The following is a 210,415-nucleotide window of genomic DNA, read 5'->3' as shown; positions in this document are numbered from 1 at the left end:
CAAAGGCAGGTTCTTTAAGGTAAGGAGGTGATCCAACCGCAGGTTCCCCTACGGTTACCTTGTTACGACTTCACCCCAGTCATGAATCACAAAGTGGTAAGCGCCCTCCCGAAGGTTAAGCTACCTACTTCTTTTGCAACCCACTCCCATGGTGTGACGGGCGGTGTGTACAAGGCCCGGGAACGTATTCACCGTGGCATTCTGATCCACGATTACTAGCGATTCCGACTTCATGGAGTCGAGTTGCAGACTCCAATCCGGACTACGACGCACTTTATGAGGTCCGCTTGCTCTCGCGAGGTCGCTTCTCTTTGTATGCGCCATTGTAGCACGTGTGTAGCCCTACTCGTAAGGGCCATGATGACTTGACGTCATCCCCACCTTCCTCCAGTTTATCACTGGCAGTCTCCTTTGAGTTCCCGGCCTAACCGCTGGCAACAAAGGATAAGGGTTGCGCTCGTTGCGGGACTTAACCCAACATTTCACAACACGAGCTGACGACAGCCATGCAGCACCTGTCTCAGAGTTCCCGAAGGCACCAAAGCATCTCTGCTAAGTTCTCTGGATGTCAAGAGTAGGTAAGGTTCTTCGCGTTGCATCGAATTAAACCACATGCTCCACCGCTTGTGCGGGCCCCCGTCAATTCATTTGAGTTTTAACCTTGCGGCCGTACTCCCCAGGCGGTCGACTTAACGCGTTAGCTCCGGAAGCCACGCCTCAAGGGCACAACCTCCAAGTCGACATCGTTTACGGCGTGGACTACCAGGGTATCTAATCCTGTTTGCTCCCCACGCTTTCGCACCTGAGCGTCAGTCTTTGTCCAGGGGGCCGCCTTCGCCACCGGTATTCCTCCAGATCTCTACGCATTTCACCGCTACACCTGGAATTCTACCCCCCTCTACAAGACTCTAGCCTGCCAGTTTCGAATGCAGTTCCCAGGTTGAGCCCGGGGATTTCACATCCGACTTGACAGACCGCCTGCGTGCGCTTTACGCCCAGTAATTCCGATTAACGCTTGCACCCTCCGTATTACCGCGGCTGCTGGCACGGAGTTAGCCGGTGCTTCTTCTGCGGGTAACGTCAATTGCTGAGGTTATTAACCTCAACACCTTCCTCCCCGCTGAAAGTACTTTACAACCCGAAGGCCTTCTTCATACACGCGGCATGGCTGCATCAGGCTTGCGCCCATTGTGCAATATTCCCCACTGCTGCCTCCCGTAGGAGTCTGGACCGTGTCTCAGTTCCAGTGTGGCTGGTCATCCTCTCAGACCAGCTAGGGATCGTCGCCTAGGTGAGCCGTTACCCCACCTACTAGCTAATCCCATCTGGGCACATCTGATGGCAAGAGGCCCGAAGGTCCCCCTCTTTGGTCTTGCGACGTTATGCGGTATTAGCTACCGTTTCCAGTAGTTATCCCCCTCCATCAGGCAGTTTCCCAGACATTACTCACCCGTCCGCCACTCGTCACCCGAGAGCAAGCTCTCTGTGCTACCGTTCGACTTGCATGTGTTAGGCCTGCCGCCAGCGTTCAATCTGAGCCATGATCAAACTCTTCAATTTAAGTTTGATGCTCGTGAATTAAACTTCGTAATGAATTACGTATGTTCACTCAGAGACTTGGTATTCATTTTTCGTCTTGCGACGTTAAGAATCCATGTCACTTTGAGTGCCCACACAGATTGTCTGATAAATTGTTAAAGAGCAGTGCCGCTTCGTTTTCGCTGCGGCGCGGGGTGTGCATATTACGCTTTCCCGCTTCAGAGTCAAGCGTTTATTTCGCTGTTCTCTGCTGACCCGGCGGCGTGTGTGCCGTTGTTCCGTGTCAGTGGAGGCGCATTATAGGGAGTAATTCCGAAGCTGCAAGGATAAAGTGAAAATTATTTACTGACTGCTCACTTTCCATGCAAAACGCATCCCAGACCTCAATTTTCGCCTGGTTTTTAAACAAAAACGAGCCGCAAGCGGCTCGTTTTTGCGTTTTGTGACTTACTGCACTGCCACAATACGATCGTCGTTGGCTTCCAGACGGATAACTTTGCCCGGAATCAGTTCTCCGGAGAGGATCTGCTGCGCCAGCGGGTTTTCGATCTGCTGCTGAATAGCACGTTTCAGTGGACGCGCACCATAAACCGGATCGTAACCATTCTCGCTCAGCAGCTTCAGCGCATCGTCGGAGATGTGAATTTCATATCCACGCTCTTCCAGACGTTTGTACAGACGCTGCAGCTGGATCTGCGCAATCGACGCAATGTGTTTTTCACCCAGAGGGTGGAATACCACCACTTCGTCAATACGGTTAATGAACTCCGGACGGAAGTTATGGCTAACCACACCGAGCACCAGATCCTTCATATGGCTGTAGTCAAGTTCACCGAAACGTTCCTGAATCAAATCGGAACCCAGGTTCGAGGTCATGATGACGACCGTATTACGGAAATCGACCGTTCTCCCCTGCCCGTCCGTCAGACGACCATCATCGAGCACCTGAAGCAGGATGTTGAACACATCCGGATGCGCTTTTTCCACCTCATCCAGCAGGATGACGGAATAAGGACGCCGGCGCACCGCTTCGGTCAGGTAGCCGCCCTCTTCATAACCAACATATCCCGGAGGCGCACCGACCAGACGCGAGACGGAGTGTTTCTCCATGAACTCGGACATGTCGATACGCACCATCGCATCGTCGCTGTCGAACATAAAGTTTGCCAGCGCTTTACACAGTTCGGTTTTACCGACACCGGTCGGCCCCAGGAACAGGAACGAACCGATCGGGCGATTTGGATCGGAAAGCCCAGCACGGCTACGGCGAATAGCGTTGGAGACCGCTTCAACCGCCTCGTCCTGACCAATCACCCGCTGATGCAGATCCTGCTCCATACGCAGCAGCTTATCGCGTTCGCTTTCCATCATGCGCGCCACCGGAATACCGGTCCAGCGAGCGAGCACTTCGGCAATTTCGGCATCCGTAACTTTATTACGTAACAGACGCATGGTTTTGCCTTCAGACTGCGTGGCGATCTCAAGCTGTTTCTCCAGCTCAGGGATTTTGCCGTACTGCAGTTCAGACATACGTGCCAGGTCACCCACACGGCGAGCCTGCTCAATGGCAATTTTGGCCTGTTCGAGTTCCGCTTTAATGGTCTGCGTGCCAGAGAGGGAGGCTTTCTCGGCTTTCCACTCTTCTTCCAGTTCAGAATACTGGCGCTCTTTATCGTCCAGCTCTTCATTGAGCATATCCAGGCGTTTCTTACTGGCTTCATCAGACTCTTTTTTCAGCGCCTGCTGTTCCAGCTTGAGCTGAATGATGCGGCGGTCGAGTCGGTCCAGTTCTTCCGGCTTCGAGTCAATCTGCATACGAATGCTCGACGCCGCTTCATCGATCAGGTCGATTGCTTTATCAGGCAACTGACGATCGGCGATATACCGATGCGAAAGCGTCGCCGCCGCAACGATGGCCGGGTCAGTAATCTGTACATGGTGGTGCAGTTCATAACGCTCTTTCAGACCACGCAGGATCGCGATGGTATCTTCAACGCTTGGCTCGGCAACAAACACCTTCTGGAAACGACGTTCCAGAGCGGCATCTTTCTCAATGTACTGACGATACTCATCAAGCGTAGTGGCACCGACACAGTGAAGTTCACCACGCGCCAGCGCAGGTTTCAGCATGTTCCCGGCATCCATCGCGCCGTCGGCCTTACCAGCCCCCACCATGGTGTGCAGTTCATCGATAAACAGAATGACGTTGCCTTCCTGTTTCGCCAGGTCGTTCAGCACGCCTTTCAAACGCTCTTCAAACTCACCGCGGTATTTCGCCCCGGCCACCAGCGCGCCCATATCCAGCGCCAGTACGCGGCGGCCTTTCAACCCTTCCGGCACTTCACCGTTTACGATACGCTGCGCAAGCCCTTCAACGATGGCGGTTTTACCGACCCCCGGCTCACCAATCAGTACCGGGTTGTTTTTGGTACGACGCTGCAGTACCTGAATCGTACGGCGGATCTCTTCGTCACGGCCGATAACCGGGTCAAGTTTGCCCTGCTCGGCACGTTCGGTCAGATCGACCGTAAATTTCTTCAAAGCCTGACGTTGGTCTTCGGCTCCCTGATCGTTCACGCTTTCACCTCCGCGCATTTTCTCAATCGCCTGAGTCACATTGGCGGTGGTCGCACCGGCAGATTTCAGCAGGTCGGTCAAGGTACCGCGTGATTCAAGCGCCGCCAGAACAAAGAGCTCCGACGAAATAAAGTTGTCCCCACGTTTTTGCGCCAGCTTGTCGCAAAGGTTCAGCACGCGCACCAGATCCTGCGACGGTTGAACGTCGCCGCCGGTACCTTCTACCTGCGGTAAACGGCTCAGCGCCTGATCGATATCGGTGCGTAACTGGCCAGCATTAATGCCAGCAGACGTTAATAAAGGACGTACCGATCCCCCTTCCTGATTCAGCAAGGCGCTCATTAAATGAAGAGGTTCGATGAATTGGTTGTCGTGCCCCAGTGCAAGGGACTGGGCATCGGCGAGAGCAAGCTGGAATTTATTAGTAAGACGATCCAGACGCATAACTCCTCCCATAACAGGTCAAATTTGCTACTGGAGATTAAATGAGGTCATCCCTCAATTATTCAAGGTTAATGACCTGAATTATGTGAAAAGAAAACGGCACGTGCCGGATCGTCTTGATTCTTTAGGTTATATCAGCCAAATGAAACTTGCCATACGACCCGTCGTCTTGTCGCGGCGATAGGAGAAAAAATCACCCTTTTCGGTGAACGTACAGCGATCGCCGCCGAAGATCTGCGTTACGCCAATATTATTCAGACGCTGGCGGGCAAGCTGGTAAATATCCGCCAGATATTTTTCCCCGGCAGGCAGGAAGGCCTCAATGGCTTGCGGATCTTTTTCCATGAATGCTTCGCGAACCTCCGGCCCCACTTCAAAAGCACGAGGGCCAATCGCCGGACCTAGCCAGGCCATGATATTGGCGGGATCATCATTGAAGCAGGCGACGGTCTCTTCCAGCACGCCCTCGCATAAGCCACGCCAGCCCGCGTGAGCTGCTGCCACCTCCGTACCGGCACGGTTACAAAACAGAACCGGCAGACAATCGGCGGTCATTACGGCACAAACCGTACCCGGCGTATTACTGTAAGAAGCATCGGCGCGTTTGGAAGCGTAAGGTTCTCCCGTCAGCTTCAGTACCGCTTTGCCGTGAACCTGCTCCAGCCAAACCGGTTTCGACGGCAGATTTCCCGCAGCAAACAGACGCGTGCGGTTCTCTTCAACGTGTTCCAGGCTGTCGCCACAGTGTGCGCCGAGGTTTAAAGACTCCCACGCGCCCTGGCTCACGCCGCCAATACGGGTCGAACTACAGGCGGCCACGCCTGCAGGCAGCGGCCACTCCGGGACAATCAGTTTGGTCATAACCAGTCCACTTGATCCTTATGTTCTTCGAAATCGGCACGCATGGCATCAATGAGTTCCACCATATCCTGCGGGATAGGCGCATGCCATTCCATCTGGATACCACTGATCGGGTGATAAAGACGCAGCATGGTCGCGTGCAGCGCCTGACGATCGAATTTACGCAGTACGCTGATGAACTCATCCGACGCGCCTTTTGGCGGACGCGGACGACCGCCGTACACCTGATCCCCCACCAGCGGATGGGTAATGTGCGCCATGTGAACGCGGATCTGGTGAGTACGACCGGTTTCCAGGCGCAGGCGCAGACGGGTATGAATACGGAAGTGCTCCATAATGCGATAGTGCGTCACCGCCGGTTTACCCATCGGATGCACCGACATATGGGTACGTTTCGTCGGGTGACGGCTGATCGGCTCTTCTACCGTGCCGCCAGCGGTCATGTGTCCAATCGCCACCGCTTCATATTCGCGAGTAATCTCACGCAGCTGCAGCGACTCCACCAGACGGGTCTGAGCGGGAACGGTCTTCGCCACCACCATCAGACCGGTGGTGTCTTTATCCAGACGGTGAACGATGCCTGCACGTGGGACATCCGCAATCGGCGGATAATAATGAAGAAGTGCGTTAAGTACCGTACCGTCTGGATTCCCTGCGCCCGGATGAACAACCAGGTCGCGCGGCTTGTTGATCACCAGAATGTCATCATCTTCATAGACGATGTCCAGTGGGATATCCTGCGGCTCGAAGCGGATTTCCTCTTCGATTTCAGCATTGATGGCAACAGCTTCCCCACCAAACACTTTCTCTTTTGGTTTGTCCCAGATCTTGCCGTTTACCAGCACGCGCTGGTCAAGGATCCATTCTTTTATACGTGAACGCGAATAATCAGGGAACAATTCGGCCAAAGCCTGATCTAAGCGTTGACCGAGCTGATTTTCGGAGACTGTTGCGGTGAGTTCTACTCGTTGTGCCATAAACTGCTTCTTTGTTTAACGTTGGGTTTTACGGCTTTGCCGTTTAATATAGTGTGCTATTGTAGCTGGTCTTAATCGGGAGCAGGAACAGAGTTTCTCCCGGACAAACATTTGAGGAAAGTCAAAACGTCATGACGCGCATGAAATATCTGGTGGCAGCGGCCACGTTGAGCCTGGCTTTGGTGGGCTGCTCCGGTTCGAATGAACAGGTCCCTGACAATCCGCCGAATGAAATCTATGCGACTGCACAACAAAAGTTGCAGGACGGTAACTGGAAACAGGCGATAACGCAACTGGAAGCGTTGGATAATCGCTATCCATTTGGTCCGTATTCGCAGCAGGTACAGTTAGATCTTATCTACGCCTACTACAAAAATGCCGATCTGCCGCTGGCTCAGGCAACTATCGATCGTTTCATGCGTCTGAACCCGACTCATCCTAACATCGACTACGTCATGTACATGCGCGGCCTGACCAACATGGCGCTGGACGACAGCGCCCTGCAGGGCTTCTTCGGCGTAGATCGCTCCGACCGAGACCCGCAGCATGCGCGCGACGCCTTCAATGATTTCTCCAAGCTGGTGCGCGGCTATCCGAACAGTCAGTACGTCACCGACGCGACCAAACGTCTGGTGTTCCTGAAAGATCGTCTGGCGAAATATGAATACTCCGTTGCGGAATACTATACCCGCCGTGGCGCATGGGTTGCTGTGGTTAACCGCGTAGAAGGTATGCTGCGTGATTACCCGGATACTCAGGCAACGCGTGACGGCCTGAAGCTGATGGAAAATGCTTACCGTCAGATGCAGATGACCGCTCAGGCTGAAAAAGTGGCGAAAATCATCGCCGCGAACAGCAGCAACACGTGATATCGCTTCAATGCAAAACGGCAGCCCGAAGGCTGCCGTTTCTTTATTCAATTCAGACATCCGCTGAAGCGCTTTAGCCTCAACACATCCCGTCAACTATGACCGCAATTCGTACCTTCCACAAGGTAAATCTCATCTCTTCCTGCCCTGCCTCACAAAAAAGATTCCCTGACAAAAACCGACAAAATAACGTGATCTAAATCACACATTTTGACATTAGGTCGGGTATGCTGGAATCACCAAGACGGAAAGACAAGAGGTAAAATTTATGACAATGAACATTACCAGTAAACAAATGGAAATTACTCCGGCAATTCGCCAGCACGTCGCAGACCGTCTCGCCAAACTGGATAAATGGCAAACACATTTGATTAATCCACATATCATCCTGTCCAAGGAGCCCCAGGGTTTCATCGCTGACGCAACTATCAATACTCCAAACGGCCATCTGGTCGCCAGCGCAAAACATGAGGATATGTACACCGCTATTAACGATTTGATAAACAAGCTGGAACGGCAGCTCAATAAAGTGCAACACAAAGGTGAAGCCCGTCGCGCCGCAACGTCGGTGAAAGACGCCAGCTTCGCGGAAGAAGTTGAAGAAGAGTAATCCTTTAAATTGAGTGTACCGCCAACGCGCCTTCGGGCGCGTTTTTTATTGACAGGGTGAAAACAGTACGGGTACTTTAACGGTATCAATCACAGGATGACTTTATGAAACTTACGCCGTTCTTCTTCGCATTCTTTTTTACCTTCCCCTGAACGGGAGGCGTTTCGTCGTGTGATAAAGAATGCGAAGACGAACAACAAGGCCTCCCACACCGGGGGGCCTTTTTTATTGATAACGATAAAATGAGACAGGCAACACTATGACACCGGAAAACCCGTTACTGGATCTGCGAGTAAAAATCAGCGCGCTGGATGAAAAATTACTGGCGCTGCTGGCCGAACGTCGCGCCCTCGCCGTTGAAGTGGGCAAAGCTAAGCTGGACTCCCATCGTCCGGTCCGTGACATCGACCGCGAGCGGGATCTGCTGGAACGTCTCATCCAGCTCGGCAAAGCGCATCACCTCGATGCCCACTACATCACCCGGCTGTTCCAGCTCATCATCGAAGATTCCGTTCTGACCCAGCAAGCGCTACTCCAGCAGCATCTCAATAAAACCAACCCGCACTCGGCGCGCATCGCCTTCCTCGGGCCTAAAGGCTCCTACTCTCATCTGGCCGCACGCCAGTATGCCGCACGTCATTTTGAAGAGTTTATTGAGAGCGGCTGCGCAAAATTCGCCGATATTTTTAACCAGGTTGAGACCGGCCAGGCGGATTACGCCGTCGTGCCGATTGAAAACACCAGTTCCGGTGCCATCAACGACGTCTACGATTTACTGCAGCACACCAGCCTGTCGCTGGTCGGCGAGCTGACGATCCCTATCGATCACTGCGTGCTGGTCTCCGGTTCAACGGACCTGAACACGATCGAAACGGTCTACAGCCATCCGCAGCCTTTCCAGCAGTGTAGCCAGTTCCTGAACCGCTATCCGAACTGGAAAATTGAGTACACCGAAAGCACCTCGGCGGCAATGGAAAAAGTAGCGCAAGCCAACTCCCCAACCGTTGCTGCGCTCGGCAGCGAAGCGGGCGGCGCGCTGTATGGCTTACAGGTTCTGGAACGCAATCTTGCTAACCAGACGCAAAACATCACCCGCTTCGTGGTGCTGGCCCGCAAGGCAATCAACGTGTCAGACCAGGTGCCGGCGAAAACCACGCTGCTGATGGCGACCGGCCAGCAGGCGGGCGCGCTGGTAGAAGCCCTGCTGGTGCTGCGCAACCACAATTTGATCATGACCAGGCTGGAATCACGCCCAATCCACGGTAATCCTTGGGAAGAGATGTTTTACCTCGATATCCAGGCCAACCTGGAATCTGCATCCATGCAGAAAGCCCTGCGCGAACTGGGTGAAATTACCCGTTCAATGAAAGTGCTGGGCTGCTATCCGAGCGAAAACGTCGTCCCGGTCGATCCAAGCTAGCATTCGATAAAACGGCTTTTCTTCATCCCTGCCACATTAACCGGCAGGGTGAAGACGGCTCCGGAAAGCGGATACTTCGCCACCTCCTCCGCATCCATATTTTCCCGCGTGGTGGTAATGAACAGCGTTTTCATATCATCGCCGCCAAAGCAGACCATCGTCGGGCAACGCACCGGCATGCGGTATTCTTCCAGTTGCTCCCCTTGTGGAGAAAAACGCGCGATACGCCAGCCGTCAAACAGCGCGCTCCAGTAGCAGCCTTCCACATCCATCGCCGCACCGTCCGGTATCCCCTCGCCCTTATTAAACTGACGAAACACCTCGCGCCTGCCCGGTTCGCCCTGCTCATCAAGCGGGGTACGGAAGATCACACCGTTGGGCGTGTCTGAGGTAAACATCCACTGCTTATCCGGGCTAAACGCCAGGCCGTTGTGCCCGTGAATATCGCACTGGATCACTTTCGGCGTCAGGTCATTGTCGATGCGCATCAGCAGGGCACCGTTGTAATCTCCCGGCCCCCAGAACGTGCCCGCATAGAAGCGCCCCTGGTGGTCGGTACCCCCATCATTAAAACGTGCGAGCTGCGGGTTTGAGGGGTTATCGCACACCTTGCGCTGCAGGAGCCCATGCTTATCGGCAAGCCAGATGCCGTTGCGCATAGCGACGATAAAGCCGCCTCGCTCACGCAGGGCAAAGCAGCCCACCTCTTCATGGAAGCAAAGCACGGTATGTTCCCCCGTCGGCAGGTGGTAGCGGTGGATCTCCCCTTCCAGAATATCCGCCCAGTAAAGCGCATTTTCTTCTGCGCTCCACGTCGGGCATTCGGGCAGATGCCCGGTGTAGTTCAACAGCAGCTGCGGTTCAGCCATGACAGTTCCCCAAAATGAAAAAAGCCAGCATTGCTGGCTTTCAGTATATACATCATTGGATTACTGGCGACTGTCATTTGCCTGGCGCAACAGCGTGCGGCTTTCACTCTGGAAACGCGTGGCGTAATCGCCGAACCAGTGCTCCACTTTGCGGAAGCTGTCGATAAACGCCTGCTTGTCTCCGTGCTCCAGCAGCGTAATGGCTTCGCCAAAGCGTTGATAGTAGCGCTTGATCAGCGCCAGGTTATTTTCAGACGACATGATGATGTCGGCGTAAAGCTGGGGATCCTGCGCAAACAGACGCCCGACCATCGCCAGCTCAAGACGATAGATCGGTGAAGAGAGCGCCAGCAACTGTTCAAGCTGCACGTTCTCTTCAGCCAGATGCAGGCCGTAGGCAAAGGTCGCAAAGTGGCGCAGCGCCTGAATGAACGCCATGTTCTGATCGTGCTCGACCGCGCTGATGCGGTGCAGCCTCGCGCCCCAGACCTGAATCTGTTCCAGGAACCATTGATAGGCTTCCGGCTGACGGCCGTCGCAGTAAACCACCACCTGCTTTGCCAGGCTGCCGCTGTCCGGGCCAAACATCGGGTGCAGCCCGAGCACCGGGCCCGTATGCGCAGCCAGCATCGCCTGCAGAGGACCGTTTTTAACGGAAGCCAGATCCACCAGAATGCAGTCTTTTGGTAAAGGAGGAAGCTTCCCGATGATCTGCTCCGTCACGTGGATCGGCACGCTGACGATAACCATTCCGGCATCTTTCATCAGTTCCGGTGCTTGTGCCCAATCCTCTTTTTCCAGAATGCGCACCTGATAGCCAGAAAGCGTCAGCATTTTCTCGAACAGACGCCCCATCTGCCCTGCTCCGCCAACAATAACCACCGGACGCAGGGACGGACAGAGGGTTTTAAAGCCCTTGTCGTTTTCGCTGGAATAGGATTCCCGCATCACGCGACGCAGAACATCTTCAATCAAATCCGGCGAAACGCCCAGCGCCTGCGCCTCTTTACGACGGGAGGCCAGCATTGAGGCTTCGCGCTCCGGGACGTAAATCGGCAGGCCGTATTTGCTTTTCACCTCACCGACTTCAGCAACAAGCGCCATGCGGCGCGACAGCAGGTCCAGCAGCGCCTTATCCACTTCATCAATTTGATCGCGCAGTGCGGTCAATTCAGCAACCATAACTACCCTCTTAAGCCAGACGCGTCGCCAGCTGGCCGCTTAAATCTTTATGGATCTCACGCAGCAGCGCATCGGTGGTTTCCCAGCTGATGCAGGCATCCGTCACGGAGACGCCGTGCTTCATCGCGCTGCGCGGCTGTTCTGATGACTGATTACCTTCATGAATGTTGCTCTCAATCATCAGGCCGATAATCGAACGGTTTCCGTCTTTGATCTGTGCGACCACGGATTCCGCAACCGCTGGCTGGCGACGGTAATCTTTATTCGAATTACCATGACTGCAATCTACCATCAGTGCCGGACGCAGTCCCGCCTGTTCCATCTCTTTTTCACACTGCGCCACGTCCGCCGGGCTGTAGTTTGGCGCTTTACCGCCGCGCAGGATCACATGACCGTCCGGGTTGCCCTGCGTTTGCAGCAGGCACACCTGGCCCGCCTGGTTGATCCCAACAAAGCGGTGCGGCATGGCGGCGGCGCGCATGGCGTTGATCGCTGTCGCCAGGCTGCCATCGGTACCGTTTTTAAAGCCAACCGGCATCGACAGGCCAGACGCCATCTCACGGTGGGTTTGCGATTCAGTCGTACGCGCACCAATTGCGGACCAGCTAAACAGATCGCCCAGGTATTGCGGGCTGTTTGGATCCAGCGCTTCGGTTGCCAGCGGCAGCCCCATGCTGACCAGTTCCACCAGCAGGCGACGCGCAATCTTCAGGCCTGCTTCCACATCAAACGAGCCATCCATGTGCGGATCGTTGATCAATCCTTTCCAGCCAACCGTCGTGCGTGGCTTTTCAAAATAGACGCGCATCACCAGGTAGAGGCTATCGCTGACCTCCTCCGCTAATGCTTTAAATCGACGCGCATACTCAATGGCGGTTTCAGGATCGTGAATAGAGCAAGGACCACAAACCACCAGCAGGCGCGGATCGCGGCCAGCGATAATGTCAGAAATGGTCTGGCGAGAGTGCTCGATCTGAGCCTCCTGCGCGGCGCTCAGCGGAAACTCCGCTTTCAGTTGATCCGGGGTAATCAAAACCTGTTCGTCAGTGATATGTACGTTGTTCAGCGCGTCTTTTTGCATGATAGCGATCCTGTAAAGCTCGTTTGCGATAGTTGTTTTCCTCAGTGAGGTGAAACCACGATACCATAAAAAGTAAACATTTCAATCCAAAATACGTACACATTAGTTTACATTAGCACAATAAAGGCAAAAATCAGCCGCTAAAATCGTAAAGTTTAAATTACACTCTAAATTTCTCCCGCCAGGCTATGCTGAAGAAAAAGGAGAAGGGTTATGCGATCAATTGCTTTCGTCCTGCTGTCGCTGTTTTTATCGGGCTGTCAGATTAATCCTTACACTTTCCAGCCCAACTGGACGAGCCCGGACTGGTTCAGCGCGGGTAAAGAAGACGCCATAAATGGCCTGCCGGTTAAAGATAATCAGACCCTGGCCGATAGTTTTAACGACCCCCACGTCGATCATAATGAATATCTTCGCGGCTATGCTGATGGTCAGAAAAAAGTGTGTGAAGAAGGCTTTATTCATGCATGGGGATTAGCGGGCAAATCTTATCCAGCCAGTTGTGATACTGTTGAAAATGCAGCGAAACTGCATGCGTCATGGCAAAAAGGAATGGATGAAAGTATGCGTTCCAGCAGGCTTAATTAAGTCTGCTTTTATTCTTTGGAAAATAAACAACTGTAGGATTTAGCTTAGGTCAGCCATGAGCTATTTCTGACATAATGACGGTTCTGATAAACAATGGTATTCTGCCCGCAACTCTTAAGGACATCTATTTCCGGAGCGGTACGGCGGATTCTGGTGAGAAATTTATACTTGAACTCTTTGTTCCGACTCACTCTGGTGCTAATGCTGTTCCTTATGGTGGGCCCGGCGATGGCAGGCGCGCTCTCGGAGACAGATAAATCGGTACGTTCTATTGTCTCAGGCATAGTGAGCTATACGCGATGGCCGTCGCTTTCCGGTCAGCCTAAACTCTGCATCTATGCCACTTCTCACTATACGCACGCGCTCAGCGAAAACCAGGGGCATAACGAGTTACCTTATACCCCCGTTATTGTACGTAACGATCGGGAAGCCCTGGCCGCGACATGCGATGCTGTTTATTTCGGGACTGAACCACCTGCGAAACAACTTGAATTAATAAGTCAATATCAGGGCAGAGCATTGCTATTAATCTCAGAGCAAAATCCGGAATGTGTTATTGGCAGCGCCTTTTGCCTGATAATCGATCGTGGCCAGGTGCGATTTTCCGTCAATCTGGATGCGTTGACACGCAGTGGCGTCAGGGTTAACCCGGATGTATTGATGCTTGCACGGAATAAGCAGCATGGATAAAGATTTCATCTCGACGCAGCGTCCGACCTTTAAAAGAACGCTGAGGCGAAACAGCATGATAAGCGTCATCATCACAATGACGTTAATATGGCTGTTGCTCTGTTTTGCCTCGGTCGTAACATTAAAACAATACGCGCAAAAAAATCTCGAATTAACCGGCGCCACAATGAGCCACAGCCTTGAAGCCTCTCTGGTTTTCAACGATTCACTGGCGGCCAACGAAACGCTCGCTGCGCTGGGTAAGCAGGGGCAGTTTGCCGTAGCAGAAGTCATCAACGGGCATAAAAAGCGCTTTGCCTACTGGTCCTGGAACCCGAAGGATAATAACGACACGCTGGGGGCGCTGGTCAGCCGCTGGCTTTTCCCCGTTCCGGTTGCGCAGCCCATCCTGCACAACGGCGCGAAGATAGGTGAAATACGTCTTACCGCGCGTGACAGCCTTATCAGCCATTTCATCTGGATGTCGTTTGCCGTCCTCACCGGCTGTATTCTTTTTGCAACCGTCGTCGCTCTCACCATTACCCAGTCTCTGCACCGCGGCATGGTCACGGCGCTGCAAAATATCACCGACGTTGTGCATGACGTCCGCACCAATCGCAACTTTTCCCGTCGGGTGAAAGATGGGCGCATTGAAGAATTCCATCAGTTTGGAGAAGACTTTAACAGCCTGCTGGACGAGATGGAGGAGTGGCAGCTTAAGCTCCAGGCGAAAAACGCTCAGTTGCTTCGTACCGCCATGCACGACCCGCTCACCGGTCTTGCTAACCGCGCTGCGTTTCGTAACAGTATTGCGGCATTAATGAATGACCCCTCGGCAAAAACAAACTCGGCCCTGCTCTTTCTCGACGGTGATAATTTTAAGTTTATTAACGACACCTGGGGACACGCGGCAGGAGACTGCGTGCTGATTGAAGTCGCCAGCAGGATGATGGAATTTGGCGAGAAACGCCATCAGTCCTACCGCCTTGGCGGTGACGAATTTGCCATGGTGCTGTACGGGGTGCATTCTGAACCAGAGGTTCAACACATTTGTGCTGCGCTAGCGCAGCAGTTTATCCGTCCGTTTGATCTGCATAACGGACAAAAAGCATCGATGTCACTCAGCATTGGCTTTGCTCTGGCGTGGGAAAATGCTTCCGTGGAAGCATTACTGGAGAGGGCTGACCGCAACATGTACCAGGTTAAAAACCAGCGTACGAAAACAATAAGTTAGAAAGGATACACTATGTTAAAACGTTACTTCGCGCCGTTAATTATGGCCTCACTGGTTCTGGCAGGCTGTCAGTCGCCGCCCCAGGGCAAATTTACTCCTGAGCAAATCGCGGCGATGAAGTCATACGGTTTTAACGAACTGAACGGCGACTGGTCGCTTGGTATGTCGGACACCATCCTCTTTGATAAGAATGACGCCAGACTGCGTCCGGAAAGTGAAACACAGATCCAGTCCATGGCCTCTCGTCTGGCGAAAACTGGCCTGAATCACGCGCGAATGGACGGCCATACGGATAATTACGGTGAAGCAAGCTACAACGAAGCCCTGTCGTTAAAACGCGCCAATGCCGTGGCCGACGCGTGGGCGAAGGGCGCGAATATCCCGCGCAGCAATCTCACCACCCGGGGATTAGGCCAAAAATATCCGATTGCGAGCAACAGCACTGCACAAGGGCGCGCTGAAAACCGCCGGGTGTCAGTGGTTATCAGCGCGCCATAGGATTATTTAGCGGATGATTCGGTGAGCGACACGCCTGTTGCCGCTCGCCAGCGCAGCCAGTCAATCAGAACAAACAGCGCCAGACTCACGCCCATCACAGGCAAAGCCAGACCCAGCAGTGCGCTGATGACCACGGTAACACCTCTTCCCCACCCTGACAGCGCCAGCCAGCTCTGAGAAAGCGTCTGCACCGGACTCATTACCGACTGTGCCGGACGACGCATCCACCACATCCGGTATCCCCAGATGATAAGCACGCACAGGGCAAGGCCGAAAGCAACGAGCAGCAGCTGATTCACCAGCCCGAATAAGATCCCCATATGGAAATCCACGCCCCAGCGGGTCAGTTTTGCCATGAGCGGGAAGTCCTCGAATCGGGTTCTGTCGAGGATCTGCATCGTACCGGGATCAACCGCAACGGCGTCCACCTGAGTCGGCCAGCTGCGGTCGATTTCCGTCACTGTCCATGTGCGATCCATTGTTTTCGCCGGGCGGATCTCCAGCCTGTTGGCATCAATCCCCGCTTTACGCGCCGCGCTTAACACACCGTCAAACCGAGTCAGATCCATCGCCATTTCCGGCATCATCATTCCGCCGTGATGGCCACGGTGTTCGGCGTGCTCATCCACGCTCTCCGGCACGCCGGATAGCGTCGTATTCACCTGCGGGGTTAGCCAGTTCAACTCAGCGCGCAGCTTATCAACATTCCCCCCCGCCCACTGGGACCAGGTCAGGCCGGTTGCAGAGAAGAGCAGCATGCCCCCCAGTAATATCCAGCCGAGCGTCACATGCACCCGACGGCGGTTCTGGAAGCGATTGTTAATCCGGCGTTTTGGTCGCGTATAAAACCACAGGGCAATCCCTCCCAGTGCGGCCACCCACATCCAGGAAGCGGCCAGTTCGCTATAGAGCCGCCCGATATCGCCCAGCATCAGAGAAGTATGCAGATAATCAATGGTCTGACGCAGCGGTAAAATCCCGCTGGTGCCGTACACCGTCATATCCCCCCGCACCGCCAGGCTTACCGGATCAATAAAGATCGCCCGGTTTTCCGAGGGCCCCAGCGTCGGGTCAGCAAACATCACGCGGGTGGTTTCACCTTCAACCAGCCCCGGGCGAACGGCGTGCAAACGCAAATCTGAGCCAACGGCCTTTTCCGCCGTGGCGATTTGTTCCGCCAGCGGCTTCGGCTCGCCCACGGAATCCGTATGGAGCGCGTGCCGGTAGAGCGCATTCTCGAGCTGCGGGGTCGCCACGTACAGCGTACCGGTCAGCGCGGCGAAGAAGATAAACGGGCCAACAAATAGCCCGACGTAGAAATGGAGACGACGCAGCAGGTTTCCCCATGCCGCGCGCGGAGTGCAGGTAGTCATACTTTTCCTTTTTAAGGCAAAAAGTTATCGATTGAGTTTTTAAAGGGAAAAAGCAGACTGCCGCGGCGGCGCGCGGGTATCAGGGTAAAGCCAGGGGAAAAAGTGCCAGTGGCTGACCGCCTGACGCGGCGGCTTCACGCGAAGCCTTTGCAGCACGATACTGAGCAGCACTATCAGCGCGAGCATCACGCCAGGGACATGCGCTAACAGCACGCAGTAGCCGCACGCCTCCGCATGGTCGACAGGCATCGTTTGAGGCATATCGCCGTGATGCTCGTCCATCGACATCATGCTCATGTCATGATGCATGCCCGGCATGGCGCTCATGGGGTCTTTCTGCAGCGAAACGGAGATAAGGGGTGCTACCACGATCAGCAGGATCGCAAACAGCGCGGTCAAAGCCGCTGCGCGTTTCCGGTTAGGCTGATGCAGTACGTTATCCACTTCCCCTCCATTCAAGAGGCAAGCATTGTAAATGATTTATGACGAAAGGGTTAATGCGAGAGGTGCGATGGGATAAAAAAAGGGCCAGCCTTTCGGCCAGCCCTTTCTAACAGGATGTCGCTTAAGCGAATCTTAGTTCAGACGCTCTTTAATACGAGCAGACTTACCAGTACGCTCACGCAGGTAGTACAGTTTAGCTTTACGTACAGCACCACGACGTTTAACAGCAATGCTGTCAACTACCGGAGAGTGAGTCTGGAAGACACGCTCAACGCCTTCGCCGTTGGAAATTTTACGAACAGTGAATGCAGAGTGCAGACCGCGGTTACGAATAGCGATAACCACGCCCTCGAATGCCTGCAGACGTTTTTTGGAACCTTCAACAACCCATACTTTCACTTCCACGGTGTCACCTGGACGGAAGGAAGGTACGTCCTGCTTCATCTGCTCTTGTTCAAGTTGCTTAATAATGTTGCTCATAATTTAATCTCTTATCCTGGGTAAACTGATATTCGGGAGCGTATTACGCCTTCCCATCATGTTCATGCTGCTGGTGCGCGTGTTCAGTTTTGAACTCGGCCAGCAACTTTGCTTGCTCTTCAGTCAGAGCCAGGTTTTCCAGAAGTTCAGGTCTTCTAAGCCAGGTTCGGCCCAGCGACTGCTTCAAACGCCAGCGACGTATCTCGGCATGGTTTCCAGACAGTAACACTGCCGGTACTTCCATCCCTTCTAACACTTCAGGACGAGTATAGTGTGGACAGTCCAGCAATCCATCGGCAAAGGAATCTTCCGTTGCCGAAGCTTCATGGCCCAGTACCCCCGGAATAAACCGGGCGACGGAGTCAATCAGCGTCATTGCCGGTAACTCACCACCGCTGAGAACGTAATCGCCGATAGACCATTCTTCGTCAATCTCGGTTTGAATTACGCGCTCATCTATCCCTTCGTAACGACCACAGACCAGAATCAGCTTTTGATTCGTCGCCAGTTCGCTCACGCCCGCTTGATCAAGCTTGCGTCCCTGAGGTGACAGATATATCACCTTTGCGCCTTCACCTGCCGCGGCTTTTGCTGTGTGAATGGCGTCCCGTAAGGGTTGCACCATCATTAGCATCCCCGGTCCGCCGCCGTAAGGACGATCGTCCACGGTACGGTGCCGGTCATGAGTAAAGTCACGCGGACTCCAGCTCTGGATGCTCAGCAGGCCATTCTTTACTGCCCGGCCAGTTACCCCGTAATCGGTAATCGCGCGGAACATTTCAGGAAACAGGCTAATTATGCCAATCCACATAGCGCCGTCTTTTACCGTTTATCCGGAGAATTTAAAAACCAGGATCCCAATCTACTTCAATGGTTTGAGTAGCGAGATCGACTTTCTTGATAACCTGTCCATCGAGGAACGGGACCAGCCGCTCCTTGATGCCAAATGCATCTTTCAGGTTTGCCTTAATGACGAGAACGTCATTTGACCCGGTTTCCATCATATCGATGACTTTCCCCAGGCTGTAACCTTCAGTGGTGACTACCTGGCAGCCCATAAGGTCTTTCCAGTAGTAGTCGCCCTCTTCCAGCTGTGGCAACTGCGACGAATCCACGACAATTTCACAATTAGTCAGCGCATTCGCGGCATCACGATCGTCAATGCCTTTCAGCTTGATGATGATGTCCTGATTGTGGTGACGCCAGCTTTCCAGCTCGACCTCTTCCCACTTACCGGCTTTCTGGATGAACCAGGGCTGGTAATCAAAAATGCTATCAGCGTCTTCAGTGGAGGAAAACACTCTGAGCCAACCACGGATACCGTAGCAAGAACCCATTTTTCCCAATACGATCGGTTCAACAGGTGCTTTATTGCTCATCATGACCACCGTGACAGATTAAGCTGCTTTGTTTGCTGCTTTGATCAGCGTAGCAACGCGATCGGAAACAGTAGCGCCCTGGCCAACCCAGTGAGCGATACGATCCAGATCCAGACGGGTTTCTTCTTCTGCGCCAGAGGCCAGTGGGTTGAAGAAACCAACGCGCTCAATGAAGCGACCGTTGCGTGCATTACGGCTGTCAGTCACAACAACCTGGTAGAACGGACGCTTTTTAGCGCCGTGACGTGCTAAACGAATAGTTACCATAACATCCTCTTGTGTGAATAAAACAACCGGGCCCCATCGAGGAACGGAGCCCGGGTGTCATATTAAAAGCCCGAAAATTTTACTCATTTTCGGGCAAAAAGCAATCTCAAAAGCGATTAACGCCCTGGAAAACCGGGAGGCATCATGCCTTTCATGCCGCGCATCATCTTCGCCATGCCGCCTTTCTTCATTTTCTTCATCATGCGCTGCATGTCGTCGAACTGTTTCAGAAGGCGGTTAACGTCCTGCACCTGCATGCCGCAACCGGCAGCGATACGGCGCTTACGGGAACCTTTGATGATTTCTGGCTTGGCTCGTTCTTTCAGCGTCATGGAGTTAATGATCGCCTCCATACGCACCAGCACTTTGTCATCCATCTGGGATTTAACGTTGTCAGGGATCTGGCCCATGCCCGGCAGTTTGCCCATCAGGCTTGCCATGCCGCCCATGTTTTTCATCTGACGCAGCTGCTCAAGGAAGTCGGTCAGATCGAAACCGTCGCCTTTTTTCAGCTTGCTGGCGAGCTTTTCAGCCTGCGCGCGGTCGACCTTGCTCTCGATATCTTCGATCAGCGACAGCACGTCGCCCATGCCGAGGATACGGGAGGCGATACGGTCCGGGTGGAACGGCTCCAGCGCTTCGGTTTTCTCGCCCACGCCGAGGAACTTGATCGGCTTACCGGTGATATGACGAATAGAAAGCGCCGCACCGCCGCGGGCGTCGCCGTCGACTTTGGTCAGCACCACGCCGGTTAACGGCAGCGCTTCGTTAAACGCTTTCGCGGTATTCGCCGCATCCTGACCGGTCATGGCGTCAACGACAAACAGGGTCTCTACCGGGTTGATAGAAGCGTGCACCTGCTTGATTTCGTCCATCATCGCTTCGTCAACGTGCAGACGACCGGCGGTATCCACCAGCAGCACGTCGTAGAATTTCAGCTTCGCTTCTTTCAGCGCGGCGTTAACGATGTCGACAGGCTTCTGGGCAACGTCGGACGGGAAGAAGTCCACGCCGACCTGCTCGGCCAGCGTTTCCAGCTGCTTGATCGCCGCCGGGCGATAGACGTCCGCAGAGACCACCAGCACTTTCTTCTTGTGCTTTTCGCGCAGGAATTTACCCAGCTTACCGACGCTTGTGGTTTTACCCGCACCCTGCAGGCCCGCCATCAGCACCACGGCCGGTGGCTGAGCCGCCAGGTTAAGCACCTGGTTCTCTTCGCCCATCGCCGAAACCAGTTCGTTACGAACGATTTTGACGAACTCCTGACCCGGGGTCAGGCTCTTGTTAACTTCATGACCAACCGCCTTCTCTTTTACGCGGTTGATAAAATCACGAACAACCGGCAACGCCACGTCTGCTTCCAGCAGCGCCATGCGCACTTCGCGCAGCGTTTCCTTGATGTTCTCTTCAGTAAGGCGTCCGCGGCCGCTGATGTTGCGCAGCGTGCGCGACAAACGATCGGTTAAATTATCAAACATTGTCTCTCGCCTGAGTAGAAACGTTGGGCCGCATTGAGCGACACATACACAGAATTTTGCCGGAGTATAACATGAAGGCGCCTTTGTTGTTATGCAACGGTTGGAGCAGGCGTCACGTAACGTTATACTGCTTCTCTTTCTTATTAAGACAACTGTCGATGCCTATATGCCTGTTTTCGCACTGATCGCCCTTGTTGCCTACTCTGTCAGCCTCGCGCTGATCATTCCCGGACTGCTGCAAAAAAACAGCGGCTGGCGGCGCATGGCTATTCTTTCGGCGGTCATCGCACTGATAAGCCACGCGTTTGCGCTGGAATCACGCATTATTCCCGGCGACGGCAGCGTGCAAAACCTGAGCGTCCTCAACGTCGGCTCGCTGGTCAGCCTGATGATCTGTACGGTAATGACCATCGTCGCGTCTAAAAATCGCGGCTGGCTGCTGCTGCCGATTGTGTATACCTTCGCGCTGATCAATCTGGCTTTAGCCACCTTTATGCCTAATGAATTCATTACGCATCTGGAGGCGACGCCGGGGATGCTGGTGCACATCGGCCTGTCGCTGTTCGCCTATGCAACGCTGATCATCGCCGCGCTTTACGCCATGCAGCTCGCCTGGATTGATTACCAGTTGAAAAACAAAAAGCTGGCGTTCAACCATGAAATGCCGCCGCTGATGGTCATTGAGCGTAAGATGTTCCACATCACCCAGATAGGCGTGGTGCTGCTGACGCTCACGCTCTGCACCGGCCTGTTTTACATGAAGAACCTGTTCAGCGTGGAGAATATCGATAAAGCAGTGCTCTCCATCATCGCGTGGTTTGTCTATATTGTCCTGTTGTGGGGCCATTATCATGAAGGCTGGCGCGGTCGTCGCGTCGTCTGGTTCAACGTCGCGGGTGCGGGCATTCTCACCCTTGCCTATTTTGGCAGCCGCTTCATACAGCAATTTGCTGGCTAAGTTATAAAAGGAGTTCCCCCTGGAACACATCTCTACCACCACGCTGATCGTTATCCTGATCGTCATGGTGGTCATCTCCGCCTATTTTTCCGGCTCGGAAACCGGCATGATGACCTTAAACCGTTACCGGTTGCGTCATCGTGCTAAACAGGGTAACCGTGCCGCCCGCCGCGTTGAAAAACTGCTCCGCAAGCCGGATCGGCTGATAAGCCTGGTGCTTATCGGCAACAACCTTGTCAATATTCTGGCCTCAGCCCTCGGCACCATCGTTGGGATGCGCCTGTACGGCAACGCCGGGGTGGCGATTGCCACCGGCGTGCTGACGTTTGTGGTGCTGGTGTTTGCCGAAGTATTGCCAAAAACCATCGCCGCGCTTTACCCGGAAAAGGTGGCCTACCCGAGCAGCTTCCTGCTGGCACCGCTGCAGATCCTGATGATGCCGCTGGTCTGGCTGCTGAACATGGTCACGCGCGTTTTGATGCGGATGGTGGGGATCAAAGCCGACGTCACTATCAGCAGCGCGCTCAGCAAAGAAGAGCTGCGCACCATCGTGAACGAATCCCGCTCGCAGATCTCCCGGCGCAATCAGGATATGCTCCTGTCGGTGCTGGATCTGGAAAAAGTGAGCGTGAATGACATCATGGTGCCGCGCAACGAGATCGTCGGTATCGACATCAACGACGACTGGAAAGCCATTGTTCGCCAGCTGACGCACTCTCCGCATGGGCGCATCGTGCTCTATCGCGATTCGCTGGATGACGCCATCAGCATGCTGCGCGTGCGCGAAGCCTACCGTCTGATGACCGAGAAAAAAGAGTTCACCAAAGAGGTGATGCTGCGCGCCGCCGACGAGATTTACTACGTGCCGGAAGGTACGCCGCTCAGCACGCAGCTGGTTAAATTCCAGCGCAACAAGAAAAAAGTCGGCCTGGTGGTCAACGAGTACGGCGATATTCAGGGCCTGGTGACGGTCGAAGATATTCTGGAAGAGATTGTCGGGGACTTTACCACGTCGATGTCCCCTTCCCTCGCGGAAGAGGTCACCCCGCAAAACGACGGTTCGGTGCTGATTGACGGTAGCGCGAACATCCGTGAACTCAACAAAGCCTTTAACTGGCATTTGCCGGAAGATGAAGCTCGTACCATGAACGGGATGATTCTGGAAGCGCTGGAAGAGATCCCGGCGGCGGGCACGCGGGTGCGCATTGAGCAGTACGATATTGATATCCTGGACGTGCAGGACAATATGATTAAGCAGGTGAAGGTGCTGCCCGTTACGCCACTTAGGGAAAGTATTGCCGAGTAAAGCGTAGGCCGGGTAAGGCGAATGCCGCCACCCGGCACTACAGGGAGCAAATTAGGCTTTCGCTTTCGCCACGGTCACCATCGCAGCGCGAATGGTACGGCCATTCAGGGTGTAACCTTTCTGCATCACGCCCAGCACTTTACCGGCTTCAATCTCTTCAGATTCCACCATCGCAATGGCCTGGTGAACGTTTGGATCCAGCGGCACATCGGTATCCGCAATCACTTCCACGCCAAACTTACGCACGACGTCGAGCATGGATTTCAGCGTCAGTTCGATACCTTCGATCATCGCCGCGTTGTCCGGATTCGCTTTGTCAGCCACTTCCAGCGCGCGGTCGAGGCTATCGATCACCGGCAGCAGTTCGTTGACGAATTTCTCCAGCGCAAATTTATGCGCCTTCTCAACGTCCTGCTCGGTACGACGACGCAGGTTTTCCATTTCCGCCTTGATGCGCAGAACGGTGTCGCGTTCGCGATTCTGTGCTTCTACCAGTTGGGCTTCCAGATTCGCAATTTTTTCATCGCGCGGGTCCACCTGCTCAGCAGATGCGTCTGGCTCTACAGCCTCAACTTCATCGTGCTGTTCCGTGATAATTTCTTCAGGGGCTTGCCCCTCAGGCGTTTTCTGTTCTTTACTACTCATGAATTTCTCCGCGTTTTTCTGCATTCATCTCGCTAACTTCGCTTATTATGGGGATCAGTTTCCTGGATTCAAGGGAACAAGAGAGATTGTCATCATTCATCAGGCACAAGGACCTCCAGAAAATGAATAATCATTTCAGGTGTATTGGGATCGTCGGGCATCCGCGTCACCCTACCGCATTGACGACACATGAAATGTTGTATCGCTGGTTGTGTAGCAAAGGCTATGAAGTGATGGTCGAGCAGCAAATTGCGCAGGAACTGCAGCTGAAGAGCGTCAAAACCGGCACGCTGGCGGAAATTGGCCAACAGGCCGATCTCGCCGTGGTGGTGGGCGGCGATGGCAACATGCTCGGCGCGGCACGCACGCTGGCGCGTTATGACATCAAGGTCATCGGTATCAACCGCGGCAATCTCGGCTTTTTAACCGACCTCGACCCGGACAACGCGCAGCAACAGCTGGCCGACGTGCTGGAAGGTCATTATATCAGCGAAAAACGCTTTTTACTGGAAGCGCAGGTGTGCCAGCAGGACTGTCAGAAGCGCATCAGCACCGCGATTAACGAGGTGGTGCTTCATCCCGGCAAAGTGGCACACATGATTGAGTTCGAAGTTTATATCGACGAAATCTTTGCCTTTTCCCAGCGTTCTGACGGGTTGATTATCTCCACCCCGACCGGCTCAACCGCCTACTCGCTTTCTGCGGGCGGCCCGATCCTGACGCCCTCTCTGGATGCTATTACGCTAGTGCCGATGTTCCCGCACACGCTCTCCGCGCGCCCGCTGGTGATTAACGGCGACAGTACGATACGTCTGCGCTTCTCGCACCGCCGTAACGACCTGGAGATCAGCTGCGACAGCCAGATCGCGCTGCCAATCCAGGAAGGTGAAGATGTTCTTATTCGCCGGTGTGATTACCACCTGAATTTGATTCACCCGAAAGATTACAGCTATTTCAACACATTAAGCTCGAAGCTTGGCTGGTCAAAAAAATTGTTCTGATTTTGCATCCAGTACTTTACTGTATAAAAAACCAGTTTATACTGTATGAAAACACAGTTATGGTTTTTCATACAGGAAAACAATTATGCTGGCACAACTGACCATCAGCAACTTTGCCATTGTTCGTGAGCTTGAGATCGATTTCCACAGCGGCATGACGGCGATCACCGGCGAAACCGGTGCGGGTAAATCCATTGCCATTGATGCCCTCGGCTTGTGCCTTGGCGGCCGTGCAGAAGGCGACATGGTGCGCATGGGCGCAAACCGTGCCGATCTTTGCGCACGTTTCTCCCTGAAAGATACCCCTGCAGCCCTGCGCTGGCTGGAACAAAATCAGCTCGAAGATGGACGTGAGTGTTTACTTCGCCGCGTGATCAGCAGCGACGGGCGCTCCCGTGGCTTTATCAACGGCACGGCAGTCCCGCTCTCCCAGCTCCGCGAACTCGGCCAGCTCCTTATCCAGATCCACGGTCAGCACGCGCATCAGCAACTCGTCAAACCAGAACAGCAGAAAGCCCTGCTTGATGGCTATGCGGGTGAGTACGCGCTTACTCAGCTTATGGCGGAGCACTACCGCCAGTGGCATCAGAGCTGCCGCGAGCTCGCCCAGCACCAGCAGCAAAGCCAGGAGCGCGCCGCGCGTGCGGAGCTGCTGGCGTACCAGCTTAAAGAGCTGAACGAATTCAACCCGCAGGCGGGTGAGTTTGAACAAATTGACGAAGAGTACAAGCGCCTCGCCAACAGCGGCCACCTGCTCTCAACCAGCCAGAATGCCCTCAACATGCTGGCAGATGGCGAAGACGTTAACCTGCAGAGCCAGCTGTACAATGTCCGTCAACTGGTCACCGAACTGGCCGGCATGGACAGTAAACTTTCTGGCGTACTGGATATGCTGGAAGAGGCCGCGATTCAAATCTCAGAAGCCAGTGACGAACTGCGTCATTATTGTGAACGGCTGGACCTCGACCCGAACCGCCTGTTTGAGCTGGAGCAGCGCCTTTCTCGTCAGATTTCACTGGCGCGCAAGCACCATGTCACGCCGGAAGAACTACCAGGCTATTATCAGTCTCTGCTCGAAGAACAGCAGCAGCTTGACGATCAGGCGGATTCGCAGGAAACCCTCTCTCTGGCAGTGAACCTGCATCATCAGCAGGCGCTGACCACGGCGAAAAAACTGCATGAGATCCGTCAACATTACGCTCAGGAGCTAAGCCAGCACATCACCGATAGCATGCACACGCTGGCGATGCCGCACGGTGTATTCACTATTGATGTCCGTTTTGAAGAGAACCACCTGACGGCAGAAGGGGCGGATCGCATCGAGTTCCGCGTCACCACCAACCCGGGGCAGCCGCTGCAGGCAATCTCCAAAGTGGCATCCGGTGGTGAACTGTCGCGTATTGCGCTGGCGATTCAGGTGATTACCGCACGTAAAATGGAAACCCCGGCGCTGATTTTCGATGAAGTGGATGTGGGCATCAGCGGCCCAACGGCGGCAGTGGTGGGTAAACTGCTGCGCCAGCTAGGTGAGTCAACGCAGGTGATGTGTGTCACCCACCTGCCGCAGGTCGCGGGATGTGGTCATCATCACTTTATTGTCAGTAAAGAAACCGACGGCGAAATGACCGAAACGCACATGAAGCCGCTGGATAAACGCGCGCGTCTGCAGGAGCTGGCACGACTGCTCGGCGGCAGTGAAGTCACGCGTAATACGCTCGCGAACGCGAAAGAACTGCTGGCGGCATAAACTTTTTCGGGATCTCAGGGTCATACAGAACAACAAAAACGCCGCCAGACCGGTTTCAAAGTGGGGCAAGGTCTATTATCATCGGCATATTACATATGAGCCGCGTTCTGCTCGGGCCCGAAAAGGAATCAAATCACTATGCGTTGTAAAATGCTGACCGCTGCCGCAGCGGTTCTTCTGATGTTGACCGCAGGCTGTTCCACTCTGGAGAAAGTGGTTTACCGTCCTGACATCAACCAGGGGAACTACCTTACCCCTAACGATGTGTCCAAAATCCGCGTGGGGATGACACAACAGCAGGTCGCTTATGCACTGGGAACCCCGATGATGACCGATCCGTTCGGCACTAACACCTGGTTCTATGTATTCCGTCAGCAGCCTGGCCACGAAAGCGTGACCCAGCAGACCCTGACGTTGACCTTCAGCAGCGCCGGTGTGTTGACCAACATCGACAACAAACCTGCCCTGACAAAATAATCAGAAGCCAGAAATGCAAAAAGGTGCTCAACGAGCACCTTTTTTGTTTTTCTTTATCCCTTCCCCCCTTTGGGAAGAGGGACAGGGTGAGGGGGAAACACGCTACTTAGCAGACTTCTCCGCGCGCTGGCGACGCAGCTCTTTCGGGTCGGCAATCAGAGGACGATAAATCTCGACCCGGTCGCCCTCTTTCAACACGTCGCCCAGCTTCACCGGACGGCTGTAAATCCCGACCTTGTTCTTCGCCAGGTCGATATCTCTGCGAAGCTCAAGGATGCCGGACGCGCGGATAGCCGCCTCAACGGTGGCACCCTCTTCCAGCATTACGCGCTGTAAGTACTGCTTCTCCGGCAGCGCGTAGACCACCTCTACAGCAATCTTATGCGACACTGTAAACCTCTTTGGCGCGGGTGGTAAACGCCTGAACCATATTTGACGCCAGCTCTTTAAAGATGCGGCCAAACGCCAGCTCAATTAGCTTATTGGTGAACTCAAAGTCCAGATGGAACTCAATGCGGCAGGCGTCAGCGCTCAGTGGCGTAAACTTCCAGCCACCCATCAGGGTTTTAAATGGACCATCCACCAGATGCATCAAAATACTCTGATTGTTAGTCAGCGTATTGCGGGTGGTGAACGTCTTGCTGATCCCCGCTTTGGAGACATCCACCGCCGCAGTCATCTGCGTCGGGCCAGACTCCAGAACGCGGCTCCCGGTACATCCCGGGATAAACTCTGGATAAGACTGAACATCGTTCACTAACTGATACATTTGTTCCGCGCTGTAAGGAACGAGCGCAGTACGGCTAATCTGAGGCATAGCATTTTCCATGGTCACACAACGGACAAATAATAACATTTATCACCTGTTAAAAAAACGCTAAGCCTCATCTCGTGCTAAGATAGCGCGTTAGACCTCACAGGACGCAATGAGGTGACTTTTTGAAATCAGATTACCGACGGCTTTACGACACTTATGACGAAGAAAAAAGCACATAAACCAGGCTCGGCGACCATTGCGCTCAACAAGCGTGCTCGCCACGAGTATTTCATTGAAGAAGAATTCGAAGCTGGCCTTGCGTTGCAGGGCTGGGAAGTAAAATCGCTGCGCGCCGGGAAAGCCAACATCGGCGACAGCTACGTGATCCTTAAAGATGGCGAAGCCTTCCTGTTCGGCGCGAACTTTACGCCGCTGACTGTCGCCTCGTCGCACTACGTATGTGACCCAACGCGCACCCGCAAGCTGCTGCTGAACAAGCGTGAGCTGGAATCCCTCTACGGACGCATCAACCGTGAAGGTTTCACCGTGGTCGCCCTGTCACTGTACTGGAAAAATGCCTGGTGCAAAGTGAAAGTTGGTGTCGCGAAAGGTAAAAAACAGCACGACAAACGTACTGACCTGAAAGAACGCGAGTGGCAGTTGGATAAAGCGCGCATCATGAAAAACGCAGGACGTTGATTCTGCACACTTATTGTACTATTCAATAAGTTAGCGTTCCGGGCTGGTATCCAGGAAGTGAAATCTGGTATACTTAGTTCAACACTATTGGGGCTGATTCTGGATTCGACGGGATTTGCGAAACCCAAGGTGCATGCCGAGGGGCGGTTTGCCTCGTTAAAAGCCGCAAAAAAATAGTCGCAAACGACGAAAACTACGCTTTAGCAGCTTAATAACCTGCTCTGAGCCCTCTCTCCCTAGCTTCCGCTCTTAAGACGGGGATCAAAGAGAGGTCAAACCCAAAAGAGATCGCGTGGAAGCCCTGCCTGGGGTTGAAGCGTTAAAACTAATCAGGCTAGTTCGTTAGTGGCGTGTCTGTCCGCAGCTGGCGTGCGAATGTAAAGACAAACTAAGCATGTAGTACCGAGGATGTAGAAATTTCGGACGCGGGTTCAACTCCCGCCAGCTCCACCAAAATTCTCCATCGGTGATTACCAGAGTCATCCGATGAAGTCCTAAGAGCCCGCACGGCGCAAGCCCTGCGGGCTTTTTTGTGCCTTCAATTTGTCCCGCGAAGTCCAAAGAGAACTAATTAAATCCGAACCTTTTAGGCCCATTGATAGGCCCAACGAAAAGCTCTATTGTTTTCGTTGGGCCTAAACGCATGGAGACTCCCATGGCAAGAAAAACCAAGCCGCTAACCGATACGGAAATCAAAGCCGCCAAACCTAAAGATGCCGATTACCAGCTGTATGATGGTGACGGGCTTACTCTGTTAATCAAGTCCAGTGGTAGTAAGCTCTGGCAGTTCCGTTACTATCGACCTCTGACAAAGCAGCGAACCAAGCAGAGCTTCGGTGCCTACCCTGCTGTCTCACTTTCTGATGCGCGTAAACTCAGAGCCGAATCTCGAGTTTTATTGGCAAAAGATATTGATCCTCAGGAACACCAGAAAGAACAGGTGAGGAATTCTCAAGAGGCCAAAACCAACACCTTCTTGTTAGTTGCCGAGCGTTGGTGGAATGTGAAGAAAACCAGCGTAACAGAGGACTATGCCGACGATATCTGGCGCTCGCTTGAGAGAGATGTTTTCCCAGCAATCGGTGATATCAGCATCACTGAGATTAAGGCTCATACTCTGGTTAAAGCTGTTCAGCCGGTTCAGGCCAGAGGTGCATTAGAGACTGTTCGCCGCCTTTGTCAGCGTATTAACGAAGTCATGATTTATGCGCAGAACACAGGCCTGATTGATGCAGTTCCCAGTGTAAATATCGGAAAAGCGTTCGAGAAACCGCAAAAGAAAAACATGCCGAGTATCCGTCCGGATCAGCTTCCACAGTTAATGCAAACAATGCGTACGGCAAGTATAAGTATGTCAACGCGGTGCTTGTTCATGTGGCAGCTTCTCACCATTGCCCGCCCTGCCGAAGCCGCTGAGGCACGATGGGATGAGATCGATTTTGATGCTAACGAATGGAAAATTCCAGCAGCCCGAATGAAGATGAACCGGGACCATACGGTTCCACTATCCAATGAGGCTCTCTCTATTCTGGAAATGATGAAGTTACTCAGTGGTGGACAAGAATTTATCTTTCCCAGTCGCATCAAACCTACCAAGCCAATGAACAGTCAAACAGTTAATGCCGCACTGAAGCGTGCAGGCTTAGGAGGTATTCTCGTTTCTCATGGCTTGCGTTCTATCGCAAGTACAGCTCTCAATGAGCAAGGGTTTCCGCCTGATGTTATTGAGGCAGCATTGGCTCATGTAGACAAAAATGAGGTACGACGAGCTTACAATCGAAGCGATTATCTTGAGCAACGACGTCCAATGATGCAATGGTGGGCTGATTTTGTTAGCAAGGCCGATAGCGGGAGCATTGTTGAAAGTGGGAAAACGGAGTTAAAACTTGTGGGCTGAGTTGTAAGCTGGACTGGTTTTTTCCCAGCAAAGGTGCATTGGCTCAAACCTGACTTGGAGTAATCGTAGATAGATCGCAATCGAATCTGACAGTCTGGTTTGTGCCAATAACGGACGTTGTTAAGCTCATGCAGTATGGATTCACGAAGAACATACATTATATATTGTCCTGATTAACTCGGGATGAAAGCTTCTGATGGCTCTCTTTTTGCTCGCTGTAACGATCTGCAAGATAACCGGTTTGTCCCTTAAGCAGCACTGTGATTTTAAATCAGCTTCTCGGCTACATCAACGGAACTAAATGTTTCTCGACTATTCTCTAAGGCAACTTGCGGCCTACACAAAAAAGAGCCGGGTTATACCCGGCTCTTTTTAGCTGATTTCAAAATCTTTTAATTCCCCACCTTCAGCAATCAGATTTGAGATCCGCTTCGGCATTCGCCCCTGACCTGACCATGTTTTTGACTCTCCAGTTTCGTCAGTATATCGATACTTCGCGGGGCGGGGGGAGCGCGTTCTTTTAGCCTTACCCGGAGAGCCAATAGCAGCCATAAGTTCGGATGGGTCGATACCCTCATCAAGCATCATCTGACGAAGTGATTCCAGTTTATCGCGGCGCTGACTTTCATTTGCAAGACGTAATGTCTCTTCTTCTCGTCGTTCTATAAGAATAATTTTAAACTTTTCCAGAACATCTTCCAGCACATCTAAGGACATTTCACGAGTCTGGGAACGTAAGGTACGGATATTGTTTAACTGTGTCAGAGCATCTGACATAAAGAGACCTCTTAAAATTTCAGCAAATACCAATGTCGACGGTTGCTCATCAACCCGATTTTTCTTAATGAGCATTTTAATCCGATTGGTACATATTGTTATTAACGAGGTTTAGACTACTGATATAAATCTCTTATCGCAAGACAAAATTAAGAGGAATGTGCAAGAACTAAATCTTAACTCCTACGAAATGTCCCTGCATTTTTGAGGGTACTAAAAACTATGATGCCAGGAGCCATCCGGAGAGCCTTTTTATAGCCTCATAACTATTGCTTCAGTCATACCTGATGAGTTTTAAATCAGGAGAGACATTTAGTGAATTAGCGCGGCCACTTAGTAAGATTTTTCACAAATGGCAAGATGGCACGCAGGTGAGAGACACCTGTATTTTGTCAGAGGGTAGCGAATTACTTTCTCTTTATATAGGTGTTTCTAAAAAAGTGTAATGTTAAAAAAAAGCCTGCTGTTAGCAGGCCATAAATGTTTTTAACTCATTTTTTGTTCGATTCTGATAAATAGGGTAAGCATGCAATTAAACGTGGAGCAGAGAGCATAAAAAATGCTATAAATATTTCCTGGCCGCATCAAGTATCTCCTGTGACGTTAACTCCCTGTCAGTAGCCACGTAAACAATACCATGATCGCCAGTTAAGGAAGGAAAACCTGCAGACATAATCCGAAGATGTGTTTCTTCACCGTTTGGATATTCCTGCCTGATAGAGGATATACCTTCCAGAACGGTCATAACTTTACAGGATTCAGCATTAAAGAAAACAAGGACTTTAATCATATTCTATTACCCTGTTCTCTCGTGGGTGTTAACTGGCAGATGTCATTAAGGTCAAAGCCATTACGAGGTGCTTTCGGAGATAGCCTCGCTCATTACGCACTTCTTATTTAACAAGCAGTTAGTTTGTGCTTTTAAAATTTTATGCAGTAGTCCTGCACTCCATTACATCGGTCAGCGCACTCATAATTGTGAAAAATATGCTGATCAGATATTAAGAATAAACGATTTTTATCTGATTTAAGTTATGGATCTGTCTACTCAGGAATAATCCTTCATCGTTATCGCAGATCCACATTGATTTATTTATCGCAAAGTATTACGTTTGCAGCAGCAGGACCTTTGTCTCCGATCTGAATGGCGAATTCAACTTTCTGTCCTTCAAATAAAGTTTTAAAGTTGTCGCCATTAAGCGCAGAAAAATGGACAACGATATCTTTGCTGCCATCAAGAGGAGAGATGAAGCCAAAACCTTTGTCTTCGTTAAACCATTTTACCAGGCCTGTAATTCTAGAGGTCATACTGACTCCTGTTATACATCGTTGTATTGATAGTAAACGTATGGACTCAAAAAGAGGGGATATCAACGATAGCGCCTGGTAATGAGAACTGCCCGGAAAATTTCTAACTTTCATTAGTACATCGAACTGATGGGATTCATTAAGGCACAGGGAATCGATATAAGCAAATTATCTTTTAGCCGTCCAGAGGTCCTGTAGGGAAAATAAAAGTGGCTGAATGCCATTTTCAGTGTATAGTCTTTACTTGTTTTCAATAAGGAATTGACTTGTCCCATAAAATGACAGGAATTGTCAAAAGCTTTGATATTCTTAGTGGTAAAGGCCTCATCATCCCATCTGATGGACGAAAAGACGTTCTGCTTCACATTTCAGCCGTTAACTCCCGCGAATCAGAATTACTCATCCCTGGAAGGCGCATAGAATTTTGCCGGATAAACGGTCTCAGGGGGCCTGTGGCTGCGAACATTTATCTTTCCTGATTTTCATTGTGTCAAAATAAATAGATTAAAACTTAACCACACGTGGTACGGTGAATCTCATTCATTGAAAGGTTAATGGTTATGTCTGTTATCAATTACGCAATGAAACTCTTCAGCAGTGCGTCTACTGCCGCTGCTGCCTGTCCTGTTTGTGGCTTAAAATCAGCACAATCGTTGTCAAAAATCCGGCTCAACCAGACCATGCTTTGCCCCGGATGTAAGGCTCTGTTTATCTCCCGACGCTAGCTCGACCAAAACCGCAGAACAGAGCTTATGTCCTATACTTATGTTAGATTCCGGCAGCTGTTAAATCCCTGATGCCTGACGCCCATCCTGAGAGAACTTTTCTGATCTGATTTCGCAACTGCTCCTGCGCGCTAACGTCGCATCAGAGCAATGCTATGAAAATGAACCCAAGAGCGTGGTTTAACCGCTCCCGTATTCTGATTAATGCTGCCGAAAACATAACGTTTTCGGCGAACGATCCTGCCGGTGAAAGCACCCCGCGGTCAGAACTCTTTTCGACCGTCCAGATGGAACGCTACGGCCAGAAGCTGGCGCGGACTCATAAAGTATCACCAGATAAGCATCCTTATTATCTTCTGAAACGGCTTGGCGACAATGAGGCCGTCATTACCCAAAACTGCTATGAGCTTAACGCTGGTAAAAAGACCAGTATCATGCCCGCCGGTGAATGGCTGCTGGACAATTATTATCTGATTGAGGAACAAATCCGCACTGTCCGCCAGCACCTGCCGAAAAGCTTTGGCAAAGGTCTTCCGTCGCTGGTATCGCCGCTGAATTGCCCACGAATTTATCATATTGCATCAGAGGCCATTGCTCACGGCGATGGCCGCTGGGATGCCGCCAGCCTGACCAGCTATCTCACAGCCTATCAACAGGTGACGCCGCTGACGCTGGGTGAAGTCTGGGCGTTACCGGGAATGCTGCGACTGGCGCTGATTGAAAATCTTCGTCGTATCAGTATGGAAGTGATAAAAGCGCAGCAGGACAGAAACCTTGCCGATACGTGGATAACAAGGATTGTCGAATGCGCAGAGAGTGCGCCTGGTGATTTAATTATGGTGGTTGCCGATATGGCGCGCTCCCGACCTCCGTTAACCAGTGCGTTTGTCGCAGAGCTGGTGCGGCGCCTGCAGGGGCATGGCAACGCGCTGTCGTTACCTCTGACCTGGGTTGATCAGTGCCTTCGGGAACAGGGGATCACCACTGACGTTCTCATACATAGTTTCAATCAGCAGCTTGCCGCCAGCCAGCTGTCCGTCAGTAACAGCATCGCGGGCCTGCGATTATTGAGTGAAACGGACTGGGCTGATTTCGCCGAAACGATAAGCGTTGTCGAACAGGCATTACGCAATGATCCTGCCGGCATTTATCCCCGTATGCACTTCAATACCCGGGATCATTACCGGCACGTAGTTGAGGTTCTGGCCAGAGACAGCGGTCTCAGCGAGCCTGAGGTTGCTGAGAAGGTGCTGGCGCTTTCAGAGGAAAAAGCGCCCGATACACCGGAACATCATGTTGGTTATTATCTTGCGGGCGAAGGTCGACAGGCGCTGGATATTCATCTCCTGGCAGACGCCTCAAGGCTCATACGCTTGCGGCACAGTTTCAACAGAATAACCCTGCTGTCATGGCTTGGAAGCCTGGCGTTGCTGACAACCGCAGCGACCGCAGCAATAATGCACGAAACCGCCATGCAGGGCGCAGACTGGCTATTGATCGCGGTGATATTGCCTCTGATTATTGCTTTAACTCAGTTAATGAGCGATTTACTCAGTGATGCAACCACCCGTTTTCGCGTTCCTCGACCCTTGCCGGGGATGGATTTTTCAGCCGGTATTCCCGCTGACAATGCCACCATGTTAGTCATTCCCTGCATGTTGACCAGCCACGAAAGTTTCAGCCAGCTCCTCACCAGTCTTGAAGTTTGCTGGTTGGGGAATCAAAACGAAAATCTCAGGTTCGCGCTGCTCACAGACTTCGCTGATTCTGAAAATGAACCCTCGCCGGAAAGTCACGCGCTGCTCAGACAGGCTATCGCCGATACGCAGGCGCTTAATCGCCGCTACCCCTCCGGCCGACCACGTTTTTATCTGTTACATCGTCAGCCTGAATGGAACCCCTCGGAAGGAGCGTGGATGGGCTATGAACGCAAGCGGGGAAAACTGGCGTTACTTAACAGCTGGTTGCGCCATCCCGGAACGCAATTCGTCAGCGTTGCAGACATGCCTGCCCATCTTTTACCGGGTCACATAAAATACGTCATTACCCTGGACAGCGATACGGTGCTCCCGCGCGATACGGCACACAAACTCGTCGCGGCGATGGCCCATCCGCTGAATACGCCAGAGTATGATCCGGTACGCCAGAGGGTTGTCAAAGGATTCGGTATTTTACAGCCCGGTCTTGCGGAGGAGATACCACGCAACGGTCAGGGGCGTTACGCAGCCCTGCGCAGCAGCGTACCGGGCAATAACCCTTATTCGATGATGTCTTCGGATATCTATCAGGATCTCTTTGGGGAAGGCTCGTTTGTGGGCAAAGGGATTTACGATGTTGATATTTTTATGCAGGCCACTGCCAACATCTGCCCGGAAAATCTGGTACTCAGCCACGATCTGCTTGAAGGATGCTATGCACGTTCGGGTCTGCTGAGCGAGGTGTTACTCTACGAACAGTACCCTAATAATTATCTGTCGGATGTTGCACGACGTTCACGCTGGATCCGGGGTGACTGGCAACTGCTTAACTGGCTGAAACCACGCGTCAGAAAAGCCGATGGAACCCATGTCAGGAATCCGCTGACCGCGCTTTCTTACTGGAAATTACTCGATAATCTACGTCGCAGTCTGGTCGCCCCCTCTTTACTGATATTGCTGTTCTTCACTCTGCTTTGGGTACCCAATCCTGTTTACTGGCTGGGCATACTGTTGCTGATATGGCTGTTGCCAGCCATCCTCTGCATCAGCCATGACCTTCTGCATAAACCTCTGCGTCGCCGCGTGAAGCCGCATCTGTTACTGGTGGGGGCGGGCGCGCTGAAGCGTTTGTCAGGTATCAGCCTTAATTTTGCGATACTGCCGCACGAAGCCGGATATTCGCTGAAAGCGATCGCCGTGACGCTATGGCGATTGGGGATCAGCAGGCGTCACCTCAGCCAGTGGGTCAGCCACAGCCAGGACAGCGATCGTGCCAGACCCGCTGTTGCAAGCTTTTATCAGGCCATGTGGCTAAACGTTGCCAGTGGCGTGACGCTGACAATACTGACCGGACAGTTTGCCCCACAGCTGCTGGGGATTGCGTTACCGATCGGTTTGGTATGGTGTGTGGCCCCGCTGCTGATGAGCTGGCTGAGTCGCCAGCCCGTGCGTAAGGTGTTTTCGCCAACTCAGGAACAAAAACAGCTGTTACGCCAGACAAGCCGTGAAATCTGGGCTTTTTTTGAAACGTTTGCCACAGAAAAAGAGAACTGGCTTCCGCCTGATAATTATCAGGAAATACCACAACCGACGGTGGCACACCGAACTTCTCCTACCAATATTGGTCTTTCCCTTATGGCTAACCTGACGGCATGGGACTTTGGCTACCTGCCCGGCGGAGAGGTGCTCCGGCGCGTGTCGCTCACGCTCGACACGCTGGATAAAATGGAACACTACCGGGGCCATCTCTACAACTGGTATGACACCCGGACACTGGTCCCCCTCAGTCCACGCTATATCTCAAGCGTCGACAGCGGCAACATGGCCGGGCATTTGTTGACCCTGCGTGCAGGCTTGTCCGCCATGCGTCATCAGCCTGTTTTAAGCAGCCAACAGATACTGGCAGGACTGAACGATACGCTGGATATTCTGGAAAAACAGTGGGGTAAGAACCCACCTGACAGCCTGAGACTGCTGCGCAAGCATTGCCTGAATGCGATGTCGCTCTCTCCGCAGGCGTTTTTCAGCGAACTGAAAAGCATGCGCACCCAGTGTAACCATCTGACCAGCGCATGTCATCAGGGATCTCCTCTTCAGATGCGCTGGGCTGGACATCTGGAGCATCAACTGGTTCAGCTTTGCCATGAGTGGTCTCTGTTGCTTGGCTGGTTACCTGCATGCTGGAATGAACAGACGCTGCCGACGCTGAGCGAGCTTGCCCGTCCGACATTAACCGGTACAGGAACGCCTCCGGCGTTAGCGGCGGAGCAGGCCCGAATGCGACTCAATATTATCACCGAGCTGGAACAGCGGCTGGATGAGCATGCCCGGATGGATTTCGCCTTTCTGTACAGTGAAGCAACCAGTCTGCTCAGCGTCGGTTATAACTGTGACACCAATATGCCTGACAAGAGCCACTACGATCTCCTGCCGTCTGAAATCCGGCTGACCAGTTTTCTTGCCATTGCGACTAATCAACTGCCTCTTAAAAGCTGGTACGCGCTGGGTCGACTGTTTACCTCGATTGATAACGAAACTGCCCTGATGTCATGGAGCGGGTCCATGTTTGAATACCTGATGCCGAATCTGGTGATGCCCACCAGCCCCGGCAGCCTGCTCGATGAAATGAGTCAGTCGGCGGTTATGCGCCAGATTCACTGGGGGAAAGAACGCGGGGTACCGTGGGGTGTTTCAGAGTCTGGCTATCATGCTTTTGATGTTCAGCATAATTATCAGTATCAGGCATTTGGCGTACCGGGTCTCGGTCTGCGCAGGGGGCTTGCCGATGACATGGTGGTTGCTCCTTACGCCACGCTGCTGGCGCTGATGGTTTCCCCACAGAGAGCCTGTGAGAACCTGTTCAGGCTGCAAAAAAATGGTGCACGCGGAGAATACGGTTTTTATGAAGCGCTGGACTATACCCCCTCACGTCTTGCAACCGGCCAGCTCTATGCGGTGGTACAGTCCTGGATGGCGCATCACCAAGGTATGGCATTTCAGGCGCTGGCTCATGTGCTGCTTGACGCCCCCATGACTGAACGCTTTATGTCCAGTACGGTATTCCGGTCAGCGAGTCTGCTGTTACAGGAGCGCGTGCCGGATGCGGTCGATCTGTACAGTCCGCGCCGTCATTTTGAATCTCATGAGGGCAGGGTCAAACCCGTCCGCTATGAACCCCGTATTTTCTATAGCGTGGATACCCCCACCCCGGATATTCAACTGCTGTCCAACGGCCATTATCATCTGATGTTGACCGCGGGGGGCGGTGGTTACAGTCGCTGGAATGATATTGCACTAACCCGCTGGCGCAGTGATACCACCCGTGATAACTGGGGAGCATTTTGCTACTTCCGCGATACCCAGACGGGAGATGTGTGGAGCAATACCTGGCAACCGACAGGCTACACCAGCGGACAAGACGAGGAAGTGTTATTCACCGATGCGGGGGCAGAATTCAGACGCAGCTTCGGGGGACTCAGCGTCAAAACTCAGGTGGTGATCTCTCCGGAGGATGATGTTGAATTGCGACGGCTCACACTGATTCATCGTGGTCGCAAACCTCGCTCTCTGGAGCTGACAACCTATGCTGAAGTGGTACTGGCACCTGATGTCAGCGATCTGGCACACCCGGCATTTAGCAATTTGTTTATTCAGACTGAGCTGGCTCCTGAGCGTGACGCTATTCTTTGCCACCGGCGCCCGCGCTCACCGGATGAACCGGGCCCTTGCCTGTTTCACATGATGGTGGTGCACGGCGATAACCGACATAACGTGTCGTTTGAAACGGACAGGGCAAGCTTTATTGGACGTGGCAGAAACCCTGCGAATGCCCGGGCAATAGAGGCGGGAGGGACGCTAAGCAACACGTCGGGCTCGGTGCTGGATCCGATACTGGCAATTCGCCACGCCATCATTCTGCAGCCGGGGCAGCCGGTTACGATTGATATCATTTATGGCATCAGCGAGACCCGTCAGCAGAGCCTGGCGTTGCTGGAGAAATATCGCGATTACCCTATCGCCGATCGCGTCTTTGAACTGGCCTGGTCTCACAGTCTGGTGGTATTGCGCCAGATGAACGCCAGTGAAGATGATGCCACGTTGTTCAATAGTCTCGCCAGCGCTGTGCTTTATCCTGTCCAGGAGCTGCGAGCCGAAGGCCAGGCGATCGGCCGCAACCGGCGTGGCCAGTCCGGACTGTGGGGCTGGGCAATTTCAGGGGATCTGCCGATAGTGCTGCTGAGTATAACCAGCGAGGAAAGTATCACCTCAGTGACCACACTGATTCAGGCACACCGTTACTGGAGACAGAAAGGGCTGGATGTTGATTTGGTTATCCTGAATAACAGCCCCGGCGGCTACCAGCAGGGATTACAAAATCAGATTATGGAGTTAATTTATGCCGGGTCTGAAGCCAGTCTGCTGGATAAAAAGGGCGGGCTTTTTGTCCGGAACGGTGAGCATCTCTCCGCTGAGGATAAGTTGCTTTTGATGAGCGTGGCCTGTCTTTATCTTGATGACCGCGCAGGGGGTATTAATGAGCAGCTTAACCAGCGTATTCATACCCTGAAATCGCCGGCAAGGGCATTCATTCCGCGTGCTGTGCGCGACCGTAATCAACATACGGACTGGAGCCCTGATACCAGTCAGTTATGCCATTTCAATGGGTACGGTGGATTTTCTCAGGATGGGCGGGAGTATCAGATCGTCCTTCGGGAAAATGCGCTTACACCGGCTCCCTGGTCGAACATACTGGCAAATTCTCGTTTTGGCTGTGTGATCTCAGAGGCAGGGCAGGCCTATACCTGGTATGAGAATGCCCATGAATACCGGTTGACGCCGTGGGAGAACGATCCGGTGAGCGATCGCAGCGGCGAGGCATTTTACCTGCGCGATGAAGAGAGCGGGGAGTGCTGGTCGCCGACGGCTTTACCTGTTCGCGGACACGGTGATTACCTGACCCGCCATGGTTTTGGCTACAGCGTTTTTGCCCATCGTGAGAGTGGTATAGACAGCGAGTTGACGGTCCTGGTTGCTGAAGAAGATCCGGTTAAACTGGTGCTCCTGACGCTCAGCAACTCTTCGGGACGGACACGTCAACTTTCCGTCACAGGCTATGTAGAGTGGACGCTCGGAGAAACACGAACGCGCTCAGCCCCTCACATTGTGACACATGTGGCCAGAACGCCCGGCGGCTGCGGGGTGCTTGCGAATAACTTTTATGGTGATAATGGTGGCGGCCGAACTGCATTTTTTGCCGTCAGCGGTAATGACTGTTCTCTGACAGGGGATCGCCGGGAGTTTATTGGCCGTAATGGTTCCCTTCACGCCCCTTCGGCCATGAAACTGCAAAAGCTTTCTGGTAAGACGGGGGCCGGTCTGGATCCCTGCGGAGCGGTGCAATCGGCGGTTACATTAATTGACGGGGACCAGAGGACGTTTATTTTTATCCTCGGCGCAGAGGAGAATGATGTCTGTGCTCAGGAGACGCTGGCCCGCTACATGAACGAGGATACGGTCCGCCAGGAGCTGAACCGGATTCATAATCACTGGCACAATGTTCTCGATAAAATCGTAGTTAACACCCCCGACACGTCCGTAAATTTACTGGTTAATGGTTGGCTGTTGTATCAGACGGTCGCCTGCCGTCTTATGGCCCGGAGTGGCTACTATCAGTCTGGCGGTGCATTTGGTTTTCGCGATCAGCTGCAGGATACGCTGGCTCTGAGCCACGCTGCTCCGGACCGGATGCGTGAACAGATAATACTCTGTGCATCACGGCAGTTTATCGAGGGGGATGTGCAGCACTGGTGGCACCCGCCACACGGCAACGGTGTGCGTACCCGCTGTTCCGATGACTATCTTTGGCTGCCGCTTGCTGCTTGCCACTATGTTGAAACGACGGGGGATATGGATGCACTGGAAATACGCATTCCTTATCTGGAGGGACGCTCGCTTCAGCCTGGTGAAGAGTCTGTCTATGACACGCCGGTCATCAGCGGCACCGAAGAGACACTCTGGTTACACTGCGTCAAAGCTATTCACTATGGACTTCGCTTCGGGGAGCATGGCCTGCCGCTGATGGGGGCTGGTGACTGGAATGACGGGATGAACCGGGTGGGTATCGAAGGCAAAGGTGAAAGCGTCTGGCTGGGCTTCTTCCTGTACGACATTTTGCAGCGGTTTGCAGCGCTGGCGGAGCGCAGGCTGGATGAAAGCGTCGCCGCGATGTGCCGTTCACAGGCTCTGCGCCTGCAAAGTAATCTCGAAGCCCACGCCTGGGATGGGGAATGGTATCGGCGCGGGTATTTTGACGATGGTACTCCCCTGGGATCGAAAACCTCACAGGACTGCCGGATTGATGCGATTGCGCAGAGCTGGTCTGTATTGTCCGGCGCCGCGAGCCCGGGACGGTGCGCAAAGGCCATGCAGGCGCTGGATAAGCACCTTGTGGATAACGAAGGAGGGCTGATCAAACTGTTAACGCCTCCTTTCGACGGACACGGTCCAAATCCGGGCTACATACAGGGGTACCTGCCCGGCGTGCGGGAAAACGGAGGGCAGTATACGCATGGCGCCATCTGGGCAGTGATGGCCTTTGCCCGAATGGGGAATGCCGAACGAGCCTGGCAACTCTGGTCAATGCTCAGCCCTGTAAATCATACCCTGAATGCGGACTCTGTCGGGATTTATAAAGCTGAGCCTTATGTCATGAGTGCTGATGTCTACAGCGTCGCTCCCCATACCGGACGTGCAGGGTGGAGCTGGTATACCGGTTCCGCAGGCTGGGCCTGGCGTTTACTTACCGAGGAATTACTGGGGATAAAACGTTCCGGCACTGACTTTAGTGTTCATGCCAGGTTACCGGATGAGTGGTCGTCTTTTTCTATGGCATATCAATATGGTGAAAGCCATTATCAGATTAGTGTTTCACGCGGCGATGCAGAATATTGCGTGACGCTGGATGGTGTTCTCCTCCCTGATGACAGAATACCGCTGAAGGATGATGGACAAAACCATACGGTTGAGATCATTCAGAGCTGACACTGATCCCGGAGGTGCATTAACGTCTGCCGTTAATGCGCTGATTATCCCTGAGAACATCAATCGCAGTCTGCATGGCGATTTTGTCATCCCGCCTTTTTTGTTTGTCCTGCATGACCTGAAGGTATTCCAGCAAGGTGCGGGTATTAATCGGTCGGCCCTGTTTACCCACAGCCAGCACGGCTTCGCCAAGAATAATTTTCACAGGCGGTAGTTGTGCCGGATACCAGTCAAGGGTGTCTTCTGATTTCATCTTAAATTTCTCACGGAAGGGTAGTGTACCATAAATCAGACGTTCAATTTTCAATATCTGATAACCTCATTCAGACACAACTTAACATAACTTATGCCAGTTATTTTTATATTAAAGCGTATAATAATTACTATATTTCTCAGAGAATTATTTATGTCTTATACAAATGGGCTCAGGTATTTTAAAGAAAGACCGGTTCATGTTGCCTGCCCGGTATGCGCATACAGAGCCGATCAGAAAGCAGGTAAACTAAGAAAAGATGCGGTTCTTGAGTGCCCTGCCTGCGGACTGTTGTTCAGACCTTCAGAATGCTGGTGTATCGGCGGCTGAACGGCTTCTGCCACGTAACGTCAGTGATGTCGGAAAATGACAACGTTCCTCCTGTACTGCAGTTGTCGAGGGTATGATAATGAAATCTAAAAAATCTGTTTTTATTGAAGGACATATCCTGTCGAACAGCTGTCACGGGCAGGCTGGCCAACCTTTCTGTATTCACCGGGTCAGGTTTAGTAATGGTAAATATGCGATTATTCGGGTGGCATCCGGGATATGTTTCAAACCAGGGGAAATTATTCAACGAAACGATTGTGAGTGGTTTTATAAACTTACCAAAATTCGGCTTCTTTCTTTTGAGTACCTTGATGATGATGAATCAAGAAGACAATTTCTTGAGTATCAATGATAAAACATGGATTTATAACAGAATAACTTTGCTGGCTTACAATTCATTCCTGACTCTTTAAATTCTTTACCAGTCATTGCAAAGTTATTTTTTTCTGAATTTAGATGACTTTAAATTGTCTAAAACAAAATGTATCGCTAAAGACAAATTGCTTCATTGTTTTCCTTTTGCGTTATAACCTTCATTAGCATTAAGGAAATTTATGGCACAGACTTTTACTCATAATTTACTTCATCCTCGCCACTGGCTTACCTGGTCTGGTTTGGGTCTGCTGTGGCTTCTCGTTCAACTTCCTTACCCGGTTTTACATACTCTGGGCTCTGGCCTTGGAAAAATATCCAGACCCTTTCTGAAACGCCGGGAAGGAATTGCGATTAGAAATATCGAACTGTGCTTTCCCGAGATGACACCGTTTGCCCGGAGCCAGATGGTCAATAAAAACTTTGTTTCTCTCGGGCTGGGACTGATGGAAACAGGAATGGCCTGGTTCTGGAGCGATGCGAGAGTCAAAAAATGGTTTGATGTCGAAGGGCTTGAAAACCTGACCGGCGCGACAAAAGGAGTAATGGTTGTCGGGATTCATTTTATGTCCCTTGAGTTGTGTGGAAGAGTAATGGGGTTATGCCATCCTATGATGGCAACGTATCGCCCACACAATGATCCATTAATGGAATGGGTACAGACAAAAGGTCGTATGCGTTCAAATAAGGCTATGATTAATCGACGTAATTTATCAGGTTTTGTTCATGCGCTAAAAGCAGGTGAAGCCGTTTGGTTTGCACCAGACCAGGATTATGGGTCTAAGGGAAGCGTTTTTGCACCTTTTTTCTCGGTAAAAAAAGCAGCCACGACGAACGGAACGTATGCTCTGTCAAAACTCGCTGGTGCACACTTGATCACACTTAGCATGGTTCGACGTAGCGATAAAAAAGGTTATCACATGTATATCAGCAATCCGTTGGCAGGTTATCCAGGGGAAGATAAGGTCGCCGCAGCGGCTTATATGAACAAGATCATCGAGCGTGAAATTCTCCGTGCTCCTGAGCAATACCTGTGGATGCATCGCAGGTTCAAAACGCGTCCTGAAGGCGAAGTCTCTTTATACAAATGAACAACTCAACTTGTCATGAGCCAGAATCTATCTTTCTTGCCACTGCGTATTTGTAAAAATGCAATAAGGAATTTTCGATCGGATTCATGTTAACGATGGCTTGACTGACAGCCAAGGTTAATCAATTGAACCGGTTCGGATTTGAAGGTCCGTTTTTCGCTCATAGTGGACAGTTTAATCCCTATGAGCTCCCATCAGCCTTCATTGGCTCATATGTGGCTTTCGAGAGCTCCGCCCGTGTCGGCCTGTCATCGATACTTGCGCTGCAAACGCGCCGCGCATATATGGTTTGGGCTTACCTTTTATCAAACGCTTAGACTACTTTTCACCTGCCAAATTTTTTGGATAAAAGCCATCATTGCCAAAGCAACATCGAAAAATGCTTAATTAAAAGTGCTCACGCCTGCATCCCCTTACCCCGTGCTAGGTTAATCCTGTCAACGCATTCCCTAAACGCTTTGACTTGCTCTGGAGAGAGCTCAGATTCATCAATGTTGGCCAGAAGAGCATTGAGGGAGCGCTCAATATCATTTTTTGCTAATCGTAAACAGATAACCTTAACCCAACGTGGCGAGAACTTGCTGAGGCCGATTGCTCTTGTGATTCGTAATTTCATGCCATGCCTCTCAACCACCAGTGTGGAGGTTTTCATACTCGCTTATAACACGCATTGGATAGGCCTTCTGTTATTATTTTACCTGCAAGCTGACAATAGGCATTGCGCCTGGGACCAACCAGCTTTCAGCGAACATCAAATTTGGTTGTCTGGACTGACCCCACCCCGGTAGACGATCCTGCCCTATAGTTGGACTGACCCCACCCCGGTAGACGATCCTGCCCTATAGTTTGAGCATAGGAGGAACGTATGGGCACACCACGATTTACACCTGAATTTAAGGAAGAAGCCGTCCGTCAAATAACGGAACGCGGTTATTCCGTTGCCGAAGTATCCGACCGTCTGGGCGTTTCTGCACACAGCCTCTACAAGTGGCTACGGGCTATCAAACCTGATAACAGCGAACAGCATGCCCGGGATTTACTGGAAGCCAAAAGCGAGATCCTGAAACTCCGGGCGCAGCTAAAACGCACCGAAGAAGAACGGGATATCCTGAAAAAGGCCGCGCGGTACTTTGCAAGGGAGCCCGACTGAAGTACCGCTTTATCAATGAGCACCGCACTGTATGGGGTGTGATGACGATGTGTCGGGTACTGAATGTCGCCCGGGCCGGGTTCTACGCGTGACTGCATAACCCGGTCTCGGCACGCGATAAAGATAACCAGCGCCTGCTAACGCTTATCCGTGACTCATATTCACTGAGCGGAGGCGTATACGGTTACCGGCGGGTTCATGGCGACCTGAACGAAATCGGGGAGACCTGCGGCAAAAACCGGGTGGGTCGTATTATGCAACTGAACCGGATCAAAGCCGTGCGCGGCTATAAAGCGCCGCGTCGTATCGCCGGCCGACCTTCAGTGGTTGCCGCCCCTAATCGCGTGCAGCGGCAGTTTACTGTTGTCCGGGCCAATCAGGTCTGGGTTACAGACATCACTTACATCCGCACCTGGCAGGGCTGGTTGTATCTGGCGGTGGTTATCGACCTCTTCGCCCGTAACGTGGTTGGCTGGTCGATGAAGCCCACTCTCTCTCGCGAACTGGCTCTCGACGCGCTGATGATGGCCGTCTGGCGTCGAAAACCGGACGGTGAGGTTATCGTACATAGCGATCAGGGCAGCCAGTACGGCAGTGACGACTGGCAGCGCTTCTGCCGGGCTAATAACCTGGCCCCGAGCATGAGCAGGCGTGGCAACTGCTGGGATAATGCGGTGGCCGAATCGTTCTTCAGTTCGCTGAAAAAAGAGCGGATCAGAAAACGCATCTATAAAACCCGGGATCTGGCCCGGGCCGATATCTTCGATTACATTGAAGTGTTCTACAACCGGGCCCGGCGCCACAGCCACCTCGGCGGCGTCAGTCCGGAGGCCTTCGAACAGGCCTCATCGTGAGGACAGAATTTGTCTACGGGCGTGGGGTCAGTCCATTAAAATGCCTTAAAGAGAGGTGCACATGAGCTGTAAGAGAATATTGTGCAGTGCCTTGTTCAGCGGTCTCAGCAACTTCAGCGATCTGTGTTTTTATCTAAAACTACGGCTGCAAATCCGGAAATAGAATTAAAGCTAATGGGAGGAGTGCGATCCTCACTCTCTCCCACATTATCTTCCAAACTATGGCGAAACAGGCGTTAGGGGTTGTTTTATTTTGCTCAAAATCCAAGCATCAATCTCGGATTCTAGCCAACCTACCGTCTTTGCCCCCAGTTTCACCCTTTGGGGAAATGTCGGATCATGACGATCTGAATTAGGGTCAAGCCAATCGTATACCGTTGAACGACCAATACCTAACTTCTTGACAAGTGCAGATATACGCAGGATTTTTACAGACCTTGGTTCCATTAAAAAGCTTCCTCTCTTGGTATGCTTTGAACGGAAGTCAGACTATCTGCTAGTGCAACTGTGCGACATACGGCTGCAATACCTCATTTTTTACGGAGCTTAACTGATTGAATAATGGATAATTTTAGATTTGATGATTTTATCGTTGATTTGAAAACTACGTTCAATAATAAGAGCGCAAGATTATCCCATAGATTCAATGCGGCTGACTGGGAGCAGGAAAAGGTGGTTTCAGGTGCAAATGAATATCATGAGTTTGTACTATCGCTAGTTGCAAGCATGCTTAAGAACCCGGTTGTACGCCGTAGGTTTGATGATCAAGTCTACAAAATGTCATTTGATGAACCGGACACGGTTAGCGAAACTATAGATGAACTTGTTTTTCTAGCTGATGTTAACTGGCACCTAGGGCTTGGGCTCCTGAACGCGAATAAAAATGAAGCGATAAAGTGCCTACTCCTAAGTATTGAATACCTTGATTACTGCCGTGGTCTTGAAGATCAAGAATTGTGGCAACAGCAACAGACCACAAAACTCGATGTTCCGGTGAAGGGGGGCAGAAGTAAAGCTGCTCGCTTTGATCCCGTTAAAGCCAAAATTATCAGGCTTTTGCAGGAAGCTTGCCCTTCAGGCGGATGGGATGCTAAATCAGAAGCTTTGAAGGGCATAGAGAATGGGATTAATGAACTGGAATGGCCATCTGCCCGTGACCAGAATAATCTGACCAAAACCGGAGCTGAAATATTTGCAATGAAGATACGCCAGGTTGAAGTCTGGTCAAGTCAGGATCAGAAAATCAAAGCTGCATTTGATAGTGTCGTAAAGACTAAAAAGAAATAGATGTACTTGAGTTCTAATATGCTGACAGTGTAAACCTTAATAGCCAAACTGCCAACTCAGTACGGTCATTCTACCCACGACTCATCCCAATAGAACGAAAGCCATCGTCGTAACATTTGGTATGGTCTTTTGCCAGATACTCCATGCGCTTCAGCAATTCGGTAACTTCTTGCATATAATTAGGGGATTTTCTGTTTAAATAAAAACAACCGTTCTTAGTCATATTCGCTAAACCCGAATATTGCTCTGCATCCAGGCCTAACGCACTACACCATGCCTGCTGGATTAATGCGTATAAACTGTCATCTGCATTATAACTTCCGGCGCCATGGTAGAAGTCTTTATTCAGCAGCAGTAATACATGGTAATGTTTACGGCGGTTAAGTTCACCGACTTCACGTACCCATACATACCGTAATCGATTATGCCAGTTACGTTTCCAGCGGTGGTTTTTACGCTGGCAATCAGCCAGCAACTTAGCCTTCAGTGATTCAATAAAACGAGTAACCTCTCTGTTTGAATCACCATACTGATAGCGACGGGGAAAACGTAAATCAACACGTAGCGCTAACGTACGTGGAAACTCATCAACTGCATTACGAATAACATTGTAAAATGCTTGCTGGTAATCAGCATTCAAGGAATCATCTGGCATATGTAAACCTGAATAAATACATTATTCAATATTGAGGTGAGTAAGAGTAAGCAACCATACGATTAACAATCGTGATAATGGCACATGCAGATATGTACATGAATATTATCTGATGGTAATAATTAACCGTATGGTGTTACATAAACAATATGTGTTGCGTTATAATTAACTTACTGTATGGGTATAATGTATTAGTATGTTTATAATAATTAAGCTTAGTAGAGAATGGATGCATTAACAGTAAACATATATTACTATACCGACAGTAAATTAATCAGTAGAAATATAACAATAAGCACATCCGCTTAAATAAATTCCACGCAAGTGATAAGCGTGATAATAATTTTACTCTGATATTAGTTTTGCAGATTTTTGTCATTTTCCACAGGTTCCTCCCCCCGGTAGTTGCGACTGATCGCAACTACCGGGGCTCAGTAGTGCTGATAGGCTGCATGTTTTGTAAACGGATTGTTATCAAAGTGACGGCCTTTATATACCTTTCGGGCACCATATTTTGAATAATCAATATCTATCACCTCTTCCTTTTCAAGTCTGTCAATCACCCTTTCCAGTAACTTTCCCTTACGTAACACATTAGGTCCGCCGTTTCGGATATCATTATATCGGACTACATCTTTCCATGAGCGTGAATACTGCCGACGTAGCCACGACAATAACAGTGCTTCATAATAGCCCTCCTCATTACCAAAGAGTGTTACTGCCTGCTGCATATACCATTCGCACAGCAACCATGCATTTTCGACATATTCTTTTTTTATCGCACATTCCCCCTCTGTCCAGTAACTCAACAGTGCGGCTACGCGTGCAGTATTATTCGACATTTTGGATGCAAAATCTTTCGAGTTTTCATAGTCTCCCTCTGGCCCCAGGCGACGCTCTATTTTATTGTGAATTCTCACCCATGCTTCCTGAGCTTGAGGTTCGAAGGATAAACATGTCTGATGCCCAGTTCCGTGTTGAAAAGCACTTTTTTCTACCAGTTCATTCATACGTTGGTAGAAGGAATTAAGATTCTCCAGGTCACCAGACTGAGAGCCGGATTGACGATGAATCAAACGCTGGCCCTGTGTCGATAAATTCTCATCAATATTCAAGATAAGACAGCGTGCAAAAAAACCACTTCCGCGTGCACTTTCGCCCTTACGTTTTAAATAATCATCAAATATAGCTTTTTGTACCATAACCAACAAAGTAATACGTCCATTCCTGAGCGTAAAACTCGGTGTTGTTTTACGTTCAACCTGAAAATATCCCCCATCCCACATTGAGTTAATAAAACCAAAGTCAGTCATGGTCTGTCTGTTAAGTATATTAGCTCCCTCATCGGTTATTAGTCCTGTTTGCGGCGACTGAGTGTACATTGCAAACTGCAGGGCTTCCGGTGTGGTATTATTATAAACAAATCTTCTGGCTTTTGGTGGTTCTGGTTTCTCAGCGTATAACGCCTTTAACTGCAGTGAAAATTCATCTGTACATTTTCCTTTCATAGTGGCTTTATCGACACATTTCAAGAGTGCACTTTCTTTTCTGCGCCATATTTTAGAGCAGCGCTCATGTTCTTTTTGCTGTTCTTCATACTGGAGTAATACACGTAGATCATGCTCATGAAAAGGCTTGAATACCAGTTTATCCACCGTCGTTTTTCTCTCGCCAGACTCTGCTATGACGAATGAATACAATGATACCGGAGATACTAAAGTGTCATTGATCTTTACATTAATCAGGCTCTGGCACCCCAGGGATAATGCACTTAAAACTGCGGATGCAATCATTTCCGGCGGTGACTGCGTATGATCCTCAATATTAAAAATAGTTTCACGCAATAGTCCTGTAAAAGCATTGAATGGAAATTCTTTCATTACGATACCTGCTAAGTATGTTATTTAAGGAGTTGACAATTAATCGCAAAACCCAATCGCAAGTCAATATAAAAAACCGATATTTAGCCCAGTCAGACAGCTTTGGACTAAATTAGTTAACTGGCATAAGTCAGGATTATCACCCATCTGTTATTTGAGTGATACAAAGATAAATGGATGCTCCTGTCCGGCAATATACTGCCCGGTTAATATGAGGCTGAGGTATTTTTAAAAAACTCTCAGTTATATATCACCTGACTGAATTCCTTCCCGTTTTACTCCAACAGGCCATCCCCACCAGATGGCCTTTTTTCATTCAGAGGCCGATATGAAACATCCCTCAGGCTATGCCCTTATCCGTCGTCATCTCCGGCGTTATCCGTACGCACTGCGCCAGCACCTTATCCAGGAGCTTAACCGTCTCGTCACGTATGAACCCGTGATTGGCATTATGGGTAAAACCGGTGTCGGGAAGAGCAGTTTGTGTAATGCACTGTTCCGTAGCGAAGTCTGCGCCGTGAACGCGGTGGAAGCCTGCACCCGTCAGCCACAGCGTGTCCGGCTGCGCTTCGGCAACCATTATCTGACGCTGGTCGACTTGCCCGGCGTGGGCGAGTCTGTTACCCGCGACGGTGAATACCGTGAGCTGTATCGTGACCTCATGCCACAGCTCGATATGGTGCTGTGGGTGCTCAAGGCCGATGACCGCGCATTTGCGGTGGAAGAGCAGTTTTATCAGGACGTCTTCGCGCAGTTCAGTGGACCGCTGCCGCCAGTGCTGTGGATACTCAACCAGGTGGACAAAACCGAACCCGCCGAGCAGTGGCGATGGTTGTCGGCTCAGCCCTCGGCGTTACAGGCGGAGCGTATTGCGCAGAAACAGCAGGCTGTGGCACTTCAGTTGCAGATAGCAGAAATAGATATTCTGCCTGTTTCTGTCCGGGGGCGTTACCGGCTGTCGCGCCTGGTGGAGGCCATGATTACCCGCCTCCCAAAGCAAGCCCGCAGTCCACTTGTGCCTCATCTGCAGAACCGGTATCGCACTGATACCGTTATCAATACCGCCAGCAGCAGCTTTGGCGATGCCGTGGTAGAGGTGATTGATAACATCATTGACCTCGCACCGCTGCCGCAGCTGGCCCGCACAGCACTGCATGCGGTGACCCACACCGTCGCCCGTGCAGCAGGCTCCCTCTGGGGATTTTTCTTCGGTTAACCTCTTCATTTTCGATAAACCTAAAGACGTGTATCGATAAGTTTTTGTGCTCAATGACGATCGATTTTGTCGATCGAGCCGATCGAAATTCATCGCTGTACCTGATGAATCCCGTGATTACATAATCAACCGGGAATCATAGGGTTATGTTATTTATCCATTAAAAATCAATGCGATATATCGCAGGATTTGTCACATACGGAGAAAGTGTCATGAAAACTGTTCTTATCGCGTTCGCCACCCTTGCTGTACTGGCCGCGATGCCCGCTCAGGCGGCTGATGAGGACGCTATAAAAGTCAATATCGAGAAAAGTGGCTACGAATGCCATGACTGCGTTTATGTCACCGTGACCGCCAGAACAGACAACATTCTGATAGACAAAATTGATGTTAACCGGGGGCGTTGCCCACAACTGAAACAGGGAAAGACAACGTATAACGGGAAGACCACCCCGGAAGGATGGTGGCCCAATAAAGGTACGTTTACCCCCCGCAAAATGCAGTTTGCCGAGAGTCTGACCTGGCGTTTCGGAAATCCACTCTGGCAGTCCGGTATCTCGTGTAATTTCCTAGAGGCCCGGATATTCACCGACCAGGGCACCTTCACCGTCAGTGACTAAATCATCCCCACTTATCAACAGCCGTTTCCTCTCCCGCCACCAGCGCTATTTATTGTTCAAATGGAGTCATGAATGAAACCTTTTATTATCAGTATCTATTGTGTGCTGGCTCTTATCACGGCCATTTATCAGGCTGTATGGGGGACTCAGGCATGGCGTGGCCTGGCTTATGCCATCGGACAGGGGCTGGTATGGCCCGCAGTCTGGTTCCCTTCACTCGGCAGCATTATCGGCGGGCTCATCTGGATAATCATCATCGTGTTCCTGCTCATCCTCGGTTTGTTTATGCGTAAATCGTGATGATGAAATACAAAGGGCTTTTTCTTGCCTCCCTCCTGCTGTTAACCGCGTGTGATGAGCCCGGGGGAAAACGTGCCTTTATGCGCGAATGCACCGCTCAGGGTGATACCGCCCTGTGTGACTGTGCCTGGGAGAAACTCGTTCAGCGTTACGGTCAGGACTGGGGGAATACCCCCCAAATTTTTACCTCGCCTGATTTTATTGCTTACACCGGTCAGGCTGCTGCTGAATGCATGGCGGAATGAGAAGGTTCTCTTTCCGCCAGACAACGCTATTCTTTATAAACATTTACGGACAACTTTATGATTAACAGACAAAAAATCATCCGCGTCACCGGACTGGTGATAGCGTCCCTGTACCTGATGTTTACCCAACCGGCTGCCGCCGCTCCGGCTGACAATCTTCCCCGTCTGACAACCGACAGCGAAGGGCATATGGTCTGCCACCTTTGCGGGCCGGAGAAAAAGGACAGTTATTTTCTGGCGGATTACCCCCAGGGATATAAAGTAAAGACCGCCAGCTACAGCAAAATCCAGGATACGAGCCGCTATGCCATTCTGATGTCTGACAGTGCCCCGGGAGCGGCTGCGAATCAGACGCCTGATTTTTTCTACATTGATAAACTCGCGACAACGCCTGCCATCAGCAGCATTCAGTTCGATAATGACCGCTCAAACCTGAGCAGCGCCAGAAGTGTATCGGTAACAGAGAAAAATGGCTTCACGCTGCTCAGCGTTATCTGGAAGAACGGAGATCGTAATATCTTCTCGCTGGATAATGAAGCACCGGCTTATACAGCCCAGATTCTGCGTTCACAGGACGACAGTCTCTTTTGCCGTAACTGCGGCGGTAAAGGGAAAGATACGCTGATTAACGGTGGTGACGAGGCTGGATTATATACTCAGCTTATTGATTCGCCGTTCCTCGCCCTGCTTAAGCAGGACGGCGGTATTGCCTGCCCTGCCGGTAACTGGTATGTCGTCAGCAAAACCCGTGAACCCCCTGAAATCCGGGAAATCACCGGAGTGGGATGCGATGAAATTGCAGACCTGAAACCCTCCGTAAAAGCTGGCGTCACAACGCTGAATATCCGCTATATCAATGGTAAGGCGAAAACCCTCACTCTCGAAAATCACTGATTCACGTACTGCTCCTGATACTCTCATTAAACCCGCAAACGCCCCGCTCGAATGAGCAGGGCGTTTGTTTTTGTGCCTGCTAAGGAACTCACCATGCAAAGCATTGACGACTCACCGTTACCTCCCGGTTCGTTCACCCGTGAACAGGCAGAGGCTGTGGTGGCGGTTTACCTCAATGTTGCTATCGAAGACGACCTGGGTACACATTTTCGGCTGGTGATTCGGGACAGCGAGGGGCAGTTGATCTGGCGAGCGTGGAGTTTTGAAGCCAGCGCCGGGGAATGGCTTAACCTCTACATCGCCAGCCACAGAATATCCCAACCCTGACTCACCTCAGGCCCCGACCACACCAACCGGCCGTGTTCCCTTCGGGATGCATGGCTTTTTTGTTTATGCCGTTTCATTAACTACAGAGGTACTCACCATGCGCTTAGCAAGCCGCTTCGGGCGGATAAACCAGATCCGCCGCGACCGTCCGTTAACCCGCGATGAACTGGCGCACTACGTGCCCAGCGTCTTCTGCGAAGAAAAACATGAATCCCGCAGCGAGCGTTACACGTACATTCCGACCATCACCCTGCTGGATAACCTACAGCGGGAAGGTTTCCAGCCGTTCTTTGCCTGCCAGACACGCGTGCGCGACCTGAATAAACGCGACCACACAAAGCACATGCTGCGTCTTCGGCGTGAGGGGCAAATCACCGGTAAACAGGTCCCCGAAATCATCCTGCTTAACAGTCACGACGGCTCCAGCTCATACCAGATGCTGCCGGGATTGTTTCGCTTTGTCTGCCAGAATGGGCTCGTCTGTGGCGAAACCTTTGGTGAGGTGCGCGTGCCGCACAAGGGCAATGTGGTGGAGAAAGTCATTGAAGGGGCTTATGAGGTGCTGGGGATATTTGACCGGGTTGAAGAGAAGCGGGATGCGATGCAATCGCTGCTACTCCCTCCACCGGCACAGCAGGCGTTTGCCAGAGCGGCGCTGACGTACCGCTTTGGTGAAGAGCACCAGCCGGTAACGGCATCCCAGATACTGACGCCGAGACGCTATGAAGATCGCCAGAACGACCTGTGGTCGGTCTTCAATCGTTGCCAGGAAAACCTGCTGAAAGGTGGCGTACCGCGAAGGGCAAACGCAGCCACACCCGCGCGGTTAACGGAATTGATCGCGACATTAAGCTCAACAGGGCTTTATGGGGGATGGCGGAACAGATGCAGCAGGCTCTGAGCTGATGCGGTATGTTCCTGCGGACGCCCGCCAGGCCGGAATATATCCGGTATCTCTGGCGAACCAGCCAGGCTGCCGCGCCATCTCTGATGACGACCTGTGCGCGTGGTGCACCCATCTGCTCTACCGCCCCGGCGAACTCAGCCTCTGCCGGTTAAGCCTCACCGACGACCGCTGGCCCTCACACTGTGATGAAGACGGCTATGCGCAATCCTGCCCGTCACTCAGGTTAAACCGGTCTCCCCAACTTAATGAATGAACAAGGAAAAACAACATGACCCGCAACACTCTGCCACTCTTCACCTCGGAAGAAAGCGTTCCGTTTGCAGCGCAACATCAGATTAACGCCACGCTCGTACCTGATGAGCAACGTGTGGGCTTCTGGCCGCAGCACTTCGGCAGCATACCGCAGTGGATAATCCTTGAGCCGACCATCTTCACGTGGATGGACCGCTTCTGCGCAGACTACAACGGCGGTATCTGGAATTTTTATACTCTCAGCAACGGCGGGGCGTTTATGGCCCCGGAAGCGGAGAACAGTGAGTCGTGGTCGCTGTTCAACACTATGAACGGCAACGGCGGTGAACTCAGTGCCGAAGCTGCCGGAATAGCCGTCTGTCTGATGGCATACAGCCACCACGCCTGCCGTACCGAATGCGACGCCATGACGGAGCACTACTACCGCCTGCGCGACTATGCGCTGAACCACGCGGAATGTGGTGCCATCATGCACATCATCGACTGAGGGATAAGACGATGGAACAACAGTTACCGCTGTTTGCACGTGAATTAGCCCCTGCTGACCAGCAAACCATCAGGGAAGCCTTAACCCTGCTGGCGTGCCAGCTACGCGAACCTGGCGTGGCATTTACCTCCAGTAGCTCAGTACGTGACTGGTTGCGTCTGCAGCTCGCGTCACTGGAGCGCGAAGAGTTTACCGCACTCTTCCTCGATAACCAGCATCGCCTGATAGCCCACGAAACGCTCTTTACCGGCACCATCAACCATACGCAGGTCCATGGTGAAGACCGGTCTGAAATACAACTGCGCCGCTGTCATTGTCGCCCATTGCCACCCGTCAGGGCTTGCCGAACCCAGCAAGGCCGATCGTCAGATCACCACGCGTATTCAGCAGGCGCTGGACCTGGTGGATATCCGTCTGCTGGATCACCTGGTGGTCGGCGGCATGGAAATAGTTTCGTTTTCTGAGAGAGGCTGGATTTAAGGAGAGAAATAGCGATGAAAATCATCAGCAAACGTCAGGCAATGGCGATATACCGCCAGCATCCGCAGTCCCGGTTATTTCCCTTCTGCACGGGTAAATACACATGGTCCGGCAGTATCTGCCACTACGCTGGTCGTGAGGTCCAGGATATCAGCGGAGTGCTCGCGGTCTTCGCGGAGCGTCGCCAGGACCGCAATGGCCCGTATGTCGTATTGCGCAGCGTTACCCTGAATTAACGCACAGTTAAGGATTACTTAAATGCAGAACACAACACCTGTAGCAAACCATGATATTGCCGAACCCTGGTGGGGACTTAAACCCACCGTCACGCCGTGTCTTGGCGCACGGCTGGTACAGGAAGGCAACCGGCTGCATTATCTGGCTGACCGGGCAAGTATCACCGGAACATTCAACAATGAGGATTTACGTCATCTCGACCAGGCGTTTCCGGTATTGCTTAAACAGCTGGAGTTGATGCTCGTTTCCGGTGAGCTCACCTCCCGCTATCAGCACCGCATCACGCTATATCACAATAGACTGACTTGCGAAGCTGACACACTCGGCTCCTGTGGCTATGTCTACATCGCTATTTATCCCGACCAGCATGAACCCCATCAACTCTACGCTTATCTCTTAAACTCATAGAGCAAACATCATGCAAACCTTATCATCACACCCGACACGGGCGACTCAGCCCAATCTGTCACCCGTTGAAACCTGGCAACGGCTGCTGACTCATCTGTTATCGCAGCACTATGGCCTGACGTTGAATGACACACCATTCAGTAATGAAACCACCATACGAGAACATATTGATGCTGGAGTATCGCTCAGCGATGCGGTGAACTTTCTTGTCGAAAAATACGGGCTTGTACGTATCGACCAAAAGGGATTTTCGTGGCAAGAACAAACCCCCTATATTTCCATAGTGGATATTCTGCGAGCAAGGCGCTCTACCGGCTTGCTAAAAATTAATGTGAAATAAACGCTTAAATACAGAGCAGACTAGAGGAAAGCAAAATGCTAATCTCACTGACGAAGAGACTTCTACTATAACCTCCCCTCCCCTGCAAAAAAACCTGACATTTTCTTTTAGGACCAACAATGGGACCAAAATGAAAATTGAACTGAAGGTTATCAGCTATTAAACAACAAGTTACACAACCAATTCAGACTCCGCCAGCCCACCAAAATTCTCCATCGGTGATTACCAGAGTCATCCGATGAAGTCCTAAGAGCCCGCACGGCGCAAGCCCTGCGGGCTTTTTTGTGCCTGCATTTTATCCCGCGAAGTTCGTAAAATATTCCGGCAACAATGGAACATTACGCCATCAAACATTGTTTCGCTCATGCTCAATGAGCCATTCTTTGCGCGAAATACCACCGCCGTAACCCGTCATCTTTCCATCTTTGCCAATTATCCTGTGACAAGGGATCACAATCGCAATCCGGTTTGCACCATTAGCTGCAGCGACGGCGCGCACAGCATTAGGCTTATTCATCCCTAGCGAAATGGCCTGATAGTGCGAAGTCTGTCCATAAGGAACTGCACGCAACTCATGCCAGACGGATTGTTGAAAATCACTGCCCGGGGCATCCACAGAGAGCTCAAACTGTCGGCGAGTTCCGGCAAAATACTCGCTGATTTCTTTTACTGTCTGCCGGGTATGGCTGTTTTCTCCGGTGACAATTCTGGCGTTAAATAAACGCTGGATATCGCGGAATTCCGTTTCTAACATCCGGCGATCGGTAAACTCCAGCAGACACACTCCCCGCTCTGTCGCGCAGACAAACATAGGCCCAAGCGTAGTGGTAAACCGATGAATGACAATCACCTCGGTTGCCTGAGTCGGCGCTGCGCCAGTAAGCCGCTTGTAGATGTAACCAAACCCGCTCAGGGATTCATAGCCATTGTCCAGCGCCACGTCAGTAGCCGCTCGTCCGCTTTTAAGCTCCTGCAAGGCAACGTTCACCCGCTGCATTCGCTGGAAAGCCTGAAAAGTGATGCCGTGATGTTGCAGGAACCAGCGTCTTACCCTCTCCGGACTGATTCCGTGCTGGCGAAGCTGCGCGTCAGCCACACGGGATTTAATATCGCGCCTGACAAGCGCAAGCGCCTGTTCAACAAATAATGGCGCGCTGTGCGCATTTTCAGCGGGTCTGCAGACCTTACAGGGACGAAAGCCGTCCGCCAGGGCAGATTTGGCATCTTTATAAAATTCAACATTTTCACGCCTGGGCTTTCGCGCCCGGCATACCGAAATGCAGAATACGCCAGTAGTTTTGACGCCAACAAAAAATACGCCGGTATATTCTGAATCTCGTTCGAGTAATGCCTGATACCAGATATCACACAAATTCTTATCGGTTATTTTCATCGCTAAAAAGTCCTGCAAACGTCTGACGAGTTCGAATCACATGCATTACATCACTCAGCGTTGACTGCATGGCTGAATGAACAAAATTGCCCATTGAAATGCGGTTTACCCCGGCCAGCTTCAGCCTGTCGAACGACGGAAGATCGGGCATACACATGACGTTCAGAGGCAGACCCGTTGCCTCTGCAATGAGGCTGATGTCTTTCTCTGACGTCAGACAGGGAACAAAAAGGCCATCAGCACCTGCAGCTTTATAGCTCTGACCCCGTAATATCGTCTCCTGCAATGCGTCATCATGCCCGAGCAGGTAAGTGTCAGTCCGAATGTTCAGAAACAGGCTACAGTTTTCGCTTCTCAGCGCATTGCATACTGTTCTGAGATTACGGGAAAAATCAGAGATATCGTCAAGCTGACGCTTACCATTAATGACTCTGCTGTCTTCAAGGTTAACGCCTGCTACGCCTGTCTGAGCAAGGTGCCTGAGATTAGCGACTATCTCTTCGGCTGAATCACCATATCCTGCTTCCATGTCAACGCTCAATGGCAGGCTGCTGACAGCCCGGATACGGGTGACCACATAAAATAACGCATCAAACGGCATTCCCTGCCCGTCTTCATATCCCAGCATGGACGCTATTGCTGCACTGGACGTTCCCAGTGCCTGATAGCCTGCTTCTTGCGCTGCGACAGCACTGGCGGCGTCCCAAACGTTAGCGATAAGCAGGGGCTGATCCTGGTTGTGGAGTTCTGCAAAATTCATATTCATTTCCTCTCAATAGATTGAAAATGAATCTAAGCATTCAGTATGAACGTCACAACCGAAATTCAGACGACCATTTTTTAGCAAGCGTAGTCTGGATTCGCAGACCAGTCAGATCTGTTGTAAACCAGCTGCGCTAACCTGCATTTTGAGCTTATTAATGAACCAGCGGCCAGCCGGGCCCGGAGGATGCTCTTCTAAATGCACGGCCTGCATGGCAAAACCCGGTCCGACGTCAGGCTGCATCTGCAAATTCAACGTGACCAATTTACCCGTCGCAAGATCCTCCTCAACCACTGGCAGCGGCATATAACCCCATCCAAGCCCGGCACGCAGGAAAGCGTGCTTCGCGCCCATATCGGCCAAATGCCAGGTTTTTGACGACATCACGCCAAAGCTCCGGCCCACGGTAAGCGACGAACGATCGGCCAGCACCAGCTGGACGTGTTCCGCTAAAAGCGAGCGAAGGATCGGCCCTGGCAGGTTAGCCAGCAGATGTTCAGGAGAGACAACGGCCACGGCTGGCACGTTGAGAAGGAATTCAGAGGTGCATCCAGCCGGAATATGCGGCAGCGAGCCGATAATCGCCACCCGACAGTGGCCGTCCAGCAGAGGCTGGAGAACCGCCCCTAATGCTTCCACATACAAACGCAGCGGCGTGTCGGGAAATACCTGATGAAATGCCTGCACCGCAGCGGTGAGCTGCGCAACAGGAAACATCACATCGACGGAGACCGCCAGTTCAGGCTCCAGCCCTTCGGCTAAGGTGCGCGCCTTAGCCTTGAAGGCGTCCATCCCGGCAGCGGCAAGGCGTGCCGCTTCCAGCATCGCGACGCCCGCCTCCGTCAGTTTCGGATATCGCCCGGAGCGATCGAATAATGGGAATCCGACCTGCGCCTCAAGGTTGGCCAGCGTCGCGCTAACAACCGACTGCGCGCGCCGCAGTTTACGCCCGGCGGCCGAAAAACTTCCCTCATCAACGGCGGCAATAAATGTGCGCAGTTGATCAACAGACATACCGTCCAGCATGTATCGCTCCGGCAGATGGAATCCATCTAATTATGTAGGCTACTCAGATAGGACGGAGATTACTACTCTCTACGCATGTTCACTACTCTTCCTGAAGGAAATTAAGCATGAAAACAACAACTGTAGGTATTATCGGCGCTGGTGCAATTGGGCAAGCCTTTGCGAAACAGCTGGTAAATGCGGGCATGAACGTTATTCTGAGCAACAGCCGCGGGCCGGAAAGCCTGTCTGATGTGGTTGAAGGACTGGGCCGCGGGGCTCGCGCAGGCACCGCACAACAGGCCGCTGAAGCTGACATCGTTTTTGTCAGCACTAACTGGGACAAAACCGAAGCCGCGTTAAGCGGAATTACCTGGAATGGACGCATCCTGATTGACGCCACGAACCCGGTACTTTTGCCCGGCTATAAACTGGCAGAACTGGGTGGAAAAAACTCAAGCCAGCTTGTGACCCAGTGGGCGCCAGGGGCACGCGTCGTCAAAGCTTTCAATACCCTTCTTGCAGGGGTGCTGGCTCAGGATCCGGCGCAAGCGGGTGGCCATCGTGTCGTCTTTATCTCCGGAGACGATGCAGAGGCGAAGGCGGAAGTGAAAGCGTTAGCCGGGCAACTGGGCTTCGCAAGCATTGATTTAGGCAGTCTTGAGATCGGCGGGACGCTACAACAATTCCCTGGAGGGCCTCTTCCGGGGGTAAATCTGGTGCAACTGGCATAGCAAAAGGCAACGCTAACGATGACTCAGCGAACTTCCGCAGAGACGTTTGAAGAATACCTTCCCGGCAAGCTGCTCCGGGAGCATCGGGCGCAATCTTCCCGGGATGTATTCGTTCAAATTCTGGCCCGCAGACAAGTCCAGGAAAACGTCATTATTCCGGCGGTTCCGGAGCCCTTTATCGTCTGGATCCTTTCTGGTCAAGCCGTTGTTGAGGAGCGTTCCCCAGGCGAGGCGTGGTTAGCAAACCGCGTTACCGCAGGCGATTTCTTTCTCACGACGGCGGCCTCTCCCACTGAAATGCGGTGGCAAGCCGAGCCAGATATACCGTTCGTCGTCATGCATGTGTATATCGGCGTGGCCATGATGCAGGAGTGTGAACTGCGGGAAGTCTCCGGCGCGCGCGACGAAACGCTATCCGCGCTGCTGGAGCAGATACGCCAGGAGCTGTATCTGCAAACTCCCCCAAGCGGCCCCTTTATCCAGGGGATTGCCCAAGCGCTGACGGTACACCTGGTTCGCACCTACGGCACACATACGAAACGACACCGGGGAGGTCTGCAGGCATTTAAACTGCACCGGGTCTTTACGGCAATGCGGGAAGGGTTGGCCCAGCCGTTTGACCTGGCACGGCTGGCTAAGCTGACCGATCTCAGCGAATACCATTTTAGCCGCGCCTTCAAACAGTCGACCGGGCTTTCGCCCTCCCACTATTTTATCCGGCTACGCATGGAGGAAGCGCGCCGCATGCTGTCGGAAACCAATGATTCCATTATCAATATTGCCCTGAACGTGGGATACACCAGCCCCAGCCATTTTGCTGCCGTCTTCCTCAGGCATAACGGCGTGACGCCCTCGCACTATCGCAGCGATATCGTTCGCAGCAAAAGTCCGACAGTTTGAGCAAAAGCCCGCGCGAAGCCACCGCCTGAAACATCCATTATTGACCCGTACTTCAGACGTTCTTTCTGAAGCGTTGAAATTAACTCTCTCGAGGATCAGTTATGGAACTTAAAGATAAAGTCGCTCTCATCACCGGTGCTTCAAGCGGGATTGGTGCCGCCACGGCAAAAAAATTAGCGAAACAGGGCGTCAGGGTCGGTCTCGCCGCCCGCCGCCTGGATCGCCTGCAGGCGCTGGTCTCTGAAATTGAGGCTGCTGGCGGTGAAGCCATTGCGCTGGTTATGGACGTCACTGACCCGGCCTCGATTAATGAAGGGGTCGCGACACTGCATAAACGCTATGGCCACATTGATATCGCCTTCAATAACGCCGGGCTGATGCCGATCTCTGATATTGCCAGCCTCAAAGTCGATGAATGGCACCAAATGGTAGACGTGAACGTAAAAGGCCTCTTTAACACTGTAGCGGCCGTACTACCGATTATGCAGTCGCAGCGGTCTGGTCACATCATCAATACCTCGTCGATCGCTGGGCGCAAAACGTTCCCCGGACTTGGGGTGTACTGTGCAACGAAGCACGCCGTTGCCGCCTTCTCGGATATTTTGCGTATGGAAGTGGCGCCGCAGTTCAACATTCGCGTCACCTCACTCCAGCCGGGTGCCGTAGAAAGTGAATTATTCGAGCATATCAGTGACGAAAATTATCGTGCGCAGATGGAACAGCTGAAGGAGAAGATGACGTTCCTGAAAGCCGATGATATCGCCGACTCGATTGTTTACGTGCTGCAGGCACCGGAACATGTGGATGTGGCAGAGCTGTTTATTATGCCGACCGAGCAGCCGTGGTAAGAAAGTAAAGCGGGTCAGGCAATGGCCTGACCCGCTAATTTTCATCCGCAACGTTAGTTCGCAGATGCCGTCGGTCTGATCGTAATTTCTGTTGTATCGACACTCTCAGGCGCCTCGATGATGTGGCGCACAGCGCGGGCGATATCAGCAGGTTTGAGGGCAATAGCACGGTACGCGTCCATCGCCGCCATGGTTTCCGGGTGCGTAATGGTCGAGGCCAGTTCGCTTTCCACTACCCCAGGGTTAACGCAGGTCACGCGGATGTTCGAACTTTCCTGACGTAAACCATCCGAAATCGCCCGTACGGCGAATTTGGTGGCACAGTAGACAGCAGCCGTGGGCACCACGGACAAGGCACCAATCGAGCCGATATTAATGATTTGTCCCGACCCCTGGGCTTCCATAATCGGCAGAACGGCGCCTATCCCCCACAGCACGCCTTTGATATTCACGTCAATGGTGCGCTCCCACTCATCCTGCTTGCCTGCCGAAAGCGGAGAAAGAGGCATGATGCCCGCGTTGTTAATCAGCACGTCAATGCGGCCCCACTTTTCACGCGCTGCCTGTACGAAGTCAGCCATCGACTGGCGGCTGGTAACGTCTAAGACTGCGGCCTCTGCTTCCCCCCCTGCACTGCGGATTTCAGCAGCCAGGGCGTTGATGCGATCCAGCCTGCGAGCGCCCAGGAAAACGTTCGCGCCTGCCTTGCCTAACTCTCTGGCAATACCTTCTCCGATACCGCTTGATGCACCGGTAATTAAGATAACTTTGTTCATGTTTTGCTCCTTACGTTGAGTTCAACGTGATAATAGATACTCACCATTGTTTCTTGTATCCTGCATTTACTGGACTCACTGGTTAGCAATATTAAACAATGAAAATCGATCTCAATCTGTTACCCGTTTTTCTGGCGGTCGCCGAGGAGCGTAGCTTTAGCGCTGCCGCCGCGCGGCTGGGCATAACCCGCTCCGCTGTCAGCCAGGGGATTAGGCGTCTTGAAGATGGTTTTCAAACCCTGCTGGTGATGCGCACCACGCGCTCGGTAAGCCTCACTGAAGCAGGGGAACGGCTGCGTAAATCGTTGCAGGCCCCCATCGCCAATATTGAAGCGGCATTTGAAGACGTCGCGTCGGACAGCACACCGCGCGGCCAGCTCAGAATCGCGGTCACCTCAATCGCGGAAGCGTTTCTCTCTGGCCCGCTGCTCGCTTCGTTTGCGGCTACGCATCCTGCGGTATCGCTTGATATCTTCGTGTCGGACGAGGAGTTCGATATCGTGGCGGCGGGCTATGACGCCGGGGTAAGGCTGGGTGAAGTTATTGAAAAAGACATGATCGCCGTTCCCCTTACGGGTCAGCAGCGTGAGAGGGTGGTGGCTTCACCGTCCTATCTGGCGACTCACGGCGTACCTGAGCACCCCCGCGAGCTGGTGGCTCACCGGTGTATCGGCTGGCGCCCAGCCCCGGACGTTGCCCCCTATCGCTGGGAATTTGAGGAGGCGGGCGTTCCTTTCGATGTGGCGATTGAACCGCAGATCACCACAAACGATCTGCGCCTTATGCTCAGCCTGGCACTGGCCGGCGGCGGCATAACCTTAGCCACGGAGGATACATTCACTCCGTATATTGAAACGGGGCAGCTTGTTGCCCTGCTGGATACGTTTCTTCCGTCTTTTCCAGGCTTTTATCTCTATTTCCCCCAGCGTCACAATATGGCGCCCAAGCTAAGAGCCCTGATCGAGCACGTCCGCCAGTGGCGACAGCCAGTGGCGACAGCCAGTGGCGACAGCCAGTGGCGACAGCCAGTGGCGACAGCCAGTGGCGACAGCCAGCGGCAACGTAAAGCGTTAAACGCTAAAAAGGCCAGTAACTTTCATGCAGATTTTCCTTACCCTGCCGTTGCCCTTTGATAAACATCAACGACACCGCCCTCCTCCCATGGAAAAGTAAAAACGGACACAATTCACTCAGGGGATATGTCGTGCCGGGGATGGCTTAACGATGTATCCCGTACGCTGGACAAGACATCACACAAGGATGGAGCCTTAAAATGTACAGACCCATGGTCGTTATTTTCTTTATTCTGCTGACCCTTGCAGCCCTCATAGAAATAGGTTTTTTATCCTTCGGGTGATCCTCAAGCAAGGGGCGCTGGCCTGGGTACTTTGATCTCATTACAGTTTTTTCCTAAAGCCACCCCGCTTCGTCTGTGCCATGCTGAATCACGCTCATAACCGATAACGTTAAATGAGGATATTATGAAAAAAACAATTATCGCATTATCTGCCGTTCTGCTGGCTTCCCCAGTATTTGCTGCGACCACACATGCAACTGACGATACCGTCGCTGCGGCGAACGCAAACGCCAACGAAGCGAAGCAAAAACTGCACGAAGAGCAGAACAAAGGCGAAGAGCTGAAGCTGAAACAGCAGCATGCTGCGGAAGGTAAGAGCGAAAGCTTTGGCAGCAAAGTCAGCGAAGATTCCCAGAAAGCCTGGCATAAAACCAAAGAAGGCACCGAGAAGGGGTGGGATGCCACTAAAGAAGGCGCAGAGAAAGGCTGGAACAAAACCAAAGAAGGTGCCAGCGAGCTGGAAAAGAAAGTCACTGAATAACCGACACACTCACCTCAGGGCCGCGTTAGCGGCCTTTTTTATTGCTTCGAATAAAAGCGATACGTCGTGTATATCTGCCCCTTTTTGTTCGCCGCCTTATGACGACAGATAGGATTGATGCAAATGTCCGGATGCACATCACTGTGGTCATTTTTTTTCGCCCTCAGTATCAGGTTAATGAATGACCGTATTGAAAATACAGCAGGTTATTATATTTCCTGCTCGCAGTAGCATAATTTCAACACCACATAAGAATATATTTTAAATCCCTATTAATATAATATATCCTACATCAAGAATGTTATCCTAACTTAAACCATGATTAAGCAGCTTTAAATAATAACATTTTTAATTGCATTCAAAAACGACACTATCAATTATTAAACCACATCTAAAACATAAATAAAAAAGTATACTGCAATCAGAAAAAAGCCAACAAAAACAATCTAGTAATAAAACAAATACATAAACCTCATCAATAAATTAATGGCCTCTTTACGATCTACCTCTTTATTTACGAAAGCTTAATTTGCACATTCACCGTTTTCTGGCTATATCATTTTTATATCCTCAAAACCAAATCCTCTATTAATTACAGGGTTTTATAAGGCACAAAATACGCATAACAAACATTCTGTCTCGTAAGTAATTACATTCGCTCTGATGTTGCCACTCTGAATCCTGGCGGGCATCGTTCGCTCTAAAAAAGACGGTGAGTGCTGTTTAAAAAACAGTAACTCCGCCGGGGGCGCCCTTTACCTTCTCCAGAGATGGCTCGTCTTGCTCGTCGTTCACGATAACTCTGCTGGAGTAATACCTAAATGAGCCAAATCTCTGTTATATCAAAACTCACTGGCGTGGAAACGACTACGGAAGGCACACAGGTTACGCTGAGCCATTCCTCTATCGTTGAGCTTCATGTAGAGCGAGCCGATGTCTCCCACTTCGCGCGAAGTGGTAACGATCTGGTGGTGACACTGCACTCCGGGGAAGTGATCACCCTTAAAAATTTCTATGTCACCGACGCGCAGGGCGTGAGCCAGCTGGTGCTCCAGGAGAGTGACGGTGCGTTATGGTGGATTGAAGATCCCACCGGAGCCGCCACGTACGAATCCATCGCGTCCACGGACGCCTTGCTGGCCGCATCCGGGAGTGATGCAGGTGGTGCCGCCATCTGGCCGTGGGCGCTGGGCGGCATTGTCGCGGCTGGCGCCATCGCGGCGGTGGCAAGCTCCAGCGGCGGCGGCGGCGGGGATGACGATGATGGGAATAACAACAATCCTAACCCTAACCCCAGTACGCCAGTCGATCCCACCAACCCGGATACAACACCGCCGAATGCCCCCTCCAGCCTTCAGTTCTCGTCGGACGGTAAAAGCGTCACCGGTACCGCCGAGCCCGGCAGTACCATCACGCTGAAAGACGCGAACGGCAACGTCCTTGGCACCGGAAAAACCGGCAGTGACGGCAACTTTACCGTGTCTCTCGGCACTCCGCTGACCAACGGCGAACAGGTGACCGCCACCGCGACGGATGCGGCCGGGAATACCAGCCAGGGCACAACGATTACGGCGCCGGATCTCACCGCACCCGATGCCCCAACGATCGGCAGCGTGACGGACGATATTGATCCTCAAACGGGGTCGGTCACAAACGGCGGCAGCACCAACGATCCACGCCCGCAGCTCAGCGGCACCGCGGAGGCGGGTTCCACCGTAACCATCTATGACGGCGGAGTCGCCATTGGCACGGCGCTCGTCGCCAGCAACGGCACCTGGACATTTACCCCGTCAACCGATCTGACTGAAAGCACCCACCAGATTACCGTGCGGGCAACCGACGCCGCCGGCAACCTCGGACCGGCCTCGCCGGTATTTACCCTCACCGTGGATCTTACCCCGCCGACCGCGCCAACCGCGATTGTGCTGACCGACGATACGGGTGCGATCAGAGGGACCATAACCGCAGGCACGCCTACCGATGCGTCAAAGCCGATCCTGGCGGGAACGGGCGAGCCCGGTGGCACAATCACTATCTACGATAACGGCGTCGCGGTTGGAACCACAACGGTGCTGCCGAACGGCACCTGGAGCGTCACGCCAGACGGCCCGCTCCCGGACGGAACGCACACGATAACCGTCGTTGAAACCGATGCAGCCGGAAACCAGAGTGCGGCCTCAGAGCCGATCATCTTCACCGTGGACACCACGCCGCCGCTGGCCCCCGGCGACCTCGTCGTATCGAATGATGGCGGCACCATCACCGGCACCGCGGAGCCTGGCAGCACGGTAACCATCCGTGAAGGCGACGCTATCCTTGGCACCCCGGTGGCCGACAGCGAGGGCAACTTTAGCCTGACGCTGACCCCGCCTAAGCTCAACGGCGAAATCCTGACCGCAGACGCCTCCGACGCTGCGGGCAACACGGGGCCAGCAACCTCCGCAGCAGCGCCGGATATCACCCCACCGCAGGCCCCGGTTATCGTGTCGGTGATTGACGACGTGCTGAACACAACCGGTCCCGTGGACCAGAATGGGCTGACCAACGACCGGGCGCCGACCCTGAACGGCACGGGCGAACCCGGTTCGACCATCACGATTTTCAACGGCAGCGATATCATCGGCACGGTGGTCGTCCCCTCATCCGGCCTGTGGAACTTTACGCCGCCCTCTCCGCTGGCCGATGGTACGTATGTGCTGACGGCAACGGCGACGGATGCCGCCGGTAACCCGAGCGGACAATCGAACGCGTGGACCATTATCGTCGACGGGACGGCACCGGCCGCCCCGGTGATTACGCAGGTCATTGACGATGTGCCCGGACGAACCGGCTCGCTCGACCTCAATGAGACCACCAATGATTCAACCCCGACGCTCAGCGGTACCGCCGCGGCCAACGCCACGGTCACCATCCGCGTGGATGGGATTGATATTGGAACCACCGTCGCCGATGGCCTCGGCGCGTGGAGCTTTACTCCGGACACCCCGATCGCTGAGGGTCAACATACCCTGACCGCCGTCGCAGCTGACGCAGCGGGCAACATTAGCGACGTTTCCAACAGCTGGGGCATCATCATTGACAGCATTGCCCCGGATGCGCCGGTCATTACCCAGGTGGTGGATGACGTGCCAGAGCGCCTCGGCGCGCTCAACTCTGGCGACAGCACCAATGACACCACGCCGACGCTCAACGGCACCGCGGAGCCGGGCTCAACCGTCACCATCCGCCAGGACGGCGTCGATCTCACTACCATTGTGATCGACAGCAGCGGCACGTGGACCTATACCCCAACCACACCGCTTGTTAACGGCACCTATACCTTTACCGCCGTCACCACCGATGGAGCGGGTAATACCAGCCAGCCGTCAGGCGGCTTCACCCTGACCGTCGATACCACACCGCCAGCGGCGGCCACCATCGCCACCGTAACCGATGACGTCGGCGGCGTTAACGGGCCGCTTACCAGCGGCGACACCACCGACGACACCACGCCGACCCTGAGCGGCACCGCGCCGGCAGATGCGGTGATTACCGTCTATGACGGAACCACCCTGCTCGGCACCGCGACCCTCGACGGCAGCGGCGGCTGGAGCTTTACCCCCGTTATCCCGCTCACCGACGGCCCGCATACGCTGACGGTGCATGCCACGGATGCCGCGGGCAATACCACCATCTCAACGCCGTTTGAACTGACGGTAGATACCGTTCCGCCAGCCACGCCGGAGATCCCGGCAATCACCGTCAATCCTGACGGCACAGAAACGCCGCTGAACCCGGGAGAAACCACCCGCGACACCACGCCGACCCTGAGCGGCACCGGCAATCCGGGCGATACCGTGACCATCTACAACGGTGGGGTCAAGCTTGATGATGTGCTCGTGGACGGCACCGGCAACTGGACCTGGACGCCAGCTACCCCGCTGCCTAACGGCACCTATGACATTACCCTGACCGTCACCAATATGGACGGCACGGGCAACGAAAGCGCCCCGTCGCAGCCGGTCACCATCACCATTGATACCGATGCGCCAACAGCACCAGCAGCACCGGTGATTACCGACAGCGTCAGCCAGATAACCGGCCCCGTTCCCGATGGCGGAACCACCAACGATCCGCGCCCGGTCCTGAGCGGCACCGGTACGGCGAATGACGTTATCAACATCACTGATACCGTTAACGGCACACCGACCATCGTGGGCACCGTGACGGTAGACAGCAACGGCAACTGGAGCTGGCGTCCTGACAGTAATATTGGGGAAGGCAGCCACGTCTATACCGCCACCGCCACCGATGAGGCGGGCAACGTCTCTGACCCGTCGCCAGCGATTACGATTACCGTGGATACCGTAGCACCGGATGTCCCGGTATTTGACGCCGTCGGGGGCCAGCCGAATGGGGGCTTAATCACCGATGCGACGCCAACCGTCGGAGGTACCGGCACGACTGGCGACACGGTCATCGTTTACAACAACGGCGTTGAGGTAGGACGTGTCGATGTCGTTAACGGAGAATGGAGCTTTGTCCTGCCACCACAGCAGGACGGCCTGCTGAACATCACCGTTGCGGGAGTCGATGCCGCGGGTAACGTCAGCGCGCCGAGCCCGGTCGTTTCCGTCACGCTCGATACCCTTGCGCCTGAAGTCCCGGCCATTACCGAGGTTGAGGGCAGCCAGCTGTCTAATAACCTGCTTTATACGAATGACGGCACGCCGACCCTGACCGGGACCGGCGAGCCCGGCGCCACCGTTATCGTCTCCATCGACGGTACCCCGTCAGGAGCACCGGTAACGATACAGTCGGACGGCAGCTGGAGCTGGACCGCAGGCACAACGCTACCGGATGGCCAGTATGCCTTCACCGTCTCTTCCAGCGATCCGGCGGGCAATATTTCAGGGAGTTCCGCACCGGTGAGCGTGACGGTAGATACCGTTGCCCCGGCAGATCCGGGCAACATGAGCCTGCCAGATGAAGGAACACCGCTGACCGGTACCGGTGAAGCGGGCAGCATCATTACCGTGACAAACGGTACTACGGTCATTGGTACCGGGGTTGTCGGCAGCGACGGCAGCTTCTCCATTGCGCTGAGCCCGGCGCAGCTGGATCCAACCACGCTGACCGTGACTGCCACGGACGCCGCAGGAAATGCCAGCGCTGACGTGCCTTTTATCGTCACCGACTCGCCGCTTGAGCTGCCGCAGGTTCCCATTATTACGGCCATCGTCGATGACGTGGACCCGGTCACCGGCGATGTGAAAGGCAAAACCACCAACGACACCACGCCAACGCTTACCGGTACGGCCGAAGCGGGCAGCGTGATAACTATCTATCAGGACGGTAGCACGACGCCATTAACAACGGTGACCGCCGACGGCAGCGGCAACTGGAGCTATACGCCGGCCGCGCTTGGCGAGGGGCTGCACACCTTTGAGGTGACTGCGACCCTCAACGGTGCCACCAGCGGCCGCTCTCCGGCGGCCAGCGTAACCGTCGATCTGACCGCGCCGGGCACGCCAACCATTGGCTCGGTCATTGATGACGTGGGTCCTGTCACCGGTCCGCTGACCAGCGGCCAGACCACCAACGACAGCCAGCCGACCCTCACCGGCACCGGCGCGGTGGGTGATACCATCTCCATCTATAACAACGGCGTGCTGCTGGACAGCGTGGTGGTTGGTAATACCGGCACCTGGAGCTACACCACGCCCGCCCTGCCAGAAGGCAGTAACGTTCTGACCATCCGCGAGAGCGATCCGGCGGGAAATCAGAGCGGTCCTTCGGCGGACTTCACCATCGTGGTGGATTCCATTTCCACCACGCCGGTCATCACCAGCGTAACGGATAATGTGGGCAATACCGCCACCCCGGTAGCGAGCGGCAGCGAAACGAACGACGCCACGCCAACCCTTTCGGGGACAGCGGACGCAAACAGCATCGTAACCATTTTCGATGGCGCTACCCAGATTGCCGTAGTTACGGCTGATGGCACCGGCGCGTGGAGCTTTACGCCAGAGACCGCGCTTGTCGAAGGGCCACACGCGTTCACGGTTCAGGCAACCGATCCGCAGGGTAACCTGAGCCTGGTCTCCGCCCCGTGGAGCGTGGTGGTTGACCTCACGGCGCCGACGGTTCCAACGCTGGATACGGTAAGTGATAACGTCCCTGGCGGCGTCACGGGCAACCTCACCAGCGGGCAGGCGACCAACGACAACACCCCAACGATTAGCGGCACCGGACAGGCAGGCAGCACCATCTACATAATGAATAACGGTACGCAGTTGGGTACGACGACCGTCGACGGAAACGGTAACTGGTCCTTCACCCCGACCACGCCGCTGGACGACGGCAGCTACTCCCTGCGCGCGTACGCAACGGATGCCGCGGGCAACGCCTCGGCGAACTCGTCGGTCTTCGCCTTCACCGTCGATACCGCAGGCCCCGGCGTGCCGGTGGTGACCAGCGTGATTGACGATGTCGCACCGATCACGGGGACGCTCACGTCGGGTAACAGCACTAACGACGCGCGTCCGACCTTCAACGGTACGGGCGACGTGGGTTCTACGGTGCACGTGATTGTTGATGGCAACGAAATTGGCACCGCCGTGGTCAATGCCCAGGGCAGCTGGACCTTCACGCCGGGTACCGATCTGATCGACGGACCGCATGCCATTACCTTCAACGCCACCGACGCGGCGGGCAACGTGGGTACTGCAACGGCACCGTTTAACCTGACGGTGGATACGGGCGTGCCGTCTGCGCCGGTCATTTCAGCCGCGGCAGATAACGTGGGCAGTATTCAAACCCCGCTCACTTCCGGGCAAAGCACCGACGACACCACGCCAACGCTGAGCGGCACCGCGACGGCCAACGCCACGGTCACTATCTATGAAAACGGGCAGCCTGTCGGCACCGCGCTGGCAGACGGTACCGGTGCATGGAGCTTTACGCCGTCCACGCCGCTGGCGGCTGGCAGCCACACCTGGACCGCCACGGTCACCGATGCCGCAGGGAACATCAGCCCCGCCTCGCCAGGCTTTACGCTGGTTGTCGATAGCACGGCACCCACCGCGCCGGTTATCAGCCAGGCGATTGACGATGTAGGGAGCATTACCGGGCCAATCACGTCCGGGCAGACGACCGACGACACCGTACCGCGGCTGGTCGGAACCAGCGAACCGTTTGCCACCGTGAATATCTATGAGGGAACCACGCTGGTCGGGACGGGCACCGCAGACGGCAGCGGCAGCTGGAGTATCTTACTCAATACCACGCTGACAGAGGGGGCGCACAGCTTCACCGCGCAGGCTACGGATGCCGCAGGCAACACCAGCGCGTCGTCCGCAAGCTTCAGTCTGACGATTGACACCGCACCGCCAGCGCTGCCGGTGCTCACCAGCATTCTGGATGACGTCGGCAATGCGGCAACGCCAGTCGCGAACGGAGGAATAACCAACGACGCGCAGCCAACCCTCAGCGGTACGGCGGAAGCGGGTTCTACGGTGAAAATCTTCGATAACGGCGTGCAGATCGGCAGCGTGATCGCCACCGGCGGGGCGTGGAGCTATACGCCTTCTCCGGCGCTGGGCAACGGCCCGCACACGTTGACCTTTACCGCCACCGATGCGACGGGCAATGCCAGCGCGCCAACCGCCGGGTACACGATTAACGTCGATACTCTTGCCCCGGCAGCGCCGGTCATCAGCTCGGTAATTGATGATGTCGGCAGCGTCATCGGTCCGGTAACCGGCACCAACCCGACCAACGACACGCGTCCGGCCCTGAGCGGGACCGCCGAAGCGAATGCAACGGTACGGATCTACGATGGCATCACGCTGGTGGGCACCGTCACCGCCGACGGCAATGGCAACTGGACGCTGCCGGAAACCACCACGCTGACGCAGGGCACCCACAACTTCACCGCCACGGCCACCGATGCCGCAGGCAACACCAGCCCGGCATCGGCCGTGACGACGATTATCGTCGATCTGACCGCGCCAACTGCCCCAACCGGAACCTTCAACGCCGACGGTAGCGTATTAACCGGGAATGCTGAAGCAGGCAGTACCGTCACCATCCGACTCACGGACGGCTCGACGGTCACGACCACAGCGGGCAGCAACGGCACGTACAGCTACACCTTCGTTAACAAACAGACTGAAGGCCAGACGCTGCAAATCACCGCCACCGACGCGGCGGGCAATATCTCGCAGCCCGGCTCGGCGCTTGCGCCAGTGGTGCCGCTCTCCGCCAGCAATAATGTCGAAGAGCTGGATCTCAGCACCACGGCCACCGTTACCAACAGCCAGTACAGCGACTACGGCTTCCTGCTGGTCGGCGCCGTGGGCAACGTCCTGACGCTGCTCGGTAATGACACCGCTCAGGTCAACTTCACCGTGGGCAGCGGCGGCAGCGCGGATATCGTCGTGAACGCCAACGCCACGGGCGCGGTGCTCTCTCTGCTCAACACCCTTGAGCTGGTGGTACAGCGCTTTGACACCGTTAACAACACCTGGACTACCGTAGTCGATACCGGACAGCCGCAGTTTGCCGACCTGCTGACCCTCGGCGCAACCGGCGTGTCGCTGAACCTGACCGGGCTGGCGGACGGCAACTACCGCGTGCTGAGCTATAACACCAACCTGCTGGCAACCGGCTCCTACACCAGCCTCGACGTGGCGGTGAAAGAGACCGGGCCGGGCACCGTTACGGGCGATACCAGCCTCGGCGGTAACGTGATCACCGACGTTGACCCAACCGCAGGCAGCGACAACGCTCCGGCAGGGGCAACGGTCACGGCCGTCACCAACGCCCAGGGTGTCACCACCAGCGTCACTGCCGACGGCACGGTGATCCAGGGTCAGTACGGTACGCTGACCATTAACCGCGACGGCAGTTACACCTACGATCTGACCAACACCAGCGCATCGGTGATTGGCCGGACGGAGAGCTTCAGCTACACCATCACGCATAACGGCGTCAGCGCGTCGGCGAATCTGGTGCTGTCGCTGGGCACCGGTACCGCCACCAGCGGTATTGTCGCGGTTGACGATACGAACTCGCTGACCTTCGATACCACCGTCAACGCGATTGACAACGGTACGTCGTCCCAGGGCGGCTTTACCCTGGTGGGAATCAATCTCGGCAACACGCTGGGGCTGAACCTGCTGGACGATATGACCAATCCCATCATCTATAACGTGGAGGAAGGCACTACCCGCACCATGACCATCCAGGCCTCCGTGGGCGGCGTGGCGCTGGCGTCGGTGTTTGATCTGTATGTCTACAAGTTCAACAACGCGACCCAGACCTTCGAGCAGATGCGCGTTGAACCAGGCTGGCTGCGCGCGCCGCTGCTGGGCGGCACCTCGCCTCAGCTGACGCTGCAGCTGCCGGCCGGTGAGTACCTGTTCCTGCTGAATACGGCTGCGGGGATCACCGCCCTGACGGCCTACACGCTGGACGTGCTGCAGGATCATGTCTACAGCGTGGCGAGCGTCAGCGCGAGCACTACCGGGGACGTTCTGTCGGATGATATTGCGCCAGTCGGCACGCTGGTGACGGAGGTTAATGGCGTAGCGGTGAACAGCAGCGGTCTGACGAACATTACCGGTGAGTACGGTACGCTGAGCATCAACGCGGCCGGGGAGTACACCTACACCCTGAATAGCGGCGTCGGCGTTGACCACATCAGCACCCCGGATACCTTCGTCTACACCATTACCGCGCCGGACGGCACGAAAGACACGGCTTCGCTCAACATCACCCCAACCGCGCAGCCGATGGATGCGGTGAATGATGTCAGCACCGCGATGGACGTGACGTCGGTACACCACACCGCCGCGTACTCGGATACAACCGTCGGGTCGGCGAGCTGGAACGCCGCGCTGCTCGCTTCAACACAGGGCTCCGGCTCCGGCACCTTCGTGGTGGATGCCAATACCGCGCTGCACAACGTGGTGCTGTCGTTTAACGTCGCCTCGTTGCTGACGCTTACAGGGTTGACGGTTGACTGGACGCTGACCAACGGCGCCACCACCGTCAGAACCGGCTCGTTCAACGGCGGGCTGCTGCTGGGCGGCACGGCAACGGTCAACCTGACGGGTCTCGACCTGGAGGCGGGGACCTACACCCTGAGCTATACCGGCAGAATGGGGCCGCTGGGAGTAGGAAATATCACCATCACCCCAAGCGTCACCGGCACAAGCTACTCGCTGTCGCAGTTCGACGCCACGGGCACCCACACCGTTGACGGCAACATTTTCGACGGCACCGGTTCCGCAGGGACGATGGACCAGCTGCACTCGGTGGATACCCGCGTGAGCATTACCGGCTACGACGGCATTACCACTACGCTGGATCCCTACACCGGCAGCACGCAGTCGAGCATCACGGGTCACTACGGCACGCTGGCGATTGCCGCAGACGGCAGTTACACCTATACGCTCAACCCGGGGATATCGCTCTCTACCATTACCACGAAGGAGGTCTTTAACTACACCCTGACCGATGCCAACGGCACCACGGACACCGCGTCGCTGACCATCAACATGGCGCCGAAATTTATCAGTTCGGAGCATAACGATGTGATTAGCGGTACGGCCTACGGCGACACGCTGATTTATCAGGTGCTGAACAGCACGGCGGGCAACGCGACGGGGGGCAACATCACCAGCGCCGGCGGCGACCACTGGACGAACTTCTCCCTGGCGCAGGGAGACAAGATCGACATTGGCGATCTGCTGGTGGGCTGGGACGGTAATACCGCCTCGCTGGGGAATTATATCAATGTCACGCAAAGCGGTAGCAACACTGTGATCTCCATCGACCGTGACGGCGCAGGGAGCACCTACACTAATACTGCACTCGTTACGCTTGATAACGTGCAGACCACGTACGACGAGCTTGTGAACCAGCAACACATCATTACCTGATAGCACCTGCAGGACATGACCCGGGCGCACAGCGCCCGGGCATAAATAATAAAGCTGTACTTATTTATTAGGGACAAGACATGGGAATAAAGATGCCTTACTGGTGGCTCTCGTGCTGCCTGATATCTGCACCCGCCATCGCGGCAAACCCGGCGGCAACCATCAATACCGGACAGCTCCGCGAAACGCAGGAACTCCCCTCACTGAATGGCCGCGTCGCCCCGGTGGCAGGCAAAGCCGCTCCCGGTTCACTACAGCTTGGCGAGGCCGTTAATCGCGCCGTCACCTGGCACCCGGCGATCGCTGAAGCCGTGGGCAAACTCTACGAACAGAACGAAGAGGTCGACGTCGCCAAATCGAAATACTATCCGCAAATCAACGCCGGCATGGACAACGGGTATTCCCACGACGGCGACCAGAACGGCTTTACGCCGTCGCTGGTGCTCTCTCTTTCACAGATGCTCTACGACTTCGGCAAAGTGGCAAGCCAGGTGCGGGCCGAAAACGCCGGGGTCGCCCAGCAGCAGGCCAACGTGCTGGTCAGTATCGACACCATCGCCCACGATACCGCTATCGCCATGGTGCAGGTGCAAACCTGGCAGCAGATGGTCGACACCGCCAAAGAGCAGCTTGACGCCCTCTCATCAATAGGCACCCTGACCCGCCAGCGTAACGACGAAGGGGCCACTTCCCTGTCTGACGTGGTGCAGACCGACGCGCGCATTGAAGGGGCACGCGCCCAGCTGATGCAGTATCAGGCCAGCCTCGACAGCGCCCGCGCCACGCTGATGAGCTTTCTCGGCTGGAACAGCCTGAACGATATCAGCAATGACTTTCCGCAGAAGCTGGCCCGCAGTTGCGATATCGCCGAGCCGGACGATCGTCTGGTGCCTGCGGTCCTCGCCGCCTGGGCACAGGCGAACGTCGCTCAGGCTAACCTTGACTACGCCGACGCGCAGATGACGCCAACCGTCTCGCTGGAGCCGGAAGTCCGTCACTACCTGAACGATCGCTACGCGGGTAACGAAACGCGGGACCGCACCCAATATTCCGCCTGGGTGAAAGTCCAGATGCCGCTCTATCAGGGCGGCGGACTCACCGCCCGACGCAACGCCGCCGGTCACGCGGTGGAAGCGGCGCAGTCGACCATTCAGCGCACGCGCCTCGATGTCCGCCAGAAGCTGCTGGAGGCCCGCAGCCAGGTCATGAGCCTGCAAAGCACGCTGCAAATTCAGGGCCGCCAGGAGGCGCTCAGCGCCCGCACTCGCGAGCTCTACCAGCAGCAGTATCTCGATCTCGGCTCGCGCCCGCTGCTGGACGTGCTCAACGCCGAGCAGGAGGTCTATCAGGCGCGCTTTACCCAGCAGCAGACCCTCGGTCAGCTGCATCAGCTGCAGCTCAACTGCCTCTATAACACCGGGCAATTGCGTCATGCGTTCGATCTTGATAACCGCACCATCCAGACCGTGGAGATCCAGCCATGAAGCAACGCGACATCCCGCAGGGGGAAACGATGACGGATGAGGCGCTGGAGCAGTGGGCTCAGGCGTTTGGCTTTGTCGCCACGCGCTACCGCGTTGCCTGTTCGCCAGGCTCGCTCGTCGCGGGCGCGCCGTGGCTGAAAGGCAAACCGATGGTGCCCGCGCTGACTCAGCTTGCCCGTGAAGCCGGGCTGACGTTCCAGCTGCTGACGGCCGATCAGCAGTCGATCAACAGCTGGCGTCTGCCGGTGGTGGTGGCGCTGAACGACGGAAAAATCGGCGTGATCGAGAATTTCGACGGAGAAGATACGCTCGAGGTCAGCTTTTTCGACGACAAGACATACACCAACCGCCTGTCGATGAGCGCAATGCTGCCCGCCATCCGCCACGTTATCGCCCTGCGTCCGCTGGCCGCGCTTAAGGACAGCCGCGTGGACGCCTACATCTCAAAGTACCGTCCGGACTGGCTCTACCGGCTGGTGATGCGCGACCTGCGCCCCTACAGCTGGGTGATGCTGGCGGCGCTGTTTATCAATGTGCTCTCCCTCTCCGGCATTGTCTTTTCCATGCAGGTGTATGACCGGGTGATCCCCGCCCAGTCCTACCCGACGCTTTACGTGCTGACCATCGGGGTGCTGATCGCCACCCTGTTTGGCTTTGTGCTGCGCGTTGCGCGCGGGCACATTATGGATCTGCTGGGCAAACGCTCGGATCTGCGCGTCTCGGATCGCGTGTTCGGCCACGCGCTGCGGCTGCGCCACAGCGCCATTCCGCGCTCCACCGGCAGCTTTATCTCCCAGTTGCGCGAGCTGGAGCAGATCCGCGAGATGGTCACCTCCTCCACCATCTCGACGATTGTCGATCTGCCCTTCTTCTTCCTGTTTGTGGTGGTGCTGGCGATCATCGCGCCGCAGCTGGCGTGGATCGCCCCGGTAGCGGCGGTAATCATGGTGCTGCCGGGCCTGCTGCTGCAAAAAAAGCTGGCCGAGCTGGCGAAGCAGTCGGCGCATGAATCCACCCTGCGCAACGCGGTGCTGGTGGAGAGCGTGCAGGGGCTGGAGGACATCAAGCTGATGCAGGCGGAGAACCGCTTTTTGCAGCAGTGGAACAGCTATATCCAGATCACCGCGGAATCCGGCCTGCGCACCCGCGAGCTCACCCAGAACCTGATCAGCTGGGGGATGACCGTCCAGAGCCTGGTTTACGCCGCCGTGATCGTGGTTGGCGCGCCGATGGTGATTGACGGCACGCTGACCACCGGGTCGGTGGTGGCCGCCTCGATGCTGGCCTCCCGGATGATCGCCCCGATGGCGACGCTGTGCGGCGTGCTGGCCCGCTGGCAGCAGGTTAAGGCCGCCAAAGAGGGGCTGGACAGCATTATGCAGCTTCCTACTGAAAATCAGCGTGAAGAGACGCCGATCCGCCAGGACGTGCTGCGCGGACACTATCTTTTCGAGCAGGCGCAGTTCCGCTATCAGCCGGAAGATCCGCGCATGGCGCTGCGCATTAACCGTCTGGAGATCAGGCCGGGCGAGAAAGTGGCGATCCTCGGGCGTAACGGCGCGGGCAAATCCACTCTCCTGCAGGCGATGGCGGGCGGCATGGATCTGGCGGCCGGCGAGTTGCGGCTCGACAACCTCAGCCTGCCGCATCTTGACGTGGCCGACGTGCGGCGAAACGTCGGCTTTATGACCCAGAACGCGCGGCTGTTTTACGGCACCCTGCGCGAGAACATCACCCTCGGCATGCCGCGCGCCACCGACGAAGAGATCTTCGAGGTGCTGGAGATGTGCGGCGCGGCCAGCTTTGTGCAGAAGCTGCCAAAGGGTCTGGACTACCCGATCATGGAGAACGGCGTGGGATTGTCCGGCGGGCAGCGGCAGTCGATTTTGCTGGCGCGGATGCTGCTGCGCGATCCGAATATCGTGCTGATGGACGAGCCGACCGCCTCCCTTGATGAACACACCGAGCGGGAATTTATCCAGCGCCTGGGGGCGTGGCTCGGCAACCGGACGCTGGTTGTCGCCACCCACCGCGTGCCGGTGCTGGAGCTGGTGGAGCGCGTGGTCGTGCTGAAAGATGGGATGCTGGTCATGGACGCGCCAAAAGCGCAGGCGCTGAACAACAGCCGCATGCAGCAACAGCAGCAGGCAGCAACCGGACGGGAGTGGAAAAATGAAAATCAGTCAGCGTGACGTAGCGGCGATGGACGATCTGGATAATGCGCTCGACTCCGAAAGCGGCTATACCGGCGCGCGGCGGATTGTGATCTTTTCGCTGCTGATGTTTGTGGCGCTGGGCGTCTGGGCGTGGTTTGGGATGCTGGATGAAGTCTCAACGGGAACCGGAAAAGTGATCCCCAGCTCGCGCGAGCAGGTGCTGCAGTCGCTGGACGGGGGGATCCTCACCGAGCTGAACGTACACGAAGGCGATCAGGTGCAGGCCGGACAGGTGCTGGCGCGGCTGGATCCAACACGTTCCGAATCGAACGTCGGCGAAAGCGCGGCGCGCTACCGCGCGTCGCTTGCCTCCAGCGCCCGTCTGTACGCCGAGGTGAACGATCTGCCGCTGAAGTTCCCGCCTTCGCTGGAGAAATGGACCGAACTAACCGCCGCCGAAACGCGGCTCTACAATTCGCGCCGCGCGCAGCTGGAGGACACGCAGCGTGAACTGCGTTCAGCGTTAGATCTCGCAAACAAAGAGCTGGCAATCACCCAGCGGCTGGTAAAAACCGGCGCCGCCAGCCACGTGGAAGTGCTCCGCCTGCAGCGACAGAAAAGCGACCTGGAGCTGAAGCTCACCGACGTGCGTTCCCAGTACTACGTTCAGGCGCGCGAGGCGCTATCCAAGGCCAACGCCGAGGTGGATATGGTCTCGGCGATCCTCAAAGGCCGCGAGGATTCCGTCACCCGCCTGACGGTAAAATCCCCGGTGCGCGGGATCGTGAAAAACATCAAAGTCACCACCATAGGCGGCGTCATACCGCCCAACGGCGAGCTGATGGAGATTGTGCCGGTGGACGATCATCTGCTGATTGAAACCCGCCTCTCGCCGCGCGATATCGCCTTTATCCACCCGAATCAGGAGGCGCTGGTGAAGATCACCGCCTACGATTACGCCATCTACGGCGGGCTGCACGGGGTGGTGGAGACCATATCCCCGGACACTATCCAGGACGAGGCCAAGCCGGAGGTGTTCTACTACCGCGTGTTTATCCGCACCAGCCAGGATTACCTGGTGAATAAGGCGGGCAGGCATTTCTCGATCGTGCCGGGGATGATTGCCACAGTGGACATCAAGACCGGAGAGAAAACGGTACTGGATTATCTGATCAAGCCGTTTAACCGGGCGAAGGAGGCGCTGAGGGAGCGATAGACTTCGCCGGGCAGCGGCTACGATCTTCCCCTTCCCCCTCTCCCCAAAGGGGCGAGGGGATGATTCGCTGCTCGCATTAATTTGTGGGGGTTCTTCAGCCCTGTGGGAGAGGGCATCATGCCGCACCCACACCACAATCCCCCTTTTCTGGAATCCGCCTCGAAGAAACCGCTTTTAATGACGCCTTCCGCTTTCCTTCAGCCTGCATCAGGGTAACATAGCCGCCAATCGAAACGCACTTGCGCACTGTGCAAGAGTGCATTATTATCCACATAGCTTCATGGAGTGGAGCTCATAAGCGCTATGATTAATCATTTTCGTGATCAATGGCTTAAGGATTTTTTTCTGTACGGGAAATCAAGCAATGTGATCCCTTCAAGCCTTGAATCAGCCTTAGCGAGGAAGCTGGATATGATCAACGCTGCCACCTCGCACCGGGAGCTGAGATCCCCGCCAGGCAATATGTATGAATCGCTGAATCCCCCGCTTGCAGGGTACTCTGCGATTCGCGTTAACAGGCAATACAGGTTGGTATTCAGGTGGTCAGAGGGCAAAGCAGACGATCTCTACCTCTCTCCGCACAAGTATACGCCATACAAATGAGGCATTACCTATGACTCTTCAACAGGCTCTACGCAAACCCACCACGCCGGGCGATGTGTTGCAGTATGAATATCTTGAGCCGCTCAATCTGAAAATTAGCGATCTCGCGGAAATGCTTAACGTGCACCGTAACACCATCAGTGCTCTCGTTAATAATAATCGTAAACTGACGGCCGATATGGCAATCAGACTGGCCAAGGCGTTTGATACCACCATTGAATCCTGGTTGAACCTGCAGCTAAACGTCGACGTCTGGGAAGCGCAAACCAATTCCCGGACTCAGGAGGAGTTGAGCCGTATAAAAACGATTGCAGAAATCATGGCAAAAAGGAAATCAGGCCAGCCGGATGTGGCCTGAATCAAACCGGCTCTATAGCGCCACCTTTAATCCCCCACTGCCCCGGCGTTTTACCGGTCCACATTCTGAAAACCTCAATAAATGCGCTGACGCTGCTGTAGCCGCAGGACAGCGCAATCCATCCCACCGGCTTCCCCGCCGCCAGCCACTCCATTGCCTGCATGACGCGCGCCAGCTGCCGCCAGTTGACGAAGTTCATTCCCGTCTGGGCGCTAAATCGACGGTTAAACGTACGCACGCTCATCCCGGCATGGCTGGCATGGCTCTTGACCGTTTGATTATCATCGACACACTGCAGCAAGTGGCTGACCACGTTCTTCAGACGCAGATCCGTCGGTACGGGCAGATAAAAGTGCACCTGAGACGTCAGGGCAAGCTCATCCAGCAGCAGGGTGAGCTTTCGCGGATCGTACTCGTTTTCTGCAACGCTTAAGCGGGAAAACAGTGCATGAGTGAGATCGTCGGGCTCGAACAGCGCGGGGGCATCGGGAAGCATTGCACAGCACGCAGGGTCAAGATAGATAGCGCAGCCTTCTATCGCGCTTTCAGAAAAGGCGGCGTGCTGCTGGCCCGACGGGATCCAGCCAATATGGTTTGCCGGTACAACCGAACGCCCCTGTTGGGTCTCAATCACCAGCAGCCCCGTTGCAATACGCCAGAGTTGTCCGGTGGGATGGCTGTGCCACGCGGTGCGGTAACCGCCGGGATGGCGGAGCGTCTCTGTACCGATCATCTTATCCTGGCCGAAAATCGTTATTCATCGACGTATTACAGAAACTGCGCCGTCGACTGTCAAGGATAATGGTGGCTCAACTACACAAGGAGCCAACATGAGCATCATCACAACCCTGATAGCCCAGCCTGACAATACCCTACAGCGCGAAAAAATGGCGTGCCTGTTAAGCCGCTTGTTCAAAGGCGAATTAGATCCCGCAGAGGTGTTTACGCCCGATTACCAGCAGTACACGGATGGTCACGCGCTTGATTTTCTGGGTTTTGTGCAGCACCTGAACCACGTCCGCTCGCAGATCCGCGCGATCGCATTCAGGGTAGAAGAGCTGGCCTGTCACGAGAATCTTTTAGCAGACCGGCACTGGGCCACGGTGACGTATCCAGATGGTCGCCAGGCGGAATTAGAGGTGTATATGTTTGCCGCACTGCGCGAGGGGAAAATCTGTCGTATCCATGAAGTGACGCAGACGATCGGCGACGATGCTTCAGACCGCGCGCTCGCCCACGCCACACAATAAGCTCACCCTGCGCGCACAACGGCAACTGCCGTTATGCGCGCTCTGTTACAGGGAGATCTTCAGGCGTCGAACCGCTTCTTTAAGCTGCTCATCCGTTGGGGTGACGAATGACATGCGCAGCGTTGTCGGGTCCGGTTCGTTGCAGTAGAAGAACTCGCCCGGTACAAACACCACGCCGTTGCTTAAGGTTTTTTCCAGCCATTTCGTCGTATTCATGCCGTTGTTCATTTTTGCCCACAGGAACATCCCGCCCTTCGGCTTGTGGAACGACATCACATCGCCCAGCTCGGCTTCCAGTTCCGTTGCAAACGTCTGGTATTTCTGGCGATAGGCCTCGCGGATCATTTTAATCTGGTTCGCCAGACGCCCGGTTTTCAGGTACTCGTAGGTCATCAGCTGGGACAGCGTGCTGGTGTGCAGATCGGTGGTTTGCTTGAGGTTCACCACCGCGCGCTTCAGCCATTCCGGCACCAGCACCCAGCCCACGCGGGTGCCCGGCGCGAGGATTTTGGAGAAGGTAGAGGTGTACACCACGTTATCCTCATTGCCGATATCTTTCGCATGGGCAATCAGCGGGCGGAACACGTCGTCGGTGTAGTTAATTTCGCTGTACGGATCGTCTTCGATAATCACGAAATCATAGCGCTTTGATAATTCCACCAGCTGTTTACGGCGCGCTTCGGAAAGCGTTACGCCGCCAGGGTTACCAAAGGTTGGAACGATATAAACCGCCTTGATGGTTTTCTTCGCCACCAACGCTTCAAGTTCATCGACCTTCATGCCGTCGCCGTCGGTGCCGACGGATTCAAAATTCGCCTGTGCCAGGCCAAAGACCTGCAGCGCGGCGAGATAGGTAGGACGTTCAACGACAACCGTATCGCCCGGATTAATTAACGCACGCGCCAGCACGTCCAGAGATTGTTGAGAGCCGGAAGTAATGACCACGTCATCGGCCTTACAGGCGATGCCGCGCCCCTCGCAGATGCGTTTGATTTCTTCGCGCAGCCCCGGTACGCCTTCCGTCAGGCCATACTGGAACGCCTCGCCAAAATTCTGTGACAACACGGCATCGGCGGCAATTTTAAGCCCTTCGCGATCGAACAGGTCCGGATTGGGAATACCGCCGCCCAGCGAAATCACGCCCGCCATTTTGCTATGTTTTAATAATTCACGGATGGCAGATGATTGCAGGCCCTGCGCGCTGCTGGCGAGTTTGTTTGCAGACATTCTTTGATTACCTTCTTTTTTATATTGTGCCCAATCTTAGCAGAATATGAGCAATAAATTCCGTTAGCTTAGGGAGGGGACGCAAATCCTGACGCCACAGTAAATGCACCGGCCTCGGCGCGGGCGTGAACGGCTCCAGCACACGCACCAGCCTGCCGCTTGCCAGCTCTTCCGCCACCAGCACTTCCGGTTGCAGCAGCAGCCCTGCCCCGGCTCGCGCAGCCATGCGTAAGCCGTAGCCGTCGTTGCATCTTAAGATCGCATCCCGCTTCCAGCGCACCTCCCCTTCCGCACCCGGCAGACGCCACTCGTTGCGCGCGGTCCACACCGTGTGAGACAGGCACAGATGATCCACCAGATCGGCGGGCGTCTGCGGCGTGCCGTGTCGCGCCAGATAATCCGGCGCGGCGCAGATCACCATGTTGTAGGGACACAGATATTTCGCCACCAGATCGTCATTGCGGATATCGCCAATGCGAATGGCCAGATCGACCCCCTCTTCCACCAGATCGACCATCCGGTTGGTGAGATCCAGTTCGATACGCACTTCCGGGTAGCGCTGCAAAAATGTGGCCGTCAGAGGGGCGATCGCGCAGCCGCCAAACGACGTGGGGGCGGTGACGCGCAGGGTGCCGGCGGGCGCCGCGCGCAGCCGTTCAACCGCGCTTTCGGCAATCGAGACCTGCTCCAGCACGCGCCTGGCCTCTTCGAAATAAACGCGTCCGGCGTCGGTCAGGCTCTGGCGACGGGTATTGCGCTCCAGCAGCCGCGTGCCGAGCTGAGATTCGAGCAGCGCAATATATTTCCCGACCATCACCGCCGACATCTCCAGCCGCGCCGCCGCGCCGGTAAAGCTGCCGCTCTCTACCACCGCGATAAACGTCTCCATGCCGCGAAGCTTATCCATATTCCAAACTCCTGGTTAGTAATCATCTAACTTTAGCCCAGTTTATCTGAATTTTTATTTATTAAAGAATGAGGGCTCACAACATGAGGAGTCGGATATGAAAATCGTCATTATTGGTGCCAGCGGTACGGTCGGTCGTGCCGTAACCGAAGAGTTAAGCCGTCGTCACGAGGTCATCCGCGTGGGTCGCACGCGGGGCGACTACCAGGTGGATATCACCTCGCAGGCGAGCGTGCAGGCGCTGTTTGAGAAAATCGGCCCGGTGGATGCGATTGTCTCCGCCAGCGGTGGTCTCTACTTTGGCCCGCTCGCGACCATGAAGGACAGCGACTTCAACCAGGGCCTGCAGGATAAGCTGCTCGGGCAGGTGCGTCTGGCGCTGACCGGCCAGCATTATCTGAACGAAGGCGGCTCGATTACGCTGATAAGCGGGATTGTGGCGCACGAGCCGATTGCGCAGGGCGTGAATGCCACCACGGTCAATGCGGCGCTGGAAGGGTTTGTCCGCGCCGCAGCCTGCGAACTGCCGCGCGGGATCCGCATTAACCTGATTAGCCCAACGGTACTGACGGAATCCGCCGAAGCATATGACGGGTTCTTCCCTGGCTTTGAAAGCGTTCCCGCCGCGACCGTGGCCCAGGCCTACCGCCGCAGCGTGGAAGGGGTGCAGAGCGGGCGGGTGTATAAGGTAGGTTACTGAGCCTTACGGGCGGAAATCAGCACCAGCATCGGGCGCTCCGCCTCTTCAGACAATGCAGGCCAGGCGTCAATCTGCGCCTGCGTTGGTCCCCACTCATTGACTTCACTTATCGTTAACCCGGCCTTTATCAGCGCGTTAAGCGTGGTGCCCAGCGTGCGGTGGTATTTAATCACTCCATCCGCCAGCCAGTTGCTGACGCGCTGGCTTTCGTCCTGATAATGGTTCACGCCCCAGAACCGCTCGCCACTGTCGTCGGTCAGCCAGCCCTGACGGGTGGCGCAGGTGTAAATTGGGTGCTCCATCGAGAAGACCAGGCTGCCACCCGGTTTTAGCGCGCGATGAACGTTGGCGAATAGCGTGTCCAGCTCCGGCAGGTAGTGTAGCGCCAGCGAGCTATAGACCAGATCGAGACTGTTTTCGCGAAGCTGAAGAGATTCCAGATCGCTACGCTGATAGTGAATCTCCGCGTCATCCGTCAGTTCAGCCGCGCGGGCAAGCATTTTTTCTGAGATATCGACGCCCGTAACGTCAGACGCGCCCAGCGCGCGCGCCGCGCGGCAGAACCAGCCGTAACCGCAGCCGAGATCGATAACCGCTTTGCCGGTTAAATCAGGCAGCATTGCCTTGAGCGCAGGCCACTCAGGCGCACCGTCCAGCCCCTGAACCGAGCGCGGAAGCTGAGCGTAGCCTTCAAAAAACGCCGGGTTGTCGTAGATGTTTTGTGCCATGACGGACTCCTTTATCGCAACAGAGGCGAGGGTAAAGCACCCCTCGCCCGTTGGCAACGTATCCGTCTGATAAATCACAGCCTGCGCCGGATTTTCTCCACCATGGCTGTGGTTGAGATCCCGTAGCGGTCATGAAGGGTTGGCAACGCGCCCGCATCAAGGAACGCATCCGGCAGCGCGACGGTATCGAAATCCACGTTCACGCGGTTGCGCATCAACAGCGACGCGACGGCTTCGCACAACCCGCCTACGCTGCTGTGGTTTTCCGCCACGATGACCAGCCGTCCCGGCTTCGCGGCCTGCGCCAGGATCGTCTCTTCGTCCAGCGGCTTAATGGTGGGCGAGTGCAGCACCGCCACGCTGACGTTATCCTTACGCAGCTGCTTCGCCGCCTCCAGCGCACGCATGGTCATCAGGCCTGAGGCGACGATCAGGACATCGCTCCCCTCTTCCAGCAGCGCAGCTTTGCCAATCTTAAACTGGTAGTTGTACTGGTCCAGCACCACCGGCACCTTGCCGCGCAGCAGGCGCATATAGACAGGGCCATCGTGTGCTGCCATCGCCGGCACCGCCTGTTCCGTGTCGATTGCGTCACAGGGATCGATAATCGTCATGCCCGGAATACCGCGCATAATCGCAATATCTTCCGTCGCCTGGTGGCTCGGCCCGTAACCGGTGGTTAGCCCCGGCAGCGCCGCGCAGATCTTCACGTTCAGGTGCTCTTCAGCAATCACCTGATGGATAAAGTCGTAGGCGCGGCGGGTAGCGAAGACGGCATAGGTTGTGGCGAAAGGAATAAAGCCCTCTTTCGCCATGCCGCCCGCGGCCCCCATTAGCAGCTGTTCGGCCATGCCCATCTGGAAGAAGCGTTCCGGGTAGGCCTGGGCAAAAATGTGTAGATCGGTGTACTTTGACAGATCCGCCGTCATGCCGACGATCTCCGGTCGCTGTTCCGCCAGCTTTACCAGCGCGTGGCCGAACGGTGCGGCGCGCGTCTCCTGGCCCTCTTCCGCGATAGAGGCAATCATCGCCGACGTGGTTAAACGCGGTTTTTTCTCCGTGGTCTGGCTCATTACAGCACTCCTTCAGGTTTGTTGGCATCCAGCACGGCGAGTGCCTTTTGCCACTCGTCAGCATCCACGCGAATAAAATGGTTCTTGTCACGCTTTTCGAGGAACGGCACGCCCTTGCCCATCATCGTGTCGCACAAAATGACGCGCGGCTGGTTTTCCGGGTAGCGTTTGGCGTTATCAAACGCCGTCACCAGCGCAGGAACATCGTTGCCGTTCACGCGCTGCACGTACCAGCCGAAGGAGGTCCATTTATCCTCCAGCGGCTCAAAGCCGAGGATCGCGTGCGAGTTGCCATCCGCCTGCTGGCGGTTAATGTCCACCAGCACGATCAGGTTCGACAGGCCGTGATGTGCCGCCGACATCGCCGCTTCCCAGGTTGACCCTTCGTCCAGCTCGCCGTCCGACATGGAGTTAACGACCCATGCCGCGCTCTGCTTGTGCTTCAGCCCCAGCGCCATGCCAACGCCAATGCTTAAGCCCTGCCCCAGCGAACCGCCGGAGATCTCCATACCTGGCGTGTAGGTTGCCATACCGGACATCGGCAGGCGGCTGTCGTCCGCACCGTAGGTCTCCAGCTCCTCTTCAGGAACGATCCCGGCTTCAATCAGGGCCGCATAACAGGCAATGGCGTAATGGCCGTGGGAGAGCAGAAAACGGTCACGCCCTTCCCACTCCGGCTCGCCCGGCTTAAGGTTCATTCCGTGGGTAAACGCGGTGGCCAGCACATCGGCATAGCCCAGCGCCTGCCCGATGTAGCCCTGCCCCTGCACTTCGCCCATGCGCAGCGCGTAGCGGCGAATGCGCCAGGCCGCGGCGGCAACCTGTTGAACTGTGGTATCCGTCATCGTCGTATCTCCTTAATGGATCAGCATCCCGCCGTTCACGTCGAGCGTGATACCGGTGGAGTAAGAAGAGAGGTCGCTGCCGAGGAACAGCGCGGCGCGGGCAATATCCTGCGCGTCTCCGAGGCGGTTAAGCGGAATGCCCGCCAGAATGGACGTTTTCATCTCATCGCTCAGCTTGCCTGCGGTGATGTCCGTCTGGATAAGACCCGGCGTGATGCAGTTTACCCGCACATTGTCGGGCCCCAGCTCACGCGCCATGGCTTTTGCCAGTCCCAGCACACCCGCTTTTGCAGCGCTGTAGTGTGGGCCGCCGAAGATGCCGCCGCCGCGCTGGGCCGATACCGATGAAATGCAGACGATGCTGCCCGACTTTTGCGCGCGCATAGTGGGAATAACCGCCTGGGACATTAGCAACGTGCCGCGCAGGCTGACGTCAAGCACCGCATCGTAATTTTCGCGTTTGATATCCATCAGCTTGATCGGCTGAGTAATGCCGGCGTTATTCACCAGAATATCGATGCGCCCGTATTTCCCCAGCACCTGCTCAATGGCGGCATTAACCTGTAATTCATTGCTGACGTTCGCCGCAAGGCCCAGATGTTCGTCGCCCAGGCTCACGGCGGCAGCCCGGCTGGCTTCAGCGTTTAAATCGATAATCACCACTTTCGCACCCTGTTCGGCATATAATTTCGCCGTAGCGAAACCCAAACCGCGTACGGAAGCCGCGCCGGTAATAACGGCGACTTTATTTTTCAGTAGCATATATTTACTCCATTCGGACAAGAGAGATTTAATGATTTATTTCGGCTCTTCCAGCAGCATAATCATAATTAAGCCAATGGCTGCGCAAATACCGAAATAAACAAACACGGAATTAAAACTACCTGTTTTATCCAGCAGATAACCTGCCAGCATCGGGGAAACAAATCCGCCGAGATTACCGCCGCTATTGATGATGGACGCGGCAATGGGATAGGTTTTACTGTCCGCAACAGCCATGCCATAAGCTGTAAAAGCGGGCCAGCCAATATTCAGACAGAGACCGACAAAAAATAGTCCGACGCAAACCGCCACGGTGCTTTGCGGAATATTCAGCATAATGACCATCATTAAAACGGTGCTGATGGCGGTAAACATCATGGTCGGTTTACGTCGGCGGCCGAGCAGTTTGTCTGAGACGTAGCCGCCAAAAATCGCACCGATAAATCCACCGATGCACGGCATGCTGGCGACCAGCCCCATGCTCATAAACGTAAAGCCTTTCTCTTTCACCAGATAGAGCGGGATCCACGTCAACAGTCCGTACAGCACGCTGACCATCATAAAATAGGCCAGGCAGTCGCCGAGAATATTCTTCGAGGTAAACAGCCCTTTCACCGTGCTTACCGGGGCTAACTCCCGCACGCGGATCAGCCGATCGAGGCGTGCAAAGCCCGGTGAAATCACGATGTTTTCACGTCTGGCGTCCGGCGTCTCCTGACCGGCGGTAATGGTCTCCAGCTCCGCTTTAGAGACGAATGCGCTCTCGGACGGCTTCGTGCGTACCAGCAGATACCACAGGACGGCAATGACCAATCCTGGGATCGCAAAGGAGAAGAAGACCCAGCGCCAGCCCCAGGTCATGGCGATCCACACGGCCAGCGGCGGCACGAGGATGGGCGCGAACATGGTGGCGGCGATGTAGACGCCCGTGGCCGTGGCCTTCTCCTTTGGCGGAAACCAGTTATTGATGGTGGAGGCCAGCCCGACCGGGCACGGCCCCTCTGTTAACCCCAGCCCCAGGCGGATACACTTCAGGCCCAGAACCGAGGTTGCGGTGCCCATCAGCCAGGTAAAGGCAGAGAAGCCGAATATCGACAGTGCCACCATGCCGCGAATTCCCTTTTTGGCAATAAAAAAGCCCGCAGGAATTTGGCTCAGGGCGTATCCCAAAAAAAACATGCTGGCGATGGCACCGGCTTCGAAATTATTGATATGAAATTCGTCAATGATAAACGGCAGTACCGCACCAATATTTGTTCGGTCAGCATAGTTAATGGCATAAACAATAAAAATTAATGCCAGCACAACGAAACGGTAATTGGTTTTTTTAGTCTTTATGTAGGGGACAGCTTGTTCTATACGAGACATAACTTACCTCATTATTCGAACACCATGAGTCGTTTTATTATTGCGTTCAACGTCAATATATCGGCTCACCCATGAAACGCCATTCAATAAAGCTCATTTATTGCTGAGATAAATTTGATTCGCGATACAGCTCAAAAAAATAACATCGGGATAAAATTGCCCGCTCGCAGTCTCAATGTTATGTTTTTTATCAATTATCGTGTAAGGAGTAGGCCATGTCCGCGCAGGATCGCCAGACGTTATCGCTGCCCTCGCTCAGAAATTTGCAGGCGTTTATCGCCGTTGCTAACGCCCTGAGCATCCATCAGGCGGCGGAACAGCTCAACGTCACGCCTTCGGCGGTAAGCCACCAGATCGCGTCGCTGGAATCGTGGCTGGGCAAGAAATTATTTATCCGCAGCGGCAAAGGGGTTCAACTCACCCCGACGGGAGAAAAATATCTGCGGGAGGTCTCGGCGGCGATGAGCGCCATTGGGCGCGCCACCGATCAGATCGTGAAAGAAAAAGACAATGCTGTGCTTCGCGTGCACTCTTCCCCCACCTTCGGACTGTCATGGCTGTTGCGCCGTCTGGGCAGATTCCGCGCCGAATATCCTGATATCACCATCAATCTCACCTGCTCCTATGAGAACCTGCAGTTCGCCAGAGATAATATCGACATTGATATCCGTCATGGTATTCCGGACTGGGATGCTTACCGGGTGATGACCATTAAAAACGACACGCTGGTAGTATTGGCCTCGCCGGGCTATGCAGAAGAGCATCCCATCAGCACGCCCGCCGATCTGCTGCAACAGTCGCTTATCTCCTCCACCAGCACTCTGGTGAACTGGGAAAAATGGTTCGCCTGGCACAATATCGACAGGCCCTGGCTCAATTTCAGCCTCAGCTTCGACCGTTCCTACATGAGCTTTGAAGCGGCGCGCATGGGGCTGGGGTTTATTCTGGAGAGCAAAATGATGGCTACCGATCACCTGAAGGATGGCTCGCTGGTACAGGTGCTGCCGGATGAGATGGGAATCGCCATTAACGCGCATCATCTGGTGATGCCGCACATGAACGAACGCGCGTGGAAGATCCAGCAGTTCGTCGAGTGGATTGATCGGGAGTTGCGATTGTCGGGGTATCACCTGTAGCGATACCCCATCGTGGCGTCAGGCGACCGTGCCCCAGACGAGATTCCCCTTGTGGAACGTCGCGGTGCGCGGAGAAATGCGCGCCACCGCCTCGGCGGAACAGGAGGCGTCCACCAGCACAAAGCTGGCGTCGTCCTGCGCTTTCGGCCATACGCGTTCACCTTTATCGTTCAGCGGCAGCACGTCGCCGGTGGCGATGCCGAGCGCGCGGGAGAGCGTCTGCTCGTTCGGGCGAATATAGAGCTGGGCGTACAGATTGGCTTTCTCCAGCATGTCACCCAGACCGTACGGCGACCAGTGGTCGATCACGCTGTCGGTGCCGGTCATAACAAACACGCCCTTCTCCCGCAGTTGCTTCAGCGGCATGTGCAGGGTGCCAATCGGCACGGTGGAGGCGATGGTCACCTGCTGCGCCGCCATGCGGGTGGCAATCTCATCCACCTGCTGCTCGTTGAGCGTCGCCAGCGCGAAGGCGTGGCTGATGGTCAGCTTCCCCTTCAGCTCCGGCGTTTTCTCCACGGTTTCCACCATGTAGTTCACCGCCGCCACGCCCGCCGGGCTGGTTTCATGGAGGTGAATATCCACCCCTTTGTCGTAATCCAGCGCAATCTGGAACATAGTATCGAGCGATTTCTCCATCGCGCCGTCAACGCTGGTTGGGTCCAGCCCGCCTACGTAGTGCGCCCCCGCCTGCATCGCCTCGCGCATCAGCTTTTCAGCGTTGGAGAGCAGCAGGCCGTGCTGCGGGAAGGCAACGATTTCGCAGTCAAAACCTGCGCTGCGGCGCGCCAGCACCGCCTGCAAATTTTCCAGGTTTTTCAGGCCGGAAACCGGCTCAATATTGCAGTGGCTGCGGGCGATGGTGGAGCCTTTGGACTGGATCAGGTCGATCAGCTTTTCGGCGCGTTCTTGCGTGTAGGGCTGTAACTCCGGCAGCAGCTTCTGCTCCAGGCGGATCATGTCCTGAATGGTGGTGCCCGCCGGACGGTTCAGGGAGCGCCACGGGCCGCCGTAGAAGGTTTTATCCAGGTGAATGTGCATGTCGCGCATCGCCGGAAGCATCAGCTTTTTACCCGCGTCGTAGTGCGGAAGGGTCGCGTCGGCGTGGCTGCCGTTATCGCGCAGGGCGACAATTTTCCCGTCTTTTATCTCCAGCGTTTTCAGCTCGGTGCGGGTGCTCGTCGCCACGCTGCCCTCGAAATTAAACCCGGCTTCAAGCAGCACGTTGTCCAGATAGTAATGTTTTGCAGTGATGTTCATCGGTTTCCCCGTCTCGCAGGTTGCCTTTGCAGAGTCGGCAGCATACGCGACGGAGCCGGTGGCGCCAAACAGCGCGCAGGCGGTGACCATTTTGCCGCTCTGGCTGATAAACTCGCGGCGGCTTTTGTTTTCACTCATCTTATCTTCCTTCATTAACAATGTGGGTACCCGTTTCACCGCGCAGCGCCGCGGGCAGGCAGTCCGGCGAGGTGATGATCACCCGCCTGCCGCCGTGGCGTAAAAATGCCAGCGAGGCGACGATTTTGGGCAGCATGCTGCCCGCCGGAAAGTGTCCTTCGTCCATGTAGCGCGTCATCTGCGCCACGCTGACGGTGTCCAGCGCCTGCTGGTCTGGCTTGCCGAAGTTAACGCAGACTTTCTCCACGCCGGTGGTTATCACCAGCACGTCGGCGCAAATCTCGCGGGCCAGCAGCGCGGTGGAGAGATCTTTATCGATAACCGCATCCACGCTCTGATAATCCCCCTGCTCGCTGCGCACCACGGGAATGCCTCCGCCGCCCGCGCCGATGACCACAAAACCTTTCTGCGTTAGCGCCTTAATCGCATCCGCCTCGACGATGCGCAGCGGCTGGGGCGAGGCCACCACGCGGCGATAGCCCCGGCCTGAATCCTCGACAAAATGCCAGTCCGGGTGCGCGAGCTGTAGCTCGTCGCGCTGCGCCTCGCTGAAGAACGCGCCGATCGGTTTTGTCGGGTGCGTAAAGCCGGGATCGTTTTTATCCACCTCTACCTGGGTGACGACCGTGACCGCCTTTTGCTCGCCGCGCGCCGCCAGGCGGTTGTTGAGCGCCTGTTGGATCAGGTAGCCGATGCCGCCCTGGGTATCCGCCACGCAGTTTGCCAGCGGGGTCAGCGGCAGCCCTTCCCGCTCGTGAGCGATCTCGGCGCGGCGCAGATCCAGCCCCACCTGCGGCCCGTTGCCGTGGGTGAGGACGATGTCATAGTCGGAGGCCAGCATTTCGAGCACCGACTCGGCCACCGCTTTGACCGCCTGCGCCTGATGTTCAACCGACTGGCTGGCGTTGTCTTTGATAATGCTGTTGCCGCCGATGGCGACGACCATTAGCTCTTTCATACGTTTTCCTTCGCAACAGTAACTTCAGCGCTCGCAACTTCGCGGCTGTCGAGGAAATGCTTCACCACAAACATGCCGCCCATCATCAGGTAGGCCGTGACGAACATCAGGGAACTGCCCTCGGCAAAGCCCACCACTGGCGCGTGGATCACGCCAAACAGCGCCAGCAGCGCGCCTCCTGCGGCGGCGACGGCCCCGCGCAGCGGTTTGTTGATGATGGCGAAGATAGCGATACAGCCCCAGAGCATGCTGGCGAGCGGCGCACCGTTGCCGAGGTGCATCAGCCCCTCGTAGTAGATCCCTTTGCTGTGCAGCACGTCGGTGCCAATTTTCGCCGCGCTGGTTCCCGCCGCGCTCATCACGCTATTCATCATGGTCAGCGCCCAGTTAGCGATCCACGGGAACAGGCAGATAAAGATGACGGGCACCTCCACTTTCGGCGTTTCCCGCACCACCTGGTTGGCGGTGACGACGCCGATAAACACCAGAATCGGCACGATAGCGGTCATCGGTATGATGGCGAGCATAAAGGCCCCCAGCCCGAACAGCGGCACGATGAACATGGTCACGCCGGACGCCAGCGTGTAGCCGATGCTCGCCCCCATCGCCTTCCAGCCGGGATGGCCCACGTAGACCGTGACCGGGAACGGGTTGCCCATCAGGCAACCGAGCATGGAAGCCAGGCCGTTCGCCAGCATCACCTTGCGGGTCGGGTACTCATCCCCCGCTGCGTGGGCGCTTTCGATGTTCTCCAGGTCAAAGATGTAGTTCGCCAGCCCCAGCGGTACGGCGGACGCCAGATAAGGCAGCGCGTGCGGCAGGCCCTGCATAAAGCTGTCCACGTGCACTTCCGGCGGGTTAAAGCCGAAGGATGACATGGACGCCTTAATGGCATCCGGGCTTTGCAGTCCGGAAATCCACGCCAGCGCCGTTCCGGCAATCAGCAGCAGCAGGCCGGTCGGGATTTTGGCGAAAATCGGCTTTTTACCGAACCAGTTAATGAAGATCAGCAGCAGAACGATGAACGACACGGTGGGCGCTTCGAACGCCTGCAACATCGGGTTCATCGCCAGCAGCAGCAGGCCAAGACCGGACAGGCACGACAGCAGCACGGTACGCGGGATCATCTTGCGAATGGTCTCACCCAGGAACGAGCCGCCCGCGAGGATCATTGCTTCCACAAAGCACCACACCAGGCCAATCTGAATCGCGAAATCCGCATCCCTGGTTTGCTGGTAGACGGGCATCAGGACCAGGAAGGTCACGGTAAAAATCGAGGGTGCGCTCGGGCCGGACGGCAGCGCGGTGACGTCCGTACGTCCGGTGGTGCGCGCCATTTGCAGACCAAACCATGTGTAGCATAAGCTCGCTACCAGCACCGCCAGCCCGAAGGCCGGCGCGATGCGTCCATAAACAATCTCCTTCGGGATGCCGACGACAAAAATGAGCAACCCCATCATGGTCAGCAAATTAGTCAGGTTGTTGGTCATCAACCCGAAATAGGCCGCCCAGTCACCTCTTTTCCACTCCAGTTTCATGTTTTTCATGGATGCATACCTTATAGAACGTAGCGATCGCGGAAGGTCAACAGCGCCTTTTCAAAACAGCTAAACGGCGGGTGAACGATGCCCGCCCCAATCATGCCGATGCCCGCGTCTTTGTGGGCAATGGCGGTGTTGATCACCGGCAGAATGCCGCTGCCCGCCACTCTGGTGATATCGATGGCGGTTGGAATGCCCATAAACGACAGCAGCGGAATGGTGACGTTCGGGTTCTCGCCGAGGGTGATCTCGCGCATCTGGCGCGAGAAGTCGATGGCTTCCTCAACCGTGCCGCCCACCAGCGCAACGATGGCCGGTGCCGTCGCCATCGCAAAGCCGCCGATGCCGTAGGTTTCGGTGATGGCGCTGTCGCCAATATCCAGTCCGGAGTCTTCCGGCTTGTAGCCCGCGAACATCGGACCAATCACCTGCTGCGCCGGACCGGTAAACCACTGCCCCGGCAGGCCGGAAACGCGCAGGCCGAACTCGTAGCCGTTGCGCGCCATGGTGGTCACGACGGTGCTGTATTCAATGCCGTGAGCGGCATCCAGCGCGGCTTTACACATCGCCATCCACGTCGGGCCGGAGAAGTAGTCGCTGCTGGCGACAAACTCAAACACCTCGCGCTGCTGCTCCACCGGGTAGCCCGCCTGAATCAGCCCCGGCGTCAGCGCCTGGATCAGCAGCGTGGTGCCGGCGTTGTTGCGGTTGTGGCACTCGTCGCCCATGTGCAGCGCCTGGGCCAGCATCAGGCGCAGGTCGATTTCGCCGATGATATTCATCGCGTCGCGCAGCATCGGGCCGAGCACGTCGCGCATCCAGTTCAGACGGTCGATCACGCTCTGGTCGTTAGCCCCCATGCGCAGGATCTTCGCCATCTGCTCGCTGAGGTTGGTGAACGCCCGGTTGCCGTAGGTTTTGTTCTCAACGATGTGCATAAACATTGACGCGGAGGTGACGCCCGCCATGGAGCCCACGCAGTCGTGCTCGTGGCACGGCGAGAAGGTGATCTCACCTGAAGCCGCCAGCCTTGCGGCACCCTCCAGATCCGTTGCCAGCTCTTCAAATACCAGCGCACCGGTAACCGCGCCCTTCATCGCGCCGCACATGTTTTCCCAGGCGACGGGCGGACCGGCGTGCAGAATGGTGGTGCGGGTCATGCCCGGCACTACGTTAATTGCCTGGTCATAGCCCACCAGCACCGGGTGAGACTGGATGATGCGCTCAAGGGCGATTTTGTTCGCGGCGGCGATCTTCTCCGCCAGCGGTTTCTCTGCCAGCAGGTCGAGCGCTTCAACAACCTGCATGTTGCCCTGCCCCGGCGGCGTCCAGTCGAGCTGGGTCACGGGAACGTGCTGCTTTTTGAGGTCGTCGCTGAACATCGCAATGCCGATGTTAATGACGTTAAGCGGCTGGTTGAATAAAGTGGTCATTATGCGTTCTCCCCTTTGCAGACAAATTCGCGTGCCAGTAATCCGGTGTTGGTGCTGCTGCTGGCCCAGATGACGCCTGCGTCGGTCAGCCGCTGGCACTGCTGCGCCAGCGACTGCGGATCCTGGTCGGTGCCGAGCACGTAGCCGAGGATCTCCAGCGGACGGTTATCGGCTTTCGCAATGGCCTGTGCCTCTTTGATCGCCTCGATCATCACCCCCACCGGATCCTCGTGCGCGCCGAAGCCGAGCACGAAGTCCATCACGATGACGCCCACCTGCGGATCGCGCGCCTCCTGTAGCAGGCGGCTGATGCGGTTGGTCGGGTCGATCATTGGGTGCGGTTTGCCGTTGGTGAAGTCGTCGTCACCGAAGTCAAGGAAGGTGTGGGCCTGGCTGACGCTGATGTCCTTCAGGCGCTTAGCCGGATCGGGCTGGATATTGCTCCAGACATCGTCGAACTTCTCCAGCGCGGCAAACATCGCTTCGTCGCACAGGGTGCCGCCGCAGAACAGGCCGCGAATGTACTTCTGCTGCGGGGTCAGGCGGGCGCGCACCTCTTCAATCAAAGGCCAGTTGAGCGGATGCAGATCCAGGGACTCTTTTTTAATGCCGGTAAGCAGCACCGCCTTCAGCGCCGCCTCTTTGGTGCCACGCGCAAACTGCAGGCCGTCTTCATCGGCGGGCGGTTCGCTGCGGCCGAGGAAGCAAACAACCACCGGCTTGCGGCAGGCTCTGGCGCGGGCCAGCACCTTTTCTGCCACCGCTGGCGCAGGCGGCTTGGAGATGAGCGCAATCACCCGGGTGCCCTCATCCGCCTCAAGCATGTCGATGGCGTCGAGCATCATCAGGCCGCCGATTTTCTCGCTGAGATCGCGCCCTCCGGTGCCAATCAGCTGCGACACGCCGCCGCCGAACTCGTGAATGCGTACGCTCAGCTCTTGGCTGCCGGTGCCGGAAGCGCCAACAATCCCAATCGGCCCGCGACGCACCGCGTTGGCGAAGCACAGCCCCGCACCGTTGATGATGGCGGTTCCGCAGTCAGGCCCCATCATCAGCAGCCCTTTCTCATGCGCCAGCTGCTTCAGCGCCAGCTCGTCGTCGAGCGACACGTTATCGGAAAAGAGCATGACGTTAAGATCGTTTTCCAGCGCCTGACGCGCTTCGCGGGCGGCAAAGGTGCCGTTGACGGAAATGACCGCCAGGTTGCTGTCCGGGCGATGCGTTTTGGCGCTGGCAATTGTCGCGTAGCGTGCTTCATGGGTGCCGCCGCTCGCTTTATGGGTAAATAAAGCTTCTATTTCCGCCAGCGTTTCATCGTTCGCCGCGTCGCCTTTAATCACGATCATCAGGTCGCCATTTTTGGCTTCCGCTAATTCCGGCGTGAGCAGCCCGAGATTTTTCAGAACGCCTTTATTCATTTCCGTCGCCATTGCCACAAACGCCTGTTCGACGCCCGGCAGTTTATTGGCTTTGGTGGAAACCGACATTAAGGAAACCGAATCGAAATACGTGTTCTTTTTTATGACGATTTTGGTTGGCATTGTTTTCTCCTGAATACGGATAAAAGGGGGCCGCCGTCGCGCAGAATGCACGTCGGTAAAAATACTGTTTGAATTAACGGCCAGCCGGACGTGGCTGGCCGAATGCGTTATGCGCCCGCCGCCAGCAGCAGGTCGGCTATTGCATCGAAGCCTTTTTCCCGCGCCAGTTCGAGCGGGGTTTTGCCGTATTTATCGGTCATGTGCGGGTTCGCGCCGTGATCCAGCAGCAGCTTCACAATTTCCTGCTGCTTTGCGCCGCCGTCATTCAGCACGATGGCTTCCAGCAGCGGCGTCCAGCCGACAAAGTTAGTGTGGTTGACGTTAATATCGGTTTTTTCCAGCAGCTCGCGCACGATTTCAACGTGGCCTTTTTCACTGGCAGGGGTAATGCCTACGCCGCCGAAGCGCGTCAGACGGTCGAGATCCGGATTCGCCGGAAGAACGATGCGCAGCAGGGTTAAATCATTAGTCAGGCAGCTTATCAGGAAGGGGTTAAAACAGGTCTGGTCCTGTTTATCAATATCCGCGCCGGCGGCAATTAAAAATTCCACGCAGGCATAATGCTTTTTCAGGCTGGCAATAATAATGGCGGTTCTTTTCTGGCGGTTGGTGGCGTTAATATCCACGCCGTTATCCAGGCAGGCTTTTAGCGCGTCGATGTTGCCCTCTTCTGCCGCCAGCAGAAATTCCGTAACGAGTGCGTTTGCAGACATATTCAGTCTCCCAATGTTTCACTTCTGATGACCTGAGAATAGCAACAGCCTGATCACAAAAGAATCCGCTTAAAAATGATTCATCGACACGCAATTCATTGTTGAGTTAAATTCAACAGTCAGGCTAAAACGTGCGTCTGTGCAACCTTTTTCTTATGGTTTACCGTTTTTTAGCGCCTCAGGCAGCATTATCCTTATGGTTGTAAAAGCCTTGCAGGACGCGGCTCCGCGTAAATAGTCAGAACTGTGACAGACTTCAAATATGATGTAACGGCGCTGTTAAAATATGTTCAAAACTGATGGCTGAGGATGCTGTGATATGAATTCCATCTTTACCGAAGAGAACCTGCTGGCCTTCACCACCGCGGCACGCTTCGCCAGCTTCAGCAAAGCCGCCGCCGAGCTGGGTGTGACGACCTCCGCCATTAGCTACACCATTAAGCGCATGGAGACCGGGCTGGACGTGGTGCTGTTTGTGCGCAACACGCGCAGCATCGAGCTGACGGAGTCCGGGTTTTATTTTTACCGTAAGGCCACCGACCTGCTGAACGACTTCCACGCCATCAAGCGCGGGATTGATACCATTTCGCAGGGCATCGAGGCGCGAGTGCGCATCTGCATTAATCAGCTCTTGTATACGCCGCGCCATACCGCGCGTTTGCTGCAGGTGCTGAAAAAGCAGTTTCCCACCTGCCAGATCACGGTGACGACCGAGGTGTATAACGGCGTATGGGATTCGATCATCAACAATCAGGCCAACATCGCGATTGGCGCGCCGGATACGCTGCTGGACGGCGGCGGGATTGATTACACCGAAATTGGCGCCATTCGCTGGGTGTTTGCCATCGCGCCGGAACATCCCCTCGCCTTAGTTCCCGAACCGATAGCGGAGAGCCAGTTGCGCCTGTACCCCAACATCATGGTGGAAGATACCGCGCATACCATCAACAAGAAGGTCGGCTGGCTGCTGCACGGTCAGGAGGCGATTCTGGTGCCGGATTTCAACACCAAGTGCCAGTGCCAGATTCTGGGGGAAGGGATTGGCTTTTTGCCGGAATACATGGCAAGAGAAGCGATGGAAGACGGTCTGCTCATCACGCGGCGTATTAACAATCCGCGGCAGGACTCGCGCATGCTGCTCGCCACGCAGCATGCGGCGACCGGCCAGGTGACGCGCTGGATCAAACAGCAGTTTGGCCCGGAAGGCGTATTAACCGGTATATACAGTGATTTACTGTGGCGTGCTTAGTTTTTCGTCTGCACCCAAAACGCGTGGATAAGGCCCGGGAAGTAACCCAGGATGGTCAGAAGGATGTTCAGAATAAACGCCCAGCCCAGTCCCTTGCCAAGCAGCACGCCCAGCGGCGGGAGAATAATCGTAAAAACAACGCGCCAAAAACCCATAATCACTCCGTGCAAGCTAACCAATTGAAAATTAAAAAGAGACATTTCTCTAAGCATAGCCAGTTTACGGGTTACTGCCATTCGTCTCTCGCGCTTTTACCTGCCTTTACCCTCTTTACACTGGCTTAAGCCCTTCCTTAAATGTTCTACTACTCATAAATTGACCGTAAGGAAACATCATGTCTCTTTCTCTTATTTCGCCACAGCAGGCGAACGCGCTTATTAAAGAAGGCGCAAAACTGATTGATATTCGCGATCCCGATGAGTATGCCCGCGAGCATATTCCGGCAGCACGCTCCATACCGCTGGATTCTTTACCCGGCGGGCTCAACGCTGCCCCTGGTGAAACGGTGATTTTCCACTGTCAGTCCGGGACACGGACATCAAACAATGCTGCGCGTCTTGCGCAGGCAGCGTTGCCGGCTCAGGCCTTCGTGGTTGAGGGGGGCATTCAGGGCTGGAAGCAGGCCGGGCTGCTGACCGTTGAAGATAAATCCCAGCCGCTCCCGCTGATGCGGCAGGTACAAATTGCCGCCGGGCTGCTGATTCTCTGCGGCGTGGTGCTGGGTTATAGCGTCTCCAGCGGCTTTTTCCTGCTGAGCGGTTTCGTCGGTGCCGGGCTGCTGTTCGCCGGTGTGACAGGTTTTTGCGGTATGGCACGGTTGCTGAAAGTGATGCCGTGGAACCGTCATACCTCATAAGCAGTAATCAATGAATTACGCTGTACCCGGCATCAGACGTCGGCTAAGGTGAAGATCGCTAAAACGATGAGGAGGTTATATGTTTTCTGTCGGTGATTATGTGCAATCGCTTAAAGGCGGCCCAAAGCTGAAAGTGCTCGAAGTGAACGGTGAAAACGTGGTGGCGGTACAGGCCAGCAATGAACAAGGCGAGAAATATACGCTGAAAGCGGCCGATTTGGCGCCGTATACCGAAGAAGGTGATTTCGGCGTCTGCTGAACAGACAACCGGGCGGCTTGTTCCGCCCGGTCCACGTATTAGATCAGAAAATCATCCAGTGATTTACCCTCTGCCAGCGCGCTGGCAATAGGCTTCGGCGTGCGGCCCTGGCCGGTCCACGTTTTTTCTTCACCGTTCTGGTCAATAAAGCGATATTTCGCTTCACGCGGTTTACGCTTTTTAGTCGGTTTACCCGCCTGCGCCAGTTCTGAACCCAGCAGGTCAGTCGGAGAAATACCATCGGCTTTCATCAGTTCCAGCAGGGTATTAATTTTTTCCTGCTGTTCAGCGCGCTGCTGCTCTAATTCCGCCAGCTCATTGCGTTTTTCTTCAGTAACGACCCTGACCTTTTCCAGCATTTCCTCAAGAACGTCCAGGGTTAATTCTCGCGCCATCGCGCGCAGGGTTCGGATATTATTAAGATTCTGTAACGTCAAAGACATATTATTGAAAACCTTTTCTTTGGGGTAAATAGATAAATCGCCCCAAGAATAATTCATTTCAGTTGAAATATCTACCCAAAGGTCCAAACGGGCATAAATGTAAATATATTTAAATATCGCCGTTAATAATAGCGCATAGCATTGGCGGGAAACACGTGGATCTAATCACCGAATCAATATAAATGGTCAACTTTAATCCAAATCACAGCATACTGCGCTATCATCAGGGGAGTGGATTTCTGCGTCAAAAGCAAAACATCTAAGCCACTGATTTATATAAGTAAAACATTTGATGGGACAGATTATAACGAACCGGATAAAAAACAACCAATTTTAGAGAATATTGTGGACAAAAGGCGAGTAAATAAAAATTAATCACTAGTTGTTAGTTCAAACATAGAGATATACGCTATACACCTCAAACAAACCAACCTAAAGCACTAGCCGCTGAAGGAAAACCGATTCCACTGCGTTCTTCTCAAGGAGTTCAGACATGTTCTCGCCGCAATCTCGCCTGCGCCACGCGGTGGCGGATACTTTCGCGATGGTTGTCTACTGTTCCGTTGTGAACATGCTGATTGAAATATTCCTCTCCGGAATGACCTTCGAGCAGTCACTTTCTTCTCGTCTGGTGGCGATCCCGGTCAATATTATTATCGCATGGCCTTACGGGCTATACCGCGATGCCGTTATGCGTTTCGCGCGCCGCATCAGCCCGGCGGGCTGGATGAAAAATCTTGCCGACGTGCTGGCGTACGTCACGTTCCAGTCGCCGGTCTACGTGGCTATTCTCCTGACAGTGGGCGCGGACTGGCACCAGATCGCCGCAGCGGTCAGTTCGAATATCGTGGTATCAATGCTGATGGGTGCGGTATACGGCTATTTCCTCGACTACTGCCGCCGCCTGTTTAAGGTCAGCCAGTACGGCCAGGTAAAAGCGTAATGTGAAGCGACTGGCGAAAGCCAGTCGCAGATTTACTGTACGTCGCCAAACAGTCCCTTCAGAAACCGCTCCAGCGCCATACGCGAACTGAAACCGTGCGGAATACCATAATGCTCATGCCGTTCACCGCCTAAATAGAGCGGAAATTGCTGATAGTGATCGCAGGTTTTAATATCCGAGGCAGGCTCAGCAAATGACAGACTTCTGTCTTTCAGCGTCGGGTGAATAATGAGAGCGGTACGTCCCATCCTGGCTTCACGATTAACATAAACATAATTCTCGCCGCGGCGATATCCATACGCTTTTGGCGTCACCTCATCCATGGTGAATCCCTCTTTTTCAAGAACGCGTGCCACCTCGTCAGGTCGTAAATACATATCTTTTCCTCGTTATCTTTTCCTGCCCGGCAACCTTACAGTAATCAGCATTAGCAGGGCTTTCAGAATAGTCCATAAACTGGCGGATAACGCGTGACGCGCTTCAGATATTAAATTTCTGAACTAAACTAAACGGGAACACAAAATTACGGAGGATCGTATGTTTAACAGACCGAACCGAAACGATATTAACGACGACGCGCAGGATATTCGTAATGATGTCAGCCAATTAGCGGACACGCTTGAGGAAGTGCTGAAATCCTGGGGATCCGATGCAAAGGATGAAGCAGATGCTGCGAAACGTAAGGCTCAGTCTCTGCTCCGTGAAACCCGCGCCCGTATGAACGGACGTTCACGCGCTACGCAGGCGGCCTGCGACATGGCAAGCTGTGCTACGACCTTCGTACGTGAAAAACCACTGTGTACGCTGGGAACCGTCGCGGCGGTCGGCATTTTTGTCGGAGCCCTGCTCAGCCTGCGTAAGTAAGCCCGCATTCTCAACCCCGGTAGCCTCAGGCGCCGGGGCTTTTTTATGCCTGTAAGCCTGAAAACCCGTACAGCCCGCCCTGCCCCGCTGTGCTCATCATCAGGGCAATATTAATCTGAATTTCCCATATCTTGTATGGTTGAATCTTTTATCAACTACATCTAGTATTCCCTTAAGAAAGACACACACTCTATGACGCGTTAACTCGCGCCGTTTTCTCATTCTAAATGGAAATACGAATCATGAGCATTATTATTTACACTCGTAACGATTGTGTTCAGTGCCACGCCACCAAACGGGCGATGGAGAGCCGCGGCGTGGCGTTTGAGATGGTAAATATCGACCTGGTGCCCGATGCCGCGGATACCCTGCGCGAACAGGGATTTCGTCAGCTTCCGGTAGTGGTTGCCGGTGATACCAGCTGGTCTGGCTTTCGCCCGGACATGATTAACCGCCTGAGCGCTCAGGCCACGCGTGCATGAGTGGGCTGGTCTTCTTCTCCAGCAGCTCAGAAAACACGCTGCGCTTTATTGAGCGCCTCGGGCTGCCTGCGGTGCGTATTCCGCTCAATGAGCGGGAGCGCATTCAGGTAGACGAACCTTACATTCTGGTGGTGCCCAGCTATGGCGGCGGCGGTACGGCAGGAGCAGTACCCCGCCAGGTGATCCGCTTTCTGAACGATCCTCATAACCGGGTACTGATTCGGGGCGTGATCGCGGCGGGCAATCGTAATTTTGGCGATGCCTTTGGCCGCGCCGGGGATGTCATCTCTCAAAAATGCGGCGTGCCGTATCTCTATCGTTTTGAACTGATGGGGACACAGCAGGACGTAGAAAACGTGCGTAAAGGAGTGAACGAATTTTGGCAACGACAACCGCAGAACGGGTAATTCAGGCGACGCCGGACTACCACGCATTAAACGCGATGCTTAACCTCTATGACCGGGAGGGGCGCATTCAGTTTGGCAAAGATCGCGAGGCGGTAGAGGCTTTTTTCGCCGCCCACGTGCGGCCCAACAGCGTGACGTTTTCAAGCCAGAATGAACGTCTCGACTATCTGGTTAACGAGGGCTACTACGAGGAGCGCGTCCTGGCCCGCTACGATCGTCCCTTCGTGGTAAGACTGTTTGAACGTGCGCACGCCAGCGGTTTTCGCTTCCAGACGTTTCTTGGCGCATGGAAGTATTACACCAGCTACACCCTGAAAACCTTCGACGGCAAACGCTATTTAGAAAGCTTTGAAGATCGCACCGTGATGGTGGCCCTGACGCTGGCCCAGGGCGATGAAGCGCTGGCTGAACGGCTGACGGATGAGATCCTCTCCGGCCGCTTCCAGCCCGCTACGCCCACCTTCCTCAACTGCGGCAAGGCCCAGCGCGGCGAGCTGGTCTCCTGCTTCCTGCTGCGCATCGAAGACAATATGGAGTCGATTGGCCGTGCGGTGAACTCGGCGCTGCAGCTTTCCAAACGCGGCGGCGGCGTGGCGTTTCTGCTCTCGAACCTGCGGGAAGCGGGCGCGCCGATCAAACGCATCGAAAACCAGTCTTCCGGCGTCATCCCGGTGATGAAGATGCTGGAAGATGCGTTTTCCTATGCCAACCAGCTTGGCGCGCGCCAGGGGGCGGGGGCGGTTTACCTGCACGCGCACCACCCGGACATCCTGCGTTTTCTCGATACCAAGCGCGAAAACGCCGACGAAAAAATCCGCATCAAAACCCTGTCGCTCGGCGTGACGATCCCGGATATCACGTTTAAGCTGGCCAAAGAGAATGCCGATATGGCGCTCTTCTCGCCATATGATGTGGAGCGGATCTACGGCAAAGCGTTTGGCGACGTGGCGATAAGCGAGCTTTATGACGAGCTGGTTGCAGACGATCGCATCTGCAAGAAATACATCAACGCCCGCGATTTCTTCCAGACGCTTGCGGAAATTCAGTTTGAATCCGGCTATCCGTACATCATGTACGAGGATACGGTAAACCGCGCCAATCCGATTGCCGGGCGCATCAACATGAGCAACCTGTGCTCGGAAATTTTGCAGGTCAACAGCGCCTCCGCTTACGACGAAAACCTGGACTACGCGGAGATCGGCAAAGATATCTCCTGCAACCTCGGCTCGCTGAATATTGCCCACACCATGGATTCGCCGGATTTTGGCCGCACGGTGGAGATTGCCGTTCGCGGGCTGACGGCGGTATCGGACATGAGCCACATCCGCAGCGTGCCGTCCATCGAGGCGGGCAACGCCGCGTCGCACGCCATCGGCCTGGGACAGATGAACCTGCACGGCTATCTGGCACGGGAAGGCATCGCCTACGGCAGCCCGGAAGGGCTGGATTTCACGAATCTCTATTTCTACACCGTCACCTGGCATGCGCTTCATACCTCAATGATGCTGGCGCGCGAGCGCAACCAGCGGTTCGCAGGCTTTGAGCAGTCGCGCTACGCCAGCGGGGCGTATTTCAGCCAGTATCTGGAAGGCGACTGGCAGCCGAAAACCGAAAAAGTGCGCGCGCTGTTTGACCGCGCCGGCATTCCCCTGCCGACGCGCGAGATGTGGCAGCAGTTGTGCGACGACGTGATGCGCTACGGCATTTATAACCAGAACCTGCAGGCGGTGCCGCCGACCGGCTCCATTTCCTATATCAATCACGCCACGTCGAGCATTCACCCGATCGTGTCGAAGATTGAGATCCGTAAGGAAGGCAAAACCGGACGCGTCTACTACCCTGCCCCGTTTATGACCAATGAGAACCTGGCGCTGTACCAGGACGCGTACGAGATCGGCCCGGAGAAAATCATTGATACCTACGCCGAGGCCACGAAGCACGTTGACCAGGGGTTGTCGCTGACGCTCTTCTTCCCGGACACCGCCACCACGCGGGATATCAACAAAGCGCAGATTTACGCCTGGAAGAAAGGCATCAAAACGCTGTATTACATTCGCCTGCGCCAGCTTGCGCTGGAAGGCACCGAAATTGAAGGCTGCGTGTCCTGCGCGCTGTAAGGAGAAAGGATGAAACTGTCACGCGTGAGTGCCGTTAACTGGAACAAGATTCAGGACGATAAAGACCTGGAGGTGTGGAACCGCCTGACCAGCAACTTCTGGCTGCCGGAAAAGGTGCCGCTCTCCAATGATATTCCAGCCTGGCAGACGCTGAGCCACGCCGAACAGCAGCTGACGATCCGCGTCTTTACCGGCCTGACGCTGCTGGACACTATTCAGAATACCGTGGGTGCCCCCGCGCTGATGAGCGATGCGCTGACGCCGCACGAAGAGGCGGTGATGTCAAACATCAGCTTTATGGAGGCGGTGCACGCCCGCTCCTACAGCTCGATTTTCTCGACGCTGTGCCAGACCAAAGACGTGGACGCGGCCTACGCCTGGAGCGAAGAGAGCGCGTCATTGCAGCGCAAGGCGGAGCTGGTGCTGGAGTATTACCGCGCCGACGAGTCGCTGAAGAAGAAGATCGCCAGCGTGTTCCTGGAATCCTTCCTCTTCTATTCCGGCTTCTGGCTGCCCATGTACTGGTCGAGCCGGGGCAAGCTCACCAACACCGCCGATTTGATTCGCCTCATTATCCGTGACGAGGCGGTGCACGGGTATTACATCGGCTATAAGTATCAGAAAGGGCTGGAGAAAGTCAGCCCGGAAAAACGCGAGGAACTCAAAGGTTTCGCCCTCGATTTGCTGATGGATCTGTATGACAACGAGTTGAGCTATACCGAAGAGCTGTACGCCGGAACGGGCTGGGAAGAGGACGTGAAAGCGTTTCTCTGCTACAACGCGAACAAAGCGCTGATGAACCTGGGCTACGACGCGCTTTTCCCGCCGGAGATGGCGGAGGTAAACCCGGCGATCCTCGCGGCGCTGTCGCCCAATGCGGACGAAAACCACGATTTCTTCTCCGGGTCCGGATCGTCGTACGTGATGGGTAAAGCGGTGGAGACAGAAGATGAGGATTGGGATTTTTAATGTATGAATTAACGTTCATTAATTAAATATAAATCTCATTATTTCCATACCACTATTTCACCAGGCACTACACTGTAATTTCCTCGTCATATTCGCCTGAATCACACCGATTCAGGCGAATTTCCCGACGCAGCAGCAAAAAATTGAGAAAAATTCAAACCGTCCTCAGCCCTTTATTCATGGGAAATTCAGCCGTTTCGCTTGCAGCAAAATTCCGGCGTCAGGCCAACTCAGGGTTGCCTCAGATTGTCAGTATGTTAGGGTTATGCCCGTTAACAATTTACCATGGTAATCATATCGACATAAACAAATAACAGGACACTCTCTATTGCATGGCAATTAAATTAGAAGTGAAAAATCTTTATAAAATATTTGGCGAGCACCCGCAGCGCGCATTCAAATATATTGAGAAAGGCCTTTCGAAAGAGCAAATTCTGGAAAAAACCGGGCTGTCGCTTGGCGTTAAAGACGCCAGTCTGGCCATTGAAGAAGGCGAGATTTTTGTCATCATGGGGTTATCCGGTTCGGGTAAATCCACTATGGTTCGCCTTCTCAATCGCCTGATTGAACCCACCCGCGGACAGGTGCTGATTGACGGCGTGGATATCGCCAGAATCTCAGACGCAGAACTCCGCGAGGTGCGCAGAAAGAAGATCGCAATGGTGTTTCAGTCATTCGCGCTGATGCCGCATATGACGGTGCTCGATAATACCGCCTTCGGTATGGAATTAGCCGGCACGCCCGCTCAGGAACGTCAGGAAAAAGCCCTGGATGCTTTGCGTCAGGTTGGGCTGGAAAATTACGCTCATGCCTACCCGGACGAGCTTTCGGGCGGGATGCGTCAGCGCGTTGGATTAGCCCGCGCGTTAGCCATTAATCCAGACATATTATTAATGGATGAAGCCTTTTCAGCCCTCGATCCTTTAATTCGCACCGAGATGCAGGATGAGCTGGTAAAATTACAGGCCAAACACCAGCGCACCATTGTCTTTATTTCTCACGATCTCGATGAAGCCATGCGTATTGGCGACCGCATTGCCATTATGCAAAATGGCGAAGTGGTGCAGGTCGGTACGCCGGATGAAATTCTGAATAATCCGGCGAATGATTACGTGCGCACCTTCTTCCGCGGCGTGGATATTAGCCAGGTATTTAGCGCGAAAGATATTGCCCGCCGAACGCCAAACGGCATTATTCGAAAAACGCCAGGCTTCGGCCCGCGCTCCGCGCTGAAGCTGTTGCAGGATGAAGACCGTGAATACGGTTATCTGGTTGAACGCGGCAATAAATTTGTCGGCGTTGTCTCCATCGACTCTCTGAAAACCGCCCTGAGCGAAAACCAGGGAATCGATGCGGCGTTGATTGACGCTCCGCTTGCCGTGGACGCCGAAACGCCGCTTAGCGAGTTGCTCTCTCACGTGGGTCAGGCGCCTTGCGCCGTGCCGGTTGTCGGTGAAGAACAACAGTACGTTGGCATCATCTCAAAACGGATGCTGCTACAGGCTTTAGATCGCGAGGGGGCAAACAATGGCTGATCAATCAAACCCATGGGGTACCACTGAAGCTGCGGACAGCGCGGCGCAATCTGCCGATGCGTGGGGTTCCACGCCCGCACCTGCCGACGGCGGCGGCGCGGCGGACTGGCTCAATAGCGCACCCGCGCCTGCGCCAGAGCATTTCAATATTATGGATCCGTTCCACAAGACGCTGATCCCGCTGGACAGCTGGGTGACAGAGGGGATCGACTGGGTCGTTACCCATTTCCGCCCGGTGTTCCAGGGGATCCGCATCCCGGTGGATTACATCCTGAACGGCTTCCAGCAGCTGATGCTGGGCATGCCGGCGCCCGTGGCGATAATCCTGTTCTCGCTGATCGCATGGCAGTTCGGTAGCGCGGGTATGGGCATCGCCACGCTGATCTCCCTGATTGCCATCGGCGCGATTGGCGCGTGGTCTCAGGCGATGATTACCCTGGCGCTGGTGCTGACTGCGCTGCTCTTCTGCATCGTCATCGGCCTGCCGATGGGGATCTGGCTGGCGCGCAGCCCGCGGGCGGCGAAGATTATTCGTCCCCTGCTGGATGCGATGCAGACCACCCCGGCGTTCGTCTATCTGGTGCCTATCGTGATGCTGTTCGGCATCGGTAACGTGCCGGGCGTGGTGGTGACCATTATCTTCGCCCTGCCGCCGATTATTCGCCTGACGATCCTGGGCATTAACCAGGTGCCGGCGGATCTGATTGAGGCCTCGCGCTCGTTCGGCGCCAGCCCGCGTCAGATGCTGTTTAAGGTTCAGCTTCCGCTGGCGATGCCGACCATTATGGCGGGCGTTAACCAGACGCTGATGCTGGCGCTGTCCATGGTGGTGATCGCCTCGATGATCGCCGTTGGCGGTCTCGGCCAGATGGTGCTGCGCGGCATTGGCCGTCTTGATATGGGGCTGGCGACCGTCGGCGGCGTCGGAATTGTGATCCTCGCCATTATCCTTGACCGCCTGACCCAGGCTGTCGGTCGTGATTCACGCAGTCGCGGCAACCGTCGCTGGTACACCACCGGCCCTGTCGGGTTACTGACCCGCCCATTTACAAAATAAGGAACAACGATGCGACATAACGTACTTTTTGCCACAGCGTTTGCCACCCTTGTCTCCACCAGCACGTTTGCCGCTGACCTGCCGGGCAAAGGCATTACCGTGCAGCCGGTGCAGAGCACCATTTCGGAAGAGAGCTTCCAGACCCTGATCGTCAGCCGCGCGCTGGAGAAGCTGGGCTATACGGTCAACACGCCGAGCGAAGTGGATTACAACGTGGGCTACACCTCGATTGCCTCCGGTGATGCCACCTTTACCGCCGTGAACTGGCAGCCGCTGCACGACGACATGTATGCCGCCGCAGGTGGCGATAAGAAATTCTATCGCGAAGGCACCTTCGTGACCGGCGCGGCGCAGGGTTATCTGATCGACAAGAAAACCGCTGATAAGTACCACATCACCAATATTGAGCAGCTGAAAGATCCGAAGATCGCCAGACTGTTCGACACCAACGGTGACGGCAAGGCCGACATGATGGGCTGCTCGCCGGGCTGGGGCTGCGAAGCGGTGATTAACCACCAGAACAAAGCGTTCGATCTGGCGAAAACCGTCGACGTGAGCCACGGCAACTACTCCGCGATGATGGCCGACACCATTGCCCGCTTTAAAGAAGGCAAGCCGGTGATCTACTACACCTGGACGCCGTACTGGGTGAGCGACGTGCTGAAGCCGGGCAAAGACGTGGTGTGGTTACAGGTGCCGTTCTCCTCCCTGCCCGGCGAGCAGAAAGATATCGACACCAAACTGCCGAACGGCATGAACTATGGCTTCCCGGTGAACACCATGCACATCGTGGCGAACAAAGCCTGGGCGGAGAAAAACCCGGCTGCGGCGAAGCTGTTCTCGGTGATGAAGCTGCCGCTGGCGGACATCAACGCCCAGAATGCGATGATGCACGCGGGCAAATCCTCTGAGGCGGATGTTAAAGGCCACGTGGATGGCTGGATCAAAGCCCACCAGCAGCAGTTTGATGGCTGGGTGAAAGAGGCGCTTGCGGCGCAGAAGTAAAAACACAACACAACCTTACCCCTCACCCCGGCCCGCCCCCCCTCTGGGGAGAGGGTTAGGGTGAGGGGATTAACCGCACAAACACACACATAACAATCCCCCAACATTCTCAATCATTAGCTATTATGGTTTCCGGAAAAATAATCACTTAACTCACGATTCCTGAAACTAATGACAAAAACATCTCAAGGGCTTAGCCCCGCACTCATCCTTTTAATGTCCGTGGCAACGGGTCTGGCAGTCGCCAGCAACTATTACGCACAACCTCTGCTTGATACTATCGCGCGCGCCTTCGATCTTTCAGCCAGCTCCGCCGGCTTTATCGTCACCGCTGCGCAGCTCGGCTATGCGGCAGGGCTGCTGTTCCTGGTGCCATTAGGCGATATGTTTGAGCGCCGGATGCTTATCGTCTCTATGACGCTTCTGGCGGCAGGCGGCATGCTGATCACCGCCAGCAGCCAGTCGCTGACGATGATGATCGTCGGTACCGCGCTAACGGGGCTTTTCTCCGTCGTCGCGCAAATCCTGGTGCCTCTCGCCGCAACGCTCGCCTCGCCGGAAAAACGCGGCAAAGTGGTCGGCACTATCATGAGCGGCCTGCTGCTGGGCATTCTGCTGGCGCGAACCGTTGCCGGGCTGCTGGCAAGCCTCGGCGGCTGGCGCACCGTTTACTGGGTGGCGAGCGTATTGATGGTGGTGATGGCGCTGGCGCTGTGGCGCGGGCTGCCGAAGGTGAAGCAGGAGAACCACCTGAATTACCCGCAGCTTCTGGCCTCCGTGTTTAGCCTGTTCACGCAGGATAAACTGCTGCGCACCCGCGCTCTGCTGGGGTGTTTAACCTTCGCCAACTTCAGCATTCTCTGGACGTCGATGGCGTTTCTGCTGGCAGCACCGCCGTTCAATTATTCCGAAGGGGTGATTGGTCTGTTCGGTCTGGCCGGTGCAGCAGGTGCACTGGGCGCTCGCCCGGCAGGCGGGCTGGCTGATAAAGGCAAATCGCACATGACCACGACAGCCGGACTGATTTTGCTCCTGCTCTCCTGGGCGGCCATCTGGTATGGGCACGTCTCGGTGCTGGCGCTGATCGTCGGTATTCTGGTGCTCGATCTCACCGTACAGGGTGTTCACATCACCAACCAGACCGTGATTTACCGCGTGAAGCCCGAGGCGCGTAACCGCCTCACGGCCGGATACATGACCAGCTACTTCATTGGTGGTGCGGCGGGTTCGTTAATATCAGCGTCGGCGTGGCAGCATGCCGGCTGGTCAGGTGTGTGCGGGATAGGGGCACTCGTCGCCGCGCTTAACCTGGTTGTATGGTGGCGCGGCTATCATCGTCAGGAAGCAATTCATTAAGTTTTACATTGCTTTGGGCCTCTTAGGGTGTAAAGGGGCCCGGCAGTCTGTTAATGTAAACGTAATCATTTATCCCAGAAATTTTAATGTGGGTGACATATCTACAATTGGCATGAATAGTTCAGACCCCCGTCCCCACATCCTCTCTTCAGCGGGTTTATACCCTACGCTTTCTGTGCTCACCGGGTCACGGACTTACCCGGCGCTCTTTGATGGTGGCATTCGTTTGGCGGATATAACCGCACAAATAATTCATTTACATTATTTGTCACCATCGTTACTATATCGGCTGTAATTAATGAGGTTATGCCCAAAATGGATAGTTCGTTTACGCCCATTGAACAAATGCTTAAATTCCGCGCCAGTCGTCATGAGGACTTCCCGTATCAGGAAATCCTGCTGACCCGCCTGTGCATGCACATGCAGGGTAAGCTGCTGGAAAATCGTAATAAAATGCTGAAAGCTCAAGGGATTAACGAGACGTTGTTTATGGCGTTGATTACGCTGGAGTCTCAGGAAAACCATAGCATTCAGCCTTCTGAGCTGAGCTGCGCGCTGGGATCGTCCCGTACCAATGCGACCCGTATTGCCGATGAGCTGGAAAAGCGCGGCTGGATTGAGCGCCGTGAAAGCGATAACGATCGCCGCTGCCTGCATCTGCAATTGACCGATAAAGGTCACCAGTTCCTGCGTGAGGTGCTGCCACCTCAGCACAATTGCCTGCACAAACTCTGGTCTGCCCTCAGTACTTCCGAGCGCGACCAGCTTGAGCATATCACTCGCAAGCTGCTCACCCGTCTGGACCAGATGGATGAAGAAGGCGCTGTTCTTGAGGCGCTGCGCTAACGCGACGACACGCTCAACAATCCAGATTTATATAAGAAAACCGACAGGCCAGCACGTCACACTGCTGGCCTTTCTGACAACAGGTCGGCTCAGCCGATGTGAAAATAAGAAGATCGTGGAGAACAACAATGAGCGCAAATGCGGAGAGCACTACCCCGCAGCAACCGGCCAATAAGAAAGGCAAACGTAAAAGTGCCCTTCTTCTGTTGACCTTGCTCTTTATTATTATTGCCGTGGCATATGGGATCTATTGGTTTTTAGTATTGCGTCATGCAGAAGAGACTGACGACGCATACGTGGCAGGGAACCAGGTACAGATTATGGCGCAGGTGTCGGGCAGCGTGACGAAAGTCTGGGCTGACAATACCGACTTTGTGCAAAAAGGCGATGTGTTGGTGACCCTCGATCCAACCGACGCCCAGCAGGCCTTTGAGAAAGCCCAGACCGCGCTGGCCTCCAGCGTCCGTCAAACCCGCCAGCTGATGATCAACAGTAAACAGCTGCAGGCCAACATCGACGTGCAGAAAACCGCACTCGCGCAGGCGCAGAGCGACCTGAACCGCCGTGTACCGCTCGGCACCGCTAACCTGATTGGCCGTGAAGAGCTGCAGCACGCGCGCGACGCGGTTGCCAGTGCCCAGGCACAGCTGGACGTGGCGATTCAACAGTACAACGCCAACCAGGCGATGGTGCTCGGCACCAGCCTCGAAAACCAGCCCACTGTACAACAGGCGGCGACTGAAGTACGCAACGCATGGCTTGCCCTGCAGCGTACCAAAATCGTCAGCCCGATGACCGGCTACGTCTCCCGCCGTTCCGTCCAGCCAGGGGCGCAGATTAGCCCGACCACGCCGCTGATGGCAGTCGTGCCGGCAGACAACCTGTGGGTAGACGCCAACTTTAAAGAGACGCAGCTCGCCCATATGCGTATCGGCCAGACCGCAACCGTGGTCAGCGATATCTACGGCGATGACGTGAAGTACACCGGGAAAGTGGTGGGTCTGGATATGGGGACCGGCAGCGCTTTCTCCCTGCTGCCTGCGCAAAACGCCACCGGCAACTGGATCAAAGTGGTTCAGCGTCTGCCCGTGCGTATCGAGCTGGATGCCAAACAGCTGGCGGATCACCCGCTGCGTATCGGCCTCTCAACGCTTGTGACGGTCGATACCGCCAACCGCGACGGTCAGATCCTGGCAAGCCAGGTGCGTAGCAGCCCGGTTTATGAAAGTAACGCCCGTGAAATTAGCCTCGATCCGGTCAACAAACTGATCGATGACATCGTGAAGGCAAACGCCGGTTAATCCGAAGGTGAGCGTTATGCAACAGCAAAAGCCGCAAAAACCGCTGGAAGGCGCGCAGCTGGTCATTATGACCATTGCGCTGTCGCTGGCGACATTCATGCAGGTGCTGGACTCCACCATCGCAAACGTGGCGATCCCAACCATCGCCGGCAACCTTGGCTCGTCGCTGAGCCAGGGGACCTGGGTCATTACTTCGTTTGGGGTGGCAAACGCCATCTCCATCCCTATCACCGGCTGGCTGGCGAAGCGCGTCGGTGAGGTGAAGCTGTTCCTCTGGTCCACGGTAGCGTTTGTTCTTGCCTCCTGGGCGTGCGGCATGTCCAGCAGCCTGACGATGCTGATTTTCTTCCGCGTCATTCAGGGGATTGTCGCCGGGCCGCTGATCCCGCTGTCGCAGAGTTTGCTGCTGAGCAACTACCCCCCAGCAAAGCGTTCGGTCGCGCTGGCGCTGTGGTCAATGACCGTTATCGTCGCGCCTATCTGCGGACCGATTCTGGGCGGGTACATCAGCGATAACTACCACTGGGGCTGGATCTTCTTTATCAACGTACCGATTGGCGCCGTCGTGGTATTGATGACGCTGCAGTCGCTGCGGGGACGAGAGACGCGCACCGAACAGCGCCGTATCGACAGCATCGGGCTGGCGCTGCTGATCCTGGGTATCGGCAGTCTGCAGATCATGCTCGACCGCGGTAAAGAACTCGACTGGTTCAACTCGCAGGAGATCATCATCCTGACCATTGTCGCGGTGGTGTCAATAAGCTTCCTGATTGTCTGGGAGCTGACGGACGACAACCCGATTGTCGATCTCTCGCTCTTCAAATCGCGAAACTTCACCATCGGCTGCCTGTGCATCAGCCTCGCCTATATGCTCTACTTCGGCGCGATTGTTCTGCTGCCGCAGCTGTTGCAGGAGGTGTATGGCTATACCGCGACCTGGGCGGGTCTGGCCTCGGCGCCCGTTGGGGTGATCCCGGTTCTGCTGTCGCCGATTATTGGCCGCTTCGCCCACAAGCTCGACATGCGTCGGCTGGTGACGTTCAGCTTCATTATGTACGCCGTGTGCTTCTACTGGCGCGCGTATACCTTTGAGCCGGGAATGGACTTTGGCGCCTCGGCGTGGCCGCAGTTCATTCAGGGCTTTGCGGTGGCGTGCTTCTTTATGCCGCTGACCACCATTACGCTCTCTGGCCTGCCGCCTGAGCGTCTGGCGGCGGCATCAAGCCTGTCGAACTTCACCCGTACGCTAGCGGGTTCCATCGGGACGTCGATCACCACCACCCTGTGGACCAACCGTGAATCGATGCACCACGCCCAGCTGACCGAAGCGGTGAACCCGTACAATCCGAATGCCCAGCAGATGTACAGTCAGCTTCAGGGCATGGGGATGACGGAGCAGCAGGCATCCGGCTGGATTGCCCAGCAGATCACCAACCAGGGGCTGATTATCTCGGCAAACGAGATTTTCTGGATATCAGCGGGGATCTTCATCGTCCTGCTGGGGCTGGTGTGGTTTGCCAGACCGCCGTTTGGCGCCGGTGGCGGCGGCGGAGGGGCGCACTAATTCGCGTTGTCCAGAACGCGACAGCGATTGTCAGTTTCGATAAAGCAGCGCTCCTGAAATCAATTCACGATAGTGAAAAGACAACAGGAGCGCATCATGCTGAACACACCCGCCGACAAATACCAGCCTTATCCCACCGTTTCATTGCCCGGCCGCCGCTGGCCAGAGCAGACCATCACCCGCGCGCCGCGCTGGCTTTCGACAGACTTACGCGACGGCAACCAGGCGCTTGCCGAGCCGATGGACAGCGCGCGCAAGCTGCAGTTCTGGGATTTGCTGCTGGGCTGCGGATTTAAAGAGATTGAGGTCGCCTTTCCGTCCGCCTCGCAGACCGACTTCAACTTTGTCCGCCAGCTTATCGAAGAGAACCGCATTCCGGATGACGTCACGATTCAGGTGTTAACACAGGCGCGGGAAGATCTCATCCATCGTACTTTTGAATCCCTGCGCGGCGCGAAGCAGGCCACCGTCCACCTGTATAACGCCACCGCCCCGCTGTTCCGCCGCCTGGTGTTCGGTATGGAGAAAGCGCAGATCGTCGAACTGGCCACCCGCGCCACGCGGCTTATCCGCCAGCTTTGTGAAGAGAACCCTGAAACCCGCTGGCAGTACGAGTACTCCCCGGAAACCTTCTGCTTTACCGAGCCGGAGTTTGCGCTGGAGATTTGTGAAGCCGTGGCGGAGATCTGGCAGCCGTGCGATGAACGGCCAATGGTGATCAACTTACCCGCTACCGTCGAGGTCAGTACGCCGAACGTCTATGCCGATCAGATAGAGTATTTCTGCCGCCACTTCAGCCGTCGCCGCGACGTGTGCATCAGCGTGCATCCGCATAACGACCGCGGAACGGGCGTCGCCAGCGCGGAGCTGGCGGTGATGGCGGGCGCGGACCGCGTGGAGGGCTGCCTTTTTGGCAACGGCGAACGCACGGGCAACGTTTGCCTGGTAACGCTGGCGATGAACCTCTACAGCCAGGGCATTAGTCCCAATCTGGACTTTAGCGATATGAATCGGGTGGTCGAAACGGTAGAGACCTGCAACCAGTTGCCTGTCCATCCGCGCCATCCGTGGGCAGGACGGCTGGCCTATACCGCCTTCTCCGGCTCGCACCAGGACGCCATCAAGAAAGGCTTTGATGCCCGCAGGCCTGGCGATCGCTGGGAGATGCCCTATCTGCCCGTCGATCCGCAGGACATCGGCTGCACCTACGAAGCGGTGATCCGCGTGAACAGCCAGTCAGGAAAAAGCGGCAGCGCCTGGCTTATTGAGCAAAACCACGGCCTGAAGCTGCCCCGCGCCCTGCAGCAGGATTTTAGCCAGCACGTGCAGCAGGAAACGGATCGCCACGGGAAAGAAATGACGCAGAACGCACTGTGGCAGCTTTTCCGCACCCGCTACGGGCTGGTAACGACGCCGCAGCTGGCGCTGCAATCCTACCGCAGCGACGGCCAGCAGGACGGCCAGCTGCGGCTGACGGCAAGCGTTGTCACGCAGGGGGGAACGCGCCAGCTGGAGGGTCAGGGCAACGGTCTGCTCTCCGCTGCCGCGCAGGGCCTGAGCCGCTGGGTCAACGCGCCGTTTGTGATTAAGGATTATCACGAACATACGCTGGGCGAACGCAGCGACAGCCGCTCGGTGGCCTATATCCGCTGCCTGTTCCAGGACGGCACCAGCAGCTGGGGCGTGGGCATTGACAGCGACGTGGCGCGCGCGTCGCTTCAGGCGCTGTTTAACGCGGTCAGTCGTTCTTAAAGTAATCGCTGGGAGAGATACCCATCGCCCGGCGGAACATCGCCGTAAAGGCGCTGTGGCTGCCGTATCCCAGATCCAGCGCCACACGCAGCACCGGCTGGCCCTGCGCCAGCCGCACTAAGGCTTCCAGCAGGCGCGCCCTTCTCACCCACTCGCCGTAGCTTAACCCGGTCTGCTGCTGAAAATGGCGGTTCAGCGTACGCTCGCTCATGCCGAGCAAGCTCGCGCTCTGTTGACCGCTCCAGCTTTCACCTGGTAACTGACGGACCTGCCGACACAGCTGGCGTAACGCTTCACTTTCCGGCTCCGGCAGGTGAAACGGCAGCACCGGCATGATGCGAATTTCATCCAGAATGAGCTCATACACGCGCTCGTCACGGCTTCCCGGCGAGTACGACTCCGGTAGCGTCAGGGAGGTGAGGATCAGCTCGCGCAGCAGCGGGGAGATCTGCACGATCTGACAGGTCGCCGGGAGATCGGCTCGCGCCAGCGGATCGATAAACAGCGTGCGGGCTGCAACGTTGCCGGTGATGCGAAGCGAGTGCTGTGTCCCCGCCGGTAGCCAGACGCCGCGCCCGGGCGGCACTACCCAGCAGCCGGATGCGGTATCGACCCGCACGACGCCCGTCAGGCTGTGCAGCAACTGCGCGCAGTCGTGCTCATGCCACGGCTCGCTATCGCCATGAGCATAATCATGCGAAAACGGCACAAGCGGGCGATGGGTAAAGGAGAAGGTGGTGGTTGTCGTCATGAGGATTGTAGGCCCGGCCAGCGAAGCGCCACCGGGCATCCACAGGCACAATACTAGATGTGCAGCTCCTGCAGTTTTTCTTTTGGCAGGGCCAGCTCTTCATTGCTGTTCACGCGAACGTCACGCTCGATGATGTGACGGGCAATTTCCTGGGCTTCTTCCAGAGAGTGCATCTGGTAAGTGCCGCACTGGTAAACGTTCAGCTCAGGGATCTGGTTCTGCTCTTTCACTTTCAGCACGTCTTCCATCGCCGCTTTCCACGCATCGGCGACGCGTTTCTCTTCAGGCTGACCAATCAGGCTCATGTAGAAGCCGGTACGGCAGCCCATCGGAGAGATGTCGATGATCTCAACGCCGTTGCCGTTCAGGTGGTCACGCATGAAACCGGCGAACAGGTGTTCCAGGGTGTGAATGCCTTTCTCCGGCATCACTTCTTTATTCGGCACGCAGAAGCGCAGATCGAAGACGGTGATCGTGTCGCCGTGCGGGGTGTGCATGGTCTTCGCCACGCGGACTGCAGGTGCTTCCATACGGGTATGGTCGACAGTAAAGCTATCTAATAACGGCATACGTCACCTCCGATAGTGATTTTTTTTAAAATAAACTGAACTCTTCTACAGAATGCACGTCTGAGTATATGAAAGACGCGCATTTGTTATCATCATCCCTGAATTCAGAGATGTATATTTTGGCCACAGCGATGTGGCCTTTTTCTTTTCTGCTTAAGCCTGCTTCGCCAGAAACGCCTCAAACGACTCCGTATCCGCCGCTTCAACCTCTTTCTGACGCACCAGGGACGCGTCGCGCTCCGCGACAAAATCCGCTTCGCTCAGGATCTCTAACGGCTCCTGCATCAGCATCTCACGATACTCCGCTGAGAGTGAACGCCCCGTGCCGCCAATCCCCTGCTCGATCATGGTGCGCAATATGCGCGCAGAGAACGTCAGTTCCGGGTTATCAAAGCATTCCACCAGCTGGTCGCAAATCTGTTGATACGCGTCGCCGCCGTCGATGCTGTCCAGAGTGCGGGCAACACGCTTCAGGTCACGGAACAGATCCTTACCAACCTTAGCCAGCGGGAACTGCGCTGTTTCGCAGCCAATACCCAGCGTCAGACCCGGTTTACGACCTTCCAGAATCACGCGGTTCCAGTTCGTGCGCGTACAAAGCAGTTCATCTGAACTCATTTCCGGCGCATCCGCCAGCGCGCACCAGACCATAAACAGATCCAGGAAGCGAACCTGCTGCTCGTCAACGCCAATCGGTGAGAACGGGTTGATGTCCAGCGAGCGCACTTCAATGTATTCAATGCCGCCGCGCTGCAGCGCATCCGACGGCGTTTCACCGCTGTGCGTCACGCGCTTCGGACGAATTGGCGCATACAGTTCGTTTTCAATCTGCAATACGTTACTGTTGATTTGCAGGCGCTTTCCGTCTTTTTCGAGGCCGATTTTCGCGTACTCTTCCGACGGAGTTTTAATCGCCCGCTTCAATCCTGCCACATATTCGTGCAATTCGTTAAACGTAATACCGAGATTGCTTTGCGATTTATTGGTATAGCCCAGATCGCTCATGCGCAGAGAAGTCGCGTACGGGAGATAGTACATTCCGCACTCGGTTTTTTCGAACGGCAGCGTGGTCGGTTTCCCCTGCAGGAACGATGAACAAATGGCAGGCGACGCGCCAAACAGATACGGAATCACCCAGCCAAAACGGTAATAGTTGCGGATCAGACGGAAATAACCGGCGGAGATCGCTTCTTTATCCGTTTCTCCCCCCTTCGCCTGCCAGAACGCCATCGGCAAAGAGAAATTGTAGTGCACGCCAGAGATCGTCTGCATCAGCGCGCCGTAGCGATTTTTAAGACCTTCGCGATAGAGCGTTTTCAGCCGACCAATGTTTGACGTGCCGTACTGCGCCAGCTCAATCTCCTGGCCCAGCTCGATATAGCACGGCATGCTGAGCGGCCACATACGCTCATCGCCGAGATTGCGCGCGGTGTAGCGATGGATGTCGCGCAGGATCGTCAGCATATGATCAATATCGCCGTCCACCGGCGTAATGAACTCCAGCAGCGCTTCAGCGAAATCGGTTGTGATCCATTTATGTGTCAGCGCCGAGCCTAACGCCTTCGGGTGACCCGTCGTCGCTAAGCTACCGTCCGCGTTAACGCGCAGCGTTTCACGCTCAAGACCACGCTGAATACCCTTCAGAGCCTGAGGGTGGTTTTCCAGCCAGGCCAGCGCCTGAGATACGTCCGGGATCAAATTGACCTCCCGCCTGTCAAAGTAATGTTACTCAGCATAATTGTAATGGTTGACGATTGAAGGTCGCGTATTCATTCCACCAATTAGTGCCACCACGTCATACCCTGTAGTGTTGCCCACGCCACGAGAACATAGCGCAACGCCTTGCCAAGGCACAAAAAAAAGAGCACCGGTCCCCAGGAGATGCGCATCCATCCCGCCAGCAGACACAGTAAATCGCCTATTACAGGCATCCAGCTTAATAACAGCGTGGCAGCGCCATAGCGTTTTAGCCAGCCGACTGCCTTTTCCTGCCAGCGCGATTTTTCGCGCAGCGGAAAGAAACGCCCAAGAATAACGTTAGTCAGCCCTCCAAGGCTATTACCCATTGTTGCTATTAATACAAGCAGCCAGGGCTGACTCACGCCGGACAACAGCATCGCCACCAGTACCACTTCCGAATTTCCCGGTAACAGCGTGGCGCTTAGAAAACTGCTGGCGAATAATGAGGCAAGTGACAGCGCGTCACTCACAGTAAGCGCACATCCACCGCCGCCATTCCGGCATCACGCGCGGCCTGAATACCGAAGTCGGCATCTTCAAACACGACGCATTTTGCCGCCGGTACGCCCATTAATTCTGCGCAAAGCAGGAAGGTGTCCGGCGCGGGCTTGTGATTTTTAACATGATCGGCGGCCACCACGGCAGAAAAATAGTGGCGCAGGCCAAGATGGTTGAGCAACGCTTCTGCTATCGCGCTCTCGCTGCCCGTCCCGACAGACATCGGGCGACGCCCGTGCCACTCTTTTACCACATCAATCAGTGGCAGAGGGCGTACGGTATCTAAAAGCATGGCTTTTACCGCATCGGTTTTTTCACGCGCGAGAAGGTGTGGGTCGAGATCGGCCTGATTCAGTTCAATCACGGCCTGCGCAATACGCCAGGTTGGGGATCCGTTGAGGGCAATCATCGCCTGAAGGTCGAAACGCATGCCGTAGCGGCCAAGGACCTCGGTCCAGGCTTGACGATGCGTGGGTTCAGTATCCAGGAGGGTGCCATCCATGTCGAAGATCAAACCGTCATACTGTGCGTACATCGTGCTCTCGCTAAACGATTAACAAAGCATTACTTTATCGTAAAAGGGGGTTTTTGTCGCTGATTGAGAAGTGATAACTACGAGAGTGATTAAGAACTAAACATCGAAGGGAATAACAGAAGGGATGGTGCATCCGGGAGGATTCGAACCTCCGACCGCTCGGTTCGTAGCCGAGTACTCTATCCAGCTGAGCTACGGATGCATCGGGGAAATGCTTTTAGAAACAGTAAATGGTGCATCCGGGAGGATTCGAACCTCCGACCGCTCGGTTCGTAGCCGAGTACTCTATCCAGCTGAGCTACGGATGCATCAGGGAACTGCTTTCAGAAATAGTAAATGGTGCATCCGGGAGGATTCGAACCTCCGACCGCTCGGTTCGTAGCCGAGTACTCTATCCAGCTGAGCTACGGATGCATCGGGATTTACTACTGTACTGCTCGATATTCATATCACTTCGAAAGCAATATGAAGTAATAGATGGTGCATCCGGGAGGATTCGAACCTCCGACCGCTCGGTTCGTAGCCGAGTACTCTATCCAGCTGAGCTACGGATGCAAAATGGCGGTGAGGCGGGGATTCGAACCCCGGATGCAGCTTTTGACCGCATACTCCCTTAGCAGGGGAGCGCCTTCAGCCTCTCGGCCACCTCACCACACAACGCCTCTTTCGAGTGCTTCGAGTGACTCGTTAAGAGCTTCTCGTCGCTGCGTGGCGCATATATTACTTTCTGGGACTTATAAGTCAAACAATTTTCCAAAAGCTTTTATCGTTTGCACAAATCACACGCAATTCGCATGTAAAAGCCGCAAAGAGGGTGTTTTATAAGCGGATTTTGCAGGCAACGCCACAGAAAACATCTGCCGAAATGGCGGTATTGAGACGAGTTAAGGGTAACGGAGTGGTTAAAAAGAGAGCGATTGAAATTAAACGGTAACTTTGAGCAGGAAAAATAGCGGGAGGGTTGCGTCTCGCCCNACAGCGAGACGCGACAATATCAGTAACTGGACTGCTGGGATTTTTCAGCCTGGATACGCTGGTAGATCTCTTCACGGTGGACAGATACTTCTTTAGGAGCGTTAACACCAATACGTACCTGGTTACCCTTTACCCCTAAAACTGTCACGGTGACCTCATCCCCAATCATGAGGGTCTCACCAACTCGACGAGTCAGAATCAGCATTCTTTGCTCCTTGAAAGATTAAAAGAGTCGGGTCTCTTGTATCCCGGCATTATCCATCATATAACGCCAAAAAGTAAGCGATGACAAACACGTAAAGTGTAAGCAGTCACGGCATCACATTCTGTTAAACGTAAGTTTAGCCGATATACACAAACTCAACCTGACTTTATCGTTATCGATAGCACAGTGAACAAGACGCCATAACGTTGCCGCTATGGCGTCTGCTTGTGCTTTGTAGTTATTACAGTTTCGCGCTTACCCAGCTTTCAACGCTGGCTAATGCCGCAGGAAGTGCCGCCGCATCCGTACCACCGGCTTGCGCCATGTCCGGACGACCGCCACCCTTGCCGCCCACCTGCTGAGCGACCATACCAATCAGTTCCCCTGCTTTAACGCGGTCGGTCACATCCTTAGAGACGCCCGCAATCAGAGAAACCTTACCTTCTGCCACTGTCGCCAGCACGATAACGGTAGAACCAAGCTGGTTCTTGAGATCGTCGACCATAGTACGCAGCATCTTAGGCTCAACGCCCGCCAGATCGCTGACCAGCAGTTTGACGCCCTTAATGTCTACAGCCTTGCTGGAGAGGTTTGCACTCTCCTGCGCCGCAGCCTGCTCTTTCAGCTGCTGCAGCTCTTTTTCCAGCTGACGCGTGCGATCCAGCGCAACGCGCACTTTCTCGCCCAGATTCTGGCTATCGCCTTTCAGCAGCTGCGCGATGTCGTGCAGCTGATCGCTCTGCGCATGCAGGCTGGCGATTGCGCCTTCACCGGTCACCGCTTCAATACGACGCACACCTGCAGCCGTACCGGATTCGGAAACAATGCGGAACAGGCCGATGTCACCGGTGCGCGAGGCGTGAGTACCGCCGCACAGTTCGGTAGAGAAGTCGCCCATGCTCAGCACGCGAACGCGCTCGTCATATTTCTCGCCAAACAGCGCCATCGCACCTTTTTTCTTCGCGTCCTCAAGATCCATGATGTGGGTCTCAATTGGCAGGTTACGACGGATCTGCGCGTTCACCAGGTCTTCCACCGCGCGAATTTCAGACGGCTTCATCGCTTCAAAATGCGAGAAGTCGAAGCGCAGCACTTTATCGTTTACCAGAGAACCTTTCTGTGCAACGTGGGTACCCAGCACGTCGCGCAGGGCTGCGTGCATCAGGTGGGTTGCCGAGTGGTTCAGACGAATGCGCGCGCGGCGAGCTTCATCAACGTTAGCCTGGACGCCCTCGCCCACTTTCAGAGAACCGGAAACCAGTTTGCCCTGGTGACCAATCGCCTGACCGTATTTCTGGGTGTCGCTGACGCTGAAGCTGAAACCATTGCCCTTCAGTTCGCCTTTATCGCCAACCTGGCCGCCGGATTCGGCGTAGAACGGCGTTTTGTCCAGAATGACAACCGCATCCTGGCCCGCGCTGATGCTGTCTACGGCTTTACCGTCAACAAACAGAGCGGTCACTTTACCGGTCAGTTCCAGCGCCTCATAACCTTTGAATTCAGACGCGCTATCAACGCGGATCATCGCGTTGTAGTCTGCACCGAAACCGCTGGACTCACGCGCACGACGACGCTGCTCTTCCATCGCGGCTTCAAAGCCTGCTTCATCAACTTTGATGTTGCGCTCGCGGCAAACGTCCGCCGTCAGGTCAACCGGGAAGCCGTAGGTGTCGTACAGGCGGAAAGCGGTTTCGCCATCCAGCGTGTCGCCCTTAAGCTTCGCCAGTTCTTCGTCCAGCAGCGCCAGACCGCGCTCCAGCGTACGAGCGAACTGCTCTTCTTCGGTTTTCAGAACCTGCTCAACCTGCGCCTGCTGGCGTTTCAGCTCGTCGCCGGCTGACCCCATCACGCCAATCAGTGGCCCAACGAGTTTATAGAAGAAGGTGTCCTTCGCGCCCAGCATGTTGCCGTGACGGATCGCACGGCGAATGATGCGACGCAGCACGTAGCCACGGTTTTCATTCGACGGAATAACGCCGTCGGCAATCAGGAACGCACAGGAACGAATATGGTCTGCGATAACGCGCAGCGATTTGTTGTTCAGATCGGTCGCGCCGGTAACGTTCGCAACGGCTTTGATCAGAGTGCTGAACAGGTCAATCTCGTAGTTGGAGTTAACGTGCTGCAGAACCGCGGCGATACGCTCCAGGCCCATACCGGTATCAACGGACGGCTTCGGCAGCGGCTCCATGGTGCCGTCAGCCTGGCGGTTGAACTGCATGAAGACGATGTTCCAGATCTCAATATAGCGATCGCCGTCTTCTTCCGGGCTGCCTGGAGGGCCGCCCCAGATATGGTCGCCGTGATCGTAGAAGATCTCGGTGCACGGACCGCAAGGACCGGTGTCGCCCATCTGCCAGAAGTTATCAGACGCATATGGCGCGCCTTTGTTATCACCGATGCGAATAATACGCTCGCGCGGGATACCCACTTCTTTTTCCCAGATTTCGAACGCTTCGTCATCGGTTTCGTAGACGGTCACCCACAGACGCTCTTTCGGCAGGTTGAACCAGTTTTCACCGGTCAGCAGCTCCCATGCGTATTGAATGGCATCATGTTTGAAGTAGTCGCCGAAGCTGAAGTTACCCAGCATTTCGAAGAAGGTGTGGTGGCGCGCGGTGTAACCGACGTTTTCCAGGTCGTTGTGTTTACCGCCCGCACGCACGCAACGCTGTGAGGTTGTGGCGCGGGAATAATTACGCTTGTCGAGACCAAGGAACACATCCTTGAACTGGTTCATCCCGGCGTTGGTAAACAGCAGAGTCGGATCGTTGTTCGGTACCAGGGAGCTGCTGGCAACAACCTGGTGTCCCTTACTATGGAAAAAATCGAGAAACGCCTGACGGATCTCAGCGGTGCTCTTGCTCATAATTATCCTGAAATCAAGCTAACGAAATGTCGTAGCCAGCCTGTATCGGTAAACCGTTGGACGGACCAGCTACTGGAAAAAGTGGGAATAAGATAAGTTTTCTTTAGTGGGAAGTAAAATCCCGCATGCGTTCAATCGGCAAAATTACGCCAGATATCCTGAATATCTTCCATCAGAAAGCCGCGGTAGAGCAAAAAGCGCTGGATTTTGACTTTTTCTGAAAATTCACGCGGCAGCGGTTCGCCGTACTTACGAATCGCCTGCTCTTTTGCCAGTTCGCACCAGTCCGTGTCGCTTTCGCGCATCGCTTTTTCGATGGACTCCCTGGCCACCCCTTTCTGGTTAAGCTCCTGGCGGATGCGCGCGGGCCCATACCCTTTGCGACCACGGCTGGCGAGAAAACGCGAGGCAAACCGGTCATCGTCCAGGTAATGATGCTCATAGCACCAGGCCACCACGCGGTCGTAGTCTTCCGCAGTGGCATCAATCTCTTCCGGCCCGTTTTTGCTCATGACGGGCGCTGACAGCTTCCGCCGCAGCTCCTGTTCACTGTGGTCGCGCACGGCGAGAATGCGTACCGCACGATCCAGCAAGCGCGCGTAGGCGGGTCGGCGTGATGTCGGTTCACTCATAAAAAACCTGCAGAATCAGAAATGCAAAAAGGGCCGCGTCAGCAGCCCTTCATCTTTACACGAGAGACTTAAAAGTCTTCGTTGGTTTCTTCAGCATCCGCGGCATCCACCACGAAATCAGGTTTGGAGTCCTGGTTGTTCAGCAGAAGCTCACGCACCTTCTTCTCAATCTCTTTCGCCGCAGCCGGGTTCTCTTTCAGCCAGGAGATAGCATTCGCTTTACCCTGACCAATCTTGTCACCGTTGTAGCTGTACCAGGCGCCCGCTTTTTCAATCAGCTTCTCTTTCACGCCCAGGTCAACCAGCTCGCCGAGGAAGTTGATACCTTCGCCGTAGAGGATCTGGAATTCAGCCTGTTTGAACGGTGCTGCGATTTTGTTCTTCACAACCTTCACGCGGGTTTCGCTACCCACCACGTTCTCGCCCTCTTTCACCGCGCCGATACGGCGGATATCCAGACGGACAGAGGCGTAGAATTTCAGGGCGTTACCACCGGTGGTGGTTTCCGGGTTACCGAACATCACACCAATTTTCATACGGATCTGGTTGATGAAGATCAGCAGCGTATTGGACTGCTTCAGGTTACCGGCCAGCTTACGCATCGCCTGGCTCATCATACGTGCCGCGAGGCCCATGTGAGAGTCACCGATTTCACCTTCGATTTCCGCTTTTGGCGTCAGCGCCGCAACGGAGTCGACGATGATCACGTCAACCGCACCGGAGCGTGCCAGCGCGTCACAAATTTCCAGCGCCTGCTCGCCGGTGTCCGGCTGGGAACACAGCAGGTTGTCGATATCAACGCCCAGCTTACGGGCATAGACCGGGTCCAGCGCGTGCTCGGCATCGATAAACGCACAGGTTTTACCTTCGCGCTGCGCCGCTGCAACAACCTGCAGGGTCAGCGTCGTTTTACCTGAGGATTCCGGACCGTAGATTTCTACGATACGCCCCATCGGCAAACCGCCCGCGCCCAGTGCGATATCCAGAGAAAGCGAACCGGTGGAGATTGTTTCCACATCCATGGAACGGTCTTCACCCAGGCGCATGATGGAGCCTTTACCGAATTGCTTTTCGATCTGGCCCAGTGCTGCCGCCAACGCTTTCTGTTTGTTTTCGTCGATAGCCATTATTACTCCTGTCATGCCGGGAGAAGCAACTGCGCTTCACCATGGACTTCTGTTCTGTTGGTGCAATTATACTGTATAGTCATACAGTATCAAGTATTTTGTAGAAATTGTTGCCAGAGCGTTTTTAACGCATAAACGGTAGCCTGACGACGCACGCTTTCGCGATCGCCGCTGAAGCACTCCCGGCGGGTGATCCCTTCCCCTTTGGACGTGGCAAACCCGAACCAGACGGTGCCGACAGGCTTCACGTCGCTGCCGCCGTCCGGCCCCGCGATGCCGCTGATGGAAATGGCGTAATCTGCCCTCGCCTCTTTCAGCGCGCCAATGGCCATTTCAATGACAACCGGTTCGCTGACCGCGCCATGCTGTTCCAGCGTGGCTTCGCGCACGCCAATCATCTGCGCCTTAGCTTCGTTACTGTAGGTCACAAAGCCACGTTCAAACCAGGCGGAACTGCCGGCGATATCGGTAATCGCTTTCGCCACCCAGCCGCCGGTGCAGGATTCCGCGGTGGTAATAGTCGCGCCACGCTGCTTCAGGGCAAGGCCAACGATCTCGCTTAGCTGCATCAATTCATGGTCAGTCATTCTTGCTCCAGGCTTGAGAAAAACGTGCAGCACAAGATAGCACTTTCTCGTCAGATATGGGGATGCGCTTCAGGTTTTACGAGGGGGCTTCAGAAAAAAGCCGGTGCGGGCGCACCGGCTGTAAAAATATTATTTCATGCTGTTCGCAAGCGTATCGACATTATGGCGAAACGCCTTAACGTAGGTGTCTGCTGCCCCACCTTTTGCCGACAGGGCTTCCGGGTAAAGTTCGCCGCCCGGCTGTGCGCCCGTCGCCGACGCAATCTGCTTCACCAGACGCGGATCGAGCTGGTTTTCCATAAACCACGTTTTCACGCCGTCGGCTTTAATCTGCTTGATAATCTCCGCCACCTGCGACGCGCTGGCCTCGCTCTCTGAAGAGAGTCCTTGAGGTGCCAGGAAGGTTACGCCGTAAGCGCGGCCAAAATAACCAAACGCGTCATGGCTGGTCAGCACTTTGCGCTTTTCCTGCGGGATCTGGCTAAAGCGCGTTTTGGCCCAGCTGTCCAGTTGAGTCAGTTGCGCAATGTATGGTTTTCCTGAAGCCTCCAGCGCCGCTTTGTCTTCCGGATCGGCTTTCACCAGCCCGTTCAGAATATTTTGCGCATACAGCGCACCGTTCGCCGCGCTGTTCCAGGCGTGCGGATCGGTCACGGTCTTTCCATCTTCCTCAAGCGTGTGGGTTTTCACCCCGTTTGAGGCGACGACCAGCTGGCCTTTGAACCCGGAGGCTTTCACCAGGCGGTCGAGCCAGCCTTCCAGCCCCAAACCGTTGACCACGACCACGTCAGCCTTGCTCAGCGCCGCGCTGTCCTTAGGCGACGGTTCGAAGGTATGGGGATCGCCGTCCGGCCCCACCAACGTCGTCACGTTTACACGATCGCCCCCCACCTCCTGCGCGATATCCCCCAGTATCGAAAAGCTGGTGACCACATTCAGCGTTTTCGCCATCACGCTATGCGACATCATCCCCAGCGCTAGCGCCATGATTAATCCTGTACTTTTCATCGTTTCCCCTTGCGTTAATAAAGCGCCCGCAGGCTGCCAGCCAGCCTGCTGCGCGTGCCAAATAAAACGGAAATAAAGAACAGCGCGCTGGCGGTCAGCACAATAGATGGCCCCGCGGGTAAACTTGCCGCCCAGGAGAAGCTTAGCCCCAGCCACGCGCAGAAAATACCGCTGATACCAGCCATCAGGAGTAATCCGGGTAAGGTGCGGACCCAACAGCGCGCCGCCACCGCCGGGAGCATCATCAGCCCGACGGCCATCAGCGTGCCGAGCACCTGAAAACCGGCCACCAGGTTCAGGACCAGCAGCGCCAGAAACAGGCCGTGCAATACGCCTGGTAGCCAGCGGGCATTCACCTCCAGCCAGGCGGTGTCAAACGCCTCCGTCACCAGCCCGCGGTAAAAAAGAGCCAGCATGATAAGGGTGAAGATGCACACGCCGGTCACAAACAGCGCGGCGTCGTTGTCCACCGCGAGGATTGAGCCAAACAGCAGATGCAGCAGATCGACATTCGAGCCGCGCAGAGATACCAGCGTGACGCCCAGCGCCAGTGACCCCAGGTAAAAACCGGCAAAGCTGGCATCCTCTTTCAGCGGCGTGCGGCGGCTGACCAGCCCGGCCACCAGCGCAACGGCAATCCCGGCGATAAACCCGCCGACGGTCATAGCCAACAGCGACATCCCGCTGAGCAAATACCCCACGGCGACACCGGGCAAAATGGCGTGAGAAAGCGCATCGCCCATCAGGCTCATCCGGCGCAGCTGAAGAAACACGCCGAGCGCGGTGGTGCTGACGGAGAGCGCCAGGCAAACCACCAGCGCGCGGCGCATAAAGCCGAATTCGATAAACGGCAGGAAGAATGTGTGCCAGATCATGCCACCCTCACCCGTTCGGTTTTCCACTGGGGGGCGTCAGCATCCAGCCGCAGCGTCTGCGGGAAGTGGCGCGCCACGCGCTCGCTGTCGTGCAGTACCGCGAGCAGCGTTTGCCCCTGCATATACATCTCCAGCATCAGGTCCATCAGCACGTTGCAGGTCGCTTCATCAACGCCGGTGAAGGGCTCGTCGAGCATCACCAGCGGCGCCTGCTGTACTAACACGCGGGCAAAAAGCATGCGCTGAAACTGGCCGCCGGAGAGTTCATCAATGGTGGAGAGCGCCATCGACTCCAGCCCCACGCGCTCAAGTGCACCACTAATGCGCAGACGCGCTTCGCGACGAAAACCGGCGAAAAGCGAAATTCCGGGCCAGCAGCCCATGCTCACCACGTCCTGGACGGTCAGCGGAAATTGCGCTTCCAGCGCGTGACGCTGCGCCAGCCATCCGATTACCGGTCGTCTACCCTGCCAGTGAAATCTGCCGCTGACGGGCGGAATAAATCCGGCGAGGGTTTTCAGCAGCGTGGATTTGCCGCAGCCGTTGGCGCCGATAATGGCGGTCATGCTGCCGCGTTCAATCACGCCCGAAAGCGGACGCGTGACGGGCTGGCGGTCGTAGCCCGCAACCAGTGCGTTCATCACGATCATGGCAGCGCCACCGCCCAGCGCACGGCCAGCCCGAGAAAAAGAATGAGCACCATCGCCAGCAGCAGCCGAACCGGGGATGAGAGAGAAAACAGGGACATGGATATTTCAACTCAAAAATAATGTTATAACATAACAATAATGAAAGGCGATGAAGATGTAAACGGCGGGAATGAAATGGGAGTGTGGCGAAATGTTTCTGCGGGAAGAGGTGCGCGCTGGTGCCCTCTCCCACAGGGAGAGGGCGGAAAAAGGCGAGTTACTGACTAAACGGCGACGCCGCCGGGACGCGAGCCTGCGATACCGCCAGCCCCAGTTGCCACACCGCCATCGCATAGTGGGTGCTATGGTTGTAGCGGGTGATGGTGTAGAAGTTCGGCATGCCGTACCAGTACTGGTAGCCGGTTCCCACGTCCAGACGCAGCAGGCTCACCTGGTCAACATTGCCCAGCGGCTGGGTTGGCGTTAAGCCTGCCGCCGTCAGCTGTGCAACGCTGTATTTGGTTTTAAAGCCGTTTTCCAGACCAAACGCTTCGCCGTTCGCCTGCACGGCAACCTGGCCGCCCGGCGTCCAGCCGTGCGCTTTGAAGTAGTTCGCCACGCTGCCGATGGCATCCACCGGATCCCACAGGTTAATGTGACCATCCCCGTTAAAGTCGACGGCATACTGCTTATAGGAGGACGGCATAAACTGGCCGTAGCCCATCGCGCCGGCAAATGACCCTTTCAGATCGAGCGGATCGTCCTGCTCGTTGCGCGCCATCAGCAGGAAGGTTTCCAGCTCGGAAGAGAAATACTCCGCGCGGCGCGGGTAGTTAAAGGAGAGTGTCGCCAGTGCGTCGAGGATGCGGGTTTTGCCCATCACGCGCCCCCAGCGGGTCTCTACGCCGATAATCCCGACGATGATTTCCGGCGGCACGCCGTAAACCTGCCACGCGCGGTTGAGCGCATCTTCATACTGGTTCCAGAACGCCACGCCGTTTTGCACGTTGTCCGGGGTAATAAACTGTTTGCGGTAGCGCAGCCACGCGCCGTTCGGCCCGCTCGGCACCTGGGCGGATGGTCCCTGCCTGTCCATCAGGCGCAGAACGTAGTCCAGACGCTTCGCCTGAGACAAAATTTCATGCAGCTGCTGGCGGTCGAAACCGTGTTTGCTCACCATTTTATCGATGAACTGCTCGGCCGCCGGGTTATTCGCGAAGTCGCCTCCCATCTGCATCATATTGTGCTGCGGCTCCAGCAGGAATCCCCCGGAAGGCGCGCCCGCCGTTTGCTGAACGGCTTCGGTCTTAGGTTTGCTGCTACAGGCAGACAGCAGGATAAGCGCAGGCAACAGCGCTGCATAACGACGCTTGAACATGAGACATCCATTTAACGGGTTCGATAAGAACCCAGTATGGTAAAGCATCCGCAACACCTCAAGGAAGCGGTACGCGCCTCCACAACGCAAATCCGCGCTTTTTTCCACCGAAAATCATTCACCCCATCAATTAACTTTCAAAATAATACATTTTTCTTTCATTGTGAGATCTAACTAACACTTTAAAACCTTTCAAAGTGATTATTATTAGCCGCAGTTATACAAAAACAAAAAAGCCCCACAGGAGAGAAGAATGATAGAGACCATTACCCACGGCGCCGAGTGGTTCATCGGGCTGTTTCAGAAAGGCGGAGAAGTGTTCACCGGCATGGTGACCGGGATCCTGCCCCTGCTGATCAGCCTGCTGGTGATCATGAACGCGCTGATCAACTTTATCGGCCAGCAGCGCATCGAACGCTTTGCCCAGCGCTGCGCCGGTAACCCGCTGTCCCGCTACCTGATATTGCCATTCATCGGCACCTTTGTTTTCTGTAACCCGATGACCTTAAGCCTCGGCCGCTTTATGCCGGAAAAGTACAAGCCGAGCTACTACGCCGCCGCCTCCTACAGCTGCCACTCGATGAACGGCCTGTTCCCGCACATCAACCCCGGAGAGCTGTTTGTCTACCTCGGGATCGCCAGCGGCCTGACCACGCTTGGCCTGCCGCTCGGCCCGCTGGCGGTGAGCTACCTGCTGGTTGGCCTGGTGACCAACTTCTTCCGCGGCTGGGTGACTGACCTCACCACCGCTATTTTCGAGAAAAAAATGGGCATCCAGCTTGAACAGAAGGTCCATCTTTCAGGAGCGACAGCATGAACCGGATCCGCATTGAGAAAGGCACGGGCGGCTGGGGCGGCCCGCTGGAGTTCGACGCCACCGAAGGCAAAAAGATCGTCTACATCACCGCGGGCACGCGCCCGGCGATTGTCGACAAGCTGCGCGAGCTGACCGGCTGGGAAGCGGTTGACGGCTTTAAAGAAGGCGAGCCGCCGGAAGCGGACATCGGCGTGGCGGTGATTGACTGCGGCGGCACGCTGCGCTGCGGCATCTATCCGAAGCGCCGCATTCCGACGGTGAATATTCACTCCACCGGGAAATCCGGCCCGCTGGCGCAGTACATCCTGGAGGACATTTATGTCTCGGGCGTGAAGGAGGACAACATCACTCTGGTGAATGGCACTGCCGCGCCGCAAAAAGCAGCCCCGCGCGAGTACGACACCAGCAAGAAAATCACCGAGCAGAGCGACGGCCTGCTGGCGAAGGTCGGGATGGGGATGGGCTCCGCCGTGGCGGTGCTGTTCCAGTCCGGGCGCGACACTATCGACACGGTGCTGAAAACGATTCTGCCGTTTATGGCGTTCGTCTCGGCGCTGATCGGCATCATCATGGCGTCCGGTCTGGGCGACTGGATTGCCCACGGCCTCGCCCCGCTCGCCAGCCACCCGCTCGGGCTGGTGACGCTGGCGCTGATCTGCTCCTTCCCGCTGCTGTCGCCGTTCCTCGGCCCGGGCGCGGTGATTGCTCAGGTCATCGGCGTGCTGATTGGCGTGCAGATTGGACTGGGGAACATTCCCCCGCACCTCGCCCTGCCCGCCCTGTTTGCCATTAACGCCCAGGCGGCGTGCGACTTCATCCCCGTGGGGCTGTCGCTGGCCGAAGCGCGCCAGGACACCGTGCGCGTGGGCGTGCCGTCCGTGCTGGTGAGCCGCTTCCTGACGGGCGCGCCGACGGTGCTGATTGCCTGGTTTGTCTCCGGCTTTATCTATCAATAAGAGGTTCCTGCAATGAACGTCATTTACCAGACCACCATTACCCGCATCGGCCAGAGCGCAGCGGACGCGCTGAGCGACCAGATGCTGATCACCTTCCGCGAAGGCGCTCCGGCGGATATCGAAGAGTTTTGCTTTATCCACTGCCACGGCGAACTGAACGGCGAGCTGAAGGCCGGAAGCCAGCTGGAGCTGGGCGAGGCGCGCTATGCCGTCACCGCCGTCGGCGACGTGGCGGAGCAAAACCTGCGCGAGCTCGGCCACATCACCCTGCGCTTCGACGGCCAGCCGCAGGCGGAATACCCCGGTACGGTTCACGTGGATGGCCCGGTTCCGCAGTCTGTCACCCCAGGCTGCACGTTAAAATTTGTTGCGTAATTAAGGAGAGTCACATGAGTCAGGTTGCCGTTGTCATTGGTGGGGGACAAACCTTAGGCGAGTTCCTCTGCCGTGGGCTTGCCGCAGAGGGCTACCGCGTGGCGGTAGTGGACATTCAGAGTGAAAAAGCCGCCCGCGTGGCGGACACCATTAACACCGAGTTTGGCGAAGGGATGGCATACGGGTTTGGTGCCGACGCCACCAGCGAGCAGAGCGTGATGGCGCTGGCCCGCGGCGTGGACGAGATTTTTGGGCGCACCGATCTGCTGGTCTACAGCGCGGGAATTGCGAAAGCGGCGTTTATCAGCGATTTCGAGCTGGGGGATTTTGACCGTTCGCTGCAGGTGAATCTGGTGGGCTATTTCCTTTGCGCCCGCGAGTTTTCCCGCCTGATGATCCGCGACGGGATTCAGGGGCGCATCATTCAGATCAACTCAAAATCCGGGAAAGTGGGCAGCAAGCACAACTCCGGGTACAGCGCGGCGAAGTTTGGCGGCGTGGGGCTGACGCAGTCCCTGGCGTTGGATCTGGCCGAATACGGGATTACCGTGCACTCGCTGATGCTGGGCAACCTGCTGAAATCGCCGATGTTCCAGTCCCTGCTGCCGCAGTACGCCACCAAGCTCGGCATCAAGGCTGAGGAAGTGGAGCAGTACTACATTGATAAAGTGCCGCTGAAGCGCGGGTGTGACTATCAGGACGTGCTGAACATGCTGCTGTTTTACGCCAGTCCGAAAGCGTCGTACTGCACCGGGCAATCGATTAACGTGACCGGTGGGCAGGTGATGTTCTGATCGAGCGGCCTGATGCCCTCACCCTAACCCTCTCCCACCGGGAGAGGGAACAAAACAAGGAGTCGATATGGTAACCGCACTCATCACCGTCGCCGCCCTCGCCTGGCTGTGCCAGATGGCGTTTGGCGGCTGGCAGATCCACCAGTTTAACCGCGCGTTTGATGCGCTGTGTCAGAAGGGCCGCGTCGGCGTCGGGCGTTCCGGCGGACGCTTTAAACCGCGCGTGGTCGTCGCCGTAGCGCTGGACGAGCACGACCGGGTGTGCGATTCCCTCCTCATGCGTGGCATGACGGTATTTGCCCGTCCGGCCAAAATCCAGGCAATCAACGGCCTCTTGTTACAGGAATTGCAGCCTGATGTGATCTTTCCCCATGATCCACTCTGTCAGAATGCACTATCATTAGCGCTCAATCTGAAACATGGATAATTTCGTTGTGAAAGTTATAGACTTGCGAAATTATCATTTCGCAACCTAAGGAACGAAGCGCCTATGAAACCACGTCAGCGGCAGGCGGCCATTCTCGAGCATCTACAAAAGCAGGGAAAATGCTCGGTAGAGGATCTGGCCCACTACTTTGACACCACCGGCACGACAATACGCAAGGACCTGGTATTGCTCGAAAACTCTGGCGCCGTTATTCGCACCTACGGCGGCGTGGTGCTCAACAAGGACGAAGCGGACCCGCCAATCGATCACAAAACGCTGATCAATACCCACCAGAAAGCGCTGATTGCCGAAGCCGCCGTCAAATTTATCCAGGACGGCGATTCCATCATCCTCGACGCAGGCAGTACCGTCCTGCAGATGATCCCCCTGCTCAGCCGCTTTAACAACATCACGGTGATGACCAACAGCCTGCACATCGTCAACGCGCTGTCCGAGTTCGACAGCGAGCAGACCATCCTGATGCCCGGCGGCACCTTCCGCAAAAAATCGGCGTCCTTTCACGGCCAGCTGGCGGAGAACGCTTTCGACCACTTCAGCTTCGATAAACTGTTTATGGGCACCGACGGCATCGACCTTAACGCAGGCGTCACGACGTTTAACGAGGTGTTCAGCGTCAGTAAAGCCATGTGCAACGCCGCGCGGGAGGTGATTTTAATGGCCGACTCGTCGAAGTTTGGCCGCAAAAGCCCCAATATTGTCTGTAGCCTCGAAAGCGTTGATAAGCTGATTACCGACGCGGGTATCGATCCGGCGTTCAAAAAAGCGCTGGAAGAGAAAGGGATCGACGTGATCGTAACCGGAGAAAGAGATGAGTGATTTTCTGTTAGAAACGGGCCGCCAGACGCTGATGCTGGAGCTGCAGGAAGCCAGCCGCCTGCCGGAACGTCTGGGCGAGGATTTTGTCCGCGCCGCCAATACCATTATCCACTGCGAAGGCAAAGTGATTGTGGCGGGCATCGGTAAATCCGGCCATATCGGCAAGAAGATTGCCGCGACGCTCGCCAGCACCGGTACCCCGGCGTTCTTCGTGCATCCGGCAGAGGCGCTGCACGGCGATCTCGGGATGATCGAAAGCCGCGACGTGATGCTGTTTATCTCCTACTCCGGTTCGGCCAAAGAGCTGGATCTGATTATTCCGCGCCTGCAGGAAAAATCTGTCGCCCTGCTGGCGATGACCGGGAAACCCCGCTCGCCGCTGGCGCTGGCCGCCAAAGCGACGCTGGATATTTCCGTTGAGCGTGAAGCCTGCCCGATGCACCTCGCCCCGACCTCCAGCACCGTTAACACCCTGATGATGGGCGACGCGCTGGCGATGGCGGTAATGCAGGCGCGCGGATTCAATGAGGAAGATTTTGCCCGTTCGCATCCGGCAGGTGCGCTCGGCGCGCGACTGCTCAACAAGGTTCACCATCTGATGCGCACCGACGATGCCATTCCGCAGGTCAAACTCGATACCAGCGTGATGGACGCGATGCTGGAGCTGAGCCGCACCGGTCTGGGGCTAGTGGCGGTATGCGATGACGGCGGAAACGTGAAGGGCGTCTTCACCGACGGCGACCTGCGCCGCTGGCTGGTGGGCGGCGGCAGGCTGGAAACAAACGTGTCTGACGCCATGACCAAAGGCGGGCTGACGCTCAACGCCGACAGCCGCGCCATTGAAGCCAAAGAGGTGCTGATGAAGCGCAAAATCACCGCCGCACCGGTGGTGGACGAGCACGGCAGGCTGTGCGGCGCTATCAACCTGCAGGACTTCTACCAGGCTGGGATTATTTAACCCTTCAGCCCAAGACGCTTCGCCAGCCGGTGCAGGTTGGCGACGTCCATCTCCAGCGCCCGCGCGCACGCCGCCCAGCTGCGGTTATTCTGCTCCAGCGCGCGGGTAATCATCTGACGCTGAAACTCTTCCGTCGCTTCGCGCAGGTTTTCGATTGCGCTCTCAGGCACAGCAGGCTTCACGGTCGGGGCATTTTCCTCATGCAGCGCAAAATGGCGCGCATGAATCACCACTTCATCCCCTGAGCGCGTCGCCCTCGCCAGCACCACCGCGCGGTGAATCGCATGCTCCAGCTCGCGCACGTTGCCCGGCCAGCCGTAGCTGAGCAGATGCGCTCTTGCCCCCGGGCTAAGCACCACGCGGGACAGCCCCATTTTGAGTCGGCACTGTTCGCAGAAATAACCCGCCAGCAGCACCACGTCGTCTCCGCGCTCACGCAGCGGCGGCACGGACAGCGGGAACACGCTCAGGCGATGGAACAGGTCGGCTCGGAACTGCCCGGCCAGCACCGCTTCGCGTAGATCCCGGTTGGTCGCAGCAAGGACCCGCACGTCCACCCGCAGGCTGCGGTCATCCCCCACGCGCTGGATGTCGCCGTACTGCAATACGCGCAGCAGCTTGGCCTGAAGTGAAAGGGAAAGCTCGCCAATCTCATCAAGAAACAGCGTGCCGTTATCGGCCATTTCAAACTTGCCGCTGCGGTTGCTGATGGCCCCGGTAAACGCCCCTTTGACGTGACCGAAAAGTTCGCTCTCCGCCACGCTTTCCGGCAGCGCGGCGCAGTTGAGGTACACCAGCGGGTTGACCGCGCGCGGCGAAGCTTCATGGATGGACTTCGCCACCAGCTCCTTACCGGTACCGGTCTCTCCGAAGATCAGCACGTTCAGATCGGACGCGGCAACAATCTCAATCTCTTTTTTGAGCTGCGCCATGCCGGGCGAAAGGCCGATCATCTCCGTATGCGCCACCTGCTCAAACGCCGCCGGGCTGCCGGGAAGAATATTCTGGCTCTCCAGCTGCTCTATCAGCAGCGCATTATTCAGCGCCCCGGCGGCCAGCGCGGCAATCAGCCGTAGCTCTTCGTCGCTGAAGGTGTCGAACTGATCCGGCGACATGCCGTCGAGGGTTAATGCGCCAATCAGATTCTGCCCGGCGAACAGCGGCAGGCCAATACAGGCGTGCACCTTCAGGCTCTCCTGCCCCGGAATCAGGCCGTCGTACGGATCGGGCAGATCGCTGTCTGCCGGGAAACGCACCACGTCGCCCGCGCGGGCAATGGTTTCCAGACGTGGGTGGCCCTCCAGCGTAAAGCGCCGCCCGAGTACGTCCTTCGCCAGGCCGTCGATAGCCAGCGGAATAAACTGCCGCCCTTCGTAACGCAGCAGCGCCGACGCATCGCAATCCAGCACGTGGCGCAGCGTTGAGATCAGGCGCTGAAAGCGGTCCTGATGGCCGATACCGGTTTGCAGCTCAATGGCGATCTTCGCCAGCACGTCTACGGAAAAGCTCATGTCTGCCTCACTGTCATTTTGACAATGAATAATGTCATATTGACTCTTTTTAGGATAGTCATAATGACTACTCACTATGGGGCATTAAATCACAACTTATTGAATATTAATAATTTAAAAAATTGGCACGCAACTTGATGTAAGCAAACCATCTTATTTGAAAACGCTGTATTAAGTTGAGGTTGCTATGTCTATTCTGGTTAAAAATAACATTCATTGGGTGGGTCAACGTGACTGGGAAGTGCGCGATTTCCACGGGACGGAATACAAAACGCTGCGCGGCAGCAGCTACAACAGCTATCTCATCCGCGAAGGTAAAAACGTCCTGATCGATACCGTCGATCACAAATTCAGCCGTGAGTTCGTGCAGAACCTGCGCGGAGAAATCGACCTGAATGACATCGACTACATCATCATCAACCATGCGGAAGAGGACCACGCCGGGGCGCTGACCGAGCTGATGTCCCACATTCCGGATACCCCAATCTACTGCACCACCAACGCCATTGATTCAATTAACGGCCACCACCACCATCCGGAGTGGAACTTCCACACCGTAAAAACTGGCGACACGCTGGATATCGGCAACGGCAAGCAGCTGATCTTCGTCGAAACCCCGATGCTGCACTGGCCGGACAGCATGATGACCTATATGACCGGCGACGCGGTGCTGTTCAGCAACGACGCCTTCGGCCAGCACTACTGCGACGAACGCCTGTTTAATGATGAAGTGGATCAGACCGAGCTGTTCGAACAGTGCCAGCGCTACTACGCCAATATCCTGACCCCGTTCAGCCGTCTGGTGACGCCTAAAATTACCGAGATCCTCGGCTTCAACCTGCCGGTGGACATGATTGCCACCTCCCACGGCGTGGTGTGGCGTGAAAACCCCACCCAGATCGTCGAGCTGTACCTGAAATGGGCCGCGGATTACCAGGAAGACCGCATCACTATCTTCTACGACACCATGTCCAACAACACCCGCATGATGGCGGACGCGATTGCCCAGGGGATCAATGAAGTTGACCCGAACGTGGCGGTGAAAATCTTCAACGTGGCGCGCAGCGATAAGAACGAGGTATTGACCAACGTCTTCCGCTCCAAAGGCGTGCTGGTGGGTACCTCCACCATGAATAACGTGATGATGCCGAAGATTGCCGGCCTGGTGGAAGAGATGACCGGCCTGCGCTTTCGTAACAAACGCGCCAGCGCCTTTGGTTCACACGGCTGGAGCGGCGGCGCGGTAGACCGTCTTTCCACCCGTTTACAGGATGCGGGTTTTGAGATGTCCATGAGCCTGAAGGCGAAATGGCGTCCGGATATCGACGCGCTGGAAATCTGCCGCCAGCATGGCCGCGACATCGCCCGTCAGTGGGCGCTCGCCCCGCTTCCTGAAGTCACCGCAAAACCTGCGGAACAGCCACAAACCTGTTCTGCGGCAGCCAGCGCCGATCTTGGTCCGCGCATGCAGTGCAGCGTCTGCCAGTGGATCTACGATCCTGAGCTGGGCGAACCGCTGCAGGATGTAGCTCCGGGCACGCCGTGGAGCGAGGTGCCGGACAACTTCCTCTGCCCGGAATGCTCCCTCGGCAAAGACGTCTTTGATGAACTGGCAACGGAGGCAAAATGAGCAACGGCATCGTTATCATCGGCTCGGGCTTTGCTGCCCGCCAGCTGGTGAAAAATATCCGCAAACAGGATGCAAACGTGCCGTTGACGCTGATCGCCGCCGACAGCATGGACGAGTACAACAAGCCTGATTTAAGCCACGTCATTAGCCAGAATCAGCGCGCCGATGACCTCACCCGCCAGACGGCGGGGGAGTTCGCAGAGCAGTTCAACCTGCGCCTGTTTCCGTACACCTGGGTCACCGATATCGATGCCGACGCCCACGTGGTAAAAGCGAAAGCGAAAACCTGGCAGTACGACAGGCTGGTGCTGGCGACCGGGGCATCTGCGTTTGTGCCGCCGGTTGAAGGCCGCGAGCTGATGATTACCCTCAACAGCCAGCAGGAGTATCAGGCCAGCGAAACCCTGTTACGCGATGCGCAACGGGTGATGATTGTCGGCGGCGGGCTGATCGGCACCGAGCTGGCGATGGACTTCTGTCGGGCGGGAAAATCCGTGACCCTGGTTGACCACGCAGCGAGCATTCTGTCGGCGCTGATGCCCGCAGAAGTAAGCAGTCGCTTACAGCATCGTCTGACCGATACGGGCGTGCATCTGATGTTGAAATCGCAGCTACAAAGCCTGAGCAAAACCGAAGGCGGTATCCGTGCCACGCTCGACCGAAGCCGCAGCGTAGAAGTGGATGCGGTGGTTGCCGCGACGGGCCTGCGCCCGGAAACCGCGCTGGCGCATCGCGCAGGGGCTGAAATAAACCGCGGCGTGAAGGTAAATAGCTACCTGCAAACCACGCGGCCGGATATTTATGCCCTGGGCGACTGCGCGGAAATTAACGGCCAGGTGCTGCCCTTCCTGCAGCCGATACAATTAAGCGCCATGTATCTGGCAAAAAACCTGCTCGGCGGCAGCGCGCTGCTGAAATTACCCGCCATGCTGGTAAAGGTCAAAACGCCGGAATTGCCGCTGCATCTTGCAGGTGAAACGCAGCGTCAGGATCTGAACTGGCAAATTACCCTCGAACCGCAGGGAATGGTGGCGCGCGGCACCGATGCTGACGGTCAGATATGCGCCTTTGTCGTCAGCGAAGACCGGATGAAGGAGGCCTTCGCCCTGCTGAAATCGCTGCCTGCTTAACCCTCGTATTGCCGGGTAGCGCTCCGCTTACCCGGCCTACATGCAGACCCGCGCAAGCGTAGCGCCGCCGGGTAAAACAGGGTGGGGAGTTCAGGAACGCACCACCAGCGCGTCGTAGCCGCGCCAGCGATAGTTGGCCATGGAGATGAGCCAGCAGGCAACGAACAGCCCGACAACCACAAACCCGGCGTTGCCCAGGTTGTCATTTACCGCGCCGATCAGATCCCAGATGCCGCCGCTGAGGGCAAATTTAGCCATCAGCAGGCCCAGCGCTTCCAGCCCGCCGATAAACAGCGCAACCACCACGGAGGTGCCGGTGATGGTCATGTTGTAGTAGAGCTTGCGCTGCGGTTTATCAAACGCCCAGCCGTAGGCACCGACCATCAGCAGGTTATCGAGCGTATCCACCAGCGCCATGCCGCTGGCGAAGAGCGCCGGGAAGATCATGATTGACCACACGGACATCCCGCTGGAGGCGCTGGCGGCGGAGATCCCCAGCACGCCAATTTCGGTGGCCGTGTCGAAGCCGAGGCCAAACAGGAAACCCACCAGATACATCTGCCAGCTTTTATTGACGAGGCGGAAGGTTTTACCGAACAGCCAGTTCATAACGCCCCCCTGGGCAGGCAGCGTGACGTGACCCTGCACCGTCTGGCCCTTTTTCAGTGCCTGGAAACTGCGCCAGACGCCGCGCAGGATCACCATATTCACCAGCGCCATCGCCAGCAGGAAGGTGGCGGATACCGCAGTGCCAATCAGGCTGCCGGTTTCGTGGAACCATTCCATGTTTTTCTGAAACGCCGTGGCGGTGGCGGCGATGGCAATGGAGGCCAGCACCACGATGGTGGAGTGCCCCAGCGAGAACCACGCCCCCACCCCGCACGGGCGTTTGCCCTGCTGCATCATCTTACGCGTCACGGTATCAATGGCCGCGATGTGGTCGGCATCCACCGCATGGCGCAGCCCGTAGCACCACGCCAGCAGGCTGGCGGCCATCAGCGCCGTGCTGCCGCTAAAAGAGTGCCATGCCCATCCCCAGGCCAGCAGGTTTGCCATTACCAGAGCCAGCAGCAGAAGCGCGGCGCGAGGTTCGTTGCGTAACAGTCGTAACATTTTAAATCCTTTTTGAACATGACCGGGCAGCGGCAACCACCGCCTGCCCGAAGGAGATCGCTCCGTCACCTGCGGGCAGGCGCGAAGGAAAAAGAAGCGTAAAGTCAGAGAGATGATGACGCAGGCGCTCGCGCAGCAGGCGGTTGTGCAACACGCCGCCGCTGAAGCAGATTGTCGAAATCGATAAGCGTCGGGCATGGCGCGCGGCGAGCTGAGCCAGCCCTTTTGCCAGCGCGTCGTGAAACGCCCACGCGCGCTCGCAGGGCTCCGCCTGCCAGTTCAACCACTGCTGCCAGAACAGCGCAAGGTTATTCGCTTCCAGAATCACCGGATGGTCAACGCCCGCGCACTGCAATGCCAGCGCCTCCAGCCTGCACGCTGCCTCACCTTCGTAGCGCTGCGCGTCGATGCCCAGCGCGCAGGCGACCGCGTCAAACAAACGACCGCAGGACGACGCCTGCGGCGCGTTGATGCCACGCTGGATCGCCGTTGCCAGCAACGGCCAGCTGTGGCGTTGAACCGCTCGCGTTTCCGGGTAGCGTTGCCAGTCCGGGACAAACGCCAGGCAGTGGGCGAGCAGATTACGCCACGGCTGCTTTGCCGCCAGATCGCCGCCCGGCAGCGCCACGGCAGGCAGGCCGCCGAGCCGTTCGCAGTCGAGATAGTTCACCCGCAGGCACTCTCCGCCCCACAGCGCGCCGTTCTCGCCCATGCCGATCCCGTCCAGCGTCAGAGCGATAGCGTCTCCGCCGCCGAGCGGCCAGCCGTTCTCCGCCAGGCACGCCGCCGCGTGAGCGTGATGATGCAGCACGGTTTCGACGGGCAGCGCCTGCTCCTGCGCCCACCGGCGCGCGCGATACCCCGGATGGGCATCGCACACCAGCTTATCAGGCTGGAAAGCGTAGATGTCCTGCATCGTCGAGAGCGCGCTGCGCCACTGCGCCTCTACGCCCTCGTCGCTCAGATCGCCAAAGTGCTGGCTCAGCACCGCCTGGTTGCCGCGCACCAGGCAGAAGGTGTTTTTCATCTCTGCACCGGTGCACAGCATGGCGGGGATATTCTCAAAACCCGCGGGCAACGTGACGGCATCGGGCACAAAACCCCGGGCACGACGCAGGATAGCGCCATCCCGATCCATCACCGAATCATCCATGCGCTGCAGGATGTCGCGGTTGTGCAGCAGGAAGCCGTCCGCGATGCCGCTGAGATCCTCCAGCGCCTGCGCGTTGGTGACGGCAGGCGGCCTGCCACTGAGGTTGCCGGAGGTCATCACCAGCGGGCGCCGGCAGTCCATCAGCAAAAGATGCTGGAGCGGGTTCGCGGGCAGCATCACGCCAACGCAGTCGAGCCCTGGGGCAATTTCCTCAGGAAACGCGGGAAGCGAAGCTTTCGGCGTCAGCACGATCGGTGCCGCGGGCGAGCGTAACAGCGTCTGTATCGTCTCCGGCAGATCGTCCGCATCCGGTAGCATCACCGCCAGCGGCTTCGTCGGGCGCTGCTTGCGCATTCGCAATTTCTGTATCGCCTGCGGATCCAGCGCGTCGCAAACGAGGTGGAAACCGCCCAGCCCTTTAACCGCGACAATGCCGCCGCCTTTCAGCATCGCCACCGCCGCGCGTAAAGCCGATTCGCGAGTGGCAATAGTGTCTCCGGCTCGCCATTCCAGCTGTGGCCCGCAGTCCGGGCAGGCCACCGGCTGGGCGTGGAAGCGGCGGTCGGCCGGGTTGCGGTACTCGGTTTCGCACGGCGCGCAGAGCGGGAATGCGGCCATCGACGTGGCCGGACGGTCGTACGGCATGGCGCGGATAATGGTAAACCGCGGCCCGCAGTGGGTGCAGTTGATAAACGGGTAACGATAGCGGCGCTCGCGGGGATCGCGCATTTCAGCCAGACACGCCGGGCAGGTGGCGGCATCCGGCACGATTTGCGTATCCATCGCCCCGCGCTCGCTGTGGCGGATGGTAAAGTCCTCAGGCATGTCCGCCCAGGTGAACGGCTGCGTTTCAACGCGATCGATGCGTGCCAGCGGTGGGCAGTCCTGATGCAGCCTCGCGGTAAAGTCCCCCCCATTACCCGCGAGACGCACCAGGACACCCTCTCCGTCGTTGCAGACATCGCCCACAAGCTTCAGCCGGTGCGCCAGCTGCCAGACGAAGGGCCGAAACCCCACGCCCTGCACTTTGCCGCGCACCCGAAGCAGTACGCCGTTAACGCTCATCGCAGCTTAAAACAGCAGCGATGACGAGGTGTCGAACGCCGCGCGACGGCGTTTTTCTGCGCTCATCTGCTCAAGCTTGTCACGATCCACGCAGACCAGCGCGTGCGTCGGGCAGGCCTCCATACAGGCCGGGCCGGCTTCGCGGTGATAGCAAAGATCGCATTTATTGGCTTCGGCTTTCTCCGCCCGCACGCTCAGCCCCATGCCGCTGTTGCGCACCACCGGGCGGACAACCACCTCCATCGCGCCATACGGACACGCCACCACGCAGGTTTTGCAGCCGATGCAGCGCTCCTGCATCACGTGCACAAAGCCCTTCTCGCGCTTAATCGCCCCGTTCGGGCAGACGTTCGCGCACGGCGCATCTTCGCACTGGCGACAGATGGCGGCGGTGGAAATATTCACACCTTTAATGACGTGAATGCGCGGCAGGAAGGTATCGGGAGTGAGAGAGGCGCAATCCTGCTCCGCCTGGTGGGAAACCACGCACGCCACTTCACAGGTACGGCAACCAATGCACTTGCTGGCATCGGCCATAATAAAACGGTTCATCTGCTTCTCCGGCATAACTGTTATGCGCGAAGCTATTCATAAACCGTGCCAATATTTAACCCACTGATTTTTAACAATAATAAAAACGCAGCGTTTCTGTCATCGTCATTAGTGACGATGACAGATGTCGACGTCAGCGGTGCGGGCCATCGGTAACGGAGTCGCGCAGAACAAGCTCGCCAGAAAAGGTTTGCTGATATTTGAACTCTCCGCCGTCGAGCATGAAAATCAGGCGACTGACGATCTCCTGGATCATCGCCGTCACCGGAATACGCACGCTGGAGAGCGACGGCACGATGTAGGGCGCAATCGCCACGTCGTCAAAGCCGATAACGGACACCGCGTCCGGCGTGGCGACGCCGCTGTCGTGCAGCTGCTTAATGGCGCCGATCGCCATATCGTCGTTGCTCGCCACCAGCGCGGTAAACGGTTCGCCGCGGGAAAGGAGTTGAGTGACCGCCGCCGCGCCGCTGGCCGGGTTCCACTTCCCTTCGGCGATAAGCGCGTCACGCGCAGCAATACCGTGCTGCGCCAGCGCATCCCTGTAACCGGAAAGACGTTCAACCCCGGTGGGGGAATCCAGCGAACCGGTGATAAAGGCAATCTCCCGGTGCCCTTTCGCAATCAGCTGCGACACCGCGTCCTGACACGAGGCTTTATGATCGGACCAGACGCTGTGGCTGCTGTTTTTCCGCAGGCGGCGGTTAAGCACCATAATCGGCTGCTCGCATTTCTCGACGAGCTCGTCCAGCTCTTCCACGCTCAGAAAACGCGGGTAGATAATTACCGCATCGCAGCGCATATCCAGTAGATACTGGATCGCCTCGCGCTCTTCTTCGGCGCTGTGCTTGCCGTCGGCGAGGATCAGCTGCCGCCCTTTTTCTTCCGTCATCCGCGCGGCGTTAAACAGCAGCTCGCTAAAGTAGACGCCGTGATACAGGGTGTTGGTCACTACCAGCCCAAGCGTCTGGGTGCGTTTGGTCGCCAGATTTCGCGCCAGCAAGTTCGGGCGATAGCCGCTCTCTTCAATAGCCTGAAAAACCCGGTCTTTGGTCTCCTGGCTAACGTAGCCGTTGCCCGACAACACCCGGGAAACCGTCGCTTTCGACACGCCTGCCCGCTTCGCCACTTCCAGCATCGTGGTCATATTGTTCTTCCATCCGAAACTCATGCGGGCAGTGTACTGCACCGCGAAAAAATTGTCGCAGCGACGACGTCACGCTTTCTACACCCCACCGCGATCTTCATCACGAAAATAAAAAATGTCCAAAAAGTAGTCTTGTTTCAACAAAAGAAACTCATGATGATTATGTGGAACCGGTTTCCTACATTTCACACAACGATAACAGGAACAGATCCGATGGCCAAAAACTACGCTGCGCTGGCAAACGACGTTATCAGCGCGCTGGGCGGCAAAGAGAACATCGTCGCCGTCACCCACTGCATGACGCGCCTGCGTTTCGTTCTGAAAGACGAAAATCTTACCGACGTTGCGCGCCTGAAAAGCATCAGCGGCGTGCTTGGCGTGGTGCGTAACGACAACCAGTGCCAGGTGATTATTGGCAACACGGTTTCACAGGCGTACCGCGAAGTAGTGAGCCTGCTGCCCGTTGACCTGCAGCCCGTGGTACCGGAAGGCCCGCAGAAGCTGACGTTACGCCGCATTGGCGCCGGGATCCTCGACGCGCTGATCGGCACCATGTCGCCGCTGATCCCGGCGATCATCGGCGGTTCGATGGTCAAGCTGCTGGCGATGATCCTCGAAATGACTGGCGTGCTGGAAAAAGGCGCGCCGACGCTCACCATTTTGACGGTCATTGGCGACGGGGCGTTCTTCTTCCTGCCGCTGATGGTGGCGGCCTCGGCGGCGGTGAAGTTTAAAACCAACATGTCGCTGGCGATTGCCATCGCGGGCGTGCTGGTGCACCCGAGCTTTATCGAGCTGATGGCGAAAGCCGCGCAGGGCGAGCACGTTGAATTCGCCTTTATTCCGGTGACGGCGGTGAAATACACCTATACCGTTATCCCGGCGCTGGTCATGACCTGGTGCCTGTCGTATATCGAACGCTGGGTGGATCGCATCACCCCGGCGGTGACCAAAAACTTCCTCAAGCCGATGCTGATCGTGCTGATTGCCGCCCCGCTCGCCATCGTGCTGATTGGCCCGCTGGGGATCTGGATCGGTAGCGCCATCTCCGCGCTGGTTTACACCATTCACGGCTACCTGGGCTGGCTCTCCGTCGCCATCATGGGCGCACTGTGGCCGCTGCTTGTGATGACCGGGATGCACCGCGTGTTTACGCCGACCATCATTCAGACCATTGCCGAAACGGGCAAAGAAGGAATGGTGATGCCGTCAGAAATCGGCGCCAACCTGTCGCTCGGCGGCTCGTCGCTGGCGGTGGCATGGAAAACGAAAAACCCGGAACTGCGCCAGACGGCGCTGGCCGCGGCGGCCTCCGCCATTATGGCGGGGATCTCTGAACCGGCCTTGTACGGCGTAGCGGTACGCCTGAAGCGTCCGCTGATTGCGAGCCTGATCAGCGGCTTTATCTGCGGCGCGGTGGCGGGTATGGCAGGCCTTGCCAGCCACTCGATGGCGGCGCCGGGGCTGTTTACCAGCGTGCAGTTCTTCAACCCGGCCAACCCGATGACCATCGTCTGGGTGTTTGGCGTAATGGGGCTGGCCGTGGTGCTGTCATTTGTTCTGACCCTGCTGTTAGGGTTTGAGGATATCCCGGTCGAAGACGAGGCTGAAAAAGCGCGCGCCCTGCAGACCGCACCGGTACAGAACAACGCAGCAAAAGCATAAATTGAAAGCGAGGTAAGAATGTCTGTTTTTCCACAAGGATTTTTATGGGGCGGCGCGCTTGCCGCCAACCAGAGTGAAGGTGCTTACCGTGAAGGCGGCAAAGGACTGACGACGGTCGATATGATCCCCCACGGCGCGCATCGCCTGGCGGTGAAGGTCGGTCAGGAAAAGCGTTTTTCGCTGCGTGAGGACGAGTTCTACCCGAGCCACGAGGCGATTGATTTTTACCATCGCTATAAAGAAGACATCGCCCTGATGGCGGAGATGGGCTTTACGGTGTTCCGCACCTCGATTGCCTGGAGCCGCCTCTACCCGAACGGCGACGAGCCGCTGCCAAATAAAGAGGGCATCGCCTTCTACCGGGCGGTGTTTGAAGAGTGTAAAAAGTACAACATTGAGCCGCTGGTAACGCTCTGCCACTTCGACGTGCCGATGCACCTGGTGACGGAGTACGGCTCCTGGCGCAACCGTAAGATGGTCGATTTCTTCGCCCGCTACGCCCGCACCTGCTTCGAGGAATTTAACGGGCTGGTGAAATACTGGCTGACCTTCAACGAAATCAACATCATGCTGCACAGCCCGTTTTCCGGCGCGGGGCTGGTGTTTGAGGAAGGTGAAAACGAGGATCAGGTGAAATACCAGGCCGCGCACCACGAGCTGGTGGCGAGCGCGCTGGCGACCAAAATCGCCCACGAGGTGAACCCGGAAAACCAGGTCGGCTGCATGCTGGCGGGCGGAAATTTCTATCCGTACTCCTGCAAGCCGGAAGACGTGTGGATGGCGCTGGAGAAAGACCGCGAGAACCTGTTCTTTATCGACGTGCAGGCGCGCGGCAGCTATCCGGCCTACTCCGCCCGCGTGTTCCGCGAGAAAGGCGTCGTGATTGTGAAAGATCCAGGCGATGACGAACTGCTGAAAAACACCGTCGACTTTGTCTCGTTCAGCTATTACGCCTCGCGCTGCGCGTCGGCGGACATGAACGCGGGCAACACCAGCGCGGCAAACATCGTGAAGTCCCTGCGTAACCCGCATATTCAGGTAAGCGAGTGGGGCTGGGGCATCGATCCGCTCGGCCTGCGTATCACCATGAACATGATGTACGACCGCTACCAGAAGCCGCTGTTCCTGGTGGAAAACGGCCTGGGAGCGAAGGACGTCATTGATGAAAACGGCGAGATCAACGACGACTACCGCATCAGCTACCTGCGCGAGCATATCCGCGCGATGGGCGATGCGATTGAGGACGGCGTGCCGCTGATGGGCTACACCACCTGGGGCTGCATCGACCTGGTGTCGGCCTCAACGGGCGAGATGAGCAAGCGCTACGGGTTTGTGTACGTTGACCGCGATGATGCCGGCAACGGGACGCTGGAGAGAAAGCGCAAGAAATCGTTCTGGTGGTATAAGAAGGTGATTGCGAGTAACGGGGCGGATCTGGCGTAGCCTGTTGCCCGGTGGCGCTGCGCTTACCGGGCCTACGGTTTTGTAGGCCGGGTAAGGCGTAGCCGCCACCCGGCACTGCTCAGAGCGGAGAAAACCCTCCATCCCCAACCCACCCCGCCAGCCGCGAATACACCTCCTCCACCGCCGCCTTCACCGGCGGCGTCATCGGGTAATAAAACCCGACAATGTCCGGCTGGATCCCTAAAAACAACACCTCGCCCACGTCGTCTTTAATCTGATCGACCAGGTAGTTCAGCGGCATATTATGGGTGGTCATCATAAACATCTCGGCGATGTCGTCCGGGTCAATCAGGCGGATTTCGCCCGGGTTCAGCCCCATATCGGTGGCATCGACAATCAACAGCCTCTCCGGACGCAGCTCGCGAATGGCGACCACATCGTTTTCCGGCGCGCTGCCGCCGTCAATCACCACCCAATCGCCCTGCGGGTTCGCGGCGCACATCTCCGCCAGAAGCGGGCCCGCGCCGTCGTCGCCCATCATGCTGTTGCCGACACACAGTAAAACGTCAGTCACGTAATCTCCTCACCATCAGGTAGATGGCGCTCTCCTGATGAATATCGTGCAGCATGCCGAGCAGCGTTTTGCTCCACGCCTGCTGCGCCGGGGTTTGCCTGCCGAGCGCCGCGTCAAAGGCGTTGGCGAGCATCGTGATATGGTTGGCGTCGATAACGATCTCGCCGTACTTCGGCACGCCCTCCATCTTGCGCCGCGCGGTGCTGCCCTCCTCCAGCGTGGCGATCCACGCCAGGTATTCCGTCCACGGGCAGGTTAGCGCCGCCTCCAGACAGTCGATCACCCCTAGGTGGTGCCCAATCGCCAGGCTGTAATAGACCACCTGCTGCGCCGCATCCGGCGTGGCATCGTTCTCATCAATAAACTTACGGCTCAGCTGGCTGAACACCACCGTTTCACTCATCGGATACGCGCCTCATCCACAATGCTGTTCAGGTTCGCCACGATCTCATTGAGACGCGGATCGTTTTCCGCCTCCAGCCAGCGCGCCACCTGATGGTCGCCCTGGCTCAGCAGGCGCAGGTAATCGTCGGCAATCTGGCGACCGTAGCGATAGCCCGCCAGCCTGCGCGCCGTGCGATCCACCTTCACGCGCAGCGGCTGCACCATGTCCGGATGCAGAATGGCCGCGGGCTGGTTGTCGATCTCGCCAGGGGCGCGGGCGTGGATCTTCTGCTCCAGCAGGCCGAGCGCCATCGCAAAGCCGTACAGCGTGGCGGCAGGCGTCGGCGGGCAGCCCGGAATATAGACATCCACCGGCACGATTTTGTCGGTGCCGCCCCAGACGCAGTAAAGATCGTGGAAGATGCCGCCGCTGTTGCCGCAGGCGCCGTAGGAGATGCAGATTTTCGGATCCGGCGCGGACTGCCAGGCGCGCAGCGCGGGCGATCGCATGGCGCGGGTCACCGCCCCGGTAAACAGCAGAATGTCCGCATGACGCGGGGACGGTACCACTTTGATGCCGAAGCGCTCGGCGTCAAATAGCGGCGACAGGGTGGCGAAGATCTCGATCTCACAGCCGTTGCAGCCGCCGCAGTCCACGCGGTAGACGTAGGCCGAGCGTTTGATTTTTTTCAGCAGCGACGCTTTCATGCTGGCGATGGACTCCTCCACCGTCAGCGGCACCGGAATGCCGTTATCGTCGCGCGGGCCGAGTAAGTTTTCCATCAGCTGGCCTCTCTCATATGGCGGGTAATATCAATGCGGTCAGACGGCAACAGGCATTTCTGGCGCTTACACTCCGGGCAGGTTTCGAAGCTTTCGCGGTGATGCTCCGCGCGGGCGTCGCCGTTGTGCTGCAGCAGCGCGATGGCGTAGTCGATCTCTTTTTGCACGGCGAACGGACGCTTGCAGACGCGGCAATTGCACAGCGCAAAGCGCGACTGCTGGAGAAAATCCTCTTTTTTCCACACCGCCAGTTCGTACTCCTGGGAAAGTCGAATGGCGACCGTCGGGCAGACCTCCTCGCAGCGGCCGCAGAAGATGCAGCGCCCGAGGTTAAACTGCCAGGCCAGCTCGCCGGTTTTAAGATCCGTTTCCACCGTTAAGGCGTTCGACGGGCAGGCGTTGACGCAGGCCGCACAGCCGATGCACTGCTGCGGGTTGTGCTCCGGCTTGCCGCGAAAGTTTTTGTCGACCGGCATCGGCTCAAGCGGATAGCAGCTGGTCTGCGTGCCGGTTTTGATTACTTTTTTGATAAAGGTAAACATGGCGTGTCCTTATTTCAGCGGCGAGTTCTTGCGCTCGATGCTGTAGCGCTCAAGCTCTTTGTACGGCACCACCTGGCTTTTCTTCTTGCGCACGTCCACAACGGTCATGCGGTCGGTGCAGGAGTAGCACGGATCGAGGCTGCCGATGATCAGCGGCGCGTCAGAGACCGTGTTACCGCGCAGCATATAGCGCAGGGTAGGCCAGTTGGCGTAGGTCGCCGCACGGCAGCGCCAGCGGTAGAGCTTCTGATTGTCGCCGGTCATGCTCCAGTGGATGTCATCCCCGCGCGGCGCTTCGGCAAAGCCGAGGGCGAAGCGGTTTGGAATATAGGTGAAGCCCTCCACCATCAGCGGACCGCCCGGCAGGTTGTCCAGACCAAAGTCGATCATGTTCAGGGCGGTGAACACCTCGTTGATGCGCACCTTCAGGCGAGAAATAACGTCGCAGCCCTGTTCGCTGTGCACGGTCATCGGCAGCAGGCCGTAGCCGACGAACGGGTGATCGGCGCGGGTGTCGCGGGCGTGCCCGCTGGCGCGCACCATCGGGCCGACGTTGCTGAAGTCGCGGGCAATTTCAGGATCAAGACGACCAATCCCGACGGTGCGCTGCTCGATGTTTGGCGTGCTGAGCAGCATGTCCACCAGCTCCTGCACGTCGCGACGCATCTGCTGCGCCAGCTGGCGAGTCTTGATCATGTCGTCTTTCAGCAGGTCGCGGCGGATCCCGCCGATCAGGTTCAGGCCGTAAGTTTTACGCGCCCCGGTGAGAATTTCCGCCATTTTCATCGACGCTTCGCGCACGCGGAAGAACTGCATAAACCCGGAGTCAAAGCCGACGAAGTGGCAGGCCAGACCGAGGTTTAGCAGGTGCGAGTGCAGGCGCTCCACCTCCAGCAGAATGGCGCGGATCATCTGCGCGCGCTCCGGCACCACGATCCCCATACCGTTCTCCACCGAGGTGGTGTAGGCGGTGCTGTGGGCGAAGCCGCAGATGCCGCACACGCGGTCAGAGAGGAACGTGACCTCGTTGTAGCCCATGCGGGTTTCCGCCAGCTTCTCCATGCCGCGGTGGACGTAGAACAGGCGGTAGTCAGCGTCGATGATATTTTCGCCGTCGACGAACAGGCGGAAGTGGCCCGGTTCGTCGGAGGTGACGTGCAGCGGGCCGATCGGCACCACGTTGTTCTTCTTGCTGCCCAGCTCGTTGATGAACTCGTAGGTTTCGCTGTCGGTGGTCGGGGCCGGACGCTGGCGGTAATCCATGCTGTCCTTGCGCAGCGGATAGAGTTCATCCGGCCAGTCGTCCGGCAGCACCAGACGACGCTCGTCCGGCAGGCCGACCGGCACCAGGCCGTACATGTCGCGCACCTCGCGCTCACCCCAGACGGCAGCAGGAACGCGCGGCGTCACGGACGGGTATTCCGGCTTATTCGGGTCGACTTCGACGCGCACGGTGAGCCAGCACTTCTCGCCCTGCTCCATCGACATCACGTAGTACACCGCGTAGTTACCGCACAGCTGGCGCTCGTCGTTACCGAACAGCACCGACAGCCAGCCGCCCTGCTGGTAATAGAGAAACTCCACCACTTCCGGCAGGTAGTTCACCTTCACGGTAATGGTGATCTGATCTTTGGTTTGCCAGGACTCCTCCAGCACCACGCCGGGGAAAGCCTGATGCAACGCGGCGAGATACTGCTGACCTTTCTTTTCTTCAGACATAAACACTCTCTTTAATCACGCCACCAGCAAGGAGACGAACGCTAAAAATGCAAAACCAAAACCGGCCCAGGTGATGCGCGAGGTTGCCGCAAAACGCAGGCGCGCCATGCTGTTTTCAAACAGGGCGATGACCAGCACGCCGACCAGCAGCTTGAGGGCGGCCACCACCACGGCCAGCAGCAGGCCGCCTGCAGAGAAGTACGTCATCTGCCCCCACGGGAAGAAAACGCCAACAAACATCTGCAACACCACCAATTGCTTAAGGCTGATGCCCCACTTCAGCACCGCAAAGCCGTAGCCGCTGTACTCGGTGAGCGGCCCTTCCTGCAGCTCCTGCTCCGCTTCCGCGAGATCGAACGGCAGCTTGCCCATCTCAATAAACGTGGCGAACGCGCAGGCGCAGAGTGCCAGCACGAGCGGGATGGAGCGGGCCACCGGCCAGTGGTAAACGGTGTCGGTGATAAAACTGATGTGGGTCGAACCTGCAACCTGCGCGGCCACCCACAGCCCCAGCAGCAGGATCGGTTCAACCAGCACGCCGAGCATCGCCTCGCGGCTGGCGCCGATGCCGGTAAACGGGCTGCCGGTGTCCAGGCCCGCAATCGCAAAGAAGAAGCGCGCGATGGCGAAGAGATAGATGAGCGTAATCAGATCGCCGAGCACCGGCAGCGGCGAGCCTACCGTGACCACCGGCAGCGCGGTGGCGATGGTGAGCATCACGCCGACCATCACGAACGGCGTCAGGCGGAACACCCAGCCCGCGGCATCCGGCGCGACGCTCTGGCGGGAGAGCAGTTTGAAGAGATCGCGGTACTCCTGGAGCATGCCAGGCCCGCGACGGTTGTGCATTCGGGCGCGCGCCACGCGCGTGATGCCCGACAGCAGCGGCGCGGCGGCGAACAGCACCAGCGCCTGAAGAATTGCCAGTAAAAGACTCATGTCAGGCTCCTCGTGAAATCACAATCACTACCAGCACCGCCAGCTCGATCAGCGCCAGTCGGCGGAACAGCACGGGCACGGCAGCACTCTGCCAGCCCGGCACCCAGCCCTGCGGGTTAAGCCACTGGCGCAGCTTTAACACGGCGGCGAAGTTCTCCTTCACCGGCATGGCAAAACCGTGGGCGGTAATGACCATCGACGGCTCGTGTTGGTAGCCGCAGGCCCACGCCGCGCCGCGCGAGCGGGAGGCGAGACGGTCGCGTCTGAAGAACAGCATCAGCACGAACGGCAGGAGCGGCCCGGCGATCAGCAGCAGCGCAATCATCGGCTGGGAGACAACGGTATGCGCCGTCGCCAGCGGCAGCGGAACGGCGTGGCCCAGCAGCGGCAGCAGCCACGGCGCGGCAACCCCGCCCGCAATACAGCACAGCGCCAGCGCGACCACGCTGGTGGCCATCAGTACCGGGGCGCAGCAGGCGTTCTCCGCTTCACGGGTGCGCGGCGCGCCGAGGAAGGTGACGCCGTAGACTTTCGCCATGCACATCACCGCCAGCGCCCCGGTAATCGCCAGGCCCACCGCCAGCAGCGGGCCGAGCAGCCGCGCGATAAACGCGTCGCTCTGGCCGAGCGCGAAGAAGGACTGATAGATCACCCACTCCCCGGCAAAGCCGTTCAGCGGCGGCAGCGCGGCCATCGCCATCAGCCCCACCAGCATGGCGAGTGAAATCATCGGCATCTTTTTGCCAATCCCACCGAGCTTTTCGATATCGCGATGGCCGGTGCGGAACCAGACGCTGCCCGCGCCGAGAAACAGAGTGGTTTTAAACAGGCTATGGTTGACGAGGTGATACAGACCGCCGATAAACCCGGCGGCAATCAGCGCCGGCTGGTTGAGCGCCAGCCCGGTGACGCCCGCGCCCATGCCGAGCAGGATGATGCCGATGTTTTCCAGGGTGTGATAGGCCAGCAGACGCTGGATGTTGTGCTCCATCAGGGCGTACAGCCCGCCGACAAAGGCGGTGATCATCCCCGCAATCAGCAGCGCTACCCCCCACCACAGCGGCGGCTGACCGCCCGTCAGGGTAATCGTCAGGATACCGAACAAACCGACCTTCATTACCACCGTCGAAAACAGCGCGGCGGCGGGCGCAGAGGCATTCGCGTGCGCCTGCGGGACCCAACCGTGCAACGGGATAATCCCGGCCAGCAGGCCAAAACCGACTGCGCCCAGCAGCCAGACGTCGTTCCCCAGCGGCTGGCCGTTAAGCGCGGCAAAGTCCAGGGTGCCGAAACGCTGCCACACCAGCCAGCAGGCCAGCGCCAGCAGCAGCGTGCCGAGGCGCCCGAGTGCAAACCACAGCTTACCTGAGGCGCTGCATCCGGTCAGGAACACGCCACACAGCGCCATGATCTCCGCCATCACCACCAGCGCGCCAAGGTTGCTGGCGATAACCGTGCAAACCGCGGCGGCCATCAGCAGATTGACCAGCAGGCCGTTGGCTTTGGTCTGCTGATGGCGGTGCCAGTCGATATTGAACAGGCTGATAAACAGCCCGCACAGGCCAAAGGTCACCAGCCAGATGGCGTTCAGCGGCGTAATCGCCACGGTGTGGCGAATCAGCGGCATGAGTGTTTCCACAGATTGTCCGCAGAGCAGGACGACACCGCCCGCCGCCAGCGTCATCAGGCTGCCGACCGCCCCGCCGATACCGGCTATCCAGCCGCTCAGGGTTTTATGGAAAGAGAACACCAGCGCCAGCGCGGCGGCAGCGGCAAAGTACGCCACGGCGCTGTTAATCATAAATATCGCGTTCATTTCGCCCCCTCGTTAAGCGCCTGCAGAAGCGAAAGATCGCCGACGTCGGTATTAATGGTCAGCTCGCGCTTGCGCCTGCTGGTGCGGGCGATATCGCGGATGTTAACCAGGATCAGCGCTTTGGTCGGGCAGGTCCGCACGCAGGCCGGGCCCTGTTCGTCAAAGCTGCACAGGTCGCACTTCACCGCAATAGCGCGGATGCCGGGCACCCAGTCCAGCAGCGTGCTCACGCGTGCCGGAGCCGGTGGCGCAGGCGGCGCTTTCGGGGTATTGGCGTTCGCCGGGATATGCAGCGGGCGGCTGCCGGAGAATTCAATGGCACCGAACGGGCAGGCGATGCCGCACAGCTTGCAGCTCACGCACAGGCTTTCGTTCAGTTGGACCGCGCCATCGACGCGGGTGATGGCATTGACGGGACACACGCCCGCGCACGGGGCATCTTCACAGTGGTGGCAGAGCTGCGGGGCAGACTCTTTCTCATTACGCATGACGCGCAGGCGCGGCATGGACTGCAGCCCGTGCAGGCGGTGCGTTTCCGAACACGCCGCCTCACAGGTCCGACAGCCAATACAGACCGTCGAGTCAGCAATTACAAAACGGTTCACCGGGCAATCCTCTGGTGATGGTCATTTTTGACGACGAAAAACTGTCTCATCGACACTTTTCGACATTCGGTTATCAGGCAAGATTTGCGGGGGCCTTTCCCACGACGAGCTGTTTGAGGTCGACCGGCAAGTCGTGCTCAACCGCGGCGTAGAGACCGTTGTAAACCGGCGCGATTTTCTCCAGATAGTGCTCAAGCACCTGCTGGCGATCGCGGTTGCTGACGTAGCCGTCGACCATGCCGTCGGCCATCAGCTGCGCCTGCGCAATACGTTGTTTTTCACCCTCTTTATTCTCAACGTAGTACTCGATGGTGTGGCTGTTAAAGCTGTCTGCCAGGGTCACAAAGACCGTGAAATGACCGAACAGGACAAAGCGCATATCCCCCTGCGCCGCACAGCTCATTGCATGATGCAGTCGGGCTTTTGACAGGGTGATCCCCTGAACCAGAGAGTTACAGTAGAGGTGCCACTGATCTTGAAGCTGCTGGTGGCGCTGCGCGATGTAATCCGCTTTTTCGCTAATTTCCCAAATAGTCATAGAAGGTATCCGATTAATGGAGATAGCGGCTGTTAAGCAGATTCCGTGCCAGTTTTTAATTTGTTGATTTGAATGATTTTTATCAAAAAAGACACTGTCAACGCCGCCGTGTCGACGTGTCATTTCGACAGCGCTGACATCGTCACGCCGTAACGCAAATCAAGCTGGCACCGTTATTGCATTTACTGGCGCAAATCATTGAGGAGGCGTCATGCACGAAATCACCCTCTGCCAGCGGGCTCTGGAACTTATCGAACAGCAGGCAGTGCAAAACCACGCGAAGCGCGTCACCGGCGTCTGGCTGAAGGTCGGGGCGTTTTCCTGCGTCGAGACCAGCGCCCTGAACTTTTGTTTTGAGCTGGTGTGCCGCGGCACGCTGGCGGAAGGCTGCGCGCTGCATATCGACGAGCAGCAGGCGGAGTGCTGGTGCGAGCAGTGCCAGCAGTACGTCACCCTGCTCTCATCAAAGGTTCAGCGCTGCCCGCAGTGTCAGAGCACGGGTCTTCGCATCGTGGCGGATGACGGTATGCAGATCCAACGCCTCGAAATCGAGAAGGAGTAATGTATGTGTAGCACCTGCGGTTGCGCCGAAGGCAACCTGTATATAGAAGGGGATGAACACCGTCCCCACTCCGCGTTTCGCTCCGCGCCCTTTTCCCCTGCCCCGCGTCCTGCGGCGGCCCTGACCGGCATCACCTTTGCGCCGCAGCGTTCCGACGCGGGCGATCTGCATTACGGCCACGGCGAAGCGGGCACCCACGCGCCGGGCATAAGCCAGCGCCAGATGCTGGAGGTGGAGATCGACGTGCTGGACAAAAATAACCAGATCGCCGCCCGCAACCGCGCCCGCTTTGCGGCCCGTCAACTGCTGGTGCTGAACCTGGTCTCCAGCCCCGGCTCCGGCAAAACCACGCTGCTGACCGAAACGCTCACGCGCCTGAACGAACGCGTCTCCTGCGCGGTTATCGAAGGCGATCAGCAAACCGTTAACGACGCGGCGCGCATCCGCGAAACCGGGACGCCCGCCATCCAGGTTAACACCGGCAAGGGCTGCCACCTGGATGCGCAGATGATTGCCGACGCCGCCCCTCGCCTGCCGCTGGCGGATAACGGCATCCTGTTTATCGAAAACGTCGGTAACCTGGTATGCCCGGCAAGCTTCGACCTCGGCGAACGGCATAAAGTGGCGGTGCTCTCCGTGACTGAAGGAGAGGACAAGCCGCTGAAGTACCCGCACATGTTCGCCGCCGCCTCCCTCATGCTGCTGAACAAAGTCGATCTGCTGCCGTACCTGAACTTCGACGTGGATAAGTGCCTTGCCTATGCCCGCGAGGTGAACCCGGACATTCACATCCTGCTGGTTTCCGCCACGCGCGGCGACGGCATGGACGCCTGGTTGGACTGGCTGGAGAGCGAACGATGTGCATAGGCGTACCGGGACAAATCCATTCCCTCGACGGCAATCAGGCTAAAGTGGAGGTTTGCGGCATCCTGCGCGACGTCGACCTGACGCTGGTGGGCAGCACCGATGAGACGGGCGCGTCGCGCCTCGGCCAGTGGGTGCTGGTCCACGTGGGGTTTGCGATGAGCGTGATTAACGAAGCGGAAGCCCGCGACACGCTGGACGCGCTGCAAAACATGTTTGACGTGGAGCCGGACGTGGGCGCGCTCCTGTACGGCGAGGAGCGCTAGCCTATGCGTTACGTTGATGAATACCGCGCGCCAGAACAGGTGATGCAGCTTATCGGACATCTGAAAACGCGCGCGGCGCTGCTGGACTACACGAACGAAAGGCCGCTGCGGATCATGGAGGTGTGCGGCGGGCACACGCACGCCATCTTCAAGTTTGGCCTCGACCAGCTGCTGCCGGAGAACATCGAGTTTATTCACGGCCCCGGCTGCCCGGTGTGCGTTTTGCCGATGGGGCGTATCGACAGCTGCATCGAAATTGCCGGCCAGCCCAACGTCATTTTCTGCACCTTTGGCGACGCGATGCGCGTGCCGGGGAAAAACGGCTCGCTGCTGCAGGCGAAGGCACGCGGCGCGGACGTGCGGATCGTTTACTCGCCGATGGATGCCCTGACGCTGGCAGAGGCTAACCCTGAGCGCAAGGTCGTCTTTTTCGGGCTGGGTTTTGAAACCACCATGCCCGCTACGGCCATCACGCTGCAGCAGGCGAAAGCGCGCAACGTCACTAACTTTTTCTTTTTCTGCCAGCATATTACGCTCATTCCCACGCTGCGCAGCCTGCTCGAAGAGCCAGACAACGGCATCGACGCGTTTCTGGCGCCGGGCCACGTCAGCATGGTAATTGGCACAGACGCCTACGGTTTTATCGCTGAGCAGTACAATCGTCCGTTAGTGGTGGCTGGTTTCGAACCGCTTGATCTACTGCAAGGCGTAGCCATGCTGGTTGAGCAGAAAATAGCGTCCCTGAGCGCGGTCGAAAACCAGTACCGCCGCGTGGTGCCCGATGCGGGAAATGAACGGGCACAGCAGGCGATAGCCGACGTGTTTAGCGTTGAGGGCGACAGCGAGTGGCGCGGGCTGGGGCTGATTGCCGAATCCGGCGTGCGACTGACGCCTGCCTATCGCGAATTTGATGCCGAAGCGCACTTCCGCCCTCAGCCGCAGCAGGTGTGCGACGATCCCCGGTCCCGCTGCGGCGAGGTGCTTACCGGCAAATGCAAACCTCATCACTGCCCGCTATTTGGCAACACCTGTAACCCGCAAACCGCGTTTGGCGCGCTGATGGTCTCCTCTGAAGGGGCATGCGCCGCGTGGTATCAGTATCGCAACCAGGAGTGTGAAGCATGAACACGGTGGAAATGGCGCACGGAAGCGGTGGACAGGCGATGCAGCAGCTGATTAACCGGCTGTTCATGGAGGCCTTTAATAACCCCTGGCTCGCCGAGCAGGAGGATCAGGCGCGCATCGCGCTCTCAACCCTCACCGCACACGGCGACCGGCTGGCGTTCTCCACCGACAGCTACGTGATTGACCCGCTATTCTTCCCGGGCGGCGATATTGGCAAGCTCGCCGTCTGCGGTACGGCCAACGACGTGGCCGTCAGCGGCGCCATTCCGCGCTACCTCTCCTGCGGATTTATCCTCGAAGAAGGATTACCGATGGAGACGCTTGCGGCAGTGGTCAACAGCATGGCGCACACCGCCCGCGAGGCGGGGATCGCCATCGTCACCGGCGATACCAAAGTGGTCCAGCGCGGCGCGGCGGATAAGCTCTTCATCAACACCGCCGGCATGGGGGCGATCCCCGCCGACGTTCACTGGGGCGCGCAGCAGCTTTCGGTGGGCGACGTGCTGATTGTCAGCGGAACGCTGGGCTGCCACGGGGCAACCATCCTGAACCTGCGCGAAGGCCTGGGGCTGGACGGCGAGCTTCGCAGCGACTGCGCGGTGCTCACCCCGCTTATCCAGACGCTGCGCGACATACCAGGCGTCAAAGCCCTGCGCGACGCCACCCGGGGCGGGGTGAATGCCGTTGTCCACGAGTTCGCCGCAAGCAGCGGGTGCGGGATTGAACTGAGCGAGCGCGACCTGCCCGTTAAGCCTGCCGTGCGGGGGCTGTGTGAGCTTTTAGGGCTTGACCCGCTAAACTTTGCCAACGAGGGCAAGCTGGCGATCGGCGTGGAACGTTCGGCGGCGGAAGCCGTACTTGAACAGCTGAGAGCGCATCCCTTAGGGAAAGACGCGGCCATCATTGGCGACGTGGTTGAGCGCAAAGGGGTGCGCCTGACCGGACTTTACGGCGTGAAGCGCACGCTGGATCTGCCACACGCTGAGCCGTTACCCCGAATTTGCTAGAACCGCGCCATAAGCGGTCAGCAGTGAAGTCTCTTTTTTGCCAGTTTCTATTGGAAAGCAATAATGCCGTATACACCGATGAGCGATCTTGGACAGCAGGGCCTGTTTGACATCACGCGCACACTTTTACAACAGCCCGATCTCGGCGCGCTGAGCGATGCCCTGACACGGCTAGTCAGGCAATCAGCGCTGGCGGACAGCGCGGCGATTGTGCTCTGGCATAGCGGAACGCACCGCGCGAGCTACTATTCCACGCGCGAGAATGGCAAAACGTTTGAATACGAAGACGAAACGTACCTCGCGCACGGCCCGGTGCGCCGCATTCTCTCCCGGCCTGAAGTGCTGCACTGCAATTTTGAAGAGTTTCGGATGGCATGGCCGCGGCTGGCAGAGAGCAATCTCTATCAGCCTTTCGGTCATTACGGCATGCTGCCGCTGGCGGCGGAGGGCCATATTTTTGGCGGCTGCGAGTTTATCCGCAATACCGACCAGCCCTGGAGCGAGGCGGAGTACGAGCGGCTGCACACCTTTGCCCAGATTGTGGCCGTCGTCGCGGAGCAGATCCAAAGCCGCGTCACCAATAACGTGGATTACGACCTGCTGAGCCGCGAGCGCGATAACTTCCGCATTCTGGTCGCCATCACCAACGCCGTACTCTCAAGACTCGACATGGACGAGCTGGTCAGCGAAGTCGCCAAGGAGATCCACCACTATTTCAGGATCGACGCCATCAGCATCGCGCTACGCGGGAACCGCAAAGGCAAGCTGAACATCTACTCCACCCACTATCTTGATGAGGCCAATCCGGCGCACGAGCAGAGCGAGGTGGACGAAGCGGGCACCCTTTCTGAGCGGGTATTTAAAAGCAAAGAGATCCTGCTGCTGAATCTTAGCGAGCAGGACCCGGTGGCGCCGTACGAGCGGATGCTGTTTAACACCTGGGGCAACAAAATTCAGACCCTGTGCCTGCTGCCGCTGATGTCCGGCAGTACCATGCTTGGGGTGCTCAAACTGGCGCAGTGCGATGAAGCCGTGTTTACCACCGCCAACCTGAAGCTGCTGCGCCAGATCGCCGAGCGTATTTCCATCGCGCTGGATAACGCCCTCGCCTATCAGGAGATCCACCGCCTGAAAGAGCGGCTGGTGGACGAAAACCTGGCCCTGACCGAACAGCTCAACAACGTGGACAGCGAGTTTGGCGAAATCATCGGGCGCAGCGATGCCATGTACAGCGTCCTCAAGCAGGTGGAAATGGTGGCCCAGAGCGACAGCACGGTGCTGATCCTCGGTGAAACCGGCACCGGCAAGGAGCTGATTGCCCGGGCGATCCACAACCTGAGTAACCGCAACAGCCGCCGGATGGTGAAGATGAACTGCGCGGCGATGCCCGCGGGTCTGCTGGAAAGTGACCTCTTCGGCCACGAGCGCGGGGCGTTTACCGGGGCCAGCAGCCAGCGGCTGGGCCGTTTCGAACTGGCGGATAAAAGCTCGCTGTTCCTCGACGAAGTGGGCGATATGCCGCTGGAGCTTCAGCCCAAGCTGCTGCGCGTTTTGCAGGAGCAGGAGTTTGAGCGCCTCGGCAGCAACAAGCTGATCCAGACCGACGTGCGGCTGATTGCCGCCACCAACCGCGACCTGAAAAAGATGGTCGCCGACCGCGAGTTTCGCAGCGATCTCTACTATCGCCTGAACGTCTTTCCGATCTGCCTGCCGCCGCTGCGCGAGCGCCCGGAAGATATTCCGCTGCTGGTGAAGGCCTTTACCGCGAAGATTGCCCGCCGGATGGGGAGGAATATCGACAGTATTCCTGCCGAAACGCTACGTACCCTCTCGTCGATGGAGTGGCCGGGGAACGTGCGCGAGCTGGAAAACGTCATTGAGCGCGCGGTGCTGCTGACGCGCGGGAACGTGCTGCAGCTTTCCCTGCCGGAAATCTCCCTGCCAGAACATCCTACCGTTTCGGCAGAAGTCGCGCAGGAAGGCGAAGACGAATATCAGCTCATTATGCGCGTACTGAAAGAGACCAACGGCGTGGTAGCCGGACCGAAGGGCGCAGCTCAGCGGCTGGGGCTGAAACGAACTACCCTGCTCTCTCGCATGAAGCGTCTGGGAATCGATAAAGAGAGCCTGCTTTAACCCGTCATTCCGGCGCCGCTTATGGCGCCGCTTTTCGTCACCCTGCGCAATTGTCCCTCATTGACACAATATATTTTCCTCTGTATAAAATTCCGCCTTAATAATGCGTTTCATTTGCATCAAAAATAATATTAATGAAGGGTAGCGTTTCATGAAGAAGGTCATCTGCGCGTTAGGCCTGGCGATTGCGTCGGTCAGTTCTGCTCTGGCAACCACATATCCTCTGACGATTGAAAACTGTGGCTATAAAGAGACATTCACTAAAGCGCCGGAACGCGTCGTGGCCCTCGGTCAGAACACCGTGGAAATTTTGCTCCTGCTGGGGCTGGAAGATAAGGTCAAGGCCAGTGCCTTCTGGCCGACCAAAGTGCTGCCGCAGCTGGCTGAGCAGAATGCAAAAATCAAAACCCTGACCGTCGAAATTCCGACTCTTGAATCCATCCTTGCGCAAAACCCCGATTTTGTTCCTGCACAGCTGCCCCTGCTGCTTGGGCCGGAAAGTAAGGTCGCAAAACGTGAAGATCTGGCTACCGTCGGCGTGAACAGCTATTTATCTCCAGGCATGTGCGCCACCAAAAAAGCGGCAGGCGATATGTACGGCAGCCGCCAGACGCTGTGGGATATGACGTACCTTTATAAAGAGATTGAAGATTTCGCGAAGATTTTCAACGTTGAAGCGCGCGGCCAGGCCGTTATCGCTGATTTCAAAAAACGTGAGGCCGACCTGCGTCAGGAATTTGGTAAAAACAAAAAAGATCTCTCGTTTGTTTTCTGGTTCTCAAGCGCCTCGCCTTCGGCAGATGCATATGTCGGCGGGAAAAACAGCGCCTCCGGTTTTATTGCTAACGTGCTGGGTGGCCATAACGCCATTACCGCTGAGACCGAATGGCCGACCGTCGGCTGGGAAAGTATTATTGCCGCGAACCCTGATGTGATTGTCGTCTCCAGTCTGGACCGCAACCGCTGGGCGCTGGATAACGCGGATGAGAAAATCAAATTCCTGAAAAGCGATCCTGCCGTGAGCCAGCTTGATGCCGTCAAAAAAGGCCATATCGTGGTGATGGACGGTCAGGCGATGAACCCGACGATTCGTACGATTTACGGTGCTGAACAGGTGGGTGAACAGCTCAGAAAACTGGGGCTGAACTGATGACGGCAGCCGTACTTCAGGCCCGCCAGGGCCTGATCCTGACCACTTCCGCTCTGCTTGCCGTTGTCCTGCTGTTTTTAGTGATTGCTCTTGGCGTCAGCGTCGGCGAGCTGTCGATTCCGCTGTCCAACGTCTTTTACGCTATTGGCAATAAGCTGGGGCTGACCGACGTTCCGCTCAACCGCATTTATGAGAGCGTAATCTGGGACTTTCGCCTGAGCCGCGCGCTGGTGGCGGCCTGCTGCGGGGCCGGTTTAGCCATCTGCGGTGCCGTGCTGCAAAGCCTGCTGAAGAACGCGCTGGCGGAACCCTACGTGCTCGGCGTGTCGGCGGGTGCCTCAACCGGGGCGGTATCGGTCGTCGTCCTGGGCATCGGCACCGGCGCGGTATCGCTCTCTGCGGGCGCGTTTGCCGGGGCGTTCGCCGCCTTTGCGTTTGTCGCCTTTCTGACGAACGGCGCGCGCGGCGGCAATGAACGCACCATTCTGGCAGGCGTTGCTGCATCTCAGCTTTTCAACGCCATTACCGCCTACACCATCAGCACCTCCGCCAGCGCGCAGCAGGCGCGCGACGTGATGTTCTGGCTGCTGGGCAGCTTTAGCGGCGTGCGTTGGCCGGAATTCCAGCTGGCGCTGGTTGTCGTGCTGGCGGGCCTTGCCGTCTGCCTCTACTATTCCCGGGCGCTGGACGCCTTTACCTTTGGTGATGACGCGGCTGCCTCCTTAGGCATTGCCGTGCCCTGGGTGCGTCTTGCCCTGTTTACCACCACGGCCCTGATCACCGCGACCATCGTCAGCATGGCGGGCTCAATCGGCTTTGTAGGGCTGGTGGTGCCTCACGTCATGCGCTTCCTGTTCGGGCCGCTGCACCGCACGCTGCTGATTGCCAGCGCGCTGGCGGGGGCGATCCTGATGGTGCTGGCCGATATCGCCTCGCGCATGCTGATTGCCCCGCAGAGCCTGCCCGTCGGCGTGGTCACCGCGCTGGTGGGCGTACCTTTCTTTGCCGTGATTATCTACCGCTCAAGGAATAAGTGATGAGTATCTGCGCTGAAAATATTACCTGGAAGGTAGGCAAAAAAGTTATCGTCAATGGTGTCTCGCTGAAGGTTTCACGCGGCGAAACGGTGGGTTTGCTTGGTCCTAACGGCTGCGGCAAATCGTCCCTTTTGCGTATCCTGGCAGGCCTGCGTCGCCCGGATTCGGGCAGCGTGACCCTGGACGGGCAGGACATTTCCCGCATCGCCAAAAAGCAGCTTGCCCGCCGGGTGGCGTTCGTTGAGCAGCACGGGATGACCGACGCCAATATGCGCGTGCGCGACGTGGTCAAACTTGGACGTATTCCGCACCACTCCCCTTTTTCTAACTGGAGCGCGCAGGATGACGACACCGTCACCGCGGCTCTGCAGCGTGTCGATATGCTGGACCGCAGCGAGCAGGGCTGGCTGAGCCTGTCCGGCGGCGAGCGTCAGCGGGTGCATATTGCCCGCGCGCTGGCGCAAACGCCAACCGAAATCCTGCTGGATGAACCGACCAACCACCTGGATATCCATCATCAGATGCAGCTGATGCAGTTGATCAGCCAATTACCCGTTACCAGTATCGTCGCCATCCACGATCTCAACCACGCTTCAATGTTCTGCGACTCGCTGATTGTGATGCAGAAAGGGCAAATTGTGGCGACCGGAACGCCGCAGGACATCTTATCCGAGTCGTTGCTCTGGGATGTCTTCCGGGTCAAAACCAAAATTGAGATCTCGCCGTTTCATGGCAAAAAGCACATTCACTTTATCGTTTAGGGACGAGTGATCGACAATGTCCCTTCGCCCCGCCACCACGCTCTGGCCGCCCGTTTTACTGGGTAGCCAGTTTGTTTTTAACATTGGTTTTTACGCCGTCGTTCCCTTCCTGGCGGTATTTCTGCGTGACGACATGCTGCTCTCCGGCGGGCTCATCGGGCTGATCCTGGGCCTGCGCACGTTCTCGCAGCAGGGGATGTTTATCGTTGGCGGTGCGCTCTCGGACCGGTTTGGCGCGAAGGTCATCATCCTCAGCGGCTGTATAGTTCGTGTTTCAGGCTATCTGCTGCTGGCCTTCGGGGGATCGCTGTGGCCGATTATTCTGGGCGCGTGTCTGACGGGCGTCGGCGGCGCGTTATTTTCTCCCTCAATTGAGGCTCTGCTGGCGAAAGCGGGTACCCACAGCGAGGCGAAAGGGAAACGAAGCCGGGCAGAGTGGTTTGCGCTCTTTGCCGTCTGCGGGGAGCTCGGCGCGGTACTGGGCCCGGTTGCTGGCGCTCTGCTAACGGGGCTTGGCTTCCGCCAGGTGGCGCTGGCGGGGGCAGGCATCTTTATCATTGCGCTAGTGGTGCTTTACTTCTGTCTGCCTGCTGCCGGGCAACGTTCACAGAAGATAAAAATAGTGCCCTGGTGGACGACGTTCCGCCAGCCGCGCTTTGTCGCCTTTATCATTGCCTACAGCTCCTGGCTGTTAAGCTATAACCAGCTCTATCTGGCGCTGCCGGTGGAGATCCAGCGCTCCGGCGGTAACGAGAAAGATCTCGGCCCGCTTTTTATGCTGGCCTCCGTTCTGATCATTACCTTACAGCTGCCGCTGGCGCGTGTCGCCCGACGCGTGGGCGCGGTGAACATTCTTCCGGTGGGCTTTTTGCTGCTTTCCGCCGCCTTTGCGAGCGTGGCAATGTTTGCGGCAACAGAACCGCCTGAGGGCTGGCTGCGGCTTCTGCCCTCGGTCTCGTTTGTCACGCTGCTGACGCTGGGACAGATGCTGCTGGTGCCCTCAGCAAAAGATCTCATTCCGCGGTTCGCCGATGAATCCACGCTGGGCGCGCACTATGGCGCACTCTCCACCGCCGGTGGTATTGCGGTACTGGCTGGAAACTTGTTATTTGGCAGCCTGCTGGATCGCGCGCTGGTGCCTTCAACGCAGGCGATTTACCCGTGGCTGCTGCTGGCGCTCTTTCCACTCTGCAGCGCGCTGGCCCTGAACGTGATTTGCCGCCCGCTACGAAGCTGATCGGTTCACTTTTTCGGGCGATACTTCTCCGGCAGTTCCGGCACCGGACGACGATCATCCATCAGATGGCGGACGGTCAGAATGGGGTGACGCCATAACATACGCGGGCCTGCCCAGCGCATAATCTGCTTCATCTCTTCACGTCTGGCAGGCTGGTAGCAGTGCACCGGGCATTGTTTACAGGCGGGCTTTTCTTCACCAAAAACGCACTTATCCAGGCGCTTATCAGCATACGCGTTGAGCGCCTGATAATGCCCCGCTTCCTGAGAAGCCTGTGGACACTGCTTTGCGTACAACGCGATCATTTTCGCGATGGTCTCTTTTTCACGTGATATGCGTTTACCGGTCATAGCGACTTACCAAATAATAAGATGCATCAATAATACACTTTAAAACTGTGGATTTCAGGTATTGCATTCCGTTTTCTGAAGCCTGATTCCACTATTAACCCTGCACCTCCTGAAAATCACTGGTATTTTATACAGGCATCAGGAATGACCGTTGTCCGTATAGTCTGGAGACCCTATGAAAGAGATCGCGATCGGCAAACCCTACCGCCATTTAAAAGTGGGATATTTCAGAAAACGTCACGAGGATCGAAAAACGAAGATACCAAAGCGATACAGCGTGCATGCGGCGCTGAGCTTAAAAGGAGACTGGCTTGAAAAGGCGGGCTTTACCACCAACTCCCAGGTCAGGGTGGGCGTTGAGCATGGAAAAATCGTCATTGAGTTAATGTCTGAAGGTGCCTCGTAAAGCCGCCACATTTTTCTGCGCCGTACCTTTTTTTCATGCGACAATAGAACGAACAAACGGCCACTGAGCCGCTCAAAACGGTTTATTTTCAAAGAAATGGACATCATAACTCCATGAGCACAATCGACAATTTCGACGCACATACGCCGATGATGCAGCAGTACCTGAAGCTGAAGGCACAGCATCCGGAAATCCTGCTGTTTTACCGCATGGGCGATTTTTACGAGCTGTTTTATGACGATGCTAAACGTGCGTCGCAGTTGCTCGACATCTCGCTAACCAAACGTGGCGCATCCGCAGGCGAGCCCATCCCGATGGCCGGTATCCCGCACCACGCGGTTGAAAACTATTTGGCCAAGCTGGTGAATCAGGGTGAGTCCGTTGCCATCTGCGAACAAATCGGCGATCCGGCAACCTCGAAAGGCCCGGTTGAGCGCAAAGTTGTGCGCATCGTCACGCCAGGCACCATCAGTGATGAAGCCCTGCTTCAGGAGCGCCAGGATAACCTGCTGGCGGCGCTGTGGCAGGACGGCAAAGGGTTTGGCTACGCCACGCTGGACATCAGCTCCGGGCGTTTTCGCCTGAGTGAGCCGGCTGACCGCGAAACGATGGCTGCCGAACTGCAGCGCACCAACCCGGCAGAATTGCTCTACGCCGAAGACTTCGCCGAAATGGCGCTGATTGAAGGCCGTCGCGGATTGCGCCGTCGCCCGCTGTGGGAATTTGAAATTGATACCGCGCGCCAGCAGCTGAACCTGCAGTTCGGTACCCGCGATCTGATTGGCTTTGGCGTGGAAAATGCTCCACGCGGGCTGTGTGCCGCAGGTTGCCTGCTGCAGTACGTGAAAGACACCCAGCGCACCGCCCTGCCGCATATCCGCTCTATCACCATGGAGCGCCAGCAGGACAGCATCATCATGGATGCCGCCACGCGCCGTAACCTGGAGATCACCCAGAACCTGGCAGGAGGCGTTGAAAACACGCTCGCGTCGGTGCTCGACAGCACGGTGACGCCGATGGGCAGTCGCATGCTGAAACGCTGGCTGCATATGCCGATTCGCGATACCGATACGCTGGTTTGCCGCCAGCAGACGATTGCTGCGTTGCAGGATCGCTATACCGAGCTGCAGCCGGTCCTGCGCCAGGTGGGCGATCTGGAGCGTATCCTGGCCCGTCTGGCTCTGCGCACCGCGCGACCACGCGACCTTGCGCGGATGCGACATGCTTTCCAGCAGCTGCCGGAGCTGCGTGCTCAGCTGAGTGACGTTGACAGCGCGCCGGTACAGAAACTCCGCGAAACGATGGGCGAATTTACTGAACTTCGCGAGCTGCTGGAGCGCGCCATTATTGATGCGCCTCCGGTTCTGGTGCGCGACGGCGGCGTGATTGCTCCAGGCTACAACGAGGAGCTGGACGAATGGCGCGCGCTGGCTGACGGTGCGACGGACTACCTGGATAAGCTGGAAATCCGCGAGCGCGAGCGTCTTGGGCTCGACACGCTGAAAGTGGGGTATAACGCGGTACACGGTTACTACATTCAGATCAGCCGCGGGCAAAGCCATCTGGCGCCGATTCACTACGTACGTCGTCAGACCTTGAAAAACGCCGAGCGTTACATCATTCCCGAGCTGAAAGAGTACGAGGACAAAGTACTCACCTCGAAAGGTAAAGCCCTGGCGCTGGAAAAACAGCTGTATGACGAGCTGTTCGACATGCTGATGCCGCACCTTGCTGACCTACAGCTCAGCGCCAGCGCGCTGGCGGAGCTGGACGTGCTGGTGAACCTGGCAGAACGGGCTGAAACGCTGAACTATACCTGCCCGACCTTTACCGACAAGCCCGGTATTCGCATTACGGAAGGCCGTCACCCGGTCGTTGAGCAGGTGCTGAACGAACCGTTCATCGCCAACCCGCTGAGCCTCTCGCCGCAGAGAAGAATGCTGATCATTACCGGCCCGAACATGGGCGGTAAGAGTACCTACATGCGCCAGACGGCGCTGATTGCTTTGCTCGCGTATATCGGCAGCTACGTCCCGGCGCAAAAAGTGGAGATTGGCCCCATCGATCGTATCTTCACCCGCGTTGGGGCAGCGGACGATCTGGCGAGCGGTCGCTCAACCTTCATGGTCGAGATGACCGAAACGGCTAATATTCTGCATAACGCGACGGAGCACAGCCTGGTGCTGATGGATGAGGTAGGACGCGGAACCTCAACCTATGACGGCCTGTCTCTGGCCTGGGCCTGTGCTGAAAGCCTCGCGAATAAAATCAAGGCCATGACGCTGTTCGCCACCCACTACTTCGAGCTGACGCAGCTGCCGGAGAAAATGGAAGGCGTGGCTAACGTTCATCTTGATGCGCTGGAGCACGGCGATACCATTGCCTTTATGCACACGGTGCAGGATGGCGCGGCGAACAAGAGCTATGGCCTGGCCGTTGCGGCGCTGGCAGGTGTACCAAAAGAGGTGATCAAGCGCGCTCGCCAGAAGCTGCGTGAGCTGGAAAGTCTCTCGCCGAATGCGGCGGCGACGCAGATTGATGGCACCCAGATGTCGCTGTTGGCGCCACCGGAAGAAACATCGCCTGCAGTGGAAGCGCTGGAGAACCTCGACCCGGATTCACTGACGCCGCGTCAGGCGCTGGAGTGGATTTACCGGTTGAAGAGTCTGGTTTAGTTTTCTGCGGTCTGTTTTGTCGGGTGGCGGCTTCGCCTTACCCGACCTACAAAACCCATAGGCCCGGTAAGCGCAGCGCCACCGGGCTTATTTTTACAACAGCGGCGGGATCGTCGGCACCTGCGGTGCTTCATCAATATCCTTCTGCGTCATGCGGAACGCTTCCGGGTAATGCTCGCGGCTGGTACGACGCAGCGGTTCGGTATCGCGCCAGGTATAAAGACAATGCTGGCACTGGTAAACGGTCCAGACCCCTTTCACCGGTGACGTCGCCATCACTTCAATATGCTCATCGGCACAACGTGGACAAATCATCTTTTCCTCCTTATTGGCGTGCTACCAGCATCGCGGTCAGTTTTTCAGCCCAGGCTTTAGTTTCAGGCAGATCCTGTACCGGCTGGCTGTAGTGGCCACGGGTGTCCGGTGCAACAGGCGTGGTGGCATCAATAATCAGTTTGTCGGTAATGCCCGCCGGGCTGGAGCCAGGGTCGAGTTCAAGCACTGACATGTTCGGCAGCTGCACCAGATCCCCTGCCGGATTGACCTTCGATGAGAGCGCCCACATCACCTGCGGGAGGTTGAACGGATCGACATCCTCATCAACCATAATCACCATCTTCACGTAGCCCAGACCGTGCGGCGTGGTCATGGCGCGTAAACCGACCGCGCGGGCAAAACCACCGTAGCGTTTTTTGGTGGAGATAATTGCCAGCAGACCGTGGGTGTACATCGCGTTCACCGCCTGCACTTCCGGGAATTCCGCCTTCAACTGCTGGTAAAGCGGCACGCAGGTGGCTGGTCCCATCAGATAGTCAATCTCGGTCCACGGCATGCCGAGGTAAAGGGATTCGAAGATCGGTTTGGTGCGGTAAGAAACTTTGTCGATACGGACCACCGTCATATTACGGCCACCGGAATAGTGTCCGGTAAACTCGCCGAACGGCCCTTCGATTTCACGTTTGCGGCCTTCAATCACCCCTTCCAGGATCACTTCAGACCCCCACGGCACGTCGAAGCCGGTCAGCGGCGCGGTGGCAATCGGGTACGGGCTTTCGCGCAGCGCGCCGGCCATTTCATACTCAGACTGATCGTATTTCAGCGGCGTGGCGCCCATCAGGGTGATGATCGGGTCGTTGCCGAGAGTAATCGCGATCGGCAGATCTTGCCCGCGCTCTTCCGCTTTGTGCAGATGGAGGGCGATATCATGCATCGGTACCGGCTGCAGGCCGAGCTTGCGCTTGCCCTTGACCTCCATGCGGTAGATCCCGACGTTCTGCTTGCCGAAATGGTCCGGGTCGAGCGGATCGCGCGAGACAACGCACGCTTTATCGAGATAAAAACCGCCGTCACCGTCGTTCAGGCGAAACAGCGGCAGGATATCGAACAGGTTAATGTCTTCACCGTCGACCGTATTTTGCGCCCAGGCCGGGTTAGCGCGGCGCTCCGGCGTAACGGGGAATTTATCCCAGCGGCGAATAAACTCGTCGATCTGTTTTTTTACCGGGGTATTCGCTGGCAGCCCCATCGATATGGCGTGGTTTTGCCACGAGCCGATGGTGTTCATCACCACGCGGGCATCGGTAAAGCCACGAATATTGTCGAACCACAGCGCGGGCGCGCCGTCGCCAATACGGCCTGTGGCGTTGGCTGCCGCCGCCAGATCCGGCTCCGCATTCACCTCTTCCTCAATTTTCAGCAGTTGCCCTTGCTCATCGAGCGCCTGCAGGAAGCTTCTCAAATCATCAAATGCCATCTTTGTTCTCCTGTGAAAAATGTTTCGCCTCCCGCAACCCGTTCCATCGGCGCGCCTTTTTGTGCTCCAGACCAAACTGGTCGAGCACACGGGTGACGATATGCTGGGTGATGTCATCGGCGGTTTGCGGGTGGTTGTAATACGCAGGCATGGGCGGCACTATCGCCACGCCCATGCGGGAAAGCGCCAGCATGTTCTCCAGATGAATGGTGCTGAGCGGTGTTTCGCGGGGAACGAGCACCAGCTTGCGCCCCTCTTTCAGCACCACATCTGCCGCACGGCCCACCAGCCCTTCGGCGTAGCCCGCGCGGATCCCCGCCAGCGTTTTCATGCTGCAGGGAATGACGATCATGCCGTCGGTGCGAAACGAGCCGGAGGAGATTGTGGCGGCCTGGTCAGCCGGGCTGTGAACAACGTCAGCCAGCGCAGCAACGTCCTGCACGCTGTAAGGCGTTTCCAGCTCAATGGTTGTTTTTGCCCACTTCGACATGACCAGATGGGTCTCTACCTCCGGCATTTCCCTCAGCGCCAGCAGCAGCGCCACGCCCAGCGGAGCCCCCGTTGCTCCTGTCATTCCCACGATCAATCTCATTCATCACCTCAATCAATTTGTTCGTGTACGAACATTTAAAGATAAACTACTCCCGGATCGCTCTACTGACAAGATCGTTCGCACACGATCACATTAATTGCTAAAAAATCCCGCGTTATCATCCCGGGCTTTAGCGGCTATCATAGGGGGTGATTTTTTCTGTCGGAGTGTTCATGGAACTAAGACAAGAGGCGTTCCACCTGTTACGTCAGCTTTTTCAACAGCATACCGCTAAGTGGCAACATTCCCTGCCGGAACTGACCAAGCCGCAGTATGCGGTTATGCGCTCCATTGCCGAGCACCCGGGCATTGAGCAGGTGGCATTGACCGAAGTGGCGGTCAGCACGAAGGCGACTCTGGCGGAGATGCTCAGCCGAATGGAGGCACGCGGGCTGGTCAAACGCGAGCACGATCCCGCAGATAAGCGCCGCCGGTTTGTCTTCCTGACGCCGGAAGGCGAAGCCCTGCTTGCAGACTGCCAGCCGGTCGGCAACGAGGTGGATGAGGCGTTTTTAGGGCGTCTTAATAAGGCCGAACGGGAGCAGTTCTCTGCGCTCATCAAAAAGATGATGCACGATTAATTCACGCTGGCGCGCATAAAATCAATAAAGGTGCGCACTTTCGCAGGCACGTGCCGGGCATCCGGATAAACCGCGTGGATGCCCTGCCGCGCGAAGGTATATTCCGGTAAAACCGGGACCAGTTTTCCCGCATCAAGCGCATCGCGCACCAGCCATTCCGGCAGTAACGCCACGCCACTTCCCGCAAGCGCAAAGGCCATAAGCGCCTGCGCGCTGTCGGCAAACAGGCGCGGCGCTTTTTTTATTTCAAGCATTTCAGGCGCACCGCTGGCATCTTTCACCTGCCAGCACAGCGGCGACGCTAAGCGCTCGTGAATAATCCAGTCGGCTTGCGCCAGCTGCGCAAGCGATTCAACCGGATGATTCATCCGCCATTCCGGCGTCGCGACGGGCAGGATGGAAAAATGTGAAATCAATGCGGCGTGGTAGCGCGAGTCGGTAAGCGTTCCCAACCGAATAGCCACGTCAAAGCGCTCTGAGATCAGGTCGGCATGGAGTGAAGACGAAACATGACGCACGCGAAGCTCCGGGTGCAGCTGGCTAAACCTTGCCAGCAACGGTACCACGACCCGCGAACCATACTCAGGGGTGGTGGTGATCCGCAATTCCCCCGTGAGTCCTGCATGATTCGCGCGAACATCATCCTGCAGCCGTTCTGCGTCCTTCAGAAGCGCCACGCTGCGCTGATGAAAAAGCGCTCCCGCCTCGGTTAACGTCAGGCGGCGGGTGGAGCGCAGCAGCAGCGTCACCCCCAGCTCGGCTTCGAGCTGGCGAATATTGAAGCTGACTACGGCTTTTGTCAGGCCCAGCGCAGCGGCTGCGGCAGTAAAGCTGCCGGTATCGGCCACCGCAACAAACATCTGCGTCCGCTGTAGGTTAATCATCATTACGCCTTTTACCGTCAAAATTTTTTTGACAGTATATCGCGCTTTGTCAGGTTTATCCGTGCTTCCAGGGTCGATACGATACGCCACCTCACGGGAGGATCCACCATGACGTATCGCAGCAAAGTCGCCGCTGTCTATCTGCTGGGCTTTTTTCTTGATTTGATCAACATGTTTATTGCCAGCGTCGCTTTTCCGGCGATGGCGCAAGCTCTTAACGCCACGCCTTCAGCGCTTGCCTGGGTCAGTAACGGTTACATTGCCGGCCTGACGCTGGCGATCCCGTTCAGCAGCATGCTCACGCGCCGCTTCGGACCAAAGCGGGTCATCCTGATCTCGCTTTTTCTGTTCAGCGCGGCTTCTGCTGCGGCAGGCTTGTCTGCAACGCTGGAAAGTCTGATCGCCTGGCGCGTGCTGCAGGGCATGGGCGGTGGCTTACTGATCCCCGTCGGACAGGCGCTGACCTGGCAACTGTTTCAGCCTCACGAGCGAGCCAGACTCTCCTCGGCGGTCATGCTGGTCGCGCTGCTTGCTCCCGCCTGCTCCCCCGCTATCGGGGGCCTGCTGGTGCAGATGCTAAGCTGGCGGTGGATATTTTTCGCGACGCTTCCGGTGGCCATCGTGACCTTTGTGTTGGCCTGCCTGTGGCTTAAACATGAAATACCCGCGATGAAAGCGGCCAGGCTGCTCAACCTGCGGTTGCTCGCGGACCCGCTTTTGCGTTTTGCCATGCTTGTCTATGCATGCGTTCCTGGCGTATTTATCGGGGTGAACGTTACGGGCATGTTTTATCTTCAGCACGAGGCGAACATGAGTCCAGCCGCAACGGGTATGCTCATGCTGCCGTGGTCCGTGGCATCGTTTATCGCCATCACGGCGACGGGACGCTATTTTAACCGTTTCGGCCCACAGCCGCTGATTGTTATCGGCTGCCTGCTGCAGGCGACGGGCATTCTGCTTTTGCTTAACGTCAGTTCGGCTACGCTGCTTCCTGTCGTTGCGTTTACCCTGATGGGCGCGGGGGGAAGCCTGTGCAGCAGTACCGCTCAGAGCAGCGCTTTTCTGACAACGCGCAGGGAAGAGATGCCGGATGCCAGCGCGCTGTGGAATCTCAATCGTCAGTTGAGCTTTTTTGCCGGAGCCCTGCTGCTGGCAGAGGTGCTGAGTCTGGCGCAGAGTTATCTGGCGCCGCTCGCCGCCTGGCACGGAATGTTTCTTTTTGCCGCAGGCATGACCCTATTGCCTGTACTGTACGTTTTCCGACTTAACAATACGCAGGTGCTCGACCAGCTGCGACAGGAGAATTCATGACGCCTTTTGAACACGACATTATCGACCTCCACATTGCGCTTGAAAACTGGTTAGGCAAAGGCGAAGGCGACTCCGACGCCCTGCTCGCCCGTTTCCGGCCAGATTTTCTGATGATCCCACCGGGTGGCGTTCATATCGACTATCACGGCCTTGTGGATTTTCTGCACAGTCAGCGAGGAAGCCGCCCCGGACTGAAGATCGTCATTGACGAATTATCCACGATCGAGCGCTGGGATCGTGGCGCGGTACTGCACTACCGGGAAACGCAAACCCGGCCGGATCTGCCCGTCAACGTGCGCTGGTCAACCGCGGTGCTTAATCAGGAAGGCGGCGGGATTACATGGCGTCTGCTGCACGAAACGGCCCAGCCGTAGCACAAAAGAAAAAGGCCCGTCTCACGACGGGCCTTTTTTGACGAAAGGATGCTTATTCGCGGAACAGCGCTTCGATATTCAGACCTTGCCCCTGCAGGATTTCACGCAGGCGGCGCAGACCTTCTACCTGAATCTGACGAACACGTTCACGGGTCAGGCCAATTTCGCGGCCGACGTCTTCCAGTGTCGCAGCTTCATACCCCAGTAAACCGAAACGACGTGCCAGTACTTCACGCTGTTTGGCGTTCAGTTCGAACAGCCATTTGACGATGCTCTGCTTCATGTCATCGTCCTGCGTGGTGTCTTCCGGGCCGTTGTCTTTTTCATCGGCCAGGATGTCCAGCAGCGCTTTTTCGGAGTCGCCACCCAGCGGGGTGTCAACCGAGGTAATGCGCTCGTTGAGACGCAGCATACGGCTTACGTCATCAACCGGTTTATCGAGTTGTTCGGCAATTTCTTCTGCGCTTGGCTCGTGGTCCAGTTTATGGGACAACTCGCGCGCGGTACGCAGATAGACGTTCAACTCTTTGACGATGTGGATCGGCAGTCGGATCGTACGGGTCTGGTTCATAATAGCCCGTTCGATGGTCTGACGAATCCACCAGGTCGCGTAGGTTGAGAAACGGAACCCGCGTTCCGGGTCAAACTTCTCAACTGCGCGGATGAGACCTAAGTTGCCCTCTTCAATCAGATCCAGCAGAGCCAGACCACGATTGCCGTAACGGCGGGCAATTTTCACGACCAGTCGCAGGTTACTTTCGATCATGCGACGACGCGAGGCAACATCACCACGCAAAGCACGACGTGCGAAATAGACTTCTTCTTCGGCCGTTAGCAGTGGGGAGTAACCAATCTCCCCAAGGTAAAGCTGAGTCGCGTCCAGTACACGCTGTGTGGCGCCCTGCGATAACAGCTCTTCTTCAGCCAAATCGTTATCACTGGGTTCCTCTTCTACTAAGGCTTTTTCGTCAAAAGCCTCTGCTCCGTTCTCATCAAATTCCGCGTCTTCATTTAAATCATGAACTTTCAGCGTATTCTGACTCATAAGGTGGCTCCTACCCGTGATCCCTGAACGAGACACCCTGGCTGGCATGCCCCGTCAATTTATCGCTGCGGCAAGTACTGCAGCGGGTTTACGGATTTCCCCTTGTAACGAATTTCAAAATGCAAGCGTGTAGAACTGGTTCCGGTGCTACCCATGGTAGCGATTTTTTGCCCCGCCTTAACTTCTTGTTGTTCCCGGACCAGCATTGTGTCGTTATGGGCGTAGGCACTCAGGTAATCATCGTTATGTTTGATGATAATCAGATTACCGTAACCGCGCAGCGCGTTACCGGCATACACAACGCGTCCGTCTGCGGTCGCGATGATAGCCTGTCCTTTACTGCCTGCGATATCGATCCCTTTGTTCCCACCCTCAGAGGTTGCGAAGTTCTCGATAATCTTGCCGTCGGTTGGCCAGCGCCATGCGGTGATGGACGAACTGGCATTCTGACTGCTTGCAGTCGGTTCAGTAGAGCTAACCACAGGTGCCGTAGTCGGTGCTGTGACAACAGTCGCAGTCCCTTTATTATTCGGCAACATTTTGTTAGCAGTCTGATCACCTGAATCCTCAGAATACGTAATTACAGGTTGTGAAGCAACCACCGTGGTGGATTTTTGTGCAGGCTTGACGCTGTTATTTTGAGCCGTCACATCGGCCGCTGAAACCGTATTGCCAGGCGTCAGTGGCGTACCCGTTGCGTTGCCCACCTGGAGCGTTTGGCCAACTTCCAGAGCATACGGGGCCTGGACGTTATTGCGCTGCGCGAGGTCACGGAAATCGTTCCCGGTGATCCAGGCAATGTAGAACAGCGTATCGCCGCGCTTCACGGTATAGGTGCTGCCGCCGGTATAGCTGCCTTTCGGAATGTTCCCATACTGGCGGTTATAGACTATGCGGCCATTTTGGGTCTGAACAGGCTGTTCAACTGGCTGAATCTGCGTTGGCTGTGTAACAGGATGTTGCACAGGCTGAATTTGTGGTGTTTGCTGCGGCGCAGCAGTACCCATTTTAGGCGGAGGCGTGATCAACATTCCGCTGGACGTGTTACCGGAGCCGCTGTTTCCCCCGACGGAACTGACGGGCGCAGGCGCGTTGTTGGAACTTGTACAGCCTGCCAGCCAGAGCGAAACCAGTGATAATGCCGCAACACGGCTGATGGTGAATTTAGGGCTTCCCGCGCTCATTTATCCCCCAGGAATGTGTTAACTACCAGTGACTTAAAATTTACCGTGATGACACGAATCTTTCGCGCCACACCATACGCTGAATTTGCCTTAATAACCCTGGATAAATCCGAGTCTCAGGCCAACTCCCCCTTTACCAGAGGCACAAAGCGCACGGCTTCCACGGTGTCGATAATATACTCGCCGCCGCGCCGACGAACGCGCTTCAATAGCTGCTGCTCGTCCCCGACGGGCAGAACAAGAATGCCCCCCTCATCCAGCTGCGACAAGAGCGCAGCGGGAATTTCAGGCGGAGCCGCCGTCACGATGATAGCGTCAAACGGGGCGCGAGCCTGCCAACCCTGCCATCCATCACCGTGTCGTGTCGAAACATTATGTAAATCAAGTTGTTTCAGGCGACGACGCGCCTGCCATTGCAAACCTTTGATCCGCTCTACGGAACAGACATGGTGTACCAGATGCGCCAGGATGGCGGTCTGATACCCCGACCCGGTGCCAATCTCCAGCACGCGTGAGTCGGGCGTGAGCTCCAGCAGCTCCGTCATCCGCGCCACCATATAAGGCTGCGAAATCGTCTGGCCTTGCCCGATGGGTAGCGCTACGTTTTCCCACGCTTTGTGTTCAAACGCCTCGTCTACAAATTTCTCACGCGGAACCTGAGCGAGCGCTTCAAGCACGTGCTCGTCGCGGATCCCCTGTGCGCGAAGTTGTTCCAGAAGAGTTTGTACACGTTTGCTTACCATTGCGCGTTCACTCCTGCGCGATCCAGCCAGCCCGACACCACATCATGCGCGCTATACGCGGTTAAATCTACGTGCAGCGGAGTGACCGAGACATAGCCATCATCCACGGCGGCAAAGTCGGTGTCCGGACCCGCATCGCACTTATCGCCTGGAGGCCCGATCCAGTAAAGCGTGTTGCCGCGAGGATCCTGCTGCGGGATCACCTGATCGGCCGGATGCCGGCTTCCGCAGCGCGTAACGCGAATGCCCTTAATTTCATTGAGAGGAAGATCCGGCACGTTGATGTTGAGAATGCGACCGGTACGCAGCGGCTCGCGGCCTAGCGCCCGCAGGATCGAGCAGGTCACCGCGGCGGCGGTATCGTAGTGCGTGTGGCCGTTTAACGAGACCGCCAGCGCCGGGAACCCCAGATGGCGCCCTTCCATTGCCGCCGCTACCGTTCCGGAGTAAATCACGTCATCGCCGAGGTTCGGCCCGGCGTTAATGCCGGAGACGACGATATCCGGACGCGGGCGCATCAGTGCGTTCACGCCCAGAAACACGCAGTCCGTCGGCGTGCCCATCTGCACGGCAATATCGCCATTTTCAAAAGTAAAGGTGCGAAGCGACGACTCCAGCGTCAGTGAGTTAGACGCTCCACTGCGGTTACGATCGGGGGCCACGACCTGCACATCCGCAAATTCACGGAGGTGCTTCGCCAGGGTCTGAATGCCCGGCGCGTGGATCCCGTCATCGTTACTCAGCAATATTCGCATAATCACCCGAGGTGTTGATTAGTTCCCTGACAACACTGGTGGCAAAGCTACCTGCCGGCAGCCAGAAGCGTAACTCGACGGTCACGTCATCCCACCAGTTCCAGCTTAACTGCTGCGGATAGAGCAGCATCGCGCGGCGCGCTGCTTCGACTTTTTCCCGCACCAGCAAGGATTGTAATTCCGGCGCATCCGCCACGGCGGACTGCTCAGCGCTCAACGCGTCGCCCTGGGTGCCCCAGTCGCCTGAGCCCGGCAAAGCTGCGGTAATCATCAGCGCTTTGGCATCCACGCGCGACTGCACATCGGCCATTTCTTCGGCCGTTGCCACAAACCAGCTTCCGCGTCCCGCTAATTGTAGCGCATCGCCAACAACAACTTGATTCGCGTCCGGTTTTTTCAGCCTTTCGCTCACAATCTGATTAAACAACGCGCTGCGGGCCGCCGACAACCAAAAACTGCGTTTATTCCTGTCGCGCACCGGCGCATCGCTTTGCGCCCAGCGCAGCGCGCCCTGCAGGTTGCTGCCGCCAATGCCAAAGCGCTGCGCGCCAAAGTAGTTCGGAACGCCGCGTTCATTGATGGCATTCAGGCGCTTTTCAACGTCTTCACGGTTAGTCACTTCGCGCAGCACCAGCGTAAACGCGTTGCCTTTCAACGCCCCCAGGCGCAGCTTGCGCTTGTGGCGGGCATACTCCAGCACCTTACAGCCTTCAAGCTCAAATTTGCTTAAATCAGGCATCGCATTGCCGGGCACGCGGGCGCAGAGCCACTGCTCGGTGACGGCGTGTTTATCTTTCTGCCCGGCAAAGCTCACTTCCCGGGCGTGAATTTTGAGGAATTTTGCCAGCGCGTCGGCCACAAAGCGGGTGTTGCAGCCGTTTTTCAGAATACGCACCAGGATATGTTCGCCTTCGCCATCGGGCTCAAAGCCCAGATCCTCCACCACGAGGAAATCTTCCGGGCTGGCTTTCAGCACCCCGTTCCCCTGGGGCTTGCCGTGCAGGTATGTCAGGTTATCGAAGTCCGTCATTTTGCCGCCTTCACCAGCAGCGCCACGGCTTCACAGGCAATCCCTTCGCCACGACCGGTAAAGCCCAGCTTCTCCGTGGTGGTGGCTTTGACGTTGACGTCGTCCATATGGCAGCCCAGATCTTCAGCGATAAATACGCGCATCTGCGGAATGTGCGGCAGCATTTTCGGGGCCTGGGCAATAATCGTCACGTCGACGTTGCCGAGGGTGTAACCTTTCGCCTGAATACGGCGCCACGCTTCGCGCAGCAATTCGCGGCTGTCCGCCCCTTTAAAGGCCGGGTCGGTGTCCGGGAACAGCTTGCCGATATCACCCAGCGCGGCAGCGCCGAGCAGCGCGTCGGTCAGCGCATGCAGCGCCACGTCGCCATCAGAATGCGCCAGCAGCCCTTTTTCGTAAGGAATACGTACGCCGCCAATGATAATTGGGCCTTCTCCGCCAAAGGCGTGTACATCAAAACCGTGTCCAATTCGCATTATGCCTTCTCCTGATGGGTCGAACGGGTAAGATAAAATTCCGCGAGCTGTAAATCTTCCGGGCGCGTCACTTTTATATTATCAGCGCGCCCTTCAACAAGCGTGGGGTGAAAACCGCAATACTCCAGCGCGGAGGCTTCGTCCGTGATGGTCGCGCCTTCATTAAGGGCACGCGTTAAGCAGTCGTGGAGCAGTTCGCGGGGGAAAAATTGCGGCGTCAGCGCGTGCCATAAGTCGACGCGCTCAACGGTGTGGGCGATAGCACGCTTGCCCGGCTCGGCACGCTTCATGGTGTCGCGCACCGGCGCGGCCAGAATGCCGCCCACTTTACTGGTTTCGCTCAGCGCCAGCAGGCGTGCCAGGTCGTCCTGATGCAGGCACGGACGTGCCGCGTCATGGACCAGCACCCACTGGGCGCTTCCGGCAGCCTGAATGCCCGCCAGCACGGAATCGGCGCGCTCGGCGCCGCCATCAACTACGGTAATCTGTGGGTGGTTTGCCAGCGGCAGCTGCGCAAAGCGGTCGTCGCCGGGACTGATGGCGATGACCACGTGCGTCACCCGCGGGTGCGCCAGCAGCGCCGCCACGGCGTGCTCAAGGATCGTTTTATCGCCAATTGAGAGGTACTGCTTGGGACATTCTGTCTGCATGCGCCGACCAAAACCTGCGGCCGGCACCACGGCACATACGTCCGAAAAAGTTGCTGCCATGTCGTAATCCTGGGCCTGATTATCGATTGTTTTGTGCTGAGCCCTGATTGCGTTTAGACGCATCCGGAACCAGACGATAAAAGGTTTCGCCCGGCTTAGTCATACTGAGTTCATTGCGTGCGCGCTCCTCAATCGCCTCCTGGCCGCCATTGAGGTCATCAATTTCAGCAAAGAGTTGATCGTTACGCGCCTTAAGTTTGGCATTTGTTGCCTGCTGAGCCGCGACGTCATCGCTCACCCGGCTGTAGTCGTGCAGCCCGTTCTTACCGAACCACAACGAATATTGCAGCCAGACCAGCAAAGCCAGCAACAGCAGCGTTAGTTTACCCATCCTGCCCCCTGAAAAAACGGCATCATCATCCCATAACTTTCCGTTCGACTCTACTGCGGGGTTTTAATTATGTCGCAAGTTAGCCCATCAGCCATAAAAACAGCAGGCCAAAGATCACGACAACGGTGGCAATCGTGATAACCGTACTGTACAGGAGCTTGCCGTTGAAAAGGGAGTGCAGCGCAACCCCGACAACGACCGCAACGGGCATCAGCGCCAGGAAGAAGGGCCAGGTGTAGAGAAAGAAGAAAAGGGTGTTACCACCGTAGATCAAAAACGGGATACCCAGCGCCAGTAACCACGACGCAAAGCCGACTATCGCCCCAGGGAAGGACCAGGTCGTCTCATTGTCGGTGGTTAACGGTTCCGACCCGGTGGTGATAATGTAGTTTTCACTGTTGCGCATAGCTAATCCTGTGACCGTGACTCATCGTTCGGGAAGACAGCTCCCGAACGATACCGCCTCAGGATCTGATAATATCGTCCCGTCTGAGCAGGTCTAATAATTGGCTTACTAAATTTGTTACCAATTGTTGACCTTCCAGATGAATCTCAGGCGATTCAGGCGCTTCGTAAACCGAGTCAATTCCGGTGAAGTTTCGCAGCTCGCCGGCACGCGCTTTTTTGTACAGCCCTTTCGGATCGCGCGCTTCGCAGATCTCCAGCGGCGTATCGACAAACACTTCGATAAAGCGATCCTGCCCCACGCGCTCGCGCACCATCTGGCGCTCTGCGCGGTGTGGCGAGATAAACGCCGTCAGCACCACCAGCCCGGCGTCTGCCATCAGGCTGGCGACTTCACCTACCCGGCGAATGTTCTCTTTGCGGTCGTCGTCGCTGAACCCCAAATCGCTACACAGGCCGTGACGCACGTTGTCGCCATCCAGCAGGTAGGTACTTACTCCCTGCTGATGCAGCGCCTCTTCCAGCGCGCCCGCCACCGTGGATTTACCGGAGCCAGACAGCCCGGTAAACCACAGCACCACCCCACGGTGGCCGTGAAGCTGTTCGCGCTGGGCGACGGTGACCGGATGAGGATGCCAGACGACGTTCTCATCATGGGCGGCCATTACTTGCCTCCCAGCAGATCGCGGGCGCCCCAGTGCGGGAAGTGCTTACGCACCAGCGCGTTCAGCTCCAGCTCAAACGCGCTGAACTCAGAGGTCACGCTCGCCTGCGCGTTAGGCTCGCGCACCATGCCCGCGCCGACGGTAACGTTGGTCAGGCGGTCAATAAAGATCAGCCCGCCCGTCACCGGGTTCTGCTGATACGGATCCAGCACCAGCGGCTCGTCGAAGGTCAGATCCACCAGGCCAATACCGTTCAGCGGCAGCTCGCTCACATCACGGTGGGTCAGGTTGTTGATGTCCACCTGGAACTGAATGCCGTCCACGCGGGCGCGGGTTTTCTTGCCCGCAATTTTGATGTCGTAGCTCTGGCCTGCGGTCAGCGGCTGTTCGGCCATCCACACCACGTCCACGGACGCGCCCTGCACCGCCGCCAGCGTCTCCTGCGCGTCGACCAGAAGGTCACCGCGGCTGATATCAATTTCGTCTTTCAGCACCAGCGTGACCGCTTCCCCTGCCCCGGCTTCCTGCAGGTCGCCGTCGAACGTCACGATGCGAGCTATTGCTGACTCCACGCCGGATGGCAGCACCTTCACGCGCTGCCCCACCTTCACGGAACCGGAAGCAATAGTGCCGGAGAAGCCGCGGAAATCGAGGTTTGGACGGTTCACGTACTGCACCGGGAAGCGCATTGGCTGAGTGTCGACCACGCGATGAATTTCAACGGTCTCCAGCACTTCCAGCAGCGTCGGACCGCTGTACCACGGCATGTTCGCGCTCTGGGAGGCGACGTTATCCCCTTCCAGCGCCGAGAGCGGCACAAAGCGAATATCCAGGTTGCCCGGCAGCTGTTCGGCAAAGGTCAGGTAGCTCTGGCGGATCTCCTCGAATTTTTCTTCGCTGAAGTTCACCAGATCCATCTTGTTGACCGCCACCACCAGGTGCTTGATCCCCAGCAAAGTGGAGATAAAGCTGTGGCGACGGGTTTGATCCAGCACGCCTTTACGGGCGTCTATCAGCAGGATCGCCAGATCGCAGGTGGATGCGCCGGTCGCCATATTGCGGGTGTACTGCTCGTGCCCCGGGGTATCGGCGATAATAAACTTGCGCTTCTCGGTGGAGAAATAGCGATAGGCCACGTCAATAGTGATGCCCTGCTCGCGCTCCGCCTGCAGGCCGTCCACCAGCAGCGCCAGGTCAAGTTTTTCGCCCTGGGTGCCGTGACGCTTGCTGTCGTTATGCAGGGAAGAGAGCTGATCTTCATAAATCTGGCGCGTGTCGTGCAGCAGGCGGCCAATCAGGGTACTTTTCCCGTCATCCACGCTGCCGCAGGTCAGAAAGCGCAGCAGGCTTTTATGTTGTTGGGCGTGCAGATACGCTTCCACGCCGCCTTCGTTGGCAATTTGTTGAGCAATAGTGGTGTTCATGGCGGCTCCTTAGAAATAACCCTGACGTTTCTTCAGCTCCATGGAGCCGGCCTGGTCGCGGTCAATCACGCGCCCCTGTCGCTCGCTGGTGGTGGACACCAGCATCTCTTCGATGATCTCCGGCAGCGTCTGCGCGTTCGATTCCACCGCGCCGGTCAGCGGCCAGCAGCCGAGGGTACGGAAACGGACCATCTGTTTTTTGATCACTTCACCCGGCTGCAGGTCGATACGATCGTCGTCAATCATCATCAGCATGCCGTCGCGCTCCAGCACCGGGCGCTCGGCGGCCAGGTACAGCGGAACAATCTCGATGTTTTCCAGATAGATGTACTGCCAGATATCCAGCTCGGTCCAGTTAGAGAGCGGGAAGACACGAATGCTTTCGCCCTTGTTGATCTGGCCGTTGTAGTTATGCCACAGCTCCGGGCGCTGGTTTTTCGGATCCCAGCGATGGAAGCGGTCGCGGAAGGAGTAGATACGCTCTTTGGCGCGGGATTTTTCTTCGTCACGCCGCGCGCCGCCGAAGGCCGCGTCAAAACCGTACTTGTTCAGCGCCTGCTTCAGCCCTTCGGTTTTCATGATGTCGGTATGCTTGGCGCTGCCGTGGACGAACGGGTTAATGCCCATCGCCACCCCTTCCGGATTTTTGTGCACCAGCAGCTCGCAGCCGTAGGCTTTGGCGGTACGGTCGCGGAATTCGTACATTTCGCGGAATTTCCAGCCGGTATCCACGTGCAGCAGCGGGAACGGCAGCGTGCCCGGATAAAACGCTTTACGCGCCAGGTGCAGCATGACGCTGGAATCTTTACCGATGGAGTACATCATCACCGGGTTAGAGAACTCGGCGGCCACTTCGCGGATAATATGGATACTTTCCGCTTCGAGCTGCCGCAGGTGAGTAAGTCGTTTTTGGTCCATAACCGTTCCTTAAGCCAAATTTACAACAGAAGAACCAAAGCCTTCTGTATCGGTTGTGTGTTGGAACCAGGCGAGGGTGCTGTGCAGCTGCACCACCTCTCCCACCACGATCAGGGCAGGCATCGGGGCGTCTTTCGCCAGGGTTGCAAGGTCTTGTAATGTGCCGATAGCGACATGCTGATCGACGCGCGTACCGCGAGAAATGACGGCAACGGGCGTCGTCGCCTCGCGACCGTGCTGAATAAGCTGTTCGCTGATGTCTGCGGCCTTCATCGTGCCCATGTATATCGCCAGCGTTTGTCGGCTCTGGGCGAGGTGCGACCAGTCGAACGGCGTGCTGTCGGCCTTGTAGTGCCCGGTCACAAAGGTGACGCTCTGGGCGTAATCGCGATGGGTCAGCGGAATGCCGGCGTAGGCCGTGACGGCTGACGCCGCCGTGATGCCGGGCACCACCTGGAACGGCACGCCAGCTTCGGCTGCCGCCTGCAGTTCTTCACCGCCGCGACCGAAAATGAACGGGTCGCCCCCTTTCAGGCGCACCACGGTTTTGCCCGCTTTCGCGGCGGCAATCAGCATCTGGTTGGTATCGTGCTGCGGCACGGAGTGTTCCCCCGCCCGTTTGCCGACGCAGATTTGCTCCGCATCGCGACGGATCAGCTCGCGCACACCGTCGGTGACCAGGTGGTCGTAGAACACCACGTCCGCATCCTGCAGCACCTGCAGGCCGCGCAGCGTCAGCAAACCGGCATCGCCCGGCCCGGCTCCCACCAGAATAATTTCCCCGCCCGTACTGCCGGGATTATCCAGTTCGTCTTCGAGAATTTTCTGCGCCGCCGTCTCATTGCCCGCCTGCATCAGGCTGGCAAAGCGGCCGCGAAATACGCGCTCCCAGAAGCGACGGCGTTCCGTCACGCTGGTCAGGCGGTTTTTTAAATGGTTGCGCCAGTAGCTGGCTTTCTCCGCCATGCGCCCGAGGCTGGTCGGCAGCAGCGCTTCGATCTTTTCCCGCAGCACGCGCGCCAGCACCGGCGCGGTGCCGCCGGAGGAGATCGCCACCAGCAGCGGCGAGCGGTCAACGATCGACGGGAAGATAAACGAGCATAAAGGCTGGTCGTCCACCACGTTCACCAGACGGTAACGGGCCTGGGCCGCGTCGGAGACCCGCCGGTTAAGTTCCCGATTTTCAGTCGCCGCAATCACCAGCACCACGCTGTCGATCTGTGACTCGTCGAAATCCGCCTCTTCAACAACCCGCACCTGTGCCCCTGCGCGCTGCAAAAACGCGATTTTGCGATCGGCAATTTCTCCCGTGCCGACAACTAGTACCGGTCGGTCTTTTAAGGCGGCAAAAAGGGGCAGATAGTCCACAGGCAACAACTCACTAACAACGAGGAATAGAGGGACTATAGGGGGCGGCTTAGATCGAATGAAATTACGAATTGGAATGAGTAGTTACTCAATGGAATAACGCCGTGAAAAAGCAAATACCAAAAAATGCTTAACACGCGAAATTTCGGGCATTTAAGAGCAATTCAAATTGTGTATGGACGATCACAGTTTCATACTATGCACGTTATTATTTTGCTCTGTTTTTAAGGACTCACTATGTTTTCCGCAACGCGCCACCGTATTGCTGCCCTGGCGCTCGGCGTTTGCTTTATCCTTCCGGCTCAGGCAAAAAATCAACCTTATGGCGAAATCGCCACTATGCAGGCGCGACATATTGCGACGGTTTTCCCTGGCCGCATGACCGGTTCACCCGCGGAGATGCTCTCCGCCGACTATATTCGCCAGCAGTTTGCACAGATGGGCTACCAGAGTGACATACGCTCGTTTCACAGCCGCTACATCTATACCTCACGCAATAAAACGCAAAACTGGCATAACGTGACCGGCAGCACGGTGATTGCGGCGCATGAGGGGAAAGCGGCTGAGCAGATTATTATCATGGCGCACCTGGATACCTATGCGCCAATGAGCGACGCCGATATTGATAATAACCTCGGGGGACTGACGCTGCAGGGCATGGACGATAACGCAGCGGGTCTCGGCGTGATGCTTGAACTGGCTGAACGCCTTAAAAATATTCCGACGAAATACGGTATTCGCTTTGTGGCGACCAGCGGCGAAGAAGAAGGAAAACTCGGCGCTGAGAATCTCCTTAAACGGATGAGCGCTGAGGAGAAGAAAAATACGCTGCTGGTGATTAACCTCGATAACCTGATCGTGGGCGATAAGCTCTATTTTAATAGTGGACAGAGCACGCCGAGCAGCGTGCGTAAACTCACCCGCGACCGCGCGCTGGCGCTTGCCCGTAGGCATGGCGTCTATGCCGCAACAAACCCAGGCGGTAACCCGGATTATCCAAAAGGCACTGGCTGTTGTAACGACGGGGAAGTGTTTGATAAGGCAGGCATTCCGGTGTTGTACGTCGAGGCGACGAACTGGGCGCTGGGCAAAAAGGATGGCTATCAGCAGCGCGCTAAATCGAAAGCGTTCCCGGACGGGACCAGCTGGCATGATGTGCGGCTGGATAATCAGCAGCACATTGATAAAACGCTGCCGCAGCGGATTGAGCACCGCAGCCGGGATGTCGTGAAAGTGATGCTGCCGCTGGTGAAGGAGCTGGCGAAAGCGGGCAAAGCCTGATGTCGTTAAGCCCGGTAAGCGCAGCGCCACCGGGCGAAAAAACATTACCCTTCGTGCAGCCCGCACTCGCGCTTCAGCCCGAAGAATCGCGTCTCTTCTTCCGCCATTCCCGGTTCCCATTTGCGCGTGGTGTGGGTGTCGCCCACGGACAGGTAGCCCTGGTCCCACAGCGGATGGTACTTGAGTCCGTGTTTTTGCAGGTACTGATACACCGTGCGGTTATCCCAGTCGATAATCGGTAGCACTTTGAATACGCCGCGCTGTACCGCCAGTACCGGTAAGGTTGCGCGGCTCCCGGACTGCTCGCGGCGCAGGCCGGCAAACCACGTTTGGGCGTTCAGCTCTTTCAGCGCCCGGTTCATCGGCTCAACTTTGTTGATCTCATTGTATTTCTCAATGCCCTCAACGCCCTGCTCCCACAGCTTGCCGTAGCGCGCCTCCTGCCAGGCCGCGCTTTCCGTTGCGCGGTAGACTTTAAGGTTCAGCCTGAGCTTGTCCGTCAGCTCGTCGATAAACTGGTAGGTTTCCGGGAACAGGTAGCCGGTATCGGTGAGGATCACCGGTATGTCCGGACGGATCTGATTCACCAGATGCAGGCTCACAGCCGCCTGAATACCAAAGCTCGACGAGAGCACATACTCTCCCGGCAGGTTTTCCAGCGCCCACGCCACGCGCCCTTCGGCGTCCAGCTTTTCAAGGTGAGCGTTAGTTTCTGCCAGGGCCAGAATGTGTTCGACTTTTGGCAGGTCATTAAGGGCGTTTAGATCGAGTACGGACATAATTACCTCTCGTGGTTACTCCCAGAAATCCCTGGCGGGATCGAGCACCGGGCGAATGATGCCCGCACGCACCGTAAAGTCGCCGAAGCCTTCACCCGCTTCGCGCTCTTTCGCCCAGCGCCCGACAAGCTCGTCGATGGAATCAAGAATTTCCGGCTCGGTGATGTTCTCGCGGAACATACGTGGAATACGCGTGCCGATACGGTTACCGCCCAGGTGCAGGTTGTAGCGACCCGGCGCTTTCCCCACCAGCCCCAGCTCGGCCAGCATCGCGCGACCGCAGCCGTTCGGGCAGCCCGTCACGCGCATAACAATATGCTCGTCCGGAATGCCGTGTTTTTCCAGAATCGCTTCCACTTTGTCGGTGAATGACGGCAGGAAACGCTCGGCTTCGGCCATCGCCAGCGGACAGGTCGGGAACGACACGCAGGCCATCGAGTTTTCACGCTGTGGCTTCACCGCATTCATCAACCCATGCTCGCGCGCCAGTTCCTCAATTTTCGCCTTTTCGCTTTCCGGCACGCTGGCGACGATCAGGTTCTGGTTAGCGGTGATACGGAACTCGCCTTTGTGGATCTTCGCGATTTCCAGCAGACCGGTTTTCAGCGGGCGGCCCGGATAATCCAGAATACGGCCATTTTCAATGAACAGCGTCAGGTGCCAGTTATTGTCGATGCCTTTCACCCAGCCGATGCGATCGCCGCGACCGGTGAATTCGTAAGGGCGGATCGGCTCAAATTTGATCCCCGCACGACGCTCCACTTCCTCTTTGAACGTTTCAACGCCCACGCGCTCCAGAGTGTACTTGGTTTTCGCGTTTTTACGGTCGGTACGGTTGCCCCAGTCGCGCTGGGTGGTCACTACCGCTTCCGCCACGGCCAGCGTGTGCTCCAGCGGCAGGAAGCCGAACTCGCTCGCGGTGCGGGCGTAGGTTTTCTTGTTACCGTGCTCAATAGACAGGCCGCCGCCCACCAGCAGGTTAAAGCCAATCAGCTTGCCGTTTTCGGCAATCGCCACGAAGTTCATGTCGTTGGCGTGCAGATCGATGTCGTTCTGCGGCGGGATCACCACCGTGGTTTTGAACTTACGCGGCAGGTAGGTCTGACCGAGGATCGGTTCTTCGTCGGTGGTGGCGACTTTTTCCTGATCGAGCCAGATCTCCGCATAGGCGCGGGTACGCGGCAGCAGGTGCTCGGAAATTTTCTTCGCCCACTCATACGCTTCGGCGTGCAGCTCGGACTCGTACGGGTTCGAGGTGCAGAGCACGTTACGGTTCATGTCGTTGGCGGTCGCCAGCGCGTCCAGACCCACGGAGTGCAGCATCTGGTGCACCGGCTTCACGTTCTTCTTCAGAATCCCGTGGAACTGGAAGGTCTGACGGTTGGTCAGGCGGATGCTGCCGTAGATCGTGTTTTCACCGGCAAACTTGTCGATCGCCTGCCACTGTTTGGTGGTAATCACCCCGCCCGGCAGACGGCAGCGCAGCAGCATCGCGTGACGCGGCTCCAGCTTCTGTTCTGCACGCTCGGCGCGTATATCGCGGTCGTCCTGCTGATACATGCCGTGGAAACGGATCAGCAGGAAGTTGTCGCCTTTGAAACCGCCGGTCAGGCCGTCATTTAGATCTTCAGCAATGGTGCCGCGCAGATAGTTGCTTTCCAGCTTCATGCGCTCGGCGTCTGTCAGTTTACCTTCGACCACCAGTGGCCCTGGATGTTTTTCGCTCATTAGTAGACATCTCGCTGATAACGGCGCTCAACGCGCAGCTCACTTAAAAATTCATCCGCCGCTTCGGCATCCATACCGCCGAATTCGGCAATCACTTCCAGCAGTGCCTGCTCAACGTCTTTCGCCATGCGATTGGCGTCGCCGCAGACATAAATGTGGGCACCGTCATTGATCCAGCGCCACAGCTCTGCGCCCTGTTCGCGCAGTTTGTCTTGTACGTATACTTTTTCTTTCTGATCGCGGGACCAGGCCAGATCAATGCGGGTCAGTACGCCCTCTTTGACGTAGCGCTGCCACTCAACCTGGTAGAGGAAATCTTCGGTAAAGAGCGGGTTGCCGAAAAACAGCCAGTTTTTACCCGGCGCGTCGTCCGCGGCACGCTGCTGCATAAAGGCACGGAACGGCGCAATGCCGGTGCCCGGACCAATCATGATCACCGGCGTTTCCGGGTTCGCCGGCAGGCGGAAGTTGTCGTTGTGCTCGATAAAGACGCGCACCTCGCCCTCTTCTTCCACGCGGTCCGCCAGGAAGCTTGATGCCCCACCCGCGCGGGCGCGGCCTTCGATGTCGTAGCGCACCACGCCGACGGTAACGTGAACTTCGCTTTCCACTTCCGCCTGGGAAGAGGCGATAGAGTACAGGCGTGGGGTCAGCGGACGCAGCAGACCGATCAGCGCATCGGCATCCAGCTGTGCCGGAGAGAAACGCACCATATCGACAATCGGCGTCGTCGCGGCGTAATGCTGCAGCTTCGCTTTGTCGCCCACCAGCGGCAGCAGGGATTCGCTGCGCGTTAGGGTGGCATAATTCTCGACGATATTCGGGGTGTTCACCGTCAGCTCGAAATGCCACTGCAGCGCCTCTGAAAGTGGCTGGGTTTTGCCGTCAACGGTGACGGGCTCGTCACCCTTCAGCCACAGCAGTTCCACCAGCTCTTTCACCAGTGCCGGATCGTTCTGATACCAGACGCCCAGCGCATCGCCAGGCTGATAGCGCAGGCCGGAGTCGCCAAGATCGATTTCAATATGGCGCACGTCTTTTTCCGAGTCGCGGCCCGTAATTTTCTGGTTCACCGACAGGCTCGCCGTCAGCGGCGACTCTTTGGTGTACGGGCTGGTGTGGATCTCATTGACGGTGCCCGCAGCGGTCACCGCGGCCTGTGCTGGCGTCTCTTTCGGGACGCGGGCTTTCAATACCTCAACGATGCGCGCACGCCATTCAGCGGCGGCAGTCTGGTATTCCACATCCGCGTCCACGCGGTCCAGCAGGCGCTCCGCGCCCAGCTCCGCCAGCTTGCTGTCGAAGTCTTTACCGGACTGGCAGAAGAATTCATAGGAGGTATCGCCCAGGCCAAAGACGGCAAACGCCGTGCCGTTCAGCTTCGGCGCTTTTTTCGAGAACAGGAACTTATGCAGCGCCACCGCTTCTTCAGCGGGTTCACCTTCACCCTGGGTCGAGGCGACCATCACCAGCAGTTTTTCTGACGCGATTTGTTTGAATTTATAATCCCCGGCGTTGACCAGGTTCACGTTCAGTTTGGCGGCCAGCAGATCATCACGCAGCGCTTCGGCCACGCGGCGGGCGTTGCCCGTCTGCGAGGCGCTAATCAGCGTAATGGCAGGAATTTCCACGGCCGTTGCCGGTGCGCCAGCCACCGCGCCAGGCTGCTGGTTGAGCATTCCCCAGAAATAACCGGAGACCCAGGCAAGCTGAGTGGGAGAAAAATCAGAGGTGGCAGCCTGAAGGCGCGCCAGTTGCTCCGGGTTAAGGGGAAGCAAATTTGAAGGTGGGGCCTGTGTTGTCATGCGTCGTTATGTTCCAGTAGCCAAGCGGACTTTAAGCGAATAAATCCAAACTGAAGATAAGGTTAACGGCGTGGATAATAACAATTAAAGAAGGGATGGAAATAATAAATAACCAAATGGACTAACCTGTTTTAGTTATCGTTCTTAGCGATAAAAACGATTGAATAACCATTTGAAATAAAACAACAAAAACCAATAATCACCCTGAATACCGGGCGTTCACCGTTCAGAGCCGTTTTAGTTAATGCTAAAAATTGTGCTTTCCGGTACTATGCGGCGGTTTTTTCCGCATTACTGAGAGCGATCATGTCCACCACACTGTTTAAAGATTTCACCTTCGAAGCCGCCCACCACCTTCCGCACGTTCCTGCAGGACATAAATGCGGCCGCCTGCACGGGCATTCGTTTCTGGTGCGTCTTGAGATCACCGGTGAAGTTGATCCGCATACCGGTTGGATCATGGACTTTGCCGAGCTGAAGGCCGCGTTTAAGCCGACCTACGATCGTCTGGATCACTACTATCTCAACGATATTCCGGGTCTGGAAAACCCGACCAGCGAAGTGCTGGCAAAATGGATCTGGGATCAGATGAAGCCGCTGGTACCGCTGCTGAGCGCGGTGATGATCAAAGAAACCTGCACGGCAGGCTGCGTGTATCGCGGAGAGTAAAAAAAAGCCCGGCAAAACCGGGCTTTTTTTTTAGGCAATATTCAGATACTTGTGCGTCTGCATCGACAGGCGCCAGTTGCGCGCAATGCAGGTTTCAATGCACAGGCACGTCGCATCCTCTTTCTGGCTGATCGGCTGCAGGGCGATTACCCGCTGCTTCTCATCCGTCAGCGTCGCCAGCAGTTCATCCAGCGCTTCGATATCACGTACGCGTCCTACCGGATGCTTAATTTCATCCGCGCGCTCCAGCGCCTGAGACAGCACGTCATACCCGCCACGCATATTCACTTTTGGCGATACCGTCACCCAGGTGGTGTGCGAGCAGCGCACTTCATGGGTGCCGCTGGTCTCAATCTGGCAGCTGTAGCCGTTCTTTTCGAGCAGCTCGGTCAGCGGCGTCAGATCGTGAATGCAAGGTTCGCCGCCGGTGATGACGACGTGGCGAGCCGTCCAGCCCTGGCGACCAATAATGGCCAGCAGGTCTTCTGCACTGCCCGCGCCCCACTTATCGCTCTCTTTGGTTTTCGCCAGAATGCTAAACAGCGACACTTCCCGATCTGCGAGCTTATCCCACGTATGTTTGGTATCACACCAGGCACAGCCAACCGGGCATCCCTGTAAACGAATAAAGATAGCGGGAACGCCGGTAAAGTAACCCTCGCCTTGCAGGGTCTGGAACATCTCGTTAATCGGGTACTGCATAGTCATCTCAGTAAAGGGGATAAACGATAAGTATCGCAGATCCCCGCCGGATGGTCATGCTCCATCGGTGCTTTGCGCGCTAATCGCCGCCATAAAGCGCGCGGTAATTTGCTGTGGGCGGGTGATCGCCCCGCCGACAACGACCGTATGCGCGCCCAGCGCCAGACACCGGGCCGCGCGCTCGGGCGTATCCACGTTGCCTTCGGCAACCACGGGGACCGTCACGGCCGCCAGCACCGCTTTCAGGAACGCACAGTCATTCTCCGGAAGCGTATGGCCTGCCGTTTCCGCCGTATAGCCGTACAGCGTGGTGCCAACGCAGTCAAAGCCAAGCGTCTGCGCCGTCACGGCTTCGTCTACGGTGGAAATATCTGCCATCAGCAGTACCGAGGGGTAACGTGAGCGGATGGCCGTGACCAGTGTTTCCAGGGATTCACCGCCAGGACGTTCCCGCGCCGTCGCATCAAGGGCAATGATTTCCGGAGAGACGGCCATGAGCTCATCCACCTCTTTCATCGTAGCGGTGATAAATACTTCGCTCCCTGGATAGTCCCGTTTGATGATGCCGATAACCGGTAAAGACACCTGCTGTTTAATGGCCTCGATATCTACCACGCTGTTGGCGCGAATGGCGAAGGCTCCACCCTGTGCCGCCGCCAGCGCCATTCGCGACATGATAAACGGGCTGTGCAGCGGTTCGTTTTCCAGCGCCTGACAGGAGACGACCAGTTTTCCCTTCAGGTTATCCAGTACATTTTTCATTACGATAAGATCTCTTCCACTTCGTTTTTGATAATCGTGACGTGCGGGCCATAAATGACCTGTACACCGTTACCGCGCACGATAACGCCGCGCGCGCCGGTGGCTTTCAGCGCCGCGTCATTCACTTTGCTGCCGTCTTTGACCGTCACGCGAAGCCGCGTGGCGCAGCAGTCCACCTCTTCCAGATTGTCTTTTCCGCCCAACCCGGCGATCACCGCCGCAGCGCGCTCGCTTTGCGGCAGGCTGACGTCATCAACCATCGCCTCCTTTTCACGGCCCGGCGTGGCGAAATCAAAGCGGTTAATCAGGTAGCGGAAAGTGAAGTAGTAGAGGAAGAACCACGGCACGCCGACCAGCGGAACGAACATCCAGTTGGTTTTGGCCTCCCCCTGCAATATGCCGAACAGCACGAAGTCAATAAAACCGCCGGAGAAGGTCTGCCCGATGGTGATGTGCAGCATGTGCGCGAGCATAAACGCCAGCCCGTCAAACAGCGCGTGAATGACGTAGAGCACCGGGGCAATGAACAGGAAGGAGAACTCGATGGGCTCGGTAATTCCCGTCAGGAATGAGGTTAACGCCGCGGAGAGCAGCAGCCCGGCAACGCGCTTTTTGTTCTCCGGTTTCGCCGTGTGATACATCGCCAGGCAGGCACCAAGCAGGCCAAACATCATCGTGATAAAGCGCCCGGACATGAAGCGTGACGTGCCTTCATAGAAATGCTGCGTGTTCGGGTCGGCGAGCTGAGCGAAGAAGATCCGCTGCGTGCCCTCAACCAGGTGGCCGTTGACGATCTCGCTGCCGCCGAGCGCGGTGGTCCAGAACGGCAGATAGAAGATGTGGTGCAGACCAAACGGGCCAAGCATGCGCAAAATAAAGCCGTACAGCAGCGTGCCAAGATAACCGGTGGCATCCACCAGCCCGCCCAGACCAAAAATAAGCTTCTGGAAATGCGGCCAGACCACGGTCATGATCGCGCCAACGAGTATCGCCGCCAGCGAGCTGATAATCGGGACAAAGCGCGAGCCGCCAAAAAAGCCCAGGAACTGCGGAAGCGCTATCTTGTTAAACCGATGATGCAGCGCGCAGGTCACGAGACCAATCACCACGCCGCCAAACACCCCGGTTTCCAGCGTCTGAATACCCAGCGTCATGCCCTGCCCTACAGCGCCCGGGTTCTCGTGCGCCAGTTTGCCGGTGAGGATCAGCAGCGCGTTGATGGTGGCATTCATCACCAGAAACGCGAGTAGCGCTGCCAGCCCCGCCGTGCCCTTATCGTTTTTTGCCAGCCCGACGGCCACCCCAACCGCAAACAGCACCGAGAGGTTCGCAAACACAATCGAACCCGCACTGCTCATGATGGTGAAAATGGCCTGCAGCCAGCCCACATCTAAAAACGGATAGGCCGCCAGCGTATTAGGGTTCGATAACGCCCCGCCGATACCGAGCAGCAGACCCGCCGCGGGCAATACGGCGATAGGCAACATAAAGGATTTGCCAAAGCGCTGCGCTTTTTCAAACCATCCACCCGACGAAGCGCCACTGAATATTTGCATCATTTTTTCATCCCCCCATTAAAAGATGAAAATTTTTACCATACAAATATTTTATAGTGAAAATTATCATCACAAACCAGGAGGCCGATCATACTTTTTTAAAATGACTGGCATCTTTCCCCCGCTTTCCGCCACACTAGTCGCAGTGAAACACATTAAGGACGTGGCATGTCGGACCATGAAAACCTGCTGCTGAAGCTCCGCCAGGAGGCTTCCGGGTACAGCCCAACGCAACAAAAACTCGGCGAGTTTGTCCTCAGCGACCCTGCCCGGGTGCTCTACCTGACCATCACCGAACTGGCGCGAGAGAGCCACACCAGCGAGGCCAGCGTGACGCGTCTTTGCCGGACGCTGGGATGTAAAGGGTATAACGAATTCAAAATGGCGCTGGCGCTGGACATTCAGCAGGGCCAGCCCGCACGTCAGGCGGGGGATGAGATTGACAGCGTGGTGGATGAATCGGTGCAGGCTTTGCAGGATACCGCGAGACTCCTCGACCGCGCGCTGCTTGAAAAAGCCGCACTGGCGCTGCATCAGGCGCAGTCCGTGCAGATTTATGGCGTCGCGGCCAGCGCGATCCTCGGGGAGTATCTGCATTACAAGTTATTAAGGCTGGGTAAATCCGCACAGCTGTTTAGCGATATGCACCGCGCAGCCATGAATGCGACCACGCTTTCGGCAGAGACGCTGGTGGTGGCGATCTCCAGCTCCGGTTCAACGCGAGATTTACTTCACGTGGTGAAACTTGCCCGCAAGCGCGGGGTGAAGGTTCTGGCGCTCAGCAACACGCCCCGCAGCCCGCTGGCGTCTCTTAGCGATATGCTGCTGGTGGCCGCCAAGCCAGAAGGCCCTCTTAGCGCGGGCGCGCTCAATGCCAAAGTTGGGGTGATGCTGCTGGTCGAATTACTTACGACATCCATGATTGCGCTGGATGGACATTACGCTGACGTCAGCCAGCAAACGGCCAGCGCCACGCTTCCTCTTCTGCTCTGAAAACCCTTCGCAGGCTAAATAAAATAGCCTGCGTTTTATTTTGCTTAATTTTACTTAAGCAGGGCTCAATACATTTATATGATAAATGTTTGGTGTAACAAATTATTTTGTTTATTACAGTTTGAATTATTTCCCCCGCGCTAACCCAGCGACAAAAACAGATTAAAATCATTAAGTTAAAATAAAAACATGAATAAATTGAATTTTTCCGCTTTCTGCAATGTCCAATATTTTCACCTGATTTCCTTTCCTTAAAATAAGCTTAAGACGCTGTCGGTCCCGGCGTTTTATTATTTAAACGCCGTTTACTTTTGCGCGCCTACAATCCGCCTCATCAATCATAATGAGACGGTAATAATGAAGATGTTATTAATTACAGGCGTGACCGGGTTTCTGGGCGGTGCAGTACTTGAAAAAATCCTGACCAGCGATCAATCCGTAAAACTCCTTTTGCTTGCCCGTGCCGGCGATCCGCAAAGCGGGCTGGCGCGCGTGCAGGAGAACATGCGTAAGTTCAACATTTCTGAGGAGAAACTGGCCTCCCTGAGCGTGGATAATATCCTCATCGGCGACCTCAGCCAGCCGGAAGGCTTTCTGAACGATCCCCGTCTGGACCAGGTTACGCATGTCGTTAACTGCGCGGCAGTTGCGTCTTTTGGCAATAACCCGCTGATCTGGAAGGTGAACGTAGAGGGTACGCTAGCGCTGGCGCGCCGCATGGAGCAGGTCGCAGGGCTGCAGCGTTTCCTGCATGTAGGCACCGCAATGTCATGCACGCCGGAGCAGGATTCGCTGGTCGCCGAAAGTGCGGAATTCAGAGAAAACGCTGAGCACCTGGTGGAATATACGTATTCGAAGTCAACCATCGAACAGCTGATGCGCCAGGAATGTCCTAACCTGCCGCTGCTCATCGCCCGTCCGTCCATCGTCGTCGGCCATACCCGCCACGGCTGCACGCCGTCGAGCAGTATCTTTTGGGTCTTCAGCATGGGCCTGATGCTGCAGAAGTTTATGTGCTCGATGGAAGACCGGATTGACGTTGTCCCGGTAGATTATTGCGCCGACGCGATGTTAATGCTGCTGAGCAGCAACGCGCGTCCGGGGGAAGTGGTACACATTTCTGCCGGGGAAGAGAACAGCGTTCGCTTTGCGGATATCGATCGGGCAATGGCGCAGGCGCTGGAGAAAGCGCCCGTTGGCGATAAGTACGCGCAGGTCAGCTACGAAACGCTGGTCAAAATGCGCCGTGAACTGAAAACCATTTTTGGTCCGTGCAACGAACGTCTGATGCTGAGAGCGATGCGCTTATACGGTGCCTTTGCCACGCTGAACGTGCGCTTCAGCAACGATAAGCTGCTCAGCATGGGGATGCCGAAGCCACCTCGTTTTACGGATTATATCGCCCGCTGCGTGCAAACCACCCGGGGACTAACCATTCCCGAGCAGATGGCGGTCGATTTTAAATAACCAAAAAAAATGCCAGTCATTCGACTGGCATTTTCATGTTAAGGCTTAAGCAATTATGCCTGGCCTTTGATCTCTTTACGACCGTTGTAAGGTGCTTTTTCACCCAGCGCTTCTTCGATACGAATCAGCTGGTTGTATTTAGCAACACGGTCAGAACGGCTCATAGAACCGGTTTTGATCTGGCCAGCAGCGGTACCAACAGCCAGGTCAGCAATGGTCGCGTCTTCAGTTTCGCCAGAACGGTGAGAGATAACAGCGGTGTAGCCAGCGTCTTTCGCCATTTTGATCGCAGCCAGCGTTTCGGTCAGAGAACCGATCTGGTTGAATTTGATCAGGATGGAGTTAACGATGCCTTTCTCGATGCCTTCTTTCAGGATCTTGGTGTTGGTTACGAACAGATCGTCACCAACCAGCTGGATTTTGTCGCCCAGTACTTTGGTCTGGTATGCGAAACCATCCCAGTCAGACTCGTCCAGACCGTCTTCGATAGAAACGATTGGGTACTGTTTGGTCAGGTCTTCCAGGAAGTGAGTGAACTCTTCGGAGGTGAACGCTTTGTTGCCTTCGCCAGCCAGAACGTATTTACCGTCTTTGTAGAATTCAGATGCTGCACAGTCCATCGCCAGGGTGATGTCTTTGCCCAGCTCGTAGCCTGCTGCTTTAACCGCTTCAGCGATAACAGCCAGTGCTTCTGCGTTAGAACCCAGGTTTGGCGCGTAGCCACCTTCGTCACCAACAGCAGTGTTCATACCTTTAGCTTTCAGAACTTTAGCCAGGTTGTGGAACACTTCAGAACCCATACGAACCGCTTCTTTCAGGGTTTTCGCGCCAACTGGCTGAATCATGAATTCCTGAATATCAACGTTGTTGTCTGCGTGCTCACCACCGTTGATGATGTTCATCATTGGTACAGGCATAGAGTATTTGCCTGGGGTGCCGTTCAGTTCAGCGATGTGCTCGAACAGTGGCATACCTTTAGCAGCGGCTGCTGCTTTGGCGTTCGCCAGGGAAACGGCCAGGATTGCGTTCGCACCGAAGTTAGATTTGTTTTCAGTACCGTCCAGATCGATCATGATCTTGTCGATGCCAGCCTGATCTTTGGCATCTTTGCCAACGATAGCCTGAGCAATAGGACCGTTAACAGCGCCAACCGCTTTCAGTACGCCTTTGCCCATGAAACGGGATTTGTCGCCATCACGCAGTTCCAGCGCTTCACGGGAACCCGTAGAAGCACCTGATGGAGCAGCTGCCATACCGACGAAACCACCTTCCAGATGAACTTCGGCTTCAACGGTCGGGTTACCACGGGAGTCGATGATTTCACGACCGATGACTTTAACGATTTTGGACATTAGATTTTCCTCAGTACAAGTTAAACTAAAACTCCAGACAAACAACGCGTACCGTTGGTACGCGTTGCCGTTCTAACTTTTTTACTTCGCCTGACGCTTCTGGTACTCGCTGGCGGCTTTCACGAAGCCTGCAAACAGCGGATGTCCATCACGCGGCGTTGAAGTAAATTCCGGGTGGAACTGGCAGGCAACAAACCACGGATGGTTTGGCACCTCGATGATCTCGACTAACTGATCGTCCCCGGAGCGACCCGCAACACGCAGGCCCGCGGCTTCAATTTGTTTCAACAACATATTGTTGACTTCATAGCGGTGACGATGGCGCTCGGTGATGACCGGCTCGCCGTACAGCTTGCGAACCACGCTATCGTCGGACAGCTGGCAGGCCTGTGCGCCAAGACGCATAGTGCCACCCAGATCGCTCTTCTCGGTACGGACTTCGACGTTACCGTCTTCGTCGCGCCATTCCGTAATCAGCGCCACGACAGGGTACTTACAGTCTGGCACAAATTCCGTAGAGTTCGCGTTTTCCATTCCCGCTACGTTGCGCGCAAATTCGATCAGCGCAACCTGCATACCCAGGCAGATGCCGAGGTATGGAATATTGTTTTCACGCGCATAGCGTGCAGTGGCGATCTTGCCTTCAACACCACGGTAGCCGAAGCCGCCAGGGATGAGGATAGCATCCAGATCTTTCAGAATTTCAACGCCACGTGTTTCAACATCCTGCGAATCAATCAGCTTGATGTTCACGGAGACGCGGTTCTTCAGACCACCGTGCTTCAGCGCTTCGATAACGGACTTATAGGCGTCCGGCAGTTCGATGTACTTGCCGACCATACCGATAGTCACTTCGCCTGCCGGGTTCGCTTCTTCATAAATAACCTGTTCCCATTCAGACAGGTTAGCTTCCGGACAGTTCAAGCTGAATCGTTTACAAATATAATCGTCCAGACCCTGTGATTTCAACAGGCCCGGGATTTTATAAATGGAATCGACATCTTTCATTGAAATAACGGCTTTTTCAGGCACGTTACAGAACAATGCAATTTTCGCACGTTCGTTCGCTGGAATGGCACGATCGGAACGGCAAACCAGGATGTCAGGCTGAATACCGATAGAGAGCAGTTCTTTAACGGAGTGCTGAGTCGGTTTGGTTTTCACTTCACCTGCCGCCGCCATGTAAGGCACCAGCGTCAGGTGCATGAACAGCGCGTGTTCACGACCAATGTCTACCGCCAGCTGACGAATCGCTTCGAGGAACGGCAGGGATTCGATATCACCCACGGTACCGCCGATTTCAACCAGCACAACGTCATGCCCTTCGCCACCGGCAAGAACACGCTCTTTGATGGCGTTAGTGATGTGTGGGATAACCTGCACGGTCGCGCCCAGGTAGTCACCGCGGCGCTCTTTACGCAGAACGTCAGAGTAGATGCGGCCAGTCGTAAAGTTGTTACGACGGGTCATTTTGGTACGAATGAAACGCTCGTAGTGGCCAAGATCCAGATCGGTTTCAGCGCCGTCTTCAGTAACGAACACTTCCCCGTGTTGGGTTGGGCTCATGGTGCCAGGATCGACGTTGATGTACGGATCCAGTTTCATCATGGTCACATTGAGGCCACGGGCTTCAAGAATGGCTGCGAGGGAGGCTGCGGCAATGCCTTTACCCAGAGAGGATACGACCCCGCCGGTCACAAAAATATAGTTCGTTGTCATGCTGAACCTGAGAAGTTAGGGTGAAACGATGGAATAACCAGGACGGGAAAGTAGTATACCCGAACACGGCGAGCGCCACAAACTTTCATTCTCCGTCTCCATTCCAGGCCATGACAAACATAAGGAGTGAGAAAATAGCCCCTTTTGGGTAAATGTTTTTGACGCAAATCAAGCGCTTGTCATTTAAAAAATCACACAAATTGCGCTTGATCGCAAAATTCCGTTAGAGATCAGATTCCTGGCGTTTTACTTCCTGCCAGACTTCTTCCATCGCGTCGAGGTCAATTCCGGTCATTTCCAGGCCGCGCGAGGCCACAATCCGCTCGACTTCACGAAAGCGTCGTTCGAATTTCAGGTTGGCTTTTTGCAGCGCGGTTTCCGCTTTTACCCCTAAATGGCGAGAAAGATTGACGGTGGCGAACAGCAGGTCGCCCATCTCTTCCTCCAGCTTTGCTTCATCGACCACCGCCTGCTGCGCTTCGTGCATCACTTCGTCGATCTCTTCATGCACTTTATCCAGCACGGGTCCCAGGGAATCCCAGTCAAATCCTACCGCCGAGCAGCGCTTTTGAATTTTGTGGGCGCGCATCAGCGCGGGCAGGCTCAGCGGGATGTCGTCCAGCGCAGAGTGTTGGGACTTTTCAGCGCGCTCGGCGCTTTTAATCTGCTCCCAGCGGGCCAGCACCTCTGCGCTGTTTCCTGCGGTGGCATCGCCAAAGATATGCGGATGGCGGCGCTCCAGCTTGTCGCTGATAGCGGCACAGATATCGTCAAAGTTAAAGCGCCCTTCCTCCTGCGCCATCTGGGCGTAGAACACTACCTGGAACAGCAGGTCGCCGAGTTCACCGCGCAGGTCATCGAAATCCTCGCGTGAAATGGCGTCCAGCACCTCATAGGTCTCTTCGAGGGTATAAGGTGCGATGGTCGCGAAAGTCTGCTCCTTGTCCCACGGGCAGCCGTTTTCCGGGTCGCGCAGGCGTTTCATGATGCCGAGCAGGCGGTCGATTTGAGTCATAGTTCTGTCCTGATGAAAAATGCCGGGTGGCGGCGTTGCCTTACCCGGCCTACGGAAGAGGATGTTTAGCCGCCGTGCAGACGACGCGCGTCAATCACATCCGGCACCTGGTTTAGTTTGCCCAGCACGCGGCCGAGCACCTGCAGGTTGTAGATTTCGATGGTCATATCGATGGTGGCAAGCTGCTCGCGGGTATCGCTGCGGCTGGCGACGCCCAGCACGTTGACCTTCTCGTTGGCGAGAATGGTGGTGATGTCGCGCAGCAGCCCGCTGCGATCGTTGGCGGTGACGCGCACCACCAGCGAGTAACCGGCGGAGTAGCTCTCACCCCAGACCGCTTCCACGATACGCTCCGGCGCATGGGACTGCAGCTCGGCAAGCTGGTCGCAGTCGGAGCGGTGGATCGAGATCCCGCGCCCCTGGGTGATAAAGCCGACGATATCGTCCCCCGGAATCGGCTGGCAGCAGCGGGCAATATGGTGCATCAGGTTGCCCACGCCCTCGACCACCACGCGGCCGTTGTCTTTGCTGCGCTGCTGCGGGGCATAGGTTTTCTGCTGCAGCTGCTTCAGCGCCGCCGCGTCCTGCTCTTCCGCGCTAGGCTTGTTGAACTGCGCCTGCAGGAAGTTGACCATCTGATTCAGACGGATATCACCGCCACCAATCGCCGCCAGCAGCTCGTCCAGCTCGTTGAAGTTGTAGCGCGGCAGCAGGAATTTCTCTGCTTCTTTCAGGCTGATCCCGATATGCTCCAGCTCGTCGTCAAGGATCTGGCGACCGGCAAGAATGTTTTTGTCACGATCCTGCTTGCGGAACCAGGCGTGTATTTTGGAGCGCCCGCGGCTGGTGGTGACGTAACCGAGGTTCGGGTTAAGCCAGTCGCGGCTCGGGTTTGGCTGCTTCTGGGTAATGATTTCAATCTGGTCGCCCATCTGCAGCTGATAGGTAAACGGCACGATACGTCCGCCGATCTTCGCCCCGATGCAGCGGTGCCCCACGTCGCTGTGGATGTGGTAGGCAAAATCGAGCGGCGTGGAGCCAGCCGGCAGGTCGACAACGTCCCCTTTCGGGGTAAAGACGTAGACACGGTCATCAAAGACCTGGCTGCGCACTTCGTCCAGCATCTCGCCGGAATCGGCCATCTCCTCCTGCCACGCAATCAGCTTGCGCAGCCAGGCGATGCGGTCTTCGTGGCCGGAGCGTGCCCCGCCAGAAGTGCCCTCTTTGTACTTCCAGTGCGCGGCTACGCCCAGCTCGGCGTCTTCGTGCATCTGTTTGGTGCGGATTTGAATCTCGACCGTTTTGCCGCCGGGGCCAAGCACCACGGTATGAATGGACTGGTAGCCGTTCGGTTTTGGGTTCGCGACATAGTCGTCAAATTCATCCGGCAGGTGGCGGAAGTGAGTATGTACTATCCCCAGCGCGGCGTAGCAGTCCTGCAGACGCTCCGCCACGATACGCACGGCGCGCACGTCAAACAGCTCGTCAAAGGCGAGGTGTTTCTTCTGCATTTTGCGCCAGATGCTGTAGATATGTTTTGGTCGACCGTAGACTTCGGCGCGGACGTTCTCTTCTTTCATGGCCTGACGCAGGCCGCTGACAAACTCGTCGATATAGTGCTCACGATCGATACGGCGCTCATGCAGGAGTTTGGCAATGCGCTTGTATTCTGCCGGATGCAGATAGCGGAAGCAGTAATCTTCCAGCTCCCATTTCAGCTGACCAATACCTAAGCGGTTCGCCAGCGGCGCATAGATGTTCGTACACTCTTTGGCGGCCAGCACGCGCTCGTCTTCCGGCGCATCTTTCACTTCACGCAGATGGGCAATACGCTCGGCCAGCTTGATGACCACGCAGCGAAAATCATCCACCATGGCCAGCAGCATCCGGCGGACGTTATCAACCTGCTCAGAGGAGACGGAATCGGTATGCGCGGCTTTTAGCTGGCGAATGGCCGCCATATCGCGCACGCCGTGGATCAACGCAACGACGGATTTGCCGACGCTGTCGCGCAGCACATCCTCGCTGACCACATCCGCATCCGCGAGGGGGAACAGCAGCGCGGCCTGCAGCGTTTCGATGTCCATGTTCAGCATGGACAAGATTTCAACCATCTCCACGCCGCGCCACAAGAGCAGATCGGCATCCGGGTGTCCCTGCGTGGTGCGCAGACAGTAGGCCCAGGTTTCGGTTAAGCGTTCACACGACTGCTGGCTGGAAATTCCCAGACTTGCGATCCATTTTTGTGGGTCAAACTCCCCAGCTTTATTGAGATGTGCACTTCTTACCGCAACCATTGTCCTCTCCTTTAGGGACCAGGGCCTGTCGAAGTCGACAAGCCAAACAAATTAGATGTGCTCGAACAACGCCATCGATTCCAGATGTCCAGTGTGCGGGAACATGTCCAGCATTGCCAGACGCCGAATCTGGTAACCCGCGCTGTTTAACGCCTCACTGTCACGGGCAAGCGTTGCCGGGTTACAGGAAACATAGACCACACGCCTGGGCGCGAGTTTAATAATATGCGCCATGACGCCTGGGGCACCTGCACGCGCCGGGTCGAGCAGGATTTTGTCGAAACCCTGCTTTGCCCACGGCTGTTGAGTGACATCTTCCTCAAGATTTTGATGAAAGAATGTCACATTTTGCAAGCCGTTCTGCTCTGCGTTTTCCTGGCCTTTGACCACCAGCGCCTCAACGCCTTCCACCCCGACCACGCTTGCCGCTCTGCGCGCCAGCGGCAGGGTAAAGTTACCCATGCCGCAGAACAGATCGAGCACACGGTCAGTGGGCTGTACGTCAAGCCATTCCAGGGCCTTCGCCACCATTTGCTGGTTTATGCCGTCGTTGACCTGGATAAAATCACGCGGACTGAACGTTAAGCGTAGCCCGTCTGACGCATACCAGGGAGCTTCGCCCGATACCTGTTCAAGTATCTCGCTTTGAGGCGCGAGGAAAAGCGCAAGCTCATGAGAATGCGAAAAGCGTTCCAGTTTTTCGCGATCTTTTTTCGACAGCGGCACGGTGTGGCGCAGCACCATTAGCGGGCCGTTGTTCGCCAGCACCAGTTCAACGTGGCCCAATGAACGCACCCCGTCGAGCGATGCAAGACAGCGGTGCACGTCCGGAAGTAACGCCTCAAGATGAGGCACCAAAATGGGGCACCGCTTCACGTCAACAATATCGCTGGAGGCCGCTTTGCGAAAACCCATCTCCAGCCGCTCCGTTTTGGGCTGATAGCTCAGGCTCAGGCGCGCGCGGCGGCGATAGCCCCAGGGCTCATCGGCGATAATCTCGTCAACTTCGTGTTTAAGAAGGCGCGCCAGCGCGCGGCTTTTACTTTTTTGCTGTAATTCTGTGCTCGCATGCTGTTGCTGGCAGCCTCCGCACACGCCAAAATGTGGACAGCGGGGCTCCACGCGCTCCGGGCTCGCGTTGAGGCGACGCTTCACCTGTCCGCGCGCGTACTGACGCTTGTCTTCCGTCAGCGTAATTTCTGCTCGTTCTCCTGGCAGCAAACCTGTTATAAACAGAGTCTTACCGTTGTGACGAGCCACTCCCTGACCAAACGGATCAAGGTCCGTGGCTTCAACAGTAATGATTTGACGCGTCGTCACGCGTCGCTTTGCAGAGTAGAATTGCGCCATCGCCGAGATTTTTCTCACATAAACATAATTATCTTAATTGTCCCATAACGGAACGCCATGACCAACTACAGCCTGCGCGCGCGCATGATGATTTTGATCCTCGCCCCCACCGTTCTCATCGGTTTGCTGCTGAGTATCTTCTTTGTGGTGCACCGCTATAACGATTTGCAGCGACAGCTGGAGGACGCGGGTGCCAGCATTATCGAACCGCTCGCCGTCTCAAGCGAGTATGGGATGAACCTGCAAAACCGTGAATCCATTGGGCAATTAATCAGCGTGCTCCACCGCCGCCACTCGGATATCGTCCGCGCTATTTCCGTCTACGACGAACATAACCGCCTGTTTGTCACCTCAAACTTTCATCTCGATCCGACCACGCTGAAGATCCCTGACGGTACGCCCTTCCCGCGCCATCTCACCGTGTTGCGGCGCGGCGACATCATGATCCTGCGCACGCCGATCGTGTCGGAAAGCTATTCACCCGATGAGTCTGCGCAATCCGATGCCAAATCCAGCAATAACATGTTGGGATATGTAGCGCTTGAGCTGGATCTCAAGTCGGTACGGCTGCAGCAGTACAAAGAAATTTTTATCTCCGGCGTGATGATGCTGTTCTGCATTGGTATTGCGCTGATCTTCGGCTGGCGTCTGATGCGCGACGTCACGGGCCCCATCCGCAACATGGTTAATACCGTTGACCGCATCCGCCGGGGACAGCTCGACAGCCGCGTGGAAGGGTTTATGCTGGGCGAGCTGGATATGCTGAAAAATGGCATTAACTCGATGGCGATGTCGCTGGCGGCCTATCACGAAGAGATGCAGCATAACGTTGACCAGGCCACCTCTGACCTGCGCGAAACGCTGGAGCAGATGGAGATCCAGAACGTTGAGCTGGATCTGGCGAAAAAGCGCGCTCAGGAAGCGGCGCGTATTAAGTCTGAGTTTCTGGCCAATATGTCGCACGAGCTGCGTACGCCGCTGAATGGCGTGATCGGCTTTACCCGCCTGACCCTGAAAAGCGAGCTGAATCCTACTCAGCGGGATCACCTGCACACCATTGAACGTTCGGCCAATAACCTGCTGGCGATCATTAACGACGTGCTGGACTTCTCCAAGCTGGAGGCGGGCAAACTGATTCTGGAAAGTATTCCCTTCCCGCTGCGCAGTACGCTCGATGAAGTGGTGACGCTACTCGCGCACTCGTCGCACGACAAGGGCCTTGAGCTAACGCTTAATATTAAAAACGACGTGCCGGACAACGTTATTGGCGATCCGCTGCGCCTGCAGCAGGTCATTACCAATCTTGTCGGGAATGCCATTAAATTCACCGAAAGCGGCAACATCGACATCCTGGTAGAAAAACGCGCTATCAGTAATAACAAGGTGCAGATTGAGGTTCAAATCCGCGATACCGGTATCGGCATTCCGGAGCGGGATCAGTCGCGTCTGTTCCAGGCCTTCCGCCAGGCAGACGCCAGCATCTCCCGCCGTCATGGCGGCACCGGTCTGGGGCTGGTGATCACCCAGCGTCTGGTGAACGAAATGGGCGGCGATATCTCTTTCCACAGCCAGCCAAACCGCGGCTCAACCTTCTGGTTCCATATTAACCTCGACCTCAATCCGAACGTGCTGACCGACGGCCCGGTGACGGACTGTCTGAAAGGTAAGCGCCTGGCCTACGTCGAGCCTAACGCGGCAGCGGCGCAGTGCGCGCTGGATATCTTAAGCACCACGCCGCTGGAGGTGGTTTACAGTCCAACCTTCTCGGCCCTGGCCGTTGATCATTACGACATTCTGCTGATGGGGATCCCGGTGACCTTCACCGGCGAGCTGACCATGCAGCAGGAGCGGCTGGCGAAAGCCGCGTCGATGACCGACTATCTGCTGCTGGCGCTGCCCTGCCACGCCCAGCTTAATGCGGAAGAGTTGAAAAACGACGGTGCGGCCGCGTGCCTGCTTAAACCACTCACCGCAACCCGCCTGCTGCCCGCCCTCACGGAGTATTGCCGTCTTAGCCAGCACGCACTGCCGTTGATTAACGACGAGCAAAAACTGCCCATGAGCGTGATGGCGGTGGATGATAATCCGGCAAACCTGAAGCTAATCGGCGTATTGCTGGAAGACCAGGTTCAGCATGTTGAGCTGTGTACCAGCGGCGCCCAGGCGGTTGAACTGGCTAAACAGATGCAGTTCGACTTAATTCTGATGGATATTCAGATGCCGGGCATGGATGGCATTCGTGCCTGCGAGCTGATCCACCAGCTCCCGCATCAGCAGCAAACCCCGGTGATTGCGGTCACCGCGCATGCGATGGCCGGTCAGAAAGAGAAGCTGCTGAGCGCCGGGATGAATGATTACCTGGCGAAACCTATCGACGAAGAGAAGCTTCATAACCTGCTGTTACGCTATAAGCCGGGGCACATTGGCGGAACATATACGGTTTTCAGCGAGCCGGTTGAGGTAAGCGTTAATCAAAATGCGACCTTTGACTGGCAGCTGGCGCTGCGCCAGGCGGCAGGGAAACCCGATTTAGCGCGAGAGATGCTGCAAATGCTGGTCGCGTTTCTGCCGGAAATCCGTAATAAGGTTGAAGAACAGCTGGTGGGCGAGAACCCGGAAGAGCTGCTGGAAGCGATCCACAAGCTGCACGGCAGCTGCGGCTACAGCGGCGTACCGCGGCTGAAAAACCTCTGCCAGCTGCTGGAGCAGCAGCTGCGCGCGGGTACGCCGGAATCGGAGCTTGAACCGGAGTTCCTGGAACTGCTGGATGAGATGGATAACGTGACGCGGGAAGCGATGAAGGTGTTGGGGAGCTGAGGGAAAAGCCCGGTGGCGCTACTGTATGACCGGATACATAGGTGACAGATCAGACCGGGGACATAGGTAACACTTTTAGTCTATCCGGAGCACACTCTGGGTTTTTCGGTCGTAGTACGCAAGCGTTATTCCGTTAAAGA

At 56.3% G+C, this 210,415-nt stretch carries 196 protein-coding genes, 5 tRNA genes, 1 rRNA gene, 1 other RNA gene, 5 pseudogenes and 1 other annotated feature; of the genes and pseudogenes, 99 read left to right on the top strand and 109 right to left on the bottom strand.

Annotated elements, in window-relative coordinates; all coding sequences use genetic code 11:
* Window positions 1-20: 20 nt before the first annotated feature.
* From ACTJI7_RS20315 to rluD, 4 genes are all read right to left on the bottom strand, one after another.
* Window positions 21-1,560: ribosomal RNA gene (locus ACTJI7_RS20315) — 16S ribosomal RNA — on the bottom strand.
* Between the two features lie 426 nt (window positions 1,561-1,986).
* Window positions 1,987-4,560, bottom strand: a complete 2,574-nt coding sequence (gene clpB, locus ACTJI7_RS20310) for an ATP-dependent chaperone ClpB (RefSeq protein WP_028014114.1) — start codon at window positions 4,558-4,560, stop codon at window positions 1,987-1,989.
* Window positions 4,561-4,689: 129 nt separating this feature from the next.
* Entirely contained in the window at window positions 4,690-5,421 is a 732-nt protein-coding gene (gene yfiH, locus ACTJI7_RS20305) for a purine nucleoside phosphorylase YfiH (protein WP_041908642.1), read from the bottom strand.
* Complete coding sequence (gene rluD, locus ACTJI7_RS20300) at window positions 5,418-6,398, bottom strand: 23S rRNA pseudouridine(1911/1915/1917) synthase RluD (RefSeq protein WP_028014116.1); 981 nt, start codon at window positions 6,396-6,398, stop codon at window positions 5,418-5,420. The genes yfiH and rluD overlap by 4 nt, the downstream gene beginning before the upstream one ends.
* A 131-nt stretch (window positions 6,399-6,529) precedes the next feature.
* Here rluD and bamD point away from each other — a divergent pair, with 131 nt between their 5' ends.
* The 4 genes from bamD (at window position 6,530) to pheA (ending at window position 9,297) form a co-directional block, all read left to right on the top strand.
* A complete protein-coding gene (gene bamD, locus ACTJI7_RS20295) occupies window positions 6,530-7,267 on the top strand; it encodes an outer membrane protein assembly factor BamD (RefSeq protein ID WP_023308867.1) in 738 nt (245 codons plus the stop codon).
* A gap of 268 nt (window positions 7,268-7,535) precedes the next feature.
* Window positions 7,536-7,877 carry a ribosome-associated translation inhibitor RaiA gene (gene raiA, locus ACTJI7_RS20290; RefSeq protein WP_003863162.1) on the top strand — a complete coding sequence of 114 codons (342 nt, stop codon included), beginning with the start codon at window positions 7,536-7,538 and terminating at the stop codon, window positions 7,875-7,877.
* Window positions 7,878-7,980: 103 nt separating this feature from the next.
* Window positions 7,981-8,106 (top strand) — a sequence feature (Phe leader region).
* A complete protein-coding gene (gene pheL, locus ACTJI7_RS20285) occupies window positions 7,982-8,029 on the top strand; it encodes a pheA operon leader peptide PheL (protein WP_100249759.1) in 48 nt (15 codons plus the stop codon). (Overlaps the previous feature by 48 nt.)
* A gap of 30 nt (window positions 8,107-8,136) precedes the next feature.
* Window positions 8,137-9,297: a bifunctional chorismate mutase/prephenate dehydratase gene (gene pheA / locus ACTJI7_RS20280; RefSeq protein ID WP_028014117.1), complete on the top strand. Its 1,161-nt coding sequence runs from the start codon at window positions 8,137-8,139 to the stop codon at window positions 9,295-9,297.
* On the opposite strand, the gene ACTJI7_RS20275 is transcribed toward pheA, so the two are convergent.
* The 3 genes from ACTJI7_RS20275 to aroF are packed head-to-tail and all read right to left on the bottom strand — an operon-like array spanning window position 9,294 to window position 12,429.
* The gene (locus tag ACTJI7_RS20275; protein ID WP_192979281.1) at window positions 9,294-10,166 is read right to left on the bottom strand and encodes an SMP-30/gluconolactonase/LRE family protein; all 873 of its coding nucleotides are present in this window, start codon (window positions 10,164-10,166) and stop codon (window positions 9,294-9,296) included. The genes pheA and ACTJI7_RS20275 overlap by 4 nt on opposite strands.
* 60 nt (window positions 10,167-10,226) lie before the next feature.
* Entirely contained in the window at window positions 10,227-11,348 is a 1,122-nt protein-coding gene (tyrA, locus tag ACTJI7_RS20270) for a bifunctional chorismate mutase/prephenate dehydrogenase (RefSeq protein WP_192979282.1), read from the bottom strand.
* A 10-nt stretch (window positions 11,349-11,358) separates the two neighbouring features.
* On the bottom strand, window positions 11,359-12,429 hold the full coding sequence (gene aroF, locus ACTJI7_RS20265; RefSeq protein ID WP_041908638.1) for a 3-deoxy-7-phosphoheptulonate synthase AroF: 1,071 nt from the start codon (window positions 12,427-12,429) through the stop codon (window positions 11,359-11,361).
* 213 nt (window positions 12,430-12,642) lie between these two features.
* Here aroF and ACTJI7_RS20260 point away from each other — a divergent pair, with 213 nt between their 5' ends.
* From ACTJI7_RS20260 to ACTJI7_RS20245, 4 genes are all read left to right on the top strand, one after another.
* Window positions 12,643-13,017: a DUF2799 domain-containing protein gene (locus ACTJI7_RS20260; protein WP_048959075.1), complete on the top strand. Its 375-nt coding sequence runs from the start codon at window positions 12,643-12,645 to the stop codon at window positions 13,015-13,017.
* A 228-nt stretch (window positions 13,018-13,245) separates the two neighbouring features.
* Window positions 13,246-13,707: a YfiR family protein gene (locus tag ACTJI7_RS20255; protein ID WP_370528543.1), complete on the top strand. Its 462-nt coding sequence runs from the start codon at window positions 13,246-13,248 to the stop codon at window positions 13,705-13,707.
* On the top strand, window positions 13,700-14,920 hold the full coding sequence (gene dgcN, locus ACTJI7_RS20250) for a diguanylate cyclase DgcN (protein WP_088204854.1): 1,221 nt from the start codon (window positions 13,700-13,702) through the stop codon (window positions 14,918-14,920). The genes ACTJI7_RS20255 and dgcN overlap by 8 nt, the downstream gene beginning before the upstream one ends.
* A gap of 12 nt (window positions 14,921-14,932) precedes the next feature.
* On the top strand, window positions 14,933-15,418 hold the full coding sequence (locus ACTJI7_RS20245; protein ID WP_088204855.1) for an OmpA family protein: 486 nt from the start codon (window positions 14,933-14,935) through the stop codon (window positions 15,416-15,418).
* A gap of 2 nt (window positions 15,419-15,420) precedes the next feature.
* On the opposite strand, the gene ACTJI7_RS20240 is transcribed toward ACTJI7_RS20245, so the two are convergent.
* From ACTJI7_RS20240 to ffh, 7 genes are all read right to left on the bottom strand, one after another.
* On the bottom strand, window positions 15,421-16,791 hold the full coding sequence (locus ACTJI7_RS20240; RefSeq protein ID WP_192979283.1) for a PepSY-associated TM helix domain-containing protein: 1,371 nt from the start codon (window positions 16,789-16,791) through the stop codon (window positions 15,421-15,423).
* 39 nt (window positions 16,792-16,830) lie between these two features.
* The gene (locus ACTJI7_RS20235) at window positions 16,831-17,235 is read right to left on the bottom strand and encodes a DUF2946 domain-containing protein (RefSeq protein ID WP_063155578.1); all 405 of its coding nucleotides are present in this window, start codon (window positions 17,233-17,235) and stop codon (window positions 16,831-16,833) included.
* A gap of 132 nt (window positions 17,236-17,367) precedes the next feature.
* Window positions 17,368-17,715 (bottom strand): 50S ribosomal protein L19, encoded by a 348-nt coding sequence (rplS, locus tag ACTJI7_RS20230; protein WP_002914145.1) that lies wholly within the window; start codon window positions 17,713-17,715, stop codon window positions 17,368-17,370.
* Between the two features lie 43 nt (window positions 17,716-17,758).
* The gene (trmD, locus tag ACTJI7_RS20225) at window positions 17,759-18,526 is read right to left on the bottom strand and encodes a tRNA (guanosine(37)-N1)-methyltransferase TrmD (protein ID WP_003863138.1); all 768 of its coding nucleotides are present in this window, start codon (window positions 18,524-18,526) and stop codon (window positions 17,759-17,761) included.
* A 31-nt stretch (window positions 18,527-18,557) separates the two neighbouring features.
* The gene (gene rimM, locus ACTJI7_RS20220; protein WP_028014127.1) at window positions 18,558-19,097 is read right to left on the bottom strand and encodes a ribosome maturation factor RimM; all 540 of its coding nucleotides are present in this window, start codon (window positions 19,095-19,097) and stop codon (window positions 18,558-18,560) included.
* Between the two features lie 15 nt (window positions 19,098-19,112).
* Window positions 19,113-19,361 (bottom strand): 30S ribosomal protein S16, encoded by a 249-nt coding sequence (gene rpsP, locus ACTJI7_RS20215; protein WP_022649067.1) that lies wholly within the window; start codon window positions 19,359-19,361, stop codon window positions 19,113-19,115.
* Between the two features lie 116 nt (window positions 19,362-19,477).
* Window positions 19,478-20,839, bottom strand: a complete 1,362-nt coding sequence (gene ffh, locus ACTJI7_RS20210) for a signal recognition particle protein (RefSeq protein WP_003863132.1) — start codon at window positions 20,837-20,839, stop codon at window positions 19,478-19,480.
* A 166-nt stretch (window positions 20,840-21,005) separates the two neighbouring features.
* On the opposite strand from ffh, the gene ACTJI7_RS20205 reads away from it, so the two are divergent.
* Complete coding sequence (locus tag ACTJI7_RS20205) at window positions 21,006-21,797, top strand: cytochrome C assembly family protein (protein WP_032645009.1); 792 nt, start codon at window positions 21,006-21,008, stop codon at window positions 21,795-21,797.
* Between the two features lie 19 nt (window positions 21,798-21,816).
* Window positions 21,817-23,103, top strand: coding sequence for an HlyC/CorC family transporter (locus ACTJI7_RS20200; protein WP_032644905.1), 1,287 nt, complete (start codon window positions 21,817-21,819; stop codon window positions 23,101-23,103).
* Window positions 23,104-23,154: 51 nt separating this feature from the next.
* Here the strand turns inward: ACTJI7_RS20200 and grpE are convergent, their stop codons facing one another.
* Window positions 23,155-23,748, bottom strand: a complete 594-nt coding sequence (gene grpE / locus ACTJI7_RS20195; protein ID WP_032644906.1) for a nucleotide exchange factor GrpE — start codon at window positions 23,746-23,748, stop codon at window positions 23,155-23,157.
* A 122-nt stretch (window positions 23,749-23,870) separates the two neighbouring features.
* On the opposite strand from grpE, the gene nadK reads away from it, so the two are divergent.
* From nadK to bamE, 3 genes are all read left to right on the top strand, one after another.
* A complete protein-coding gene (gene nadK, locus ACTJI7_RS20190) occupies window positions 23,871-24,749 on the top strand; it encodes an NAD(+) kinase (protein WP_008502500.1) in 879 nt (292 codons plus the stop codon).
* Window positions 24,750-24,834: 85 nt separating this feature from the next.
* Window positions 24,835-26,496, top strand: coding sequence for a DNA repair protein RecN (gene recN / locus ACTJI7_RS20185; protein WP_048957964.1), 1,662 nt, complete (start codon window positions 24,835-24,837; stop codon window positions 26,494-26,496).
* Window positions 26,497-26,634: 138 nt separating this feature from the next.
* Window positions 26,635-26,973, top strand: coding sequence for an outer membrane protein assembly factor BamE (gene bamE, locus ACTJI7_RS20180; RefSeq protein WP_028014132.1), 339 nt, complete (start codon window positions 26,635-26,637; stop codon window positions 26,971-26,973).
* Window positions 26,974-27,075: 102 nt separating this feature from the next.
* Here bamE and ACTJI7_RS20175 read toward each other — a convergent pair whose 3' ends face one another.
* Window positions 27,076-27,363 carry an RnfH family protein gene (locus ACTJI7_RS20175; protein WP_045260867.1) on the bottom strand — a complete coding sequence of 96 codons (288 nt, stop codon included), beginning with the start codon at window positions 27,361-27,363 and terminating at the stop codon, window positions 27,076-27,078.
* Window positions 27,353-27,790 (bottom strand): type II toxin-antitoxin system RatA family toxin, encoded by a 438-nt coding sequence (locus tag ACTJI7_RS20170; RefSeq protein WP_008502504.1) that lies wholly within the window; start codon window positions 27,788-27,790, stop codon window positions 27,353-27,355. The genes ACTJI7_RS20175 and ACTJI7_RS20170 overlap by 11 nt, the downstream gene beginning before the upstream one ends.
* Before the next feature lie 156 nt (window positions 27,791-27,946).
* On the opposite strand from ACTJI7_RS20170, the gene smpB reads away from it, so the two are divergent.
* From smpB to ACTJI7_RS20155, 3 genes are all read left to right on the top strand, one after another.
* Window positions 27,947-28,429, top strand: a complete 483-nt coding sequence (gene smpB, locus ACTJI7_RS20165) for an SsrA-binding protein SmpB (protein ID WP_008502505.1) — start codon at window positions 27,947-27,949, stop codon at window positions 28,427-28,429.
* 89 nt (window positions 28,430-28,518) lie between these two features.
* Window positions 28,519-28,882, top strand: a transfer-messenger RNA (tmRNA) gene (gene ssrA, locus ACTJI7_RS20160).
* 202 nt (window positions 28,883-29,084) lie between these two features.
* Window positions 29,085-30,326, top strand: a complete 1,242-nt coding sequence (locus tag ACTJI7_RS20155; protein WP_323283352.1) for an integrase — start codon at window positions 29,085-29,087, stop codon at window positions 30,324-30,326.
* A gap of 157 nt (window positions 30,327-30,483) precedes the next feature.
* Here the strand turns inward: ACTJI7_RS20155 and ACTJI7_RS20150 are convergent.
* The 4 genes and pseudogenes from ACTJI7_RS20150 to ACTJI7_RS20135 form a co-directional block, all read right to left on the bottom strand.
* Window positions 30,484-30,646: pseudogene (locus tag ACTJI7_RS20150) on the bottom strand (arsenical resistance protein ArsH); the annotation flags it as partial.
* 52 nt (window positions 30,647-30,698) lie between these two features.
* Complete coding sequence (locus ACTJI7_RS20145) at window positions 30,699-31,103, bottom strand: H-NS family histone-like protein (RefSeq protein ID WP_323283376.1); 405 nt, start codon at window positions 31,101-31,103, stop codon at window positions 30,699-30,701.
* 562 nt (window positions 31,104-31,665) lie between these two features.
* Window positions 31,666-31,893 (bottom strand): hypothetical protein, encoded by a 228-nt coding sequence (locus tag ACTJI7_RS20140; protein ID WP_010434226.1) that lies wholly within the window; start codon window positions 31,891-31,893, stop codon window positions 31,666-31,668.
* 299 nt (window positions 31,894-32,192) lie between these two features.
* The gene (locus ACTJI7_RS20135; protein ID WP_016239707.1) at window positions 32,193-32,411 is read right to left on the bottom strand and encodes a cold shock domain-containing protein; all 219 of its coding nucleotides are present in this window, start codon (window positions 32,409-32,411) and stop codon (window positions 32,193-32,195) included.
* A gap of 266 nt (window positions 32,412-32,677) precedes the next feature.
* On the opposite strand from ACTJI7_RS20135, the gene cspF reads away from it, so the two are divergent.
* The 3 genes from cspF to ACTJI7_RS20120 all read left to right on the top strand — a co-directional run bounded on the left by cspF (window position 32,678) and on the right by ACTJI7_RS20120 (window position 41,874).
* On the top strand, window positions 32,678-32,890 hold the full coding sequence (cspF, locus tag ACTJI7_RS20130) for a cold shock-like protein CspF (RefSeq protein WP_071601025.1): 213 nt from the start codon (window positions 32,678-32,680) through the stop codon (window positions 32,888-32,890).
* 75 nt (window positions 32,891-32,965) lie between these two features.
* The gene (locus ACTJI7_RS20125; protein WP_318528834.1) at window positions 32,966-33,136 is read left to right on the top strand and encodes a YnfU family zinc-binding protein; all 171 of its coding nucleotides are present in this window, start codon (window positions 32,966-32,968) and stop codon (window positions 33,134-33,136) included.
* A 155-nt stretch (window positions 33,137-33,291) separates the two neighbouring features.
* On the top strand, window positions 33,292-41,874 hold the full coding sequence (locus tag ACTJI7_RS20120; protein ID WP_440670811.1) for a GH36-type glycosyl hydrolase domain-containing protein: 8,583 nt from the start codon (window positions 33,292-33,294) through the stop codon (window positions 41,872-41,874).
* Between the two features lie 19 nt (window positions 41,875-41,893).
* Here ACTJI7_RS20120 and ACTJI7_RS20115 read toward each other — a convergent pair whose 3' ends face one another.
* Entirely contained in the window at window positions 41,894-42,127 is a 234-nt protein-coding gene (locus ACTJI7_RS20115; protein WP_004132711.1) for a hypothetical protein, read from the bottom strand.
* A 93-nt stretch (window positions 42,128-42,220) separates the two neighbouring features.
* On the opposite strand from ACTJI7_RS20115, the gene ACTJI7_RS20110 reads away from it, so the two are divergent.
* The 3 genes from ACTJI7_RS20110 to lpxP all read left to right on the top strand — a co-directional run bounded on the left by ACTJI7_RS20110 (window position 42,221) and on the right by lpxP (window position 43,920).
* Window positions 42,221-42,457 carry a YnfU family zinc-binding protein gene (locus ACTJI7_RS20110; RefSeq protein WP_350309020.1) on the top strand — a complete coding sequence of 79 codons (237 nt, stop codon included), beginning with the start codon at window positions 42,221-42,223 and terminating at the stop codon, window positions 42,455-42,457.
* A gap of 79 nt (window positions 42,458-42,536) precedes the next feature.
* A complete protein-coding gene (locus tag ACTJI7_RS20105) occupies window positions 42,537-42,809 on the top strand; it encodes a hypothetical protein (RefSeq protein ID WP_016239704.1) in 273 nt (90 codons plus the stop codon).
* Between the two features lie 202 nt (window positions 42,810-43,011).
* Window positions 43,012-43,920, top strand: a complete 909-nt coding sequence (lpxP, locus tag ACTJI7_RS20100) for a kdo(2)-lipid IV(A) palmitoleoyltransferase (protein WP_023329314.1) — start codon at window positions 43,012-43,014, stop codon at window positions 43,918-43,920.
* Window positions 43,921-44,317: 397 nt separating this feature from the next.
* On the opposite strand, the gene ACTJI7_RS20095 is transcribed toward lpxP, so the two are convergent.
* Window positions 44,318-44,536, bottom strand: a complete 219-nt coding sequence (locus tag ACTJI7_RS20095; protein WP_042718081.1) for a hypothetical protein — start codon at window positions 44,534-44,536, stop codon at window positions 44,318-44,320.
* A gap of 249 nt (window positions 44,537-44,785) precedes the next feature.
* Here ACTJI7_RS20095 and ACTJI7_RS20090 point away from each other — a divergent pair.
* A pseudogene (locus ACTJI7_RS20090) lies at window positions 44,786-45,924 on the top strand (IS3 family transposase).
* A gap of 219 nt (window positions 45,925-46,143) precedes the next feature.
* Here the strand turns inward: ACTJI7_RS20090 and ACTJI7_RS20085 are convergent.
* A complete protein-coding gene (locus ACTJI7_RS20085) occupies window positions 46,144-46,371 on the bottom strand; it encodes a helix-turn-helix transcriptional regulator (RefSeq protein ID WP_252145809.1) in 228 nt (75 codons plus the stop codon).
* 114 nt (window positions 46,372-46,485) lie between these two features.
* On the opposite strand from ACTJI7_RS20085, the gene ACTJI7_RS20080 reads away from it, so the two are divergent.
* A complete protein-coding gene (locus ACTJI7_RS20080) occupies window positions 46,486-47,211 on the top strand; it encodes a hypothetical protein (RefSeq protein WP_323283350.1) in 726 nt (241 codons plus the stop codon).
* Window positions 47,212-47,281: 70 nt separating this feature from the next.
* Here the strand turns inward: ACTJI7_RS20080 and ACTJI7_RS20075 are convergent, their stop codons facing one another.
* Together ACTJI7_RS20075 and ACTJI7_RS20070 are read right to left on the bottom strand one after the other, a co-directional pair.
* Entirely contained in the window at window positions 47,282-47,866 is a 585-nt protein-coding gene (locus ACTJI7_RS20075; protein ID WP_323283349.1) for an inovirus Gp2 family protein, read from the bottom strand.
* 431 nt (window positions 47,867-48,297) lie between these two features.
* Window positions 48,298-49,746, bottom strand: coding sequence for a YfjI family protein (locus ACTJI7_RS20070; protein WP_323283348.1), 1,449 nt, complete (start codon window positions 49,744-49,746; stop codon window positions 48,298-48,300).
* Between the two features lie 328 nt (window positions 49,747-50,074).
* On the opposite strand from ACTJI7_RS20070, the gene ACTJI7_RS20065 reads away from it, so the two are divergent.
* From ACTJI7_RS20065 to ACTJI7_RS20005, 13 genes and pseudogenes are all read left to right on the top strand, one after another.
* On the top strand, window positions 50,075-50,962 hold the full coding sequence (locus ACTJI7_RS20065) for a GTPase family protein (RefSeq protein ID WP_248194596.1): 888 nt from the start codon (window positions 50,075-50,077) through the stop codon (window positions 50,960-50,962).
* Between the two features lie 212 nt (window positions 50,963-51,174).
* Window positions 51,175-51,582, top strand: coding sequence for a hypothetical protein (locus tag ACTJI7_RS20060; RefSeq protein WP_323283347.1), 408 nt, complete (start codon window positions 51,175-51,177; stop codon window positions 51,580-51,582).
* A gap of 72 nt (window positions 51,583-51,654) precedes the next feature.
* On the top strand, window positions 51,655-51,882 hold the full coding sequence (locus tag ACTJI7_RS20055) for a hypothetical protein (RefSeq protein ID WP_042893214.1): 228 nt from the start codon (window positions 51,655-51,657) through the stop codon (window positions 51,880-51,882).
* Window positions 51,883-51,962: 80 nt separating this feature from the next.
* Window positions 51,963-52,127 (top strand): hypothetical protein, encoded by a 165-nt coding sequence (locus ACTJI7_RS20050; RefSeq protein WP_326430968.1) that lies wholly within the window; start codon window positions 51,963-51,965, stop codon window positions 52,125-52,127.
* 57 nt (window positions 52,128-52,184) lie between these two features.
* Window positions 52,185-53,021: a hypothetical protein gene (locus ACTJI7_RS20045; protein WP_323283345.1), complete on the top strand. Its 837-nt coding sequence runs from the start codon at window positions 52,185-52,187 to the stop codon at window positions 53,019-53,021.
* Between the two features lie 93 nt (window positions 53,022-53,114).
* Complete coding sequence (locus ACTJI7_RS20040) at window positions 53,115-53,348, top strand: DUF905 domain-containing protein (RefSeq protein WP_323283344.1); 234 nt, start codon at window positions 53,115-53,117, stop codon at window positions 53,346-53,348.
* A gap of 97 nt (window positions 53,349-53,445) precedes the next feature.
* Window positions 53,446-54,254, top strand: a pseudogene (locus tag ACTJI7_RS20035) (DUF932 domain-containing protein).
* Window positions 54,254-54,508: a hypothetical protein gene (locus ACTJI7_RS20030; protein WP_072035668.1), complete on the top strand. Its 255-nt coding sequence runs from the start codon at window positions 54,254-54,256 to the stop codon at window positions 54,506-54,508. The pseudogene ACTJI7_RS20035 and the gene ACTJI7_RS20030 overlap by 1 nt, the downstream one beginning before the upstream one ends.
* 15 nt (window positions 54,509-54,523) lie before the next feature.
* Entirely contained in the window at window positions 54,524-54,994 is a 471-nt protein-coding gene (locus ACTJI7_RS20025) for an antirestriction protein (protein ID WP_323283342.1), read from the top strand.
* Between the two features lie 11 nt (window positions 54,995-55,005).
* Window positions 55,006-55,474 (top strand): annotated as a pseudogene (locus tag ACTJI7_RS20020) (JAB domain-containing protein).
* A gap of 14 nt (window positions 55,475-55,488) precedes the next feature.
* Window positions 55,489-55,710 (top strand): DUF987 domain-containing protein, encoded by a 222-nt coding sequence (locus ACTJI7_RS20015; protein ID WP_241950344.1) that lies wholly within the window; start codon window positions 55,489-55,491, stop codon window positions 55,708-55,710.
* 22 nt (window positions 55,711-55,732) lie between these two features.
* The gene (locus ACTJI7_RS20010; RefSeq protein ID WP_248194574.1) at window positions 55,733-56,119 is read left to right on the top strand and encodes a type IV toxin-antitoxin system YeeU family antitoxin; all 387 of its coding nucleotides are present in this window, start codon (window positions 55,733-55,735) and stop codon (window positions 56,117-56,119) included.
* Window positions 56,120-56,129: 10 nt separating this feature from the next.
* Complete coding sequence (locus ACTJI7_RS20005; protein WP_323282851.1) at window positions 56,130-56,459, top strand: TA system toxin CbtA family protein; 330 nt, start codon at window positions 56,130-56,132, stop codon at window positions 56,457-56,459.
* Between the two features lie 346 nt (window positions 56,460-56,805).
* Here the strand turns inward: ACTJI7_RS20005 and ACTJI7_RS20000 are convergent, their stop codons facing one another.
* From ACTJI7_RS20000 to ACTJI7_RS19990, 3 genes are all read right to left on the bottom strand, one after another.
* Window positions 56,806-57,852: a bifunctional transcriptional activator/DNA repair enzyme AdaA gene (locus tag ACTJI7_RS20000; protein ID WP_045631577.1), complete on the bottom strand. Its 1,047-nt coding sequence runs from the start codon at window positions 57,850-57,852 to the stop codon at window positions 56,806-56,808.
* Window positions 57,836-58,612: an isocitrate lyase/PEP mutase family protein gene (locus ACTJI7_RS19995; protein WP_440670819.1), complete on the bottom strand. Its 777-nt coding sequence runs from the start codon at window positions 58,610-58,612 to the stop codon at window positions 57,836-57,838. Before ACTJI7_RS19995 ends, ACTJI7_RS20000 begins: the two co-directional genes overlap by 17 nt.
* Window positions 58,613-58,723: 111 nt before the next feature.
* Window positions 58,724-59,629, bottom strand: a complete 906-nt coding sequence (locus ACTJI7_RS19990; protein WP_317845830.1) for a LysR family transcriptional regulator — start codon at window positions 59,627-59,629, stop codon at window positions 58,724-58,726.
* 119 nt (window positions 59,630-59,748) lie between these two features.
* Here ACTJI7_RS19990 and ACTJI7_RS19985 point away from each other — a divergent pair, with 119 nt between their 5' ends.
* The 3 genes from ACTJI7_RS19985 to ACTJI7_RS19975 all read left to right on the top strand — a co-directional run bounded on the left by ACTJI7_RS19985 (window position 59,749) and on the right by ACTJI7_RS19975 (window position 62,102).
* Window positions 59,749-60,354: an NADPH-dependent F420 reductase gene (locus ACTJI7_RS19985; RefSeq protein WP_049136903.1), complete on the top strand. Its 606-nt coding sequence runs from the start codon at window positions 59,749-59,751 to the stop codon at window positions 60,352-60,354.
* An 18-nt stretch (window positions 60,355-60,372) separates the two neighbouring features.
* A complete protein-coding gene (locus ACTJI7_RS19980; RefSeq protein WP_047367536.1) occupies window positions 60,373-61,254 on the top strand; it encodes a helix-turn-helix domain-containing protein in 882 nt (293 codons plus the stop codon).
* Window positions 61,255-61,355: 101 nt separating this feature from the next.
* Complete coding sequence (locus ACTJI7_RS19975; RefSeq protein WP_063155573.1) at window positions 61,356-62,102, top strand: SDR family oxidoreductase; 747 nt, start codon at window positions 61,356-61,358, stop codon at window positions 62,100-62,102.
* A gap of 53 nt (window positions 62,103-62,155) precedes the next feature.
* Here the strand turns inward: ACTJI7_RS19975 and ACTJI7_RS19970 are convergent, their stop codons facing one another.
* Window positions 62,156-62,878: an SDR family oxidoreductase gene (locus tag ACTJI7_RS19970; protein ID WP_047367534.1), complete on the bottom strand. Its 723-nt coding sequence runs from the start codon at window positions 62,876-62,878 to the stop codon at window positions 62,156-62,158.
* Between the two features lie 98 nt (window positions 62,879-62,976).
* On the opposite strand from ACTJI7_RS19970, the pseudogene ACTJI7_RS19965 reads away from it, so the two are divergent.
* The 8 genes and pseudogenes from ACTJI7_RS19965 to ACTJI7_RS19930 form a co-directional block, all read left to right on the top strand.
* A pseudogene (locus tag ACTJI7_RS19965) lies at window positions 62,977-63,873 on the top strand (LysR family transcriptional regulator); the annotation flags it as partial.
* A gap of 486 nt (window positions 63,874-64,359) precedes the next feature.
* The gene (locus ACTJI7_RS19960) at window positions 64,360-64,716 is read left to right on the top strand and encodes a hypothetical protein (protein ID WP_028014145.1); all 357 of its coding nucleotides are present in this window, start codon (window positions 64,360-64,362) and stop codon (window positions 64,714-64,716) included.
* A gap of 821 nt (window positions 64,717-65,537) precedes the next feature.
* Window positions 65,538-75,644 carry a BapA/Bap/LapF family large adhesin gene (locus tag ACTJI7_RS19955; RefSeq protein WP_440670823.1) on the top strand — a complete coding sequence of 3,369 codons (10,107 nt, stop codon included), beginning with the start codon at window positions 65,538-65,540 and terminating at the stop codon, window positions 75,642-75,644.
* Window positions 75,645-75,724: 80 nt separating this feature from the next.
* Complete coding sequence (locus tag ACTJI7_RS19950; protein ID WP_063155570.1) at window positions 75,725-77,128, top strand: TolC family outer membrane protein; 1,404 nt, start codon at window positions 75,725-75,727, stop codon at window positions 77,126-77,128.
* Window positions 77,125-79,320, top strand: coding sequence for a type I secretion system permease/ATPase (locus tag ACTJI7_RS19945; RefSeq protein WP_028014148.1), 2,196 nt, complete (start codon window positions 77,125-77,127; stop codon window positions 79,318-79,320). The genes ACTJI7_RS19950 and ACTJI7_RS19945 overlap by 4 nt, the downstream gene beginning before the upstream one ends.
* Window positions 79,321-79,330: 10 nt before the next feature.
* Entirely contained in the window at window positions 79,331-80,500 is a 1,170-nt protein-coding gene (locus ACTJI7_RS19940) for an HlyD family efflux transporter periplasmic adaptor subunit (RefSeq protein ID WP_088204896.1), read from the top strand.
* Window positions 80,501-80,803: 303 nt separating this feature from the next.
* Window positions 80,804-81,103 (top strand): type II toxin-antitoxin system RelE/ParE family toxin, encoded by a 300-nt coding sequence (locus tag ACTJI7_RS19935; protein WP_048957972.1) that lies wholly within the window; start codon window positions 80,804-80,806, stop codon window positions 81,101-81,103.
* A gap of 10 nt (window positions 81,104-81,113) precedes the next feature.
* Window positions 81,114-81,461 (top strand): HigA family addiction module antitoxin, encoded by a 348-nt coding sequence (locus ACTJI7_RS19930; protein ID WP_440670826.1) that lies wholly within the window; start codon window positions 81,114-81,116, stop codon window positions 81,459-81,461.
* A gap of 1 nt (window position 81,462) precedes the next feature.
* Here the strand turns inward: ACTJI7_RS19930 and ACTJI7_RS19925 are convergent, their stop codons facing one another.
* Window positions 81,463-82,194, bottom strand: a complete 732-nt coding sequence (locus ACTJI7_RS19925) for an AraC family transcriptional regulator (protein ID WP_248199693.1) — start codon at window positions 82,192-82,194, stop codon at window positions 81,463-81,465.
* A gap of 97 nt (window positions 82,195-82,291) precedes the next feature.
* Between ACTJI7_RS19925 and ACTJI7_RS19920 the strand changes: the two genes are divergently transcribed.
* Window positions 82,292-82,711: a nuclear transport factor 2 family protein gene (locus ACTJI7_RS19920; protein WP_126344983.1), complete on the top strand. Its 420-nt coding sequence runs from the start codon at window positions 82,292-82,294 to the stop codon at window positions 82,709-82,711.
* Between the two features lie 45 nt (window positions 82,712-82,756).
* Here the strand turns inward: ACTJI7_RS19920 and ACTJI7_RS19915 are convergent, their stop codons facing one another.
* Window positions 82,757-83,938, bottom strand: coding sequence for an aminotransferase-like domain-containing protein (locus tag ACTJI7_RS19915; protein WP_047367525.1), 1,182 nt, complete (start codon window positions 83,936-83,938; stop codon window positions 82,757-82,759).
* 19 nt (window positions 83,939-83,957) lie between these two features.
* Window positions 83,958-84,845, bottom strand: a complete 888-nt coding sequence (locus tag ACTJI7_RS19910; protein ID WP_045260881.1) for a LysR family transcriptional regulator — start codon at window positions 84,843-84,845, stop codon at window positions 83,958-83,960.
* A 97-nt stretch (window positions 84,846-84,942) separates the two neighbouring features.
* Between ACTJI7_RS19910 and ACTJI7_RS19905 the strand changes: the two genes are divergently transcribed.
* Window positions 84,943-85,545 (top strand): short chain dehydrogenase, encoded by a 603-nt coding sequence (locus tag ACTJI7_RS19905; RefSeq protein WP_028014155.1) that lies wholly within the window; start codon window positions 84,943-84,945, stop codon window positions 85,543-85,545.
* On the opposite strand, the gene ACTJI7_RS19900 is transcribed toward ACTJI7_RS19905, so the two are convergent.
* From ACTJI7_RS19900 to ACTJI7_RS19880, 5 genes are all read right to left on the bottom strand, one after another.
* Window positions 85,539-86,273: a class I SAM-dependent methyltransferase gene (locus ACTJI7_RS19900; RefSeq protein ID WP_063155564.1), complete on the bottom strand. Its 735-nt coding sequence runs from the start codon at window positions 86,271-86,273 to the stop codon at window positions 85,539-85,541. The genes ACTJI7_RS19905 and ACTJI7_RS19900 overlap by 7 nt on opposite strands.
* 74 nt (window positions 86,274-86,347) lie before the next feature.
* A complete protein-coding gene (locus ACTJI7_RS19895) occupies window positions 86,348-87,346 on the bottom strand; it encodes a transketolase family protein (protein WP_047364369.1) in 999 nt (332 codons plus the stop codon).
* Window positions 87,346-88,191, bottom strand: a complete 846-nt coding sequence (locus ACTJI7_RS19890) for a transketolase (RefSeq protein ID WP_063155563.1) — start codon at window positions 88,189-88,191, stop codon at window positions 87,346-87,348. The genes ACTJI7_RS19895 and ACTJI7_RS19890 overlap by 1 nt, the downstream gene beginning before the upstream one ends.
* Window positions 88,192-88,203: 12 nt before the next feature.
* Window positions 88,204-88,953 (bottom strand): SDR family NAD(P)-dependent oxidoreductase, encoded by a 750-nt coding sequence (locus tag ACTJI7_RS19885; RefSeq protein WP_063155562.1) that lies wholly within the window; start codon window positions 88,951-88,953, stop codon window positions 88,204-88,206.
* Window positions 88,954-88,989: 36 nt separating this feature from the next.
* Window positions 88,990-90,321, bottom strand: a complete 1,332-nt coding sequence (locus ACTJI7_RS19880) for an MFS transporter (RefSeq protein WP_063155561.1) — start codon at window positions 90,319-90,321, stop codon at window positions 88,990-88,992.
* 215 nt (window positions 90,322-90,536) lie between these two features.
* Between ACTJI7_RS19880 and ACTJI7_RS19875 the strand changes: the two genes are divergently transcribed.
* The gene (locus tag ACTJI7_RS19875) at window positions 90,537-91,457 is read left to right on the top strand and encodes a LysR substrate-binding domain-containing protein (RefSeq protein ID WP_028014161.1); all 921 of its coding nucleotides are present in this window, start codon (window positions 90,537-90,539) and stop codon (window positions 91,455-91,457) included.
* Window positions 91,458-91,475: 18 nt separating this feature from the next.
* Here ACTJI7_RS19875 and ACTJI7_RS19870 read toward each other — a convergent pair whose 3' ends face one another.
* From ACTJI7_RS19870 to ACTJI7_RS19845, 6 genes are all read right to left on the bottom strand, one after another.
* Entirely contained in the window at window positions 91,476-92,855 is a 1,380-nt protein-coding gene (locus ACTJI7_RS19870) for an amidohydrolase family protein (protein ID WP_063155560.1), read from the bottom strand.
* A 1-nt stretch (window position 92,856) separates the two neighbouring features.
* Entirely contained in the window at window positions 92,857-93,813 is a 957-nt protein-coding gene (locus ACTJI7_RS19865; protein WP_028014163.1) for a carbamate kinase family protein, read from the bottom strand.
* A complete protein-coding gene (locus ACTJI7_RS19860) occupies window positions 93,810-95,360 on the bottom strand; it encodes a hypothetical protein (RefSeq protein ID WP_063155559.1) in 1,551 nt (516 codons plus the stop codon). The genes ACTJI7_RS19865 and ACTJI7_RS19860 overlap by 4 nt, the downstream gene beginning before the upstream one ends.
* A gap of 11 nt (window positions 95,361-95,371) precedes the next feature.
* Complete coding sequence (locus tag ACTJI7_RS19855) at window positions 95,372-96,787, bottom strand: DUF1116 domain-containing protein (RefSeq protein WP_063155558.1); 1,416 nt, start codon at window positions 96,785-96,787, stop codon at window positions 95,372-95,374.
* The gene (gene fdrA, locus ACTJI7_RS19850) at window positions 96,787-98,328 is read right to left on the bottom strand and encodes an acyl-CoA synthetase FdrA (protein WP_063155557.1); all 1,542 of its coding nucleotides are present in this window, start codon (window positions 98,326-98,328) and stop codon (window positions 96,787-96,789) included. Before fdrA ends, ACTJI7_RS19855 begins: the two co-directional genes overlap by 1 nt.
* Before the next feature lie 107 nt (window positions 98,329-98,435).
* Window positions 98,436-99,041, bottom strand: coding sequence for an ankyrin repeat domain-containing protein (locus ACTJI7_RS19845; RefSeq protein WP_041908539.1), 606 nt, complete (start codon window positions 99,039-99,041; stop codon window positions 98,436-98,438).
* Window positions 99,042-99,360: 319 nt separating this feature from the next.
* Between ACTJI7_RS19845 and ACTJI7_RS19840 the strand changes: the two genes are divergently transcribed.
* Window positions 99,361-100,290: a LysR substrate-binding domain-containing protein gene (locus tag ACTJI7_RS19840; protein ID WP_063155556.1), complete on the top strand. Its 930-nt coding sequence runs from the start codon at window positions 99,361-99,363 to the stop codon at window positions 100,288-100,290.
* Here the strand turns inward: ACTJI7_RS19840 and ACTJI7_RS19835 are convergent.
* Entirely contained in the window at window positions 100,287-100,445 is a 159-nt protein-coding gene (locus ACTJI7_RS19835) for a YqaE/Pmp3 family membrane protein (RefSeq protein WP_032644909.1), read from the bottom strand. The genes ACTJI7_RS19840 and ACTJI7_RS19835 overlap by 4 nt on opposite strands.
* Window positions 100,446-100,624: 179 nt before the next feature.
* On the opposite strand from ACTJI7_RS19835, the gene ACTJI7_RS19830 reads away from it, so the two are divergent.
* The gene (locus ACTJI7_RS19830; RefSeq protein WP_028014169.1) at window positions 100,625-101,146 is read left to right on the top strand and encodes a rhodanese family protein; all 522 of its coding nucleotides are present in this window, start codon (window positions 100,625-100,627) and stop codon (window positions 101,144-101,146) included.
* 79 nt (window positions 101,147-101,225) lie between these two features.
* A complete protein-coding gene (locus tag ACTJI7_RS19825; protein ID WP_063155555.1) occupies window positions 101,226-101,405 on the top strand; it encodes a hypothetical protein in 180 nt (59 codons plus the stop codon).
* A 38-nt stretch (window positions 101,406-101,443) separates the two neighbouring features.
* Here ACTJI7_RS19825 and stpA read toward each other — a convergent pair whose 3' ends face one another.
* A complete protein-coding gene (gene stpA, locus ACTJI7_RS19820; protein WP_041908535.1) occupies window positions 101,444-101,848 on the bottom strand; it encodes a DNA-binding protein StpA in 405 nt (134 codons plus the stop codon).
* A 493-nt stretch (window positions 101,849-102,341) separates the two neighbouring features.
* Between stpA and alaE the strand changes: the two genes are divergently transcribed.
* Window positions 102,342-102,791: an L-alanine exporter AlaE gene (gene alaE / locus ACTJI7_RS19815; RefSeq protein ID WP_028014172.1), complete on the top strand. Its 450-nt coding sequence runs from the start codon at window positions 102,342-102,344 to the stop codon at window positions 102,789-102,791.
* A gap of 32 nt (window positions 102,792-102,823) precedes the next feature.
* Here alaE and ACTJI7_RS19810 read toward each other — a convergent pair whose 3' ends face one another.
* Window positions 102,824-103,168, bottom strand: a complete 345-nt coding sequence (locus ACTJI7_RS19810; RefSeq protein WP_023308923.1) for a DUF2002 family protein — start codon at window positions 103,166-103,168, stop codon at window positions 102,824-102,826.
* A 160-nt stretch (window positions 103,169-103,328) separates the two neighbouring features.
* Here ACTJI7_RS19810 and ACTJI7_RS19805 point away from each other — a divergent pair, with 160 nt between their 5' ends.
* The 13 genes from ACTJI7_RS19805 to leuA all read left to right on the top strand — a co-directional run bounded on the left by ACTJI7_RS19805 (window position 103,329) and on the right by leuA (window position 118,046).
* Window positions 103,329-103,655, top strand: coding sequence for a DUF883 domain-containing protein (locus ACTJI7_RS19805; RefSeq protein WP_023308924.1), 327 nt, complete (start codon window positions 103,329-103,331; stop codon window positions 103,653-103,655).
* Between the two features lie 242 nt (window positions 103,656-103,897).
* Window positions 103,898-104,137, top strand: a complete 240-nt coding sequence (gene nrdH, locus ACTJI7_RS19800) for a glutaredoxin-like protein NrdH (protein ID WP_041908533.1) — start codon at window positions 103,898-103,900, stop codon at window positions 104,135-104,137.
* A complete protein-coding gene (gene nrdI / locus ACTJI7_RS19795; protein ID WP_041908531.1) occupies window positions 104,134-104,544 on the top strand; it encodes a class Ib ribonucleoside-diphosphate reductase assembly flavoprotein NrdI in 411 nt (136 codons plus the stop codon). Before nrdH ends, nrdI begins: the two co-directional genes overlap by 4 nt.
* Window positions 104,517-106,661 carry a class 1b ribonucleoside-diphosphate reductase subunit alpha gene (gene nrdE, locus ACTJI7_RS19790; RefSeq protein WP_063155554.1) on the top strand — a complete coding sequence of 715 codons (2,145 nt, stop codon included), beginning with the start codon at window positions 104,517-104,519 and terminating at the stop codon, window positions 106,659-106,661. Before nrdI ends, nrdE begins: the two co-directional genes overlap by 28 nt.
* A gap of 9 nt (window positions 106,662-106,670) precedes the next feature.
* The gene (nrdF, locus tag ACTJI7_RS19785; RefSeq protein ID WP_047367516.1) at window positions 106,671-107,630 is read left to right on the top strand and encodes a class 1b ribonucleoside-diphosphate reductase subunit beta; all 960 of its coding nucleotides are present in this window, start codon (window positions 106,671-106,673) and stop codon (window positions 107,628-107,630) included.
* Window positions 107,631-107,962: 332 nt separating this feature from the next.
* Window positions 107,963-109,165: a glycine betaine/L-proline ABC transporter ATP-binding protein ProV gene (gene proV / locus ACTJI7_RS19780; RefSeq protein WP_045260893.1), complete on the top strand. Its 1,203-nt coding sequence runs from the start codon at window positions 107,963-107,965 to the stop codon at window positions 109,163-109,165.
* A complete protein-coding gene (proW, locus tag ACTJI7_RS19775) occupies window positions 109,158-110,222 on the top strand; it encodes a glycine betaine/L-proline ABC transporter permease ProW (protein WP_047367515.1) in 1,065 nt (354 codons plus the stop codon). The genes proV and proW overlap by 8 nt, the downstream gene beginning before the upstream one ends.
* Window positions 110,223-110,231: 9 nt before the next feature.
* The gene (gene proX / locus ACTJI7_RS19770) at window positions 110,232-111,227 is read left to right on the top strand and encodes a glycine betaine/L-proline ABC transporter substrate-binding protein ProX (protein ID WP_063155553.1); all 996 of its coding nucleotides are present in this window, start codon (window positions 110,232-110,234) and stop codon (window positions 111,225-111,227) included.
* A gap of 171 nt (window positions 111,228-111,398) precedes the next feature.
* Window positions 111,399-112,583, top strand: a complete 1,185-nt coding sequence (locus ACTJI7_RS19765; RefSeq protein WP_028014180.1) for an MFS transporter — start codon at window positions 111,399-111,401, stop codon at window positions 112,581-112,583.
* 315 nt (window positions 112,584-112,898) lie between these two features.
* Window positions 112,899-113,429, top strand: a complete 531-nt coding sequence (gene mprA / locus ACTJI7_RS19760; protein WP_041911975.1) for a transcriptional repressor MprA — start codon at window positions 112,899-112,901, stop codon at window positions 113,427-113,429.
* Window positions 113,430-113,557: 128 nt separating this feature from the next.
* Window positions 113,558-114,730, top strand: a complete 1,173-nt coding sequence (gene emrA, locus ACTJI7_RS19755; protein ID WP_440670836.1) for a multidrug efflux MFS transporter periplasmic adaptor subunit EmrA — start codon at window positions 113,558-113,560, stop codon at window positions 114,728-114,730.
* Between the two features lie 16 nt (window positions 114,731-114,746).
* Complete coding sequence (gene emrB / locus ACTJI7_RS19750; RefSeq protein WP_028014182.1) at window positions 114,747-116,294, top strand: multidrug efflux MFS transporter permease subunit EmrB; 1,548 nt, start codon at window positions 114,747-114,749, stop codon at window positions 116,292-116,294.
* 96 nt (window positions 116,295-116,390) lie between these two features.
* Complete coding sequence (gene leuA / locus ACTJI7_RS19745; RefSeq protein ID WP_440670838.1) at window positions 116,391-118,046, top strand: 2-isopropylmalate synthase; 1,656 nt, start codon at window positions 116,391-116,393, stop codon at window positions 118,044-118,046.
* Here leuA and ACTJI7_RS19740 read toward each other — a convergent pair.
* The 19 genes from ACTJI7_RS19740 to mltB all read right to left on the bottom strand — a co-directional run bounded on the left by ACTJI7_RS19740 (window position 118,033) and on the right by mltB (window position 132,424).
* Complete coding sequence (locus ACTJI7_RS19740) at window positions 118,033-118,797, bottom strand: AraC family transcriptional regulator (protein ID WP_045260898.1); 765 nt, start codon at window positions 118,795-118,797, stop codon at window positions 118,033-118,035. The genes leuA and ACTJI7_RS19740 overlap by 14 nt on opposite strands.
* 53 nt (window positions 118,798-118,850) lie before the next feature.
* Window positions 118,851-119,366 (bottom strand): S-ribosylhomocysteine lyase, encoded by a 516-nt coding sequence (luxS, locus tag ACTJI7_RS19735; RefSeq protein WP_008499539.1) that lies wholly within the window; start codon window positions 119,364-119,366, stop codon window positions 118,851-118,853.
* A 153-nt stretch (window positions 119,367-119,519) separates the two neighbouring features.
* Entirely contained in the window at window positions 119,520-121,064 is a 1,545-nt protein-coding gene (gshA, locus tag ACTJI7_RS19730) for a glutamate--cysteine ligase (protein ID WP_440670841.1), read from the bottom strand.
* Between the two features lie 83 nt (window positions 121,065-121,147).
* A complete protein-coding gene (locus ACTJI7_RS19725; protein WP_008499541.1) occupies window positions 121,148-121,576 on the bottom strand; it encodes a YqaA family protein in 429 nt (142 codons plus the stop codon).
* Window positions 121,573-122,139, bottom strand: coding sequence for a fructose-1-phosphate/6-phosphogluconate phosphatase (gene yqaB / locus ACTJI7_RS19720; protein WP_045260897.1), 567 nt, complete (start codon window positions 122,137-122,139; stop codon window positions 121,573-121,575). The genes ACTJI7_RS19725 and yqaB overlap by 4 nt, the downstream gene beginning before the upstream one ends.
* Window positions 122,140-122,264: 125 nt before the next feature.
* Window positions 122,265-122,341: transfer RNA gene (locus ACTJI7_RS19715), tRNA-Arg, on the bottom strand.
* Window positions 122,342-122,370: 29 nt separating this feature from the next.
* Window positions 122,371-122,447 (bottom strand) — tRNA-Arg (locus tag ACTJI7_RS19710).
* Between the two features lie 29 nt (window positions 122,448-122,476).
* Window positions 122,477-122,553 (bottom strand) — tRNA-Arg (locus ACTJI7_RS19705).
* 64 nt (window positions 122,554-122,617) lie between these two features.
* A tRNA-Arg gene (locus ACTJI7_RS19700) sits at window positions 122,618-122,694 on the bottom strand.
* 4 nt (window positions 122,695-122,698) lie between these two features.
* Window positions 122,699-122,791 (bottom strand) — tRNA-Ser (locus tag ACTJI7_RS19695).
* Between the two features lie 342 nt (window positions 122,792-123,133).
* The gene (csrA, locus tag ACTJI7_RS19690; RefSeq protein ID WP_000906486.1) at window positions 123,134-123,319 is read right to left on the bottom strand and encodes a carbon storage regulator CsrA; all 186 of its coding nucleotides are present in this window, start codon (window positions 123,317-123,319) and stop codon (window positions 123,134-123,136) included.
* 241 nt (window positions 123,320-123,560) lie between these two features.
* The gene (gene alaS / locus ACTJI7_RS19685; RefSeq protein ID WP_063155070.1) at window positions 123,561-126,188 is read right to left on the bottom strand and encodes an alanine--tRNA ligase; all 2,628 of its coding nucleotides are present in this window, start codon (window positions 126,186-126,188) and stop codon (window positions 123,561-123,563) included.
* Between the two features lie 131 nt (window positions 126,189-126,319).
* The gene (recX, locus tag ACTJI7_RS19680) at window positions 126,320-126,820 is read right to left on the bottom strand and encodes a recombination regulator RecX (protein ID WP_028014188.1); all 501 of its coding nucleotides are present in this window, start codon (window positions 126,818-126,820) and stop codon (window positions 126,320-126,322) included.
* Window positions 126,821-126,888: 68 nt separating this feature from the next.
* Window positions 126,889-127,947, bottom strand: a complete 1,059-nt coding sequence (recA, locus tag ACTJI7_RS19675; RefSeq protein WP_028014189.1) for a recombinase RecA — start codon at window positions 127,945-127,947, stop codon at window positions 126,889-126,891.
* A gap of 89 nt (window positions 127,948-128,036) precedes the next feature.
* On the bottom strand, window positions 128,037-128,534 hold the full coding sequence (gene pncC / locus ACTJI7_RS19670; RefSeq protein ID WP_028014190.1) for a nicotinamide-nucleotide amidase: 498 nt from the start codon (window positions 128,532-128,534) through the stop codon (window positions 128,037-128,039).
* Between the two features lie 129 nt (window positions 128,535-128,663).
* A complete protein-coding gene (locus ACTJI7_RS19665; RefSeq protein WP_048960112.1) occupies window positions 128,664-129,542 on the bottom strand; it encodes a metal ABC transporter substrate-binding protein in 879 nt (292 codons plus the stop codon).
* 14 nt (window positions 129,543-129,556) lie between these two features.
* A complete protein-coding gene (locus tag ACTJI7_RS19660) occupies window positions 129,557-130,417 on the bottom strand; it encodes a metal ABC transporter permease (RefSeq protein ID WP_063155071.1) in 861 nt (286 codons plus the stop codon).
* The gene (locus tag ACTJI7_RS19655) at window positions 130,414-131,067 is read right to left on the bottom strand and encodes a metal ABC transporter ATP-binding protein (protein WP_028014193.1); all 654 of its coding nucleotides are present in this window, start codon (window positions 131,065-131,067) and stop codon (window positions 130,414-130,416) included. The genes ACTJI7_RS19660 and ACTJI7_RS19655 overlap by 4 nt, the downstream gene beginning before the upstream one ends.
* A gap of 256 nt (window positions 131,068-131,323) precedes the next feature.
* Complete coding sequence (mltB, locus tag ACTJI7_RS19650) at window positions 131,324-132,424, bottom strand: lytic murein transglycosylase B (RefSeq protein WP_192978754.1); 1,101 nt, start codon at window positions 132,422-132,424, stop codon at window positions 131,324-131,326.
* A 253-nt stretch (window positions 132,425-132,677) separates the two neighbouring features.
* On the opposite strand from mltB, the gene srlA reads away from it, so the two are divergent.
* The 7 genes from srlA to gutQ all read left to right on the top strand — a co-directional run bounded on the left by srlA (window position 132,678) and on the right by gutQ (window position 137,588).
* On the top strand, window positions 132,678-133,241 hold the full coding sequence (gene srlA, locus ACTJI7_RS19645) for a PTS glucitol/sorbitol transporter subunit IIC (RefSeq protein ID WP_003862164.1): 564 nt from the start codon (window positions 132,678-132,680) through the stop codon (window positions 133,239-133,241).
* Window positions 133,238-134,197 carry a PTS glucitol/sorbitol transporter subunit IIB gene (gene srlE / locus ACTJI7_RS19640; RefSeq protein WP_045261264.1) on the top strand — a complete coding sequence of 320 codons (960 nt, stop codon included), beginning with the start codon at window positions 133,238-133,240 and terminating at the stop codon, window positions 134,195-134,197. Before srlA ends, srlE begins: the two co-directional genes overlap by 4 nt.
* 12 nt (window positions 134,198-134,209) lie before the next feature.
* Window positions 134,210-134,572: a PTS glucitol/sorbitol transporter subunit IIA gene (gene srlB / locus ACTJI7_RS19635; RefSeq protein ID WP_041908503.1), complete on the top strand. Its 363-nt coding sequence runs from the start codon at window positions 134,210-134,212 to the stop codon at window positions 134,570-134,572.
* A gap of 14 nt (window positions 134,573-134,586) precedes the next feature.
* Entirely contained in the window at window positions 134,587-135,366 is a 780-nt protein-coding gene (gene srlD, locus ACTJI7_RS19630; protein ID WP_023294411.1) for a sorbitol-6-phosphate dehydrogenase, read from the top strand.
* 67 nt (window positions 135,367-135,433) lie between these two features.
* Window positions 135,434-135,793, top strand: coding sequence for a transcriptional regulator GutM (gutM, locus tag ACTJI7_RS19625; protein ID WP_028014197.1), 360 nt, complete (start codon window positions 135,434-135,436; stop codon window positions 135,791-135,793).
* 63 nt (window positions 135,794-135,856) lie between these two features.
* Window positions 135,857-136,630 (top strand): glucitol operon DNA-binding transcriptional repressor SrlR, encoded by a 774-nt coding sequence (gene srlR / locus ACTJI7_RS19620; RefSeq protein WP_010434430.1) that lies wholly within the window; start codon window positions 135,857-135,859, stop codon window positions 136,628-136,630.
* Window positions 136,623-137,588: an arabinose-5-phosphate isomerase GutQ gene (gutQ, locus tag ACTJI7_RS19615; protein ID WP_041908497.1), complete on the top strand. Its 966-nt coding sequence runs from the start codon at window positions 136,623-136,625 to the stop codon at window positions 137,586-137,588. The genes srlR and gutQ overlap by 8 nt, the downstream gene beginning before the upstream one ends.
* Here gutQ and norR read toward each other — a convergent pair.
* On the bottom strand, window positions 137,585-139,099 hold the full coding sequence (norR, locus tag ACTJI7_RS19610; protein ID WP_048960108.1) for a nitric oxide reductase transcriptional regulator NorR: 1,515 nt from the start codon (window positions 139,097-139,099) through the stop codon (window positions 137,585-137,587). The genes gutQ and norR overlap by 4 nt on opposite strands.
* Window positions 139,100-139,286: 187 nt before the next feature.
* Between norR and norV the strand changes: the two genes are divergently transcribed.
* Both norV and norW read left to right on the top strand, forming a co-directional pair.
* Window positions 139,287-140,729 (top strand): anaerobic nitric oxide reductase flavorubredoxin, encoded by a 1,443-nt coding sequence (gene norV, locus ACTJI7_RS19605; RefSeq protein ID WP_028014201.1) that lies wholly within the window; start codon window positions 139,287-139,289, stop codon window positions 140,727-140,729.
* Complete coding sequence (gene norW / locus ACTJI7_RS19600; protein ID WP_192978753.1) at window positions 140,726-141,859, top strand: NADH:flavorubredoxin reductase NorW; 1,134 nt, start codon at window positions 140,726-140,728, stop codon at window positions 141,857-141,859. The genes norV and norW overlap by 4 nt, the downstream gene beginning before the upstream one ends.
* Before the next feature lie 90 nt (window positions 141,860-141,949).
* On the opposite strand, the gene ACTJI7_RS19595 is transcribed toward norW, so the two are convergent.
* The 4 genes from ACTJI7_RS19595 to ACTJI7_RS19580 all read right to left on the bottom strand — a co-directional run bounded on the left by ACTJI7_RS19595 (window position 141,950) and on the right by ACTJI7_RS19580 (window position 146,889).
* Window positions 141,950-142,972, bottom strand: a complete 1,023-nt coding sequence (locus ACTJI7_RS19595) for a HoxN/HupN/NixA family nickel/cobalt transporter (RefSeq protein ID WP_192978751.1) — start codon at window positions 142,970-142,972, stop codon at window positions 141,950-141,952.
* Window position 142,973: 1 nt separating this feature from the next.
* Window positions 142,974-145,190 carry a carbamoyltransferase HypF gene (gene hypF / locus ACTJI7_RS19590; protein ID WP_222563554.1) on the bottom strand — a complete coding sequence of 739 codons (2,217 nt, stop codon included), beginning with the start codon at window positions 145,188-145,190 and terminating at the stop codon, window positions 142,974-142,976.
* 6 nt (window positions 145,191-145,196) lie between these two features.
* Window positions 145,197-145,742, bottom strand: coding sequence for an electron transport protein HydN (gene hydN / locus ACTJI7_RS19585; RefSeq protein WP_008499565.1), 546 nt, complete (start codon window positions 145,740-145,742; stop codon window positions 145,197-145,199).
* A 133-nt stretch (window positions 145,743-145,875) separates the two neighbouring features.
* Entirely contained in the window at window positions 145,876-146,889 is a 1,014-nt protein-coding gene (locus ACTJI7_RS19580; protein WP_032644912.1) for a LacI family DNA-binding transcriptional regulator, read from the bottom strand.
* 213 nt (window positions 146,890-147,102) lie between these two features.
* Between ACTJI7_RS19580 and ascF the strand changes: the two genes are divergently transcribed.
* Window positions 147,103-148,554, top strand: coding sequence for a PTS cellobiose/arbutin/salicin transporter subunit IIBC (gene ascF, locus ACTJI7_RS19575; protein ID WP_192978748.1), 1,452 nt, complete (start codon window positions 147,103-147,105; stop codon window positions 148,552-148,554).
* Window positions 148,555-148,572: 18 nt separating this feature from the next.
* Window positions 148,573-149,997, top strand: coding sequence for a 6-phospho-beta-glucosidase (locus ACTJI7_RS19570; RefSeq protein ID WP_192978746.1), 1,425 nt, complete (start codon window positions 148,573-148,575; stop codon window positions 149,995-149,997).
* Window positions 149,998-150,076: 79 nt separating this feature from the next.
* Here the strand turns inward: ACTJI7_RS19570 and hycI are convergent, their stop codons facing one another.
* From hycI to hycA, 9 genes are all read right to left on the bottom strand, one after another.
* Window positions 150,077-150,532 carry a hydrogenase maturation peptidase HycI gene (gene hycI / locus ACTJI7_RS19565; RefSeq protein ID WP_048960103.1) on the bottom strand — a complete coding sequence of 152 codons (456 nt, stop codon included), beginning with the start codon at window positions 150,530-150,532 and terminating at the stop codon, window positions 150,077-150,079.
* The gene (locus ACTJI7_RS19560; RefSeq protein ID WP_028014209.1) at window positions 150,525-150,935 is read right to left on the bottom strand and encodes a formate hydrogenlyase maturation HycH family protein; all 411 of its coding nucleotides are present in this window, start codon (window positions 150,933-150,935) and stop codon (window positions 150,525-150,527) included. Before ACTJI7_RS19560 ends, hycI begins: the two co-directional genes overlap by 8 nt.
* On the bottom strand, window positions 150,932-151,699 hold the full coding sequence (locus ACTJI7_RS19555) for an NADH-quinone oxidoreductase subunit B family protein (RefSeq protein ID WP_028014210.1): 768 nt from the start codon (window positions 151,697-151,699) through the stop codon (window positions 150,932-150,934). Before ACTJI7_RS19555 ends, ACTJI7_RS19560 begins: the two co-directional genes overlap by 4 nt.
* Window positions 151,699-152,241 carry a formate hydrogenlyase complex iron-sulfur subunit gene (locus ACTJI7_RS19550; RefSeq protein ID WP_440670849.1) on the bottom strand — a complete coding sequence of 181 codons (543 nt, stop codon included), beginning with the start codon at window positions 152,239-152,241 and terminating at the stop codon, window positions 151,699-151,701. Before ACTJI7_RS19550 ends, ACTJI7_RS19555 begins: the two co-directional genes overlap by 1 nt.
* A 9-nt stretch (window positions 152,242-152,250) precedes the next feature.
* Window positions 152,251-153,960, bottom strand: coding sequence for a formate hydrogenlyase subunit HycE (gene hycE / locus ACTJI7_RS19545; RefSeq protein ID WP_045629930.1), 1,710 nt, complete (start codon window positions 153,958-153,960; stop codon window positions 152,251-152,253).
* Window positions 153,961-153,975: 15 nt separating this feature from the next.
* Window positions 153,976-154,899, bottom strand: coding sequence for a respiratory chain complex I subunit 1 family protein (locus ACTJI7_RS19540; protein ID WP_063155080.1), 924 nt, complete (start codon window positions 154,897-154,899; stop codon window positions 153,976-153,978).
* A 1-nt stretch (window position 154,900) separates the two neighbouring features.
* The gene (gene hycC, locus ACTJI7_RS19535) at window positions 154,901-156,715 is read right to left on the bottom strand and encodes a formate hydrogenlyase subunit 3 (protein ID WP_192978744.1); all 1,815 of its coding nucleotides are present in this window, start codon (window positions 156,713-156,715) and stop codon (window positions 154,901-154,903) included.
* Window positions 156,712-157,320 (bottom strand): 4Fe-4S dicluster domain-containing protein, encoded by a 609-nt coding sequence (locus ACTJI7_RS19530; RefSeq protein WP_028014215.1) that lies wholly within the window; start codon window positions 157,318-157,320, stop codon window positions 156,712-156,714. The genes hycC and ACTJI7_RS19530 overlap by 4 nt, the downstream gene beginning before the upstream one ends.
* 73 nt (window positions 157,321-157,393) lie before the next feature.
* Window positions 157,394-157,858 carry a formate hydrogenlyase regulator HycA gene (gene hycA, locus ACTJI7_RS19525; protein ID WP_041908468.1) on the bottom strand — a complete coding sequence of 155 codons (465 nt, stop codon included), beginning with the start codon at window positions 157,856-157,858 and terminating at the stop codon, window positions 157,394-157,396.
* Window positions 157,859-158,069: 211 nt separating this feature from the next.
* On the opposite strand from hycA, the gene hypA reads away from it, so the two are divergent.
* The 10 genes from hypA to ACTJI7_RS19475 all read left to right on the top strand — a co-directional run bounded on the left by hypA (window position 158,070) and on the right by ACTJI7_RS19475 (window position 168,003).
* On the top strand, window positions 158,070-158,420 hold the full coding sequence (gene hypA / locus ACTJI7_RS19520; RefSeq protein ID WP_028014217.1) for a hydrogenase maturation nickel metallochaperone HypA: 351 nt from the start codon (window positions 158,070-158,072) through the stop codon (window positions 158,418-158,420).
* Between the two features lie 3 nt (window positions 158,421-158,423).
* A complete protein-coding gene (hypB, locus tag ACTJI7_RS19515; protein ID WP_045261247.1) occupies window positions 158,424-159,287 on the top strand; it encodes a hydrogenase nickel incorporation protein HypB in 864 nt (287 codons plus the stop codon).
* Window positions 159,278-159,550 carry a HypC/HybG/HupF family hydrogenase formation chaperone gene (locus ACTJI7_RS19510; protein WP_028014219.1) on the top strand — a complete coding sequence of 91 codons (273 nt, stop codon included), beginning with the start codon at window positions 159,278-159,280 and terminating at the stop codon, window positions 159,548-159,550. Before hypB ends, ACTJI7_RS19510 begins: the two co-directional genes overlap by 10 nt.
* 3 nt (window positions 159,551-159,553) lie before the next feature.
* Complete coding sequence (gene hypD, locus ACTJI7_RS19505) at window positions 159,554-160,675, top strand: hydrogenase formation protein HypD (protein WP_252016119.1); 1,122 nt, start codon at window positions 159,554-159,556, stop codon at window positions 160,673-160,675.
* Window positions 160,672-161,682: a hydrogenase expression/formation protein HypE gene (hypE, locus tag ACTJI7_RS19500; RefSeq protein WP_063155084.1), complete on the top strand. Its 1,011-nt coding sequence runs from the start codon at window positions 160,672-160,674 to the stop codon at window positions 161,680-161,682. The genes hypD and hypE overlap by 4 nt, the downstream gene beginning before the upstream one ends.
* 63 nt (window positions 161,683-161,745) lie before the next feature.
* Window positions 161,746-163,818 (top strand): formate hydrogenlyase transcriptional activator FlhA, encoded by a 2,073-nt coding sequence (gene flhA / locus ACTJI7_RS19495; protein WP_252052465.1) that lies wholly within the window; start codon window positions 161,746-161,748, stop codon window positions 163,816-163,818.
* A 151-nt stretch (window positions 163,819-163,969) separates the two neighbouring features.
* Window positions 163,970-164,968: an ABC transporter substrate-binding protein gene (locus ACTJI7_RS19490; RefSeq protein WP_028014223.1), complete on the top strand. Its 999-nt coding sequence runs from the start codon at window positions 163,970-163,972 to the stop codon at window positions 164,966-164,968.
* Window positions 164,968-166,005: a FecCD family ABC transporter permease gene (locus ACTJI7_RS19485; RefSeq protein ID WP_028014224.1), complete on the top strand. Its 1,038-nt coding sequence runs from the start codon at window positions 164,968-164,970 to the stop codon at window positions 166,003-166,005. Before ACTJI7_RS19490 ends, ACTJI7_RS19485 begins: the two co-directional genes overlap by 1 nt.
* Window positions 166,005-166,766, top strand: a complete 762-nt coding sequence (locus ACTJI7_RS19480) for an ABC transporter ATP-binding protein (RefSeq protein WP_041908454.1) — start codon at window positions 166,005-166,007, stop codon at window positions 166,764-166,766. The genes ACTJI7_RS19485 and ACTJI7_RS19480 overlap by 1 nt, the downstream gene beginning before the upstream one ends.
* Window positions 166,767-166,782: 16 nt before the next feature.
* Entirely contained in the window at window positions 166,783-168,003 is a 1,221-nt protein-coding gene (locus ACTJI7_RS19475; RefSeq protein ID WP_063155086.1) for an MDR family MFS transporter, read from the top strand.
* A gap of 5 nt (window positions 168,004-168,008) precedes the next feature.
* On the opposite strand, the gene ACTJI7_RS19470 is transcribed toward ACTJI7_RS19475, so the two are convergent.
* Entirely contained in the window at window positions 168,009-168,353 is a 345-nt protein-coding gene (locus tag ACTJI7_RS19470) for a nitrous oxide-stimulated promoter family protein (protein ID WP_047364429.1), read from the bottom strand.
* A gap of 175 nt (window positions 168,354-168,528) precedes the next feature.
* Here ACTJI7_RS19470 and ACTJI7_RS19465 point away from each other — a divergent pair, with 175 nt between their 5' ends.
* Complete coding sequence (locus tag ACTJI7_RS19465) at window positions 168,529-168,759, top strand: SymE family type I addiction module toxin (RefSeq protein ID WP_041908449.1); 231 nt, start codon at window positions 168,529-168,531, stop codon at window positions 168,757-168,759.
* 113 nt (window positions 168,760-168,872) lie between these two features.
* Window positions 168,873-171,434: a DNA mismatch repair protein MutS gene (gene mutS, locus ACTJI7_RS19460; RefSeq protein ID WP_063155087.1), complete on the top strand. Its 2,562-nt coding sequence runs from the start codon at window positions 168,873-168,875 to the stop codon at window positions 171,432-171,434.
* A gap of 93 nt (window positions 171,435-171,527) precedes the next feature.
* Here the strand turns inward: mutS and ACTJI7_RS19455 are convergent, their stop codons facing one another.
* Genes ACTJI7_RS19455 through ACTJI7_RS19445 form a run of 3 tightly spaced genes read right to left on the bottom strand, consistent with a single transcriptional unit; the run spans window position 171,528 to window position 173,779 of the window.
* Complete coding sequence (locus ACTJI7_RS19455) at window positions 171,528-171,749, bottom strand: non-oxidative hydroxyarylic acid decarboxylases subunit D (RefSeq protein ID WP_003862116.1); 222 nt, start codon at window positions 171,747-171,749, stop codon at window positions 171,528-171,530.
* 10 nt (window positions 171,750-171,759) lie between these two features.
* Window positions 171,760-173,187 (bottom strand): non-oxidative hydroxyarylic acid decarboxylases subunit C, encoded by a 1,428-nt coding sequence (locus ACTJI7_RS19450; RefSeq protein ID WP_063155088.1) that lies wholly within the window; start codon window positions 173,185-173,187, stop codon window positions 171,760-171,762.
* Complete coding sequence (locus ACTJI7_RS19445) at window positions 173,177-173,779, bottom strand: non-oxidative hydroxyarylic acid decarboxylases subunit B (RefSeq protein ID WP_063155089.1); 603 nt, start codon at window positions 173,777-173,779, stop codon at window positions 173,177-173,179. Before ACTJI7_RS19445 ends, ACTJI7_RS19450 begins: the two co-directional genes overlap by 11 nt.
* 173 nt (window positions 173,780-173,952) lie before the next feature.
* Here ACTJI7_RS19445 and ACTJI7_RS19440 point away from each other — a divergent pair, with 173 nt between their 5' ends.
* A complete protein-coding gene (locus tag ACTJI7_RS19440; RefSeq protein ID WP_028014232.1) occupies window positions 173,953-174,360 on the top strand; it encodes a MarR family winged helix-turn-helix transcriptional regulator in 408 nt (135 codons plus the stop codon).
* Here the strand turns inward: ACTJI7_RS19440 and ACTJI7_RS19435 are convergent.
* Entirely contained in the window at window positions 174,357-175,244 is an 888-nt protein-coding gene (locus tag ACTJI7_RS19435; protein WP_252016362.1) for a LysR family transcriptional regulator, read from the bottom strand. The genes ACTJI7_RS19440 and ACTJI7_RS19435 overlap by 4 nt on opposite strands.
* A 108-nt stretch (window positions 175,245-175,352) precedes the next feature.
* Here ACTJI7_RS19435 and ACTJI7_RS19430 point away from each other — a divergent pair, with 108 nt between their 5' ends.
* Both ACTJI7_RS19430 and ACTJI7_RS19425 read left to right on the top strand, forming a co-directional pair.
* Window positions 175,353-176,555: an MFS transporter gene (locus ACTJI7_RS19430; RefSeq protein WP_252016127.1), complete on the top strand. Its 1,203-nt coding sequence runs from the start codon at window positions 175,353-175,355 to the stop codon at window positions 176,553-176,555.
* On the top strand, window positions 176,552-176,929 hold the full coding sequence (locus tag ACTJI7_RS19425) for a DUF4440 domain-containing protein (RefSeq protein WP_048956592.1): 378 nt from the start codon (window positions 176,552-176,554) through the stop codon (window positions 176,927-176,929). Before ACTJI7_RS19430 ends, ACTJI7_RS19425 begins: the two co-directional genes overlap by 4 nt.
* Before the next feature lie 52 nt (window positions 176,930-176,981).
* Here ACTJI7_RS19425 and rpoS read toward each other — a convergent pair whose 3' ends face one another.
* From rpoS to cysG, 13 genes are all read right to left on the bottom strand, one after another.
* Entirely contained in the window at window positions 176,982-177,974 is a 993-nt protein-coding gene (gene rpoS / locus ACTJI7_RS19420; protein ID WP_013098493.1) for an RNA polymerase sigma factor RpoS, read from the bottom strand.
* Between the two features lie 59 nt (window positions 177,975-178,033).
* Window positions 178,034-179,158: a murein hydrolase activator NlpD gene (gene nlpD / locus ACTJI7_RS19415; RefSeq protein WP_041908436.1), complete on the bottom strand. Its 1,125-nt coding sequence runs from the start codon at window positions 179,156-179,158 to the stop codon at window positions 178,034-178,036.
* 116 nt (window positions 179,159-179,274) lie between these two features.
* A complete protein-coding gene (locus ACTJI7_RS19410; protein WP_028014237.1) occupies window positions 179,275-179,901 on the bottom strand; it encodes a protein-L-isoaspartate(D-aspartate) O-methyltransferase in 627 nt (208 codons plus the stop codon).
* Entirely contained in the window at window positions 179,895-180,656 is a 762-nt protein-coding gene (surE, locus tag ACTJI7_RS19405; protein WP_041908434.1) for a 5'/3'-nucleotidase SurE, read from the bottom strand. The genes ACTJI7_RS19410 and surE overlap by 7 nt, the downstream gene beginning before the upstream one ends.
* A complete protein-coding gene (truD, locus tag ACTJI7_RS19400; RefSeq protein ID WP_045261236.1) occupies window positions 180,637-181,686 on the bottom strand; it encodes a tRNA pseudouridine(13) synthase TruD in 1,050 nt (349 codons plus the stop codon). The genes surE and truD overlap by 20 nt, the downstream gene beginning before the upstream one ends.
* Entirely contained in the window at window positions 181,683-182,162 is a 480-nt protein-coding gene (ispF, locus tag ACTJI7_RS19395) for a 2-C-methyl-D-erythritol 2,4-cyclodiphosphate synthase (protein ID WP_006811766.1), read from the bottom strand. Before ispF ends, truD begins: the two co-directional genes overlap by 4 nt.
* Window positions 182,162-182,872, bottom strand: coding sequence for a 2-C-methyl-D-erythritol 4-phosphate cytidylyltransferase (ispD, locus tag ACTJI7_RS19390; protein WP_126326394.1), 711 nt, complete (start codon window positions 182,870-182,872; stop codon window positions 182,162-182,164). Before ispD ends, ispF begins: the two co-directional genes overlap by 1 nt.
* Before the next feature lie 19 nt (window positions 182,873-182,891).
* Window positions 182,892-183,203, bottom strand: coding sequence for a cell division protein FtsB (gene ftsB, locus ACTJI7_RS19385; protein WP_003862095.1), 312 nt, complete (start codon window positions 183,201-183,203; stop codon window positions 182,892-182,894).
* 79 nt (window positions 183,204-183,282) lie between these two features.
* Window positions 183,283-183,609 (bottom strand): DUF3561 family protein, encoded by a 327-nt coding sequence (locus ACTJI7_RS19380; protein WP_028014241.1) that lies wholly within the window; start codon window positions 183,607-183,609, stop codon window positions 183,283-183,285.
* A 58-nt stretch (window positions 183,610-183,667) separates the two neighbouring features.
* Window positions 183,668-184,273, bottom strand: a complete 606-nt coding sequence (cysC, locus tag ACTJI7_RS19375) for an adenylyl-sulfate kinase (RefSeq protein WP_028014242.1) — start codon at window positions 184,271-184,273, stop codon at window positions 183,668-183,670.
* Entirely contained in the window at window positions 184,273-185,697 is a 1,425-nt protein-coding gene (gene cysN / locus ACTJI7_RS19370; RefSeq protein ID WP_199886703.1) for a sulfate adenylyltransferase subunit CysN, read from the bottom strand. Before cysN ends, cysC begins: the two co-directional genes overlap by 1 nt.
* A 9-nt stretch (window positions 185,698-185,706) precedes the next feature.
* Entirely contained in the window at window positions 185,707-186,615 is a 909-nt protein-coding gene (gene cysD, locus ACTJI7_RS19365; RefSeq protein WP_008499613.1) for a sulfate adenylyltransferase subunit CysD, read from the bottom strand.
* Window positions 186,616-186,624: 9 nt separating this feature from the next.
* Window positions 186,625-187,974 (bottom strand): siroheme synthase CysG, encoded by a 1,350-nt coding sequence (gene cysG / locus ACTJI7_RS19360; RefSeq protein WP_162269371.1) that lies wholly within the window; start codon window positions 187,972-187,974, stop codon window positions 186,625-186,627.
* Window positions 187,975-188,220: 246 nt separating this feature from the next.
* Between cysG and ACTJI7_RS19355 the strand changes: the two genes are divergently transcribed.
* A complete protein-coding gene (locus tag ACTJI7_RS19355) occupies window positions 188,221-189,264 on the top strand; it encodes an aminopeptidase (RefSeq protein WP_047367482.1) in 1,044 nt (347 codons plus the stop codon).
* Window positions 189,265-189,308: 44 nt separating this feature from the next.
* Here the strand turns inward: ACTJI7_RS19355 and cysH are convergent, their stop codons facing one another.
* Genes cysH through cysJ form a run of 3 tightly spaced genes read right to left on the bottom strand, consistent with a single transcriptional unit; the run spans window position 189,309 to window position 193,576 of the window.
* Window positions 189,309-190,043: a phosphoadenosine phosphosulfate reductase gene (gene cysH, locus ACTJI7_RS19350; protein ID WP_047367481.1), complete on the bottom strand. Its 735-nt coding sequence runs from the start codon at window positions 190,041-190,043 to the stop codon at window positions 189,309-189,311.
* A gap of 15 nt (window positions 190,044-190,058) precedes the next feature.
* The gene (gene cysI, locus ACTJI7_RS19345) at window positions 190,059-191,771 is read right to left on the bottom strand and encodes an assimilatory sulfite reductase (NADPH) hemoprotein subunit (protein ID WP_045261277.1); all 1,713 of its coding nucleotides are present in this window, start codon (window positions 191,769-191,771) and stop codon (window positions 190,059-190,061) included.
* A complete protein-coding gene (gene cysJ / locus ACTJI7_RS19340; protein WP_440670861.1) occupies window positions 191,771-193,576 on the bottom strand; it encodes an NADPH-dependent assimilatory sulfite reductase flavoprotein subunit in 1,806 nt (601 codons plus the stop codon). The genes cysI and cysJ overlap by 1 nt, the downstream gene beginning before the upstream one ends.
* Before the next feature lie 306 nt (window positions 193,577-193,882).
* On the opposite strand from cysJ, the gene queD reads away from it, so the two are divergent.
* Window positions 193,883-194,245 (top strand): 6-carboxytetrahydropterin synthase QueD, encoded by a 363-nt coding sequence (gene queD, locus ACTJI7_RS19335; RefSeq protein ID WP_063155096.1) that lies wholly within the window; start codon window positions 193,883-193,885, stop codon window positions 194,243-194,245.
* 30 nt (window positions 194,246-194,275) lie between these two features.
* Here the strand turns inward: queD and queE are convergent, their stop codons facing one another.
* From queE to ACTJI7_RS19320, 3 genes are read right to left on the bottom strand one after another with little or no spacing between them, the layout of a single operon-like run.
* The gene (gene queE, locus ACTJI7_RS19330) at window positions 194,276-194,947 is read right to left on the bottom strand and encodes a 7-carboxy-7-deazaguanine synthase QueE (protein WP_440670863.1); all 672 of its coding nucleotides are present in this window, start codon (window positions 194,945-194,947) and stop codon (window positions 194,276-194,278) included.
* A 54-nt stretch (window positions 194,948-195,001) separates the two neighbouring features.
* Window positions 195,002-195,709, bottom strand: coding sequence for an N-acetylmannosamine-6-phosphate 2-epimerase (locus ACTJI7_RS19325; RefSeq protein WP_045261276.1), 708 nt, complete (start codon window positions 195,707-195,709; stop codon window positions 195,002-195,004).
* Window positions 195,709-197,268, bottom strand: coding sequence for a maltose/glucose-specific PTS transporter subunit IIC (locus ACTJI7_RS19320; RefSeq protein ID WP_069732761.1), 1,560 nt, complete (start codon window positions 197,266-197,268; stop codon window positions 195,709-195,711). Before ACTJI7_RS19320 ends, ACTJI7_RS19325 begins: the two co-directional genes overlap by 1 nt.
* A 165-nt stretch (window positions 197,269-197,433) precedes the next feature.
* Here ACTJI7_RS19320 and ACTJI7_RS19315 point away from each other — a divergent pair, with 165 nt between their 5' ends.
* Both ACTJI7_RS19315 and ACTJI7_RS19310 read left to right on the top strand, forming a co-directional pair.
* Window positions 197,434-198,258, top strand: a complete 825-nt coding sequence (locus tag ACTJI7_RS19315) for a MurR/RpiR family transcriptional regulator (RefSeq protein WP_028014252.1) — start codon at window positions 197,434-197,436, stop codon at window positions 198,256-198,258.
* Between the two features lie 357 nt (window positions 198,259-198,615).
* A complete protein-coding gene (locus ACTJI7_RS19310; RefSeq protein ID WP_063155097.1) occupies window positions 198,616-199,725 on the top strand; it encodes an SDR family oxidoreductase in 1,110 nt (369 codons plus the stop codon).
* Between the two features lie 53 nt (window positions 199,726-199,778).
* Here ACTJI7_RS19310 and eno read toward each other — a convergent pair whose 3' ends face one another.
* The 5 genes from eno to rlmD all read right to left on the bottom strand — a co-directional run bounded on the left by eno (window position 199,779) and on the right by rlmD (window position 207,458).
* Window positions 199,779-201,077, bottom strand: coding sequence for a phosphopyruvate hydratase (gene eno, locus ACTJI7_RS19305; RefSeq protein ID WP_006811784.1), 1,299 nt, complete (start codon window positions 201,075-201,077; stop codon window positions 199,779-199,781).
* Window positions 201,078-201,158: 81 nt separating this feature from the next.
* The gene (pyrG, locus tag ACTJI7_RS19300; protein WP_028014254.1) at window positions 201,159-202,796 is read right to left on the bottom strand and encodes a glutamine hydrolyzing CTP synthase; all 1,638 of its coding nucleotides are present in this window, start codon (window positions 202,794-202,796) and stop codon (window positions 201,159-201,161) included.
* Window positions 202,797-203,019: 223 nt separating this feature from the next.
* Window positions 203,020-203,811, bottom strand: coding sequence for a nucleoside triphosphate pyrophosphohydrolase (mazG, locus tag ACTJI7_RS19295; protein WP_045261274.1), 792 nt, complete (start codon window positions 203,809-203,811; stop codon window positions 203,020-203,022).
* 65 nt (window positions 203,812-203,876) lie between these two features.
* Window positions 203,877-206,108 (bottom strand): GTP diphosphokinase, encoded by a 2,232-nt coding sequence (gene relA, locus ACTJI7_RS19290; protein WP_028014256.1) that lies wholly within the window; start codon window positions 206,106-206,108, stop codon window positions 203,877-203,879.
* Between the two features lie 51 nt (window positions 206,109-206,159).
* A complete protein-coding gene (gene rlmD / locus ACTJI7_RS19285) occupies window positions 206,160-207,458 on the bottom strand; it encodes a 23S rRNA (uracil(1939)-C(5))-methyltransferase RlmD (protein WP_063155098.1) in 1,299 nt (432 codons plus the stop codon).
* Between the two features lie 57 nt (window positions 207,459-207,515).
* Between rlmD and barA the strand changes: the two genes are divergently transcribed.
* Window positions 207,516-210,275, top strand: a complete 2,760-nt coding sequence (gene barA / locus ACTJI7_RS19280; protein ID WP_041908411.1) for a two-component sensor histidine kinase BarA — start codon at window positions 207,516-207,518, stop codon at window positions 210,273-210,275.
* Window positions 210,276-210,415 lie beyond the last annotated feature (140 nt).

It is taken from the genome of Enterobacter sp. 22499 (assembly GCF_052044815.1).
GTDB lineage: Bacteria > Pseudomonadota > Gammaproteobacteria > Enterobacterales > Enterobacteriaceae > Enterobacter > Enterobacter bugandensis.
Note: the sequence above shows the minus strand (reverse complement) of the source record. Positions and strands in the feature narration are given on the sequence as shown.

Excerpts from the sequence above, each read along its gene's own strand:
- clpB (WP_028014114.1), bottom strand. The coding sequence starts at position 4,560 with ATGCGTCTGGATCGTCTTACTAATAAATTCCAGCTTGCTCTCGCCGAT.
- yfiH (WP_041908642.1), bottom strand. The coding sequence starts at position 5,421 with ATGACCAAACTGATTGTCCCGGAGTGGCCGCTGCCTGCAGGCGTGGCC.
- rluD (WP_028014116.1), bottom strand. The coding sequence starts at position 6,398 with ATGGCACAACGAGTAGAACTCACCGCAACAGTCTCCGAAAATCAGCTC.
- bamD (WP_023308867.1), top strand. The coding sequence starts at position 6,530 with ATGACGCGCATGAAATATCTGGTGGCAGCGGCCACGTTGAGCCTGGCT.
- raiA (WP_003863162.1), top strand. The coding sequence starts at position 7,536 with ATGACAATGAACATTACCAGTAAACAAATGGAAATTACTCCGGCAATT.
- pheA (WP_028014117.1), top strand. The coding sequence starts at position 8,137 with ATGACACCGGAAAACCCGTTACTGGATCTGCGAGTAAAAATCAGCGCG.
- ACTJI7_RS20275 (WP_192979281.1), bottom strand. The coding sequence starts at position 10,166 with ATGGCTGAACCGCAGCTGCTGTTGAACTACACCGGGCATCTGCCCGAA.
- tyrA (WP_192979282.1), bottom strand. The coding sequence starts at position 11,348 with ATGGTTGCTGAATTGACCGCACTGCGCGATCAAATTGATGAAGTGGAT.
- aroF (WP_041908638.1), bottom strand. The coding sequence starts at position 12,429 with ATGCAAAAAGACGCGCTGAACAACGTACATATCACTGACGAACAGGTT.
- ACTJI7_RS20260 (WP_048959075.1), top strand. The coding sequence starts at position 12,643 with ATGCGATCAATTGCTTTCGTCCTGCTGTCGCTGTTTTTATCGGGCTGT.
- ACTJI7_RS20255 (WP_370528543.1), top strand. The coding sequence starts at position 13,246 with ATGGCAGGCGCGCTCTCGGAGACAGATAAATCGGTACGTTCTATTGTC.
- dgcN (WP_088204854.1), top strand. The coding sequence starts at position 13,700 with ATGGATAAAGATTTCATCTCGACGCAGCGTCCGACCTTTAAAAGAACG.
- ACTJI7_RS20245 (WP_088204855.1), top strand. The coding sequence starts at position 14,933 with ATGTTAAAACGTTACTTCGCGCCGTTAATTATGGCCTCACTGGTTCTG.
- ACTJI7_RS20240 (WP_192979283.1), bottom strand. The coding sequence starts at position 16,791 with ATGACTACCTGCACTCCGCGCGCGGCATGGGGAAACCTGCTGCGTCGT.
- rplS (WP_002914145.1), bottom strand. The coding sequence starts at position 17,715 with ATGAGCAACATTATTAAGCAACTTGAACAAGAGCAGATGAAGCAGGAC.
- trmD (WP_003863138.1), bottom strand. The coding sequence starts at position 18,526 with ATGTGGATTGGCATAATTAGCCTGTTTCCTGAAATGTTCCGCGCGATT.
- rimM (WP_028014127.1), bottom strand. The coding sequence starts at position 19,097 with ATGATGAGCAATAAAGCACCTGTTGAACCGATCGTATTGGGAAAAATG.
- rpsP (WP_022649067.1), bottom strand. The coding sequence starts at position 19,361 with ATGGTAACTATTCGTTTAGCACGTCACGGCGCTAAAAAGCGTCCGTTC.
- ffh (WP_003863132.1), bottom strand. The coding sequence starts at position 20,839 with ATGTTTGATAATTTAACCGATCGTTTGTCGCGCACGCTGCGCAACATC.
- ACTJI7_RS20205 (WP_032645009.1), top strand. The coding sequence starts at position 21,006 with ATGCCTGTTTTCGCACTGATCGCCCTTGTTGCCTACTCTGTCAGCCTC.
- grpE (WP_032644906.1), bottom strand. The coding sequence starts at position 23,748 with ATGAGTAGTAAAGAACAGAAAACGCCTGAGGGGCAAGCCCCTGAAGAA.
- nadK (WP_008502500.1), top strand. The coding sequence starts at position 23,871 with ATGAATAATCATTTCAGGTGTATTGGGATCGTCGGGCATCCGCGTCAC.
- recN (WP_048957964.1), top strand. The coding sequence starts at position 24,835 with ATGCTGGCACAACTGACCATCAGCAACTTTGCCATTGTTCGTGAGCTT.
- bamE (WP_028014132.1), top strand. The coding sequence starts at position 26,635 with ATGCGTTGTAAAATGCTGACCGCTGCCGCAGCGGTTCTTCTGATGTTG.
- ACTJI7_RS20170 (WP_008502504.1), bottom strand. The coding sequence starts at position 27,790 with ATGCCTCAGATTAGCCGTACTGCGCTCGTTCCTTACAGCGCGGAACAA.
- smpB (WP_008502505.1), top strand. The coding sequence starts at position 27,947 with ATGACGAAGAAAAAAGCACATAAACCAGGCTCGGCGACCATTGCGCTC.
- ACTJI7_RS20155 (WP_323283352.1), top strand. The coding sequence starts at position 29,085 with ATGGCAAGAAAAACCAAGCCGCTAACCGATACGGAAATCAAAGCCGCC.
- ACTJI7_RS20145 (WP_323283376.1), bottom strand. The coding sequence starts at position 31,103 with ATGTCAGATGCTCTGACACAGTTAAACAATATCCGTACCTTACGTTCC.
- ACTJI7_RS20140 (WP_010434226.1), bottom strand. The coding sequence starts at position 31,893 with ATGATTAAAGTCCTTGTTTTCTTTAATGCTGAATCCTGTAAAGTTATG.
- ACTJI7_RS20135 (WP_016239707.1), bottom strand. The coding sequence starts at position 32,411 with ATGACCTCTAGAATTACAGGCCTGGTAAAATGGTTTAACGAAGACAAA.
- ACTJI7_RS20125 (WP_318528834.1), top strand. The coding sequence starts at position 32,966 with ATGGTTATGTCTGTTATCAATTACGCAATGAAACTCTTCAGCAGTGCG.
- ACTJI7_RS20120 (WP_440670811.1), top strand. The coding sequence starts at position 33,292 with ATGAAAATGAACCCAAGAGCGTGGTTTAACCGCTCCCGTATTCTGATT.
- ACTJI7_RS20115 (WP_004132711.1), bottom strand. The coding sequence starts at position 42,127 with ATGAAATCAGAAGACACCCTTGACTGGTATCCGGCACAACTACCGCCT.
- ACTJI7_RS20110 (WP_350309020.1), top strand. The coding sequence starts at position 42,221 with ATGCCAGTTATTTTTATATTAAAGCGTATAATAATTACTATATTTCTC.
- ACTJI7_RS20105 (WP_016239704.1), top strand. The coding sequence starts at position 42,537 with ATGAAATCTAAAAAATCTGTTTTTATTGAAGGACATATCCTGTCGAAC.
- lpxP (WP_023329314.1), top strand. The coding sequence starts at position 43,012 with ATGGCACAGACTTTTACTCATAATTTACTTCATCCTCGCCACTGGCTT.
- ACTJI7_RS20095 (WP_042718081.1), bottom strand. The coding sequence starts at position 44,536 with ATGAAATTACGAATCACAAGAGCAATCGGCCTCAGCAAGTTCTCGCCA.
- ACTJI7_RS20085 (WP_252145809.1), bottom strand. The coding sequence starts at position 46,371 with ATGGAACCAAGGTCTGTAAAAATCCTGCGTATATCTGCACTTGTCAAG.
- ACTJI7_RS20080 (WP_323283350.1), top strand. The coding sequence starts at position 46,486 with ATGGATAATTTTAGATTTGATGATTTTATCGTTGATTTGAAAACTACG.
- ACTJI7_RS20075 (WP_323283349.1), bottom strand. The coding sequence starts at position 47,866 with ATGCCAGATGATTCCTTGAATGCTGATTACCAGCAAGCATTTTACAAT.
- ACTJI7_RS20070 (WP_323283348.1), bottom strand. The coding sequence starts at position 49,746 with ATGAAAGAATTTCCATTCAATGCTTTTACAGGACTATTGCGTGAAACT.
- ACTJI7_RS20065 (WP_248194596.1), top strand. The coding sequence starts at position 50,075 with ATGAAACATCCCTCAGGCTATGCCCTTATCCGTCGTCATCTCCGGCGT.
- ACTJI7_RS20060 (WP_323283347.1), top strand. The coding sequence starts at position 51,175 with ATGAAAACTGTTCTTATCGCGTTCGCCACCCTTGCTGTACTGGCCGCG.
- ACTJI7_RS20055 (WP_042893214.1), top strand. The coding sequence starts at position 51,655 with ATGAAACCTTTTATTATCAGTATCTATTGTGTGCTGGCTCTTATCACG.
- ACTJI7_RS20050 (WP_326430968.1), top strand. The coding sequence starts at position 51,963 with ATGCGCGAATGCACCGCTCAGGGTGATACCGCCCTGTGTGACTGTGCC.
- ACTJI7_RS20045 (WP_323283345.1), top strand. The coding sequence starts at position 52,185 with ATGATTAACAGACAAAAAATCATCCGCGTCACCGGACTGGTGATAGCG.
- ACTJI7_RS20040 (WP_323283344.1), top strand. The coding sequence starts at position 53,115 with ATGCAAAGCATTGACGACTCACCGTTACCTCCCGGTTCGTTCACCCGT.
- ACTJI7_RS20030 (WP_072035668.1), top strand. The coding sequence starts at position 54,254 with ATGCGGTATGTTCCTGCGGACGCCCGCCAGGCCGGAATATATCCGGTA.
- ACTJI7_RS20025 (WP_323283342.1), top strand. The coding sequence starts at position 54,524 with ATGACCCGCAACACTCTGCCACTCTTCACCTCGGAAGAAAGCGTTCCG.
- ACTJI7_RS20015 (WP_241950344.1), top strand. The coding sequence starts at position 55,489 with ATGAAAATCATCAGCAAACGTCAGGCAATGGCGATATACCGCCAGCAT.
- ACTJI7_RS20010 (WP_248194574.1), top strand. The coding sequence starts at position 55,733 with ATGCAGAACACAACACCTGTAGCAAACCATGATATTGCCGAACCCTGG.
- ACTJI7_RS20005 (WP_323282851.1), top strand. The coding sequence starts at position 56,130 with ATGCAAACCTTATCATCACACCCGACACGGGCGACTCAGCCCAATCTG.
- ACTJI7_RS20000 (WP_045631577.1), bottom strand. The coding sequence starts at position 57,852 with ATGAAAATAACCGATAAGAATTTGTGTGATATCTGGTATCAGGCATTA.
- ACTJI7_RS19995 (WP_440670819.1), bottom strand. The coding sequence starts at position 58,612 with ATGAATTTTGCAGAACTCCACAACCAGGATCAGCCCCTGCTTATCGCT.
- ACTJI7_RS19990 (WP_317845830.1), bottom strand. The coding sequence starts at position 59,629 with ATGTCTGTTGATCAACTGCGCACATTTATTGCCGCCGTTGATGAGGGA.
- ACTJI7_RS19985 (WP_049136903.1), top strand. The coding sequence starts at position 59,749 with ATGAAAACAACAACTGTAGGTATTATCGGCGCTGGTGCAATTGGGCAA.
- ACTJI7_RS19980 (WP_047367536.1), top strand. The coding sequence starts at position 60,373 with ATGACTCAGCGAACTTCCGCAGAGACGTTTGAAGAATACCTTCCCGGC.
- ACTJI7_RS19975 (WP_063155573.1), top strand. The coding sequence starts at position 61,356 with ATGGAACTTAAAGATAAAGTCGCTCTCATCACCGGTGCTTCAAGCGGG.
- ACTJI7_RS19970 (WP_047367534.1), bottom strand. The coding sequence starts at position 62,878 with ATGAACAAAGTTATCTTAATTACCGGTGCATCAAGCGGTATCGGAGAA.
- ACTJI7_RS19960 (WP_028014145.1), top strand. The coding sequence starts at position 64,360 with ATGAAAAAAACAATTATCGCATTATCTGCCGTTCTGCTGGCTTCCCCA.
- ACTJI7_RS19955 (WP_440670823.1), top strand. The coding sequence starts at position 65,538 with ATGAGCCAAATCTCTGTTATATCAAAACTCACTGGCGTGGAAACGACT.
- ACTJI7_RS19950 (WP_063155570.1), top strand. The coding sequence starts at position 75,725 with ATGGGAATAAAGATGCCTTACTGGTGGCTCTCGTGCTGCCTGATATCT.
- ACTJI7_RS19945 (WP_028014148.1), top strand. The coding sequence starts at position 77,125 with ATGAAGCAACGCGACATCCCGCAGGGGGAAACGATGACGGATGAGGCG.
- ACTJI7_RS19940 (WP_088204896.1), top strand. The coding sequence starts at position 79,331 with ATGGACGATCTGGATAATGCGCTCGACTCCGAAAGCGGCTATACCGGC.
- ACTJI7_RS19935 (WP_048957972.1), top strand. The coding sequence starts at position 80,804 with ATGATTAATCATTTTCGTGATCAATGGCTTAAGGATTTTTTTCTGTAC.
- ACTJI7_RS19930 (WP_440670826.1), top strand. The coding sequence starts at position 81,114 with ATGACTCTTCAACAGGCTCTACGCAAACCCACCACGCCGGGCGATGTG.
- ACTJI7_RS19925 (WP_248199693.1), bottom strand. The coding sequence starts at position 82,194 with ATGATCGGTACAGAGACGCTCCGCCATCCCGGCGGTTACCGCACCGCG.
- ACTJI7_RS19920 (WP_126344983.1), top strand. The coding sequence starts at position 82,292 with ATGAGCATCATCACAACCCTGATAGCCCAGCCTGACAATACCCTACAG.
- ACTJI7_RS19915 (WP_047367525.1), bottom strand. The coding sequence starts at position 83,938 with ATGTCTGCAAACAAACTCGCCAGCAGCGCGCAGGGCCTGCAATCATCT.
- ACTJI7_RS19910 (WP_045260881.1), bottom strand. The coding sequence starts at position 84,845 with ATGGATAAGCTTCGCGGCATGGAGACGTTTATCGCGGTGGTAGAGAGC.
- ACTJI7_RS19905 (WP_028014155.1), top strand. The coding sequence starts at position 84,943 with ATGAAAATCGTCATTATTGGTGCCAGCGGTACGGTCGGTCGTGCCGTA.
- ACTJI7_RS19900 (WP_063155564.1), bottom strand. The coding sequence starts at position 86,273 with ATGGCACAAAACATCTACGACAACCCGGCGTTTTTTGAAGGCTACGCT.
- ACTJI7_RS19895 (WP_047364369.1), bottom strand. The coding sequence starts at position 87,346 with ATGAGCCAGACCACGGAGAAAAAACCGCGTTTAACCACGTCGGCGATG.
- ACTJI7_RS19890 (WP_063155563.1), bottom strand. The coding sequence starts at position 88,191 with ATGACGGATACCACAGTTCAACAGGTTGCCGCCGCGGCCTGGCGCATT.
- ACTJI7_RS19885 (WP_063155562.1), bottom strand. The coding sequence starts at position 88,953 with ATGCTACTGAAAAATAAAGTCGCCGTTATTACCGGCGCGGCTTCCGTA.
- ACTJI7_RS19880 (WP_063155561.1), bottom strand. The coding sequence starts at position 90,321 with ATGTCTCGTATAGAACAAGCTGTCCCCTACATAAAGACTAAAAAAACC.
- ACTJI7_RS19875 (WP_028014161.1), top strand. The coding sequence starts at position 90,537 with ATGTCCGCGCAGGATCGCCAGACGTTATCGCTGCCCTCGCTCAGAAAT.
- ACTJI7_RS19870 (WP_063155560.1), bottom strand. The coding sequence starts at position 92,855 with ATGAGTGAAAACAAAAGCCGCCGCGAGTTTATCAGCCAGAGCGGCAAA.
- ACTJI7_RS19865 (WP_028014163.1), bottom strand. The coding sequence starts at position 93,813 with ATGAAAGAGCTAATGGTCGTCGCCATCGGCGGCAACAGCATTATCAAA.
- ACTJI7_RS19860 (WP_063155559.1), bottom strand. The coding sequence starts at position 95,360 with ATGAAAAACATGAAACTGGAGTGGAAAAGAGGTGACTGGGCGGCCTAT.
- ACTJI7_RS19855 (WP_063155558.1), bottom strand. The coding sequence starts at position 96,787 with ATGACCACTTTATTCAACCAGCCGCTTAACGTCATTAACATCGGCATT.
- fdrA (WP_063155557.1), bottom strand. The coding sequence starts at position 98,328 with ATGCCAACCAAAATCGTCATAAAAAAGAACACGTATTTCGATTCGGTT.
- ACTJI7_RS19845 (WP_041908539.1), bottom strand. The coding sequence starts at position 99,041 with ATGTCTGCAAACGCACTCGTTACGGAATTTCTGCTGGCGGCAGAAGAG.
- ACTJI7_RS19840 (WP_063155556.1), top strand. The coding sequence starts at position 99,361 with ATGAATTCCATCTTTACCGAAGAGAACCTGCTGGCCTTCACCACCGCG.
- ACTJI7_RS19835 (WP_032644909.1), bottom strand. The coding sequence starts at position 100,445 with ATGGGTTTTTGGCGCGTTGTTTTTACGATTATTCTCCCGCCGCTGGGC.
- ACTJI7_RS19830 (WP_028014169.1), top strand. The coding sequence starts at position 100,625 with ATGTCTCTTTCTCTTATTTCGCCACAGCAGGCGAACGCGCTTATTAAA.
- ACTJI7_RS19825 (WP_063155555.1), top strand. The coding sequence starts at position 101,226 with ATGTTTTCTGTCGGTGATTATGTGCAATCGCTTAAAGGCGGCCCAAAG.
- stpA (WP_041908535.1), bottom strand. The coding sequence starts at position 101,848 with ATGTCTTTGACGTTACAGAATCTTAATAATATCCGAACCCTGCGCGCG.
- alaE (WP_028014172.1), top strand. The coding sequence starts at position 102,342 with ATGTTCTCGCCGCAATCTCGCCTGCGCCACGCGGTGGCGGATACTTTC.
- ACTJI7_RS19810 (WP_023308923.1), bottom strand. The coding sequence starts at position 103,168 with ATGTATTTACGACCTGACGAGGTGGCACGCGTTCTTGAAAAAGAGGGA.
- ACTJI7_RS19805 (WP_023308924.1), top strand. The coding sequence starts at position 103,329 with ATGTTTAACAGACCGAACCGAAACGATATTAACGACGACGCGCAGGAT.
- nrdH (WP_041908533.1), top strand. The coding sequence starts at position 103,898 with ATGAGCATTATTATTTACACTCGTAACGATTGTGTTCAGTGCCACGCC.
- nrdI (WP_041908531.1), top strand. The coding sequence starts at position 104,134 with ATGAGTGGGCTGGTCTTCTTCTCCAGCAGCTCAGAAAACACGCTGCGC.
- nrdF (WP_047367516.1), top strand. The coding sequence starts at position 106,671 with ATGAAACTGTCACGCGTGAGTGCCGTTAACTGGAACAAGATTCAGGAC.
- proV (WP_045260893.1), top strand. The coding sequence starts at position 107,963 with ATGGCAATTAAATTAGAAGTGAAAAATCTTTATAAAATATTTGGCGAG.
- proW (WP_047367515.1), top strand. The coding sequence starts at position 109,158 with ATGGCTGATCAATCAAACCCATGGGGTACCACTGAAGCTGCGGACAGC.
- proX (WP_063155553.1), top strand. The coding sequence starts at position 110,232 with ATGCGACATAACGTACTTTTTGCCACAGCGTTTGCCACCCTTGTCTCC.
- ACTJI7_RS19765 (WP_028014180.1), top strand. The coding sequence starts at position 111,399 with ATGACAAAAACATCTCAAGGGCTTAGCCCCGCACTCATCCTTTTAATG.
- mprA (WP_041911975.1), top strand. The coding sequence starts at position 112,899 with ATGGATAGTTCGTTTACGCCCATTGAACAAATGCTTAAATTCCGCGCC.
- emrA (WP_440670836.1), top strand. The coding sequence starts at position 113,558 with ATGAGCGCAAATGCGGAGAGCACTACCCCGCAGCAACCGGCCAATAAG.
- emrB (WP_028014182.1), top strand. The coding sequence starts at position 114,747 with ATGCAACAGCAAAAGCCGCAAAAACCGCTGGAAGGCGCGCAGCTGGTC.
- leuA (WP_440670838.1), top strand. The coding sequence starts at position 116,391 with ATGCTGAACACACCCGCCGACAAATACCAGCCTTATCCCACCGTTTCA.
- ACTJI7_RS19740 (WP_045260898.1), bottom strand. The coding sequence starts at position 118,797 with ATGACGACAACCACCACCTTCTCCTTTACCCATCGCCCGCTTGTGCCG.
- luxS (WP_008499539.1), bottom strand. The coding sequence starts at position 119,366 with ATGCCGTTATTAGATAGCTTTACTGTCGACCATACCCGTATGGAAGCA.
- yqaB (WP_045260897.1), bottom strand. The coding sequence starts at position 122,139 with ATGTACGCACAGTATGACGGTTTGATCTTCGACATGGATGGCACCCTC.
- csrA (WP_000906486.1), bottom strand. The coding sequence starts at position 123,319 with ATGCTGATTCTGACTCGTCGAGTTGGTGAGACCCTCATGATTGGGGAT.
- alaS (WP_063155070.1), bottom strand. The coding sequence starts at position 126,188 with ATGAGCAAGAGCACCGCTGAGATCCGTCAGGCGTTTCTCGATTTTTTC.
- recX (WP_028014188.1), bottom strand. The coding sequence starts at position 126,820 with ATGAGTGAACCGACATCACGCCGACCCGCCTACGCGCGCTTGCTGGAT.
- recA (WP_028014189.1), bottom strand. The coding sequence starts at position 127,947 with ATGGCTATCGACGAAAACAAACAGAAAGCGTTGGCGGCAGCACTGGGC.
- pncC (WP_028014190.1), bottom strand. The coding sequence starts at position 128,534 with ATGACTGACCATGAATTGATGCAGCTAAGCGAGATCGTTGGCCTTGCC.
- ACTJI7_RS19665 (WP_048960112.1), bottom strand. The coding sequence starts at position 129,542 with ATGAAAAGTACAGGATTAATCATGGCGCTAGCGCTGGGGATGATGTCG.
- ACTJI7_RS19660 (WP_063155071.1), bottom strand. The coding sequence starts at position 130,417 with ATGATCTGGCACACATTCTTCCTGCCGTTTATCGAATTCGGCTTTATG.
- ACTJI7_RS19655 (WP_028014193.1), bottom strand. The coding sequence starts at position 131,067 with ATGATCGTGATGAACGCACTGGTTGCGGGCTACGACCGCCAGCCCGTC.
- mltB (WP_192978754.1), bottom strand. The coding sequence starts at position 132,424 with ATGTTCAAGCGTCGTTATGCAGCGCTGTTGCCTGCGCTTATCCTGCTG.
- srlA (WP_003862164.1), top strand. The coding sequence starts at position 132,678 with ATGATAGAGACCATTACCCACGGCGCCGAGTGGTTCATCGGGCTGTTT.
- srlE (WP_045261264.1), top strand. The coding sequence starts at position 133,238 with ATGAACCGGATCCGCATTGAGAAAGGCACGGGCGGCTGGGGCGGCCCG.
- srlB (WP_041908503.1), top strand. The coding sequence starts at position 134,210 with ATGAACGTCATTTACCAGACCACCATTACCCGCATCGGCCAGAGCGCA.
- srlD (WP_023294411.1), top strand. The coding sequence starts at position 134,587 with ATGAGTCAGGTTGCCGTTGTCATTGGTGGGGGACAAACCTTAGGCGAG.
- gutM (WP_028014197.1), top strand. The coding sequence starts at position 135,434 with ATGGTAACCGCACTCATCACCGTCGCCGCCCTCGCCTGGCTGTGCCAG.
- srlR (WP_010434430.1), top strand. The coding sequence starts at position 135,857 with ATGAAACCACGTCAGCGGCAGGCGGCCATTCTCGAGCATCTACAAAAG.
- gutQ (WP_041908497.1), top strand. The coding sequence starts at position 136,623 with ATGAGTGATTTTCTGTTAGAAACGGGCCGCCAGACGCTGATGCTGGAG.
- norR (WP_048960108.1), bottom strand. The coding sequence starts at position 139,099 with ATGAGCTTTTCCGTAGACGTGCTGGCGAAGATCGCCATTGAGCTGCAA.
- norV (WP_028014201.1), top strand. The coding sequence starts at position 139,287 with ATGTCTATTCTGGTTAAAAATAACATTCATTGGGTGGGTCAACGTGAC.
- norW (WP_192978753.1), top strand. The coding sequence starts at position 140,726 with ATGAGCAACGGCATCGTTATCATCGGCTCGGGCTTTGCTGCCCGCCAG.
- ACTJI7_RS19595 (WP_192978751.1), bottom strand. The coding sequence starts at position 142,972 with ATGTTACGACTGTTACGCAACGAACCTCGCGCCGCGCTTCTGCTGCTG.
- hypF (WP_222563554.1), bottom strand. The coding sequence starts at position 145,190 with ATGAGCGTTAACGGCGTACTGCTTCGGGTGCGCGGCAAAGTGCAGGGC.
- hydN (WP_008499565.1), bottom strand. The coding sequence starts at position 145,742 with ATGAACCGTTTTATTATGGCCGATGCCAGCAAGTGCATTGGTTGCCGT.
- ACTJI7_RS19580 (WP_032644912.1), bottom strand. The coding sequence starts at position 146,889 with ATGACCACGATGCTGGAAGTGGCGAAGCGGGCAGGCGTGTCGAAAGCG.
- ascF (WP_192978748.1), top strand. The coding sequence starts at position 147,103 with ATGGCCAAAAACTACGCTGCGCTGGCAAACGACGTTATCAGCGCGCTG.
- ACTJI7_RS19570 (WP_192978746.1), top strand. The coding sequence starts at position 148,573 with ATGTCTGTTTTTCCACAAGGATTTTTATGGGGCGGCGCGCTTGCCGCC.
- ACTJI7_RS19560 (WP_028014209.1), bottom strand. The coding sequence starts at position 150,935 with ATGAGTGAAACGGTGGTGTTCAGCCAGCTGAGCCGTAAGTTTATTGAT.
- ACTJI7_RS19555 (WP_028014210.1), bottom strand. The coding sequence starts at position 151,699 with ATGGAAAACTTACTCGGCCCGCGCGACGATAACGGCATTCCGGTGCCG.
- ACTJI7_RS19550 (WP_440670849.1), bottom strand. The coding sequence starts at position 152,241 with ATGTTTACCTTTATCAAAAAAGTAATCAAAACCGGCACGCAGACCAGC.
- hycE (WP_045629930.1), bottom strand. The coding sequence starts at position 153,960 with ATGTCTGAAGAAAAGAAAGGTCAGCAGTATCTCGCCGCGTTGCATCAG.
- ACTJI7_RS19540 (WP_063155080.1), bottom strand. The coding sequence starts at position 154,899 with ATGAGTCTTTTACTGGCAATTCTTCAGGCGCTGGTGCTGTTCGCCGCC.
- hycC (WP_192978744.1), bottom strand. The coding sequence starts at position 156,715 with ATGAACGCGATATTTATGATTAACAGCGCCGTGGCGTACTTTGCCGCT.
- hycA (WP_041908468.1), bottom strand. The coding sequence starts at position 157,858 with ATGACTATTTGGGAAATTAGCGAAAAAGCGGATTACATCGCGCAGCGC.
- hypA (WP_028014217.1), top strand. The coding sequence starts at position 158,070 with ATGCACGAAATCACCCTCTGCCAGCGGGCTCTGGAACTTATCGAACAG.
- hypB (WP_045261247.1), top strand. The coding sequence starts at position 158,424 with ATGTGTAGCACCTGCGGTTGCGCCGAAGGCAACCTGTATATAGAAGGG.
- ACTJI7_RS19510 (WP_028014219.1), top strand. The coding sequence starts at position 159,278 with ATGTGCATAGGCGTACCGGGACAAATCCATTCCCTCGACGGCAATCAG.
- hypD (WP_252016119.1), top strand. The coding sequence starts at position 159,554 with ATGCGTTACGTTGATGAATACCGCGCGCCAGAACAGGTGATGCAGCTT.
- hypE (WP_063155084.1), top strand. The coding sequence starts at position 160,672 with ATGAACACGGTGGAAATGGCGCACGGAAGCGGTGGACAGGCGATGCAG.
- flhA (WP_252052465.1), top strand. The coding sequence starts at position 161,746 with ATGCCGTATACACCGATGAGCGATCTTGGACAGCAGGGCCTGTTTGAC.
- ACTJI7_RS19490 (WP_028014223.1), top strand. The coding sequence starts at position 163,970 with ATGAAGAAGGTCATCTGCGCGTTAGGCCTGGCGATTGCGTCGGTCAGT.
- ACTJI7_RS19485 (WP_028014224.1), top strand. The coding sequence starts at position 164,968 with ATGACGGCAGCCGTACTTCAGGCCCGCCAGGGCCTGATCCTGACCACT.
- ACTJI7_RS19480 (WP_041908454.1), top strand. The coding sequence starts at position 166,005 with ATGAGTATCTGCGCTGAAAATATTACCTGGAAGGTAGGCAAAAAAGTT.
- ACTJI7_RS19475 (WP_063155086.1), top strand. The coding sequence starts at position 166,783 with ATGTCCCTTCGCCCCGCCACCACGCTCTGGCCGCCCGTTTTACTGGGT.
- ACTJI7_RS19470 (WP_047364429.1), bottom strand. The coding sequence starts at position 168,353 with ATGACCGGTAAACGCATATCACGTGAAAAAGAGACCATCGCGAAAATG.
- ACTJI7_RS19465 (WP_041908449.1), top strand. The coding sequence starts at position 168,529 with ATGAAAGAGATCGCGATCGGCAAACCCTACCGCCATTTAAAAGTGGGA.
- mutS (WP_063155087.1), top strand. The coding sequence starts at position 168,873 with ATGAGCACAATCGACAATTTCGACGCACATACGCCGATGATGCAGCAG.
- ACTJI7_RS19455 (WP_003862116.1), bottom strand. The coding sequence starts at position 171,749 with ATGATTTGTCCACGTTGTGCCGATGAGCATATTGAAGTGATGGCGACG.
- ACTJI7_RS19450 (WP_063155088.1), bottom strand. The coding sequence starts at position 173,187 with ATGGCATTTGATGATTTGAGAAGCTTCCTGCAGGCGCTCGATGAGCAA.
- ACTJI7_RS19445 (WP_063155089.1), bottom strand. The coding sequence starts at position 173,779 with ATGAGATTGATCGTGGGAATGACAGGAGCAACGGGGGCTCCGCTGGGC.
- ACTJI7_RS19440 (WP_028014232.1), top strand. The coding sequence starts at position 173,953 with ATGGAACTAAGACAAGAGGCGTTCCACCTGTTACGTCAGCTTTTTCAA.
- ACTJI7_RS19435 (WP_252016362.1), bottom strand. The coding sequence starts at position 175,244 with ATGATTAACCTACAGCGGACGCAGATGTTTGTTGCGGTGGCCGATACC.
- ACTJI7_RS19430 (WP_252016127.1), top strand. The coding sequence starts at position 175,353 with ATGACGTATCGCAGCAAAGTCGCCGCTGTCTATCTGCTGGGCTTTTTT.
- ACTJI7_RS19425 (WP_048956592.1), top strand. The coding sequence starts at position 176,552 with ATGACGCCTTTTGAACACGACATTATCGACCTCCACATTGCGCTTGAA.
- rpoS (WP_013098493.1), bottom strand. The coding sequence starts at position 177,974 with ATGAGTCAGAATACGCTGAAAGTTCATGATTTAAATGAAGACGCGGAA.
- nlpD (WP_041908436.1), bottom strand. The coding sequence starts at position 179,158 with ATGAGCGCGGGAAGCCCTAAATTCACCATCAGCCGTGTTGCGGCATTA.
- ACTJI7_RS19410 (WP_028014237.1), bottom strand. The coding sequence starts at position 179,901 with ATGGTAAGCAAACGTGTACAAACTCTTCTGGAACAACTTCGCGCACAG.
- surE (WP_041908434.1), bottom strand. The coding sequence starts at position 180,656 with ATGCGAATATTGCTGAGTAACGATGACGGGATCCACGCGCCGGGCATT.
- truD (WP_045261236.1), bottom strand. The coding sequence starts at position 181,686 with ATGACGGACTTCGATAACCTGACATACCTGCACGGCAAGCCCCAGGGG.
- ispF (WP_006811766.1), bottom strand. The coding sequence starts at position 182,162 with ATGCGAATTGGACACGGTTTTGATGTACACGCCTTTGGCGGAGAAGGC.
- ispD (WP_126326394.1), bottom strand. The coding sequence starts at position 182,872 with ATGGCAGCAACTTTTTCGGACGTATGTGCCGTGGTGCCGGCCGCAGGT.
- ftsB (WP_003862095.1), bottom strand. The coding sequence starts at position 183,203 with ATGGGTAAACTAACGCTGCTGTTGCTGGCTTTGCTGGTCTGGCTGCAA.
- ACTJI7_RS19380 (WP_028014241.1), bottom strand. The coding sequence starts at position 183,609 with ATGCGCAACAGTGAAAACTACATTATCACCACCGGGTCGGAACCGTTA.
- cysC (WP_028014242.1), bottom strand. The coding sequence starts at position 184,273 with ATGGCCGCCCATGATGAGAACGTCGTCTGGCATCCTCATCCGGTCACC.
- cysN (WP_199886703.1), bottom strand. The coding sequence starts at position 185,697 with ATGAACACCACTATTGCTCAACAAATTGCCAACGAAGGCGGCGTGGAA.
- cysD (WP_008499613.1), bottom strand. The coding sequence starts at position 186,615 with ATGGACCAAAAACGACTTACTCACCTGCGGCAGCTCGAAGCGGAAAGT.
- ACTJI7_RS19355 (WP_047367482.1), top strand. The coding sequence starts at position 188,221 with ATGTTTTCCGCAACGCGCCACCGTATTGCTGCCCTGGCGCTCGGCGTT.
- cysH (WP_047367481.1), bottom strand. The coding sequence starts at position 190,043 with ATGTCCGTACTCGATCTAAACGCCCTTAATGACCTGCCAAAAGTCGAA.
- cysI (WP_045261277.1), bottom strand. The coding sequence starts at position 191,771 with ATGAGCGAAAAACATCCAGGGCCACTGGTGGTCGAAGGTAAACTGACA.
- cysJ (WP_440670861.1), bottom strand. The coding sequence starts at position 193,576 with ATGACAACACAGGCCCCACCTTCAAATTTGCTTCCCCTTAACCCGGAG.
- queD (WP_063155096.1), top strand. The coding sequence starts at position 193,883 with ATGTCCACCACACTGTTTAAAGATTTCACCTTCGAAGCCGCCCACCAC.
- queE (WP_440670863.1), bottom strand. The coding sequence starts at position 194,947 with ATGCAGTACCCGATTAACGAGATGTTCCAGACCCTGCAAGGCGAGGGT.
- ACTJI7_RS19325 (WP_045261276.1), bottom strand. The coding sequence starts at position 195,709 with ATGAAAAATGTACTGGATAACCTGAAGGGAAAACTGGTCGTCTCCTGT.
- ACTJI7_RS19320 (WP_069732761.1), bottom strand. The coding sequence starts at position 197,268 with ATGATGCAAATATTCAGTGGCGCTTCGTCGGGTGGATGGTTTGAAAAA.
- ACTJI7_RS19315 (WP_028014252.1), top strand. The coding sequence starts at position 197,434 with ATGTCGGACCATGAAAACCTGCTGCTGAAGCTCCGCCAGGAGGCTTCC.
- ACTJI7_RS19310 (WP_063155097.1), top strand. The coding sequence starts at position 198,616 with ATGAAGATGTTATTAATTACAGGCGTGACCGGGTTTCTGGGCGGTGCA.
- eno (WP_006811784.1), bottom strand. The coding sequence starts at position 201,077 with ATGTCCAAAATCGTTAAAGTCATCGGTCGTGAAATCATCGACTCCCGT.
- pyrG (WP_028014254.1), bottom strand. The coding sequence starts at position 202,796 with ATGACAACGAACTATATTTTTGTGACCGGCGGGGTCGTATCCTCTCTG.
- mazG (WP_045261274.1), bottom strand. The coding sequence starts at position 203,811 with ATGACTCAAATCGACCGCCTGCTCGGCATCATGAAACGCCTGCGCGAC.
- relA (WP_028014256.1), bottom strand. The coding sequence starts at position 206,108 with ATGGTTGCGGTAAGAAGTGCACATCTCAATAAAGCTGGGGAGTTTGAC.
- rlmD (WP_063155098.1), bottom strand. The coding sequence starts at position 207,458 with ATGGCGCAATTCTACTCTGCAAAGCGACGCGTGACGACGCGTCAAATC.
- barA (WP_041908411.1), top strand. The coding sequence starts at position 207,516 with ATGACCAACTACAGCCTGCGCGCGCGCATGATGATTTTGATCCTCGCC.